Origin of the sequence: Acidovorax sp. Root275, from assembly GCF_001428965.1 — a bacterium.
In the GTDB taxonomy this organism is placed as follows: Bacteria; Pseudomonadota; Gammaproteobacteria; order Burkholderiales; family Burkholderiaceae_C; genus Acidovorax; species Acidovorax radicis.
On the sequence record NZ_LMJH01000009.1, the window covers coordinates 613,193 to 840,552 of the forward strand.

At 65.2% G+C, this 227,360-nt stretch carries 197 protein-coding genes, 1 CRISPR repeat array and 1 riboswitch (1 of these 199 cut by a window edge); of the genes, 110 read left to right on the forward strand and 87 right to left on the reverse strand.

Annotated elements, in window-relative coordinates:
• Positions 1-434 precede the first annotated feature (434 nt).
• Together ASE52_RS17855 and ASE52_RS17860 are read right to left on the reverse strand one after the other, a co-directional pair.
• Positions 435-1,358 carry a DMT family transporter gene (locus ASE52_RS17855; protein WP_057227998.1) on the reverse strand — a complete coding sequence of 308 codons (924 nt, stop codon included), beginning with the start codon at positions 1,356-1,358 and terminating at the stop codon, positions 435-437.
• Positions 1,359-1,384: 26 nt separating this feature from the next.
• Positions 1,385-2,815, reverse strand: a complete 1,431-nt coding sequence (locus tag ASE52_RS17860; protein ID WP_057228000.1) for a hypothetical protein — start codon at positions 2,813-2,815, stop codon at positions 1,385-1,387.
• Positions 2,816-3,293: 478 nt separating this feature from the next.
• Here ASE52_RS17860 and minC point away from each other — a divergent pair, with 478 nt between their 5' ends.
• Genes minC through minE form a run of 3 tightly spaced genes read left to right on the forward strand, consistent with a single transcriptional unit; the run spans position 3,294 to position 5,194 of the window.
• Positions 3,294-4,061 (forward strand): septum site-determining protein MinC, encoded by a 768-nt coding sequence (minC, locus tag ASE52_RS17865; RefSeq protein ID WP_057228002.1) that lies wholly within the window; start codon positions 3,294-3,296, stop codon positions 4,059-4,061.
• Between the two features lie 44 nt (positions 4,062-4,105).
• On the forward strand, positions 4,106-4,924 hold the full coding sequence (gene minD, locus ASE52_RS17870) for a septum site-determining protein MinD (RefSeq protein ID WP_010465261.1): 819 nt from the start codon (positions 4,106-4,108) through the stop codon (positions 4,922-4,924).
• Between the two features lie 3 nt (positions 4,925-4,927).
• A complete protein-coding gene (gene minE, locus ASE52_RS17875; RefSeq protein WP_010465263.1) occupies positions 4,928-5,194 on the forward strand; it encodes a cell division topological specificity factor MinE in 267 nt (88 codons plus the stop codon).
• An 87-nt stretch (positions 5,195-5,281) separates the two neighbouring features.
• Here the strand turns inward: minE and ASE52_RS17880 are convergent, their stop codons facing one another.
• Together ASE52_RS17880 and ASE52_RS17885 are read right to left on the reverse strand one after the other, a co-directional pair.
• A complete protein-coding gene (locus ASE52_RS17880; protein WP_057228004.1) occupies positions 5,282-5,872 on the reverse strand; it encodes an MOSC domain-containing protein in 591 nt (196 codons plus the stop codon).
• Positions 5,869-6,390, reverse strand: a complete 522-nt coding sequence (locus ASE52_RS17885; protein WP_029414219.1) for a flavin reductase family protein — start codon at positions 6,388-6,390, stop codon at positions 5,869-5,871. The genes ASE52_RS17880 and ASE52_RS17885 overlap by 4 nt, the downstream gene beginning before the upstream one ends.
• A gap of 188 nt (positions 6,391-6,578) precedes the next feature.
• Between ASE52_RS17885 and ASE52_RS17890 the strand changes: the two genes are divergently transcribed.
• Both ASE52_RS17890 and ASE52_RS17895 read left to right on the forward strand, forming a co-directional pair.
• The gene (locus ASE52_RS17890) at positions 6,579-7,367 is read left to right on the forward strand and encodes an alpha/beta hydrolase (protein WP_057228006.1); all 789 of its coding nucleotides are present in this window, start codon (positions 6,579-6,581) and stop codon (positions 7,365-7,367) included.
• A 123-nt stretch (positions 7,368-7,490) separates the two neighbouring features.
• Complete coding sequence (locus ASE52_RS17895) at positions 7,491-8,249, forward strand: YdcF family protein (RefSeq protein WP_057228008.1); 759 nt, start codon at positions 7,491-7,493, stop codon at positions 8,247-8,249.
• A 4-nt stretch (positions 8,250-8,253) separates the two neighbouring features.
• Here ASE52_RS17895 and ASE52_RS17900 read toward each other — a convergent pair whose 3' ends face one another.
• Positions 8,254-8,829, reverse strand: coding sequence for an NAD(P)H-dependent oxidoreductase (locus ASE52_RS17900; protein WP_057228010.1), 576 nt, complete (start codon positions 8,827-8,829; stop codon positions 8,254-8,256).
• On the reverse strand, positions 8,826-9,485 hold the full coding sequence (locus ASE52_RS17905) for a TetR/AcrR family transcriptional regulator (RefSeq protein WP_057228012.1): 660 nt from the start codon (positions 9,483-9,485) through the stop codon (positions 8,826-8,828). Before ASE52_RS17905 ends, ASE52_RS17900 begins: the two co-directional genes overlap by 4 nt.
• An 87-nt stretch (positions 9,486-9,572) precedes the next feature.
• On the opposite strand from ASE52_RS17905, the gene ASE52_RS17910 reads away from it, so the two are divergent.
• Entirely contained in the window at positions 9,573-10,265 is a 693-nt protein-coding gene (locus ASE52_RS17910; RefSeq protein ID WP_057228014.1) for a hypothetical protein, read from the forward strand.
• 74 nt (positions 10,266-10,339) lie between these two features.
• Here the strand turns inward: ASE52_RS17910 and gcvA are convergent, their stop codons facing one another.
• On the reverse strand, positions 10,340-11,239 hold the full coding sequence (gcvA, locus tag ASE52_RS17915; RefSeq protein ID WP_082606923.1) for a transcriptional regulator GcvA: 900 nt from the start codon (positions 11,237-11,239) through the stop codon (positions 10,340-10,342).
• Between the two features lie 113 nt (positions 11,240-11,352).
• Between gcvA and ASE52_RS17920 the strand changes: the two genes are divergently transcribed.
• Positions 11,353-12,057 carry an SDR family oxidoreductase gene (locus ASE52_RS17920; RefSeq protein WP_057228016.1) on the forward strand — a complete coding sequence of 235 codons (705 nt, stop codon included), beginning with the start codon at positions 11,353-11,355 and terminating at the stop codon, positions 12,055-12,057.
• 69 nt (positions 12,058-12,126) lie between these two features.
• Here ASE52_RS17920 and ASE52_RS17925 read toward each other — a convergent pair whose 3' ends face one another.
• Positions 12,127-13,470: a D-amino acid dehydrogenase gene (locus ASE52_RS17925; protein WP_057228017.1), complete on the reverse strand. Its 1,344-nt coding sequence runs from the start codon at positions 13,468-13,470 to the stop codon at positions 12,127-12,129.
• A gap of 176 nt (positions 13,471-13,646) precedes the next feature.
• Here ASE52_RS17925 and ASE52_RS17930 point away from each other — a divergent pair, with 176 nt between their 5' ends.
• A complete protein-coding gene (locus ASE52_RS17930) occupies positions 13,647-14,567 on the forward strand; it encodes a LysR family transcriptional regulator ArgP (RefSeq protein ID WP_029414220.1) in 921 nt (306 codons plus the stop codon).
• A gap of 36 nt (positions 14,568-14,603) precedes the next feature.
• On the opposite strand, the gene ASE52_RS17935 is transcribed toward ASE52_RS17930, so the two are convergent.
• From ASE52_RS17935 to ASE52_RS17945, 3 genes are all read right to left on the reverse strand, one after another.
• Positions 14,604-15,176 carry a midcut-by-XrtH protein gene (locus ASE52_RS17935; RefSeq protein ID WP_057228019.1) on the reverse strand — a complete coding sequence of 191 codons (573 nt, stop codon included), beginning with the start codon at positions 15,174-15,176 and terminating at the stop codon, positions 14,604-14,606.
• Between the two features lie 39 nt (positions 15,177-15,215).
• Positions 15,216-17,357 (reverse strand): IPTL-CTERM sorting domain-containing protein, encoded by a 2,142-nt coding sequence (locus ASE52_RS17940; RefSeq protein WP_057228021.1) that lies wholly within the window; start codon positions 17,355-17,357, stop codon positions 15,216-15,218.
• A 142-nt stretch (positions 17,358-17,499) separates the two neighbouring features.
• Positions 17,500-18,558: a helix-turn-helix domain-containing protein gene (locus ASE52_RS17945; protein WP_057228556.1), complete on the reverse strand. Its 1,059-nt coding sequence runs from the start codon at positions 18,556-18,558 to the stop codon at positions 17,500-17,502.
• 181 nt (positions 18,559-18,739) lie between these two features.
• Between ASE52_RS17945 and ASE52_RS17950 the strand changes: the two genes are divergently transcribed.
• The gene (locus tag ASE52_RS17950; protein ID WP_082606924.1) at positions 18,740-19,363 is read left to right on the forward strand and encodes a TetR/AcrR family transcriptional regulator; all 624 of its coding nucleotides are present in this window, start codon (positions 18,740-18,742) and stop codon (positions 19,361-19,363) included.
• 89 nt (positions 19,364-19,452) lie between these two features.
• On the opposite strand, the gene ASE52_RS17955 is transcribed toward ASE52_RS17950, so the two are convergent.
• The 5 genes from ASE52_RS17955 to ASE52_RS17975 form a co-directional block, all read right to left on the reverse strand.
• Positions 19,453-20,391: a fasciclin domain-containing protein gene (locus tag ASE52_RS17955; RefSeq protein ID WP_010465293.1), complete on the reverse strand. Its 939-nt coding sequence runs from the start codon at positions 20,389-20,391 to the stop codon at positions 19,453-19,455.
• 58 nt (positions 20,392-20,449) lie between these two features.
• A complete protein-coding gene (locus ASE52_RS17960; protein WP_029414222.1) occupies positions 20,450-20,905 on the reverse strand; it encodes a fasciclin domain-containing protein in 456 nt (151 codons plus the stop codon).
• Between the two features lie 175 nt (positions 20,906-21,080).
• Positions 21,081-21,503 (reverse strand): universal stress protein, encoded by a 423-nt coding sequence (locus tag ASE52_RS17965; RefSeq protein ID WP_010465296.1) that lies wholly within the window; start codon positions 21,501-21,503, stop codon positions 21,081-21,083.
• A gap of 112 nt (positions 21,504-21,615) precedes the next feature.
• Entirely contained in the window at positions 21,616-22,461 is an 846-nt protein-coding gene (locus ASE52_RS17970; protein ID WP_057228022.1) for a metallophosphoesterase, read from the reverse strand.
• Positions 22,462-22,495: 34 nt separating this feature from the next.
• Positions 22,496-23,455, reverse strand: coding sequence for a LysR family transcriptional regulator (locus ASE52_RS17975; protein ID WP_057228024.1), 960 nt, complete (start codon positions 23,453-23,455; stop codon positions 22,496-22,498).
• A 126-nt stretch (positions 23,456-23,581) separates the two neighbouring features.
• Here ASE52_RS17975 and ASE52_RS17980 point away from each other — a divergent pair, with 126 nt between their 5' ends.
• Positions 23,582-24,022, forward strand: coding sequence for a hypothetical protein (locus tag ASE52_RS17980; protein ID WP_057228026.1), 441 nt, complete (start codon positions 23,582-23,584; stop codon positions 24,020-24,022).
• Between the two features lie 264 nt (positions 24,023-24,286).
• On the opposite strand, the gene ASE52_RS17985 is transcribed toward ASE52_RS17980, so the two are convergent.
• The 5 genes from ASE52_RS17985 to norR all read right to left on the reverse strand — a co-directional run bounded on the left by ASE52_RS17985 (position 24,287) and on the right by norR (position 30,355).
• Positions 24,287-26,158 carry a phosphoenolpyruvate carboxykinase (GTP) gene (locus ASE52_RS17985; protein ID WP_057228028.1) on the reverse strand — a complete coding sequence of 624 codons (1,872 nt, stop codon included), beginning with the start codon at positions 26,156-26,158 and terminating at the stop codon, positions 24,287-24,289.
• A 301-nt stretch (positions 26,159-26,459) separates the two neighbouring features.
• Positions 26,460-27,170, reverse strand: a complete 711-nt coding sequence (queC, locus tag ASE52_RS17990; protein ID WP_057228030.1) for a 7-cyano-7-deazaguanine synthase QueC — start codon at positions 27,168-27,170, stop codon at positions 26,460-26,462.
• 82 nt (positions 27,171-27,252) lie between these two features.
• Positions 27,253-27,399: a hypothetical protein gene (locus ASE52_RS26060; protein ID WP_010465307.1), complete on the reverse strand. Its 147-nt coding sequence runs from the start codon at positions 27,397-27,399 to the stop codon at positions 27,253-27,255.
• Positions 27,400-27,475: 76 nt separating this feature from the next.
• Positions 27,476-28,675: a threonine ammonia-lyase gene (locus tag ASE52_RS17995; RefSeq protein WP_057228033.1), complete on the reverse strand. Its 1,200-nt coding sequence runs from the start codon at positions 28,673-28,675 to the stop codon at positions 27,476-27,478.
• 114 nt (positions 28,676-28,789) lie between these two features.
• A complete protein-coding gene (gene norR, locus ASE52_RS18000) occupies positions 28,790-30,355 on the reverse strand; it encodes a nitric oxide reductase transcriptional regulator NorR (protein WP_057228034.1) in 1,566 nt (521 codons plus the stop codon).
• A gap of 238 nt (positions 30,356-30,593) precedes the next feature.
• On the opposite strand from norR, the gene ASE52_RS18005 reads away from it, so the two are divergent.
• From ASE52_RS18005 to yjjJ, 7 genes are all read left to right on the forward strand, one after another.
• A complete protein-coding gene (locus ASE52_RS18005) occupies positions 30,594-32,879 on the forward strand; it encodes a nitric-oxide reductase large subunit (protein WP_057228036.1) in 2,286 nt (761 codons plus the stop codon).
• A 72-nt stretch (positions 32,880-32,951) separates the two neighbouring features.
• Positions 32,952-33,380: a hemerythrin domain-containing protein gene (locus ASE52_RS18010; RefSeq protein ID WP_057228037.1), complete on the forward strand. Its 429-nt coding sequence runs from the start codon at positions 32,952-32,954 to the stop codon at positions 33,378-33,380.
• 298 nt (positions 33,381-33,678) lie between these two features.
• Positions 33,679-35,697 (forward strand): ribonucleoside triphosphate reductase, encoded by a 2,019-nt coding sequence (locus tag ASE52_RS18015; protein ID WP_057228039.1) that lies wholly within the window; start codon positions 33,679-33,681, stop codon positions 35,695-35,697.
• Between the two features lie 260 nt (positions 35,698-35,957).
• Complete coding sequence (gene nrdD / locus ASE52_RS18020) at positions 35,958-36,170, forward strand: anaerobic ribonucleoside-triphosphate reductase (protein ID WP_057228041.1); 213 nt, start codon at positions 35,958-35,960, stop codon at positions 36,168-36,170.
• Positions 36,145-36,849, forward strand: coding sequence for an anaerobic ribonucleoside-triphosphate reductase activating protein (locus ASE52_RS18025; protein WP_140426264.1), 705 nt, complete (start codon positions 36,145-36,147; stop codon positions 36,847-36,849). Before nrdD ends, ASE52_RS18025 begins: the two co-directional genes overlap by 26 nt.
• Positions 36,850-37,015: 166 nt before the next feature.
• Positions 37,016-38,665, forward strand: coding sequence for an indolepyruvate/phenylpyruvate decarboxylase (ipdC, locus tag ASE52_RS18030; RefSeq protein WP_057228046.1), 1,650 nt, complete (start codon positions 37,016-37,018; stop codon positions 38,663-38,665).
• An 85-nt stretch (positions 38,666-38,750) separates the two neighbouring features.
• On the forward strand, positions 38,751-40,103 hold the full coding sequence (gene yjjJ / locus ASE52_RS18035; protein ID WP_057228048.1) for a type II toxin-antitoxin system HipA family toxin YjjJ: 1,353 nt from the start codon (positions 38,751-38,753) through the stop codon (positions 40,101-40,103).
• Positions 40,104-40,115: 12 nt separating this feature from the next.
• On the opposite strand, the gene recQ is transcribed toward yjjJ, so the two are convergent.
• The gene (gene recQ / locus ASE52_RS18040) at positions 40,116-41,975 is read right to left on the reverse strand and encodes a DNA helicase RecQ (protein WP_057228050.1); all 1,860 of its coding nucleotides are present in this window, start codon (positions 41,973-41,975) and stop codon (positions 40,116-40,118) included.
• Between the two features lie 198 nt (positions 41,976-42,173).
• Here recQ and ASE52_RS18045 point away from each other — a divergent pair, with 198 nt between their 5' ends.
• The 4 genes from ASE52_RS18045 (at position 42,174) to ASE52_RS18060 (ending at position 47,499) form a co-directional block, all read left to right on the forward strand.
• A complete protein-coding gene (locus ASE52_RS18045) occupies positions 42,174-43,238 on the forward strand; it encodes a homocysteine S-methyltransferase family protein (RefSeq protein WP_057228052.1) in 1,065 nt (354 codons plus the stop codon).
• Between the two features lie 284 nt (positions 43,239-43,522).
• A complete protein-coding gene (ttcA, locus tag ASE52_RS18050; protein WP_057228054.1) occupies positions 43,523-44,467 on the forward strand; it encodes a tRNA 2-thiocytidine(32) synthetase TtcA in 945 nt (314 codons plus the stop codon).
• Positions 44,468-44,502: 35 nt separating this feature from the next.
• The gene (yegQ, locus tag ASE52_RS18055) at positions 44,503-45,942 is read left to right on the forward strand and encodes a tRNA 5-hydroxyuridine modification protein YegQ (RefSeq protein WP_057228056.1); all 1,440 of its coding nucleotides are present in this window, start codon (positions 44,503-44,505) and stop codon (positions 45,940-45,942) included.
• Positions 45,943-46,104: 162 nt separating this feature from the next.
• On the forward strand, positions 46,105-47,499 hold the full coding sequence (locus ASE52_RS18060) for a hypothetical protein (RefSeq protein ID WP_057228558.1): 1,395 nt from the start codon (positions 46,105-46,107) through the stop codon (positions 47,497-47,499).
• Positions 47,500-48,675: 1,176 nt separating this feature from the next.
• Here the strand turns inward: ASE52_RS18060 and ASE52_RS18065 are convergent.
• The 3 genes from ASE52_RS18065 to ASE52_RS18075 all read right to left on the reverse strand — a co-directional run bounded on the left by ASE52_RS18065 (position 48,676) and on the right by ASE52_RS18075 (position 50,245).
• A complete protein-coding gene (locus ASE52_RS18065; RefSeq protein ID WP_057228058.1) occupies positions 48,676-49,047 on the reverse strand; it encodes a hypothetical protein in 372 nt (123 codons plus the stop codon).
• On the reverse strand, positions 49,037-49,390 hold the full coding sequence (locus tag ASE52_RS18070) for a DUF6864 domain-containing function (protein ID WP_055401062.1): 354 nt from the start codon (positions 49,388-49,390) through the stop codon (positions 49,037-49,039). The genes ASE52_RS18065 and ASE52_RS18070 overlap by 11 nt, the downstream gene beginning before the upstream one ends.
• A gap of 324 nt (positions 49,391-49,714) precedes the next feature.
• A complete protein-coding gene (locus ASE52_RS18075) occupies positions 49,715-50,245 on the reverse strand; it encodes a hypothetical protein (protein ID WP_241777044.1) in 531 nt (176 codons plus the stop codon).
• A gap of 331 nt (positions 50,246-50,576) precedes the next feature.
• Here ASE52_RS18075 and ASE52_RS18080 point away from each other — a divergent pair, with 331 nt between their 5' ends.
• Positions 50,577-52,229: a hypothetical protein gene (locus ASE52_RS18080; RefSeq protein WP_057228560.1), complete on the forward strand. Its 1,653-nt coding sequence runs from the start codon at positions 50,577-50,579 to the stop codon at positions 52,227-52,229.
• A gap of 198 nt (positions 52,230-52,427) precedes the next feature.
• On the opposite strand, the gene ASE52_RS18085 is transcribed toward ASE52_RS18080, so the two are convergent.
• On the reverse strand, positions 52,428-53,078 hold the full coding sequence (locus ASE52_RS18085) for a hypothetical protein (RefSeq protein WP_057228064.1): 651 nt from the start codon (positions 53,076-53,078) through the stop codon (positions 52,428-52,430).
• Positions 53,079-53,286: 208 nt separating this feature from the next.
• Between ASE52_RS18085 and ASE52_RS18090 the strand changes: the two genes are divergently transcribed.
• A complete protein-coding gene (locus ASE52_RS18090) occupies positions 53,287-54,432 on the forward strand; it encodes a hypothetical protein (protein WP_057228065.1) in 1,146 nt (381 codons plus the stop codon).
• 200 nt (positions 54,433-54,632) lie between these two features.
• Entirely contained in the window at positions 54,633-55,457 is an 825-nt protein-coding gene (locus ASE52_RS18095) for an EAL domain-containing protein (RefSeq protein ID WP_057228066.1), read from the forward strand.
• 78 nt (positions 55,458-55,535) lie between these two features.
• Here the strand turns inward: ASE52_RS18095 and ASE52_RS18100 are convergent, their stop codons facing one another.
• Positions 55,536-56,624: a sensor domain-containing diguanylate cyclase gene (locus ASE52_RS18100; RefSeq protein ID WP_057228562.1), complete on the reverse strand. Its 1,089-nt coding sequence runs from the start codon at positions 56,622-56,624 to the stop codon at positions 55,536-55,538.
• A gap of 205 nt (positions 56,625-56,829) precedes the next feature.
• On the opposite strand from ASE52_RS18100, the gene ASE52_RS18105 reads away from it, so the two are divergent.
• The gene (locus tag ASE52_RS18105) at positions 56,830-57,249 is read left to right on the forward strand and encodes a BLUF domain-containing protein (protein ID WP_010465348.1); all 420 of its coding nucleotides are present in this window, start codon (positions 56,830-56,832) and stop codon (positions 57,247-57,249) included.
• Positions 57,250-57,303: 54 nt separating this feature from the next.
• Here ASE52_RS18105 and ASE52_RS18110 read toward each other — a convergent pair whose 3' ends face one another.
• The 5 genes from ASE52_RS18110 to ASE52_RS18130 all read right to left on the reverse strand — a co-directional run bounded on the left by ASE52_RS18110 (position 57,304) and on the right by ASE52_RS18130 (position 64,242).
• The gene (locus tag ASE52_RS18110) at positions 57,304-58,668 is read right to left on the reverse strand and encodes a glycoside-pentoside-hexuronide (GPH):cation symporter (RefSeq protein ID WP_010465350.1); all 1,365 of its coding nucleotides are present in this window, start codon (positions 58,666-58,668) and stop codon (positions 57,304-57,306) included.
• Positions 58,665-60,320, reverse strand: coding sequence for a class I adenylate-forming enzyme family protein (locus tag ASE52_RS18115; RefSeq protein ID WP_057228068.1), 1,656 nt, complete (start codon positions 60,318-60,320; stop codon positions 58,665-58,667). The genes ASE52_RS18110 and ASE52_RS18115 overlap by 4 nt, the downstream gene beginning before the upstream one ends.
• 392 nt (positions 60,321-60,712) lie before the next feature.
• Positions 60,713-62,017, reverse strand: coding sequence for a Glu/Leu/Phe/Val dehydrogenase (locus tag ASE52_RS18120; RefSeq protein WP_010465354.1), 1,305 nt, complete (start codon positions 62,015-62,017; stop codon positions 60,713-60,715).
• A 195-nt stretch (positions 62,018-62,212) separates the two neighbouring features.
• Entirely contained in the window at positions 62,213-63,100 is an 888-nt protein-coding gene (locus ASE52_RS18125) for a PPK2 family polyphosphate kinase (RefSeq protein ID WP_057228070.1), read from the reverse strand.
• Positions 63,101-63,252: 152 nt separating this feature from the next.
• The gene (locus tag ASE52_RS18130) at positions 63,253-64,242 is read right to left on the reverse strand and encodes a helix-turn-helix domain-containing protein (RefSeq protein WP_057228072.1); all 990 of its coding nucleotides are present in this window, start codon (positions 64,240-64,242) and stop codon (positions 63,253-63,255) included.
• 113 nt (positions 64,243-64,355) lie between these two features.
• On the opposite strand from ASE52_RS18130, the gene ASE52_RS18135 reads away from it, so the two are divergent.
• The gene (locus ASE52_RS18135) at positions 64,356-65,171 is read left to right on the forward strand and encodes an MBL fold metallo-hydrolase (RefSeq protein WP_057228074.1); all 816 of its coding nucleotides are present in this window, start codon (positions 64,356-64,358) and stop codon (positions 65,169-65,171) included.
• Positions 65,172-65,220: 49 nt separating this feature from the next.
• On the opposite strand, the gene ASE52_RS18140 is transcribed toward ASE52_RS18135, so the two are convergent.
• Both ASE52_RS18140 and ASE52_RS18145 read right to left on the reverse strand, forming a co-directional pair.
• Complete coding sequence (locus ASE52_RS18140) at positions 65,221-67,383, reverse strand: TonB-dependent siderophore receptor (protein WP_057228076.1); 2,163 nt, start codon at positions 67,381-67,383, stop codon at positions 65,221-65,223.
• Between the two features lie 223 nt (positions 67,384-67,606).
• Positions 67,607-68,542 carry a LysR family transcriptional regulator gene (locus tag ASE52_RS18145; RefSeq protein ID WP_057228078.1) on the reverse strand — a complete coding sequence of 312 codons (936 nt, stop codon included), beginning with the start codon at positions 68,540-68,542 and terminating at the stop codon, positions 67,607-67,609.
• A 72-nt stretch (positions 68,543-68,614) separates the two neighbouring features.
• Between ASE52_RS18145 and ASE52_RS18150 the strand changes: the two genes are divergently transcribed.
• Complete coding sequence (locus tag ASE52_RS18150) at positions 68,615-69,076, forward strand: PACE efflux transporter (RefSeq protein ID WP_057228080.1); 462 nt, start codon at positions 68,615-68,617, stop codon at positions 69,074-69,076.
• Positions 69,077-69,302: 226 nt separating this feature from the next.
• Here ASE52_RS18150 and ASE52_RS18155 read toward each other — a convergent pair whose 3' ends face one another.
• On the reverse strand, positions 69,303-70,214 hold the full coding sequence (locus ASE52_RS18155; protein ID WP_057228082.1) for a response regulator: 912 nt from the start codon (positions 70,212-70,214) through the stop codon (positions 69,303-69,305).
• Positions 70,211-73,651: an ATP-binding protein gene (locus ASE52_RS18160; protein WP_057228563.1), complete on the reverse strand. Its 3,441-nt coding sequence runs from the start codon at positions 73,649-73,651 to the stop codon at positions 70,211-70,213. Before ASE52_RS18160 ends, ASE52_RS18155 begins: the two co-directional genes overlap by 4 nt.
• Positions 73,652-73,896: 245 nt before the next feature.
• On the opposite strand from ASE52_RS18160, the gene urtA reads away from it, so the two are divergent.
• The 16 genes from urtA to ASE52_RS18235 all read left to right on the forward strand — a co-directional run bounded on the left by urtA (position 73,897) and on the right by ASE52_RS18235 (position 93,749).
• On the forward strand, positions 73,897-75,162 hold the full coding sequence (gene urtA, locus ASE52_RS18165; protein WP_057228084.1) for an urea ABC transporter substrate-binding protein: 1,266 nt from the start codon (positions 73,897-73,899) through the stop codon (positions 75,160-75,162).
• 165 nt (positions 75,163-75,327) lie between these two features.
• Positions 75,328-76,242, forward strand: coding sequence for an urea ABC transporter permease subunit UrtB (urtB, locus tag ASE52_RS18170; RefSeq protein WP_057228085.1), 915 nt, complete (start codon positions 75,328-75,330; stop codon positions 76,240-76,242).
• Between the two features lie 46 nt (positions 76,243-76,288).
• Positions 76,289-77,509 carry an urea ABC transporter permease subunit UrtC gene (urtC, locus tag ASE52_RS18175; RefSeq protein ID WP_057228087.1) on the forward strand — a complete coding sequence of 407 codons (1,221 nt, stop codon included), beginning with the start codon at positions 76,289-76,291 and terminating at the stop codon, positions 77,507-77,509.
• A gap of 19 nt (positions 77,510-77,528) precedes the next feature.
• Positions 77,529-78,272, forward strand: a complete 744-nt coding sequence (urtD, locus tag ASE52_RS18180) for an urea ABC transporter ATP-binding protein UrtD (RefSeq protein ID WP_057228089.1) — start codon at positions 77,529-77,531, stop codon at positions 78,270-78,272.
• 28 nt (positions 78,273-78,300) lie between these two features.
• Positions 78,301-78,990 carry an urea ABC transporter ATP-binding subunit UrtE gene (gene urtE, locus ASE52_RS18185; protein ID WP_057228091.1) on the forward strand — a complete coding sequence of 230 codons (690 nt, stop codon included), beginning with the start codon at positions 78,301-78,303 and terminating at the stop codon, positions 78,988-78,990.
• A gap of 187 nt (positions 78,991-79,177) precedes the next feature.
• Positions 79,178-80,404 carry a formamidase gene (gene fmdA / locus ASE52_RS18190; RefSeq protein WP_057228093.1) on the forward strand — a complete coding sequence of 409 codons (1,227 nt, stop codon included), beginning with the start codon at positions 79,178-79,180 and terminating at the stop codon, positions 80,402-80,404.
• A 33-nt stretch (positions 80,405-80,437) separates the two neighbouring features.
• Entirely contained in the window at positions 80,438-80,782 is a 345-nt protein-coding gene (locus ASE52_RS18195) for a zinc ribbon domain-containing protein (RefSeq protein ID WP_057228095.1), read from the forward strand.
• Positions 80,783-80,797: 15 nt separating this feature from the next.
• On the forward strand, positions 80,798-81,838 hold the full coding sequence (locus ASE52_RS18200; protein WP_057228097.1) for an aliphatic amidase: 1,041 nt from the start codon (positions 80,798-80,800) through the stop codon (positions 81,836-81,838).
• An 89-nt stretch (positions 81,839-81,927) separates the two neighbouring features.
• On the forward strand, positions 81,928-82,671 hold the full coding sequence (locus ASE52_RS18205; RefSeq protein WP_057228098.1) for a hypothetical protein: 744 nt from the start codon (positions 81,928-81,930) through the stop codon (positions 82,669-82,671).
• A gap of 122 nt (positions 82,672-82,793) precedes the next feature.
• Complete coding sequence (locus ASE52_RS18210) at positions 82,794-84,500, forward strand: IPTL-CTERM sorting domain-containing protein (RefSeq protein ID WP_057228099.1); 1,707 nt, start codon at positions 82,794-82,796, stop codon at positions 84,498-84,500.
• Between the two features lie 28 nt (positions 84,501-84,528).
• Positions 84,529-84,637, forward strand: a riboswitch (S-adenosyl-L-homocysteine riboswitch).
• Between the two features lie 64 nt (positions 84,638-84,701).
• Positions 84,702-87,416 (forward strand): methionine synthase, encoded by a 2,715-nt coding sequence (gene metH, locus ASE52_RS18215; RefSeq protein WP_241777045.1) that lies wholly within the window; start codon positions 84,702-84,704, stop codon positions 87,414-87,416.
• A 166-nt stretch (positions 87,417-87,582) separates the two neighbouring features.
• The gene (gene cas9, locus ASE52_RS18220) at positions 87,583-90,714 is read left to right on the forward strand and encodes a type II CRISPR RNA-guided endonuclease Cas9 (RefSeq protein WP_057228101.1); all 3,132 of its coding nucleotides are present in this window, start codon (positions 87,583-87,585) and stop codon (positions 90,712-90,714) included.
• A 6-nt stretch (positions 90,715-90,720) separates the two neighbouring features.
• A complete protein-coding gene (gene cas1, locus ASE52_RS18225) occupies positions 90,721-91,650 on the forward strand; it encodes a type II CRISPR-associated endonuclease Cas1 (protein WP_057228102.1) in 930 nt (309 codons plus the stop codon).
• A 39-nt stretch (positions 91,651-91,689) separates the two neighbouring features.
• A complete protein-coding gene (gene cas2, locus ASE52_RS18230; RefSeq protein WP_198928123.1) occupies positions 91,690-92,016 on the forward strand; it encodes a CRISPR-associated endonuclease Cas2 in 327 nt (108 codons plus the stop codon).
• 71 nt (positions 92,017-92,087) lie between these two features.
• Positions 92,088-92,783: a CRISPR direct-repeat array (repeat unit 36 nt; unit sequence AGTCTAGATCACTGGGATATGCGCACTGGCCGGAAC).
• Positions 92,784-92,821: 38 nt separating this feature from the next.
• Positions 92,822-93,205: a hypothetical protein gene (locus ASE52_RS25760; RefSeq protein ID WP_140426265.1), complete on the forward strand. Its 384-nt coding sequence runs from the start codon at positions 92,822-92,824 to the stop codon at positions 93,203-93,205.
• Positions 93,206-93,242: 37 nt separating this feature from the next.
• Positions 93,243-93,749 carry a hypothetical protein gene (locus ASE52_RS18235; protein WP_140426266.1) on the forward strand — a complete coding sequence of 169 codons (507 nt, stop codon included), beginning with the start codon at positions 93,243-93,245 and terminating at the stop codon, positions 93,747-93,749.
• A gap of 61 nt (positions 93,750-93,810) precedes the next feature.
• Here the strand turns inward: ASE52_RS18235 and ASE52_RS18240 are convergent, their stop codons facing one another.
• Positions 93,811-94,212 (reverse strand): RidA family protein, encoded by a 402-nt coding sequence (locus ASE52_RS18240; RefSeq protein WP_057228107.1) that lies wholly within the window; start codon positions 94,210-94,212, stop codon positions 93,811-93,813.
• Positions 94,213-94,356: 144 nt separating this feature from the next.
• Between ASE52_RS18240 and ASE52_RS18245 the strand changes: the two genes are divergently transcribed.
• A complete protein-coding gene (locus tag ASE52_RS18245) occupies positions 94,357-95,307 on the forward strand; it encodes a LysR family transcriptional regulator (protein ID WP_057228109.1) in 951 nt (316 codons plus the stop codon).
• Positions 95,308-95,394: 87 nt separating this feature from the next.
• Here the strand turns inward: ASE52_RS18245 and ASE52_RS18250 are convergent, their stop codons facing one another.
• The gene (locus ASE52_RS18250; RefSeq protein ID WP_057228565.1) at positions 95,395-95,874 is read right to left on the reverse strand and encodes a VOC family protein; all 480 of its coding nucleotides are present in this window, start codon (positions 95,872-95,874) and stop codon (positions 95,395-95,397) included.
• A gap of 156 nt (positions 95,875-96,030) precedes the next feature.
• Here ASE52_RS18250 and ASE52_RS18255 point away from each other — a divergent pair, with 156 nt between their 5' ends.
• Together ASE52_RS18255 and fusA are read left to right on the forward strand one after the other, a co-directional pair.
• On the forward strand, positions 96,031-96,849 hold the full coding sequence (locus tag ASE52_RS18255) for an alpha/beta hydrolase-fold protein (protein WP_057228111.1): 819 nt from the start codon (positions 96,031-96,033) through the stop codon (positions 96,847-96,849).
• Positions 96,850-97,360: 511 nt separating this feature from the next.
• Positions 97,361-99,406 (forward strand): elongation factor G, encoded by a 2,046-nt coding sequence (gene fusA / locus ASE52_RS18260; protein WP_057228113.1) that lies wholly within the window; start codon positions 97,361-97,363, stop codon positions 99,404-99,406.
• A 121-nt stretch (positions 99,407-99,527) separates the two neighbouring features.
• Here fusA and ASE52_RS25765 read toward each other — a convergent pair whose 3' ends face one another.
• The 3 genes from ASE52_RS25765 to ASE52_RS18270 form a co-directional block, all read right to left on the reverse strand.
• Positions 99,528-99,740, reverse strand: a complete 213-nt coding sequence (locus tag ASE52_RS25765; RefSeq protein ID WP_140426267.1) for a hypothetical protein — start codon at positions 99,738-99,740, stop codon at positions 99,528-99,530.
• Between the two features lie 26 nt (positions 99,741-99,766).
• Positions 99,767-100,312 (reverse strand): shikimate kinase, encoded by a 546-nt coding sequence (locus ASE52_RS18265; protein ID WP_057228115.1) that lies wholly within the window; start codon positions 100,310-100,312, stop codon positions 99,767-99,769.
• A gap of 132 nt (positions 100,313-100,444) precedes the next feature.
• Complete coding sequence (locus ASE52_RS18270) at positions 100,445-101,590, reverse strand: serine hydrolase domain-containing protein (RefSeq protein WP_057228117.1); 1,146 nt, start codon at positions 101,588-101,590, stop codon at positions 100,445-100,447.
• 186 nt (positions 101,591-101,776) lie between these two features.
• Here ASE52_RS18270 and ASE52_RS18275 point away from each other — a divergent pair, with 186 nt between their 5' ends.
• Complete coding sequence (locus ASE52_RS18275) at positions 101,777-102,703, forward strand: YihY/virulence factor BrkB family protein (protein ID WP_010466836.1); 927 nt, start codon at positions 101,777-101,779, stop codon at positions 102,701-102,703.
• 136 nt (positions 102,704-102,839) lie between these two features.
• Positions 102,840-103,646: a glycine zipper 2TM domain-containing protein gene (locus tag ASE52_RS18280; RefSeq protein ID WP_241777046.1), complete on the forward strand. Its 807-nt coding sequence runs from the start codon at positions 102,840-102,842 to the stop codon at positions 103,644-103,646.
• Positions 103,647-103,711: 65 nt separating this feature from the next.
• On the opposite strand, the gene ASE52_RS18285 is transcribed toward ASE52_RS18280, so the two are convergent.
• From ASE52_RS18285 to fdxA, 4 genes are all read right to left on the reverse strand, one after another.
• Positions 103,712-104,899: an amidohydrolase family protein gene (locus ASE52_RS18285; RefSeq protein WP_057228121.1), complete on the reverse strand. Its 1,188-nt coding sequence runs from the start codon at positions 104,897-104,899 to the stop codon at positions 103,712-103,714.
• A gap of 104 nt (positions 104,900-105,003) precedes the next feature.
• Positions 105,004-105,720, reverse strand: a complete 717-nt coding sequence (locus ASE52_RS18290) for a TetR/AcrR family transcriptional regulator (protein ID WP_057228123.1) — start codon at positions 105,718-105,720, stop codon at positions 105,004-105,006.
• Between the two features lie 51 nt (positions 105,721-105,771).
• Positions 105,772-106,548, reverse strand: coding sequence for a ferredoxin--NADP reductase (locus tag ASE52_RS18295; RefSeq protein ID WP_010466844.1), 777 nt, complete (start codon positions 106,546-106,548; stop codon positions 105,772-105,774).
• Positions 106,549-106,614: 66 nt separating this feature from the next.
• Positions 106,615-106,944: a ferredoxin FdxA gene (gene fdxA, locus ASE52_RS18300; RefSeq protein ID WP_057228124.1), complete on the reverse strand. Its 330-nt coding sequence runs from the start codon at positions 106,942-106,944 to the stop codon at positions 106,615-106,617.
• 175 nt (positions 106,945-107,119) lie between these two features.
• Between fdxA and ASE52_RS18305 the strand changes: the two genes are divergently transcribed.
• The 13 genes from ASE52_RS18305 (at position 107,120) to ASE52_RS18365 (ending at position 122,990) form a co-directional block, all read left to right on the forward strand.
• Positions 107,120-108,751, forward strand: coding sequence for a hypothetical protein (locus ASE52_RS18305; RefSeq protein ID WP_057228126.1), 1,632 nt, complete (start codon positions 107,120-107,122; stop codon positions 108,749-108,751).
• Positions 108,752-108,764: 13 nt separating this feature from the next.
• Positions 108,765-109,685, forward strand: coding sequence for a UPF0280 family protein (locus ASE52_RS18310; RefSeq protein WP_057228128.1), 921 nt, complete (start codon positions 108,765-108,767; stop codon positions 109,683-109,685).
• Between the two features lie 22 nt (positions 109,686-109,707).
• Complete coding sequence (locus tag ASE52_RS18315; protein ID WP_029414376.1) at positions 109,708-110,349, forward strand: amino acid synthesis family protein; 642 nt, start codon at positions 109,708-109,710, stop codon at positions 110,347-110,349.
• Between the two features lie 39 nt (positions 110,350-110,388).
• Positions 110,389-110,973 carry an amino acid synthesis family protein gene (locus ASE52_RS18320; RefSeq protein WP_010466852.1) on the forward strand — a complete coding sequence of 195 codons (585 nt, stop codon included), beginning with the start codon at positions 110,389-110,391 and terminating at the stop codon, positions 110,971-110,973.
• Between the two features lie 67 nt (positions 110,974-111,040).
• Positions 111,041-112,249 (forward strand): ABC transporter substrate-binding protein, encoded by a 1,209-nt coding sequence (locus ASE52_RS18325; protein ID WP_057228130.1) that lies wholly within the window; start codon positions 111,041-111,043, stop codon positions 112,247-112,249.
• A gap of 115 nt (positions 112,250-112,364) precedes the next feature.
• Complete coding sequence (locus tag ASE52_RS18330) at positions 112,365-114,272, forward strand: ABC transporter permease (protein ID WP_057228132.1); 1,908 nt, start codon at positions 112,365-112,367, stop codon at positions 114,270-114,272.
• Entirely contained in the window at positions 114,269-115,054 is a 786-nt protein-coding gene (locus tag ASE52_RS18335; RefSeq protein ID WP_057228134.1) for an ABC transporter ATP-binding protein, read from the forward strand. Before ASE52_RS18330 ends, ASE52_RS18335 begins: the two co-directional genes overlap by 4 nt.
• 2 nt (positions 115,055-115,056) lie before the next feature.
• Positions 115,057-115,800, forward strand: coding sequence for an ABC transporter ATP-binding protein (locus ASE52_RS18340; RefSeq protein WP_057228137.1), 744 nt, complete (start codon positions 115,057-115,059; stop codon positions 115,798-115,800).
• 71 nt (positions 115,801-115,871) lie between these two features.
• On the forward strand, positions 115,872-116,597 hold the full coding sequence (gene pncA / locus ASE52_RS18345) for a bifunctional nicotinamidase/pyrazinamidase (protein ID WP_057228567.1): 726 nt from the start codon (positions 115,872-115,874) through the stop codon (positions 116,595-116,597).
• 120 nt (positions 116,598-116,717) lie between these two features.
• A complete protein-coding gene (locus tag ASE52_RS18350; protein WP_198928124.1) occupies positions 116,718-117,890 on the forward strand; it encodes an ABC transporter substrate-binding protein in 1,173 nt (390 codons plus the stop codon).
• A gap of 17 nt (positions 117,891-117,907) precedes the next feature.
• Positions 117,908-118,414, forward strand: coding sequence for a (2Fe-2S)-binding protein (locus tag ASE52_RS18355; protein WP_057228139.1), 507 nt, complete (start codon positions 117,908-117,910; stop codon positions 118,412-118,414).
• On the forward strand, positions 118,411-122,133 hold the full coding sequence (locus tag ASE52_RS18360; RefSeq protein ID WP_057228141.1) for a molybdopterin cofactor-binding domain-containing protein: 3,723 nt from the start codon (positions 118,411-118,413) through the stop codon (positions 122,131-122,133). The genes ASE52_RS18355 and ASE52_RS18360 overlap by 4 nt, the downstream gene beginning before the upstream one ends.
• Before the next feature lie 113 nt (positions 122,134-122,246).
• Positions 122,247-122,990 (forward strand): hypothetical protein, encoded by a 744-nt coding sequence (locus ASE52_RS18365; protein ID WP_241777047.1) that lies wholly within the window; start codon positions 122,247-122,249, stop codon positions 122,988-122,990.
• Between the two features lie 494 nt (positions 122,991-123,484).
• On the opposite strand, the gene ASE52_RS18370 is transcribed toward ASE52_RS18365, so the two are convergent.
• Together ASE52_RS18370 and ASE52_RS18375 are read right to left on the reverse strand one after the other, a co-directional pair.
• The gene (locus tag ASE52_RS18370; protein ID WP_082606926.1) at positions 123,485-124,030 is read right to left on the reverse strand and encodes an EVE domain-containing protein; all 546 of its coding nucleotides are present in this window, start codon (positions 124,028-124,030) and stop codon (positions 123,485-123,487) included.
• A gap of 112 nt (positions 124,031-124,142) precedes the next feature.
• Positions 124,143-124,763 carry a LysE family transporter gene (locus tag ASE52_RS18375; RefSeq protein WP_057228145.1) on the reverse strand — a complete coding sequence of 207 codons (621 nt, stop codon included), beginning with the start codon at positions 124,761-124,763 and terminating at the stop codon, positions 124,143-124,145.
• 101 nt (positions 124,764-124,864) lie between these two features.
• Between ASE52_RS18375 and ASE52_RS18380 the strand changes: the two genes are divergently transcribed.
• Positions 124,865-125,314 (forward strand): Lrp/AsnC family transcriptional regulator, encoded by a 450-nt coding sequence (locus ASE52_RS18380; RefSeq protein ID WP_057228147.1) that lies wholly within the window; start codon positions 124,865-124,867, stop codon positions 125,312-125,314.
• A gap of 61 nt (positions 125,315-125,375) precedes the next feature.
• Here the strand turns inward: ASE52_RS18380 and ASE52_RS18385 are convergent, their stop codons facing one another.
• The 3 genes from ASE52_RS18385 to ASE52_RS18395 all read right to left on the reverse strand — a co-directional run bounded on the left by ASE52_RS18385 (position 125,376) and on the right by ASE52_RS18395 (position 127,164).
• The gene (locus tag ASE52_RS18385; RefSeq protein ID WP_057228150.1) at positions 125,376-125,804 is read right to left on the reverse strand and encodes a VOC family protein; all 429 of its coding nucleotides are present in this window, start codon (positions 125,802-125,804) and stop codon (positions 125,376-125,378) included.
• A gap of 15 nt (positions 125,805-125,819) precedes the next feature.
• Positions 125,820-126,197 (reverse strand): VOC family protein, encoded by a 378-nt coding sequence (locus tag ASE52_RS18390; protein WP_010466874.1) that lies wholly within the window; start codon positions 126,195-126,197, stop codon positions 125,820-125,822.
• Positions 126,198-126,282: 85 nt separating this feature from the next.
• Positions 126,283-127,164 (reverse strand): helix-turn-helix domain-containing protein, encoded by an 882-nt coding sequence (locus ASE52_RS18395; protein ID WP_082606953.1) that lies wholly within the window; start codon positions 127,162-127,164, stop codon positions 126,283-126,285.
• Positions 127,165-127,267: 103 nt separating this feature from the next.
• Here ASE52_RS18395 and pobA point away from each other — a divergent pair, with 103 nt between their 5' ends.
• The 5 genes from pobA to ASE52_RS18415 all read left to right on the forward strand — a co-directional run bounded on the left by pobA (position 127,268) and on the right by ASE52_RS18415 (position 132,956).
• The gene (pobA, locus tag ASE52_RS18400) at positions 127,268-128,440 is read left to right on the forward strand and encodes a 4-hydroxybenzoate 3-monooxygenase (protein WP_057228154.1); all 1,173 of its coding nucleotides are present in this window, start codon (positions 127,268-127,270) and stop codon (positions 128,438-128,440) included.
• A 326-nt stretch (positions 128,441-128,766) separates the two neighbouring features.
• Positions 128,767-128,928 carry a hypothetical protein gene (locus tag ASE52_RS26065; protein ID WP_198928125.1) on the forward strand — a complete coding sequence of 54 codons (162 nt, stop codon included), beginning with the start codon at positions 128,767-128,769 and terminating at the stop codon, positions 128,926-128,928.
• A 565-nt stretch (positions 128,929-129,493) separates the two neighbouring features.
• A complete protein-coding gene (locus ASE52_RS18405; protein WP_057228156.1) occupies positions 129,494-130,660 on the forward strand; it encodes a dsDNA nuclease domain-containing protein in 1,167 nt (388 codons plus the stop codon).
• On the forward strand, positions 130,657-131,136 hold the full coding sequence (locus ASE52_RS18410) for a hypothetical protein (RefSeq protein WP_057228158.1): 480 nt from the start codon (positions 130,657-130,659) through the stop codon (positions 131,134-131,136). The genes ASE52_RS18405 and ASE52_RS18410 overlap by 4 nt, the downstream gene beginning before the upstream one ends.
• 80 nt (positions 131,137-131,216) lie before the next feature.
• Positions 131,217-132,956 (forward strand): hypothetical protein, encoded by a 1,740-nt coding sequence (locus ASE52_RS18415; RefSeq protein WP_140426268.1) that lies wholly within the window; start codon positions 131,217-131,219, stop codon positions 132,954-132,956.
• Positions 132,957-133,200: 244 nt separating this feature from the next.
• Here ASE52_RS18415 and ASE52_RS18420 read toward each other — a convergent pair whose 3' ends face one another.
• The 7 genes from ASE52_RS18420 to ASE52_RS18450 all read right to left on the reverse strand — a co-directional run bounded on the left by ASE52_RS18420 (position 133,201) and on the right by ASE52_RS18450 (position 143,569).
• Entirely contained in the window at positions 133,201-134,973 is a 1,773-nt protein-coding gene (locus ASE52_RS18420) for a tannase/feruloyl esterase family alpha/beta hydrolase (protein ID WP_082606927.1), read from the reverse strand.
• Between the two features lie 109 nt (positions 134,974-135,082).
• Positions 135,083-136,819: a tannase/feruloyl esterase family alpha/beta hydrolase gene (locus ASE52_RS18425; RefSeq protein WP_241777048.1), complete on the reverse strand. Its 1,737-nt coding sequence runs from the start codon at positions 136,817-136,819 to the stop codon at positions 135,083-135,085.
• A 120-nt stretch (positions 136,820-136,939) separates the two neighbouring features.
• Positions 136,940-138,700, reverse strand: coding sequence for an acyl-CoA dehydrogenase family protein (locus ASE52_RS18430; RefSeq protein WP_057228164.1), 1,761 nt, complete (start codon positions 138,698-138,700; stop codon positions 136,940-136,942).
• A 175-nt stretch (positions 138,701-138,875) separates the two neighbouring features.
• Positions 138,876-139,865 (reverse strand): Bug family tripartite tricarboxylate transporter substrate binding protein, encoded by a 990-nt coding sequence (locus ASE52_RS18435; protein WP_010466902.1) that lies wholly within the window; start codon positions 139,863-139,865, stop codon positions 138,876-138,878.
• Positions 139,866-140,068: 203 nt separating this feature from the next.
• Entirely contained in the window at positions 140,069-140,833 is a 765-nt protein-coding gene (locus tag ASE52_RS18440) for an SDR family NAD(P)-dependent oxidoreductase (protein WP_010466903.1), read from the reverse strand.
• Between the two features lie 41 nt (positions 140,834-140,874).
• A complete protein-coding gene (locus ASE52_RS18445) occupies positions 140,875-142,743 on the reverse strand; it encodes a feruloyl-CoA synthase (RefSeq protein WP_057228166.1) in 1,869 nt (622 codons plus the stop codon).
• A 40-nt stretch (positions 142,744-142,783) separates the two neighbouring features.
• Complete coding sequence (locus tag ASE52_RS18450) at positions 142,784-143,569, reverse strand: crotonase/enoyl-CoA hydratase family protein (protein WP_010466905.1); 786 nt, start codon at positions 143,567-143,569, stop codon at positions 142,784-142,786.
• 157 nt (positions 143,570-143,726) lie between these two features.
• On the opposite strand from ASE52_RS18450, the gene ASE52_RS18455 reads away from it, so the two are divergent.
• The 3 genes from ASE52_RS18455 (at position 143,727) to ASE52_RS18465 (ending at position 147,857) form a co-directional block, all read left to right on the forward strand.
• Positions 143,727-144,947 (forward strand): thiolase family protein, encoded by a 1,221-nt coding sequence (locus tag ASE52_RS18455; RefSeq protein ID WP_057228168.1) that lies wholly within the window; start codon positions 143,727-143,729, stop codon positions 144,945-144,947.
• Positions 144,948-144,949: 2 nt separating this feature from the next.
• The gene (locus tag ASE52_RS18460) at positions 144,950-146,203 is read left to right on the forward strand and encodes a thiolase family protein (RefSeq protein ID WP_057228170.1); all 1,254 of its coding nucleotides are present in this window, start codon (positions 144,950-144,952) and stop codon (positions 146,201-146,203) included.
• A gap of 82 nt (positions 146,204-146,285) precedes the next feature.
• Positions 146,286-147,857, forward strand: a complete 1,572-nt coding sequence (locus ASE52_RS18465; protein ID WP_057228573.1) for an acyl CoA:acetate/3-ketoacid CoA transferase — start codon at positions 146,286-146,288, stop codon at positions 147,855-147,857.
• Between the two features lie 132 nt (positions 147,858-147,989).
• Here ASE52_RS18465 and ASE52_RS18470 read toward each other — a convergent pair whose 3' ends face one another.
• Together ASE52_RS18470 and ASE52_RS18475 are read right to left on the reverse strand one after the other, a co-directional pair.
• Positions 147,990-148,457: a MarR family transcriptional regulator gene (locus ASE52_RS18470; protein ID WP_241777061.1), complete on the reverse strand. Its 468-nt coding sequence runs from the start codon at positions 148,455-148,457 to the stop codon at positions 147,990-147,992.
• Between the two features lie 204 nt (positions 148,458-148,661).
• The gene (locus tag ASE52_RS18475) at positions 148,662-150,206 is read right to left on the reverse strand and encodes a YifB family Mg chelatase-like AAA ATPase (RefSeq protein ID WP_057228174.1); all 1,545 of its coding nucleotides are present in this window, start codon (positions 150,204-150,206) and stop codon (positions 148,662-148,664) included.
• Positions 150,207-150,421: 215 nt separating this feature from the next.
• Here ASE52_RS18475 and ASE52_RS18480 point away from each other — a divergent pair, with 215 nt between their 5' ends.
• From ASE52_RS18480 to ASE52_RS18530, 11 genes are all read left to right on the forward strand, one after another.
• Complete coding sequence (locus tag ASE52_RS18480; protein WP_010466916.1) at positions 150,422-151,153, forward strand: TorF family putative porin; 732 nt, start codon at positions 150,422-150,424, stop codon at positions 151,151-151,153.
• A 47-nt stretch (positions 151,154-151,200) separates the two neighbouring features.
• The gene (glnK, locus tag ASE52_RS18485; RefSeq protein WP_010466918.1) at positions 151,201-151,539 is read left to right on the forward strand and encodes a P-II family nitrogen regulator; all 339 of its coding nucleotides are present in this window, start codon (positions 151,201-151,203) and stop codon (positions 151,537-151,539) included.
• 36 nt (positions 151,540-151,575) lie between these two features.
• Positions 151,576-153,123, forward strand: coding sequence for an ammonium transporter (gene amt / locus ASE52_RS18490; RefSeq protein WP_010466933.1), 1,548 nt, complete (start codon positions 151,576-151,578; stop codon positions 153,121-153,123).
• A gap of 263 nt (positions 153,124-153,386) precedes the next feature.
• The gene (gene glcE, locus ASE52_RS18495) at positions 153,387-154,523 is read left to right on the forward strand and encodes a glycolate oxidase subunit GlcE (RefSeq protein ID WP_057228176.1); all 1,137 of its coding nucleotides are present in this window, start codon (positions 153,387-153,389) and stop codon (positions 154,521-154,523) included.
• A gap of 25 nt (positions 154,524-154,548) precedes the next feature.
• Positions 154,549-155,370 carry a YoaK family protein gene (locus ASE52_RS18500; RefSeq protein WP_035198711.1) on the forward strand — a complete coding sequence of 274 codons (822 nt, stop codon included), beginning with the start codon at positions 154,549-154,551 and terminating at the stop codon, positions 155,368-155,370.
• Positions 155,371-155,412: 42 nt separating this feature from the next.
• Entirely contained in the window at positions 155,413-156,672 is a 1,260-nt protein-coding gene (gene glcF / locus ASE52_RS18505) for a glycolate oxidase subunit GlcF (protein ID WP_057228178.1), read from the forward strand.
• A gap of 129 nt (positions 156,673-156,801) precedes the next feature.
• Positions 156,802-157,713: a ProQ/FINO family protein gene (locus tag ASE52_RS18510; protein ID WP_057228575.1), complete on the forward strand. Its 912-nt coding sequence runs from the start codon at positions 156,802-156,804 to the stop codon at positions 157,711-157,713.
• A gap of 90 nt (positions 157,714-157,803) precedes the next feature.
• On the forward strand, positions 157,804-158,445 hold the full coding sequence (locus ASE52_RS18515) for an alpha/beta fold hydrolase (protein WP_057228180.1): 642 nt from the start codon (positions 157,804-157,806) through the stop codon (positions 158,443-158,445).
• A 189-nt stretch (positions 158,446-158,634) separates the two neighbouring features.
• Positions 158,635-158,931, forward strand: coding sequence for a DUF2798 domain-containing protein (locus ASE52_RS18520; RefSeq protein ID WP_192426480.1), 297 nt, complete (start codon positions 158,635-158,637; stop codon positions 158,929-158,931).
• Positions 158,932-159,122: 191 nt separating this feature from the next.
• Complete coding sequence (locus ASE52_RS18525) at positions 159,123-159,611, forward strand: GyrI-like domain-containing protein (RefSeq protein WP_057228182.1); 489 nt, start codon at positions 159,123-159,125, stop codon at positions 159,609-159,611.
• A 61-nt stretch (positions 159,612-159,672) separates the two neighbouring features.
• Entirely contained in the window at positions 159,673-160,407 is a 735-nt protein-coding gene (locus tag ASE52_RS18530) for a YafY family protein (RefSeq protein WP_010466953.1), read from the forward strand.
• 43 nt (positions 160,408-160,450) lie between these two features.
• Here ASE52_RS18530 and ASE52_RS18535 read toward each other — a convergent pair whose 3' ends face one another.
• A complete protein-coding gene (locus ASE52_RS18535) occupies positions 160,451-161,413 on the reverse strand; it encodes a LytTR family DNA-binding domain-containing protein (protein ID WP_057228184.1) in 963 nt (320 codons plus the stop codon).
• Between the two features lie 182 nt (positions 161,414-161,595).
• On the opposite strand from ASE52_RS18535, the gene ASE52_RS18540 reads away from it, so the two are divergent.
• Together ASE52_RS18540 and ASE52_RS18545 are read left to right on the forward strand one after the other, a co-directional pair.
• Positions 161,596-162,852 (forward strand): acyltransferase, encoded by a 1,257-nt coding sequence (locus tag ASE52_RS18540; RefSeq protein WP_057228186.1) that lies wholly within the window; start codon positions 161,596-161,598, stop codon positions 162,850-162,852.
• A gap of 41 nt (positions 162,853-162,893) precedes the next feature.
• Positions 162,894-163,388, forward strand: coding sequence for a GNAT family N-acetyltransferase (locus ASE52_RS18545; protein ID WP_241777049.1), 495 nt, complete (start codon positions 162,894-162,896; stop codon positions 163,386-163,388).
• 14 nt (positions 163,389-163,402) lie between these two features.
• Here ASE52_RS18545 and ASE52_RS18550 read toward each other — a convergent pair whose 3' ends face one another.
• From ASE52_RS18550 to lplT, 3 genes are all read right to left on the reverse strand, one after another.
• Entirely contained in the window at positions 163,403-163,891 is a 489-nt protein-coding gene (locus ASE52_RS18550) for a glutathione peroxidase (RefSeq protein WP_057228190.1), read from the reverse strand.
• A 65-nt stretch (positions 163,892-163,956) separates the two neighbouring features.
• Entirely contained in the window at positions 163,957-164,853 is an 897-nt protein-coding gene (locus ASE52_RS18555) for a DMT family transporter (protein WP_010466959.1), read from the reverse strand.
• A gap of 286 nt (positions 164,854-165,139) precedes the next feature.
• Positions 165,140-166,444, reverse strand: a complete 1,305-nt coding sequence (lplT, locus tag ASE52_RS18560) for a lysophospholipid transporter LplT (protein ID WP_057228192.1) — start codon at positions 166,442-166,444, stop codon at positions 165,140-165,142.
• Positions 166,445-166,579: 135 nt separating this feature from the next.
• Between lplT and alr the strand changes: the two genes are divergently transcribed.
• Together alr and ASE52_RS18570 are read left to right on the forward strand one after the other, a co-directional pair.
• Positions 166,580-167,695, forward strand: a complete 1,116-nt coding sequence (gene alr / locus ASE52_RS18565; protein WP_057228195.1) for an alanine racemase — start codon at positions 166,580-166,582, stop codon at positions 167,693-167,695.
• Positions 167,696-167,828: 133 nt separating this feature from the next.
• On the forward strand, positions 167,829-168,704 hold the full coding sequence (locus tag ASE52_RS18570; protein ID WP_057228197.1) for a hypothetical protein: 876 nt from the start codon (positions 167,829-167,831) through the stop codon (positions 168,702-168,704).
• 123 nt (positions 168,705-168,827) lie between these two features.
• Here the strand turns inward: ASE52_RS18570 and ASE52_RS18575 are convergent, their stop codons facing one another.
• Positions 168,828-169,301 (reverse strand): MarR family transcriptional regulator, encoded by a 474-nt coding sequence (locus tag ASE52_RS18575; RefSeq protein ID WP_010466963.1) that lies wholly within the window; start codon positions 169,299-169,301, stop codon positions 168,828-168,830.
• 68 nt (positions 169,302-169,369) lie between these two features.
• Here ASE52_RS18575 and ASE52_RS18580 point away from each other — a divergent pair, with 68 nt between their 5' ends.
• Positions 169,370-170,191, forward strand: a complete 822-nt coding sequence (locus tag ASE52_RS18580) for a siderophore-interacting protein (protein ID WP_057228198.1) — start codon at positions 169,370-169,372, stop codon at positions 170,189-170,191.
• Here ASE52_RS18580 and ASE52_RS18585 read toward each other — a convergent pair.
• Positions 170,175-171,062 (reverse strand): LysR family transcriptional regulator ArgP, encoded by an 888-nt coding sequence (locus ASE52_RS18585; RefSeq protein ID WP_057228200.1) that lies wholly within the window; start codon positions 171,060-171,062, stop codon positions 170,175-170,177. The genes ASE52_RS18580 and ASE52_RS18585 overlap by 17 nt on opposite strands.
• 77 nt (positions 171,063-171,139) lie before the next feature.
• Between ASE52_RS18585 and ASE52_RS18590 the strand changes: the two genes are divergently transcribed.
• Positions 171,140-171,748 carry a LysE/ArgO family amino acid transporter gene (locus tag ASE52_RS18590; RefSeq protein WP_057228577.1) on the forward strand — a complete coding sequence of 203 codons (609 nt, stop codon included), beginning with the start codon at positions 171,140-171,142 and terminating at the stop codon, positions 171,746-171,748.
• A gap of 74 nt (positions 171,749-171,822) precedes the next feature.
• Positions 171,823-173,403 (forward strand): ABC transporter substrate-binding protein, encoded by a 1,581-nt coding sequence (locus ASE52_RS18595; RefSeq protein ID WP_057228202.1) that lies wholly within the window; start codon positions 171,823-171,825, stop codon positions 173,401-173,403.
• A 73-nt stretch (positions 173,404-173,476) separates the two neighbouring features.
• Here ASE52_RS18595 and ASE52_RS18600 read toward each other — a convergent pair whose 3' ends face one another.
• The 3 genes from ASE52_RS18600 to hpaI all read right to left on the reverse strand — a co-directional run bounded on the left by ASE52_RS18600 (position 173,477) and on the right by hpaI (position 176,050).
• A complete protein-coding gene (locus ASE52_RS18600) occupies positions 173,477-174,100 on the reverse strand; it encodes a glutathione S-transferase family protein (RefSeq protein ID WP_057228204.1) in 624 nt (207 codons plus the stop codon).
• 75 nt (positions 174,101-174,175) lie between these two features.
• Positions 174,176-175,153 (reverse strand): 2-dehydropantoate 2-reductase, encoded by a 978-nt coding sequence (locus ASE52_RS18605; RefSeq protein ID WP_057228206.1) that lies wholly within the window; start codon positions 175,151-175,153, stop codon positions 174,176-174,178.
• Between the two features lie 66 nt (positions 175,154-175,219).
• Complete coding sequence (gene hpaI / locus ASE52_RS18610) at positions 175,220-176,050, reverse strand: 4-hydroxy-2-oxoheptanedioate aldolase (RefSeq protein WP_057228579.1); 831 nt, start codon at positions 176,048-176,050, stop codon at positions 175,220-175,222.
• Positions 176,051-176,166: 116 nt separating this feature from the next.
• Between hpaI and radA the strand changes: the two genes are divergently transcribed.
• From radA to ASE52_RS18645, 7 genes are all read left to right on the forward strand, one after another.
• Positions 176,167-177,543, forward strand: a complete 1,377-nt coding sequence (radA, locus tag ASE52_RS18615) for a DNA repair protein RadA (protein WP_010466975.1) — start codon at positions 176,167-176,169, stop codon at positions 177,541-177,543.
• A 47-nt stretch (positions 177,544-177,590) separates the two neighbouring features.
• On the forward strand, positions 177,591-178,007 hold the full coding sequence (locus tag ASE52_RS18620; RefSeq protein ID WP_057228210.1) for a hypothetical protein: 417 nt from the start codon (positions 177,591-177,593) through the stop codon (positions 178,005-178,007).
• 174 nt (positions 178,008-178,181) lie between these two features.
• Positions 178,182-179,132 (forward strand): branched-chain amino acid transaminase, encoded by a 951-nt coding sequence (locus ASE52_RS18625; RefSeq protein ID WP_010466988.1) that lies wholly within the window; start codon positions 178,182-178,184, stop codon positions 179,130-179,132.
• A gap of 163 nt (positions 179,133-179,295) precedes the next feature.
• Complete coding sequence (locus tag ASE52_RS18630) at positions 179,296-179,502, forward strand: zinc-finger domain-containing protein (protein ID WP_010466991.1); 207 nt, start codon at positions 179,296-179,298, stop codon at positions 179,500-179,502.
• 3 nt (positions 179,503-179,505) lie between these two features.
• Complete coding sequence (locus tag ASE52_RS18635) at positions 179,506-180,321, forward strand: glycosyltransferase family 2 protein (protein WP_057228581.1); 816 nt, start codon at positions 179,506-179,508, stop codon at positions 180,319-180,321.
• Complete coding sequence (locus tag ASE52_RS18640) at positions 180,321-181,586, forward strand: O-antigen ligase (RefSeq protein ID WP_057228212.1); 1,266 nt, start codon at positions 180,321-180,323, stop codon at positions 181,584-181,586. Before ASE52_RS18635 ends, ASE52_RS18640 begins: the two co-directional genes overlap by 1 nt.
• Before the next feature lie 177 nt (positions 181,587-181,763).
• The gene (locus ASE52_RS18645; protein ID WP_057228214.1) at positions 181,764-182,738 is read left to right on the forward strand and encodes a glycosyltransferase; all 975 of its coding nucleotides are present in this window, start codon (positions 181,764-181,766) and stop codon (positions 182,736-182,738) included.
• Positions 182,739-183,096: 358 nt separating this feature from the next.
• On the opposite strand, the gene ASE52_RS18650 is transcribed toward ASE52_RS18645, so the two are convergent.
• A complete protein-coding gene (locus tag ASE52_RS18650; RefSeq protein ID WP_057228216.1) occupies positions 183,097-184,257 on the reverse strand; it encodes a nitronate monooxygenase in 1,161 nt (386 codons plus the stop codon).
• A gap of 68 nt (positions 184,258-184,325) precedes the next feature.
• Entirely contained in the window at positions 184,326-185,195 is an 870-nt protein-coding gene (locus ASE52_RS18655) for a LysR family transcriptional regulator (RefSeq protein ID WP_198928126.1), read from the reverse strand.
• A 90-nt stretch (positions 185,196-185,285) separates the two neighbouring features.
• Between ASE52_RS18655 and ASE52_RS18660 the strand changes: the two genes are divergently transcribed.
• Positions 185,286-186,542, forward strand: a complete 1,257-nt coding sequence (locus tag ASE52_RS18660; RefSeq protein WP_241777050.1) for a YbfB/YjiJ family MFS transporter — start codon at positions 185,286-185,288, stop codon at positions 186,540-186,542.
• Here the strand turns inward: ASE52_RS18660 and ASE52_RS18665 are convergent.
• Together ASE52_RS18665 and ASE52_RS18670 are read right to left on the reverse strand one after the other, a co-directional pair.
• The gene (locus ASE52_RS18665; protein WP_010467011.1) at positions 186,511-187,773 is read right to left on the reverse strand and encodes an ATP-binding protein; all 1,263 of its coding nucleotides are present in this window, start codon (positions 187,771-187,773) and stop codon (positions 186,511-186,513) included. The genes ASE52_RS18660 and ASE52_RS18665 overlap by 32 nt on opposite strands.
• A gap of 46 nt (positions 187,774-187,819) precedes the next feature.
• Entirely contained in the window at positions 187,820-188,542 is a 723-nt protein-coding gene (locus tag ASE52_RS18670; RefSeq protein ID WP_010467012.1) for a response regulator transcription factor, read from the reverse strand.
• A 691-nt stretch (positions 188,543-189,233) separates the two neighbouring features.
• Here ASE52_RS18670 and ASE52_RS18675 point away from each other — a divergent pair.
• Together ASE52_RS18675 and ASE52_RS25265 are read left to right on the forward strand one after the other, a co-directional pair.
• On the forward strand, positions 189,234-189,887 hold the full coding sequence (locus tag ASE52_RS18675) for a response regulator transcription factor (protein ID WP_241777051.1): 654 nt from the start codon (positions 189,234-189,236) through the stop codon (positions 189,885-189,887).
• A gap of 157 nt (positions 189,888-190,044) precedes the next feature.
• Positions 190,045-191,787 (forward strand): sensor histidine kinase, encoded by a 1,743-nt coding sequence (locus ASE52_RS25265; protein WP_206743053.1) that lies wholly within the window; start codon positions 190,045-190,047, stop codon positions 191,785-191,787.
• On the opposite strand, the gene ASE52_RS18680 is transcribed toward ASE52_RS25265, so the two are convergent.
• A complete protein-coding gene (locus tag ASE52_RS18680; protein WP_057228221.1) occupies positions 191,669-193,357 on the reverse strand; it encodes an MFS transporter in 1,689 nt (562 codons plus the stop codon). The genes ASE52_RS25265 and ASE52_RS18680 overlap by 119 nt on opposite strands.
• A 130-nt stretch (positions 193,358-193,487) precedes the next feature.
• On the opposite strand from ASE52_RS18680, the gene ASE52_RS18685 reads away from it, so the two are divergent.
• Positions 193,488-194,336, forward strand: coding sequence for a M48 family metallopeptidase (locus tag ASE52_RS18685; protein WP_050812579.1), 849 nt, complete (start codon positions 193,488-193,490; stop codon positions 194,334-194,336).
• 87 nt (positions 194,337-194,423) lie between these two features.
• Here the strand turns inward: ASE52_RS18685 and ASE52_RS18690 are convergent, their stop codons facing one another.
• The 5 genes from ASE52_RS18690 to ASE52_RS18710 form a co-directional block, all read right to left on the reverse strand.
• Complete coding sequence (locus tag ASE52_RS18690) at positions 194,424-194,744, reverse strand: DUF2218 domain-containing protein (protein WP_057228223.1); 321 nt, start codon at positions 194,742-194,744, stop codon at positions 194,424-194,426.
• Positions 194,741-195,562, reverse strand: a complete 822-nt coding sequence (locus ASE52_RS18695; RefSeq protein ID WP_057228225.1) for an ABC transporter ATP-binding protein — start codon at positions 195,560-195,562, stop codon at positions 194,741-194,743. Before ASE52_RS18695 ends, ASE52_RS18690 begins: the two co-directional genes overlap by 4 nt.
• Before the next feature lie 165 nt (positions 195,563-195,727).
• Positions 195,728-196,774 (reverse strand): iron ABC transporter permease, encoded by a 1,047-nt coding sequence (locus ASE52_RS18700; protein ID WP_057228227.1) that lies wholly within the window; start codon positions 196,772-196,774, stop codon positions 195,728-195,730.
• 97 nt (positions 196,775-196,871) lie between these two features.
• Complete coding sequence (locus tag ASE52_RS18705; RefSeq protein ID WP_057228229.1) at positions 196,872-197,825, reverse strand: alpha/beta hydrolase-fold protein; 954 nt, start codon at positions 197,823-197,825, stop codon at positions 196,872-196,874.
• The gene (locus ASE52_RS18710; RefSeq protein ID WP_057228231.1) at positions 197,825-198,979 is read right to left on the reverse strand and encodes an ABC transporter substrate-binding protein; all 1,155 of its coding nucleotides are present in this window, start codon (positions 198,977-198,979) and stop codon (positions 197,825-197,827) included. The genes ASE52_RS18705 and ASE52_RS18710 overlap by 1 nt, the downstream gene beginning before the upstream one ends.
• Positions 198,980-199,238: 259 nt before the next feature.
• Here ASE52_RS18710 and ASE52_RS18715 point away from each other — a divergent pair, with 259 nt between their 5' ends.
• Entirely contained in the window at positions 199,239-200,231 is a 993-nt protein-coding gene (locus ASE52_RS18715) for a helix-turn-helix transcriptional regulator (protein ID WP_029414392.1), read from the forward strand.
• Between the two features lie 331 nt (positions 200,232-200,562).
• Positions 200,563-202,734 carry a TonB-dependent siderophore receptor gene (locus tag ASE52_RS18720; protein WP_057228233.1) on the forward strand — a complete coding sequence of 724 codons (2,172 nt, stop codon included), beginning with the start codon at positions 200,563-200,565 and terminating at the stop codon, positions 202,732-202,734.
• Between the two features lie 142 nt (positions 202,735-202,876).
• Here the strand turns inward: ASE52_RS18720 and ASE52_RS18725 are convergent, their stop codons facing one another.
• Entirely contained in the window at positions 202,877-203,515 is a 639-nt protein-coding gene (locus ASE52_RS18725; RefSeq protein ID WP_057228235.1) for an MBL fold metallo-hydrolase, read from the reverse strand.
• Positions 203,516-204,266: 751 nt separating this feature from the next.
• Here ASE52_RS18725 and ASE52_RS25270 point away from each other — a divergent pair.
• Entirely contained in the window at positions 204,267-204,923 is a 657-nt protein-coding gene (locus ASE52_RS25270) for an HAD family hydrolase (RefSeq protein ID WP_206743054.1), read from the forward strand.
• 344 nt (positions 204,924-205,267) lie between these two features.
• On the opposite strand, the gene ASE52_RS18730 is transcribed toward ASE52_RS25270, so the two are convergent.
• The 5 genes from ASE52_RS18730 to ASE52_RS18755 all read right to left on the reverse strand — a co-directional run bounded on the left by ASE52_RS18730 (position 205,268) and on the right by ASE52_RS18755 (position 215,307).
• Positions 205,268-206,878 carry a response regulator gene (locus tag ASE52_RS18730; protein ID WP_057228237.1) on the reverse strand — a complete coding sequence of 537 codons (1,611 nt, stop codon included), beginning with the start codon at positions 206,876-206,878 and terminating at the stop codon, positions 205,268-205,270.
• The gene (locus ASE52_RS18735; RefSeq protein ID WP_082522307.1) at positions 206,875-208,410 is read right to left on the reverse strand and encodes a transporter substrate-binding domain-containing protein; all 1,536 of its coding nucleotides are present in this window, start codon (positions 208,408-208,410) and stop codon (positions 206,875-206,877) included. Before ASE52_RS18735 ends, ASE52_RS18730 begins: the two co-directional genes overlap by 4 nt.
• 9 nt (positions 208,411-208,419) lie before the next feature.
• Positions 208,420-213,234, reverse strand: a complete 4,815-nt coding sequence (locus ASE52_RS18740; RefSeq protein WP_082522306.1) for a PAS domain S-box protein — start codon at positions 213,232-213,234, stop codon at positions 208,420-208,422.
• An 88-nt stretch (positions 213,235-213,322) separates the two neighbouring features.
• Positions 213,323-214,492, reverse strand: a complete 1,170-nt coding sequence (locus ASE52_RS18750; protein WP_056057405.1) for a two-component system response regulator — start codon at positions 214,490-214,492, stop codon at positions 213,323-213,325.
• Positions 214,493-214,671: 179 nt separating this feature from the next.
• The gene (locus ASE52_RS18755) at positions 214,672-215,307 is read right to left on the reverse strand and encodes a tyrosine-type recombinase/integrase (protein WP_057228241.1); all 636 of its coding nucleotides are present in this window, start codon (positions 215,305-215,307) and stop codon (positions 214,672-214,674) included.
• 713 nt (positions 215,308-216,020) lie between these two features.
• Between ASE52_RS18755 and ASE52_RS18760 the strand changes: the two genes are divergently transcribed.
• The 3 genes from ASE52_RS18760 to ASE52_RS18775 all read left to right on the forward strand — a co-directional run bounded on the left by ASE52_RS18760 (position 216,021) and on the right by ASE52_RS18775 (position 218,961).
• Positions 216,021-216,335: a hypothetical protein gene (locus ASE52_RS18760; RefSeq protein ID WP_140426269.1), complete on the forward strand. Its 315-nt coding sequence runs from the start codon at positions 216,021-216,023 to the stop codon at positions 216,333-216,335.
• A 1,257-nt stretch (positions 216,336-217,592) separates the two neighbouring features.
• Entirely contained in the window at positions 217,593-218,348 is a 756-nt protein-coding gene (locus ASE52_RS18770) for a hypothetical protein (RefSeq protein ID WP_057228247.1), read from the forward strand.
• Between the two features lie 136 nt (positions 218,349-218,484).
• Positions 218,485-218,961, forward strand: a complete 477-nt coding sequence (locus ASE52_RS18775; protein ID WP_057228249.1) for a CBS domain-containing protein — start codon at positions 218,485-218,487, stop codon at positions 218,959-218,961.
• A 108-nt stretch (positions 218,962-219,069) separates the two neighbouring features.
• On the opposite strand, the gene ASE52_RS18780 is transcribed toward ASE52_RS18775, so the two are convergent.
• The 3 genes from ASE52_RS18780 to ASE52_RS18790 form a co-directional block, all read right to left on the reverse strand.
• On the reverse strand, positions 219,070-219,834 hold the full coding sequence (locus ASE52_RS18780; RefSeq protein ID WP_057228252.1) for an alpha/beta fold hydrolase: 765 nt from the start codon (positions 219,832-219,834) through the stop codon (positions 219,070-219,072).
• Positions 219,831-220,982: a DUF3182 family protein gene (locus ASE52_RS18785; protein WP_057228254.1), complete on the reverse strand. Its 1,152-nt coding sequence runs from the start codon at positions 220,980-220,982 to the stop codon at positions 219,831-219,833. Before ASE52_RS18785 ends, ASE52_RS18780 begins: the two co-directional genes overlap by 4 nt.
• 177 nt (positions 220,983-221,159) lie before the next feature.
• On the reverse strand, positions 221,160-221,717 hold the full coding sequence (locus tag ASE52_RS18790) for a DUF1003 domain-containing protein (protein ID WP_057228256.1): 558 nt from the start codon (positions 221,715-221,717) through the stop codon (positions 221,160-221,162).
• 842 nt (positions 221,718-222,559) lie between these two features.
• Between ASE52_RS18790 and ASE52_RS25955 the strand changes: the two genes are divergently transcribed.
• The 5 genes from ASE52_RS25955 to ASE52_RS18810 form a co-directional block, all read left to right on the forward strand.
• A complete protein-coding gene (locus tag ASE52_RS25955; protein WP_158004173.1) occupies positions 222,560-222,706 on the forward strand; it encodes a hypothetical protein in 147 nt (48 codons plus the stop codon).
• An 8-nt stretch (positions 222,707-222,714) separates the two neighbouring features.
• Positions 222,715-223,725, forward strand: coding sequence for a Ku protein (locus ASE52_RS18795; RefSeq protein WP_057228257.1), 1,011 nt, complete (start codon positions 222,715-222,717; stop codon positions 223,723-223,725).
• Between the two features lie 6 nt (positions 223,726-223,731).
• A complete protein-coding gene (ligD, locus tag ASE52_RS18800) occupies positions 223,732-226,272 on the forward strand; it encodes a DNA ligase D (protein WP_057228259.1) in 2,541 nt (846 codons plus the stop codon).
• 202 nt (positions 226,273-226,474) lie between these two features.
• Positions 226,475-227,056 (forward strand): isochorismatase family cysteine hydrolase, encoded by a 582-nt coding sequence (locus ASE52_RS18805; RefSeq protein ID WP_057228261.1) that lies wholly within the window; start codon positions 226,475-226,477, stop codon positions 227,054-227,056.
• 279 nt (positions 227,057-227,335) lie between these two features.
• Positions 227,336-227,360, forward strand: the start of a protein-coding gene (locus ASE52_RS18810; RefSeq protein ID WP_228896126.1) for a hypothetical protein. 200 nt of this gene lie beyond the right edge of the window; the window shows 25 of its 225 coding nt (coding positions 1-25); it begins with the start codon at positions 227,336-227,338; its stop codon lies beyond the right edge, outside the window.

The following is a 227,360-nucleotide window of genomic DNA, read 5'->3' on the forward strand; positions in this document are numbered from 1 at the left end:
CGCTTGTGGATAGCCAAGCTATCAACTGCGCACCGCGCCTTGCATCCCATCCCGGCAAGGTACTTGTGCGACTCCAAAAAGACTTTGAACAGGCTCTGAGGCCCAAAACCCCCGCACTGCACCGCAAGATGCACCTGCACGTGTTCGGCCGAAGCCCCCGGGCCACCCACCCGGACTGGCTGTGGGGCGAACCGCCCCGGTTTCCGAATTTTGCGCAGTCTGAGGCTTGGACCCAGCAGTTCACACGACTGGAGGACGATGAGGGCGCCGCGCTGGGTGCGCGCATTCAAGTGTTGCTGGATACGCGGTACGCACTGAGTCGGGTTGGCTGACAACACCCGCCTGCAAAAGAATTGCTATCAAAATAGTAGCTTTGAGCGCTTGTCGGTAAAGCGCTAGGCCGTGTTTTTATGAAAACTCTTTTGTCCCGGGTACTACGCGACAGCAGGCCGCCGGTTCACCAGCACGATGCCTGCCGCCACCAGCACCAGCGCCGCCACCAGCCCGGGGGTGATGGGCTCGCCCAGCCACCAGGCGCCAAACAGCAGCGCAAACACGGGCGTGAGGAACACAAACACCGAGATCTTCGTGGCCGGGTAGTGCGCCAGCATCCACATCCAGGCCAGGTAGCTCACAAACGCGCCCACCAGCGCCTGCACCAGCAGCGAGCCCCAGGCAAAGCCGCTGAACTGCCAGACCCACGCCTCGCCCAGGCCCAGCGACAGTACGGGCAGTACCGCCGTGCTCACGCCCACCTGGTAGAACAGTTGCTTGGCCGGGGCCACGCGCGCCAGCGGCGTGGTGCGGATGACCACCGTGGTCAGCGCCCACATCAGCCCGGCCGCCAGCCCGAGCAGATCGCCCAGCCATGCTTGGGGCAGGGCGGCATTGGCGGGGCCCAGCAGCCCGTCGCCCAGCGCCAGCCCCACGCCCACAAACGCGGCAGCCAGGCCCAGCCACTGCCAGCCCTGTAGCCGCTCGCCGGGGATGAAGCGCGGCAGCAGCAGCGCCACCCAGAACGGCGAGGCGTACAGAAACACCGTGAGCCGCGAGGCGGTGGTGTACTGCAGGCCCAGGTAAATACACGCAAACTCGCCCGCAAACAGCGCCCCGGCCAGCAGCCCAGCGCGGGCTGCCCCGGCGGGCTCGGCCGCCGCCGACAGCCGCACGCCACGCCACAGGCACCAGGCCGCCACCGCCACCGTGGCCAGCGCAAAGCGCACAAATGCCTGGAACACCGGCGCCACCTCGGCCACCGTGGCTTTGACCAGCACCTGCTGGAAGCCCCAGAACATGCAGCAAGTCAGCAACAGAGAGATGGCGAGGGCGTCGAGGTGGGGCTTGCGGGTGTGGGGCATGGCGCGGTGGTTCTCAGATCAGGCGATCAAGGGCAAGCCCAGGTGCCACTGCTGCGTGTGAACAGCGAACCTCCGTAGAACAGGGCATTGCCGTCGTTTGCCAAGGCCCATTGGACGCCGGAGCGCGCCATGACGGCCTGCCTGCGCCAGTTTGCGCTGCCATCGCGTGCAAATACAGCGATGTGCCACGCGGCGTTGCTGTAGGACCCTGCTGGCACGGGCGCTGTGTTCCAGGGTTCCGTGCTGCCGCAGGTGAGATCCCCGGTGCCGATGTTGAACTCTGCGGGCTGGTTGCCCGGCAAGTGATTGGCTTCGACAGCCAGGGTGTTGCCATCGCTGGACAGCTTCACCGTGCTGAACCGTGATGCGGCAATGTCCAGAAAATTCATGATCCCGGCGGGCAGGCGCGCTTGTTCGCTCCATGCGCCTTCAGGGCTTTGCACATAGACGTACAGGTACGGGGGTGTGGTGAACTGGGTTCTGGTGAATGCGCCACCATTCACGGCCAGTGTGCGGCCGTCGCCCGACAGGGCCATCGCCGACCCTACGGAGGTGGCAGCTGGCGCCAGATAGCTTTGGGGGGCCCACGCAGTGCCGGTGCGCAGGTACGTGAAAACGGTGTTGGTGTCGGAGCCTGCGGAACCCGAACGGCCCGTGACGGCGAGCACGTTGCCGTCGGCCGACAGCGCCGTGTTGTCCGCAATCACTTTGCAGGGCTGCGTGCATGCCGGGGGCGTCTGCGTCGCGTCCACCGTGGTTTGGAGGCTCCAGGCGGCGTTGCTGCGCTGGTATACCTGCACGGGCGGCGCGTCGGCATTGAAAAAACCGCTCACGGCCAGGGTGTTGCCGTCTGCGGACAGCACCAGCCGGGTCGCGCGAGACGAAAACATGGCCTGCTGCTGCCACGGATGGGCAGTCGAGCTGCGCGCGAAAATGTACAAATTGTCCAAGGCGACGGCCAACGTCAGTCCGTCCCGGGACAGGGATTCGAGGGAGGTATTGCCCACGGACGTCTTGAGGGGCGAGCGTCCTGTGGGGAATTCGTAGCTGATGCTCTTGGCAATATCGAACACCTGGGCCGCCGTGAACGCGCCACATCCCGTGGTGTTGCATGCACGCAAGCGGTAGGTCGCGTTGATGAAATCGGCATAGCGGTAACGGCCAGTGGTGAGACTGCCATTGAATTGCTGATTGAAGGAAGAGTAGGTGAAACCCTCCGCGTCGCCCATCCGGGCTTCAGGCTGGGGGCCTGGGCCATCAGGGTCGGTGAAGAGCTCGTAGCGGGTTGCCTCTGGCGTTGCCTTCCAGGAAAAAAAGGCAAACGAACCGACTGTGAAGTTCTCTGGAGCGGCCAATTGGGTGGGCGTCTCGACAGGGCTGGAATCAGATCCACCCCCACAGCCTGCCAAGGCCAGCGCGGCACAGCTGAGTGCCAGCGCGGTGCGCAGGGCGCTCATGGCCTGAGGGGTTTCTCGGTGGGCTCTTTTCTGAGCAAGGGTCAAGTTGGCGTCATGCATACATGCTCTTTCTCTGAAGGGTGGAGTCGTATCCGCATACCTGTGGCGGGCCGTGGCGGGGGATTCCACCCTTCCCAAGGTGTTTCCCAGCAGGCTTGATCCAAATATATCTGCATTCCAGACTATCAAAATGATAGCTGTCGGCGTCGAATTAATAAGCGCAACAGCACAGTTTGATACAAATAACGCCCCGCCCTCCGGCGGACCAGTACGATCCCGCTGCCTTCAGCGACTGCACCGGCAGCGAGCCCCGGGCAAAGCCGCTGAACTGCCAGGCTCGAGCCTCGCCCAGGTCCAGCGACAGCGCTGACAGGCTCCTAGACTGCTGCCAGAGCACGCTAAACAGGCGCTTACACAGGCCCACGGTACACTTTGCGCCTTCTGAAACGGTTCCCGCGCTCCTTTCCACACCCCATTCATGGCCCTTACGACGGCGGCGCAGTCCCGCACCAGCTTTGACCTCAAGAGCGCCTCGCTGCCCGTGGTGGCCGTGGTGCTCAAGACCACCGACGCCGCGCAGTTTGCCGCCGACCTGGCCGAGCGCGTGGCCGACGCCCCGGGCTTTTTTGACAACGACCCCGTGCTGATCGACCTGGCCGCCGTGCGCGAGGCCGAGGCACCCATCGACTTTGCCGCCATCGTGGCCGAACTGCGCAGCCGCAGCACCCTGCCCGTGGCCGTGCGCGGCGGCAGCCCCGCCCAGATGGACGCCGCGCGCGCCGCAGGGCTGGCCGCAGCGCCTGACGCACCGTCCGCCCGCGCGGAGGCCCCTGCAGTCCCCGTGCAGGAAGTGGTGCGCGAGGTGATCCGCGAGGTCGAGGTCGAAGTGGTGCGTGAGGTGCCCATGCCCGGCCCCGGCACCGTGGTGGTGGACAAACCCCTGCGCTCGGGCCAGCAGGTGTATGCACGCGGTGCCGACCTGGTGGTGATGGCCGTGGTGAGCTTTGGCGCCGAGGTGATTGCCGACGGCAATATCCACGTCTATGCCCCGCTGCGCGGCCGTGCGATTGCCGGGGCACGTGGCAACACCGAAGCGCGCATTTTCTCGACCTGCCTGGAGCCCCAGCTGGTCTCCATCGCGGGCATCTACCGCACCACCGAGACCGAGTTGCCCGCCGATGTGCGCGGCAAGCCGGCCCAGGTGCGGCTCGACGGCGAGAAGCTCATCATCGAGCCGCTTGCCTGAGTTCTTATTTCATTCGTACCAACCCCACAGAGAATCAGCAACACATGGCCAAAATCGTCGTCGTGACCTCCGGCAAGGGTGGCGTGGGCAAGACCACCACCAGTGCCAGCTTTGCCACCGGCCTCGCCCTGCGCGGCCACAAGACTGCCGTGATCGACTTTGACGTCGGCCTGCGCAACCTGGACCTCATCATGGGCTGCGAACGCCGCGTGGTGTACGACCTGATCAACGTGATTCAGGGCGAGGCCAACCTGAACCAGGCCCTCATCAAGGACAAGCAGTGCGACAACCTGTTCGTGCTGGCCGCCAGCCAGACGCGCGACAAGGACGCCCTGACCCAGGACGGCGTGGAGAAGATCCTGAAGGACCTGGCCGAGATGGGCTTTGAGTACATCGTCTGCGATTCGCCCGCTGGCATCGAAAGCGGGGCGCTGATGGCCATGCACTTTGCCGACGAGGCGCTGCTGGTGACGAACCCCGAGGTGTCGTCCGTGCGTGACTCCGACCGCATCCTGGGCATGCTGGGCAGCAAGACCAAGCGCGCTATTGAAGGCGGCGAGCCCATCAAGGAGCACCTGCTCATCACACGCTACAACCCCAGCCGCGTGCAGGACGGCCAGATGCTGAGCCTGGAAGACATCCAGGACATCCTGCGCATCAAGCTGATCGGCGTGATCCCCGAGTCGGAGGTGGTGCTGCAGTCGTCCAACCAGGGCACACCCGCGATCCATGCCAAGGACTCGGATGTGTCCGAGGCCTACAAGGATGTGATCGAACGCTTCCTGGGCGCCACCGACAAGCCGCTGCGTTTCATCGACGCGGAAAAGCCAGGCTTCTTCAAACGCCTGTTCGGGAGCAAATAAGCCATGGCTTCTTTCCTGTCCTTCCTGCTCGGCGAGAAGAAGAAAACCGCCAGCGTCGCCAAGGAGCGGCTGCAGATCATCCTGGCGCACGAGCGCAACGGCCGCAACGCCGCCGAGCCCGACTACCTGCCCGCGCTGCAGCGCGAGCTGGTGGCCGTGATCTCCAAGTACGTCAAGATCAACCCCGAAGACCTCAAGGTGCACCTGGAGCGCCAGGACAACCTGGAAGTGCTGGAAGTCAAGATCGAGCTGCCCGACACGGTGCGTTGAAGGCTCGGTTTCGAGCCAAATTGGGCTCTGGCGCTTATCTGGTAAGCGCCAGTAGCTATCAAAATTGATGAATCCGATGGAGCCTGGCTAGCGCGAGTGCTTTGCCCACTTGCCCGCCAGCGCCTGCGCAATGCTCAGCCCGCGCTGCCCGGGCACCAGCGTGGCGGTCTCTCCGGCAGCGATGGTGCCGGGCTGGTCCACCGCCAGGTAGTAGCCGCAGCATCCGGCCAGGGCCATGGTGCGGCCCGCCTGCGCAAAACCCATGACGGCGTTGAACTTGAAGCATGGCTCGCGCGGTGCACTCACCCGCAGCACGCAGTGGGGGAAATGCCATTCATCGCCCACAAACACATCCGCTTCCAGCGGCCCGTCGATGGTGAGGTTCTCCCCCATGAAACCCGGCGGCAAGGTTTCATCGAACAGGCTCACGCCGCGTTCGCGGCGCTGTGCCTGCCAGAACGCGTAATGGGCGGCGGGGTAGGCGTATATGGCCTTGCCCAGGCCACCGTGCACGCTGGGGTCTGCCTGCTCGTCCCCCGCCAGGCCCAGCGGGCCCACGGCCACCGGGCCGGTGATGGGCGCCTTGCCGATGGCGGTGAGCACCGAGCGTTCGCCCACCTTCAGGCGCCGGGCCAGGCCGATGTTCACGTGGCGCACGGCCACGGTGGGGGTCGTCACAGCGGGTGCTCGGTGTAGAACTTGCCCCCGTGGTACAGCAGGGGCGAGATGCCTTCGCGGTGCTCGCAGCGCTCGACCTCGCCCACAAAGATGGTGTGGTCGCCCTCCTTGTACTGGCTGCGGTTGAAGCATTCGAACGTGGCAGCAGCCCCGGCCAGCAACGGGGCACCGCTGATGCCGGGCCGGTGTTCCAGGCCTGCCCAGCGGTCGATGCCGCGCGTGGCAAAACGCTCGGCCAGCGCCTTCTGGTCTGCGGCCAGCACGTGGATGGCGTAGTGCGAGCCATCGGCAAAGGTGGGCAGGGTGCTGGCGCCGTGCGACAGGCTCCACAGCACCAGCGGGGGTGCCAGCGACACCGAATTGAACGAACTGGCCGTGAGGCCCACCAGGTCGCCCGCAGCCGTGCGGGCCGTGACGATCGTCACGCCCGTGGCAAACATGCCCAGTGCATCGCGAAACTCGCGTGTGGAGAAGCTCGGTGGCAGGGCGAGGGCGGGGCGGGGGGGCGAAGGGTTCACAAAAGCGGTGCCAGCGGTGGCAGCAGGGGGGAGCAACTATTATCAGGCGCCACCCACCACCGCGCTGTTGCGGGGTTTACTTCCGTAAGACTTACGCAAATCGGGATGCAGCAACCACCTGGCGTGGGGGCGAGCTGCGTGCCTGAAACCCGTTGTGCGTAAGTCATTCCTGTTCCGCTTTCCACCGCATGGCCGTTCTTCCTACCTTCACCGCCCTGGGCTCCGGCCCCACCGTGCTCATGCTGCACGACGCCGATGGCGACCACCTCACCTTTGCCCCCCAGGTGGAAACACTGGCCACGGTCGGCTACCGTGCCGTGGCCTGGAACATGCCGGGCTATGGCCGCAGTGCGCCCGTGGAGCCCTACACCTTCAAGGCGCTGGCGCAGAGCTGCCTGGCCTTGATCGACGCCCTGCAGGGTGGCCCGGTCACGCTGGTGGGGCACGGCATGGGCGCCATGGTGGCGCTGGAGGCCGCCGTGCGCGGCCCATCGCAGGTGCAGCGCCTGGTGCTGTGTGCGGGCGGGCCGGCGCTGGACGCGCAGGCGGTGGAAGACTGGGTGGCGCCCCGGCTGCGCGCCCTGACCGCACTGGATGGCGGTGGCAGCATGGAGGCGCTGGCGCAGACGCTGGTGCCCCAGTTCATCGGCACCGGCGCCCTGCCAGAAGGGGTGCGGCTGGCCAGTCATGCGCTGGCCCAGGTGTACCCGGGGGCCTACCGGCGCGCGCTGGAGGCCTTGCCCACGTTTGCTCGCGGGGCTGCCGCGCTGGCCCACCTGGCCATGCCCACGCTGCTGGTGGGGGGCGAGCTGGACCGCTGCACACCCCCCGTGGCCCTGGAGGCGCTGGCCCAGGTGCTGCCCGATGCACAGACCCTGGTGCTGCCCCATGTCGGGCACTGGCCCCAGCTGGAGGACCCCGAGGGTTTCGATGCCGCGCTGCTGGACTTTCTGGCCCAGCGGCGGATGTTGCACTGAGCTTGCCCCGCCCAGCGCGGCCGTTTTTTGCGGCCTTCCAAACGGTCCGTTTTTTTCCTGCCATGCCAAGGCGCCACCGCGCGGGTGCGTGCAGGTCTGATTGCTCCTTCTCCTTCTGTTGCCATGTGGTTTGCCCTGAAGAAAATACTGTCTGCGCTGCTGTTGCCCCCGGTGTCCAGCATCCTGCTGGCGCTGTTGGGGCTGTGGATCGCGCGGTACCACCGCCGCACGGGCATCACGGTGGTGGTGCTGTCGCTGCTGTCGGTGCTGGTGCTGTCCTGGCCGCCGGTGTCGGATGTGCTGGTGCGCAGCCTCGAGCGCTATCCGGCGGTCGTCCCCCAGCAGTTGCTTCAGTCGAAGGTCCAGGCCATCGTGGTGCTGGGCGGTGGTGCCGACACCGTGGCCCCCGAGTACGGCGTGGATGTGCTCAGCCGGGGCGCCCGCGAGCGGGTGCGCTACGCCGTGTACCTGCAGCAGCAGGCGGGCCTGCCCATCCTGGCGACGGGCGGCTCCACCGGCGGCACGCGGGCCGAGGCGCTGGTCATGAAGGACGTGGTGGAGCGCGAGTTCAAAGGGCGGGTGCGCTGGACGGAGGTGGAGTCGCTCGACACCCGCAGCAATGCCGAGAAATCCGCCGCGCTGCTCAAGGCAGCGGGCATCGAGCGCATAGCCCTGGTCACCCATGGCTGGCACATGGTGCGCGCGGCCGAGGCCTTCGAGCGCGCCGGGCTGCAGGTGCTGCCTGCGCCCATGGGCTTCAAGGGCGGGCAGGCCCGCAAGCTGTACCGGGTGTTGCCGCGCGCCTCCGCGCTGGCCGACAGCAGCCTGGCGCTGCACGAATGGCTGGGCATCCTGGCCCAGCACGGGTCGCTGGATCGCTAAGCCGTCAACCTGCGGCCGGTGTCAGCAGAAAACGGCTGGCTGCCTCCATCGCCTGCGCATCGGCCTGCACCGCGCCCGGTGGCCCGCCCTTGCCCCACAGGGCGCCGCCCCAGGTCATCGACAGGAACTGCGCGCACAGCGCCACCGAATCGATCATGGGCTGGGCCTTGGTGCGGTCGCCGCTGGTGGTGATAAGCGCCAGCGTCTTGGCGGCCATCGGCTCCTTGAAGGCCAGGCCGGGCACGCGCATCCAGGCGCTCCAGTGGTCGAGGTAGGTCTTGAGCGGCGAGGGAATGCTGTACCAGTAGACCGGCGCCACAAAGACGATGTGCGTGGCTGCCAGCGTGGCGTCGAGCAGGGTCTTCATGTCGCCTTCGGGCGGTGCATAGGTGCCCGTGGTGTGGCGCTGGTCCACGAAGGGCGGCAGGTGCAAGTGCGCCAGGTGGTGCCAGGTTTGTGGGGTGCCGGCAGGCAGTGCGGCGGCGGCCTGGCGGGCCAGCCATTCGGTATTGCCGGTGTGGCCCGGTTCGCGGGTGGAGGTGGTGAGAAAGAGGTAGTGCGGTGCGGTGGGCGTGGTCATGGCGCCATCGTAGCGCCGCCCCGCAGACCCGTGCCCGGTGCCAGGGTTGCGATGCACAGCGCCACCAGCGCCTGCTCGAATTCGGGGCTGTCCAGCAAGGGCGACTGTTCCAGCGACGCCGCGCGCACCGCGCCCATGAAGGCGCGGGTGAGCACAAACAGCTGGGCCGCCGAGGGTGCGGGCATCTGCTGCTCTTGCGCCACGCGCTGCAGGTGCAGGGCCAGCCGCTCGCTGGCGCCGCGCACCGAGATCAGCACGGACGCGCGGTAGTCGAGCTTCCACGACAGGCGGGCGAGTGCGCGCCCTTCCCGGGGGCCGCCGCCAAAGGCCTGCAGGTAGTGGCGCACGTACCCGCGCACCTGCTGCTCGGGCGTCCAGCCTTCGGTGCGGGCCTGGGCGAGCAGGGCGTCCAGCTCCAGCATCACCTGGTCGCAGTGCTGGTCCAGCATGGCCAGGAGGATGGCTTCCTTGCTTGGAAAGTACTGGTAGAGCGAGCCCACGGACACACCAGCAAGCTCGGCGATGCGGTTGGTGGTGAGCGCGTCTTCGCCCTGTGTGGCCACGATGCGTGCGACGGCTTCGAAGATGGCATCGACCGTGAACTGCGAGCGTTCCTGGCGGGGCGAACGGCGGGGGGCGGAGGAGGCAGGGGACATGGGAAACCTGAGCGCAATGCGAGTAGGCGGACACGGCGCCGCTGCTTATTCTGCCGCCAGTCCCACGCAACCTCCGGAGAAAACTTCATGCACGCAACCAGCCAACTCGCCCTGGGAGCCGCCGCCGTCGGCCTGGCAGGCACCTGGGCATGGCGCCAGCGCCTTGCGCTGCGGGCCGTGCACCGCGCCAGTGCCATGGTGCTGGCATCGTTCCTGGCGGCCCATCTGCTGGGCCACCTGGCGGGGCTGGCGGGAGCGGCAGCGCACCAGTCGGTGCTGGAAGCCCTGCGCCTGGTCTACCGCCAGCCGTGGGTCGAAGGCGTGCTGCTCGGGTGTCTGCTGTTCCAGATGGGCAGCGGCCTCACCTTGCTGTGGCGCGGGCGGGGCCGGCGCCATGGGGGCGTGGCGCGGATGCAGGCCCTCTCGGGGGGCTACCTGGCGCTGTTCCTGCTGATCCATGTGACGGCCGTCTTGGCGGGCCGGTTTCAGGGCGTGGACACGAACCTGCAGTTTGCAGCGGCGGGCATGCACACACCGCCCTGGCAGTGGTTCTTTGGCCCGTACTACTTTTTCGCCGTGTTCGCACTGGGCACGCATGTGGGCTGCGCCTTGTACTGGAACCTGTCGGAGCCCCTGCGGGCGCGGGCGCTGGTGGGGGCCATGCTGGCGGGCGGGCTGCTGGCCGTTTGTCTGGTGGTGCTGCTGGCGGGCGGATTCCATGCGCTGGAGATTCCTGCCCACTACCTCGCCCCCCTGGCTGCATTCGCGGGCCGGGGCTGAAAAAAGGGAAGCCAAGGGGCCCCGCCGGGTGCCAGTTGCGGATGGTCTGCAGTGCGGCACACGGTCTTCGCGGTTTATGCGCCGGCCTGGCCCAGCAGCCACGCCCGCACGCCCGCGACAACCTCGGGTGCGCGTTGCTTGCGCGGAGCCACGAGGTAATAGCCAGCACCCGTGCGCGCTTCTTCGTCAAACACCTTGGCCAGCCGACCGGCGGACAGGTCCTGCGCCACAAAATCTTTCTGTACCAGCGCGAGCCCCTGGCCGGTCAGGGCCGCGTCGATCGCGAGCGTCGTCTGGTTGAACCAGATGGCCTGTGGTGTGGGATCTGAAGCCGCAGGAGCGGGCGGCGTGTGCTGCGCAAGGTAGTCGGCCCATGGAGACTGGGAGTCGTGCAGCAGCACGTAGCGGCTGATGTCCCCCGCCGTGTCGGGTGGCCCGGAGCGGTGCAGCAACAGCGGGCTGCACACCGCCACCAGGCACTCTTCGAACAGGAGATCGGCCGTGAGCCCCGGGCCGAATGGAGGGCGGCCGTACCGCACCGCCAGGTCCACCGCCTCGGTCTGAAAGTGCGACAGGCGCTCGGTCGCCAGGATCCGCAGATCCACCCCGGGGTGCAGGCGCGTGTAGTCCGCCAGCCTTGGAATGAGCCACTTGGTGGCGAAGGTCGGCGTGACGCTGACCGTCACATGCAGGGGCTCGGGCCGCAGGCCCTGCGTGGCATCGGCGAGCATCTCGAACGCGCGCCGCACGCTGGTGGCATAGCGCTGGCCGTTGTGGGTCAACACCAGGGTGCGAGGGTGCCGCTCGAACAGCTTGAGGCCCAGCTCTGCTTCGAGCGCACGAATCTGCTGCGCCACGGCGCCCTGGGTGACGCCCAGCTCCAGCCCGGCCAGGCGAAAGTTGAGATGGCGGCTGGCGGCCTCGAACGCTCGCAGCGCATTGAGAGAGGGCGTGCGGCCCAACGGGGAGGTCATGGGTGTAGATTTTCTACTGGATCGAAGCACGGCGACTGCTTCGTCCGGTCGTCCAAAACGTAAAGGGTACGGAACAATTGCCAGATGCCGGTGTGCGGCATCCAAGGACGATCATGGCAGTAGAAAAAGTAGCGCTTATCACCGCGGGCGGCACCGGCATTGCCGCTGCCACCGCCCGCCGGTTGGCGGAGGATGGTTTTCAGGTCGGCATTCTTTCGTCGTCGGGCAAAGGCGAGGCCTTGGCCCAGGAACTCGGAGGCGTTGGCGTCACGGGGTCCAGCCGGTGCCTGGCGGATCTGGGCCGCCTGGTGGATCTGGCGCAAGCCCGCTGGGGCCGGGTCGATGTGCTCATCAACAGCACTGGCCACGAACCGCGCGCGCCGTTGTTGTCCTTGGCGGATGAGCGGTGGCTGGAGGGGACGGACACCTATCTGCAGAGCGTGATCCGGCCCACGCGGCTGGTGACCCCGTTGATGCAAGCGCAGCGTGGTGGCGTGATCGTCAATCTGTCGGCGGCCTGGGCGGTGGACCCGAGCGCGCTGTTTCCGACATCGGCGCTGGTTCGCGCCGGGCTGGCTTCATTCACGCGGATCTTTATCGACAGCCATTCGCGGCACGACATCCGCATGAACAACGTGTTGCCGGGCTGGATTGACACCTTGCCCGTGTGGGAAGAGCGCCGCACCACCGTGCCCCTGCAGCGGTATGGGCAGGCCGCCGAAGTGGCCGCGACCATCGCGTTCCTGGCTTCGGAAGGCGCGGGCTACATCAACGGGCAGAACCTGCGGGTGGACGGTGGCCTCGCGCTGGCCACCTGAGTGCCCGCGCGCAGGGCGCGGTTTGGTGCGATAGGTCCGCCCCAACCCGGGCAGGCTGTGTGGGTGTTCTCAGGCGGCCAGCGCCGTGGTCGACGTGTGCCGTGCAGAGCCGCTGTGGCCCAGGAAGCCGAAGTTCATCGCAGGCTGTTCGCCGCTGATCAGCTCGGCCAGCGCCTTGCCCGAGCCCGCACCGTGCGTCCAGCCCAGCGTGCCGTGGCCCGCATTCACCCAGAGCTTGCCCACGCGGGTCTGCCCGATGAACGGGATGTTGGTGGGGGTGGCCGGGCGCAGGCCGGTCCAGTACTGCGGGTCGCCGCCCTGTTCGGGGGTGCGGGTGTCGCACACGCCGGGCAGGATGGCCTCGATGCGGCGCGACAGCATGTGGCAGCGTGCGCGCGCCAGTGTGCTGTCGAGCGTCATGTCCCAGCCGTTGAGTTCGATGGTGCCCGCCACGCGCAGGTGGTTGCCCAGGCGGCTCATGGCGATCTTCTTGCCGTCGTCGATGGTGGAGACCATGGGCGCGCCCTCGGGCTTGAGCAGCGGGAACGTGGCGCTGTAGCCCTTGCCAGGGTAGATCGGCAGGTCCACGCCCACGCTGCGCAGCAGCGGTGCGCTGTACGAGCCGCAGGCGACGACGACGGCGTCGGCCTTCAATATGAAGTCTTTTTTGCCGCCAGCGCTTGCCTGTTTTGGCATGACAGCTACTGAATCAATAGCATTGCCGATTTTATTCAGGCGCAGCACATCGTGGCCGTAGAGGAACTGCGCGCCGCGCGCCATGCAGCGGCGGGCCAGCTCCTGCGTGAACACGCGGGCGTCGCCGCTTTCGTCGGTGCTGGTGTAGGTCCCGCCGGTGATCTTGTCGCCGTAGGCTTTGAAGGCCGGTTCAATCTGCAGCAGCTCGTCGCGGCTCACCAGGCGGCGCTGCACGCCGTGCTTGCGCATGAGCTCCACCGCGTGGCCGGCGGCGTCAAAGGATTTCTGGTCGGTGTAGAAGTGGGCAATGCCGCGTTCCAGCCGGTTGTATTCGATGCCCGTGGTGCTGACCAGGTCCTTGAGCGCGGCATGGCTGTAGGCGCCCAGCGCCACGATCTGCTGCACATTGCGCTCGAACGCGGCGTCGTTGCACTGCGCGAGGAACTGCAGGCCCCAGCGCCACTGCTGCCAGTCCATCTGCGGGCGAAACAGCAGCGGGGCTTCCTTGTCGAACATCCACTTGAGCGCCTTGAGCGGCGCCTCGCGGTTGGCCCAGGGCTCGCAGTAGCTCACCGAGATCTGTGCTGCATTGGCAAAACTGGTTTCGAGCGCAGCATCGGGCTGGCGGTCGATCACGATGACTTCGTGACCGCGTTCCAGCAGATGCCAGGCCGTGCTGATGCCGATGATGCCGGCGCCGAGAACAATGGTTTTCATAGGCGGAATGCGTTGTGAACCTGTACGTGCCACCCGCCCCAGTGCGGGACACGATGGGGCGCAGTGTGCGCGACATTGCATTCAACTAAAAGCAAAATTAAACTTACTCCAAAAACATCAGTGCACCTAATAAACGGTGCGGTAGAGACAACCCTGTTTTGTTCGAGCCCGAGACCATGAGCACCTACGATCCCGCCGCCCTGGAATGCCTTGCCGCCATCGTTGAAGAGGGCGGCTTCGAGCGCGCTGCGCAGCGCCTGAACGTCACTCAGTCGGCCGTCTCACAGCGCCTGCGCGCCCTGGAGGCGCAGGTGGGCTCGGTGCTCATCGTGCGCAGCCGCCCGCTGCGGCCCACGTCGGCCGGGCAGCTGCTGCTCAAGCACACCAAGCAGATGCGCCTGCTGCGCGCCGACCTGGAGCGCGACCTGCAGGAGCTGGCGCCCAGCGCGCCGGGCGGATCGCGCGAGGACGAGCGCATCTCGATTGCCATCAACGCCGACAGCATCGCCACCTGGGCCATGGGCGCCCTGCACGAGCTGGTGCGCCAGCGCCTGCCGCTGGAAATCATCGTGGACGACCAGGATTTCACGCAGGAATGGCTGCGCTCCGGCCAGGTGCTAGGCTGTGTGACCACGCTCAAGCAGGCCCTGCGCGGCTGCAAGATGGTGCCGCTGGGCGCCATGCACTACGTGGCCGTGGCTTCGGCCAGCTATGCGGAGCAGTACCTGCCCCAGGGGCTCACGCCGCACAACTTCCGCGAGGTGTCGTTCCTGTCGTTCAACCGCAAGGACGACATGGCTGCCGAGTTTGTGGCGCGTGCATTCGGGCTCAAGCGCGTGGCGCTCAGCCACCTGTTCGTGCCGGGCTCCGAGGCGCAGATGCGTGCCGTGGCCGCAGGCTGGGCCGTGGGGGTGATGCCCGAGCTGATGGCGCGCGAGGCGCTGGCGAACGGCAGCATGGTGAATCTGGCGCCGGGCCGCTCTTTGCCCATCCAGCTGTACTGGCACTGCTGGAACCTGGAGTCGGCGGTGCTGGATGCGCTCACGGCCGCCCTCACCGCTACCGCGGCGCGGACGCTGGAGGCCCCTGCGGCATAGGCGGCGTGGTGTGTGCTCCCCTTGGAAGGGGGCCTCTCAGTGCAGGCGCCCCACCCTGAGGTAGCACGCGGCCATCGGCGCCAGCATCTGCCCGACGGTGCACCGGTCATCGGTGTCGAAGAGGCGATGCACGGGGGTCACGCTGACTGCCGTGATCTGCTGGGGCCGGTCCGTGGTGTTGCGCACTTCGTACACGTGCAGGTAGTCCCTGAACGCAATTTCCAGGTCCGGGTGGTCGGGGATGTCGGCGACGCCCCCGGCCGGGTTGTCCAGCACAACCTCGCTCGACGGCAGCGCGATGGCCTGCCCGCTCCAGGGCATGCACAGCAGCGCCGCACAGGCCAGCAGCCCGGGCACCAGGGCGCGCACCACGCCGTTCGCCCCATGGCGCAGCAGGTGGCGGGCCAGCGCGGCCAGAACCAGCACCAGAGCCGCCAGGGCCCACTGCGACAGCGTGGGCACGGCCTGCACGCTGGCCAGTGGTGCATAGGCCACCGTGCCCACGGGTGCGCCTTGGGCCCAGGCGGTGGGGGCGATGGCAGCGGCGGCCCACAGCAGGGCGCTGCGCGGGGCGGTTCCGAGGCGGAGGGAGGGATTGCTTTTTTGCATTGAATTGCCTTCTGGCGCTTGTTTTAAAAGGGTGGATAGCTATTGTTTTGAGAGTGACTGGCGAGTCCCGCGAAGATGGCCCAGTGCCGGAAAGCACAAGGCCAGCAGTGCGATCGCCCAGGGGTTGAGCGCAGGGACGGGCACGGCGGAAGCCGGGCCACCGCCATTGCCGCCACCTGCCGGCGCCGCCAGCAGTACGGGCAGGCCGGGGTCGGTGATCTGGCCGGACACGTCGTCGCTATCGCCCAGGCCGCCATCGGTCAGCGTCAAGGTCACGCTGCGCCGGTCGGCCGCGAACAGGGCCGCGCTGGGGGCGAGCGTGTACCAGTGGGGCTGGGCGCAGGTGGTGCCCGAGCACTGCAAACCTTCTGGGCTGGGGCCGTGCTTGAGATAGACCGCGCCCTGCGGCACGGGGGTGCTGTAGTGCACCGTCAGGCGGGCGCTGGAGCCTGCCGCGCCGCCGGTCAGCCGGAGGTGCAGGGGCCAATGGCTTGTGCTGGCACCCGGGGGCAGCGGCGCGGGAAGGGTGTGCTGGAAACTGGCGGTCTCGAGTGTCCAGCCGTTGTTGACGGCAGCTTCCGGCAGGTCGAGTGTTGCGCGGCCCCCCGTGCCCCCGGCCGCGGCCCAGGGGGCCGTGCAGCGCGGCGCGTCGGCTCCACCGTTCTGTCCTGCGCAGGTCCAGGAAAACTCACCCTGGACAGAGGCCACGCTGCTGGCCAGGCCTGCGCTGCACAGGCTGGCACCGGCGGGTGGGGTCGGGCGCGCTTGCCCCGTCGCCGTGCCGCAGGCGCCGCGCACGGCCAGATCCACAAACACCACGCCCGAGGCCAGTGTGGCCGTACCGCCCGGCGCACTCACCTCCACCGCGGCCGGCCCGGCCGCGTGTGGTGGGGTGATGGCCGTGATGCGGGAGTCGCTCTCCACGGTGAATGCCCGGGCGGCCACACCGCCCAGCACCACCGCCGTGGCATCGGCGAATCCCGATCCGGAGAGGACGAGGGTGGTGCCACCCGCTGCATTCGCCGTGGCCGGTGCCACGCCGGTGAGCGTGGGCGCAGCGACGAATTCGAAGCCGAAAGGGCTGTCGGCCCTGCCATAGGGAGTGGTGACGTCGATGGTCACGAAGCCCGGGGACGCCGCGGCGGGGGTGGTAGCGGTGATCCGGGTGGGGCTGTCCACCGTGAAGCTGGCCGCCGGAAAGCCACCAAAGCGCAGGGACGACGCACCGGCCAGGTTGCTACCCGTGAGGACCACCTGCGTGCCCCCCGCAGCGGACACCCGCGCGGGTGAAGCGCCGGTGAGGGTAGGGCGCAGCTCGGGCGGCACCACATACGTGAAGTACCCGATAGGGTGCACCATGCCGCCGCCGTCGGGTGTGAAGACTTCGAACATCACCGACGTTCCCAGAGGCTGCGGGGGCGCAATGGCCGTGATCTGCGTGTCGCTGTCCACGGTGAAGCTGGCAGCCGCAACGTTCCCGAAACGCACGCCGGTAGCCCCGGTGAACCCGCCGCCAGCCAGGGTGACCACCGTGCCGCCGAACATGCTCCCTTCGATGGGGCTCACGCCGGTGATCGTGGGCTGAGGGATGAACTCGAAGAAGGTGCCGAAGCTGCCGTCCGCAATGCCATAGGCGGTGGTGAGCTCCGTCGAAACCATCCCCGCCGGAGAGGCCGGCGTGGTGGCGGTGACCTGCGTATCGCTGACCACGGTGAACCCTGCCGCCACATTGCCAAAGCGCACCTGGTGGGTGTTGGCCAGATTGGTGCCCGTGAACGTGACCGTGGTGCCACCGCTGGCTGGGCCCCGCGCTGGCGAGATGTGGGTTACGGTGGGGCGCAGTTCGGGCGGCACCACGTAGGTGAAGTAGCCGATCGGGTGCACCATGCCGCCCGTGGGTGTGACGATATCGAACATCACCGAGGTCCCGGGTGGCTGGGCGGGTGCGATGGCCGTGATCTGCGTGTCGCTGTCCACGGTGAAGCGGGTGGCTCGGATGTTTCCGAAATACACGCCCATAGCCCCTGTGAAGCCGCTGCCGGCCAGCGTGACGGCCGTCCCGCCGTACATGGTGCCCTCGGTAGGGCTCAGGCCGGTGATGGTGGGCGGGCTACCGGCGGATGCAAGGCAGCACAGCATGGCCGCCAGCAGGGCGGCGGCGAGGCGGCGGACAAAGGACATGGTGTGGCGCGCAAGGGGGCAGAGAACAGACTGCGGCGCATCCTAGGCGGGGCCAGCGCGCTGGCTTGACTGTGTGTTTCGACGTTTTTGACTGGCCGTCCTGCAGAGAGACCCGGGGGCTCAAGCGTTGCGAGTGGGGTGGCTACACCTGCAGCGCGCGCACCCAGTCGGCATATTCGGCGGTCGGGCGCATGGCATCGCCCGCCGCGAATGCCCCCGCGCGGTTGGCTGTGCCCCGGGCGGTGGCGCGCACATCGCTGGGCGTGAGGCCAAAGGCCGCGCGAAAGGCGCGGCTGAAATGCGCCTCGCTGGTGAAGCCGGAGCGCGTGGCGATCTCGCCCACCCGCAGCCGGCGGTTGGCCGGGTTGGCCAGGGCGTGGAACGCCCGGACCAGGCGCTGCTGCTGCACGTAGTGCGCCACGCCGCCCAGCGGCTCGAACAGGCGGTACAGCATGCTGCGTGAAATACCAAACGTGCGGCACAGCAGCTCGGGGCTGAGCGGTGCGCCCAGGCTCTGCGCGATGTATTGCTGGATGCGTTCGAGCGTGACACCCTGGATTTGCGGCTGCGCCTGGGCCAGCGTGTCCCGGCTTGGCCGCAGGCAGGCGGCCAGCATCTGCGTGGTGGCCTGCACCACGGCCGGTGCTTCCGGGAGCGTGACAGCAGGCAAGCGCCGGTGCAGCGACTGCAGGTAGTCGCTGAGCAGCCCGCCCAGCGCCGTGTGGCCGCGCAAGACGGTACCGTGCAGATCGGCCGATGGGCTGCAGAAGGCCTCGTCGGCGATCTCGCGGGGCACGACGATGGACAGCACGTGCGAGGGGTTGGCATAGGTGCGCTGCGTGCGGCCGAGATCAAAGACGGTGATGTCCCCCGCCCGCACCTGCATGTCCACGCCGTTGTCGTGCTGGCCCACGAAACCCCCGCTGCGGTACCACTGCACCAGGTAGTGGTTGACGCCGTCGCGCGCCACGCGTGGCGCACCGCGTGAGAATTGCTGCCGACCGAAGTGCAGATCGCCCACCAGCAGCGCGCCCAGATGGCACGCGGTCACGGATGCGCTGAAGCTTTCCAGCGGATCGCGGTCCAAAGGGGCGACGTCGAAGACCACCGAAATGCTGCTGCGCCAGGCCTCGAAGCGCTCTTCCCCGGAGCCTTGGTCAGTGGTGAAAACGGTCGACGGCAGAGCGAGGAGCACGGGCATGGCGGCGCGATTATGGCGGCCGATGGGGGTGGGCACCAGGACAAGAGTGCCATCGTGCCCCCGAAAAGACCATGAACAGGTTCTTCGCTTGCAAAGCGGCGGCACGATTCATGCTGGGAAAACGTGAACGACGTAGTTGCATTGCAACTTAGTCATTTATTTTTTTACTGCAATGTATAAAATGCAAGCCATGCAAACGCCGCAACCCAAAGTTTCGTTCAAAGAGCAGATGCACCAGGCGCGCGAGGATGCCATCCTCCAGTCCACCTGCCAGCTCCTGGGCGAAAAGGCTTTCGATGCCATGACCATGGACGACGTGGCCAACGCCGTGGGCATTGCCAAGGCCAGCCTGTACAAGCACTTTTGCAGCAAGGAAGAGCTGTGCAGCGCCGCCATGGTGCAGATTCTGGGTCGCGTGCAGGCCTACCTCGCGGATCTGCCCGCTGAAATGCCCCCGCTCGAAAAGCTCCATGCACTGGTGCGCTGGTCGCTGGAGCGCCTGCTGAGCAATGAGATGCCGCTGCTGCCCAGCCGCAACTCGACTTTGCGCGCGGTGCTGATGGCCAACAAGGACTATCTCAACGGCCTGGTGACGGTGAGCGACCAGATCGGTGAGTGGATCACCCAGGCCCAGGCCCAGGGCGTGATCAGCCCGACTCTGCCGCCGCTGGTGGTGCTCTATACGCTGTATGCGCGCGCCTGTGACCCGGTGGTGAGCTTTCTCAAGGAAGGTGGCCAGTATTCTGACGCGGAGATCGTGGATCTGGTGGTGCGCACCTGTTTTGACGGGTTGGCGGCGCGGTAGTCGCACCTCCCTCCTTGCGTTTCGCACGCATCTAAAAAAAGAAAGCCCGGCATGCCGGGCTTTCTTGCGTGCGGTTCACCCCACCGGGCTTATTTGGGCAGGATCACCTTGTCCACGGCGTGAACCACACCGTTGCTGGTGAACACATCGGCCATGGTGATGTTGCTGGTGCGCATGTTCTGGTCGGTGATCACGAGGCTCGCGTTCACCGTGAAGGTCTGCCCCTGAACCGTGGCGATGGCGGTGTTGACGGGCACCTCGGCCTTGAGCACGCGCGCGGGCACCACGTGGTAGGTGAGCACCTTGGTCAGCAGGGCGGTATCGGCCAGCAGCGCTGCCTTGGTCACCCCCAACTCGGCCAGCAGCGCTGCAAACGCGGCGTTGGTGGGCGCAAACACCGTGAACGGGCCAGCGCCCTGCAAGGTGCCTGCCAAGCCTGCAGCCACCACCGCTTCCACCAGGATGCTGAAGTCCGGCAGCGCTGATGCAGTGGCGACGATGTCCTTGTTGGCTGGCAGCAGCACCCGGTCCACCAGATGCACCACGCCGTTGCTGGCCTGGATGTCGGTGGCCGTGATGGTGGTGACGCGGTTGCGGCCATCGGTGATCTTGAGCCCATTGGCCGATTCGATCTTGAAGAAACCACCTGCGACGGGCGTGATCGCCTTGCCCAGGGGGACGTCCGCACGCGCGACCTTGCTGCCGAGCACGTGGTAGGTCAGCACCGCCGTCAGCAGGGGCTTGTCGGCCAGCAGGGCCTCCTTGGTCACGCCCAGCTCGCTGAGCAACGCTGCAAAGGCTGCATTGGTCGGGGCGAAAACCGTAAGCATGCCTGTGCTCAAGGTGGGCGCCAGACCTGCAGCCACCACAGCTTCCACGAGGATGCTGAGGTCGGGGTTGTTCTGGGCGACTTCGACGATATTGCGCTGGGGCTCGTCGTCGCCGCCGCCACAGGCCTGCAGCAGGGTGGTGCCGGCGCCCAGGGCTGCGGCCAACAAAACGGTACGGCGGTTGAATGCGGTGTGCATGGTGGCTTCTCCTCGCTATGGGATGGTGGGTGGGTGAAAAGAGCGTTGTTCCGCTGGATTACTTGGGCATCAGTACGGTGTCGATGGCGTGGATCACGCCATTGCTCGCAGCCACGTCGGTCGCGATGACCTTGGACTGGTCCACCATCACACCCATGCCGGTGGTGACGGTGATCTCCTGGCCCTGCACGGTCTTGACTTTTCCGGCCTTGACGTCCTTGGCCATCACCTTGCCGGGCACCACGTGGTAGGTCAGGACCTTGGTCAGTGCGGCCTTGTCGGCCAGCAGGCCGTCCAGGGTGGCCTTGGGAATCTTGGCGAAAGCCTCGTCAGTGGGCGCGAACACGGTGAACGGGCCGGGGCCCTTGAGGGTGTCCACCAGGCCTGCCGCCTGCACGGCCGCCACCAGGGTCTTGAAGTTGCCCGCCTTCACGGCGGTATCCACGATGTCCTGGGCCATCACGTTGAAAGCGGCTCCTGCAGTCAGGGCCAATGCAATCAGGGTTTTTTTCATGGGTCGGTTCCTCGGTTTCGATGGAAATGACACGCCAGGATGGGCGCAGCGGGAATGTATAACCAATTGGTTCCAAAGTAAACCAATTGGTTATTATGAAAACCAATTGGTATTGTCCGGGCAAAAAAAAGCCCTGCCTGAGCAGGGCTGGGGCCTTCGGGCCGGGGTGTCCGGGTTAGCGAACGATCAGCAGGGGGACCTTGCAGTGGGCAAGCACCTGGGTGGTTACAGAGCCCATGACCAGGGTTGCCAGGGCGCCATGGCCATGGGAGCCCATCACCAGCAGGTCGAACTTGCCACTGTCTGCCACCTTGGCGATGTTTTCGCCCACGCTGCCGATCTTGACGCTGCGCTTGGCTTCCACGCCATGGCGCGCGAGGAATTTGCACACGGGGGCGAGGATTTTCTCCGCCTCTTCAGCGTGGTAGCTGTCCACCACTTCCTTGCCCAGAGCGGCGCGTGCGCGTGTTGGCAGGGGAGCCTGCACGGTGAGCGCGGTGTACTGGTGATTGCCACCGAGCAACTCTTCGTGGGTGGCCAGATAGGCCAGCATTTTTTTGGTGTAAGCGCTGCCATCGACAGCAAGCAGGATGTTCATGAGGTTCTCCGAGAAGGTATGGGCCAGACTACCGTGCGCGGACTTCTGTTGTCTTGACCTGGGTCATGCTTTTTTCTTCTGCGCTGCGGGGCGGCAGAGCCCCGTGTCCTGATCATACGGTGATGCAGCATTGCGGCTGGAAAGCCGCCTGCTCTCCCTTGCGCGCATACCCCAGGGGATTGGCCACCACACGGCACTGCCAGGGGCTGCCATCGGCACGCAGGCCCTGCGCCCTGTAGTCGCTCGGCGCGTGAAGGTGGCCGTGCAGCCACAGCTGCGCGTGGGGCAGTAAACCATCCAGGGCATTGCAGAACCCCGCCGTACCGGGCACCAGCCCGTAGCGTGGATCGGCGCTGCGCAGGCTGGGCGCAAAGTGGGTGACAGCCACCGTGGGCCCTTCAAAGGGTGCCGCAAGTGCTTCAGCCAGCCATTGCTGGCAGACCAGTGCGTGGTCGCGCATGGCTTCGGCCAGAAAAGGCGCTGCATGGCGGGTGCCACCCGTCTTGCGCAGGTAGAAATTGGCCGCGCGAAAGGCTTTGTCGCGCAGTTTCAGCCGCCTGCCAAGGTCGGTGCTTCCCTCGTGGTCCGCGAGGGCGTCGAAATCGCTCCAGAGCGTGGTTCCGATGAAACGGACCCCCTGAAGCTCGACGGTTTCGCGCTCCAGCCAGATGATTCCCAGGCGATCGCAGGTGCTGCGAAGTCGATGGTGGGCCGCATCGAAATCCTGCGCATCGTATTCGTGGTTGCCAGGGACAAAAAGCACGGGGGTGGGCCAGCCAGCTCCCTGGGGCAACGGCGAAAACCGGGCCAGGCCAAAGTCCTCGTCGCCCAGTTGCGAGCCTTCCTGGTAGGAGCCCACATCGCCGGCAAGCACCAGCACATCGGCGCCGGGCGCCGGTTCGGGGATGAAGTGGGGGTGCGCCTCAAGGTGCAGGTCGGACAAAAGCTGGATGTTCATGCTGGGCGCAGTCTACGGGTTCCGCCTCTCCGCCTCACTGTTCGGGGAAAGTCCGGCGCGCCGAGCGCGCCAGGGCTTGCAGCAGCCAGGTCATCGCGGCCTGCTGCGGGCCACGGCGGCGCCAGAGTGCGTCCACGTGGACCGCCGGCACGTCCAGCGGCAGGGCCCGCTGCACCAGGGCATCGGCGATCCCGGTGACGGGCACAAAGTGGCGGGGCAGCACCGTCAACAGGTCCGAGCCCGACACCACGCGCCCGGCGGTGAAGAACTGGTTGACCGTGATCACCACCTTGCGCTCGCGACCCAGGGACGCCAGGGCCTCGTCGATGAAACCAAAGGGGCGCCCCGAGAAGCTCACGAGCATGTGGCGCGCAGCGCAATAGGTGTCCAGGGTCAGGGGCGCGTCGGCCAGAGGGTGGCCTTGCCGCATCACGCACACGTACTCGCCGTCGTACAGGCGGCGGCTCTCAAAAGCCACGGCCCCCCCCGATTGCGCGCGGGCGGTCAGGTCGGCCAGCACGGCGGGGAAGTAGCCCACCGCCATGTCCGCCGCCTCCTCGTCCAGCAGGCGGCGGGGGTCGCGCGTGGTCAGGGGTAGTACGCGGATAGACACGCCGGGCGCCTCGCGCTCGATGATTTCGACCAGGGCCGGAACCAGGGTGGCTGCCGTGGCATCGGCCATGGCCAGCACAAAGGTGGATTCGGCCGTAGCAGGTTCAAAGTGTCCGGGCGCCAGGGATTCCTGCAGGTGGGCCAGCGCCTCGCGCACAGGGGGCCACAGGGCCAGCGCGCGCGGAGTGGGCTCCACGCCCTGGCCGCTGCGCACCACCAGCTCATCTCCCAGCACATCGCGCAGGCGCCGCATCGCGTTGCTCACGGCGGGCTGGGTGATGGACAGCTTGTGCGCTGCGCGTGTGAGGCTGCGCTCGGCCATGACCTCGTCGAAAACACGCAGCAGGTTCAAGTCCAAAGAGCGGAAGTTCAAGGGAGTCATGGTCAATTCATCACCGATATGAATATCAATGATTCAAAATATAAACTTGAACATGCAAAGGGTAAACCCTAATATCACCCCATCGCCCGGCAATCTCGCCACAAGCGTTAGAAAAGGGAAACCGAAATGACCAGCTTTGCACACGTTGAGTACCCCACCGAACACCCCGGCGTTGTCCGCGCCGAAAACGCCGCCGCCGCCCTCAAGCGCGTAGCCGCCAATTTTGACGGTGCCCGTGGCGCCGCCACCCTTCTGCTGGCGGCCGTCGTTTCGGCATTGCTGGTGGTGGCCAACCAGGTCATCGACACTTGGAGCGAAGGCCATCTGCTGGCGGCCTGGATGGCGCTGTGGCTGGTAGCCTTTGCGGCCCTGGCTCTGCTGACCGCCCCCGCCCGCCGCGCCGGTGCCGCACTGCGTGTGGGTGCCCACACCTGGGCTGAAAGCCGCCGCCGCGCTGCGGAAGACGAACGCACCTGGCAAGTGGCCGTGAAGGACCCCCGCATCATGGCCGAACTGAACCATGCCATGGGCATTGCCACCGTGCAAGACATCCGCAAGTACTACTGAGATGGCGACGCACGGTCTGCCGTGCAGTGACCCTGATTCTTGAAGCCGTGGCGAGTGTTCGCCACGGCTTTTTTCATTGCCAGGCCGTCATGGGGCGGAAAATGAGGCCCCCGGGGGCATGTGCCACGCGGCGCAGGGGCGTAAGGGCTGTTCTTCATGGCCACGCGGGGCGGACCACCCTGATCCAGTATTCGTCTCCATCAGCGCAAAAAAACCGCCCCTCTTTCAGAAGGGGCGGTTGTCAGGACTGAGAAGAACCGGGGGTCAGCTTGCCAGGCGCTTTTCCAGCGCAGCCTTGGTGTCGAGCAAAGCCGGCGGCAGGTGGTAGGCCAGCTGTTCGAAGTGGGCATCGTGCAGCTTGAACTCCTCCGTCCAGGCCGCCTTGTCGATGCTGGTGACGGCGTCGAACTTCTGGGCGTTGAAATCCAGGCCTGCCCAGTTGATCTCGGCGTACTGGGGTGCCACGCCGAACATCGTCTCCGTGCCCTGGGCCTGGCCTTCGATGCGGTCGATCATCCACTTGAGCACGCGCATGTTGTCGCCGTAGCCAGGCCAGACGAACTTGCCGGCTTCGTCCTTGCGGAACCAGTTCACGCAGAACACCTTGGGCAGCGGCTTGCCGGTGGCGGCGATCTTGCCTTCCATGTTGAGCCAGTGCTGGAAGTAGTCGCTCATGTTGTAGCCGCAGAAGGGCAGCATGGCGAACGGGTCGCGGCGCACCACGCCCTGGGCACCGAAGGCGGCGGCGGTGGTCTCCGAGCCCATGGTCGCGGCCATGTACACGCCTTCCGTCCAGGTGCGGGCTTCCGTCACCAGCGGCACGGTGGTCGAGCGGCGGCCGCCGAAGATGAACGCATCGATGGCCACGCCATTGGCGTCGTCCCACTGGGCATCGAGTGCCGGGTTGTTGGCGGCGGCCACCGTGAAGCGCGAGTTGGGGTGGGCTGCCTTGGCGCCGGTTTCCTTGGCGATCTGGGGCGTCCAGTCCTTGCCCTGCCAGTCGATCAGGTGGTCCGGCAGCTTGCCGGTGTCCTTTTCCATGCCTTCCCACCACACGTCACCGTCGTCGGTCAGGGCCACGTTGGTGAAGATCACGTCCTTGTCCAGGCTGCGCATGCAGTTGGGGTTGGTGTGCATGTTGGTGCCGGGGGCCACGCCAAAGTAGCCCGCCTCTGGGTTGATGGCGACCATCTTGCCATCGGCGTTGGGCTTGATCCAGGCGATATCGTCACCGATGGTGGTGACCTTCCAGCCCGCAAAACCAGCCTCGGGCGGCACCAGCATCGAGAAGTTGGTCTTGCCGCAGGCGCTGGGGAAGGCCGCTGCCACGTGGTACTTCTTGCCTTGGGGGTTGGTCACGCCCAGGATGAGCATGTGCTCGGCCAGCCAGCCCTGGTCGCGGCCCATGGTCGATGCGATGCGCAGGGCCAGGCACTTCTTGCCCAGCAGCGCGTTGCCGCCGTAGCCGGAGCCGTAGGACCAGATTTCGCGCGTTTCGGGGTAGTGCACGATGTACTTGACCTTGGGGTTGCAAGGCCAGCTGGTGGTGTCCTTCTCGCCGTCTGCCAGGGGGGCGCCCACGGTGTGCATGCAGGGCACGAACTCGCCTTCCACGCCCAGCACGTCGTACACGGCCTTGCCCATGCGGGTCATCAGGCGCTGGTTCACGGCCACGTACGCGCTGTCGGTCAGCTCCACGCCGATGTGGGCGATGTGGCTGCCCAGCGGGCCCATGCTGAAGGGCACCACATACATCGTGCGGCCCTTCATGCAGCCGTCGAACAGGGGCTGCAGCGTGGCCCGCATCTGTGCGGGCGCCATCCAGTTGTTGGTGGGGCCGGCGTCTTCCTTGGTGGCCGAGCAGATGTAGGTGCGGTCTTCCACACGGGCCACGTCCGATGGGTCGGACCAGGCCAGGAAGCTGCCGGGGCGCTTGGCGGGGTTCAGTTTCTTGAAAGTGCCAGCGTCCACCAGCTGCTGGCACAGGCGGTCGTACTCTTCCTTCGTGCCATCGCACCAATAGATGGTGTCAGGTTTGCACAGGGCGGCCATGTCGGCCACCCAGGCAAGCAGCCGGGCATTTTTGACGTACGACGGGGCGTTGAGATTCAGGCCCTGCATGGTGGGTGCGTTCATCGGGGAGCTTCCTAAGTTGAAAAAACGTCTTTTCAAAGGAAGCGGACCCCATGGATCGCGGCAAGGCCTGGCGCAAGTGCGGATGCTGAGCGCTGCCTTTGAAAAAACGGCTTTCGTGCTCAGTCGGCGGGCGGGAGCGTGAATCAACCCCACGGGTGGAGGCTAGTTCCACGGATTCCGCGGGTCGGCTGGGATGTCAATTTTATGAATCTGCCGCCCGCTTGTCTGTCAGACACAAGCTAAAATTATGCAAAAAAAACATGGGGTTATGCACGATGGTGCTTTGCCCCGTGCAACGGCGTCAAGTGGCGGCCGAAGCGCCCTTCCAGCGTTCGTAGCCTGCCTTGCGCAGCTCGCAGGCCGGGCAGGTGCCGCAGCCATAACCCCAGGCGTGTGGGGTGTCGCGCACGCCGTGGTAACAGGTGTGGGAGTCGTTCACGATCAGATCGACCAGCGCTGGCCCACCGAGTGACCGGGCCAGTTCCCAGGTTTCGGCCTTGTCCAGCCACATGAGCGGTGTGTCGAACGTGAAACGCTGCCCCATGCCCAGCGACACGGCCACCTGCAAGGCCTTGAGCGTGTCGTCGCGGCAGTCGGGATAGCCCGAAAAATCGGTTTCGCACATGCCGCCCACCAGCGTGTGCAGGCCACGCCGGTAGCCCACGGCAGCCGCCAACTGGAAGAACAGCAGGTTGCGCCCGGGCACAAAGGTGTTGGGCAGGCCGGCGGCGGTCATCTGGATTTCGGTATCGCTGGTCAACGCCGTGTCGCTGATGTGGCCCAGCACGGCCAGATCGATCATGTGGTCCTCGCCCAGCTTTGCTGCCCAGTGCGGGAACTGCGTGCGCAGCGCCGACAGCACCGTCTGGCGCGCCTCCAGCTCCACATGGTGGCGCTGGCCGTAGTCAAAACCGATGGTTTCCACGTGGGCAAAGTTTTCCAGCGCCCAGGCCAGGCAGGTCGTGGAATCCTGGCCGCCGGAAAAAAGAACGAGTGCGTGTCCGGGTCTCATGGGAATTCTCCAGGTCAAACGGTGGTGCGGGACGAAAAAAAGCCCCGCGCTGCGGGGCTGGTGGTGGCGCGGGCCGGTGTGATCAGGCCATCGTCACGGCAATGAAGGCCAGCAGGAACATCATGATGCCACCCACCACGGGCAGCACCACGGGTACCAGATGAACGACATTTTCCACGGCGTCGTTCGATGGCGTTGCAGGGGTGTGCGAGGTGTTGTGGTCGGACATGGTGGGCTCCAGATGCTTAAAACTTGCGCAATTCTAGCCGCGCCAGCCTGAGTCGGGCACAAAACCTGGTGATAGGTCAGATCAGAACGGCCTCCATGCCCGCCGAGCGCAGCTGGCCCAGCACTTCATCCACATGCGCCTTGCCCCGGGTTTGCAGCACCAGTTCGATCTCCACGTTCTGCGCGGCCAGCATCGTGAAAGCGCGCTGGTGGTGCACCTCCTCGATGTTGGCGCCCGCATCGGCCACGGTGGCGGTGATGCGCGCCAGCACGCCCGGCACGTCGCGCGCGCTCACGGTGATGCGTGCCAGCCGGCCTGAGCGCACCATGCCGCGCTCGATGATCGCCGCCAGCAGCAGCGGGTCGATGTTGCCGCCGCACAGCACCAGCCCCACGCGCTTGCCCTTGAAGCGTTCGGGGTAGCGCACCAGCGCCGCCAGGCCTGCGGCGCCCGCGCCTTCGACCAGGGTTTTTTCAATCTCCAGCAGCATCAGCACCGCTTGCTCAATGTCGCCTTCATCCACCAGCACCAGGTCGTCCACCAGGCGCTTGACGATCTCCTGCGTGATCTTGCCCGGCGTGCCCACGGCAATGCCCTCCGCGATGGTGGATGTGCCCTGCGGGTGGCTCGTTCCTTTGACGGCGTTCACCATGGCGGGGAACCGCGTGGTCTGCACGCCCATGATCTCGATACCGGGCTTGAGGGCCTTGGCCGCCGTGGCCACGCCCGAGATCAGCCCGCCGCCGCCCACGGCGATCACCAGGGTGTCCAGGTCGGGCACGGCCTGCAGCATCTCCAGGCCCAGCGTGCCCTGGCCGGCGGCCACGCCCTCGTCGTCGTAGGGGTGCACAAAGGTCAGCCCCTGCGCATCGGCCAGCGCGTAGGCATGGGCGCGGGCTTCTTCCAGCGTGTCGCCATGCAGCACGACCTCGGCGCCAAAGCCGCGCGTGCGTTCCACCTTCACGCCGGGCGTGAACCGCGGCATCACGATCACGGCACGCAGGCCCAGCCGCTGCGCGTGGTACGCCACGCCCTGCGCGTGGTTGCCCGCGCTCATGGCCACCACGCCGCGTGCGCGCTCTGCGTCGGTCAGCAGCGTGAGCCGGTTGCAGGCACCACGTTCCTTGAACGACGCGGTGAACTGCAGGTTCTCGAACTTGAGAAACACCTGCGCGCCCACGATTTGCGAAAGCGTTTTGGATTCAACGCACGGAGTGTCCAGCACATGGCCTTGTAGGCGGGTGGCGGCGTCGCGGATGTCTTGGAGGGTCAGCATGGGCCGATTGTGGCGCAGCGGCGTTCGCAGTGGCCCGTTGATGTGTGATTTGGCATCAAATCAGCCTCTGGCGCTTATCTGGAAAGCGCTAGCAGCTATTGTTTTTGAAGCTGCTTACTTGATCCCCAGCCTGCGCGCCAGCTTGTGCAGGTTGCTCGCGTCCACCTCCAGCGCACGCGCGGCCTGGGCCCAGTTGCCCTGGTGGCGGGCCAGGGCCTGCGTGACGGCGAGCCGCTGGCAGGCATCCACGGCGTCGCGCAGCGGGCCCTCGGCGGTGGTGGGGGTGGGCGGCGTGGTGGCCACGGCGGGGGCGCCGGCGTCCAGGGGGGCGTGGGCCACGCTGGCAGCGTCGGCGTCCAGGTCGAGCAGTGCAGGCTCCAGCGTCACGATGTCGGCGCGGTTCACGCCCCGGCTCAGGGCCTTGAGGGCGGCGCGGCTGACCACATGCTCCAGCTCGCGAATGTTGCCCGGCCAGGGGTAGCGGCGCAGTGCGTCCTGTGCGCTGGCCGACAAGCGCAGGCTGCGCAGGCCCAGGCGGGCACGGTTCAGTTCCAGAAAGCGGCCTGCCAGCAGCAGCACATCGTTGCCCCGTTCGCGCAGCGGCGGGATGGGCACGGGGTACACCGACAGCCGGTGGTACAGGTCGGCGCGGAACGCGCCATCGCGCACCTGCTCGCGCAGGTTGCGGTTGGTGGCGGCGATCACGCGCACGTCCACGCGGCGCGGGCGGTCGGCGCCCAGGCGCTGGATCTCGCCGTTCTGCAGCGTGCGCAGCAGCTTGGCCTGCACGGCCAGCGGCAGCTCGCCCACCTCGTCGAGGAACAGCGTGCCGCCCTCGGCCGCCTCGAAGCGCCCCGGCCGGTCGGCCACCGCGCCGGAGAACGCGCCGCGCACGTGGCCGAAGAGCTCGCTCTCGGCCAGTGACTCGGGCAGCGCCGCGCAGTTCACGTGCACCAGGGGCTTGGTGCGGCGCGTGGACTGGCGGTGCAGCAGGCGCGCGAACAGCTCCTTGCCCACGCCGGTCTCACCCAGCAGCAACACGGGCAGGTCCGAGCCCGCCACCACCTCCAGCTCGTGCAGCAGGCGCAGCAGGGGCTCGCTCTGGCCGACGATCTCCATGTCGCCATCGCCCGCGCGGGTGGTGCGCTCGTCGTCGGCGCTGCGGGTGTGGGGGGCGCTGCGCAGCGCCTGCACCTCGCGCTCCAGCCGCGAGATGCGCACGGCCGCCTCCACCAGCACCTTGCAGTCGGCCAGCGCAGCACGTGCGGCCTCGCCAAAGGTGCCGGTCTGCAGTGCGTCGAGCGTCAGCACACCCCAGGGCTGGCCGTCCACCCACAGGCTCACGCCCATGCAGTCGTGCACGGGCAGGGGCTCGCCCACCAGGGTGTCGAGCAGGCCGTCGTAGGGGTCGGGCAGGGTGCTGTCGTGGTCAAAGCAGGTCACCTCACGCCGCGCCAGGATGGCCGCGAGCCGGGGGTGCTGGCTGACCACAAAGCGCCGGCCCAGCGCCTCCCGCACCAGGCCTTCCACGGCCACGGGGCGCAGGTGGTCTTCCTCCAGCTGCAGCAGCGCCACGGCGCCGGAATGAAAGCGCGTGCGCAGGTGGTCCACCAGCCGCTGCAGGCGCACGGCCTGGGGCAGATCGGTGGCCAGGTCGGCCAGCAGGGGGCGGTGGTCCATGGTGATATTTACCTTTAATGGGTGAATTAGACCCTATATGTGGATGGTAAAAAAGACCACGACTGGTGTAAGTGGTTGATTTGATGGGCCAGAAGCTCTGGCCCAGCGCTTGCAATGTGGGCAGTGACACCGATTCACTCGTTCCGAAAAGCCATGACCACAAGACCCCGACCCCATGCCGCCAGCGCACGCTGGCGCCGCCCCTTCGTTGTTGTTCTGTTGAAGCAGGAGGCCCGCCATGGGTAACTACCGCAAGCTCTGGTTCACGCTGATCGGCGTGCTCATCGTCACCTTCAGCCTGCTGGGCTACTACGGTGCCGAGGTCTACCGCACCGCGCCGCCCATCCCCGCGAAGATCGCCACGGCAGGGGGTGAAGTGCTTTTCACCCACGACAGCATCCTCGACGGCCAGACCGCCTGGCAGTCGGTGGGGGGCATGCAGCTGGGCTCCATCTGGGGCCACGGCGCCTACCAGGCACCCGACTGGACGGCCGACTGGCTGCACCGCGAGCTGCTCAACTGGCTTGACGTCGCCGCCGAGCGTGCGCACGGCAAGCCCTTTGCCGAGCTCGACGCCGCCGCCCAGGCCGTGCTGCGCGACCGCATGAAGACCGAGTACCGCACCAACACCTACAGCCCCGAGACGGGTGTGGCCACGGTGTCCTCGGTGCGGGCCGACGCGATCGCGATGACCGCGCTGTACTACGACCAGCTTTTCAGCGACGTGCCCGCGCTGCACAAGACCCGCGAGCACTTCGCCATGAAGGAGAACACCCTGCCCAGCGCCGAGCGGCGCGCGCAGATGACGGGTTTCTTCTTCTGGACGGCCTGGGCCGCCGCCACCGAGCGCCCCGGCACCACGGCCACCTACACCAACAACTGGCCGCACGAGCCACTCATAGGCAACAAGCCCACGGCCGAGAACATGGTCTGGTCGGTGATGAGCGTGGTCGTGATGATGGCGGGCGTGGGCTTCCTCGTGTGGGGCTGGTCCTTCCTGCGCAAGCACGACGAGGTGGAACCCACGCCACCCCAGCACGACCCACTCTCGCGCGTGCCGCTCACGCCGTCGCAGCGCGGGCTGGGCAAGTATTTGTTCCTCATCGTGGCGCTGTTCAGCTTCCAGGTGCTGCTGGGCGGCTTCACGGCCCACTACACGGTGGAAGGCCAGCAGTTCTACGGCATCAACGTGTCGCAGTGGTTCCCGTATTCGCTGGTGCGCACCTGGCACATCCAGAGCGCGCTGTTCTGGATCGCTACGGGCTTCCTGGCTGCCGGCCTGTTCCTCGCGCCGCTCATCAACGGCGGCAAGGATCCGGCTTACCAGAAGCTGGGCGTGGACATCCTGTTCTGGGCGCTGGTCGTGGTGGTCGTGGGCTCGTTCACGGGCAACTACCTGGCCATCGCGCAGATCATGCCGCCCGAGTGGAACTTCTGGCTGGGCCACCAGGGCTATGAATACGTGGACCTGGGCCGCCTGTGGCAGATCGGCAAGTTCACCGGCATCGCCTTCTGGCTGGTGCTCATGCTGCGCGGCATCGTGCCGGCGCTGCGCACCCCCGGCGGCGACAAGAACCTGCTGGCGCTGCTGACGGCGTCGGTGGTGGCCATCGGCCTCTTCTACGGCGCGGGCTTCTTCTACGGCGAACGCACCCACCTGTCGGTGATGGAGTACTGGCGCTGGTGGGTGGTGCACCTGTGGGTGGAGGGCTTCTTCGAAGTCTTCGCCACCACGGCGCTGGCCTTCATCTTCTCGACGCTGGGGCTCGTGTCGGTGCGCATGGCCACTACGGCCAGCCTGGCCTCGGCCTCGCTGTTCATGCTGGGTGGTGTGCCCGGCACCTTCCACCACCTGTACTTTGCAGGCACCACCACCCCGGTGATGGCGGTGGGCGCAGCCTTCAGCGCGCTCGAAGTGGTGCCGCTGGTCGTGCTGGGCCACGAGGCCTGGGAACACTGGCGCCTGCAGCACCGCACGCCCTGGATGGCCCGCCTGCGCTGGCCGCTGATGTGCTTCGTGGCCGTGGCCTTCTGGAACATGCTGGGCGCGGGTGTCTTCGGCTTCATGATCAACCCGCCCATCTCGCTGTACTACGTGCAGGGCCTGAACACCACGCCAGTGCATGCCCACGCCGCGCTGTTTGGGGTGTATGGCTTCCTGGCGCTGGGCTTCACGCTGCTGGTGCTGCGCTACATCCGGCCGCAGCTGGTGTTCAGCGAGCGGCTCATGAAGACGGGCTTCTGGTGGCTCAACGCCGGCCTGGTGCTGATGATCGCCACCAGCCTGTTCCCCATTGCCCTGTTCCAGTTCCATGCCAGCGTGAGCGAAGGCCTGTGGTACGCCCGGGGCGAAGAGTTCATGCAACAGCCCTTCATCCAGACGCTGCGCTGGGTGCGCACCTTCGGCGACGTGGTCTTCATCGTTGGCGCGCTGGCCATGGCCTGGCAGGTGGTGAGCGGTGTGTTCGGTTCGCGCGCCCCGGCAGCCACCGCAGGGGTTTACCTGGCGGAGTCCCGCCGCTGATCCGCGCCGCGCGCTGCCGCCACCACCCTCGGTGGCAGCGCAGGCCCTTCATTCATCCCACAAGGAGTGAGCATGAACCTCGACAAATTCAAGCACCAGCACACCGACATCCTGCGCAGCATCGCCACCTTGCGCGCCCTGGCCCACGCAGGCGTGGAGGCCAACGCCACGGCCATCGCCCAGGGCATTGTGGCGATGAGCGGCACCATCAAGCTGCACCTGGCCGTGGAAGACCAGGTGCTCTACCCCGCGCTGCAGCGCGGCGGCAATGTGGAACTGGCGCGCTTGGGCCGCCAGTACCAGAGCGAGATGGCCTCGATTGCCAGCGCCTACGACGCCTTCGCGCGCCGCTGGAACACGGCCGAGAACGTGCGCCGCGATGCGCAGGGCTTTCGGGACGAGGCCAATGTGGTGCTGCGCCGGGTGTTCGAGCGCATGCAGCGCGAAGACCATGACTTCTATCCCCGCATCGAGGAGGAAGAAACCGCCGCCTGCCATTGAGCGCCAACGAGAGCGCAGCCCGGCCGCAGCGGTGTGGCCCCCACGGCCCACAACCCCCCAAAGAAAAACAACCCACCCTTTTCTTACGCACCCCTGGTGCGCCAGCGTGCCATCACACGCACCCCCATCCATCGGTAGGGCCTGACGGCACCTCCCTTTCGCCGGCCTTTGTGCCGGCATTTTTTTTACCCCTGCTTACCGCCTCGATTGTGTTGGATCAAACTACCTATAGTGTTCGATGGGTATCGTGGACACCATAGGTAGTGTTTTTAATCCGTTCCATAGATTGGTCGAACCCATGGCGCCCACCCTTGTCACCTTGCCCCGCGATGTTGTGTTGCGCAGTGGCCAGCGTGTTCCTTTTGACGCCGAACGCATCCGCGCAGCGCTGGCCAGTGCGGGCCAGGCCTCGGGCGAATATGGCGCCGAAGAAGCGGCGCTGCTCACCGCGCAGGTCACCAAGGTGCTGATCCACCGCTTCCAGGGCGAAGCCCCCACGGTGGAGCAAATCCAGGACGTGGCCGAGCAGACGCTGATCGCCGCCAACCACCTGGCCACGGCGCGCGCCTACATCGTCTACCGCGAGCAGCACGCCACGCTGCGCGCGGACAGGCAGACGCTGGTCGATGTGGAAAGCTCCATCAACGAATACCTCACGCGTGCCGACTGGCGCGTGAACGCCAACGCCAACCAGGGCTATTCGTTGGGCGGGCTGATCCTGAACGTGGCGGGCAAGGTCACGGCCAACTACTGGCTGTCGCACGTCTACACGCCGGAGATCGGCGAGGCGCACAGGAGCGGCGACCTGCACATCCACGACCTCGACATGCTCAGCGGCTATTGCGCGGGCTGGTCGCTGCGCACGCTGCTGCACGAGGGGCTCAACGGCGTGCCGGGCAAGGTGGAGGCGGGGCCGCCCAAACACATGAGTTCCGCCGTGGGGCAGATCGTGAACTTCCTGGGCACGCTGCAGAACGAGTGGGCGGGCGCGCAGGCGTTCTCGTCGTTCGACACCTACATGGCACCCTTCGTGCGCATCGATGCCATGGATTACGCCGCTGTGCGCCAGTGCATCCAGGAGCTGGTCTACAACCTCAACGTGCCCTCGCGCTGGGGCACGCAAACACCGTTCACCAACCTCACCTTCGACTGGACATGCCCTGACGATCTGCGCGAGCAAGTGCCGGTGATCGGCGGCGTGGAGATGACGTTTAGCTATGGCGAGCTGCAGGCCGAGATGGACCTGATCAACCGCGCCTACATCGACGTGATGACCACGGGCGACGCCAAGGGCCGGGTCTTCACCTTCCCCATCCCCACGTACAACATCACCAAAGATTTTCCGTGGCAGAGCGAGAACGCGCAGCTGCTGTTCGACATGACAGCCAAGTACGGTCTGCCGTACTTCCAGAACTTCATCAACTCCGAGCTGGAGCCCAACATGGTGCGCTCCATGTGCTGCCGCCTGCAGCTCGATTTGCGTGAGCTCTTGAAGCGCGGCAACGGCCTGTTCGGCAGCGCCGAGCAGACGGGCAGCCTGGGCGTGGTCACCATCAACTGCGCGCGGCTGGGCTACCTGCATGCGGGCGATGAAGCGGGGCTGCTCGTCGCGCTCGACCGCCTGATGGAGCTGGGCAAACAAAGCCTGGAGACCAAGCGCAAGCTCATCCAGCGCCTCATGGACCAGGGCTTGTTCCCCTACACCAAGCGCTACCTGGGCACCTTGCGCAACCACTTCAGCACGCTGGGTGTGAATGGCATCAACGAGATGGTGCGCAACTTCACGGCGGACCAGCACGACATCACCAGCGAGTGGGGCCACGCGTTTGCCGTGCGCCTGCTCGACCACGTGCGCGAGCGCATGACCGCCTTCCAGGAAGAAACCGGCCACCTCTACAACCTGGAGGCCACACCCGCCGAGGGCACCACCTACCGCTTCGCGAAGGAAGACAAAAAGCGCTGGCCCGCCATCCTGCAGGCCGGCACGGAGCAGCAGCCCTACTACACCAACTCCTCGCAGCTGCCCGTGGGCTTCACCGACGACCCGTTCGAGGCCCTGATGCGGCAGGAGGCGCTGCAATCCAAATACACCGGCGGCACCGTGCTGCATCTGTACATGGGCGAGCGTTTGTCCAGCGGTGCGGCCTGCCGCGATCTGGTGCGGCGCGCGCTGACGCGCTTTCGCCTGCCCTACATCACCGTCACGCCCACGTTCTCGATCTGCCCCACCCACGGCTACCTGGCGGGCGAGCACCCGTTCTGCCCGCGCTGCGACGAAGAGCGGCTGGACGCCAAGCGGCGGCGTCTGGCCGCCTAGTGTGGTGTTGCACGCTATCCGGCACTTAAAACAGCGTCTTTTCGGCCAGGGCTGCGTTGCAAATCCTCGCGATACCTACGGGTATCGCTGTGGTTTGCGCCTTGCCCTGACCAAAAATCCATCGGTTTTAAATGTGCCGTCAAGCATGCAACACCACACTGGATTTTGAACAAAAAGTGGCCCTGGCGCTTGATAGTCAAGCGCAAGTAGCTATCAAAACAGAAGCAAACCATTTCAACCACCCTCGAAAGGACCCCGGCATGAGCCATTTCTCCGCCACCGAACACACCGCCATCTCCAGCGCCGCCGCCGTGCAGCTCACCGACGACGAGCGCCAGCCCTGCGAGGTCTGGACCCGCGTCATGGGCTACCACCGCCCCGTGGCCAGCTTCAACACCGGCAAACAGGGCGAGCATGCCGAACGCCGCTTCTTCGCCGAAACGCACCGTGGCTCCAGCTGCAACGGCTGCTGAGCCCGGTGCCGCCGCCCTGCGCCTGGGCGGCCTCACGCCGCTGACCACCATCGATTTCCCCGGCCGCCTCGCGGCCGTTTTCTATTGCCAGGGTTGCCCCTGGCGCTGCGGGTATTGCCACAACCCCGGGCTGCTCGACGCCGCCGCGCCCCCGGCGTTGCCGTGGGACCAGGCGCTGCAGTTTTTGCACAGCCGCCGGGGCCTGCTCGACGGCGTGGTGTTTTCGGGCGGCGAGCCGACGCTGCAGGCCGCGCTGCCCGCTGCGGTGGTTGCCGTGCGCGCACTGGGCTTGCAGACCGCGCTGCACACCGGCGGCATGTACCCCGGGCGGCTGGCGGCACTGCTGCCGCGCCTTGACTGGGTGGGGCTGGACATCAAGGCCCTGCCGCAGCGCTACGACGCCATCACCGCCACCCCCGGCAGCGGCGCGCGCGCCTGGGCCGCGCTGGACGCCATGCTGGCCCATGGCATCGACCACGAATGCCGCACCACCTGGCACGCGGGCCTGTTTGGTGTGGACGAATTGCTGGAACTGGCCCAGGCCCTGGCCGCGCGCGGGGTGCGGCATTGGGCGCTGCAGGAATGCCGCGTGCTCGGCGCCCCGGCCTGGGCGCTGGCGCCCACACACCAGCAGCAACTGGCCGCGCTGTTTTCCGGATTCACCTTGCGCCGGGTGTGAGCGCCGGTCGCAGATTTTCTGCGTTGCAAAGCCCTGCACGGAATGAACCTGCAAATACGGCCGCTGTTGCACACGCTTTGATGCGCGTCAGAGGTGGTTTGCGCGGCCCGCGCGGATCATTCGCGCCACCGCCGCACACCGGCACCACCTTGTCAGGAAATCCTCCATGAACCCCCTCGGCCTCCAGCTGCTGCAGGCGCTCAAAACCCACGGCGCGCGCGAGATCTTCGGCATCCCCGGTGATTTCATCCTGCCCTTCTTCGCGCAGATCGAGGAAAGCGGCATCCTGCCGCTGGTCACACTCAGCCACGAACCCTCGCTGGGTTTTGCCGCCGATGCCGCCGCGCGCATGCACTGCGGGCTGGGCGTGGTGGCTGTCACCTACGGCGCGGGCGCGCTCAACGTGGTCAACGCGGTGGCGGGGGCCTATGCCGAGCGCTCGCCGCTGGTGGTGCTGGCCGGCTGCCCCGGCGAGGTCGAGGCTCATTCCGGCCTGGTGCTGCACCACCAGGTGCGCCATGTCGATTCGCAGTGGCGCATCTTCCGCGAGATCACCTGCGACCAGGTGCGCCTGTCCGACCCCGCCACCGCGCCAGCCGACCTTGCCCGCGTGCTGCGCAGCTGCCGCGAATACTCGCAGCCCGTGCTCATCGAGGTGCCGCGCGACATGACGCTGCACCCCATGGCCGAGGTGCCGGTGCTGCCCCCCAGCCCGTTCAACGCAGCCGCCGTGGCCGAATGCGCCGACGAATGGATGGCCCGCCTCCAGGCGGCCCGGCGCCCCGTGCTGGTGGTGGACGTGGAGGTGCGCCGCTTTGGCCTGGAAGCCCGCGTGGCCGAACTCGCGCGCCGCCTTCAGCTGCCCGTGCTCACCACCTTCATGGGCCGGGGCCTGCTGGCCGAGGACGCGGGGCATGCCGGCGTGCCCTTCCACGGCACCTACCTGGGCGTGGCGGGCGCACCGGAGACCAGCGCGCTGCTGGACGACTCCGACCTGCCCGTGATGCTGGGCGCCATCCTGTCGGACAGCAACTTCGGCGTGAGCGCCCAGCGCATGGACTTCCGCCGCGCGCTGATCGCCGCGCACCGCGAGGCGCGCGTGGGCCACCACCTGTACCCGGACATCCCCCTGGCCGCGCTGGTGGAGGCGTTGCTGGCCCGTGCCCCGGCAGCGGGCGTAGCGACGGCACGCGCGCTGCCACCCCCGCCCCTCTGCCCCGAAGGCCTGGTGGCCGACGATGCGCCCGTGTGTGCGGCCGACCTCTCCCGCGCGCTCAACGACCGCATCCGCACGCACGGCCCCATGAACATCGTCTCGGACATCGGCGACTGCCTGTTCGCCGCCATGGAGCTGCTGCCCACGCCGCTGGTGGCGCCGGGCTACTACGCGTCCATGGGGTTTGGGGTGCCGGCCGGCATTGGCGCCCAGGTGGCCACGGGCCAGCGCAGCCTGATCCTGGTGGGCGACGGCGCCTTCCAGATGACGGGTTGGGAGCTGGGCAATTGCCCGCGCCTGGGGCTGGACCCCATCGCCATCGTGCTCAACAACCAGACCTGGGAGATGATCCGCGCGTTCCAGACCACGTCGCGCTGCGCCGCGCTCGGCGACTGGCACCTGGCCGATGCCGCCGACGCGCTGGGCGGGCGCGGCCACCGGGTGCACACGCGCGCCCAGTTCAAGGCGGCGCTCGATGCCGCGTTTGCCGAACGCGGGCGCTTCCAGCTCATTGAATTGATGGTGCCCCCGGGTGACAGCACGCCCACGCTGCGGCGTTTTTCTGACGGCATCCGGGCCCTGCGGGCACGGGTTTCCTAGTCATTGCGAGGAGCAAAAATATCTATTCATAAATGTGCTTTTTAATAGGGGTTTTTGTCATTTTTATCTATTCATATAATCATGCATGAATCGCCCGACGCCCCACGCTGAAAACCTTTTGGCCGTCTTGCGCCGCCATGGCGGCGTGGCAACGAGTGCTGCCCTGGTGGCCGACCTGGGCGTCAGCCAGCCCACGGTGTCGCGCGCCCTCATGCCGCTGGTACGCACGGGCCAGGTCCGCAAGGTGGGCGCGGCGCGATCCCAGCGCTATCTGCTGCCGCGCTCGGTGGCGGGCGTGGGCGACGACATCCCCATCATGCGGGTGAATACCGCCGGGGTCCCCGCCCCCTTTGGCCGCATGGTGCCCCTGCCGGGTGGTGCGTTCTGGGTGGACGAAGAAGACGGTGTGAGCGAGCGCCACGACAGCCTGCCCTGGTTTCTGGCCGACATGCGGCCCCAGGGCTTCATGGGCCGCAACTTTGCGCAGCTGCACCCGGATCTGCAGTTGCCTGTGGATCCGCGCCACTGGTCCGACGACGATGTGCTGCGCGCCCTGGCGCTGCGCGGCGAGGACCTGCCAGGCAACCTGCTCGTGGGCAATGCGTCGCTGGAGCGATTTCACACCCTGGGCCAACGCCTGGTGCGCGCCACCTCGGCGGACGACTATCCCCAGCTCGCCCGCAGCGCGCTGCAAGGGCAGCTACCGGGCTCTTCGGCCGGCGGTGAGCAGCCCAAGTTCTGCTGCGTCACGCAGGGGCGCAGCGTGATCGTGAAATTCTCCAGCAGCGGGGACAGCCCGGCCGACCAGCGCACGCGCGACCTGCTGCTGTGCGAACACCTGGCCCTCAAGGTGCTGGGCCAGGCCGGCCTGCCCGCCGCAAACACGGCGGTCTTTGTGCGCGAGGGCCGGGTCTTTCTTGAATCCGAACGTTTTGACCGGTGCTCCCCGTGGGTGGGCAGGCTGCATGGTCCGCCGCCCGGACGCATCGGCATGGTGTCGCTGATGGTCTACGACGCACAGTACGTGGGCGAGATGGACCACTGGGCCGCCACTGCACTGCGCATGCAGGCACGCGGCCTGCTGACCCCTGAGGATGCGCGTGCCTTGCGCCTGCTCGAGGCCTACGGCGTGCTGATTGGCAATACCGACCGGCACTACGGCAACATCTCCCTGGTGCTGGTCGAGGACGACTGGCGCCTGTCACCCGCCTACGACGTGCTGCCCATGTTGTACATGCCCATCGCGGGCGAGCTGGTGCCACAGGATCTGGCCCTGGAGAAAAAAGTGCCCACGGCTGCCACGCTCGATGTGTGGCCCGAGGCCCAGGCGCTGGCACTGGCGTTCTGGCGTGAAGTGTCCCTGGACGGGCGGATTTCGGAAGGCTTCAGGAACATCGCGCGCGCGCATGCCCACACCCTGCAGGCTCCGCGCGGGTAAGGCTGGCCGTGCTCAGCCTGCGCCCACCACCCGCAGCACCTCCGCGCCATAGGCTTCGAGCTTTTTCGCCCCCATCCCGCTGATGCCCTGCAGGTCGTCCAGCGTGGTCGGGTTGCGCTCGGCAATCGCTGCCAGCGTGGCGTCGTGAAAGATCACGTAGGCGGGCAGGTTGTGCTCGCGCGCCACTTCGGCGCGCCAGGACTTGAGGTTGATGAAGCGCACCTGCGCATCCGGGCCCAGGTTGGCGGCGGCGGCGGGTGGGGCGCTGCCCTTGCGGGTGCGCTTGGCGGGTGCGGACGACACCGATTCGCGCAGTTGCACCGGCACCTCGCCCTTGAGCACGCCGCGCGAGCCCTCGGTAAGGCACAGGGTGTCAAAGCTGTGGCCGCTGTCCAGCATCACTTTCTGCAGGCCCAGCGCGCCCGTGGCGATCAGCTGGCGCAGTACGCCGCGCAGCTGGGGCTCGGTCAGGTCCGCACCGATGCCGAAGGTGGAGATTTTTTCGTGCCCGAACTGCGCGACCTTCTCGGTCTTCTTGCCGCGCAGGATGTCCATGATGTGCCCGGTGCCAAAGCTGATGCCGCTGGCCTGGTTCACGCGGTAGATGGTGGACAGCAGCTTGCGCGCCGCGTCGGTGGCGTCCCAGATCGCAGGCGGTGTCAGGCAGTTGTCGCAGTTGCCGCAGGGCGTGGACTGCTCGCCAAAGTACGCCAGCAGCCGCACGCGGCGGCAGTCGGTGGCCTCGGCCAGCGCCAGCAGCGCGTCGAGCTTGCCGCGCAGCGCCTGCTTGAACTCCTCGCCTGCCGGGCTCTCGTCGATCATGCGGCGCTGGTTGACCACGTCGTTCAGGCCGTAGGCCATCCATGCATCGGCGTTCAGCCCGTCGCGGCCTGCGCGCCCGGTCTCCTGGTAGTAGCCCTCGATATTCTTGGGCATGTCCACGTGCGCCACAAAACGCACGTCGGGCTTGTCGATGCCCATGCCGAACGCGATGGTGGCGACCATCACGATGCCCTCTTCGCGCAGGAAGCGGTCCTGGTTCTTCTGGCGCACTTTGGTGTCCAGCCCCGCGTGGTAGGGCAGGGCGGTCAGGCCCGCGTCGCACAGCGTGGCGGCCAGCTCTTCCACGCGCTTGCGCGACTGGCAATACACCACGCCCGCCTCGCCCACGTGCTCGCGCTCGATGAAGCGCAGCAGCTGTGTGGTGACGTCCTTCTTTTCCTCGATGCGGTAGCGGATGTTGGGCCGGTCGAAGCTGCTGATGAACAGCCGCGCGTCTTCGAGTTGCAACCGCTCGATGATGTCGGCGCGTGTAAGGTCGTCGGCCGTGGCCGTGAGCGCGATGCGCGGCACGCCCGAATAGCGCTCGTGCAGCACCGTGAGCGCGCGGTACTCGGGGCGAAAGTCGTGGCCCCACTGGCTCACGCAGTGCGCTTCGTCGATGGCAAACAGCGAGAGGTGTCCGCCCTGGTACAGGCTGTCGAGCAGGCCCAGGAAACGTGGCGTGTTCAGCCGCTCGGGCGCCGCATACAGCAACGTGATGTCGCCGGTCTGCAGGCGCAGCTCCACATCCTGCGCCTCGTCAAAACTCAGCGTGGAGTTCAAAAAGGCGGCATCCACCCCTGCCTCGTGCAGCGCGCCCACCTGGTCGTGCATCAGCGCGATCAGCGGCGAGATCACGATGGTCACCCCGCGCCCCTGCTGTTGGCGCACGATGGCCGGCACCTGGTAGCACAGCGACTTGCCGCCACCCGTGGGCATCAACACCAGCGCGTCGCTGCCGCCGATCACATGCTCGACGATGTCCTGCTGGGGGCCGCGAAACTGCTCGTAGCCAAAAACGTCGTGCAGGACGGTGTGGGCAGGGGACACAGCGGAGGACAGGCGAGAAGACAAACGAATGCTCTGAATTTGATAGCTTTTAGTGCTTTTGGGATAAGCGCTACAAGCTGATTTGACGGCTATTTTGGTGTCTGGCGAAGGGTGCTTGTGGGGCGACCGGCGCACACACCGAAGGCCCATATTGTGCGCTGCACCGTGGCAGGGCCGCGCTTTCTACAATAGGGGGCTATGCAAGCCCTTCACTACACCCGCGCCGCGCAGCTGCCCGACATCCTCGCCCAACGCATCGTCATCCTCGACGGCGCCATGGGCACCATGATCCAGCGCTTCAAGCTGGGCGAGGCGCAGTACCGGGGCGAGGGCTACAGCGGCCCGGGCAGCGTGGGCGACCGCTTCAAGGACTTCCCGCGCGACGTGAAGGGCAACAACGAGTTGCTCAGCCTCACCCGGCCCGACGTGATCACCGACATCCACGAGCGCTACCTGGCCGCCGGCGCCGACCTCATCGAGACCAACACCTTCGGCGCGACGACCATCGCGCAGGAGGACTACAAGATGGCCGACCTGGCGCGCGAGATGAACCTCAAGTCGGCGCAACTGGCCCGCGCCGCCTGCGACAAATACAGCACGCCCGACAAGCCGCGCTTTGTGGCTGGCGCCCTCGGCCCCACGCCCAAGACGGCCAGCATCAGCCCTGACGTGAACGACCCCGGCGCGCGCAACGTGGATTTCGAGCAGTTGCGCGCCGCCTACTACGAGCAGACCGAAGCGCTGGTCGAGGGCGGCAGCGACCTGCTGCTGGTCGAGACGATTTTTGACACGCTCAACGCCAAGGCCGCGCTGTTCGCCATCGACGAATTTTTTGAGAACAGCGGCCAGCGCCTGCCGCTGATCATCAGCGGCACGGTCACCGACGCTTCGGGCCGCATCCTCAGCGGACAGACCGTGACCGCCTTCTGGAACAGCGTGCGCCATTCCCGCCCGCTGGCCATCGGCCTGAACTGCGCCCTGGGCGCTACGCTGATGCGCCCCTACATCCAGGAGCTGAACCGCGTGGCCGAGGACACCTTCATCAGCTGCTACCCCAACGCTGGCCTGCCCAACCCCATGAGCGACACCGGCTTCGACGAAACGCCCGAGATCACCAGCCGCCTGGTGCACGAGTTCGCGGCCGAGGGGCTGGTCAACATCCTGGGCGGCTGCTGCGGCACCACGCCCGACCACATTGGCGCCATCGCCAAGGCGGTTGCAAACGTGCCCACGCGCAAGATGTTCTACCCTGCTGAAGCCTAGAGTAGCTGCCCCCCTGAGTCGCCTGCGGCGCCTTCCCCCAAGGGGGACGCCGCCAGCGCGGCGGGGCGGCCCTTGCGCGGCGGCCATTGATCTGGGCCGCGCCGGTTTCGCGCGCTGCGGGTTTTGCAACGCCCACCCGAGGGTGAGAGACTCGCGCTGAATGAACGGTTTGTAGGAAAATTGGCACCTGGCGCTTGATGGTCAAGCGCTAGGCGCTATCTAATTAATAGCAATTGTTGCCGCTCTGACTTGCGGCAACGCAGTGCCGTTCCAGGCAGCCCACCATGATCGACAACGCTATCTTGCCCGCCGACACGGCACCTGCCGACGATGCTGCTCAAAAGGCGGCCGCCCACGCCGCGCTCAAGCTCGAAAAGCGCCTGGTGCGCCAGGTCGCCCAGGCCATTGGCGACTTCGGCCTCATCGAAGACGGCGACAAGGTCATGGTGTGCGTCTCCGGCGGCAAGGACAGCTACGCCATGCTCGACGTGCTGCGTTTGCTGCAGCAGCGCAACGGGAACCGGTTCGAGCTGATCGCCGTCAACCTCGATCAGAAGCAGCCGGGTTTTCCAGCCCATGTGTTGCCCGAGTATTTGACGAAGGTGGGTGTGCCCTTCCACATCGAAACGCAGGACACCTACAGCGTCGTCAAGGAGCACATCCCCGAAGGCAAGACCATGTGCAGCCTGTGCAGCCGCCTGCGCCGGGGCATTTTGTACCGCGTGGCCGACGAGCTGGGCGCCACCAAGATCGCGCTGGGCCACCATCGCGACGACATGCTGCAGACCTTCTTTCTCAACATGTTCTTCGGTGGCAAGCTCAAGGGCATGCCGCCCAAGGTGCAGAGCGACCGCGGCGACCACCTCATCATCCGCCCGCTGGCCTACGTGGCCGAAGACGACCTCAGCCGCTGGGCGGACATCCGCGCCTTTCCCATCATCCCGTGCACGCTGTGCGGCAGCCAGGAGAACCTGCAGCGCAAGCAGATCGGCCAGATGCTGCGCGACTGGCAGCAGCTGTACCCCGGCCGCATCGAAAACATGGCCGTGGCGCTGCGCAACCTGGTGCCTTCGCACTTCATGGACCCGCGCCAGTTCGACTTCAAGGGTTTGGCGCCGAACGGTTTGCCTGATGCCGACGGCGACAAGGCGTTTGATGCCGAAGCGTTTCCGGCACAGGCCGTGGGCACGCTGGCGGGCTTGCCGCTGATGCCCGCCATGCCCCGCTGAACCTGATCCCGACGATTTCTAGATTGGGCCACCCCATGACCACCCTCAAAGCCCCCGAACTCCTGCTGCCCGCTGGCTCGCTCGACAAGATGCGCGCCGCCTACGACTTTGGCGCCGACGCCGTGTACGCCGGCCAGCCCCGCTACAGCCTGCGCGCGCGCAACAACGAGTTCAAGCTCGAGCAGATCCGCCAAGGCATCAGCGAGGCCCACGCGCGCGGCAAGAAGTTCTTTGTGACGAGCAACCTGATTGCGCACAACGACAAGATCCGCACCTACCTGCGCGACATTGAGCCCGTGATCGACTGCAAGCCCGACGCCCTCATCATGGCCGACGCGGGCTTGATCATGATGGTCAAGGAGAAGTGGCCCGAGCAGGTGGTGCACCTCTCGGTGCAGGCCAACACCACCAACTGGGCGGCCGTGAAGTTCTGGCAGAAGATGGACGTATCGCGCGTCATCCTCTCGCGCGAACTGAGCCTGGACGAGATCGAAAAGATCCGCCAGGAATGCCCCGACATGGAGCTCGAAGTTTTCGTGCACGGCGCGCTGTGCATTGCGTACTCGGGCCGCTGCCTGCTCAGCGGCTACTTCAACCACCGTGACCCCAACCAGGGCACCTGCACCAACGCCTGCCGCTGGAACTACGCCACCCACGACGCCGACATCGACGCCACCACGGGCGAAGCCATTGCGCAAAAAATCGAAGGCGACTTCAACTTCGAAGCCGCGCAGCAGAAGGCCGAACAGTCCTTTGCATCGACCACCGGCAACGGCGAGCGCCACCCCAAGGCCGACAAGGTCTACCTCATCGAAGAGGCCGGCCGCCCCGGGCAGATGATGCCCATCATGGAAGACGAGCACGGCACGTACATCATGAACAGCAAGGACCTGCGCGCGGTGGAGCACGTGGCGCGCCTGGCGCAGATCGGCGTCGATTCGCTCAAGATCGAAGGCCGCACCAAGAGCCTGTACTACGTGGCCCGCACCGCCCAGGTCTACCGCCGCGCCATCGACGACGCCGTGGCCGGACGGCCCTTCAACCCCGAGCTGCTGATTGAGCTGGAAGGCCTGTCCAACCGTGGCTACACGGGCGGCCTGCTGGAGCGCCGCCCGAGCAACGACTACCAGAACTACATCAACGGCCACTCGGCCACGCAGCGCAGCCAGTTTGCGGGCGAGGTGCTGGGCGCCGAGGGGCAGGCCGAAGTGGGGCTGCAAGGCGACTGGGTGTTGGTCGAAACCAAGAACCACTTTGCGGTGGGCGACCTGATCGAAGTGGTGCACCCCAGCGGCAACATCACCGTGCGGCTGGACCAGATGCGCAATGCGGAAGGCCAACCGGTGGCTGTGGCGCAAGGCAACCCGGTGCGCGTGTGGATTCCGCTGCCTGCGCGCTATGCCGGCGCGCTGCTGGCCCGCGTGATCGAGTCGCAGCCGCCTGCAGCGGCGACCGAGCCTGCATTGGCGGTGTGATGGGGTGATGGGGGGGTCGACATGCACCCCCATGAACCGGACATGCACCCCATGAACCGTTCACGCTGTCGAAGCGCAGCGCAGGGCTTCGACAGACTCAGCCCGAACGGGCGTCTCGGGCGCAACCATGCCGACACCAATAGCGGAGGTAGCTGACACATGATGGCGATTTCGAACTCCCTGCAGCCCCTTCGGGCTTCCGCAGCGGTAGCGGCTACGGCAGTGGCCACGCTGGCTTGCGTGAGCGCATGGGCCCAGACCCCCGCCGTAGCGCCCGCCAAGCCACGCTACGCGCAAGGCTCCTGGGTCAACCTGCGCGATGCCGCCCAGTCTCAGTCCCAGTCCCCATCCCGTGTAGTGGCGCAGGTGCCGGCCAACACGGCCCTGGACCAGCTTGCCGAGCGCGACGGCTGGTGCGCTGTGCTCTACCGGGGCGATGCGCGCTTGGGCTCCGCGTTGGCGGCGCCGGTGCAGGCCCATGTGTCCTGCAACCTGCTGTCTGACCAGCCCCTGACCCTGGCCCAGGCGGCCAAAGACCCCGCCCGTGCCTTCTGGGTGGCACCATCGCCCAATCGGCTGCGTGCCTATGGCAACGCATTGCCCCGGCCCGCCGCGCTGCAGCTCAATGCCCTGGTCAAGACCCACGCGCCGGAGGCCCCCGTGCAGTACCCGGTGCGCCCCGAGTTTGAAGCGGCCAAGAAGCTGTTGCGCGCAGGCGTGCCGCTTCGGCCCGAGCAGGAGATCAACCGGGGCGAGCCCGTGGACCCGCTCGCCGACCTGAAGCTGGCCACCCGCGCGGTAGACCACATCCCCGCCGTGGCCCCCCTCGCCACGCGGCCCGTTCTGCCCACCATCGCCCCGTCGTACTTCCGCACCCACGCCAGCGTGGCCCTGCTGCACGAAACGGATGCCGATGGCCTGGCGGCGGTGGCGGGAACCCGCATCAGTGTGATCCCCACCGGCACGCCGCATGGCAGTTTCAACCGCCACAACGGGCCAGAGATCGAATTCGTGACCGGCTTCTGGGACGTGGGGTCTGCCGACCTGGCCTTTGCCCCCGCGCTCACCCTGTATGCCATCACCCACCAGGGGCTGGTCGGCGCACGGGCCCTGCGCCAACGCTATTGGGACATCAGCAACGCCGACCACTACTGCGGCGGCCACTACCCCGGCAAGGGCTTCGACGACCCGCGCGAGGACGAAACGGTCCCAGTGCGTGGCTACGCCAAACTGTCCGACACCGCCGAGGTGCTGGTCCGCCTGGTCGTGCCCGGCAAGCTGCCGCCCGATGCCGTGAAGGTAAAGACCCGGCGCTATGCCACCAGCTGGATGCAACCCGCCGACCCGCCCATCCGCGGCAAGCCCCAGCGCAAGAAAACGGCGGTGATGGTGCACGAGATCGACGTGGACCGCGACGGTGTGGCGGACATCCTGCGCATCGATACCCCTGCGCCGGGTGGCATGAGCTTTGAGCCGGTTTTTGACTGGCGGTGGTACTTGAACATCAACGGCCAGTGGTTCCGGGCGGGGTATTGGGTGGATCAGGAGTGCACGTGAGTGGACTCCTTGCGAGGCAGTTTGGGGTGGGGATGGGCTGCGTTTTCAGATGCTTGGGGTGGGGAGCTCAGAAGTGTTCAGGGGGAGCTTCCGGCCAAGAGCAGTCGGTAACGTCAAACGAAAGTGGACGCTCAACGTTGATGCAGATGCGAGTGGGCTCGAGCAGGGGGTAGGCTGTGCTGGCGGAGGCATCTATGAACTCCGGTAGAGGTTTTCACCACAGTGATTACAAATAAAAAGTCGCTGGGTATCCTCACTGCCGAAAAGTCCCCAGTTTTTGATACTTCCTGAGCCGCACCTTGAGCACATGAGTCCATTTCTCGTTTTGCACTCGGGGTTTTTGGTTAAGTACTCGTCCATCGTCGGATGGGATTTCCACCGGCTAACTTCTCTCCTTTTAAATTTGTAAATCATGGCGACAACCCCGCCAAAAATAATAAAAAAAATAATCAATATTGGATCCATAATTCTTGAGCAGGAATGAAGTTAAATTTTCTAGAGGCCAGAGGGATAGTTTGAAATTTGGTTGAACTTGAGCAGAAAATTTTGGGTGGTGCGTAACCCGGCTATCATGCGGCACCTTCAGACGTGCGAAGACCTTAGGGCTATCGACTGGCTATTTTCAACGAACCGTTCGTGCAAGAACTTTGTACGGCCTAACATAATGTATCTCACAGATGTCGGAGGGATACAACGGATGACGCGTAATATTCTTGTCACTGCAGCCTCCTGAACCCGACTTGTAGTCTGGGTTTGGCGCCGATGTATTGTTTGCAAAAATAGGTATAAGCACACAATAAAACCCAGCACGCCTTTTTTGCGCACCGCGTGGCTTTTAGAAAGGCAGAGGGACCAGATTCGATATCTACACTAACCTCAGCACTGAGATGGCTTACCGCCACTGGCTGCGCATTTTAGTTCTGTGGCATGGTCGCATGGCCAAATGCGGCACCCACGTGCTGAAAGAGGCTGCAGGCAGCGCGGCCAGTGCGTTAAATTCATTGGCCGAGAGGCGGCTTTGGGGGCGGAGGTCTGTTGACTCTTCAGGGCCCGCTAGCGTCCTTCGCCGTGGGGCAGAATTCGGCCAGGAGCAGTCCGTGGAAGCGAACGGAAGCAGACGCTCAACGTAAAAGTGAGGGGCAGCCCGCTTCTGGGCTGTCCCTCTCGACTGGCAGGTTAGGTTTTACCGTCTGTAGACCGTGTTTTGATCTTGGAAACAATGTCATCGATGCTAGGCGAAGTAGCTGACCTGTAGATGGTTTTTATTAGCCAGATTAACGACAGGATGCCTGTGATCAAGAAGACAGCTTGCCAAGTTTCCGCCTTGAAATATGCATCACGAAAATCTGCTGTTACAAACGCCGCCACTATGGCAATGAGAACGCCAAGTGGCGCGTGCCACGCCTTTTTTTCCTCAACAAGTTCCAGGTGGTCTTTCAATACCAAGCGCAGCCTATCTTCGGTGATTTGGATGATCTCTTGATCTAGATTGCTGTGGACGCTTTTGGTAGGCGCTTGGATTTGAGCGAACTTTCCATTACTGGCCATTTTCGGTCTCCCATAAGAACGAAATGTCCAAACGCTTGAAGCCTGCAACGGAATAGCCTGAAAAGACGAATGCGATTTTTCGATTGTCAGTCTCGCCAAACGGGAACGGTTTCGGAATTGCACTGGGCAAGCCGTTATTCCAATTGTTGAAGGTTAAGACTGCATGATCGTCCTTACCTTCGAGAAAGAATCTTTGTGTCGAGTCCTCTTTGTCGTCGACGAACTTTACGTTGAGCCGAACGTTCCAGGTTCCAGCCTGAAACTCAATCCAAGCGTCCTCTCCATCGGGGACTTGTAGAACCGCCGTAGTAATGAGTTCGCGGCCACCTACGGTAATCTTCATAAGCTAATTCCTGTGTAACCTAATGTGATGTATCCCGCAAAACCTGCGTGATAAACTGGACCGTGCGGGATATTCTGGACACTGATTTCTCCGGAAAGTGGCTTGCAGCATAGGTTTGCAAGGGGCGACCTGTTCAACCGTCCAGGTATAAAAATTCCGTGAAACCCGACATGCTTCAAATCGGCAAACTATAGCTTGGTGGGCAGACAACGAAATTTGCAACAGCCCCGTGCAACAAGTCAATGGCAGCTTCCGGGCCGCGCTTCGGAACGGCTGCTCAGGGCCCAAACTGACCGCTCAATCAGCCCGCAGTGATACCCACACTCACCGCAATCCCGGCTGCCGCAACAACGCACCCAGCACCAGCGCCTCAGCCACCACCTCCAAAGCCTCTTCCAGCGTAGCCAGCAACTCTGGCAGCTCGGGCAACCAGGGCCAATGCGGCTGCACCTCGGGCCACTGGTCCACCGCGATCGCCGCCAGCCCCACGGCAAAACCGGCCCACAGCAGGCCGCGGGTGCTGCGGTGCGACAGAGCCCGGTGCAACCAGGCCAGCGTGACCACGCCCACCCCGGCCACCGCGAGCATCGGTGCCTCGCGCACGGCGCTCCAGCGGCAGGCATCGGTCCATTCGTGGCAGCGGAACTTCCACAACTCATGCAGCATGAACTGCTCGTCCAGCGCCAGCGCGCCGAAGGCCAGCACCAGCCACACGCCCAGCCGCCAGGGCAGGCAGCGCTCGGCCGTCAGGCGCAGCGCGGTGATGCACAGCGTGAGCAGCAGCGCACTCGACAGCCACGATGCGGGCGAGTTGTCGGAGCGCCAGCGCGCTCCCAGCCCGGGGCGTGGAACCACGTACTCAGTGGCAGTGGCAGGAAGCCCAGCATCGCACACAGCAGGGCCGGCGCGATCCCTGTGTGGGGCGGCGACAGGGCGTATGCAGGGGTGGTGGGTGCAGGGCGTTGCTGGGGCATGGCGGCCAGTGGTTCCGGGCCGGGCATTGGGTGGACCAGGAATGCACCTGAGCGGCCCCTGCGGGGTGGGCCGCTGTGGCCTGCAACCTGCCAACGGCCTGTGCAGGCCTCCCCGTCCCCGGCGGTTTTGGGTAGCATCGTTTCCGATATTGCCCATGGGCTCTGCTGCCAGCGCCTGGCACGCAACCCCGATCCCCACGAAAGGCCCGCCCATGTCCGCTGAGTCCCATCCCGCCTGCGTGCGAGAGTTTCGCCAGGTTTTGTTGTGGCCCCTGCGCCTGATGCCGGTGCGGGGTTCCGAGGGGCGGCACGCCAAGCCCTGGCAGGTGCTGGCGGATATGGGCGAGGCCTCGCCGTGGCGCGAAGTGGTGGATGAATTCACGGGCGACAGCGGCCGATTTCACGAACGCCACTACAACGAATTCGTGACCTTTTTGCCCTATGTGCAGCGTTTCCTGTACGGGGAGGGCCGCAGCCAAAAAGGCAGCAGCGCCACGGGCTCGCCGATGCGGGTGTTCCGGCGCAGCGATGTCAGCGCCGTGCGTGCGGTGCTGCGCCCCGGCGCGCCGCCGATCACGCTCGACATCGTTCATGTAGACCTTTACTTTTTTCTCGATCTGGACCTGGTGCTGCTCAATGTCGAGGTCAGCGCCCGCGACTTGGCGCTGGCCCAGGCGCAGGAGCTGTTGTACCGCTTCGGCCGCGGCTACCCTGCCAGCTGGGATGCGGAGGGGCATGCGCAACACTGCCTGTACAGCGCCGAGTGGCTGGACGCCGCCGGGCAGGTGCTGGCCCAGTCCGATGCCAACCAGCGCGACCTCTTCATGGCCCATGTCAGCAGCTATCGCGCCCCGCGCATCGCGGCCCACTGGGCCTGGCTGCTGGAGCCTCTGGTGAGTGACCATTCCGAGCGCAGCGGCCCCTTGCGCTACCGCCAGATCGAGTACTACCGCATGCCGCAGCTGGCCTTTCTGGCGCTGGACAACCCGCGCGCGCTCAGCCGCAGCGACTTCATCCGCTTCGGCCTGGTGACGGGGGCGGCCCCGTCCGGCGACGACGCCGGTCTGCCTTATGGCGAAGAACACCTGGCCGACTTCGAAAAGCGGTTTTGCTACGACCGCTTCTGGAGCCACAGCGGTGCCGCCCCCAACACGCGCTATCTGTGCAGCGGCCATTCGCTGCTGGTGCTGGGCGATGCGAACAGCCCGTTTTATGTCTGCCGCGACCGGGGGGTGCTGGCGCAGTTCCGGCACCAGCATTTTTTGCTGTTCCTGATTGCGCATTTCCAGAAGGCGGCGCTGCTGATGTTTTCGGACCGGCTGGCCGAGGCCCTGAAAGACCTGGACATTGCCGACGCCGCCAGCGTGCGCCGTTTCAAGCGCACCATTCGCGACAGCTTTGCCGGTTTTCTGCGCTTCACGCACCGGTACTGGTTTCACGAGGTGTCCGAACAGGCCCAGGTGCGCGCGCTGTTTCGCATGTGCGCCAACCACCTCGGGCTCGACCCGCTGTACACAGAGGTCAAGGAGCGCATTGGCGAAATGAACCAGTACCTGGACGCCGACAGCCTGCGCCGCCAGGCCAATACCGTGGTGCGACTGACGGTGGTGACCATCTTTGGTCTGATCGGCACCGTGACCACGGGCTTCCTGGGCATGAACCTGCTGGCAGAGGCCGATGCCCCGGTGAGCCGCAAGCTGGGGATCTTCGCCCTTGTGTTCGTATTGACCACCTCGCTGACCATCTACACCATGGTCAAGTCCAAACGCTTGTCAGACTTTTTGGATGTGCTCTCGGATGAGCGCGCGAGTGCCTGGCAGAAGTTGAAGGCGTTGGGGCTGGTATGGCGGCGCACGGGGGATTGAGGAATGCGAAGAATGCCCAGACGCTGGCTGATCGTTTTCCGGTCATCGGCCTGGCGGTTCGGGGTCTGATACCGATCCGTATTCAAAAATATAAATCCGTTCACGCTGAGCCCTTCGACAGGCCCGAACGGTTCTGATGGATCGAACGCAAATCCGTATAAAAGGGCCGGCCAATCCGCCTGCAGCTATACCCACCCCCTACCTTTGAACCGGCTGCCTTAACAACGCCCCCAGCACCAGTGCCTCCGCCGTCACTTCCAACGCTTCCTCCAAAGTGGCGAGCAACTCCGGCAACTCTGGCAGCCATGACAGATGCGACTGCACCTCAGGCCACTGGTCCACCGCAATCGCCGCCAGCCCCACGGCACACCCTGCCCACAGCAGGCAGCGGGTGCTGCGGTGCGACAGAGCCCGGTGCAGCCAGGCCAGCGTGGCCAAGCCCACCACGGCTACCGTCAGCATCGGCGCCTCGCGCACCAGGCCCCAGCGGCAGGCGTCGGTCCATTCGTGGCAGCGGAACTTCCACAGCTCGTGCAGCATGAACTGTTCGTCCAGCGCCAGCGTGCCGAAGGCCAGCACCAGCCACACGCCCAGTCGCCAGGGCAGGCAGCGCTCGGCCGTCAGGCGCAGCGCGGTGATGCACAGTGTGAGCAGCAGTGCGCTCGACAGCCACGATGCGGGCGAGTTGTCAGAGCGGAACGCGCGCTCCCAGCCCGGTGCAAAGATCCACGCGCTGAGCAGCAGAAACCCCGCCACCGCGCCCAGCAGGGCGGGTGCGACCCCGGGGTGAGGCTCTGGTCTGGGGCCTGGCATGTTGTCGGATAGCTGGAGGGTGGGGTGCTGGGGCATGGCGGGGTTTGAAACCACGGGGTGCTGGCGTGGGGCAGGCCAGCGGGTTGATCAAATTTTGGATCAAATAGGCCGCTAGCGCTTTACTGTATTGTACTTTTTGCTATATATTTAATAGCGTATTGGTGAACTGCCGCGCTGTGGACCGCGCGCCCTGTTCACGCTGGCCGAATCGCTACAGAATCGGGCATCCCTTTGCACGTACGGTATGGCCCTTCCCATCGACCCCTCCCGCAGCGCGCTGCCGCCCGTGGCCCAGTTTCTGGCCGAGGCGGCGCTGCAGCGGCAGAGCGCACTGCTGGGGCTGGACAAACCCACGCCTGCGCCCGCACCGCTGCCCACGGCCGACCCGAGCGCGCCACCGCCCACCCCCACCTCGCCCAGCCCCCCCGCTGGGCCTTTGCCTGCCCCGGCCGACAAGGCCAGCATCTCGGCCCAGGCGCGCGAGCAGCTCGGTGCAGGTTTTGACCCACGGCGCGAAGGGGCAGACCGTGCCGCCGCAGCTGCCGCCTCGGGGGCCCGGCCTGGCGGTGTACTGCGGGGCCCTTTGTCACCACCGCCGCTGCCCGTGGGGGCGCCAGCGTCGGTTCCCGGTTCGCCTGTCGGTTCCGCTGTATCCGTGTCGGGTGCTGACTGGCCTGCCACGGGGCTGGGCACGCCGCTGATGCGCATGGTGGGCGCGCTGGTGGCGCAGCTCACGGCCGGCAGCGGGGCACCCCAGCGGGTCACGGCTGCCCAGCCCTGGCCCATCGGGCTGGCGCAGGCGCTGGAAAGCGGTGCGGCGGACGTTGATGCCCCCCCGCTGCAGACCTGGCTGGTGCGCCAGGGCAGCGTGCAGACGCCCGAAGGTTCGCGCGGCTTTGCGCTGACCCTGCGCGTGCCGGTGCCCTGGCTGGGGTCGCAGGCGCCTTCCGGTGCGGCGGCGTCGGCATCTGCTGCGTCCACGGCCGCCGCTGCCGTTCCCACTGCGGCGCCGCTGCTGCAGGTGCCGTTCACGGGGAACGCGCAGTCGCTGCAATCCGGGGTGTTTGCGCTGGTGTTGCAGGGTCTGGAGGCGTCGGCCCCGCGCACCAGTGCTCTGCTGGTGATGGATTTCCAGCCGCAATTGCCCGCCACCGTGTATGGCCGCGACATGCTGACGCAACTGCGCATGGACCCCTGGACGCAGATGGCCGTGCTGCAGGCCAGCGGGCAGGTGCCGCGCGAGGAAGACCGGGCGCGCAACGGGGCGTCAGACCTGTGCGAGACGGTGGGCTGCCCCTACGCCGCGCGGGCCGAATGCGCGCAGCCGTTTTGCCTGGCGATGCGTGGCGTGCTGCCGCCCGAGCCGGTGGGGCCAACGCCCCGTGCCTGAGAACGTGTTGACGATCCCCTGCAAGACCGTGAAGACGTTCTCAGGGCTTCAAATCGCTGCTTGTGTTGAAACAGTGGTCGTCGAATCGGGGTGCGGCCCCAAGGTCTGAAATCGCACGCGGACATTTGCAGGCAGAGGCCTGCATGAGGTCAAATTTCACCCCACGCCATCATTTTTGAATCGAATGGAAAATCCGAGCCATGCGCGCGCTTCGTTCCTCCCAGGCCAATTCTTCGTTTCCTGCTGATTTCATCCCGCTCGGCGGCACTTCGCAAGACTGCGAGGACTGCGGAAAGGCCGTGGGGCTGGGGTTTCAGTTTGACTATGCCTATCAGCCCATCGTGGACGTGGAGCGCCGCGCAGTCTTTGCACACGAAGCGTTGGTGAGAGGGCCTGGTGGCGAGGGCGCGATGACTGTGCTGTCGCAGGTCAACGACCACAACCGCTATCGCTTTGACCAGGCCTGCCGGGTGAAGGCCATCAAGGGCGCGGCCGAGCTGGGACTGGCGCAGCCGGTGTCGATCAATTTCCTGCCCAACGCGATCTACAAGCCCGAGGTGTGCATCCGCACGACCCTGGAGGCGGCCAGAGCGCATGGCTTTCCGCTGGAGCAGATCATCTTCGAGGTGACCGAGGGCGAGCGCATCGAGGACGGCCCCTGGTTTGCACAGATCCTGCGCGAGTACAAGCGCTGTGGTTTCCAGACTGCCATTGACGATTTCGGAGCGGGCTACGCAGGCATGAAGCTATTGTCGGATTTTCAGCCCGACATCATCAAGATCGACATGGACCTCATCCGCAACGTGGACACCAACCGCGCCCGCCAGGCCATCGTGCGCAGCCTGGTGCGCCTGTGCGAGGAGATGAACATCAAGGTCGTCGCCGAAGGTATCGAAACACCCGCAGAACGCGACTTCCTGTGGGATGTGGGGATCAGCCTGATGCAAGGCTATCTGTTTGCCAGGCCCGCATTTCGTTCGGTGGCCACGGTGGACGCCTCGGCCTTCGATGTCCCGCCCCGCTGAGCGCACATTCTCGGCATAGCACCGCTTTCAAGGATTGAAGCAAGAAGGAAGGCCCCTGTGAAAACCTGGTGTGCCAGCCTATGCTGCCACTACGCGATTTCTTCCGGATCTTTTCGCTGCGTACAGCGCTGCATCAGCCCGCGCGAAGAGGCTGCGGGCACTCTCTGCGTCTCGCAGGCTGGCCGCACCGATGCTGATGGTGGTGGGCTGGCACAGCCAGCTCGCCTGGGCCACCGCAACGCGCATTCTCTGGGCGACTTCGTGTGCGCCGGTCGCGTCGGTGTGGGGAAGGATCACCGCGAATTCTTCTCCCCCCACACGGGCCACGATGTCGATGATCCTGACGCAACCGCTCAACACTTGCGCGATCGACCGTAGCACCTTGTCTCCCGCGGTGTGGCCGAAGTTGTCATTGATCTGCTTGAAATGGTCCACGTCCAGCATGAGCAGGCTCAGGGGCGAGCGCGTGCGCTCCACCACGGCCAGCTCCAGTTCCAGGCTGTCATCGAACGCGCGCCGATTGCGCAGGCCCGTCAGCGGGTCGGTCCGGGCCAGCTCGTTGAGGGCCAGGTTCAGTTCGTCCACCTTTTGGAGTTGCTGGAGCAGCTGCTGGTTGAGCGTCTCGGCGCTCTGCAGCGCCCTGCGCAGCCGGATCTCGCGCATCGTGGAGTGGGCCAGTTCGACCAAGACCTCGATGTCCTGCTGCGTCCATTGCTTGGGCTTGAAATCCACGGCGCAGAAACTGCCAAGTACCTCGCCAGCTTCGTTTTTCAGGGGAATGCCGGCATAGGCGCGCACCCCCAGTGACGCCACGGTGGGGACGTCTCGAAATACCGGCAGCACAGTGGCATCTTCCAGCACCAGGGGGCCTTCGGAAACCATGGCGTAGTGGCAGAAGGTCCGCCCGGTGAGCTGCCGCTGGGTGTCCAACGGCGCGCCCATGCCAAACGTGCTTTTGTAGAAATCGCGGCGGGAGTCCACCAGCGATATGAAGGTGACAGGAGCCCCGGTGATCTTGGAGGCCAGTCGGGTCAATCGGTCAAAACTCTCTTCGGCGATGCTGTCCAGCAAGCCGGTTTCGCGCACCGCAGCCAGGCGCTGGGGGTTGCAAAGCGCCGCCTGTATCTGGGTTCCGTCGGCAGGCTTGGGGGGCGGCAGTTCCGTCATGGGTGTCATACCGAGTTGGGCTGCTGGAAGTTACACGATCGCCTCGGGCAGCGGTGCCGCTGTGCGCAAAGACCCTCCACGCAGGCCCCGTCTGTGGTGGGCCAAGAGGCTTCGGTGGGGTTTGTCGACGGGTTTTGAGGGGTTATTCCACCGCAGGCAACCCAGCGGGGCCAGCGCTGACACACTCGGCGTTTTGGAGACATACATGTTGATACAACTGATCTACGCGAGCCGGTCTTCGCGTGTGCTGGGACCTGCAGACGTCAAGGACATCCTGGGGGCATCACAGCGCAACAACACCCGCGCCGGGATCACGGGAGCCCTGTGCCTGAACAACGGCATCTTTCTGCAGCTGCTCGAAGGTGACCGTGCTGCCGTCAACGCGCTGTACCACCGTCTGCTGAAGGACGGCCGCCACCGCGACACGGCGGTCCTCGATTTGAGCGAGATCCCTCATCGGCGCTTCACCGGCTGGTCGATGGGACTGATCGCCTCGCTCGAGGCCAACCGTCAGATGTTCCTGAAATACTCCGGGACCGCCGACTTTGACCCCTACAGCATGCCTGCCGCCACTTTGCGCAGCTTCTTCGACGAGATTCTGCAGAACGTCCGCTGGCTGGAATGATCTGGCAACACCCGGCTTGCGGCCAGCCGTGCACGCCCGGTCGTCTGCAGGTCCTCAGGGCGTGCCACTGTGGCGCAAGATCTCTGCGTGGCGCGACCGGGTGATCGGATAGGCCACCAGCAGCGGAATCGCCAGCACCAGGCACACCGCTGGCAGGATGCCCGTCATCAGCGTGATGCCCTGCAGCGCCGTGGCGGACTGTGCCACGTTGGGCACATAGCCCGTCAGGTCCAGCATGCCTGCCACCAGCACGGTGGCCAGCGTGCGCGCCAGTTTGTCCATCAGGCCGTACAGGCCGTAGTACATGCCGGTCTTGCGCTCGCCGGTTTGCATGTGGCCGTGGTCGATGGTGTCGGGCACCATGGCAAAAGGCACGATCCAGTGCGAACCCATGCCGATACCGACCACCACCAAGATGGCCGTGACCAGGCGCTGGTCACCCGGGCCCACCCAGTACAGCGCCACCAGCCCGGCCGCGCAAAAAACCAGGCCCAGGATGTAGGCCAGGTTCTTTTCCCAGCGGTCCACCACGCGCTTCCAAACGAACAGCGACAGGCCCACCACGCCCAGCAGGGTGCCCATGAAGCGGGGCAGGTCGCCCTTGTCACCCTGCAGCTGGTAGATCACGAAATACGCGAGCGAGGCCTGCACCAGCGTCAGGCCCAGGCGCACCAGCGTTGCGGCGGACATGAGCATCAGGAAGGGGCGGTTGTGCAGCGTGGTCCGCAAGGTTTCGCGCACGGACTCCCACATCGCGGGGCTATCGGCGTCGGCGGGCCGCACCGGATCGCCCGCCGGTTCGCGCACGCGCCAGGCCACCACGGCCATCGCCACGCCTGCGACCAGCCCGAAGCACGAGCCCGCCAGCGCATAGCCCGTGCGGGCGTCGGGGGCGGCGCGCACCAGCATGGGCATGAACACGCTGCCCGCAAAAAAACCCAGCAGGGCGCCCATCGACGCGTAGGCTGTGAGGCTGGTGCGCTCGTCGTAGTCGCGGGTCATGTTGGCGGCCATAGCCTGGTAGGGCAGCTGCACCAGGGTCATGAGCGTGTCGAACACCGTGTAGGTCAGGGCGATCCACAGGAAGGCGGCCCAGGGGCTCAGGCCTGGCGGCACCATCCACACGGCTGCCGCCGCCACGCCGAGCGGGAGCGCGCCGTAGATCAGGTAGACCCGGTGGCGGCCATGGCGCGAGCGTGTGCGGTCGGTCACCCAGCCAAAAAGCGGATCGTTGACGGTGTCCCACACCTTGCCCACCAGCAGGGCCGCACCCGCCACGGCGGGCGCCACCAGGGCCACGTCGGTGTAGAAGATCATGAGCATGAAGTTCATGGCGGCAATCAGCATCTGCAGGCCGACATTGCCGGTGGCGTAGCTCAGCTTGGTGCCCAGCGTGAGCCGGGTGGCTGGGCCCGTCATGGATGCGCGGCCGAAAGAGGCGCCGTTGGGCTCGCGGTGGCGGGGGCATGGGCCACGCGGGGCGGGGCGGCCTCCAGCATCAGGCGCACCTCGCGGCGCAGCATCTTGTTGAGGAAGCTGCGGGGGATCTCTTCGACGATGTGCACATCGTCGGGCTGTTGGGCGGTGGGCAGCTTGTGCGCCAGGTACTGGGCAATGTCGTGCTCCAGCGCCAGCCGGTCGTGCCCGGTGCGCCAGCTCTGGCGCAGGCTCAGCACCAGCACGGCCGTGGCGCCATGCTGCACCAGGCACGCCTCCTTGACGGCGGGGTGCGTGTGCGCCACCTCTTCCACCTCGCGAGGGTTGAGCCACTGCCCATGGCGCAGGACACGGTCGGCGCTGCGGCCCAGAACATGGAGGTAGCCGGCTGCGTCGAAGTAACCCACATCGCCCATCACCACCCAGCCATCGCGCAGCGTCTCCTGGGTTTTTTCGGGGTCGAGCCAGTAGCCGTCAAAACGCACCGGCGTCAACACGGTGATGAGGCCCATCTGGCCCAGCGGCAAAGGCGCGAACTGTTCGTCGCGGATGACCACCTGCACCCCGGGCATCACCCGGCCCACGGTGGAGAGGATGTCATTGCCCAGTGGCTGGCCCTGCGTGTCCACATGCTGGTGGGGCAGCAGCCAGGTGATGGGCGGCAGCGCCTCCAGGCAACCGTAGCCTTGCTGGAAGATCGGCCCGAAGCGGCGGATGGCCTCAGCGATCTTGGGCGCCGGCATCATCTCGGAACCGTAGGGCACGTGCGTGAGGGACGAGAGGTCGTACTGGCCCAGCGTGGGCTCGTCGAGCAGGTCGATGATGGCCGAGGGCGACAGAAATGCGCGGGAGACGTGGTGCTTCTGGATCAACGCGGCCAGGGTGGCGGCGCTGAAGTCTTCCGGCATCACCAGCGTGGCGCCCGCCAGCAAGGTGGGCAGCACCAGGCCGGAACCCGGCCCCGTGAGTGGCAAGCCCAGCATGTTCACATCCTGGCGGCTGGCGGGGGGCCGGAAGTCGATGGACCGGGAGATCAGCCGCACGCTGTCGAGGTACTTGCGGTTGCTGTAGCCGATGGATTTGGGCAGCCCCGTGGTGCCCGAGGTCATGTGCAGCGCGAAGATATCGTCTTCGTGCAGCGTGGCCGTGCCGGGTGCGGGGGCGTGCTGCGCCAGCGCCTGCTCGTAGTCTTCGCCCAGCGCCAGCAGGTGTATCCCTGGCAGTTGTTCGCGCACGGCCTGGAGGATGGGCGCGCTCAGCAGCGGGTCGTGGATGAGCACCACGGGCTTGACGCGCACCATGGTGGCCAGCGCCGCATCGGCCGGCAGGTGTTTGTGAAAGCTCGCGAAGATGGTGCCGTTCTCGAACGTGGCGAGCCGGGTTTCATACTGTTCGCCAGTCTCGGGCAGCAGGGTGAACACGACATCGCCCTTCTTCACGCCCTGCGCCTGCATCCAGGCCTGCAGTCGCTCTACACGTTCTTGCAGCTGTGCGTAGGTGAGGGTGCCACGCCGGTCGATGAGCGCAGGCTTGTGGGCATTGCGGCGGTACGCCAGGCGCGCCACCGACCGTGCCGTGCGCAGGCGGCTGAGCAGAAAGCGCACCACCAGGCTGCGCAGGGATGGAAGGGCCACGGAAGTCTCCGAGAGAAGGCATGGCCGGCCAGTTTTTCATGGGGGCAGGTTGCAAGCCGCCACAATTTGTATGTGTGCGTATCTTGTTGTTGCTGGCGCGGCTGTGCGGTCGGTTTGGACCAGCCAACGGCACGTGACATCCCAGCACCGTCGCTGCCGCGCCACAGCGCATGTGTGCCAGCACGGATGAAAGCAAAAAAACCGCCAGGGCCGGATCGCGGCACTGGCGGTTTTGTGAGGGACTTACCGCCGGGGTGGGGCGGGAGACACGGATGACGGCAGGGCCTGTGGAGAGTGCTCAATCCAGACCAGTGCCACCGTGGAACTGGCTTTGCCAGGCCACGGGTGGCGTCCCCCTCAGGGGGAAGGCGCCGAAGGCGACACAGTGGGAATCACGGATACAGTCCGCGCATTTCGCGCGCATGCAGGATGCGCTGGCAGGCCACGATGAAGGTGGCGGTGCGCAGGCTCACCTTGTGCTCCTGGGCCACTTGCCAGATGCCGGAAAAAGCCTCTTGCATGATGCGCACCAGGCGCGCGTTGATTTCGTCCTCGCTCCAGAAGAAGCTGGAGAAGTCCTGCACCCATTCGAAATAGCTCACCGTCACGCCGCCGGCGTTGGCGATCACGTCGGGCAGCACCAGCACGCCCTTGTCGTGCAGGATGTCGTCGGCTTCGGTGGTCGTGGGGCCGTTGGCGCCTTCGATCACGAGCTTGGCCTTGATCTGGCCTGCGTTGTCTTTGGTGATCTGGCCTTCCAGCGCGGCAGGAATCAGGATCTCGCAGTCCACGCCCCAGAACTCCTCGGGCTTCATCACGTCGGCGCCGGCAAAGCCGCCCACGCCGCCACGGGTCTTCACATGCGCCAGCAGCGCGGGCACATCCACGCCCTTGCTGTTGAAGATGGTGCCGGTGTGGTCCTGCACGGCCACCACCTTGGCGCCTGCTTCGGCAAACAGCTTGGCGGCAATGCCGCCCACGTTGCCAAAGCCCTGCACCGCCACGCGGGCACCGTCGAGCGCCAGTCCGGTCAGCTTGGCGGCTTCCACACCCACGGTGTACACGCCGCGGCCGGTGGCCTCGACACGGCCCAGCGAGCCGCCCAGGTCCACGGGCTTGCCGGTGACCACGCCGGTGGCGGTGGCGCCGGTGTTCATCGAATACGTGTCCATCATCCAGGCCATGATCTGGCCGTTGGTGTTCACGTCGGGTGCGGGGATGTCCTTGGAGGGGCCGATCAGCAGGCCGATCTCGCTGGTGTAGCGGCGCGTCAGGCGCTCCAGTTCACCCATCGAGAGCTTCTTGGGGTCCACGCGGATGCCGCCCTTGGCACCGCCGTAGGGCACGTTCACTGCGGCATTCTTGACCGACATCCAGGCCGACAGGGCCATCACTTCCGACAGCGTCACGTCCTGGTGGAAACGCACGCCGCCCTTGCCGGGGCCGCGGCTCAGGTTGTGCTGCACGCGGTAGCCCTCGTAGTGGGCGATGGTGCCGTTGTCCAGCTCGATCGGTACGTCCACGATCAGGATGCGCTTGGGGCGCTTGAGCGTTTCCACCCAACGCGCCAGGCTGCCCAGGTAGGGGGTGACGCGGTCTACCTGCTGCAGGTAGTTGCCCCAGGGGCCGAGGTGGTCGGCCTGCAGATACGAGGGCAGGGTGTGGGTGGTGCCAGCAGCACCAGTGGGTGAAGACATGGTGAATTCCTTGTGGGATCAGTTCAGGCTGCGAAGCTTATGCCTGCCGCCGCACGCTGTCTAAGGCCGTAGTGTTTGGGTGCTATGCAAATAATGCATAACCGCGGGAAAACGCCGTCCAATGCGGCGCTGCAGCAAAAGTGTGGCTAATGAATGCGCTGAAAAGGCAGCGTGGTGCACTGCCGCACAAAGGTGTTATTCGACCGTGAAACGGGCCAGCGCGGGGTCGCCGGCGGGGTAGCGCAGGTCCAGGTTGTGCAGCAGCTCGCGCAGCACCGTGGCGATCATCAGGTTGCGGTGGGTCTTGGAGTTGGAAGGCACGATGGTCCAAGGAGCCCAGGGCGTGTGGGTGGCGGCCAGCAGGGTGCCATAGGCATCTTGGTACTGCGCCCACTGCTTGCGCACCTCGATATCGCCCATGCTGAACTTCCAGTGCTTGGTGGGGTCGTCCAGGCGCTCCTGCAGCCGCTCGCGCTGCTCGTCAAACCCGATGTGCAGCAGGAACTTGAGCACGATGGTGCCCGTCTCGCTGAGCATGCGCTCGAAGTCGTTGATGTGCGCCAGCCGCTGCTGGTGCTGCGCGGGCGTGATCCAGCCGTTGACCACGGGCACCAGCACGTCCTCGTAGTGGCTGCGGTTGAACACGGTGATGTCGCCCGCCTGCGGCACCTGCTGGTGGATGCGCCAGAGGTAATCGTGGGCTCGCTCGGCTTCGGTGGGGGCTTTCCAGCCGACGGCGTGCACGCCCAGGGCGCTCATGTGGCCAAACACGCCACGGATCGTGCCGTCCTTGCCCGAGGTGTCGGTGCCTTGCAGCACCACCAGCAGCTTGTGGCGCTTGTCTGCGTAGAACAGGTTCTGCAGCGTGTCGAGCTCGGCAGCCAGTGCATCGACCGCCGCCTTGTCCTCGGACTTGCTGCCCAGCGAAAACGGTTTGGCGCCAGGGTCGAAATCTTCCAGCGATACGGCAGTCGGTGGGGCCTTGCTGCGCCGCCCTTGGGTTGCTGGCTCGGCGGGGCCGGGTTGCCAGGGCAGGCAGCGCTGCCACAGGGAGGATTGGCTCGAATCAAGGGGAAACGGCATGGGGGCTCCGGGCAATGCGGCAGATGGCCCCATTGGAACACTGCGCCCCGGCGGTGGCGTGCCAACGGTTCGCAAAACGTGCGGCGCGTGACTTCGCTCCGTCCCCACGGCGCTGAATTGCCCGAGGGTGTGGCGGACTCGCTCGTAGCTTCTCAGCCGTGCGCCATGCGGTAGGCCAGCGGCGTCTGCCCCGTGGCCTGCTGAAAAGCGCGGTGCAGGCCCGCCTCGCTGGCAAAGCCCAGGTCTTCGGCAATGCGCTTGAGCGGCAGGGGGGTGTCGCACAGGGCCTCGCTCACCTGCCGCAGCTTGATGCGCCGCATCCAGTGCGCGGCAGAAAGACCCGTGTGCGCCTGCACCCGCCGCGCCAGCGTGCGGGGCGACAGGCCCAGCGCATCGGCCAGCGCGGGCAGGCGCAGGGCGCTGGCGGGGCAACGCTGCACCCAGAGCATCCCGCGCCGCAGTTCGGCGTCGGCTGTCGCCATGAGGTCGTGCCCGGCAAACGCCGGGTGGGTCGTGCGTGGGCGGGGCAGCATCAGCAGCGACTGCAGATCTGCCAGGGCTGCGGCATCCAGGCGCGTTGCCAGCGCGTGCAGCATCAGGGGTAGATAGCCGTTGGCGCCTGCAGCGGTGGTGATGGGGCCGTCTTCCACCAAAGGCTCGTCAAAGCGCCAGTGCACCGCGCCAAACTGCTGCTGCAGCGGGGCCCGCAGCCACCAGGTGGCCGTGGCGCCGCGCCCGCGCATCCGGCCGCTGGCCGCTGCCAGCGCCACGCCCGCGCAATAGCTCCACACCTGGGTGCGGCGGGGCAGGGCTCGCAGTGCCGTGATGGCGGGCGCGATCTGCTGTTGCAGCTGCGGCATCTGCAGTCCATCGGGCGAAGCCAGCCACAGGCCGGGCACCAGCACCGCGTCCACCTCGGCCTGCGCCAGGGCCACGCTGGGCGTGAGGGCAGGGCCTTGCCAAGTGGGCACGGGCTGCTGGTCTGCACCGGCCCAGCAGGTGGTGATGACCGGGCGCTGCGCGCGCAGGTTCGCGGCGCGGGCCAGGTCGGCGGTGGCAAAGAGGCCTGCGGGCATGCAGCCGGGGTACAGCAGCAGTGCCAGGCGCAGGGGTGGTGGGGGTGGGGCGGCGGCACGGGGCATTCGGCGAGACGGTATGGCTTGAAATGGAAAGAAATTGTCAAAACAGGCCATTCTCGCCGGGCGCTCGAATCCCAACAATCCACTGCACACCCACTGGCTTCGGAGCCCACCCCATGCAGATCACCCAATTGCGCAACGCCACCTTGCTTCTTGAATTCACCTCCGCAGAAGGCCGCCCCGTGGGGCTGCTGGTGGACCCGATGCTCGCGCCCCGTGGCACCTTGCCCGCGCTGCGCTACCTGGGCGCAGGCCGCCAGCGCAACCCGATCGTTGATCTGCCTGCGGGCACGGACGAAGCGCTGGAGCGCGTGACCCACGCCCTCATCACCCACTGCCAGCGCGGCCACTTTGACCACCTGGACCGCGCGGGCAAGCGTTTTCTGCGCGAGCGGCAAATCCCCGTGGTCTGCATGCCGCGCGATACGGCCTACCTGGCGCAGCGGGGCCTCAGCGTGTTGCCGCTGTCAGGTGCGGTGCGCCAGCCGTTTGCGCTGGGCGGCCACATCACGCCCATTGCCTGTGTGCACGGCCACGGCTGGGTGGGCCGCTTCATGGAGCATGGGCATGGCTACCTGCTGGAGCTGCCCGGCGAGCCCAGCGTGTACCTGGCAGGCGACACCATGCTCACCCCTGGCGTGGCCGAGTGTCTCGCGCAGCTGCGGCCCGATGTCGCCGTGCTGCCGGCCGGGGGCGCCCGCTTTGACGTGGGCGCAGAGATCCTGATGGACGCCGCCGACATGGCCGAGGCCGCGGCGTTGACCCCCGGCCTGCTGGTGGTCAACCACCTGCAGGCGCTGGACCACTGCCCCACCACCCGCACGGCGGTGCGAGCGCTGGCCGAGCAGGGCGGCTGGGCGCACCGGCTGTGGGTGCCCGAGGACGGCGAGCGCCGCAGCTTCGTGCAGGCGGCGGAACCTGTTTGCTATTAAATATGTAGCTAATAGCGCTTATGGATCAAGCGCTAGGCCTAAATTTGACCTAAAAAGCTACTTGCACTCCGGCCATCACCTGCCGTGCCGGTCCCGGAATGACAGTGAGCGCGCCCCACGAGGCGGTGGTGTAGGTCTTGTTGAAGAGGTTGTGCACGTCCAGCGTCAGCCGCGTGCGCTTGTCGATCTGCCAGTAGCCGGTGATGCGCGCCGTGGTGTAGGCCGGCAGGCGGTAGGTGTCGGTGGCAGTGCCCGTGCGTTCGCCCACATGCACCAGGCCGCCGCCCACGCCGTAGCGGCCGCCCCAGGGCGCCTGGTCTTCGCGGATGGCAAACAGCCCGGCGCTCACGCGCGGCACGTTAAGCAGGCGCTTGCCCAGCAGCGCGGCGTTGTTGTCGCGGGTCACCTCGGTGTCGGTGTAGGCAAAGTTGGCCGTCATGCGCCAATGCGCGTCGATCTGCCCGGCCACATCTAGCTCCAGGCCGCGGCTTTGCACTTCGCCCGCGGCGATGCTGAAGTTGGCGTTGGTGGGGCTGCGCGTGAGCACGTTGGTCTTGCGGATGTCGAACAGCGCCACGCTCGCGTTCAGGCGCTGGTCGGCCGACTGCCACTTGGCGCCCAGCTCCAGCGCCTGACCCTTTTGTGGGTCAAACGCTTTGCCGCTTTCATCGGTGCCCGCATTGGGGCGGAAGGATCGCCCGGCCGAGGCATAAATCGACGTGTTCGGGTTGACGAGGTAGGTCAGCCCTATGCGCGGCGTGGCGGCCGAGTGCTCCTGCACCTGTCGGCTGGCAGTCAGGCGGTTTTCGCTGTCCTGGTGGAAGCGGTCAAAACGCACGCCGGCCAGCAGCTTCCATTTTTCGGACAGGTCGATCTGGTCTTGCACAAACAGGCCCGTGGCGCGGGTCTTGTCCACCAGATCAAAGCCCGGCGTGAGGTTGCCCACGGGCTGGTTGTAGACCGGGTTGTAGATGTCGATGGCAAACGGCTGGCTGGCCAGGCTGGAGTAGCGGATGTCCTGCGCCGCAGTCAGGCGCCAGGTCTCCACGCCGGCCAGCACGGTGTGGGTAAAGCCGCCCGCTTGCAGCTTGCCTTCGACCTCGCCCTGCAGCGATGTATCGCGCGCTGGCAGGCTGCGCCAGCTGTCGCGGCGCGTTAGGGTGCGGCCGTCGGCAGCCAGCGCGCCCGTGAGGTCGATGGCCGGGCCATACAGGTCCGTCTCGCGGTACGACGCGCCCAAGCGCGTGCGCCAGCCCCGGCCCAGGTCGTGGTCCAGCGTCAGCTGGTGCGTGTCGCCATTGACATGCAGGTTCTCCCGGCTGGGGTCGCCCAGATACCGGTCGGACGGCAGCGCGCCCACGTTGCCCCGCACCTGCACGATGCCCCGGTCCAGCGGGGTGCGGATGCGGATGAACTCCGCCTCGTAGTTCAACACGGTGTCGGCGCCCAGGTTCCAGGTGAGGGACGGGGCCACCACCATCTTGCGGTTGTCCACCAGCGCGGTACGGCTCGCGCCGTCCTCGGCCGCCACGTTCAGGCGGTAGGCAACGTCCGTGCCCAGCGGGCCGGTGGTGTCGAGCGTGGCACGGCGGTAGCCATGCCCGCCCACCTGCACACCCGCCTTGTGCGCGGGAGTGAACTGCGGCTTTTTGGTGACGATGTTGAGCGTGCCGCCCGGCTCGCTGCTGCCATACAACGCGGCCGCCGGGCCTTTGAGAAATTCAAGGCGCTCGACCGAGCTCACGTCGCGCTGTGGACCATAGCCCCGGTTGGAGGCAAAGCCGTTGAGCAGCTGGCCGCCGTCGGTGTTGCTGAAGCCACGGATCGCATAGTTGTCCCAGGTGCCGCCAAAGTCGTTCAGGCGGGTGATGCCGCTCACATAGTCCACGGTGTCGGCTAGGCGCGTGGCGCCCAGGTCTTCCATCAGCTGCTGGGGCACCACGCGCACGGACTGCGGGGTTTCGATCAGCGGCGTGTCGGTGCGTGTGGCTGCGGTGTTGCGCTGCGCGCCCTGGTAGCCGGTGGTGGCGCTGCTGTCACGCACCTGCACTTCCGACAGGGCGGGGCTGGTGGGGACGGCGTCGGTCGGTAGAGCCGATGAAACAGGGGGTGCCGTCTGGGCCATGGCGGCGCTGGCGGTAAAGGCGCACAGCGCCAGGGTGGCGCGGGCCGTAGCAGCCTGCCGGGCGGGCCGGGGAATCGAGGGATGCATGGTGCAGATCGGTAGAGAGAGAAAACGGCGGGGCTTGCTCCCGCGCGCCGTGCAAACCGCCGCACGGGAGAGAGGTCGTGTTGAACGGGGCGCGGGCGGGGTGCGAATGAAAGGCCGTCATTATCTATGCAAATACAAACAATTCGCATTTGCTTTTTCGGTAACGCTCCCTTGCCTTCTGGGTCCGCATGCGGGCGGGCAGCGTCTGCCTTGCAAGAGACGCTCAGCGGGCCGCTGCCTTGGCCGCCGTGGCCATCAGCGCCACAAAACGCGCTGCGCCCAGGCCCAGCGGCCGCTCCTTCGACCACACCACATCCACCCACAGTGCGGTGCCGTTGCTCAGGTTCTCAAACGGCATCTCCACCAGCCGCCCCGCCTCGATGCGCGGCTGCACCAGCGCGCGGGGCTGCCAGCCCCAGCCGAGGCCCGCTTCGATCATCCCCAGCGCGGCCAGGTGGTTGTCGGTGCGCCAGTGGTGGCGGGCAAACACAAAACGCGGATCGGTCTGTGCCAAGTCCCGGCTGGCCACCACGATCTGGCGCGTGGTGGTCAGGTGTTCTTCGCGCAGCATGGCGCGCTCGGGCGGCTCGCCCCGGGCCAGGGCCGAGGCGCGCGCGCCCTGCAATACCGCATGGTCCGGCGCCATCACGGCAACCAGGGTTTCGGTGCCCACTTCCTGAAAGCCCTCGCGCCCGTCGATGCTGGGCCGCTCGAACACCAGCGCCAGCTGCGCGCGGCCGCTGTGCAGCAGCGCCAGCGCATCGACCTGCGGGGCGGTCAGCACCTCCACCTGCAGCAGCGGGTATTCCGATGCCAGCGTGGCCAGGGGGCCCGTCCAGCGAGCGGCCAGCAGCTCGGGCGCGATGGCCAGCGTCAGCCGCTCTTCCAGCCCCTGCGTCAGCGCCAGCGCCTGGGCGTTGAGCTGCTGCAGCTGCCCGGCGAGCAACCGGGCCTGCGGTTCCAGCGCGCGGGCGGCGGCGGTGGGCCGGGGCTCGCGACCGCTGCGGTCAAACAGCTGCACATCCAGCTCGGCTTCCAGGTGGGCAATGGTCATGCTTACGGCCGACGGCACCCGCGACAGCGCCCGCGCCGCCGCCGAAAAAGAGCCGTGGTCCAGCGCCGCCAGAAACACCTGCACGCTGTCTGAAGAGAAGGCCATGGGTGTGATCTGTCAAATAAACTGAAACAAGCTGACTTTATATATCAGCTGCAGGCACATAAAGTCACCCCCATGGACAAGCAACCCACCCTTTTCGGCCTGCAGGGCCTCAAGCGCCGACTGATCTATGTGAGCCTGTACGAGCTGATCGCCATCGCGGCTGCCACGGCCGGGCTGGCCCTGCTCTCGGGCCAGGGCGCGGGCCATTCGAGCGTGGTGGCCGTGGCAGCCTCGGTGATTGCCATCGTCTGGAACATCGTCTTCAACTGGGCGTTTGAGCGCTGGGAAGCTCGCCAGCCCGTGCGCGGTCGCAGCGTTGCGCGGCGCGTGGCGCATGCCATCGGTTTTGAAGGCGGGCTGGTCTTCACCCTCGTGCCGCTGTTTGCCTGGTGGTTTGACATCTCCCTGTGGCACGCGTTTGTGATGGACCTGGGGCTGATCGTGTTCTTCCTTTGTTACACCTTTGTTTTCAACTGGGTGTTCGACCACCTGTTCGGCCTGCCGGCGTCGGCCATGGCGCCAGTGTCTGTTTGAGGTTGCAAGATATTTCGCTATTGATTTAATAGCTATAAAATCTCGACAGACAAGCGCCAGATGCCAATTTGAACCATAAACCACCTGATGTGGCGCTGGCTCAGGAATATCGGACGAATCGTTCGCCCTGAGCCCGTCGAAGGGCTGTTCGCAAACAGCGCCCTGGCATTGGCAGGCTCAGCTCGCAGGAATAGGGGCAGGTGTGGCCCATCCGGAAAATCCGAACTCAGACCTGCAACAACTGCCCCGCAATGGCCGCAGCGGCGGTGCGTGTCTCCACCCCCAGCTTTTCAAAAATGTGCTCCAGGTGCTTGTTCACCGTGCGCGGGCTCATGCCCAGGATGTCGGCGATGTCGCGGTTGGTCTTGCCCTTGCTCAGCCAGGACAGCACCTCGGTCTCGCGTGGGGTCAGCGCGACCTGCTGCAGGTGGCGCGGGGCGGCGGCCTCGGGCGTGGTGCGGCTGAGCAGCAGCATCGACTCGGCCAGACCGCTCGCGCCCAGATGGCGGGCCAGCAACTGGCGGCCGTCGGCCAGCGCCAGGGTCTGGTCGCCGGTGGCTTGCGCGCGCACCAGCCAGGCAGCGGCGGCATCTGCGGGGGCGGGGTCGGCGGCAAATGCAGCCTCCAGCCAGCGCAATGCTTGGGGTGAACGCCAGGCCACGCGGCCCTGGCCGTCCAGCACCACCACGCCCAGCCCGGCCACGTCGACCGCCTCGCGCGCCAGCCGCGTGGCCTGGGCGTTGCGCACATGGGTGGCCAGGCGGGCCAGCACCTCCGGGATGCGCAGGGGCTTGACCACATAGTCCACCCCGCCACTGGCAAAGCCCCGCAGGATCTGCTCGGTGTCCGACAAGCCCGTCATGAACACCACCGGCACGTGCGACCAGGGCGGTGTGGCTTTCAGCTGGCGGCACAGCGCAAAGCCGTCCATGCCGGGCATCACCGCGTCCAGCAGCACGCCGTCGGGCACGGTCAGGTCAAAGCGCTGCAGGGCTTCTTCGGCGTCGCGCGCGGCCAGCACGGCGTAGCCCTCGGCGGCCAGGGCGTCGCACAGCATGCGCAGGGTGTCGAGTGCGTCGTCCACCACCAGGATCACGCGCTGGCTGACCTGCTGGCCTGGATGGGATTCGTCGTTCATAGGGTTCCCTCTTCGGGCTCGCGCAGGTGGTGGGCCAGGGTCTCAAAGTCGAAGCGGTCGGCACTGGCCTGTAGCAACGCCAGCGTGGCGGCATGGCCGGGCAGATCGCCGCGTGCGCGCCGCAGCCGCTCGCGCAGCGCGGCGGCCTGGCCAGACCGCGCCAGGCGGGTCAGGTCTTCGCGCAGTTCGTCGGGCAGCGTGGCCGGGGTGTCGTTGGGGTTGGCGGGGCCCGCGGCGGGCTCGGGGCTGGGCGCAAGCGGCGTGTTGTCGCGCACCCATTCCAGCTGCAGCGCGTGCTCCAGCGCCTGGAGCAGTTCGGATTCGATCACCGGCTTGCCGACAAAAGCCTGGCACTGCTGCGCCGCCAATCGTGAGGCCTCGTGCTCGAACAGATTGGCCGAAACGAACACGATGGGCAGCTCGGACGCAGGCCGCAACTCGCGCAGCAGGGCGGCGGTCTGCCAGCCGTCCAGGTCATCCATGGTGATATCGAGCAGCACCAGGTCGGGCGGTGTCTGGCGCACGATCTCGATGCATTCGCGCCCGCTGGCGGCCTCGCGCACCTCAAAACCCAGGGGCACCAGCAGGCCGGCCAGCAGCTGGCGCTGCAGGGGCTGGTCGTCCACCACCAGCAGCGTGCGCCGGGGCGCCAGGTAGCCGATCACGGGGCGCAGCGTGGCGCGGCTGGGCGTGGTCCAGGCCGGGTCTACCGCAATGCTGGGCAGGTACAGCCGCACGGTAAAGGTGCTGCCCTGGCCCGGGGTGCTGGTCAGCGTGAGCTGGCCACCCATCAGTTCGGCAAGCAGGTGCGTGATGGTCAGGCCCAGGCCCGTGCCCGCCTCGCTGGCGCGGCGCCCGGCGCTGCCGCGCTCAAACGGCACAAAGATGCGCTCCAGGTCTTGTGGCTCGATGCCGATGCCGGTGTCGATCACTTCAATGCGCGAGACATGCTGGCGAAAGTCCATGCGCAGCCGCACCTCGCCGCGCTCGGTAAACCGCACGGCGTTGGACAGCAGGTTGATCAGAATCTGCCGCAGCCGCTTGGCGTCGGCCCGTATCCAGCCCGGCATGGTGCCCAGCGTCTCCACCACAAAGTGCAGGCCCTTGGCCTCGGCCTGCGGGCGCAGCATGGCTTCGATGTTCTCGATCAGCTCGGGCAGCGGCAGCGGGGCCATGTCCAGCCGCAAGCGCCCCGCCTCGATGCGCGCCAGCTCCAGCGATCCATCGATGAGCGCATGCATGTGCTGGCCGCTGTGCTGCATGGTCGACAACGTCTCGCGCATCCAGCCCTCGGTGTGCGGGTTCTTGAGCAGGATCTGCGTGTAGCCCAGGATGCTGTTGAGCGGTGAACGCAGCTCGTGCGTCATGCCTGCCACGTAGCGCGTCTTGGCCTGGTTGGCGGACTCGGCCTGGTCCTTGGCCGCCTGCAGTTCGGCGTCGGTGCGCTTGTGGGCTTCGATTTCCTGCAGCAGCAGCTGCGTCTGCCGTTCCGACTCGTCCTGCGCCATGCGCCGGCTGTCGGTGCTCAGCACCACCCACCACGCGCACACGGCGGCCAGCAGCGCCAGCAGCGCAAACACCTTGAGAAACGGCATTTGTAGCATTTGCCCGGGCACCGGCGCTTGCAGGCTTTCCTGCACATACACCACGCCCACCAGAAACGCCATCACCGCGCACAGCGACACCATCACCATCAGGTACTGCCCCAGGCGAAAGTTCACCTTGATGGCCCAGCGCTGCGGCAGCAAGGCTTCCACCACGTTGCGGAGCTGGTCGGCCGCGCGCGAGCCGGTCTTGCAGCGGTCGTGGCAGCGCGATTCGAGCGAGCAGCACAGCGAGCAGATGGGCGCGGCATAGGCCGGACAGCGCGCCATGTCTTCGGATTCGAACTGGTTCTCGCACACGGCGCAGCGCACGATCTCGCCGCGTCGCCACTCGTTGCCCGGAGCGCGCGCTAGGTAGTAGCGGCCCTGCGTCAGCCAGGCCAGCAGCGGCGCCAGCGCCATCGACAGCACCAGCGCAATGAAGGGCGAAAACGCGGCCGCTTCTTCGCCCAGCAGCCCTGCATAGGCGCAGCAGGCCACCGTGGCCGCCAGCACCATGGCGCCCAGGCCCACGGGGTTGAAGTCATACAGGTGCGCGCGCCGAAACTCGATGCCTTTGGGCGACAGACCCAGAGGCTTGTTGATGACGAGGTCGGCCACCAGCGCTCCCACCCAGGCAATGGCCACGTTGCTGTACACAGCCAGCACTTTCTCCAGCGCGCCAAACACCCCGAGCGTCATCAGCAAGGTGGCAATCAACACGTTGAACACCAGCCACACCACGCGCCCGGGGTGGCTGCGGGTCACGCGCGCAAAAAAGTTGGACCACGCCAGCGAGCCCGCGTAGGCGTTGGTGAGATTGATCTTGATCTGAGAGACCACCACAAACACCACCGTCACGGCCACCGCCAGGCCCGGCAGGCCCAGCGCCTGCATGACCTGGTGAAAGCCTGCGAGGAACATCTGCGTGGGCTCGGCCGCGCGCTGGGCGCCCACCTCGAACTGCAGCGCGGCAAACGCCAGAAAGGCCCCACCCGCCATCTTGAGCATGCCCATCACCACCCAGCCCGGCCCCGCCACCAGCACCGCGCCCCACCAGCGCAGGCGGTTGGCGGCAGTGCGCTCGGGCAGAAAGCGCAAAAAGTCCACTTGCTCGCCAATCTGCACCACCAGTGAAAAGATCACCGCCGCGGCTGCACCAAACATGAGCGGGTCGAACTGGCTGCTGCCGCTCTTGAGGCCCGACAGTCCCGCAAAGTCGCGGTACAGCTGGGGCTGGGCCAGCGCAATCCACACAAAGGGCAGCAGCAGCAAGAACAGCCACAGCGGCTGCGTCCAGGCCTGCAGGCGCGATATGAGCGTGATTCCGCGCATGGCCAGCGGCAGGACCACCAGCGACGACGCGATGTAGCACCACTCCAGCGGCCACTCCACCACCATCTGCAGCGCCAGCGCCATGATGGCCGCCTCCAGCGCAAAGAAGATGAAGGTGAACACCGCGTAGATCAGCGACGTGATGGTGGAGCCCAGGTAGCCAAAACCTGCGCCCCGCGTGAGCAGGTCCATGTCCAGCCCATAGCGCGCTGCGTAGTAGGCAATGGGCAGGCCCGTCAGAAAGATCAGCAGACCCACGGTGAGGATGGCCCACATGGCATTGCTGAAGCCGTAGTTCAGCGCAATCGCCCCACCAATGGCCTCCAGCGCAAGGAACGACAGCGAACCAAACGCCGTGTTCGCCACGCGGAATTCGCTCCAGCGCCGAAAGCTCTTGGGCGTGTAGCGCAGCGCGTAGTCCTCCATGGTCTCGTCGGCCACCCAGGCGTTGTACTCGCGCCGGAAACGAAAAATCGTTTGTGGTGCGCTCTGGGCATCGGGTGTATGTGGTGAGGCCATGCCCAGCACAAAGCAAGAAGCGTTCTAGGCGCGCACCGCGTTGGGGCGTTGCATGGGCACGCATTGCCCTGCACAGGACCATGTGCAGGTCCCTGTGCAGGGCTCGCATCGGAATGCGTACGCAGCACTACGTTAATTGACGTATGGGCGCATTCAAGGGTTGTCCCTAACCTTCATTCCACAGCGCAAACAACCCGCTTCCGTCCCGTCCCTTCATTCACACCGATCCTGCAAGGAGCGTCTTCATGAGCCACCCGTACGACCCCCGCTTTAGTGAATCCGCCCAGGCTGAACCCGGCCGCCGTCGCATCCTGCAGGCGCTGGGCGCCGCATCCGTGGCGGGCCTGCCTGCCTGGTCTTTTGGCCAGCCCACTGCGCAGGTCAACACCACCAAGCTGGCCATCACCGACACTGAAGTCACCGTGGGCCAGCTGCACTCCGCCACCGGCACCATGGCGATTTCCGAAACGGGCTCCATCCAGGCCGAGCAACTGGCCATTGACCAGATCAACGCCATGGGCGGTGTGCTGGGCCGCAAGATCAAGGTCATCAAGGAAGACGGCGCCTCCGACTGGCCCACGTTTGCCGAGAAGTCCAAAAAGCTGCTCATCAACGACCGCTGTGCCGCCGTGTTTGGCTGCTGGACCAGCGCCTCGCGCAAGGCAGTGCTGCCGGTGTTCGAGAAAGAAAACGGCCTGCTCTACTACCCCACGTTCTATGAAGGCCTGGAGCAATCCAAGAACGTGATCTACACCGGCCAGGAAGCCACCCAGCAGATTCTGTACAGCCTGGAATGGGCCAAGACCGAGAAGAAGGCCAAGACCTTCTTCCTCATCGGCTCCGACTACATCTGGCCCCGCACCTCGATGAAGATTGCGCGCAAGCACATCGAGAACTTCCAGAAGGGCAAGGTCGTCGGCGAGGAGTACTACCCGCTGGGCAGCACCAACTTCGGCTCGCTGATGAACAAGATCAAGGTGCAAAAGCCCGATTGCCTGTTTGTGGCGGTGGTGGGCGGCTCCAACGTGGCGTTCTACAAGGCGCTCAAGGCCGCGGGCATCACGGGCGACAAGCAGCTGCTGGTCACGCTGTCGGTCACCGAAGACGAAATGACCGGCGTGGGCGGCGAGAACTTCAACGGGTTCTACTCGTCGATGAAGTACTTCCAGTCACTCGACAACGAGAACAACAAGAAGTTTGTGGCTGCCTTCAAGGCCAAGTACGGCAAGGACGCCGTGATTGGCGACGTGACGCAGGCGGGCTACCTGGGCCCCTGGCTGTGGAAGGCCGCGGTTGAAAAAGCCAAGAGCTTTGACGTGGACAAGGTGGTGGCCGCATCGCCCGGCATCGAGCTGACCACCGCGCCCGAGGGCTATGTGAAGGTGGACGCTAACCACCACCTCTGGAGCAAGTCGCGCATCGCCATGGGCATGCCGGACGCCTCGTTCAAGGTGGTGTCCGAGTCGCCTGCGCTGATCAAGCCCGACCCATTCCCCAAGGGATATCAGTAAGAAGGCACCCCCTGAGCGGCTTGCGCCGCCTCACCCCTCTCTCGCTGCGCGGGAGGGAGACGACATCCTCGGGGCGGGGCGGCCTTTCCTCGGTGTCCCTCGCAAGGGGATGCCCCATGCCACCCGCCGTCCATCTTCCACAGCCGCGCCAGGCAGGAGCTGCACATGACCTTTTCCGAAATGATGAACATCGGCCTGATGCAGGGCTTTGCGGGGCTGAGCCTGTTTGCCGTGCTGCTGCTCATGGGGCTGGGGCTGGCCATCATCTTTGGGCAGATGGGCGTGATCAACATGGCCCATGGCGAGTTCATGACCATCGGCGCCTACACGATCTACCTGGGCTCCACCCTCGCGGCCAACCATGCGCCGCAAATGATTCCGTACTACTTTCCGCTGGCCATCGTGGCGGCCTTCGGCTTTGCGTTTGTGGCGGGCTGGCTGGTGGAGTGGGGACTGATCCGCCACCTGTACAAACGCCCGCTCGACACCCTGCTGGCCACCTGGGGCATCAGCCTGGCCCTGCAGCAATCGTTTCGCACCTTCATCGGCCCCAAGGAGGTCAGCCCGACCTTGCCCGACTGGCTGCTGGGTTCGTGGGCGCCCGCCGAGGGGCTGGACATCCCGATCAATGGCCTGTTTGTGCTGGCGCTGACGGCGGTGGTCACAGGGGGCGTGCTGCTGGCCCTGCACAAGAGCCGCTGGGGCCTGCGGGTGCGCGCCACGGTGAGCAACCGCGTCATGGCCAACGCCATCGGCATCGACACCCAGAAGACCGACCGCCTGACCTTTGCCATCGGCTGCGGCATTGCCGGCGTGGCGGGCGCGGCGTTTACCACCATCGGTTCCACCGGCCCCACGTCGGGCTCGCTCTACATCGTGGACGCCTTCCTGGTGGTGACGTTTGGCGGCGCGGCCAGCCTGCTGGGCACTGTGGTGTCGGCCTTCGGGATTGCGCAAACGCAGTCGATCACCGAGTTCTTCATGGCGGGCTCCATGGCCAAGATGATCACGCTGTCGCTGATCGTGCTGATCCTGATGGTGCGGCCACAGGGCTTGTTCGCCTCCAAAGTTCGCCGATGAAATTCGCTCAACTGTCCATTTCCTTCGAGCCCACCGGAGTCTCCGCATGAACGCCCTCAAAGCCTGGATCCTGCGCTACCAGCTCGCCAGCCTGGTACTGCTCACCGTGCTGCTCGCCGTGGTGCTGCCGCTGGCACTCGACATCTTTCGGCTGAACCTGGTGGGCAAGTACCTCACCTATGCGTTCGTCGCTATCGGCCTCGTGATGGTGTGGGGCTACGGTGGCGTGCTCAGCCTGGGGCAGGGCGTGTTCTTTGGCCTGGGGGGCTATGCCATGGCCATGTTCCTCAAGCTCGAAGCCTCCGACCCCATCAGCACCAAGATCCAGTCCACGCCCGGCATCCCAGACTTCATGGACTGGAACCAGATCACCGAACTGCCCAGCTTCTGGATTCCGTTCAAGAGCCTGCCGTTTGCGCTGGCGGCGGTCATCGTCGTGCCCACGCTGCTGGCCTGGATCATCAGCTTTGCGATGTTCAAGCGCCGCGTGGGCGGTGTGTATTTCGCCATCATCACGCAGGCCGTGGCGCTGATTCTGACGGTGCTCATCATCGGCCAGCAGGGCTACACCGGTGGCGTGAACGGCATGACGGATCTGAAGACCCTGTGGGGCTGGGACACGCGCACCGACAGCGCCAAATACATCCTGTACTACGTGTGTGTGGCGCTGCTCATCGGCTCCATCATCCTGTGCCGCTGGATACAGACCGGCAAGGTGGGCACGCTGCTGCTGGCCATGCGCGACAAGGAAGACCGCGTGCGCTTTTCGGGCTACGACGTGGCCAATTTCAAGGTCTTTACCTTCTGCCTGGCCGCCGCGCTGTCGGGCATCGGGGGCGCCATGTTCTCGCTGCAGGTGGGCTTCATGTCGCCCAGTTTTGTAGGCATCGTGCCGTCCATCGAGATGGTGATCTACGCCGCCGTGGGCGGGCGCATGAGCCTGGTGGGCGCGGTGTATGGCACCTTGCTGGTGAACGCGGGCAAGACGTATTTTTCGGAGAGCTTTCCCGAGCTGTGGCTGTTCCTCATGGCCGGGCTTTTCATCGGCGTGACCATGGCTTTCCCCATGGGCCTGGCGGGCCTGTGGGAGAGCCATGTGGTGCCGTGGTGGAAGGGCCGCCGCGAAGCACTGCGCCAGGCATCGGTGCAAGGCCGACCACCCGCAGCGCGCCCGCCTGCGGATGCTGGGCCAACGTCTGCACCGGCGGCATCGTCGCTCGCACCGTCTGCTGTGCTGCCTGACGGCGTGAGCCGCCAGGGCGTCTGAACCCACCGGAGCACCCCTCATGAGCAACACCGACTTTGCCCTGGCCGTGGAAGACCTGACCGTGTCGTTCGACGGCTTCAAGGCCATCGACGACCTCACGCTGTACATCGACAAGAACGAGCTGCGCGTGATCATCGGCCCCAACGGCGCGGGCAAGACCACGCTGCTGGATCTGATCTGCGGCAAGACCCGCGCCACGGGCGGCAGCATCAAGTTCAAGAACGAAGAACTCACCCGCATGGCCGAGCACAAGCGTGTGCGCCTGGGCATCGGGCGCAAGTTCCAGACGCCCTCGATCTACGAGAACCTGTCGGTCTTCCAGAACCTGGAGGTGTCTTACCCCGCAGGCCGCTCGGTGCTGGGAGCGCTGGCGTTCAAGTGCACCGATGAGGTCAAGGCGCGTGTGCAGGTGGTGGCCGAAGACATTGGCCTCGGCGACAAGCTCGATACCGAGGCCGGCTTGCTGAGCCACGGGCAAAAACAGTGGCTGGAGATCGGCATGCTGTTGATGCAGGAGCCCGAGCTGCTGATGCTGGACGAGCCGATTGCCGGCATGAGCGCGCGCGAGCGCGAGCTGACGGCCGAGCTGCTGCAGCGCATCTGCAAGAACCGCGCGGTGATCGTCATTGAGCACGACATGGAGTTCGTCAAGCGCATTGCCCACAAGGTCACTGTGATGCACCAGGGAAAGATCCTGGCCGAAGGCCCCATGGAGAAGGTGCAAGCGGACCCCAAGGTCATCGACGTGTACCTGGGCCACTGAGCAACCCATTCCTTCACAGGAGCATCGCATGCTGGAAGTCAAAGATCTGTTTGTGGCCTACGGCCAGAGCGAGGCGCTGCACGGCATCTCGTTTGACGGCCGTGCCAACGAGACCGTGGCCATCATGGGCCGCAATGGCATGGGCAAAACCACGCTGTTCAAAAGCCTCATGGGTGTGATGCCCGTCAAGAGCGGCCAGATCACCGTGGCAGGCCAGGACGTGACGAAGGACGAGAGCTTTCGCCGCGTGGCCAAGGGCATCGCCTATGTGCCGCAAGGCCGCATGATCTTCCCGACCCTCACGGTCGAAGAGAACATCGAGACCGGGCTGGAAAACTCCAAGACGCGACAGATTCCCGAAGACATCTACGCACTGTTTCCCGTGCTGTGGGACATGCGTCGGCGCAAGGGAGGCAACCTATCGGGGGGGCAGCAGCAGCAACTGGCCATTGCGCGAGCGCTCGTCACCGACCCCAAGGTGCTGCTGCTCGACGAGCCCACCGAGGGCATCCAGCCTTCCATCATCAAGGACATCGCCAAGGCGCTCAACGAGATCCGCAAGCTGCGCCAGATCACCATCGTGGTGAGCGAGCAGGTGCTGTCGTTTGCAATGGACGTGGCCGACCGGCTGTTCGTTATCGAGGGCGGCCGCCTGGTGCATGAGACAGCGCGTGCCGACACCGACCAGCAACGCATCAAAGCTTATTTGTCTGTATGAGGCACCCCTGTGTCGCTTCGCGCCTTTCCCCTCTCTCGCATCGCTGCGCGCTGCGGGAGGGGGGCGCTCCCAGCGCGGGGGCACTGGCCTTCGCCGTGACAGTTTCGCAGGCCGCTTGCCGTGCAAGCCCTGGACTCTCTTCCCCCACTTTTTCCTCTGTCCACCCACCCCTTCCAAGGAGCACGCCATGGCTGAAACCCTGATCAAGGTCGATCTGAGCAAGTCGCCCACCGAGAACGAAAATATCCACAACCGCTGGCACCCAGACATTCCCATGGCCTGCTGGGTCAACCCGGGCGATGAGTTTGTGCTGGAGACGTTTGACTGGACCGGCGGTTTCATCCAAAACAACGACAGCGCGGACGACGTGCGCGACATTGACCTGACGACGGTGCACTACCTCAGCGGCCCCGTGGGCGTGAAGGGGGCCGAGCCGGGTGACCTGCTGGTGGTGGACCTGCTGGACATTGGCGCCAAGCAGGACAGCCTGTGGGGGTTCAACGGCTTTTTCAGCAAGAACAACGGCGGCGGCTTCTTGACCGAGCACTTCCCGCAGGCGCAAAAGTCCATCTGGGACTTTCATGGCATGTTCACCAGTTCGCGCCATGTGCCTGGCGTGAAATACGCCGGGCTCATCCACCCCGGCCTGATTGGCTGCTTGCCCGACCGCAAGATGCTGGAGCAGTGGAATGCGCGCGAGCAGGCGCTCATCGACTCAGACCCCACGGCTGGGCTGGCCAACCCACCCTCGGTGGGCACCGCGCACATGGGCCGCCTCACGGGCGATGCCAAGGCCAAAGCGGCTGCCGAAGGCGCCCGCACGGTGCCCCCGCGCGAGCATGGTGGCAACTGCGACATCAAGGATTTGTCGCGCGGCGCCAAGGTGTTCTTCCCGGTGTATGTAGACGGCGCCGGGCTGTCGGTGGGCGACCTGCATTTCAGCCAGGGCGACGGCGAGATCACCTTCTGCGGCGCCATCGAGATGGCAGGCTGGGTGCACATGAAGGTCACGCTCATCAAGGGCGGCATGGCCAAGTACGGCATCAAGAACCCCATCTTCAAGCCCAGCCCCATCACGCCCACCTACAACGACTACCTGATCTTCGAGGGCATCAGCGTGGACGAGAGTGGCAAGCAGTACTACCTGGACGTGAACGTGGCCTACCGCCAGGCCTGCCTGAACGCCATTGAGTACCTCAAGAAGTTCGGCTACTCGGGCGCGCAGGCGTATTCCATCCTGGGCACAGCCCCGGTGCAGGGCCACATCAGCGGCGTGGTGGATGTGCCCAACGCCTGCGCCACGCTGTGGCTGCCCACGCAGATCTTTGACTTTGACATCAACCCGAGTGCGGCGGGGCCGATCAAGCACCTGGATGGCTCGGTGGCCATGCCGCTGTCGCCCGATCTGGTCTGACAGTCAAACATCATTGCTGCAGAAGGACCCGCCATGCCCACCTACGACTACGCCTGTGCCCAGTGTGGCGGGTTTGATGCCTTCCGCCTGCTGGCCGACCGCAACGAACCCGCCGCCTGCCCAGACTGCGGCGCAGCATCGCCGCGCGTGTTTGCCACCGCACCGCGCCTGGCGCTCATGAGCGCGTCCGCGCGCAGCGCCATCGCCACCAACGAGCGAGCGCGGCACGAGCCGCAGCGCTCGGGCGACTACGCCCGGCTCAAACACCCTGCAGGCTGTGGCTGCTGTTCGTCATCGCAAAGCCGCAAGGCCACGGTGACGGCGCCCAGCGGTGCCAAGGCATTTCCGAGCAAACGGCCCTGGATGATTTCTCATTGATAGGGATGCTTCACCATGATTCACGGCGATATTTCAAGCAGCAAGGACACCGTCGGCGTGGCGGTGGTCAACTACAAGATGCCGCGCCTGCATACCAAGGCCGAGGTGCTGGACAACGCGCGCAAGATCGCAGACATGCTGGTGGGCATGAAGACCGGCTTGCCCGGCATGGACCTGGTGATCTTTCCGGAGTACAGCACCCACGGCATCATGTACGACGCCCAGGAGATGATGGACACGGCGGCCACCGTACCGGGTGAAGAGACCGAAATCTTCGCCGCCGCCTGCCGCAAGGCCAAGGTTTGGGGCGTCTTCTCGCTCACCGGCGAGCGCCATGAGGAGCACCCGCACAAGGTGCCCTACAACACCCTGATCCTCATGAACGACCAGGGCGAGATCGTGCAGAAGTACCGCAAGATCATGCCCTGGACCCCCATCGAAGGCTGGTACCCCGGGGACACCACCTACGTCAGCGAAGGCCCCAAGGGCCTGAAGATCAGCCTCATCATCTGCGATGACGGCAACTACCCCGAGATCTGGCGCGACTGCGCCATGAAGGGCGCCGAACTCATCGTGCGCTGCCAGGGCTACATGTACCCCGCCAAGGAGCAGCAGATTCTGATGAGCAAGGCCATGGCCTTTGCCAACAACACCTACGTGGCCGTGGCCAATGCTGCCGGGTTTGACGGCGTGTACAGCTACTTCGGCCACAGCGCCCTGATCGGTTTTGATGGCCGCACGCTGGGCGAATGCGGCGAGGAGGAATACGGTGTGCAGTACGCCGCGTTGTCAAAAAGCCTGATCCGCGACTTCCGCAAGAATGGGCAGTCCGAGAACCACCTCTTCAAACTGCTGCACCGGGGATACACAGGGCTGATCAACTCCGGCGGTGGGGACCAGGGTGTAGCCGCCTGCCCGTATGACTTTTACAACCGCTGGGTGCATGACCCCGAAGGCACGCGCGAGGCTGTGGAAGCTATCACCCGGTCCATGGTGGGCACCGAGGAGTGCCCGATTGAGGGCATCCCCAACCCCGACAGCGCGGGCCGCTGCTGAGGCAACGGGATTCAGGGCAGTGGCCCGAGATCTTCAAACAGTGTTAACCGGCTGTGAGGCGCCCACACTGCGCCCGATAATCGGCCCCCATGCGTGGGCCGCTCTTTTCTCTCCTGTGGATGTCATCGTGTGCACTGCTGTGCACCGTGCTCGCAGGCTGCGCGGCGAATGCGCCCATGCCACGCGGTGAGGTCAAGGGCGCGTCTGCCTCGCCCGCCGAGCTGGCCCAGTCCGACATGAACCGCGTGGCCACGCTGGCCATGCACGAGAATCTGGAGGGCTTATTCCGCCTCATGGACAAGCTCTATCGCCGCAACCCCGCCGAATGGCGAAAAACCAGCACCACCAGCCGCGAGCACGCCGCCGAGCAGGTGCGCGTGGCCATCCTGCAGCGCCAGCCCTGGGCGCCGCTGCAAGGGCGCCGCGACATCGCCGCGATGGGCTTTGCGCTGGCGCCGGAGTTCACCGGGGACCGCGTGGCCGCCTTCATCCATGCCACGGCCGACATGATCATCACAGCCCATGGCGGCAAGACGGAGTTCTTTTTGCTTGACGGTGTGGATGCACAGCACCTCTACAACGCCGCCCGCAATGTGGAAAGCGCCGTGTGGCTGCTGGCCCAGCGCCGCAATGCCCAGGGCCAGCCGCTGCTGCTGGCCGACGAAATCGGGCCCCAGGGCCGCAACCTGAGCTTCGAGCGTGAGTTTGGCAAGGTCATCGCGCGCCTTGACCTGCTCGCCGCCCTGACCACCGAAAAGTACCGCCGCGCGGCCTTCAGCTATGTACAGGGCATTGTGGGCGGCACTTTCCTGCAGTTCCTGCCGGTGCGTTAAGAGCGGGTCAACCGCTGCGATCCGCGGGATTGGGGTCGCTGTTTGCCACCGTGCATGAAAGTTCCGGGTAGAAACGTGGCGTTACACTTTGCCACCCTTCCACTCCGAATCGGGACTTCCCCATGCTCCAACGTGTTTTGCTGTGGCTCACTGCGTTCTTGTTGGCCACGGTGGCTGCGACCGCAGTGCATGCCCAAGACGCGGACCTGTCCATCACCAAAACCGATGGCGTGACCACGGCCGTTCCAGGCGGATCGGTGACCTACACCATCACCGCCAGCAACGCAGGGCCGGACCCCGTCGCCGGTGCCACGGTGGCGGACACCTTTCCCGCCGTGCTCACCGGCACCTGGACCTGCGTGGGCGCGGGCGGCGGCACCTGCACGGCGGCGGGCAGCGGCAACATCAACGACAGCGTCAACCTGCCAGCAGGGGGCTCGGTCACCTACACGGTGAGCGCCACGATCAACGGTTCGGCGACCGGGACACTGACCAATACCGCGACAGTGACGTCCGCCGTGAACGACCCTGTCCCTGCCAACAACAGCGCCACCGACTCCGACACACTCACTCCCCAGGCCGATCTGGCCATCACCAAGACCGACGGGGTGACCACGGCCACGCCGGGTGGCTCGGTCACCTACACCATCACCGCGAGCAATGCCGGGCCGTCCAATGCACCGGGGGCCACGGTGGCCGACACCTTTCCGGCGGCGCTGACGGGCACCTGGACCTGCGTGGGTGCGGGCGGCGGCACCTGCACGGCAGCCGGCAGCGGCAACATCAACGACACGGTCAACCTGCCCGCAGGCGGTTCGGTGACCTACACGGTTAGCGCCACCGTCAACGGTTCGGCGACGGGGACATTGACCAACACCGCGACGGTGACAGCGCCGGGCGGGGTGACCGATCCCGTCCCGGGCAACAACAGCGCCACGGACTCCGACACCATCACGCCGCAGGCCGATCTGTCCATCACCAAAACGGACGGCGTGACCACGGCCATCCCGGGTGGCTCGGTCACCTACACCATCACCGCCAGCAACGCGGGCCCGTCCAATGCCCCTGGCGCGGCGGTAGCGGATACGTTCCCCGCTGCGCTCACCGGCGCCTGGACCTGCGTGGGTGCGGGCGGCGGTACCTGCACGGCAGCGGGCAGCGGCAACATCAACGACACCGTCAACCTGCCTGCAGGGGGGGCGGTGACCTATACGGTGACCGCCACCGTGAGCGCAGCGGCCAGCGGAACGCTGGTCAATACCGCGACGGTGACCGCGCCGGGCGGAGTGACCGACCCCAACCCGGGCAACAACAGTGCCACGGATTCCGACACCATCGCATCGCAGGCCGATCTGGCCATTACCAAGACCGATGGTGTGACCACGGCCAATCCCGGCGGGTCGGTGATCTACACTATCATCGCCAGCAACGCCGGCCCGTCCAATGCCCCGGGCACGACGGTGGCAGACACCCTGCCTGCCGTGCTCACTGGCACCTGGACCTGCGTGGGCTCCGGCGGCGGCACTTGCACGGCAGCGGGCAGCGGCAGCATCAACGATGTCGTCAACCTGCCTGCGGGTGGATCGGTGACCTACACCGTCACTGCCACGGTGAGCGCGTCGGCGACGGGGACGCTAGTCAACACCGCGACGGTCACGGCCTCAGGGGGGGTGACCGACCCCAACCCGGGCAACAACAGCGCCACCGATACCGACACCATCGCCGCAGTGGCCGCGAGCGCGATTCCGTCGCTGTCCGAGTGGGCTCTGTGGCTGATGGCGGGCTTGATGCTGCTGGCCGCATTCCGGGGCCGCCGCCCAGTGCGCTGATTCTGGACGGGCAACTACAATCGCTCCTCGGCCCAAGGAGCGTTGCAGCGACTTGCCATGCCCGGTTGGGTGCATGGCGATTCGTCAGGCTTGGGTCCCGCGCACCCCACCGTACACCGCAACGACGCTCACCTGTTTTTCCGCTGTTCCTGCTGCACAGGTGAGTGAGTAAGTCCTATGTCCGCTGTATCCCTGCCCCCCATGAAACTGTCTGGCCTGGAGCCCGTCTCCATTGGCGAGGGCACCTTGTTCGTCAACATCGGCGAGCGCACCAACGTCACCGGTTCCAAGGCGTTTGCGCGCATGATTTTGAACGGCCAGTACGAAGAAGCCCTGGCCGTGGCCCGCCAGCAGGTGGAGAACGGCGCGCAGGTCATCGACATCAACATGGACGAGGCCATGCTGGACAGCAAGGCCGCCATGGTGCGCTTTCTGCAGCTCATCGCGTCCGAGCCCGACATCGCGCGTGTGCCCATCATGGTGGACAGCTCCAAGTGGGAGGTGATCGAGGCCGGCCTGCGCTGCGTGCAGGGCAAGGGCATCGTGAACTCCATCTCGATGAAGGAGGGCGTGGACAAGTTCAAGCACGAGGCACGCCTGGTGCGCCGCTATGGCGCCGCTGCGGTGGTCATGGCGTTTGACGAAAAAGGCCAGGCCGACACCTACGAACGCAAGATCGAAATCTGCGAGCGCGCCTACCGCATCCTGGTCGATGAAGTGGGTTTCCCGCCCGAAGACATCATCTTCGACCCCAACATCTTTGCCGTGGCCACCGGCATTGAAGAGCACAACAACTACGCGGTGGACTTCATTGAGGCCGTGCGCTGGATCAAGCAGAACCTGCCGGGCGCCAAGGTGTCGGGCGGTGTGTCGAATGTGTCGTTCAGCTTTCGCGGCAACGACCCCGTGCGCGAGGCCATCCATACCGTGTTCCTGTACCACGCCATCAAGGCCGGGATGGACATGGGCATCGTCAACGCCGGCATGGTGGGCGTGTACGACGACCTGGAGCCCGTGCTGCGCGAGCGCGTGGAAGACGTGGTGCTCAACCGCCGCCCCGACGCCGGTGAGCGCCTGGTCGAGATCGCCGAAACCGCCAAGAGCGGCGCCAAGGACGAGAGCAAGCGGCTCGAATGGCGTGGCACACCCGAGCACCCGAAGACGGTGGGCGAACGCTTGAGCCACGCCCTGGTGCACGGCATCACCGACTTCATCACCGAAGACACCGAAGAGGCCTACCGCGCCATCCTGGCCAAGGGCGGCCGCCCGCTGCATGTGATCGAAGGCCCGCTCATGGACGGCATGAACGTGGTGGGCGACCTGTTTGGCGCGGGCAAGATGTTCTTGCCTCAGGTGGTGAAAAGCGCGCGCGTGATGAAGAGCGCCGTGGCCCACCTGATCCCCTACATCGAAGAAGAAAAGCGCCAGGACGAACTGGCGGGGCGCGATGTGCGCAGCAAGGGCAAGATCGTCATTGCCACCGTCAAGGGCGACGTGCACGACATCGGCAAGAATATCGTTACCGTGGTCCTACAGTGCAACAACTTCGAGGTGGTGAACATGGGCGTGATGGTGCCCTGCCACGAAATTTTGGCGCGTGCCAAGGTCGAGGGGGCCGACATCGTGGGCCTGTCGGGCCTCATCACGCCCAGCCTCGAAGAAATGCAGTACGTCGCGGGCGAGATGCAGAAGGACGAGCACTTCCGCATCAAGAAGATTCCGCTGCTCATCGGCGGCGCCACCACCAGCCGCGTGCACACCGCCGTCAAGATCGCGCCGCACTACGAAGGCCCCGTGGTCTACGTGCCCGATGCCTCCCGCAGCGTGAGCGTGGCGCAGAGCCTGCTGGGCGACGGCGTGCAGAACTACGTGGATGAGTTGAACGCGGACTACGACAAGGTGCGCACCCAGCACGCCAACAAGAAGGCCACGCCTCTGTGGCCCCTGGCCAAGATCCGCGCCAACAAGACGCCCGTGGACTGGGCCGCCTACCAGCCCGCTGTGCCGCGTGCGTTGGGCCGCCGGGTGTTCAAGAACTTCGACCTGGCCGAGCTGGCCAAGTACATCGACTGGGGTCCGTTCTTCCAGACCTGGGACCTGGCCGGCCCGTACCCCGCCATCCTGACCGACGAGGTGGTGGGCGTGGAGGCCACACGCGTGTTCGCCGACGCCCAGGCCATGCTCAAGAAGATCATCGAGGGCCGGTGGCTGACCGCCAGCGGCGTGATGGGCCTGTACCCCGCCAACAGCGTGAACGACGACGACATCGAGTTCTACACCGACGACACCCGCACCGAGGTCGCCATGACCTGGTACGGCCTGCGCCAGCAGGCCGAGAAACACACCATCGACGGCGTGACGCGCCCGAGCCGTTGCCTGGCCGACTTCGTCGCGCCTAAAAGCAGTGGCATTGCCGACTACGCAGGCATGTTCGCGGTCACGGCGGGCCTGGGCATCGAGAAGAAGGAAAAGGCCTTCATCGACGCGCTGGACGACTACTCCGCCATCATGTTCAAGAGCCTGGCCGACCGCCTGGCCGAAGCCTTTGCCGAAGCCTTGCACCACCGCGTGCGCACCGACCTGTGGGGCTATGCCGCTGGCGAAGCGCTGAGCAACGACGACATGATTGCCGAGAAGTACCACGGCATCCGCCCCGCGCCCGGCTACCCCGCCTGCCCTGACCACAGCGCCAAGACCGAACTGTTCCGCGTGCTGCAGTGCGAAGAGGTGGGCATGAGCCTGACGGAAAGCCTGGCCATGATGCCCGCCGCCAGCGTGAGCGGCTTCTACATCGGCCACCCTGATGCCGTGTACTTCAACGTCGGCAAGATCGGCGAAGACCAGCTGCACGACATGGCCCAGCGCCGGGGCATGGACGAGAAGGTGTTGGAGCGGTTGCTGGCGCCGAATCTGTAGGTCAAGAGCCCCAGAGCCGAAAAAGACGAAGGCCCCGCATGCGGGGCCTTCCATTTGGTGCATCTTTCAGCTTGTTAGCGTCCAGAGCGCATATCCCAGTGATCTAAGTGTTTGAGAATCTACCTGAATCCGATACAAACGGCAAACAGAAGAGAGAGGGTCGTTCATGCAAAGAGACAACCCCCTGGTCTATCGCTTGGCGCTGGACTTGGGCTCCACATCGCTGGGCTGGGCCGTTTTCCGATTGGATGCAGAGGGCAGCCCATTGGCCATCATCAAGGCCGGCGCACGCATCTTCAGCGATGGCCGCAATCCCAAGGATGGATCGTCCCTCGCCGTCACCCGCCGTGCTGCGCGCGCCATGCGGCGGCGACGAGATCGCCTTCTCAAGCGCAAGGCCCGCATGCTGGGCGCGCTGGAGCGGCATGGCTTCTTTCCGCAGGACGAGTCCGCCCGCAAGGTGCTGGAGACGCTGAACCCTTTTCTACTGCGGGCGCAAGGCCTGGAAGTGGCCTTGAAACCGGAAGAGTTCGGCCGGGCCCTGTTTCACCTGAACCAGCGCCGGGGTTTCCAGAGCAATCGCAAGACTGACCGCAAAGACAGCGACAGCGGCGCGCTCAAGCAGGCCATCGGTACGTTGCGCGCGCAGATGCACGAATCCGGCTGCCGCACGGTGGGCGAGTGGTTCTGGAAGGTGCGCATGGAGCATAAGCCCGAAGGTGTGAAAGGCCAGGGGGTTCGTGCCCGCTACCGCGAAACCCCCTTCACCACAGACGAGGGCAAGAAGCGCATCGACAAACGCTACGACCTGTATGTCGATCGTGCCATGGTGGCGCAGGAGTTCGATGCGCTGTGGGCCGCGCAGGCAGCTTTCAATCCGGCTCTGTTCAACGAGGCAGCACGCGCCGAGCTGCGCGACATCCTGCTGCACCAGCGCAAGCTGCGGCCCGTGCAGCCCGGCCGCTGCACGCTGGTGCCCGAGGAGCCGCGCGCCCTGTTGGCGCTGTCGAGCACGCAGCGATTTCGCATCTATCAGGAAGTGAATCACCTGCGCGTGCTGCATGACGAATTGCGCGAAGAGACACTGACTCTGGCGCAGCGCGACCAGATTGTGGCGCTGCTGGAGAAGCAGGCCAAGGTGACCTTCACCGCCATGCGCAAGGCGCTGGGCTTTTCGGCCCTCTTCAACCTGGAAGACGCCAAGCGCGATGGCCTCAAGGGCAATGCCACCGCAGCGGCGTTGAGCAAGAAGGACTTGTTCGGCCCCCTGTGGGCCGGGTTCGGCACCGCGCTGCAAGACGAGATCGTCACGCAGCTGATGACCGAGGAAAGCGAGCCGCGCCTGATCGCCTGGCTGCAGGAACACACGGGCGTGGACGAGGCGCGGGCGCAGGCCATTGCCAACACGGGCCTGCCAGAAGGCTACGGCAGCCTGGGCCGCACAGCACTGGCCCGCATCGTGCCGGAGCTGCAGCGCGACGTCATCACTTATGACAAGGCCGTGCAGGCTGCCGGCTTCGCGCACCATAGCGATTTGGGCTTCAGCTTCGAGCACGGCGCAGACGAAGTGGAACGCATCGGCGAGCGCACCATCGCCTCCACCGGGGAGATCAAGCCCGTCTTCGCCTTCAAGCAACTGCCCTACTACGGCCGCGCCTTGCAACGCCATGTAGCGTTTGCCAAGGACAACCCACGCAACGACGAAGAGCGCTACGGCAAGATCGCCAACCCCACCGTGCATATCGGCCTGAACCAGGTGCGCGTGGTGGTCAATGCGCTGATGCGCCGCTATGGCCGCCCGGCCGAAGTGGTGATTGAGCTGGCGCGCGACCTCAAGCAGAGCCGCGAACAGAAGCTGGAAGCGCAGCAGCGGCAGGCGGACAACCAGAAGCGCAACGCACGCATCCGCCGCTCCATCGCCGAGGTGCTGGGCATCAGCGAGGAACGGGTGCGCACGCTGGACATCCAGAAATGGATCCTGTGGGAAGAGCTGAGCCACGATGCGGCCGACCGCCGCTGCCCCTACAGCGGCGTGCAGATCAGCGCGAGCATGCTTCTGGGCGAACGCGTGGAGATCGAGCACATCCTGCCGTTCTCGATGACCCTGGACGACAGCCTAAACAACCGCACGGTGGCGCTGCGCGAAGCCAACCGCATCAAGCGCAACCGCGCGCCGTGGGAAGCCCGTGCCGACTTCGAGGCCCAGGGCTGGAGCTATGACGGCATCCTGCAACGCGCCGAGCGCATGCCGCTGCGCAAGCGCTACCGCTTCGCGCCCGACGGCTACGAACGCTGGCTGGGTGAGGACAAGGACTTTCTGGCCCGTGCGCTCAACGACACGCGCTATCTCTCACGTGTAGCAGCGGAGTATCTGCGACTGGTGTGCCCCGGCAGCGCCACCCGCGTGATCCCGGGCCAGATGACGGCGCTGCTGCGTGGCAAGTTCGGCCTGAACGACGTGCTGGGCCTGGACGGTGAAAAGAACCGCAACGACCACCGCCACCATGCGGTGGATGCCTGCGTGATCGGCGTGACCGACCAGCGCATGATGCAGCGCTTTGCCCAGGCCAACGCACAGGCGCGCGAAGACGGTTTGACGCGGCTCGTCGAAGACATGCCGCTGCCCTGGCCCACCTACCGCGACCATGTGGAGCGCGCCGTGCACCACATCTGGGTCAGCCACAAGCCCGACCACGGCTTCGAAGGCGCCATGATGGAAGAGACCAGCTACGGCATCCTGCGCGACGGCAGCATCAAGCAGCGCCGCAAGGCAGACGGCAGTGCGGGGCGAGAGATCAGCAACCTGATCCGCATCGCCGAGCCCGGACAGCCCCAGCGCCATGGCGTCGATGCCGAAGGCCGGCCGCTACCCTACAAGGGCTATGTGGGCGGCAGCAACTACTGCATCGAGATCACCGTCAACGACAAAGGCAAATGGGAAGGGCAGGTGATTTCGACCTTCGATGCGTATCGCATCGTGCGGGAGGGGGGGCTGCGGCAGTTGCGGCATCCGACCCAAGGCCAGAATGGGCGGGCATTGGCCATGCGGCTGGTGATTGGCGATAGCGTGCGGTTGGAAGCAGGCGAAGGGAGCTTGCAAACTTTGCGCGTGGCGAAGATGTCTGCAGCGGGACAGGTCTTCATGTCAGAAGTCAATCAAGCCAACGTGGACGCCCGCAACAGAAACGGCGATTTGCCCTATGTCTCCAAGATGGCTGGGTCTTTCCAAAAAGCCAGGGCCCGCCAAGTCACCATCTCCCCCATCGGCGAACTCCGTGATCCGGGGTTCAAGGGCTGACGCACCATGGTCGGCCGCATCGTCGAAATCGCGGACGACAGGCGGCATCTCTTCGTGCATCGCGGCTTTCTCGTCGTGCGCGACACCGAGGGAGAGCGCAAGGAACTGGGCCAGATCCCCCTGGACGACATCGCCGCCGTCATCGCCAATGCCCACGGCCTGAGCTACACCAACAACCTGCTGGTGGCCCTGGCCGAACGCGGGGCGCCCTTCGTGCTCTGCGGTGCCAACCACAATGCCGTCGGCATGCTGCTGCCCATCGATGGCCACCATGTGCAGGCCAAGCGCATCGAAGCGCAATTGGCTGCCGGGCTGCCGCTGCTCAAGCGCCAATGGGCGACAGTGGTCAAGGCCAAGCTGGAACAGCAGGCCGCCGCGCTGGAAGCCGCAGGCGCCGCCACGGCCCCGCTGCTGGCCCTGGTGGGCAAGGTGCGCAGCGGTGATCCGGAGAACATCGAAGGGCAGGGAGCCAGGCGCTACTGGAGCCTGCTGTTCGGTGCGGATTTCCGGCGAGACCAGGATGGCGATGGCCTGAATGCGCTGCTCAACTACGGCTACACCGTGCTACGGTCAGCCACCGCCCGGGCCGTAGTCGCAGCTGGACTGCATCCCAGCCTGGGCCTGCACCACAGCAATGACGCGAACCCCATGCGCTTGGTGGACGACCTGATGGAGCCCTTCCGGCCGGTGGTGGATCTCAAGGTCTGGCAATTGCACCGGGCTGGCGAGGCCCACGTCACGCCCGAGACCAAGCGCGCCCTGGTGCGCGTGCTGTACGACGACATGCAGACGCTGCAGGGCGTGACGCCCGTCATGGTGTGCATTCAGCGCGTGGCGACATCGTTGGCCCAGGTCTATCTGGGTGAGCGGATCCGGCTCGATCTGCCCCTGCCCGGATTGCCGCTCTCACTGGCAGGCAGCTTCGATTCCGATTGAAGTGACGCCGAACGGACGCATGCCAACAGGATTGCAACCATGCTGACGGGGTACCGACTGATGTGGATGGTGGTGATGTTCGACCTGCCAGTGATCACCAAGGCCGAGCGCAAGGCGGCCACTGGCTTTCGCAATGCCTTGCTGGACGTGGGCTTCCAGATGAGCCAGTTCAGCATCTATCTGCGCTTTTGCACCAGCCAGGCCCAGGTGGACACACTCTGCCGTCAGGTGGAGCAAGCCTTGCCGGCCGGAGGCAAAGTGCATATCTTCCAGTTCACCGACAAGCAGTACGAGCGCGCCATCTCCTTCCATGGCCGAAGCCGTCAGCCCGCGCAAAAAGCGCCCGACCAGTTCGATCTTTTCTAGCCCTACGCCATGTTTTCCTGGACTGCAGAAGCGAAAACCCCCTTGACGAATCAAGGGGTTATCGCGATCAGAGTCTAGATCACTGGGATATGCGCACTGGCCGGAACGCAAACGCTCCCATCGGCACGCAGCCCATTAGTCTAGATCACTGGGATATGCGCACTGGCCGGAACATCATTCTTTTCATGTCGTTCTCCGTTGTGAGTCTAGATCACTGGGATATGCGCACTGGCCGGAACTGGGCAAGCACCAGCCGGGGCGGCGCTGGAAGTCTAGATCACTGGGATATGCGCACTGGCCGGAACCAGGTAGAGCGCGAAGCCTTGATTGCGTTGAGTCTAGATCACTGGGATATGCGCACTGGCCGGAACTCAAAACGTTTTTTCGGCTCTACAGCAAGCAGTCTAGATCACTGGGATATGCGCACTGGCCGGAACTTCAGCGGCGTCAGTAAGTCGGGGGCCGCCAGTCTAGATCACTGGGATATGCGCACTGGCCGGAACAAGGGTGACACGTGGCCCTCGCGCATGCAGAGTCTAGATCACTGGGATATGCGCACTGGCCGGAACTCCCGCATCTGAGGCAAAGGAGCTGTGATGAGTCTAGATCACTGGGATATGCGCACTGGCCGGAACCAAGCAAGGAGGTGCGTGATGCGGATGCCAAGTCTAGATCACTGGGATATGCGCACTGGCCGGAACACAGGCGCCAGCCTGAGCAGGGCCTGGGCCAGTGTAGATCACTGGGATATGCGCACTGGCCGGAACGCAGCTACGTCAATGAACAGGCCAAGTCCCTGGAGCAGGTGAACGATGCCAACCAGGTGGTGGACCGGGCTGCGCTGCTGGACTTGCGCTTTGACGCCACCACCTCCATCGTGGCTGCGGCTGAGCTGGACAAGGGTTACTTCACCCAGCTGAGCGCCCGCACCAACGACGATGGCACCCCTCTGGTGCCTGCCGATCTGCCCGCAGACAAGAAAGCGCAGTACATCTATCTGGTCCACCACGAGGGGGCGAATGGTGCCGCGCAAATCCTCAAAGGCACGCTGACCGATGCGCGCGCTGAAGGCCTGCTGAAAAACCACGTGGCTGATGCCGACAAGCGCCAGGCGATGATCGACGCCCACGACGGCAGTGCAGCCAAGGCTTACACGGCTTACTGTGGCAGTACATTGAGCAGCGCATAGTGCCCGCCAACTTCCGTTGAAACGCCCGACTTCTGCCATGACTTGTTCCTTGCCCGCTCGACTTCGTCCCCTTGTACGTTTTGGTGCCGTGGCGCGCAGCGTGGCGTATTCCGGAGCACGAAAGGCGCTGTGGGCCGCGCTGGCACTGGCCCAGCCCGTCTGCTGGGCCCAGGCCCAGGCCCAGGCGCCTGCTCTTGCCGCCAGTTCGACCTTGCCAGCCAGCCGCCTGGCGGCGCAGTGGGAAGGCCCGGCCCTGGTGGGGCAGTTGCAGTTGCGACTCATCGTGTTGGATGCTGAACGCGGCGCGGTGGCGGCAGCGCTCACGGTTGGATCGCCGCAGTGCAGCGGTGGTCTGGACAGCCTGGGGCAGTGGCAACGAGGCACTTTGGTGCTCAAGCCCTACCGGCCCGAACTCGACGCTGCCGCTTGCGAGGTCCGAGTGCGGGTGGATGTCGACGGGCGCCGGGCCTGGGTGTCCGAGACGGGTTGCGGTGCCTATCGGGGCGCTGCCTGTGTGTTTGAGGGGCGGTTGCAGGCGCGGTAGTGGGGGCTGCTCGCTGCTGCAGGGACCATGAATTTCATCCAGATTTCTCCAGGCAATCCAATCAGCCCCGGCTGTCCGGCAGCTTCGCGATCACCTTGATCTCAAACTGAAACCCATACAGCCAGGTCACCCCGATGCCCGTCAGCGTGGGGTAGGGCGCCTCGCCCCAGAACTCGGGCACGACGCCCCAGACGGTCTCGAAGTTCGCTTCGGGGTTGACCACAAACATCGTCACGTCCACCACATCGTCAAACGTGCAGCCCGCCGCCTGCAGCACTGCGTTCAGGTTGGTGAACGCCAGCCGCACCTGCGCCTTCAGGTCGGGCTCGGGCGAGCCATCTTCGCGGCTGCCTACCTGGCCCGACACGAACAGAAAACCGTGGGACCGCACCGCTGGCGAATAGCGGTTGCGTTCGTACAGCGCTTGGCGACCAGCGGGGAAGACAACATCGCGTGGTGGCATGAGAGAACTCCTTCAGTGGGGCCAGCAAATTGGCCCGTGGTTAACGATGAAGGCACTGTAGGAAAACGCGCCCGGCCGATAAACAGGCAACTCTGCCCACCACTGTTCTTAGAATCCAAACAATCTTTGAACGATGGGCCCGCCATGGACCGTTTTGACGCAATGCAGGCCTTTGCCCGCGTGGTGGAGTCCGGCAGCTTCACCAAAGCCGCCCACACCCTGCACATGAGCCGCACCACCGCCACGCAGCTGGTGCAGCAGCTCGAGGCCCGCCTGCGCGTGAAGCTGCTCCACCGCACCACACGCCGCGTGCAGGTCACGGCCGACGGCGCTGCCTACTACGAGCGCGTGGTGCGCCTGCTGGCCGATCTGGACGACGCAGAGACCAGCCTCTCCACCGCATCCGCCGCGCCCCGGGGCCGCCTGCGGGTGGACGTGCCCAGCCCGCTGGCCCGCCTCATCCTCGTCCCCGCGCTGCCTGCGTTCCACGCGCAATACCCCGACATCCAGCTTGACATGGGTGTGAGCGACCGTCGCGTGGACATGGTGGCCGACAACGTGGACTGCGTGGTGCGCGGCGGCACCATCACCGACCCGTCCCTTGTCGCGCGCCACGTGGGCGACCTCCCCCTGCGCGTGTTCGCCGCCCCCAGCTACCTGCATCGGGCAGGCACCCCCACGCACCCGCAGGTGCTGGATGACGCCGACACGCACCACCGCACCGTTGGATTCCTGTGGGCCCGCACCGGCCGCCCTGTGCCCTACGCCATGCGCCGGGGCGCGGAAAGTGTGCAGGTGCAAGGCCGCTACGTGTGCGCGCTGGATGATGGCAACGCCTACCTGGCCGCAGGCCTGGCGGGCATGGGGTTGCTCTGGCTGCCCAGCTACATGGCCCAGCCCCACCTGGCCCGCGGCGAGCTGGTGCCCCTGTTTGAAGACTGGGCGATGGACCCCATGCCGCTGTACGTGGCCTACCCGCCCAACCGCCACGTGAGCGCCAAGGTGCGGGTGTTTATCGACTGGGTGGTGGGGCTGATGGCGCAGCACGCGCCGGTGGTGGGGCAGGGTGGAGATGTGGTGCTATTGAATGAATAGCTTATGGCGTTTGATGGACAAGCGCTAGAGGCTATTTTTGGACTCAACATCACCTCAAAAAAGCGGCCGAAACCAGCCAGATGGCAATCACCCGCGCCAAGCCGCCTCAATGGCTGCAATGTCGATCTTGCGCATCTCCATCATCGCGTCGAACGCACGCTTGGCAGCCGCTCTGTCGGGGTCGGTGACGGCCTGTGTCAACACCCGTGGCGTGATCTGCCACGACAGCCCCCACTGGTCCTTGCACCAGCCGCAAGCGCTTTCCTGGCCACCGTTGTCAACGATGGCGTTCCACAGCCGGTCCGTCTCGGCCTGGTCATCCGTCGCCACCTGAAACGAAAACGCCTCGCTGTGCACAAACGCCGGGCCCCCGTTGAGCCCCAGGCACGGAATGCCCAGCACGGTGAACTCCACCGTCAATACGTCGCCCTGCTGGCCCGCAGGGTAGTCCCCCGGCGCGTGCATCACACGGCCTACGGCGCTGTCAGGGAAGGTGGCAGCGTAGAACGTGGCGGCATCCAGGGCGTTGCCGTTGAACCAGAGGCAGATGGTGTTTTTGCTGGGCATGGTGAGGGTCTCCAAAACTGAGATGGACACCTGCATCCGCGCGGTGCAGGACGAAGGGTGATTTTGACGGCTTGGGCGGTACAAGGGGGCGCGTGCTCTGGCCAGCAGCGCCAACGCAATGTCGCGCTGCCACAATGGCGCGACAGGAGGACACCCATGAACACAGGATTCCAGCAAACGCGCCGCGCTGCGCTCACTGCGGCGGTAGCTGCCGCTTTGGCAGCATGCGGGGGCGGAGGCTCTGGCGATGGAGAAGCACCCGCGCCGGTGGGCCAGGTGATCAACTCCACCATCAAGTCGGCCTCCAATGGCAGCACCTACCCTGTTCAGGTTTTCTTGCCCGAGTCATACGCCACGGGAACAGCGACCCTGCCCGTCATCTATGCAACCGAGGGTGATGCCCAGTACGGCGGCCCCAATCGCTCCCGCTTCGACACCTTCAAGGAGGTGCTGCAGCGGCGGGGGACCCAGGCCATTCTGGTCGGCATTGGCGGCACTGCCTGGCGGGGCACCGACTTCCTTATGCCGGGCGCAGCCAAGTACCTCGACTTCCTTGTGAAAGAACTGGCGCCAGCCATCGAGCGGCAGTACAGTGCCGACCCCAAACGCCGGGTGTTGTCGGGCTTGTCCCATGGCGGCTACTTTGTGGTGGCGGCGCTGATACTGGAGGCCCGTGCGGGTGTGCCGCCCAGCTTTTCACACTACCTCTCGACCGAGTGCAGCGTGGGGGAGCACACCAGCCCTGCGGGGGTGTTGGCGTTTGAAAAACAGATCGACGGCAAGCCCTTGCCCACGACCTTGTTGCTCGCGGGGGCAAGCGGTGGCAACCACCCGCTGATAAGCATCCCTCTTTTCAACCAGATGGCCTCGCAGAACCTGCCGGGCCTGGTGATGCTCAAGGCCGAGTACAGCACCTCGCACGTGGGTGCGGATGTGCCCGCATTTGAAGATGCGCTGAAGCGGTTCTTTCCTTGAACCGGCATGCGTGCAGCGGCGACCACTGTCTGCTCCGGCAGCGGCAGGCGGTAGTTGCTCGCGGGTGGCGCGGCTGCTGCAAGCCTGAGAGTGGCAAGCACAGGTGGGTCGCTTGCAAGCTTGCTGCGCGAGGAGGATAATTCGCCTTTATGAAAATCCTCACCAACGTGATCAAGGCATCGTTCGCCACCTAGTTGCGCCCCCTGATCGCGTGTCGGAGGGCCTTGCGCCTTCCGGACCCAAAAGACCCCGGCAGGCTTTGTCCCCCCCGGGGTTTTTTGTTTTCCGACTTACTCACTTCACACCAACCCATGCGTACCTACGACAAGTTGATCGCCACGATTCCCGACCGCCGGAGCATGAGCCCCGTGCGCCCGGGCTCCGGCGACAGCACACATCCCAGACGCTAGCGACCAGGCGAATCCTTCAGGCCTGGGCTGGCGCAAAGCCAACCAGGCGGCAGCTGCTCGCAGAGCCGAGTGCAGCCGCAAGAAAGATTGAAAGATTCGCCATGACCAAGAATTCACGCCATACCAGCAACGCCCATCTGCGCAACCTCGGTGTCATCGCCCACGTCGACGCGGGCAAGACCACGACCACCGAACGCATCCTGTTCTACACGGGCGAAAGCCACCGCATCGGCGAAGTGCACGACGGCACGGCGCACATGGACTTCGACCCGCAGGAGCAAAAGCGCGGCATCACCATCAACAGCGCGGCCGTCACCGTGCACTGGAAGGGCACGCAGCTCAACCTGATCGACACACCCGGCCACATCGACTTCAACATCGAGGTGAACCGCTCGCTGCGCGTGCTCGATGGCGCGGTCGTGGTTTTCGACGGCGTGGCCGGCGTGGAGCCGCAGACCGAGACCAACTGGCGCCTGGCCGACAAATACCGCGTGCCGCGCATCGCCTTCATCAACAAGCTCGACCGCGTGGGTGCCGACTTCCACCGCGTGGTGGCCATGATGGAAGAGCGCCTGGGCGTGCGCGTGGTGCCGCTGCAGATCCCCATCGGCACGGAAGGCGACTTCCGCGGCGTGGTGGACCTGTTGGGCCTGCGCGCCCGCATCTGGGACAAGGACGACGCGAGTGCCCCCTACCGCGAAGCCGACGTGCCCGCCGAGCTGCTTGAGCAAGCGTTGCGCAGCCGCGCCCGGCTGGTCGAGGCCTCCGTGGAGCAGGACGAAGCCGCGCTGCAGGCCTACGTGAACGGTGAGGAGATCGCTGTGGACGTGTTGCGTGCCGCCATCCGCAAGGGTGTGCTGGCAGGCGCCTTCGTGCCCGCGCTCGCCGGCTCGGCCTTCAAGAACCGTGGCGTGGAGCCTCTGCTCGACGCTGTGGTGGACTACCTGCCCTCGCCGGACGACATCGTGCGCGAAGGCAGTGAGAAGCCAGCTTCTGCCACCGACCCGTTCGCGGCCCTGGCGTTCAAGGTCGTCACCGACGACCATGGCGCCAAGGTGTTCGTGCGCGTGTACAGCGGCCGTCTGGGCAAGGGCGACGTGGTGCTCAACACCAGCACGGGCAAGACCGAGCGCGTGTCGCGCCTGTACGAAGTGCATGCCGACAAGCACATCGAGCGCGACGAGCTGGTGGCGGGCGACATCGCCGCCGTCGTGGGCCTCAAGGACACCCTCACGGGGCACACGCTGAGCGACCCGGCCCACCCCGTGGTGCTGGAGCAGATCAGCGTGCCCGAGCCGGTGATCCATGTGGCCATCGAGCCCAAGGCGAGCGCGGACCAGCAAGGCCTGTCCAAGGCCCTGCAGTCCCTGCTGCGCGAGGACCCGAGCCTCAGGCTGCAGCACGACGCCGAATCCGGCCAGACCATTCTGTCCGGCATGGGCGAGCTGCAGCTGGAGGTATCGATCGAGAAGCTGCGCGCACGCCACGGCGTCAACGTGTCGGTCGGCCGCCCCCAGGTGGCCTACCGCGAAACCATTTCGCAAAGTGTGGAGGTACACCATGTGCACAAGAAGCAATCGGGCGGCCCCGGCCAGTTCGCCGAGGTGAGGCTGCTGCTCGAACCCCTGCCCAGGGGCGAAGGCATCCGCTTTGACAACCGCATCGTCGGCGGCGCCGTGCCGCGCGAGTTCATCCCCGCGGTGGAGGCCGGCATCCGCCGCGCCGCCCTGGCAGGCGTGGTGGCCGGCTTCCCCGCCGTGGACTTTGCCGCCACGCTGGTGGATGGCAGTTATCACGAGCGCGACTCGTCCACGCTGGCCTTCGAGCTGGCGGCCATGGCCGCCTTCCGCGAAGGCTTTGCGAAGGCAGTGCCCCAGGTGCTGGAGCCCGTGATGGCCGTCGAGGTCATCACCCCGGCCGAGTACCTGGGCGACAGCATCGGCGATTTGAACCGTCGCCGTGGCGTGGTGCGCGGCCAGGGCCAGCGCGGCAATGCCGCCACGGTCGAGGCCGAGGTACCGCTGAAAGAGATGTTCGGCTACATCGGTAGCCTGCGCGCATTGTCTTCGGGCCGTGCGCAGTATTCGATGCAGCTGGACCACTACGGAGTGGTGCCAGCGGGGGAGATGGCTGCTTTGGTGCCGTGATGATGTGAAGTGGCGCGCTGGGCCGGGCTTGACGGCCTGCTAGCGCAAAGACGGGGGGCGTGGACGGATGTCTGCGCCCCTTTTTTCTGTCTGCGATGGAAGCGTAGATGGTTGTGTCGGCTCAGGAGTGCGCTTGTGGCGCCCAGAAGATCACATGCCCCGGCGGTCGTACACCACCAATTGCTGGCCGCTGGCTGCCACGGGCCTTCATCTGGTGCTGCCACATGCGCTTGTCGCACACTGCAGTGTGGAGAAAAACCACGGATGTTCCCTCGCCCGCCATCAGGGCTGCCAGCGACGCGCCGTCCGACTGAATTCTGCAAATCGCGGTCATGGGAGTTGCTTCAGTGGCGCTGGGGATTAGCGGTCTGCAGGCGCCCCCTCTGCCCCCGCCGCCATCTCCAGCTGCATCATGATCATGTTGACCAGCGTGTGCACCGTGGGCCGCCCGGTTTCGATGACGTAGTGGGCAGCTTCGCGGTACAGGGCGTCGCGCTGGGTGTACAGGTCGCGCAGCTTGTCCATGGGGTTGCCGCCCTGCAGCAGGGGGCGGGTCTTGTCGTGTTTGACGCGCCGGTAGATCTCTTCGGGCGATGCGCGCAGGTACAGCACATTGCCAAACTGGCGCAGGGTTTCGCGGTTTTCGGGGCGCAGCACGGCGCCGCCGCCCGTGGACAGGACCATGCCGCCGGGCTGCCCAGCCACGTCGACCAGGGCCTGCGCCTCCAGGTCACGAAAGCGGGCTTCGCCTTCGGCCTCGAAGAAGCTGCGGATGGTGGTGCCAATGGTCTGTTCCAGCCGGTGGTCCAGGTCGATGAAAGGCACACCTGCCCGGTGGGCCAGCTGCCGGCCGATGGTGGATTTTCCCGAGCCGGGCATTCCGACCAGAGCGCAGCGAATCTGCATAGATGTTGTCCTGTGTACGTGCGGGCCCGCCTGTTTGTCCGTTTGTCTGCAGCTGCCGCTGGACGCCGAGTGTAAGGGGGTGGTGCGCGCTGGCCCTTGGCGGCCTGGCAGCAGCGGGGAGCGTTCAGGCCTTCACAGTGCGGCGTAGACCAGCGCCGGATACAGCTCGCAGAGGGTGCGCAGTTGGCCGGGCGCCTGGGTGAGCAGGATGGCGAAGAGGTCTTCGGCGGGGTCTACCAAAAAGAAGGTGCCGCCCATTCCGCTCCAGCTGTAGGTGCCTGCCGAACCGGGGCTGGTGGCCAGGCCGGTGGCCTTGCGCACGGCCACGCCCAGGCCAAAGCCGTAGCCTGCGGGCAGGATGTCGCCCGCGGTGGGGATGCTGCCCAGGTGGTCGGCGGTCATGAAATCCACGGTGGCGCGGCTGGCCAGGCGGATGGCGCGACCGTCCGGGCCTTGCAGGGTGCCCCGGCCCAGCATCAGCTGCAAGAAGCGCGCGTAGTCGCTGGCGGTGGACACCAGCCCGCCGCCAGCAGATTCAAACGCGGGCGGTGCAGAGACGTCGATCAGCGCCACCTCGGCCCCGGTCTGCGGGTCGCGGGCAAACGGCTCGGCCAGGTCGGCCAGGCGGTGGGGCGGCACCACAAAGCCGGTGTCGTGCATGCCCAGGGGCTCCAGCACGCGGCGTTTCAGGAGGGTGCCCAGGCTGGCGCCCTCGACCACCTCCAGCACCCCGCCCAGTACATCGGTGGCGCGGCTGTATTCCCAGCGGCTGCCGGGCTGGTGCACCAGTGGCAGGGGGCCCAGCGCGGCCACCAGCTCGGCATTGTTGTGGCGCCGCGAGCCGACGCGTGCCGCCCGGTATTGGTCGGGCACCGTGCCCGCCTCCCACGCGTAGCTCAGCCCGGCGGTGTGGCGCAGCAGGTCGTGCACCGTGGCCTCGCGCGCTGCAGGCGTGGTGGTGCCGGTGGCTGCGTCGTACACCCGCTGGCCCGCAAACGCGGGCAGGTAGTGCGAGACGGGGTGCGACAGCAGCAGTCGGCCTTCTTCCATGAGCATCAGCGCCGCCAGCGAGGCAATCGGTTTGGTCATGGAGTAGATGCGGAACACGGTGTCGGGCGCCATGGCGGGTGCGCCCGCCCCGGGCCGCTGAGCCCCAATGGCTTCGTGCAGCACCGTGCGCCCCTGGTGGTGCACCAGAGCCACTGCGCCGGGCAGCAGGCCCTCGTCGACGTGGGTCTGGAGTGCGGCGCGCAGGCTGGCAAGGGCGTGGGGGTGCATGGGGCGGTGTCTCTGGGCAGGTGGGATTTGTCTCCAGAATACCCGCGCCTGTGCCGGGCAGAGGGTCGCCTGGGCAACAGGCATGGGCACTTTGGCAGGGCCGGGGCGGATGTGGGATGGGGCCTACTGCAGTTGCAGCGAAACGCGGATGGACGCGCGCAGGCTGTCGCCCTAGGCTTGCCGCATATGGCCGCACCCTCCCTGAAGCGCCGCGCACTGCGCCTTGTCAAATCCGTGTGGACCCTGTTCCAGCCTTTCTGGCGTGCCACCACGCTCTGGCTGGATGCCGATGGGCTGCGCATGAGCGCCGCCATGTCGTTCTACGGCATGCTCAGCCTGGCGCCCCTGTTGCTGTTGCTGGTGGGGGTTCTGGGCTGGTGGATGGACCGCAGCTATCTGGAAAGCAACCTCGTCGCGCAGGTGCAGGCTGTGATGGGCCAGCAGGTGGCCGACGTGGTGCGGCAGGCGATGGCCAGTGCCCAAGCCCCGGCCGAGGGGCGGCTGGCGTCGCTGGTGGGGTTTGTGGTGCTGGTCTCCGGCGCCACGGGAGTGTTTGTCGAATTGCAGTCGGCACTGGAGCACCTGTGGCGTGGCGAGGGCCCGTTGCCGCAGCGGGCCGCCTGGTGGCGCATGGCATCGCTGCGCTTGCGCGGGCTGGCCTATGTGCTGGCGCTGGGGTTTCTGTTGCTGGTGTCGCTGGCGCTGTCCACGCTGATCCACCTGCTGGCGGGCTGGGCGGGCTCGCGCCTGGCGTTGGCGCCGTTGGCACCTGCCATGCAGCTGGTCAATGAAGTGGTGGCCTTTGGATTTGCAGTGGCGCTGTTTGTGGGCCTGATGCGCATTGGCGCCGGGGCCAAGCCGCCGCCGCGCTGCATCATGGCCGGGGCCGTGGTGGGCGCCACGCTGTTCACGGTGGGCAAGCAGCTGCTGGCCTGGTACCTGGCCACGGCGGCCGTGGTGTCGGCCTATGGCGCAGCGGGGTCCCTGGTGGTGCTGCTGATGTGGATCTACTTCTCGTCGGCGGTGCTGCTGTTTTCTGCCAGCTGCGCCCGGGCCTTTCAGGAACTGGGTGCATTGCCCGCAGTGCGGGGGCGTCTGCATGTGCCGCAATAGGTTGAGTCTTCAACCGGTTCGGAGGTCGTAAACACGTTCTTACGTCCTTTACAGCCGCTACGCCCGAATTTCCGGGCTTGCTGGTTACGCTGGCGACCATTCATCCAGAGCTTTCTGGACCTTCCGGAGAAAAATCATGAGCCTTATCGTTTCGCCCCCCACTAATACTTCCGCCGTTCCTGTGGCGCAGGCTGGCGCCTTTGGCGGCGCGGCCGGTCCCTCCCTCAAATGGCTGTGGGCCGCCATCGGCGTGCTGGGCGTGAGCGTGGTGGCGCTGGGCACGACCCTGGTGGTGCAGAACGCGGGCAAGTCCACCGCCGACGCGCAACCCCTGGCCGTGGCGGCGCAGCCTGCGTCCGGAATGACCGGAGTCGAGAATTTTCAACAAAAACCGGCTCCAGCGCTTTCCGGTAATAGAAATATTGCTATGAATAGTGCAGCAAATCAGCCGCCTGCAGCTTCGCAAGGCTATGCCGGGCAAGCCCCGCAGCAGTACCAGCAACAGCAGCCACCCCTGCGCACCGCTGCACAGGCTCCCGTGTGTGCCACCTGTGGCCGCGTGGAGTCGGTGCAGGCGGTGCAACAGGCGGCCCCAGCCACGGGCGTGGGGGCGGTAGCGGGCGGTGTGCTGGGGGCCGTGGTGGGCAACCAGGTGGGCAAGGGCTCGGGCCGCACGGCGGCCACCGTACTGGGCGCCGTGGGCGGCGGCTATGTGGGCCACAAGGTGGAAGAACGCACGCGCACGCAGACGGTCTACCAGATCGCCGTGCGCATGGAAGATGGTTCGGTGCGGCGCTTTACCCGCGCCCAGCCCCCGGCCGTGGGCACACCCGTGGTGCTGCAGGGCAAGGGTTTCCGCGTGGACGATGGTGCGGCCCTGCGCGCCGAGGAGTCTTACCCGCGTGCACAGCCCGGCGCGGTGCGTGTGGCGGACACGTATTGATCCCCCTTGCTTCTCCCTGCAAAAAAGCCCGCTGTTAGCGGGCTTTTTTATGGGCGGAGGGCAGGTTACAGCACCGCTGGGATCTCGGTGGCCGGCGGCGTGTTGCGGCTGCGGCCACAGCGCACCAGACCGTCGATCATCACCATGCCGATGCCCGGGATGTCGCCCAGCTGCACGCTCTCCAGCAGCGTGGCGCCGGCCGTGTGCTGGGCGCGGTCCATGAAAACGAAGTCCGCCGCACGGCCCGGCTCGATCAAGCCGCAGTTCAGATTGCGGATGCGCGCCGTGTTGCCCGTGGCAAAGCAGAACACCAGCTCGGCGGGAATGTCGGCAAAGCTGGATATCAAGGCAATCATGCGCAGCATGCCCAGCGGCTGCACGCCCGAGCCGGCCGGACCGTCGGTGCCCAGGATCACGCGGTGCGGGCACTTGAGCTCGATGGCCGCCCGCGCGGCCTGGATGGCGATCTTCTCGTTGCCGTTGTGCACCAGCTCGATGGCGCGGGACGACTTCTCGCACAGCTCGCACACGTGCTTCCAGGGCAGCGAGGTGTGGCCGCCGTTGATGTGGCCGATCACATCGGCATCGGCCTCCAGCACCACGTCCTTGTCGATCAGGCCCGAGCCCGGAATGGACGGCCCGCCCGTGTGGATGGTGCTCTGGATGCCGTGCTTGCGCGCCCAGGCCACCATCTGCTGGGCCTCGTAGCCCGCCTTGACGGAGCCCAGGCCCACTTCGCCCAGCAGCGTTACCCCCGCGTCGGCCAGGTCCTTGAAGTCCTGCTCGGTCATGCCTTTCTCGATGACCGGGGCGCCTGCAATCACCTTCACGCCACCGGGGCGGAAGTTGTCGAACGAGCGCTGCGCGGTGATGGCCAGCGCCTTCAGGCCCACGATGTCCTTGGGGCGGCCGGGCAGGTGCACTTCACCGGCCGAGACCATCGTGGTCACGCCGCCGTTCATGGTGGAGTCGATCCAGCCGATCTGGTTTTGCCGCGGCGTCCAGTCGCCAAAGACCGGGTGCACGTGGCTGTCGATCAGGCCGGGCGCCACGCAGGTCTGGCGCGCATCGATCACGGTCTGCGCGTGTTCGGTGTCGCAATCCTTTTCGCGGCCCACGGCCACGATGAGTCCGTCGTTGACGACGATGGTGTCGGCATCGAGGATGGGGCGGTCGAGGTCGCCCGACAACAAAAGACCGATGTTCTTGATGACCACTTTGCCCGACTTGCCGCCGGCTGCTGCTTCTGCCATGGATTCTCCTCGTGGGTGGGGGCTCGGGCCCGTTGCGGCCCTCGCTCAGAAAATCGTTGTGTCTTGTGGGCTCTGCGGCGCCTATCGGCCGGCGCAGACAACCTTCAGGCCGCTGCCTTGCCCTTGGGCAGGCTCGGGCCCGGCGCCACCGTGCGCAGCACGCTGTCGATGACGAAGGACTCCCAGTGCGCCAGTGCATCGGGCGTCTCCAGGTCTTCGCCCAGAAAGGCCGACAGCGTGTGGCGGTTGGACATGTAGAAGTAGCCCGTGGCGGCGATCAGCAGATACACGTCGCGCGCCGACACGTCCTTGCGGAACAGGCCCTGCGCCTGGCCGCTTTCGAGCACGCGGCGGATCACCTCGATGGCGGGCGACGAGTATTCACGGGCCCGCATGGACTTGGAGATGTGCTTGCCCTTGTGCAGGTTCTCGGTGTTGAGCAGCGTGATGAACTCGGGGTTCTTGCGGTAGTAGCCCACCACGAAGCGGATCACGGCCTGCAGCGCCTCGACCGGCTTGGCGGTGTCCAGCGTGAGCTTGGACTCCGCGTCGTTCATGCGCCGGTAGGTTTCCTCCAGCACCTCGATGAACAGGCCTTCCTTGCTGCCGAAGTAGTAATAGATCATCCGGTCGAAGGACTTGGCTGCCTTGGAGATCTTCTCCACGCTGCCGCCTTCGTAGCCGTAGCGTGCGAACACCTTGGTTGCCGCCTTCAGGATGTTGTCGCGCGTGGTCTGTGCGGCCTGCTCGCGCACGCCCGTTTTGCGGGCAGAGGTGGAGCGGGTGGGCGCTGTCCGGGTCTTGGTGGGAGTGGCAGACATGGCGGGTCCTGGTGGATAAAGCTGGCCCCAGAAGGGAGGGCCAGCCGGGGATCACTGCTCTGCGAACGCGCGTTCGATCACGAAGTCGCCGGGCTTCGTGGTGTTGCCTTCCTTGAAGCCACGTTCTTCCATCATGTGTTTGAGGTCGCGCAGCATCTCGGGGCTGCCGCAGATCATCACGCGGTCTTCCTCCGGGTTGAGTGCGGGCAGGCCGAGGTCGCGCGCCATCTGGCCGTTTTCGATCACCGTGGTCACACGGCCCTGGTGCTTGAACGCTTCGCGCGTCACCGTGGGGTAGTACTTGAGCTGCTTGGAGACGATCTCGCCCAGGAACTCGTGCTGCGGCAGTTCCTGCGTGATGTAGTCGTGGTAAGCCAGTTCCTTCACTTCACGCACGCCGTGCACCAGGATGACTTCCTCGAACTTCTCGTAGGTCTCCGGGTCGCGGATCAGGCTCAGGAAAGGAGCCACCCCAGTGCCGGTGGACAGCATGTACAGGCGCTTGGCGGGCAGCAGGTAGTCGATCAGCAGGGTGCCGGTGGGCTTCTTGCCCACCACGATGGTGTCGCCCACCTTGATGTGCTGCAGGCGCGAGGTCAGCGGGCCGTCGGGCACCTTGATGGAGAGGAACTCCAGGTGCTCTTCGTAGTTGGGGCTCACGATGCTGTAGGCGCGCAGCAAGGGTTTGCCGTTCTCGCCGCGCAGGCCGATCATCGTGAAATGCCCGTTGGAAAAGCGCAGGGCGGTGTCGCGGGTGGTGGTGAAGGAGAAAAGGCGGTCCGTCCAGTGGTGGACCGTCAGGACGCGTTCTTCAAGAAAGGCGCTCATGGTGATTTAGATGGATAAGTTGGAAGCAAATAAGAAAACTGGCTGAAGCACAGGCCCTGGAGCACACTAAAGCGCGATGTCCAGGCCGGAAAGCTTGTGGCTCACAACCCTCCATTGTTCCGCATCTGGGAGGGGAGGCTTTCTTTTGGTGATTGTGGGCAGGCCAGGCGCAAGCTTTTTGTTGAATTCAAGGAAAGATTCAAACTCGGCGGGAAGGTCCGTATCGGCGTAAATGGCGTTGGCCGGGCATTCAGGAATACACACGGCGCAGTCGATGCATTCATCGGGGTCGATGACCAGAAACTCCCGTCCCTCCTTGAAGCAGTCCACCGGGCAGACATCGACGCAGTCGGTGTGCTTGCACCGAATACAGGCGTCAGTGACAACGTGCGTCATTTTGGGGCTCCTTGTGCACCATTTTTGGGGGCGCAAAAACACCATTGCGGACCATGAACGATTGCGCTACATTCGCGATAAATGTAGTGAACGCAACATTTAAGTTAAGTGAATGCTACACAAAATGCAATGAGCGTACAAGCACTTGCAACAATGCAATGAATGGGCCGCCACGATGACTGAACACACCAAGACCGATGGTCTACCGGGCATGGATGCGCCAGAACTGCCGCAGGTGCTTGAGCGCGCCCGGCCTCGCAATGAGCGCATGAATGCCGCCAAGGTCGAGTGCAATGCGTGTCCGGTGCTGTGCCAGATTTCCGACGGCCGTGCAGGTGCATGTGATCGTTATGCCAACCATGCCGGCGTGCTGGTGCGGCTGGACCCTGTGGTGCTGCTGCGCAAGACCCTGGAGGCAGGCGAGGCCACACTGGTGCCGTTTGCGGGCCGTGTGGGGGCGAGCGACGCGCAGGAGGGTGCCGAGGCGGAACCGACGGTCGCGCCGCAGCCTTGGTCTGGCGATCTGCTGCTGTCGGAAGAGGTGTTCGTCACAGGCGTGGGTTCGTCCACCACCTATCCTGACTACAAACCGGCGCCGTTCATTGTCGGCTCCCAAACCGACGGCGTGGACATGGTGACCGTAGTCACCGAAGGCATCTTCAGCTACTGCAGCTTCAAGGTGAAGATCGACACCGACCGCTTCCTTGGCTCCGAGCAGGCCAATGTGCGCTGCAAAGGCGAGGTGGTGGGCCACGTGACCACGGCGGAGTATGGCTCGCAGATGCTGTCGCTGGGCGGCGTGCACCACCTCACGGGCGGCACCAAGAAGGAAGGCCGCATCGCAGCCGAGATGATGCAATTGCTCGGCAACAAGCGGGCTGTGGAGTTCACCATCGACGGTGGCTCCCAACTGGTGATCCAGGCGGGGCGCGCACCCATCGTCAATGGTGTGGCAGAGCGGCGCATGCGCGTGGGCTGTGGCTCCGCCGCCATCGGCATCTTTGCGCGCCAGTTCTATGGCCACGCCGACGAGGTGGTGGTGGTGGACGACCACATCACGGGTGTGTTGACCGAACACCAGGCCGGTCGTTGCCTGGACATGAAGTCCTCGGGTATCCAGATGCGCGGGCGCAAGTCCACGCCGGGCCGTTACTTTCAGGTGGCCAACCCCGGCACAGGCTGGGGCGGCACCGACATCGCCGACCCGCTGTCGATCATCGAGGGCTGGGACGAATCTATCGCCTGGCCCGGGTTGCGCCTTTTGATGACGTCCACCACGGGTGAGCATGCAAGCTGGTATGTGCTGGACGACGCCCTGGTGCCGGTGGAGGCGGAGATGCCCGCCGAAATTCGCCGCATCGTGGACCGCATCGGCGAGAACTGCGAGCCCTCGCTGGCCTCCGTGTTGTTCCTCGGCGGTGCAGGCGGCAGCCTCCGCGCGGGAGTCACCGAAAACCCGGTGCTGCTCACGCGCGCCATCAAGAATGCGCTGGTCAACGTGACCTGCGGCGGCGCACCCGCCTATGTGTGGCCAGGGGGCGGCATCACGGTGATGGCCGATGTGCTGCGCATGCCCGACAACAGCTTTGGCACCGTGCCCACCCCCGCCATCGTCGCGCCCATCGAGTTCAGCATGCACCGCGCGGACTACGAAGCGCTGGGCGGGCATACCGATCAGATCCGAAGCTTGCGCGAGGTGTTGGAGCGTGGTGCCTGGCACAACGACGGGGCACCGCAGGCGCGCGTGTGGCAGACCTTGCCCGCCGCCAATCCGTGGCCGTTGGGTCGTCCGCCCTTGCTAGGCTGAGTGGGTACACGCCGTGAACGCTTGTCGCAAGCTCCTGCCCGATGGCCGCTGGCATTTCCAGCATGGGCCGATGGACCTCATCCTCCAGGTTGAAGGGGAACGCGACGCCGTGGCGCAGGCGCACGAGCGCGCTTGGCACCGCTTTGAAGGGCTGCTGCAGGAGCTGGTGGATGAACTCCCCGGCCTGAGGGCGCCCGTGGGTGATCGCTGTGTGTTGCAGGGCGCGGTGGCGCGTCGCATGTGGGAGGCGTGCGCTCCTTACCGCGCAGGCTTCATCACGTCGATGGCGGCGGTGGCGGGTGCCGTGGCGCAGGAGATTCTGGCGGGCTATGACCAGCCAGGCATTGACCGTGCCTGGGTCAACAACGGGGGTGATATTGCCCTGCACCTGGCACCTGGACAGTCCGTCACGGTGGGGGTGTACGCTGACATTGCAGCACTGAGCGCCGCACAGTTGCACAGCGGCCTGGTGCTCGACGGGAAGATCCGCGTCACCAGCGCCATGCCGGTGCGGGGTGTGGCGACCAGTGGCTGGCGCGGGCGCAGCCAGTCTCTGGGCATTGCCGACAGCGTTACGGTGCTGGCGCGCACGGCCGCGCAGGCCGATGCGGCGGCGACCATCGTGGCCAACGCTGTCAATGTGCAGGATGCGCGCATTGGCCGCATGCCGGCGTGTTTGGTGCGGGACGACAGCGATCTCGGTGCCATTCCTGTCACTGTGGACGTACCTGCTTTGCCAGAAGGGCAGGTGCGTCGGGCCTTGCAGCAGGGGCTGCAAAAGGCGCAAGAATTGCAGTCCGGCGGCTTGCTGTGGTTTGCACTCCTGGCGTGCCAGGGACAGTTTGTGGCAACGGCGGCACCAGAAGCCATTGCGGGTGCAAAGTGGCCGGCGGAATGGGTGACGGAATCGGAAGTTGGTTCAGTATTTGCTTAACGAATTGCACAGGTCTTCAAAAATGATCCAGATACGACGCGTTTTCACCCATCTTGAGGAAATCAGGCACGAATTCGGGCCGGTGGCCGATATGCCGCTTCTGCGTGGTGCCATCGGCGCGGTGCTGACCAACCCTTTTGCGGGCCGGTACGAGCCCGACATCCTCCCCATGATGGACGCCTTGCAGGACGTGGGGCTGGACATGGCCCAGCGCCTTCTCAGGGCCATGGCAGTGCCTGCCGAACGCATCGAAACCTATGGCAAGGGCGCCATCGTGGGGGCGGCTGGGGAACTGGAGCATGGCGCGCTGTGGCATGTGCCCGGTGGGTACGCCATGCGCGAGCTGCTGGGTTGGAAGGGCGACCGCAACGCTTACGCCAAGGGCCAGGCCGAAGAGAAGACGGGGCAGCCCGCCAACGCGCTGTCCATCGTGCCTTCCACCAAAAAGGTTGGAGGCCCGGGCGCGGCGCTGGATGTGCCACTGACCCACATCAACGCGAGCTATGTGCGCAGCCATTTCGATGCCATCGAAGTGCGTGTGCCCGGCGCGCCCGTGTCGGATGAAATCGTCTTCATCCTGGCCATGTCCACCGGCGCTCGCATCCATGCGCGCGTCGGAGGCCTGAAGGCCGCGGACATCAGCCAGTGGAACGGCCTGCGCTGATCTACTGCGTAAACACACAAGACCCAAGGAGACCACAACATGCCCGCCAAGATTCGGAAGATCATTGTTCAAACTGACGAAGTCCGCGTGGAAATGGGGCGAGAAGTGCAGCCACCTGTGCGCAAAGCGCTGGCCATGGCCGTGATCGAGAACCCCTGCGCTGGCCGCTATGTCGAGAACCTCGATGAACTCGTGGCCATCGGCGAAGAGCTGGGCGCGCTGCTGGGTGCTCGCTGCGTTGCGGCCCTGGGCATCGCTCCCGGCCAGTCGCACAGCTATGGCAAGGCTGCCATCGTGGGCGAGGCGGGCGAGCTGGAGCATGCTGCCGCCATCCTCCACCCGAAGCTGGGCGCGCCACTGCGTGTGGCGGTCGAGAAAGGCGCAGCCCTTGTGCCGTCGAGCAAAAAGATCGGCGGCCTGGGTGCTGCGATTGACGTTCCCCTTGGCCACAAGGATGCCGCCTATGTGCGCAGCCATTTCGATGCGATGGAAGCCCGTGTGGCCGATGCGCCGCGCGCCAACGAAATTGTGGTGGCCGTTGTTGTCACCGACAGCGGTCGTCCGCTGGCGCGTATCGGCGGTCTTCAGGTTTCCGAAATCAAAGGCGAGGATGGCCTGCGTTGAGCGCGCACTACCATCCCGAGCACACTCACCGATCCCTTTCCCAACCCCACCTTTCAGGAGCTTCCCCATGACGATGCGACGAAACCTCATGCGTGCCACGGCCGCAGCCGCGCTGGCCCTCACGCTGGCCCCTGTGGTGCACGCCCAGGATGTCATCAAGATTGGCGAGATCAACAGCTACAAGGCGCAACCTGCTTTCCTGGAGCCCTACAAGAAAGGCATGGAACTGGCGGTCGATGAGATCAACGCTGCGGGCGGTGTTCTGGGCAAGAAGGTCCAGCTCGTCATCCGCGACGACAACGCCAACCCAGGCGACGCCGTGCGCGCAGCCGAAGAACTGGTGTCGCGCGAAAAGGTCGATGTGCTCACTGGCTCGTTCCTCTCGCACATCGGGCTGGCGTTGACCGACTTTGCCAAGCAAAAGAAATTCTTCTTCCTCGCGGGCGAGCCACTGACCGACAAGATCGTCTGGCAGAACGGCAACCGCTACACCTACCGCCTGCGTCCCTCCACCTATATGCAGGTGTCGATGATGGTGCCCGAGGCGGCAGCCCTCAAGAAGAAGCGCTGGGCGCTGGTGTACCCCAACTACGAGTATGGCCAGTCTGCGGTGGCCACGTTCAAGCAGCTGCTCAAGGCTGCACAGCCCGATGTCGAGTTCGTGGCCGAGCAGGCGCCGCCGTTGGGCAAGGTCGATTCGGGCAGCGTGGTGCAGGCCCTGGCCGACGCCAAGCCCGATGCGATCTTCAACGTGCTGTTCGGTGCCGACCTGTCCAAGTTTGTGCGCGAAGGCAATACGCGTGGCCTGTTTCAGGGTCGTGAGGTGGTCAGTCTGCTGACGGGCGAGCCCGAATACATGGACCCGCTCAAGGACGAAGCGCCCAACGGCTGGATCGTCACCGGCTACCCCTGGTACGGCATCCAGACGCCTGAGCACAAGGCCTTTCAGACTGCCTACCAGGCCAAGTTCAATGACTACCCGCGCCTGGGCTCCATCGTGGGCTACAGCGCCATCAAGTCGCTGGCCGAAGGCATGAAGAAGGCCGGCTCCACCGACACTGAAAAACTCGTGGCAGCGTTCAAGGGCTTGCAGGTGCCCACGCCGTTTGGCCGCATCACCTACCGCCCCGAGGACAACCAGTCCACGATGGGCGGCTATGTGGGCCGCACCAAGAACGAAGGCGGCAAGGGTGTGATGGTGGACTACCGCTATGTGGATGGCAGCAAAGTCCAGCCCTCGAACGACGAAGTCAAGAAAATGCGCCCCGCCGACTGATGGCCGCGCAAGGCCGGGGAGGGCTCCCTCCCTGCCAACTGCCCCTGATCTCTGAACCATAGCGCAGGCGCCGACCTGCAGGGATGGACCTTGCCGTGACCCCGAAGGATGTGGAATGAGTTTTTCGAGTTTTATCGTTCAGCTGCTCAACGGCCTGGCGGGGGCCTCCTCGCTGTTCCTGGTGGGCGCCGGGCTGTCGCTGATCTTCGGTGTCACGCGCATCGTCAACTTTGCGCATGGCTCGTTCTTCATGGTCGGCATCTATGTGGCCTATTCGCTGGTGGCCAAGCTGGGCACCGGCCTGGGCTTCTGGCCCGCGCTGCTGCTGGCGGCCGTCGTGGTGGGGGCGTTGGGCGCTTTGGTGGAGGTGGTGCTGCTGCGCCGCATCTACAAGGCACCCGAGCTGTTCCAGCTGCTGGCCACGTTTGCGCTGGTGCTGGTCATCAAGGACGCCGCGCTGTGGTTCTGGGGGCCTGAAGAGCTGCTGGGTCCGCGCGCGCCGGGGTTGTCGGGCTCCGTCAATATCTTGGGGCGGCAGTTTCCGTCCTACGACCTGTTTCTGATCGTTGTCGGGCCGGTGGTTCTGGGCCTGCTGTGGCTGCTGCTCACCCGCACGCGTTGGGGCACGCTGGTGCGCGCCGCCACGCAAGACCGCGAGATGGTCAGCGCGCTGGGCGTGAACCAGGCCTGGCTGTTCACGGCCGTGTTTGCGCTGGGCGCCCTGCTGGCGGGCCTGGGTGGTGCGCTGCAGCTGCCGCGCGAGCCCGCCACGCTGGAGATGGATCTCAACACCATCGGCGCCGCCTTTGTGGTGGTCGTGGTGGGGGGCATGGGCTCCATTCCAGGCGCGTATGTGGCCGCGCTGCTGATCGCCGAGATCAAGGCCATCTGCATCTGGCTGGGCGTCGTCGAGATTTTTGGCATCAGCGTGTCGTTCTCCAAGCTCACGCTGGTGGTTGAATTTTTGGTGATGGCCGTGGTGCTGGTCTGGCGCCCCTGGGGCCTCATGGGCAAGCCACAGGGCGTGAGCCGCAACACCGGCCTGCCCGAAGTGCCCCTGCGTGAGCCCGAGCGTTGGTTCAAGATCGGCGGGGCGGTGCTGGTGGCGGCGCTGGTACTGCTGCCGTTGCTGACCACGGGCTCGCCGTACCTCACGGTGCTGATGATCGACCTGCTGATCGCCGCGCTGTTTGCGGCCAGCCTGCACTTCATCATGGGTCCGGCTGGGATGCATTCGTTCGGCCATGCGGCGTATTTTGGCCTGGGCGCCTATGCCGCCGCACTGCTGGTGCGTTCGGCGGGTATTCCCATGGAATTGGCGCTGGTGCTGGCGCCGCTGGCGGCGGCTGCGGGTGCGCTGCTTTACGGCTGGTTCTGTGTGCGCCTGTCGGGCGTCTACCTGGCCATGCTGACGCTGGCGTTTGCCCAGATCACCTGGGCCATCTGCTACCAGTGGGATGGATTCACGGGCGGCAGCAATGGCCTCACGGGCGTGTGGCCTGCAGAGTGGCTGTCGGACAAACGCAATTACTACTACCTCACGCTGGCCCTGGTAGTGGGCGGCGTGCTGCTGCTGCGCCGCGTGCTGTTCTCGCCCTTTGGTTATGCGCTGCGCGCAGGGCGTGACTCGGTGCTGCGTGCAGACGCCATTGGCATCGATGTGAAACGCATGCAATGGACGGCCTTCGTGATCGCCGGCCTGTTCGCCGGCCTGGGCGGCGCGCTGTTCGCGTTCTCCAAAGGCAGCATCTCGCCCGAGACGCTGCACGTGGGCCGCTCGGTCGATGGCCTGGTGATGGTGCTGCTGGGTGGCATTCAGACGCTGGCTGGCCCCGTGGTGGGCGCCGTCACCTTCACCTGGCTGCACGATACCGTGGCGCGCAATACCGACTACTGGCGTGCCATGCTGGGCGCCATCATCCTGATCTTGGTGCTGCTCTTCCCGCAGGGCATTGCGGGCGCCATCAAGCAGCTCTTTGACAACCAGCGCGAAGCCAAGAACACGAAGGAGGGCAAGGCATGAGCTTGCTCAAAGTCACAGGCCTGGGTAAATCCTTTGGTGGCGTCAAAGCGGTGGATGGCATCCACTTCGAGCTGGCCGCTGGTGAGCTGCTGGCGCTCATCGGCCCGAACGGCGCGGGCAAGTCCACCACCTTCAACATGGTCAACGGCCAGCTGCCGGCCGACGTGGGCTCGATCCAGCTTAACGGCCAGGAGCTGGTGGGCCGCAAGCCTCGCGACATCTGGCGCATGGGCGTGGGTCGCACCTTCCAGATCGCCGAAACCTTTGCTTCGCTCACGGTGGTGGAGAACGTGCAGATGGCACTGATCTCCAGCGACAGCCGTTTGTTCTCGATGTGGCGCAAGGCCGCGGACCACAAGCGCGATGAAGCCCTGGCGCTGCTGGACCAGGTGGGCATGAAGTCCCAAGCCGACCGCCCCTGCAGCGTGCTCGCCTATGGCGATGTGAAACGGGTGGAACTGGCCATCGCCATGGCCAACAGCCCGAAGCTGCTGCTCATGGATGAACCCACCGCCGGCATGGCGCCCAAGGAGCGCAATGAACTCATGGCGCTCACCAAGCAACTGGTGATCGACCGCAACATGGCCGTGCTGTTCACCGAACACAGCATGGACGTGGTGTTCGCCTATGCCGACCGCATGATCGTGTTGGCGCGCGGGCGGCTCATTGCCGAGGGCAAGCCGCTGGAGCTGCGCGACCACCCCAAGGTGCAGGAGGTTTACTTCGGCACCGGCAAGACCTTCGAGAAGAAAACGGCAGCCGCTGCTGCAGAGGCCGCATGAGCATGACGACCAACGAACCCAAAGAACTGCTGCTGCAGGCCAAGGGGCTGCAAGCCTGGTACGGCGCGGCGCAAATCCTGTATGACGTGGATTTGGATGTGCGCCGTGGCGAAGTCGTGGCCCTGATGGGCCGCAACGGCGCCGGCAAATCCACCACGCTCAAGACGCTGATGGGCATGCTCGCCAAGCGCAAGGGCAGCATCCAGTTCATGGGCAAGGACATCTCCAAAAGCGACCCGCACGACGCCGCGCGCCTGGGCCTGGGCTTTGTGCCTGAGGACCGCCGTGTGTTCACCGACCTCACGGTGATGGAAAACCTGGAAGTGGGCCGCCAGCCCGCGCGCCACTGGCCAGATGGCACGGCAGCGCCTGTGTGGACGCCCGAGCGCTTGTTCAAGCTCTTCCCCAATCTGGGCGAAATGCCCCAGCGCCCTGGCGGGCGCATGAGCGGCGGTGAGCAGCAGATGCTGACCGTGGCGCGCACGCTCATGGGCAACCCGTACCTGGTGCTGCTGGACGAGCCTTCCGAAGGCGTGGCGCCCGTCATCGTGGAGCAGATGGCACACATGATCCTGGAGCTGAAAGAGCAGGGCGTGAGCATTCTGCTGTCCGAGCAGAACATGCACTTTGCGGAGCTGGTGTCCGACCGCGCCTATGTGCTGGAGAAGGGGCAGATCCGCTACCAGGCCACGATGGCCGAGTTGGCCGCCAACGAGGAAGTTCGGCGGGCCTACCTCAGTGTTTGAAGACGTTCCCGGGCCTGGCCCTACCGGGCCGTGGCCAATGTGTCAGTGCGTTCCCAACCGGAGTGTTCACCATGCAAACAGCCCTGCGTCGTCGCTTTCTTCTTCAATCGGCCGCATTCACCGCGGCCGGAGCCAGTTTCCCCGCCACCTGGGCGGCGGGCAAGATCAAGCCCGGTGAGCGAGCGGCGCTCATCGTGGTCGATGTGCAGAACTGCTTCGTCCCCGGCGGAACCCTGCCGGTGGCCAAGGGCGACGAAGTGGTGCCGGTCATCAACCGAATTGCCACGGCGTTTGAAAACGTGGTGGTCACACAGGACTGGCACACCCAGGGCCACGCCTCGTTTGCCAGTACCCATGCGGGCAAGAAGCCGTTCGAGACCGCCAAGCTCAGCTACGGCCAGCAGGTGCTGTGGCCCGACCATTGTGTACAGGGCACCGACGATGCCGCCCTGCACAAAGACCTCAAGGTGCCCCAGGCGCAGGTGATTCTGCGCAAGGGCTTTCACCAGCATGTGGACAGCTATTCGGCGTTTGAAGAGGCCGACCGCAAAACCTCCACAGGCCTGGCGGGTTACCTGAAGCAGCGTGGCATCAAGACGGTGTTTGTCACCGGCCTGGCCACCGACTTCTGCGTGGCCTGGACGGCGCTCGACGCAAAACGTCTGGGCTTCGAGACTTATGTGGTCGAAGATGCCTGCCGTGCCATTGACCTCAATGGCTCGCTGGACGTTGCCTGGAAAAACATGAAGGCCAAAGGCGTCAAGCGCATTCAGTCCAGCGACATCGATATCGCCTGATGGCGCACTGCTCTGGTGCGGCGGTACCAGGGTTTGACAGATTCACAACACCCCGCAGAAATGGTTGCACACCCGCTCCGCTTGCAGGGAAACTTGCGCCTTTGATGTAAGGAGCGTTTCATGAAATGTCGTGGGATGGATGACAGGGGCATCGACCGCCGGGTGGTGCTGACAACCCTGGCCGCCGCTGCTCTGGCAGTGGCTGGCCCGGCCGCCGCCGAGACCGGGGTGACGGACACCCGCATCAAGGTGGGGCAGTCGGCCGTTTTCACGGGGCCAGCCAAGGATTTCGGGGTGGACTACAAGGCGGGCATTGCGCTCTACTTTGACAAGGTCAACAAGACCGGTGGCGTGCAGGGGCGTTCGCTGGAACTCGTCTCCCACGACGATGCCTACGACCCCAAGAAAACCGCAGAGAACACCACGCGCCTCATTGATGAAGACAAGGTTTTTGCCCTGATCGGCTATGTGGCCACCGGGAATCTGATCGCCGCCATGCCCATTGCCGAGAAGGCGGGCGTGCCCATGTTTGCGCCACTGGTGGGCACCACCTCGTTTCGCACCAACCACAACCGCTACCTGTTCCATGTGCGCGCCAGCTACGAAACGGAACTGCGCAAAATCGTGGGGCACCTGGCCACCCTTGGCATCAATAACATTGCCGTCATCTATCAGAACAGCGCGTTCGGCAAATCCAACCTCGACACCTGCCTGCAAATTGCGCAAGGGCTGAAGGTCAAGGTGGTGGAGACCGTGCCCATGGAGATTGCTGCCACCGACGCCAAAGCCCAGTCGGCGGCCCTCACCAAGGCGCAGCCCGGTGCCGTGGTGATGATCATGGCCGGCAAGATGGTGGAGGTGTTCCTGCGCGACTATCGCACCAGTGGCAGCGCTGCACCGCTGTACACCATTTCGGTTGGCATCACCGACGCCCCGGGCTCGGCCCAGCGCCTGAACGGTGGCCTGGAGGGGCTGGTCACGGCCAGTATCGTCCCCTCGCCGCAGGCCAGTCGCCTGCCCATCGTGGTGGACTACCGCAAGGACCGCACCGACGCGGGCGAGAAGATCGACAGCTACACCATGCTGGAGGGCTACATCGCTGCGCGCGTTTTTGTGGAGGGCCTCAAACGTGTGGGCCGCAACCTCACGCGCGAGGGTTTCATCAAGGCCATGGAAGACATGGGCACGACCAAGATCGGTGACTTTCCGCTGCAATATGGGCCCAACAACCACAATGGCTCCAACTTCGTGGACCTGGAGATGTACACGCGCACCGGGTCGCTCCGACGCTGAGGACACCCCAAAGAGACATGCACGCGCCCGCTTCGCCTCACACCGTGGTCGTCAATGGCCAGCCTTGTGTTCTTCCGCCGAAAACCTCGGCCAGCGCCACGCTGCTGCACGTGCTGCGCAACGACCTGTCGCTCAACGGCCCCAAATACGGCTGCGGCCTGGGGCAGTGTGGCGCGTGCACGGTGTTGGTGGATGGAGTCGCTGCTCGGGCCTGCGTGATCCCGGCGCAGGGCGCTGCGGGCCGCGAGGTGACGACGCTGGAGGGCCTGCCTGCACGCTGCGGCAACGGCCACGGCCTGCACCCGGTGCAGCAGGCTTTTGTGGATGCGCAGGCGGCTCAGTGTGGCTATTGCCTGAATGGCATGGTGATGATGGCCGTGGCCTTGCTGGAGCGAAACCCCGACCCCGATGAAGCCGCCGTGCGTCGAGAGCTGTCGGGCAACCTGTGCCGCTGTGGCACTCATGTCGAAATCGTCCGTGCCGTGCTGCGCGCGGCCGTGCTGATGCGCGAGGCCCAGGCATGAGTACGGCAACCGAAAACGTCCTGCCCCTGCGCGCCCACACCCCGCTCACCCGCGCCGATTTCCATGCCGCCCAGAGCGTGCTGCTGGTCGTGCGCAACCCACCGCCCGCGCCGCCGCCCGTCAAGGGCCAGCCAGCCCTGGTGGCGGGCAACCCGGCCGAGGGCGTGGAGATATTGATCGCCGTGTGGGACGACGGCAGCGTGACCGCGCTCAACGGCCACGTGGACCTGGGCACTGGCATCCGCACCGCGCTGGCGCAGATCGTGGCCGAAGAGCTGGACGTGGCCCTCGACAAGGTCAACATGGTGCTGGGCGACACCACGCGTGCGCCCAACCAGGGCGCCACGATTGCGAGTGCGTCCATCCAGATCCACGCCAAGCCTTTGCGAGCCGCTGCTGCGCAGGCGCGTCACTGGCTGGTGGCGCAGGCCGCAGAGCGGCTGGGTGTGAAGGTTGATGAACTTCAGGTGCGTGCGGGTGTGGTTCAGGTTGCGGCCGATCCATCGCGCCAGGTTGCCTATGGCCCGCTGCTCGCGGGCACACACACCACGCTGGAGCTGGCCGATGCCACGCCCACCAAGCCAGCGGCGGACTATCGCCTCGTCGGCCAGTCCGTGCCGCGCGTGGACATCCCCGCCAAGGTCAGCGGCGAGCTGGTTTTTGTGCACGACATGCGTGTGCCCGGCATGCTGCATGGCCGTGTGGTGCGCCCGCCGTATGCGGGGGCCGACCATGGCGATTTCATCGGCAACACGCTGGCATCGGTGGACCAGGCGTCCATCGCGCACATCCCTGGCATACGCGCGGTGGTGGTGATCCGCGACTTCGTGGGCATCGTCGCCGAGCGCGAGGAACAGGCCGAGCAGGCCTTGCGCGAGCTGAAAGTGCAATGGAAGGACTGGCCCGGCTTCCCGCGCCAGGACAGCACCGAGGCGCTGGAGCAGGCCATTCGCGCCAACCCTGCCACCCAGCGCCGCCTGGTGGACGAGGGCGATGTCGATGCCGCCCTGGCCGCTGCCGATCAGCCGATGCCGCGCACCTACGTGTGGCCATACCAGATGCATGCCTCCATCGGCCCGTCCTGCGCGGTGGCCGAGTGGCGCAGCGGCGACAACGCAGGCCGCCCGCGCATGACCGTGTGGGCCGGTACGCAGAACCCGCACGTGCTGCGCGCCGACCTGGCGCGTCTGATGGGGCTGGTCGATGTGGACATTGACCTGATCCGCATGGAGGCCGCCGGTTGTTATGGACGCAACGGCGCGGATGACGTGGCCGCAGACGCCGCGCTGCTGTCGCGCGCGGTGGGCGCCCCGGTGCGGGTACAGCTCACGCGCGAGCAGGAGCATTTGTGGGAGCCCAAGGGCACGGCGCAGCTCATGCAGGTGCGCGGCGGGCTCAACGCCGATGGCTCGGTGGCGGCGTATGACTTCGAGACCTCGTACCCGTCGAACGGCGCCCCTACGCTGGCCCTGCTGCTTACGCGCACCATCGAGCCTGTGGCCCAGGCCTATGAGATGGGCGACCGCACCGCCCGCCCGCCGTACAGCTACGACAACCTGCGCGTTGCCGTGAACGATATGGCACCCATCGTGCGTGCCTCGTGGTTGCGTGGGGTGTCGGCGTTGCCCAATTCGTTTGCGCACGAATCCTATGTGGACGAATTGGCCACGGCCGCCGGGGTGGACCCAGTCGTTTTCCGCCTGCAACTGCTCAACGACCCGCGCGCCGCAGAACTGGTGCAGGCCACGGCAGAAAAAGCCGGCTGGGTGCGCCGCACCGGCCCGCTGCAGCGGGAATTGGACGGCGACTGGGTGCAGGGCCAGGGCTTTGCCTACGCGCGCTACATCCACAGCAAGTGGCCCGGCTTTGGCGCAGCCTGGGCGGCTTGGGTGGCCGATGTGGAGGTCAACAAGAAGACCGGCGAGGTGCATGTGCGCCGCGTGGTCGTGGGGCACGACGCGGGCCTGATGGTGAACCCCGCGGGCGTGGAGCAGCAGGTACATGGCAATGTGTTGCAGACCACCAGCCGGGCTCTCAAGGAGCAGGTGACGTTCGAGCCGATCAAGCAGGCCGTGGACAACCGCGAATGGGGCAGCTACCCGATCCTGAGCTTCCGCGAAGTGCCTGTCATCGAGGTCATGCACATGCCACGGCAGGACGAGGCGCCGTTGGGCTCGGGCGAGTCGTCGTCCGTGCCGGGCACGGCGGCGATTGCCAACGCGATCTTTGATGCGACGGGTGTGCGCTTTCGCGTGCCGCCGTTCACGCCGGAAGTGGTGCGCGCGGGGCTCAATCCACTGCCCGGTGGCGCGGTTGATGCCGCTGCGGGCAGTAGCCCACCCGCAGAGCCCGCCGAGGTATTGCCCACGCTGGAACTGCCCGCACCCACTGTGCCCGCCAGCGCCACTTGGCCCCGCACACGCAGCCCCTGGGCACGTGCACTTGCCTTGGCCGCCGGTGGCCTGGCCATGGGCGCGGCACTGCTGGGCTGGCGCCCGTCCATCGCACCCGTGGTGCAGACGGCGGGTGCCTCGGTCTACAACGCTGCCACCATCGAGCGCGGCCGCCTGCTGGCCGCTGCGGGCGACTGCGTGGTGTGCCACACCGCACCGGGCGGCACGCCCAACACGGGCGGCCGCGCCATGGACACGCCGTTCGGCAAGGTCACCACCACCAACCTCACGCCCGACGCCGAGACCGGCATCGGCCAGTGGTCCTTCAGCGCCTTCCAGCGCGCCATGCGCGAAGGCATCTCGCGCGATGGCAAACACCTGTACCCCGCGTTCCCGTACACGTCGTTCGCCAAGATGAGCGACGACGACCTGACCGCGCTGTATGCCTACCTCATGGCGCAGCCTGCAGTGCGGGCCGAGGTGCCCAAGACGGAACTGGCCTTCCCCTTCAGCGTGCGCCCTTTGATGGCCGGCTGGAACGCGCTGTTCCACGACGCCACGCCCTTCAAGCCTGATCCAACACGCCCACCCGAATGGAACCGGGGCGCCTACCTGGTGCAGGGCATGGGCCACTGCGGCGCCTGCCACACGCCACGCAATGCGCTGGGTGCCGAGCTGGGCGGGGCGGCTTTCCTGTCCGGCGCCATGGTCGATGGCTGGGAAGCGCCTGCACTTACCGGCTTGGCAAAAGCGCCCGTGCCCTGGACGGCCGATGCGCTGTATGGCTACCTGCGCCACGGCCACAGCCCGCTGCACGGCAGTGCCTCCGGCCCCATGGCACCTGTGGTGCGCGAACTGGCGCATTTGCCCGACGACGATATCCGCGCCATGGCGGGCTACCTCGCCTCGTTCACCGCCACTGAGCCAGCGGCCGACCCCCAGATGCAGGCACAAACCGCCGTGGCCCAGGCTGCCGCGCTGGCCCCGCAACCCGGCCAGGCCCAGCGCCTGTTCGATGGCGCCTGCGCCGCCTGCCACCACGACGGCGACGGCCCGCGCCTGCTGGGCGTGAACGTGCCCCTGGCGCTTAACAGCAACCTGCACAGCGACCGGCCCGACAACCTGCTGCAGGTCATCGTGCACGGCATCCGTGAGCCCGCCACGCGCGACATCGGTTTCATGCCCGCGTTCGGCCACACGCTCAGCGATGCGCAAATCGCCGAGTTGGCAGGCTACATGCGCCAGCGCTATGCGCCGGGCCGCCCGGCGTGGCGAGATGTGTCCGAGGCGCTGGTGCGTGTGCGGGCGGGGCCTGCGCATCCCTGATGGAATTTCGGGCCCTGGCGCAGGTTGGATAAGCGCGAGAGGCTATCAAAAACAGAGTGCGAAAAAGGCAGCGTTCGGCACGACAATCGGGCCACCACGGCAGACCTGCGACCATGACCCCAGCCTTCCCTCCGCCATCGCACGGTGGCCCCCGCACCGGGCTCCCGCGTGTATGCCACGCGCGCCTAGTGGCTGTGCTGGCACTGTGTTGTGTGGCGCTATCGGCCTGCGGGCCTGAATTGCAAGGGTCACCCAAGCCGCCCAAGGCGTTTGGCCCCGTGCAGAGCAGCTGGTTCGGCTGCCCGCCCCTGCAAGGGGTGTACGCCTGGCCTCCAGTCGATGCCAGCGGCGTGCATGGCAACAGGCCGTCCAACCGCCGGTGGGAGCAGGGCGGGCTGCCCTTTTATGTCAATGGGCCCGAGATGCAGATATGGGTGCAGCAGGCGGGTGGGGAGACGACCCTGCGCACGCGCACCATCAACCGCGCACGCAACATACGCTCTTCCCTTACTCGCCGATGGAGCCTGGTCACCTACGGCGGCGCGCAGACGCGTTGCACCTCCGGCATGCTCGACGTGGTTCCCCAGGACATCCCCGAGGGCAAGGATGCTGGGGACACGGGCGTTCTCCAGGGTTTTCGCCTTGCGCTGCTGAAGGATGGTGCGCTGGCTGTGGGCACCCGCACCGTCTCCACGGGGAACAAGGGCTCTTACTTCTCCTGGGGTGGCCAGTCCTACGGTACCTACGACGCGCCCGATGTTGAAACCTGGTCATGGTCCAAACTGACCCGCACTGCCCCTGGAGACCGGGAGCCCTCGATCGTGGATGCCTACGTGCCGGGTGCCACTGCGCCGTAGAGCGTGTTTGCGCCCCCCGGGTGGCGATGTAGGGTGCGCACCAGCCACGGGGCGGCGTCTGAAAAAAGCCGCGAACTTCCCCTTTTATCGCGCTACCGCCAGTGCTGCTACCTCGGCACAGTGGCGTGAGGGCTTGGTCCATGGCGGGGCAGGCCCGGGTGCTTGTAGGTCTGCGGGCCTGCAACATGCACAGTGATCCGTCGGCCTGCCTGCGCGGTGGCCGAAGACTTTCCTCCAAGGAGCAGACCATGCCTACTGGTGAACTGGAAATCCACGCGATCGTGCTGCGCATGATGCGCGAAGGCTATGCCGCCCTGAGCGCGGCCCAACGAAGAATTGTGGATGCGTTGATGGCCGTGTGTTAGCGCGGCTCACAAAACTCCCCTGGCGGCGTTGTCCCGTCTTGTCGTACTGCCTGTGTTGCCACGGCAGGTGCCAGCCCCCATGTGGCGCCCCTGTAGGCCGGTCAGTGTTTGCCGCCCGGTAGCGCGCGGCTATGTCCAATGGAGCAATGTGGCGTCTGCCCCCATTGCCTGCGCGATAAGGCGCATGTCGTGGTCGCTGACGGCAAACAGCCCAAAGCGGAACTTGCCGCCCCAATGCGTGCGGTCGTCCACAAACTCAAAGTCGTCCAGCAGCGGCGCAATCGCAGCCTCCCGCGCAGGCACATAGGCCACGTCCTTGCGAAACGGCACAAACCCGCCGCCCATGTCAAACGCATACGGATCGCCTGCGAGAACAATGCCGATGGAGACAAATGCCTGCAGCCGGTCCTTGCCACCCATGGTGACCGTGGGCGAGTAGTAGGCCACGCGGTCTCCCGGCTGGATGCGCTTGAGCGGCGCGGCCTTGCCATGGCACACCTGCATGTAGCCTGCGCCTGGCGCAGCACATCCGCGGCGAGCATGCTGGGCACTGGCCACCGCAATCCAGTTGCGGCGTGGTGGGGCCGCGGGGGTTTCTGTCACGAAGGGGGCCAGTGCCGTGGACGTGGGCTCGGCGTCCCGCCACAGGGCTTGCTGAAGCAAGGCGTCGGTCATGGAAAGCTCCTTGAGGGGAAAGAAGCCGTGATGGTGCGGGTGCGCTGCTGACAGCGCAGTGTCAGTACCTTTGGAGCATTACCTCGTTGGCTGCGAGATCGCAGGCACGTTCTTAGACGAGCTGTACCCATTGCCACAGCGCGAACCCACCCAGCAGCAGTGCCGAGGCCTGGTTGATGCGCTGGCGCCAGGTTGGCGTGAAGCGCCGCCGCTGGTACGCAATCGCGCCGGTCAGCAGCAGCCACCACGCTGCCGAGCCCGCCAGAACGCCCGCCACCATCCACAGCGGGGACGGCATGGCTTGCTGGCCACCGCCCAGCGACCCAAACACCGCGATGAAAGAAACGATGGTGGCCGGGTTGGCCAGCGTCAACGCGAAGGTGCCCGCAGCCAGGCCCAGCAGGCCACGCGCATCGCGCGCCGGTGCCGCGGTGTGGGCCACCGGCGCATGCCAGGTGCGCCAGGCCAGCACCAGCAGCAACGCGCCGCCGCCGAGCGCGAGCGGTGTCTTGGCGCTGGCGAGCAGGTCGATCAGCCAGCGCACGCTGAAGGCGCCGATGGCGCCGTACACCGCGTCTGCGGCAGCGGCGCCCAGGCCCGTGGCCAGCCCGGCCGCCAGGCCCCGCTCCAGGGTGCGCTGCATCGTCAGCAGGCCGATGGGGCCAACGGGCGCCGCGATGAGGACGCCAATGATGGCGGCTTGGAGAAACAGGGTGAGTGAGGCGAAGTCCATGCACCAATGCTAGGGCGGTGGTTTGCGATGGAGAATGCAGAAAATTAGGTATTGTTGAATATTGATTTCGATTTCTTCCGCTTCTACCGATAAAGGCTTTTATGGAAGTCGATGACAAGGCTTGGCGGCTCATCACCGCGTTGCAGGCCGATGGGCGTATCTCACTCAAAGACCTGGCGCACACGGTAGGGCTGTCGGTGCCCGCCACCTTGGAGCGCCTGCGGCGTCTGCAGGAGGCTGGGGTTGTGCGTGGCGTGCACGCCGACATCGACCCCGCCAAGGTCGGCTACGGCGTGCGCGCCGTGGTGGGCATCAACGTGCCGCAGCCCGGCAAGAAGGCGCTGATTGACAAGCTGCGCCAGTCAGCGCGGGTGCTGGAGTGCCACCATGTCAGTGGCAACGATTCGTATGTGCTGCAGGTGGTCGCGCGCGATTTGCCGGACCTGGAACGTTTTCTGGCGGACATCAATGGCTATGGCGAAACACGCACATCCATCGTGTTCTCCACGCCGATACCGCTGCGTGGCCTGGCCCGTCCCGAGGGCGAATAGTGCCGTGACGGGCTTGGGCCGGCGGGGGGCGACAAGCCCCAGCCTTCAGAACCTCAGAACCTCAGAACGTCACCTTGACCGACGGCGCGCTGCGCTGGGCCTCGCCGTGGAACACGGCCTCGATGTTGTTCCCGTCCGGGTCCAGCACAAACGCGGCGTAGTAGCCAGGGTGGTAGGGGCGTTCGCCGGGCGCGCCGTTGTCGGTGCCGCCATGGGCCAGCGCGGCTTGGTAGAAGGCATCCACCATCGCCCGGTCCTGCGCCTGGAAGGCCAGGTGCGTGCGGCCGGTCAGGTGGCCTTGCGCAGCGAGGCTGTCTGCTGACGACACAAACAGCTCATCCGCCCAGAAATATCCCTCGTCCGCGCCACCCATCGGCACCTTCAGGGCCCCGAGCGCAGCTGTGTAAAACGCCTGGCTGGCCGCCAGGTCGCGCACGACCAGCTGGATGTGGTCAATCAAGCGGCCTCGGTGCAGTTCCTGTGTTTCCATGCGGTTGTCCCTTCTTCAAGAAAGTGCGTGAAGACCCACGCGGTTGCCATCCAAGTCGTGGATGTGTGCAAAAAACCCCATGCCCGGCGGCAGGGCCTGGCGGGGCAGTGCTACCTGGCCGCCCTGGGCTACGGCGCGCTCCAGCGCGGCGTCGAGCGAGGGCGAGGCATCCAGGTACACCAGTGTGCCGCTGCCCGATACCTGCGGCGCCGTAGGGCCCATCATCAGCGCGCCGCCCACGCCGTCTGCAGCGCCGTCGTAGGCAAACACGGCGCCTTCGCTCGGGCCCATGTTCTCGCGGCGCATGGGCTGGCCCAGCACGGTTTCATAAAAGGCCTGGGCGCGGTCGAGTTGGGTGGTGGGGATTTCAAACCAGGCGATGGCGTTTTTCATGGAGGCTCCTTGTGTGTGAAAGAAAGAAGCCTCGATGGTGTGCGGGGGCTACTGACAGCGGAGTGTCAGCAGCGTGTCACCGGGCTCACGTGCTGCGGCCCGGGCTCGATGCTGCAACCTGCGCGCGAAAGCTGCGGGGCGACAAGCCTGCATCGCGCGTGAATGCGCGTGTGAAGTACGCCGGGTCTGCATAGCCCAGCGTGTAGGCAATGGTGGCCACGCCCAGGTGGGTGTAGGCCAGGTTGCGCCGCGCTTCGCGCATCAGGCGCGCCTCCACCAGTCGCTGGGCAGACACGCCCGTGGCAGCGCGCGCCACACGGCTCAGGTGCGTGGGCGAAACGGCCAGCGCCCGCGCGTAGTCGGCCACCTGCCAGTGCTCCAGAAAATGCGCCTCGATCAGCGCCTCCAGCCGCTGCACCAGGCTGGACTCTGGTGCAGCGGTGTCGTCGGGACTGTGGTCCTCAATGGCCCGCGCCACCCAGCCCAGCAGCGTGGCGCTCAGGCCCCGCAGCACCAGCGCACGCGCCTTGGCCCGGCCCGAGAACTCCTGCCAGACCTGGCCCATGGCCTGGTGCAGTTCAGGCGGCGCAGGCGCCACAGCGGGCCGCGCCAGGTCGCGCCGCACATCGCCCACGCGCACAAAAATCTCGTCCATCAATTCATCCGCCAGCGTGGCCACCCAGCCCTGCGTGTGCTGCGTAAAGCGGAATGCGTGCACATGCCCCTGCGGCACGTTAATGAGCGCCCCCGCAAACAGCTGGATCCGCTCGCCGTCCAGGTGCGCCACGCCCCCTCCCGAGGTGATCAGCAGCACCTGGTGCAGCCGCGTGTGCCGGTGCGGCGCCAGCTCCCAGTCGTGCAGCACCGAACGCTCGGCAATCGTCTCGCAGTGCAGCACATCGGGCAGGTGCTGCGACTCGCCGAACAGGCTGTACGAGTGGATGGTTCCGATGTTCGAAAAGTGCATGTTCTGGCTCCATCCGTCCATTCAACGCGGCGACTGTGCCACGTATCTTTGGGTGGTCCGTTTGATCAATGTCATGAACGCACCAACCACACCAGGAGACACCATGAAAACCCAGGTTTGCATCATCGGCGGAGGCCCCTCGGGCCTCATGCTCTCGCAGCTCTTGCACCTCAAGGGCATCGACACCATCGTGCTGGAGCGCCAAAGCCGCGAATACGTGCTCGGCCGCATCCGTGCCGGCGTGCTGGAGCACGGCTTTGCCGCACTGATGCGCGAGGCCCAGTGCGGCGAGCGCATGGACAAGGAAGGCGAGATCCACGACGGCTTCATCATCGCCCACGACAGCAAGATGGACCGGGTCGATTTGCACAAGTACAGCGGCGGCAGCTCGGTGGTGGTCTACGGCCAGACCGAGCTGACGCGCGACCTGTACGAAGCGCGCGACCGCATGAAGGGCGTCGTCATCCACAACGCCGAAGACGTGCAGCCGCACGACCTCAAAAGCGCCAACCCGTATGTCACCTACCGCAACGGCGACGAGGTGGTGCGCATCGACTGCGACTTCGTCATCGGCGCCGACGGCTTCCACGGCGTGAGCCGCAAGTCCATCCCGCGCGACGTGCTCAAGGAATACGAAAAGGTCTACCCCTTCGGCTGGCTGGGCGTGCTCTCGCGCACCAAGCCCGTCTCGCCCGAGCTGATCTACGCCAAACACGAGCGCGGCTTTGCGCTGTGCTCGCTGCGCTCGCAGGTGCTGAGCCGCTACTACATCCAGGTGCCGCTGACGGACACCGTGGAAGACTGGTCCGACGAAGCCTTCTGGGCCGAGCTCAAACGCCGCCTGCCTGCCGAAGTGGCCGACAAGCTGATTACGGGTGCCTCCATCGAAAAGTCCATCGCCCCCCTGCGCTCCTTCGTGGCCGAGCCGATGCGCTACGGCAACCTGTTCCTGGCCGGCGACGCGGCCCACATCGTGCCGCCCACCGGCGCACGGGGCCTGAACAGCGCGGCATCCGACATCTACTACCTGTACCACGCCATGGTCGCGCACTACCAAAATGGCGACAGCACCGGCCTCGACAAATACTCCGAGAAGGCCCTGGCCCGCGTGTGGAAGGCCCAGCGCTTCTCATGGTGGATGACGACCATGCTGCACACCTTCCCCGAGTCGCTGGCCTACGACCAGAAGCTGCAGGACACGGACTTGGCGTACCTGTTCTCGTCGGAAAAGGCGCTGGGCTCGCTGGCAGAGAACTACGTGGGGTTGCCGTTCTGAGCGCGCTGCAGTAGCGCTGCTACCCAATCAAAGGCTTGCATGGGGTGTCTCCCTGCAAGCCTTTTTTTGCGCCCAGATCGGCGCTCAGTGCAGGCAGTCGAGTTGGGCAGCGGTCTCCATCTGCTACGCAAAATTTAGGCGGAACTGATGCTTACACCCGCACAGCAGGCCCGATAGCATCGCACCAAGTTTTCAGATCATTTGCCCGGCGCTGTCGATGTGAAATTCGACGACGGCTTGAACACGATGAAGCTGCTGACGCAGCGTTTTGAGGCAGTGCACTGCGCGGTAGTGAGTGCCCATCAACAGCCAGGAAAATCTCAAAGATGGATTGGGTCCCGATAGTCTTCATTGTGTTCAAGGTGGCCGTGTTCGGCACCGGCATGTTCTTCGCCATCAAGTGGCATTACGACCAAGGGAAGAAGGCGAAAGAAGAAGCCAGCGAGCGGAAAATCTTGACTGAACGGGCGCTAGATGCGTCGGAGTAGTCGCTGATTTCTGGCGACGGTCTGGGTTGCATCAACCCAACTACGTGCGAATCACCCCAACCCAAGAGTCCAGACCTGCCAAGGCCGTTGTTTGGCGGGGCTTCAGTTCTATGCCTGCTGGCAATCGATGGCGTGAATTGAGCCACTGCGGCAGTAAGGCAGGACACGCGTTAGAGCCGTTTCTTGCTTGGGGGAGGCTGCTTCAGGTTGACAGCTGAATCTCACCAATGTCGAGTTCGCTGCACCTCGGCTGTTCCAGCTGCCTGGCGACACAGTTCAGATTCCGGATGTTTACATGTAATTAAGGAAACTGGTTTGACTTGATTGAAGAAGCGGCGTCGTGGCTCTCTTGCAGCCGAAAAGGTATATTACTGTATATTTATACAGTATGCATGCCGCCACCCCTCTCTGCCACCGTAAGGCCTGGGTCGCATTGATTTCAGGCAGATCTAGTGCGGCCCAATACCGCATCACTCATCGGGTAGGCGATGCAGGTAGTGGGCGTTCGCACGTAAATCTGATACAAAACGTGTACAAGCAATTTGGGGGGAGCAAAACAAAAACCATGGACCTTATCCATGAGAAGGCGCCGCGCGAAGCTGTTGGTCGGGACACCATGGTGCGATTCCGAATGCAGTTTCAAGCAGCAGCGTTCGCGGCGCTCGAAATACTGAGCGGAAAAGAAGTCGACCGCGTCTACTGCGACTACCACGACGATTTCGTCGTGCGCAGGACCGTTGCTGGCGTAGTCGAGTACCACTTCTTTCAGGTCAAGACCAAAGGCAGGGCCAACCAGCAATGGGACATCGATGGGGTCTTTGCTCTTAAGAAGACGGGTGAACTCGACACTGCTGAAAAGTTGGAGGCGATTCGAAGCAGCATCGCAGGCAAGCTCTTCGTTCACACTGTGGAGTTCGGCGACCAATGTCGGGAAGTCACGGTTCTCAGCAATGTGCACTTCAAGGACGAAGTTCACAACCTCGTCGCAGACCTCGCTGCTGGCACGTCCAGCAAGAAGTACACGCGTCAACTCATCGAAAAGTTCGCAGCCATTGTTTCCCCCAACCAACCGCTATCGCCTGAACAGGTTGAAGCCGCTCGACAGAAGCTTACGTTGCTACCTGGCGTGCAGTACATCGGTGACACCCTCGAAGCCTTCGGTATTGCTGCACATAACGCCATCTGGAAGCATTCCGAGATTGAGTTGCATCAACACGAGGTTGAGCGGATAGCTAGGAGCTTGGTGACTCTTGTCGAGGAGAAGTCCTGCGCGCCGATCAACGGGCTGTCCAAGACTGACATCGATTTGGCGACTGGAGTCGGTCTTGAGGACCTGCTTCAGGTTCTGAGCATCTCCACTCAGGTGTACCAGACACTGCAACAAGGGGGAGACCCGGCTGCGATCAAGGCCGCGTCAGTCCTTCAGCGAAAGCTGAAGGAGGCTGGTGCCACTGAGCCAATGATCGAGGCGGCCTCGCGAGCGAAGGTTTCCTGGGATGTGTGGTTTAGAAGCGCGCGGCACACATTTCCGGACTTCACCTTCAACCTCTTGCTCGACGAAATCGACAAGAAGTGCAAGGCGTGGCTCCTTGGCGGCGGTGCCTTGGCCGACCTCGAGAACTTCGTCCAAGAGATTTTGGATTCGTCCATAGGCAAGAAGTTTTCGGCGTTGGACACAGACCTAGTCTTCGGCGGCTTCTGCGCCACCATCGTTAGGAGGGCGACGCGATGAGCTCCACCGAGTTCTTCAGCGAAGCAAGGCGCCTTGGTCTCAAGTTGAACCTTTCTGGCGAAGGTCCTTCGCCGATGCATACGCTCGATAACGAAGCTCTGTTCCAGTTGCCCTTGCTTGCAATGACCATCTTGGCAATCTCGAAGGGCCGGTCAAAGCCGGAGCTGCCCGAAATTGGTCAGTTGGTTGGAGAGTGCTTGGAGAGGACTGTGGCCGGCTTCAAGGGGTCATCTCAGGACATTGGTTGGTCTGGCAACCTGCGCATCAGGACTATCAAGGCCTTGACGTTCTTGGAATCAACCGGTCAGGTCACCATCGACAAGGTGACGCGCGAAATCTCTGCTACCGACTTGGGCAAGAAGGTCTATAGCGGAGCCGTGGTAGGGGAGAGTCTTCTGGCTCACTCTATGAAAACAATCGAGCTCAGCTACCAGTACATCAGGGACGAAGCTCGAGTCAGGGGAGAAGTGAATTGAGGCTGAAGTCACTGCAGGTCGAGCCCTTGGGCGAAGGAGGTTGGGGAAGCCCGCTCCTGGAGTTTGGGCACCGGACCACGATGCTCTTCGCGGCGAACGGCAGTGGAAAATCACCTGTCGTGCGTATGCTTGCTTCCGCTCTGGGGTTTCCCAACAACTTCCGGGCGGAAATTCTTGCGAAGTGCAACGCCGTCGTCTTGCAGGCCGAAGTGGAGGAGAAGCAGCTCGCGATCCGGCGTTCCCTTGGGGCCGAGAACGGGATCTTCTATGCCACGATTGACTTTGATGGTGAGCAAACTGCGCACCATTCCGAGGCATCATTCTCGGCTGCGCTTTTCCACTTGCTCGGGCTGAAGCCACCGCGACTGGTGTCGACCAAAGGTGAGGAAACGAAGCCCTACATCGCGACTCTGCTGCCGCTCTTCTATTTGATCCAGGGCCACGGGTACTCAGCTGCCTACCGCGCGCCCAGCTCCTTCATCACGGATCAGTTTGTGGAGATGGTGCGGTTCGCGTTCGGTCTGAATCCAAAGCACTCGTTCGAAGTCAAGAAGTCGATCATAGAAGAGCGAAGTGCTTTGGAGGCGCAGACCCGCAAGATCGTCGCTGCGCAACGCGTGCTTGAGTATCAGAGCCGCGGCGTGGACAACAGCGATGCAAATCAGTCGGCGCTGCAACTGAGCTCAGAGAATCTGACGCAGCAGATCGACGGGCTACGCGTATCGGTGGACGCCAAGGGCAGCGCGAGCTCGACACTGACGGAACTGCTGCGCCAGAAGGACGTGCAAATCCGGGCACGCCAGTTGGAGCTCTTCGAACTGCAGAATCGGGTCGCGGGCATCGAGACCATTCGTGCGGAGATCGATGGCGAAGTCAAAACTCTTGGCCTAAACGAAGAGGCTCTTGGCGTCTTCAAGTCTTTCCAGGAAATCTGCCGTGCTCCGAACTGCGGGCTGTTCCTTGGAAGCGCCGAGTCGTACGGAAAGAACCTGCTGTATCTGAAGGATCAAATCAAAGACCTTGAGCGCAACAGTCAGCGTGCCGAAATTCGTGTTGAGCAGTTGGAGGAGCGCCTTGAGGAGCTAGGTGCGGAGCGCCAGACTCTCGTCGACAACCTTGAATCGCCGAGCGCTTCTGGCTTCGACCAACTAGTGACGGCTGTACAAACCTTGACCAAGCAACTTGTGGGTGTTCAGGGCGAACTGGCCCGAATCGCGGCCGTGAAGAACGAGCGTTTGAAGCTTTTCACACTGGAGCAAGAACGAGACCGCATTCAGGACCGCATTGAAGGGCTCACGAACACGGGAAGAGCTGACCACGCGTTCAACGACCTTCGACGGAGACTGCGTGAGCTGACCGTGAAATGGATGGACATGCTGGATACCACCAGCGTGTCAAGGAACGTAGACATCGACTTGAACTTGCGGTTCACCTTTGGAGGAGAAACGCTGGAGACCATTGGCAGCGGCGGCACCAGTAGTACCACGAGCCGACTAGTCCTCGCCATTCACGCAGCGCTGTTGGAAGCCTATCTCGCCGACAAAACACGCCCGTTCCGCTTCCTGATTCTGGACACGCCGAAGCAGGACGAACTTCACACAGCAGACTTAGCAAGGTACCTCACAGAGCTAGAGAAGATGTGTGAGGCGAATGACGCGCAGCTTCTCTTCTCCTCCACAGAATACGATCACCCGACCGCGAAGCAGGACAGGCGCTGGCTTCCAAAGTACCGAGGGCCGGAGAAGCCGATGTACCTTGGGAAGCGGACTGACCTGTTGCCCGGGGATGTGGCCGGGCGCTTTCCTGCAGATGGAGCTTGATGTCTGAAATTCGGGAGAAAGTTGAGGTTTTAATGTCGGCTTTGCAGATCACGCATCTGGTCAATGCGACATCAGCTCTCGCTGCAAAGCTGCCAATCAATCTGTGCAAATCGCTTCTCACTGGTGTGTAGCTCGGGTCGCAAAGTCTTGAGCTTCCAGGGCCGCACGAGGCAGCACTTCTAGCCACCCTTCCGCACAAGGAAAAAGCCCGGCACAAGCCGGGCTTTGCACTCTCAAGCAGTCATCACTTGCAGCTAAAACTGCTCGCACTCTCCACATCCCCCGTGCCGTTGTAGCGCGCCACCTTGGGGTACACACATAGAGGCCGCGTGCGGTTGGCCGACCAGCTCGCAGGCAGCTCGGCGTTGACCACATTGGCCCCCGTGCCACGTGCCTTCGCTGTCACGCTCTCCGGCGCCTTGCCTTGTTCCACCCACGCCACCAGCGGGGCCAGCATGTCGAACTGGTCGGTGGCGGGGCCGCCGGAGCAGTGGTTCATGCCGGGCACCAAGTACAGGCGGGCAAAGTCGTCGGCCTTGCCGCCGTGGTTTGCCTGCACGCGGTCCATCCAGTTCGCGGTGTCGATGGGCGAGAACACGCCGTCGGCCACGCCGTGGTAGACCATCATCTTGGCGCCCCGGTTGCGCAGTGTGCCCAGGTCGGCGGGGCTGGGTGGCGTCATGTACGACCACGATGACTCGGTGTAGACCGGCGTGGTGGTGAACATCTTGGGGTAGTCCGTGTCCATGCTGAAGTTCAGCGCGTACTGCAGGCCGGTGGTGGCCTTGAAGGCGTCCAGGGTGGAGGGCGGTGTGGTGAACAGGAAGGCCACGGCACCCGCGTCGCGCGTGGTGGGGGCGTTGAAGTGCCAGAACGCAAAGTTGCTGCCTGCCACGCCGGGGTCGAACCAGGTGCCGGTGTACAGGGCTTCGCCCTTGCTGTTTTTGGGCCCGGCAAAGATGCTGGCCAGCACGTTCTTTTGCTCGGCAGAGATGCAAGATCCATCCCGCGCTGTGTTGGCAGCGGTGCAGGTGGGCACGTCGCGTTGCAGGTTGAACGCGGCCTGGCAGGCCTGCACGTCGTTCACCTGGCCGTCGGTGGCGCCGTCCAGCGCGTCGCAGCGCTCCACGATCTTGCGGCCGATGAGCTGGAACTCTGCGGGGCTCACGGCCTTGGTCAGGTCGGGTTGGCCGTTGGCGTCCTTGGTGGCCACCTTGGCGTACTGCTGGGCCTTCCACAGCTGGGCCGTGGCGGCCTTGGGCAGGCTGAAGCCGGGGTTGCCCGCCAGCACGCCGTCGTACTGGTCGGCATAGCGCGATGCGGCCACCATGGCGTGGCGCCCGCCGTTGGAGCAGCCGGCGATGTACGAGCGGTCGGGCCCCTTGCCGTAGGCGCCCTTGATCAGGTCTTTGGCCATGGGCGTGAGGGTGCCCACGGCCTGGTAGCCATAGTCGCGCCGGGCCTGGGGGTCCAGCCCAAAGAAGGGCGTGGGTGCGCCGTGGCCTGCGTCAGAGCTGAGCACGGCAAAGCCTTGCACCAGGCCGGGGGCCACGGGCGCAGCGCCGCTTACCGCGCCGAGTGCGGTCACCACGCTGCCGTCCAGCCCGCCGTTGGCCTGGTGCAGAAAGCGGCCGTTCCACGCCACGGGCAGGCGCATCTCGAAACCGATGGCGTAGGCCGCGCCATCCACGAGGCCGGTGCGCTCTTTCATCTTGCCCTTGACGAGGCAGTGCGCGGGGGCCTGGGTGGTCACGCCCTGCAGGGTCAGGGGGCCTTCCGGCACCTGCTCGGCGGAGGTGATGCGTGTGTCGGCCAGCGCCAGGCTGGTGGCCAGCGTGGTGCAGGACTGCAAGGTGGCGGGTGTTGCGGCGGCCAGTTGCGGTACGTTGGCGCGGGGCGCGGTGCTGCAGCCCGCCAGCAGCGCGGCGGCGGCCGCCAGGGCTGCCGTGGCTGCAGAGGCGGAAGATGTGAAAGAGGGGGCCAGAGCGCGGGGGCGCATGGGAAGGCGGGTGTTCATGCGGTGGTCTCCTGGGGGTTGTGGGGGCTGCCGCGCCATGGTGGCACGGGGGCGACTGGGAGGGAAGGGCCCTGGCCGAACGGTGGCCATGGCCCTTCCCGCACTTGCCCTATTTGCAGCTGAAGCTGCTGGCGCTTTCGATGTCACCCGTGCCGTTGTAGCGCGCGACCTTGGGGTAGGCGCACAGCGGGCGGGTGCGGGTGGCAGACCAGCTTGCGGGCAGCTCGGCGTTGACCACGTTGGCACCCGCACCGCGTGCACGGGCGGTCACGCTGTCGGGGGCCTTGCCTTGCTCTACCCAGGCCACCAGCGGGGCCAGCATGTCGAACTGGTCGGTGGTGGGGCCACCGGAGCAGTGGTTCATGCCGGGCACCAGGAACAGGCGGGAAAACGCGTCGGCCTTGCCGCCATGGTTGGCCTGCAGGCGGTCCATCCAACCGGCGGTATCTACGGGGGAGAACACGCCGTCAGCCACGCCGTGGTAGACCATCATCTTGGCGCCACGGTTCTTGAGCGTGCTCAGGTCGGAGGCGTTGGGTGGCGTCATGTAAGACCAGGGCGCCTCTGCGTACACAGCACTTGTGGCAAACATCTTGGGGTAGTCCGTTTCCATGCTGAAGTCCAGCGCGTAGCGCATGCCAGGGATGGCTGTGAACGCTGCCACGGAAGATGGTGGCGAGGTGAAGATGAACGCCACGGCGCCAGCATCCCGCGTGGCGGGAGACCCAAAGTGCCATGACGCAAAGTTGGCGCCCGCGATGCCGGGGTCAAACCAGGTACCGGTGTACAGCGCTTCGCCCTTGCTGTTCTTGGGCCCCGCAAAAACGCTGGAGAGAACAGTTTTCTGTTCGGGCGTCAGGCAGGTTCCGTCGCGTGCACCCGTACAACTGGGCACGTCGTTTTGCAGGTTAAAGGCTGTCTGGCAGGCTGCGACGTCATTCACCAGGCCATCCGAAGCTCCATCCAGGGCGTCGCATTTGGCCAGGATCTTGTTGCTGACGAGCTGGAACTCTGCGGGGGTGACAGCGGTGGTGAGATTGGGCAGGCCTGCGGCGTCGTTGGCAGTGGTCACCTTTGCGTATTGCTGGGCTTTCCATAGCTGGGTTGTTGCGGCTTTGGGCAGGCTAAAACCGGGGTTGCCCGCCAGAACACCGTCGTATTGGTCTGCATAGCGCGATGCGGCCACCATGGCGTGGCGGCCTCCGTTGGAGCAACCTGCAATGTATGAGCGGTCCGGGGCCTTGCCGTAGGCGCTCTTGATCAGATTCTTGGCCATGGGAGTGAGCGTGCCCACAGCCTGGTAGCCATAGTCCAGCCGCGCTTGCGGGTCCACGCCGAAGAAGGGGGTGGGGGCCGGATGCCCTGCGTCAGAGCTGAGCACGGCGAAACCTTGTACCAGCGCTGGGGAGACCGGCGCGGCCCCACTCACCGCTCCCAGCGCCGTGACCACGCTGCCGTCCAACCCGCCGTTGGCTTGGTGCAGGAATCGGCCATTCCACGCCTGCGGCATGCGAATCTCAAAACCAATGGCGTAGCTGGCGCCATCCACGGGGCTTGTGCGTTCCTTCATCTTCCCCTTGACCAGGCAATGTGCGGGCGCTTGAGCCGTTGCGCCCTGTACCGTCAGGGGGCCTTGCGGGACTAGCTCTGACGAGATGATCCGGGTCTCCGGCAACACCAGGGTGGAGGCCAGATTCGCGCAGGCTTGCAAGGTCCCCGGGCTGGCCGCTGCCAGTTGCGGCAGGCCCCCGTCCGATGAACCCCCTCCGCATCCGATCAGCAGGGCTGCCGGCAGGGCCGACAGGGCGAGGGGGTGGATGCGCATTCTTCTTTTCTTGATATTCATGCTGTTGTCTCCGTGATCTGAGGCCCAAGGAAACCCGCAGCGCGGCCTCAACGCGCAGCAGGGATTGGTGTGGCAAGAGAAGCGATTGCTACAAATTGAGTAGCTGTTAACGCTCTTCCATCAAGCGATGGCGGCCAATTTGGTCTTGATTTCGAGGGACTGCGCGATGCGCTGGCGCAGGATGGCGGCGCGCATGTCGAATTCGGGCAGCACCCACTGGGTGAGGGCCTGGGCGGGTGCGCTCCAGCGTTCGGGGTTGTGCGCTGGCTCGTTCCCGCGCTCGGAGGAACCGGTGGGCTCGCTCCCACGCTCGCCTTGGCTGGCCGCGCGGATCTGGCCCCAGGCCCAGTCCAGCAGCACCAGCGCCACGGCGCGCAGGTAATCGTCGGCCACCCAATAGGGCAGCTCGGGCTCGGACTGCGCGGCAATCGCCAGCGTCTGCGTGATCTCGATCAGCGCGTGGCGGCGCGCACCAGCGGCGGGGGAGGGCGTGGGGCCGGGTAGCGATGCCAACAGCGCCGTCAGGCCTTGGCCGCCGTCGGCCAGCACCTTGCGCACCAGCAGGTCGATGGCCTGGATCTCGTTCGTGCCCTCGTAGATCATGGCCACGCGCGCGTCGCGCACGATCTGCTCGATGCCCCATTCGCGCACGTAGCCGTGGCCGCCAAACACCTGCAGGCAGGCACTGGCGCCGTGAAACCCCTGGTCGGTGAGTGCCGCCTTGAGCACGGGCGTGACCAGCGCGCACCAGCGCTGGGCCGCGGCGCGCTCGCCCGCATCGGGGTGGTGTTTGGCCACGTCAAGCTGCAATGCCGTGTGGTAGGCCAGCACGCGCCCACCATCGATCCAGGCGCGCTGCGTGTGCAGGATGCGGCGGATGGCCGGGTGGTCCTGGATGAGGCTGGTGTCGGCGGCGCCGGGCGCGCGCATCTGGCGGCGCTCGGCGGCGTAGGCGCTGGCCTTTTGCCAGGCGGCTTCGAGCAGGCCGATGCCCTGCAGGCCCACGTGCAGGCGCGCCGCATTCATCATCACGAACATGGCGTTGAGGCCCTTGTTCGGCTCGCCCACCAGCCAGCCGGTGGCGTCGTCAAAGCGCATCACGCAGGTGGGGCTGCCGTGCAGGCCCATCTTTTCTTCGATGCGCTCGCACACCACGGCGTTGCGCTTTCCGTCCGGCAAGACCTTGGGCACCAGGAACAGCGACAGCCCCTTGGGGCCCGCTGGTGCATCGGGCAACCGCGCCAGCACCAGGTGCACGATGTTGTCGGTCAGGTCGTGTTCGCCGCCGGAGATAAAAATCTTGCTGCCGTTCACGCGCGCACTGCCGTCGGGCTGCAGCACGCCGCGTGTGCGCACCAGGCCCAGGTCGCTGCCCGCGTGGGCTTCGGTGAGGCACATGGTGGCCAGCCATTCGCCGGTGGCGATCTTTTCCAGATACTGCGCCTTGAGTGTGTCGCTGGCGTGGTGCTTGATGCATTCATAGGCGCCATGCAGCAGGCCCGGCGCCATGGTCCAGCCGTGGTTGGCACCGGCCAGCCACTCAAACAGCACACATTCGAGCACCGCCGGCAGGCCCTGGCCGCCATCCTCAGGCGCACACGAGAGCGAGGGCCAGCCCGCCTGCCAGAAGGCCTGGTACGCATCGCGGAACCCTGCGGGCGTGTGCACCTGGCCTGCGTCGAAGCGGCAACCCTCCTCGTCGCCCATGCGCTGCAGCGGGGCCACGGCGTTGTCGACAAACTTGGCTGCTTCGTCGAGCACCTGCGCGGCCAGTTCGCCGTCGGTGTCGGCAAACGGTGGCAGCGCCTGCCAGCGGCTGGGCGCCTGCAGCACATGGGTCAGCAGATGCTGGATGTCGGCAAGGGCCTGGCGTGCTGGCATGGTTTGCTCACTATTTGATAGCTGATTGCGCTTTGTGGATAAGCGCTGGCGGCTCTTTTTGCTGGAAACCTTGAAAACGGGCGCGGCCCAGGCGAGCGCCACCGTGGAACTGGCTTTGCCAGGCCACGGGTGGCGTCCCCCTCAGGGGGAAGCGGCGAAGCCGCTCAGGGGGAACTCAAGAATCCGCTGTGAAGCCGATCTTCTTGATCAGCGGACCCCAGGTGTCGTACTCGGCCTTTTGCCAGCGGGCTTGCTCTTCGGGGGTGGAGCCGTGGGGCATCAGGCCCACGATGGCCAGGCTGTCGATGACCGACTTTTCCTTCAGCGCCGCGTTGATGGCGGCGTTGGCGGCGGCGATCACGGGCTTGGGTGTCGCAGCAGGCGCGTAGAAGCCAAACCATTCTTCGGTGGTGAGCTCAGGGAAGCCCTGTTCGGCAAACGTGGGCACATCGGGCACGTAGATGGAGCGCTTCGGGCCCGAAGTGGCCAGGATGCGGATCTTGCCGGCCTTGTAGTTGGCAATGAAGTCGCCATGCGGCGTGACCATGGCGGCGACCTGCCCGCCCACCACGTCCGTCACACCGGGGATGGAGCCACGGTAGGGCACATGGCGCAGGTCCACGCCGCTGTTGATGCCCAAGAGCGCACCCAAAAAGTGGGGTGTGGAGCCTGCACCGGGCGAGCCGTAGCTCGCGTCCTTGGGGTTGGCCTTGGCCCAGGCCAGGAAGTCCTTCACCGTCTTTACGCTGGCCGGCACCATGGGGCCCACGGCCAGGCCGTGGTGCATCACCGCGGCGATCGACACGGGCGCGAAGTCCTTGTCGGTGTAGTTCATCTTGCTGTAGATGTGCGGGTAGTTGGCCAGGGCCGACACCTGCGCCACGGCCAGCACCGAGCCGTCGGCAGGCGCTGCCTTCAGTGTCTCGAGCGCAATGCGGCCGCCTGCGCCGGGCTTGTTCTCCACCACGCCGGCGTTCTTGCTGAACGCGGTGCCGCCCCACTTCTCGGCCACGCGGCGCGCGACGGTGTCGCCCGAGCTGCCGGCCGGAAAGCCGAAGTAGACCTTGACCTGCTCGACCTGCGCATGGGCGGCGAAGGGATGCAGGGCGCCCAGCGCGGCGCTGGCGCCAAGGGCCTGAACGAATTGACGGCGTGTGGTGGTCATGGTTTGTCTCCTGGTGTGTATCTGACGGAAATTTCAAAAAGCAACTGGGGTGTTTGCACACCCTCTTGTTATCGGCTGTGCTGCGCCTCCCGTGGCGCACAAAACTGGCGCTGCGTACGCCAGCGCCACGGTGGAACTGGCTTTTCCAGACCACCGGTGGCGTCCCCCTGGGGGGACGACGCGAAGCGGCGCAGGGGGGCTTCTCATCGTGGTGCCATGCGCAGGGCGCCGTCGAGGCGAATGACTTCGCCGTTGAGGTGCCCGTTGGTCACGATGTGGCAGGCCAGCTCGGCAAACTCTTCGGGCTTGCCCAGGCGCGGCGGGAAGGGGATGCTCGCAGCCAGCGACTGCTGCACGGCCTCGGGCAGCTCTTTCATCAGCGGCGTGGCGAACAGGCCCGGCGCCACGGTGCACACGCGGATGCCGTGCTGCGCCAGGTCGCGCGCCATGGGCAGCGTCATGCCCACCAGGCCGCCCTTGGAGGCGCTGTAGGCCTGCTGGCCCACCTGGCCGTCGAACGCGGCGGCCGAGGCGGTGAACATCATCACGCCGCGCTCGCCGCTCTGCAGGGCGTCGAGCTTCGCGCAGGCGGCGGCGAACAGGCGGCTCACGTTGTAGCTGCCGATCAGGTTGATGGTCACCACGCGCGTGAAGTCCTCCAGCGGCGCGGCGCTGCCGTCGCGCTGCACGATGCGCTTGGCGCTGCCGATGCCGGCCACGTTCATCAGGATGCGCGCGGGGCCGTGGGCCGCAGCGGCCTTCTCCAGTGCAGCGGTGACGCTGGCGGCGTCGGTGATGTCGCAGGCGCACGCCACGCCGCCAATGTCGGCCGCGACCTTCTCGGCCAGCTCGGCATTGCGGTCGAGCACGGCGACCTTGGCGCCCAGGCGGGCGAGTTCGCGGGCCGTGGCTTCACCGAGGCCCGATGCGCCGCCGGTCACGATGGCGGCTTGTCCTTGGATGTCCATGCTGTGTGTCCTTGAGAAAAATGTTGGGTGTGTCTTGGCGTTCAGTGGCGCGGCACCAGCGTGCCGGGCAGCGTGCCGCCGTGCAGGGCGTCCACCACATCCGCGCGGTGTTGCAGCACGGCGCGCTGGTTGATGGAGCCCTTGTCGGTGACCTCGCCCTTGTCGAGCGAGGGCGGCTCGGCCATCAGGTGCGCGCGGGCCACGCGGGTGGCGCTGCCGGTGGACTCGGCCGCGAGCTTGTCCAGCACCTGCTGGAAGTGCTGCTGCACCGGCGCGCTGGCCAGCACCTCGTGCAGGCTGGCGCTCTCGGGCAGGTCGCTGAGCGTGCGGATGGTGGCCGTGGGCACCAGCAGCGCGCCGATCTCTTTCAGGTTGATGCCGGTGATGACCGCGTCCTGCACGTAGGGCGCGCAGGCGGCGATGATCTTGGCGCGCATGGGGCCCACGCTCACGAAGGTGCCGGTACTGAGCTTGAAATCTTCAGCGATCCGGCCGTCGAACTTCAGGCCCTTGTTCAGGTCGTTCTCGTCGATCCACTTCACGGCGTCGCCCGAGCAGTAGAAGCCCTCTTCATCGAAGGCGTCGCGCGTGGCTTCGGCATTGCGCCAGTAGCCGGGCGTGATGTTGGGGCCGCGGTAGCGCACCTCGACCTTGCCGTCCACGGGCACGAGTTTCAACTCAAGCCCCGGCGTGGGCACGCCGATGTCGCCCGCCTGCACGTCGGGGCTGTTCACCGCCACGCAGAAGGGGCAGCCTTCGGTCATGCCGAGGCCCGTGTTCATCACGATGCGCTCGCCCACCTCGCGCTCGGCGCTCTCGAACAGCGAGTCCCAGATGGGCTGCGAGAGCGCGGCGGCGGCAAAGAAGAACATCTTCACGCGGCTGAGCAGGTTCTTGCGCAGCTGCGCGTCGGTCTTCATGGTCTGCGCGATCACCTCGAAACCCGTGGGCACGTTGAAGTACACCGTGGGCGCGATCTCGCGCAGGTTGCGGATGGTCTCGGCCATGCCCTTGGGCGTGGGCTTGCCTTCGTCGAGGTAGAGCGTGCCGCCGTTGTAGATGACGATGCCGAAGTTGTGGTTGCCGCCGAAGGTGTGGTTCCACGGCAGCCAGTCCACCAGCACCAGGGGCTCTTCGGCCAGCACCGGCATGGACTGGTTCATCTGCTGCAGGTTGGCGGCCCACATGCCGTGCGTCACGATCACGGCCTTGGGCAGCTTGGTGGAGCCCGAGGTGAACATGAACTTGGCGATGCTGTCGGCCGTGATGGCGCCGTGCGCCGCATCCACGGCCGGCGTAGCGGGGGTGGCCAGCAGGTCGCTGAAGGCCACGGTGCTGCGGCCCGGGATGCTGCCGGTGCCCAGCACTACCTTCACGTCGTCGGCCACGGTGGCCTCGATGGCGCGCGCAAAGCGCGCGGCGTCGCTGGCGAACACCAGGCCGGGGGTCAGCGTGTCCAGCACATGGCGCAGCTTGTCGAAGTCCTGGCTGATGGTGGAGTACGCGGTGGAGACGGTGCACTGCGGCACGCCGGCCACCAGGCACCCCAGCGACAGCAGCGCGTGGTCCAGGTCGTTCTCGCTCAGGATGGCCACGGGGCGCTCGGCGCTCAGGTGCATGTCGAGCAGGGCCTGGGCAATGCTGCGTGCGGCCTGCCAGGCCTGGCCGTAGGTGATGTGGCGCCACTCGCCCAGGCTGCCGTCGGCGTTCTTCACACGCTGCGCCATCCAGGTGCGATCGGGCACGGTCTGGGCCCAGTGCGCGAGCCGGTCGGTCAGGCGCAGCGGGTAGGCCTCCAGGTCTTGCGTGGCCCGCACGTAGACCACGCCGTCGTCGGCCTGCCGGGTGCTGACTTCGGTCACGCCAAAGCGCAGCGGCCGGTAGCGGGGGGAGGGGTTGGTTGCCGTCATAGGTGCTTTCGAGGCTTTTCGCGGGCGCGATACCGCTTTCTCAGTCCTTCTTGACCTTGGCGGCCTTGCCGTCGAGGAAAGCCCGCACACGCGCCTTGGCTTCGGGGGCGCTCTGGGCGATGGCGGCCATCATGGCTTCGGTCATCAGGCCCTGGTCCGACGGCTGCTCGGCAATGCGCGGCAGCGCGTGCATCAGCGCGTAGTTGGTCAGCGGCGCGTTCTGCGCAATGCGCTGGGCCAGCTCGAAGGCCTTGTCGAACGCCGTGCCGGTGGGCACGAGGTACTGCGCGAAGCCCACGCGCTCGCCGTCCACTGCGTTGTAGACGCGGCCGGTCATCATCATGTCGGTCATGCGCGCCGTGCCGATCAGGCGCGGGATGCGCACCGCGCCGCCGCCGCCCACGAAGATGCCGCGCGAGCCTTCGGGCAGCGCGTAGAAGGTCGACTCGTCGGCCACGCGGATGTGGCAGGCGCTGGCCAGCTCCAGGCCGCCGCCCACCACCGCGCCGTGCAACGCGGCCACCACGGGCACGGGGCCGAACTGCACGCGGTCCAGCGCCGCATGCCACATGCGCGAGTGGTGCAGGCCCTGGCCGGCATCGCGCTCCTTGAGCTCGGACAGGTCCAGGCCGGAGCAGAAGTGGTCGCCTTCGCCATCGATCACCGCCGCGCCCACGGAGGCGGGCAGCGTCTCCATCAGGTCCCGCAGCGCCAGAATCAGGCCGTCGTTCAAGGCATTGCGCTTGGCGGGGCGGGTGAGGCGGATGACCGCGATTTCCTCGTGTTCGCCACGGATTTCAAGGGAGATGTCGGAATGCTTGGTCATGGTGGTGTGTATGAGTTAGGGAAATTATGGTTATCAAAAATAACTAAAACAAGGCCGCAATGGTGCTCTTTGCTAGGTGGTTTCCCTAGCTTTCCGGGGTCGCCATATGGTTATGATAAATAACTAAAATGACACCGACTCATCGCAAGGACCCGCCATGAAAGCCTTCATCCCCTACGGTATCTACTGGTCGTCCCCGTTTGCCAAGTGGCAGGGCTCGCTGGCCAACCTCAATGCCCTGCCGCTGGCGGCCACCGTGGGCAAGCAGGCGCTGGCCGCGCGCGGGTACGACCTGGCGGCGGTGGACCTGGCGATTCTTGGCATCACCAACCCGCAAAAGGGCAGCTTCTATGGCCTGCCCTGGGTCGCCGGCATGATGGGCATCGACCGCGTGGCCGGCCCCACGGTGCAGCAGGCCTGCGCCACCAGTGTGCGCGCGCTGCAGATGGCCGCGCAAGAGGTGGCGTGTGGCACGGCCACCAGTGCGCTGCTGGTGATGGCCGACCGCCAATCCAACGGCCCGGTGGTGTACTACCCCGACTCCAGCGGCACTGGCGGCTACGGCATCACCGAGCACTGGGTGCCCGACAACATGGGCCACGACCCCTACGCCAAGAACCCCATGCTGCAGACCGGCGAGAACGTGGCGGCGCGTTATGGCATCACCACCGAAGAGCAGCACGCGCTCAAGCTGCACCGCTACACGCAGTACCAGGCGGCGCTGGCCAACGACCGCGCCTTTCAAAAGCGCTACATGGCCGACGTGCCCGTCACCGATTCGAAATTCCGCAAGCAGACCGGCACGCTCGCCGCGGACGAAGGCATCTTCCCCACCACCGCCGAAGGCCTGGCCAAACTGAAGCCGGTGAAGGAAGGCGGCACCGTGACCTTCGGCGGCCAGACGCACCCGGCCGACGGCAATGCGGGCGCCATCGTCACCACGCGTGACCGGGCGCGTGCCGTGGCCACCGACCCCGGCATCGAGGTCGAGATCCTGGGCTTCGGCATGTCGCGGGTCGAAGCCGGCTTCATGCCCATGGCGCCGTCGCCGGCGGCCTTCAACGCCCTCAAGCACGCAGGCCTGTCCATCGCCGACGTGCACGCCATCAAGACGCACAACCCGTTTGCTGTGAACGACATCGCCCTGGCGCGCGACACCGGCTTTGCGTGGGAGCGCATGAACAACTACGGCAGCTCCATCATCTGGGGCCACCCGCAGGCGCCGACCGGCATGCGCGCCATCATCGAACTGATTGAAGAGCTGGTGCTGCGCGGCGGCGGCGTGGGCCTGTTCACCGGCTGCGCGGCGGGCGACACGGGCTACGCCACCGTGCTGCGCGTGACCGACAGCAGAACCAGTACAACCACCAAGGTCTGACCATGACAACAAGCACCGAACACTCCTTTTCTGCCCCGCTGAACGCCTGGCTGGTCGACGGCGTGCGCACGCCCATGGTCGACTACTGCGGGCCGCTCGGGCATGTGTCGCCCACCGACATGGGCATCAAGGTGGCGCGCGCCGTGCTGGAGCGCAGCGGTGTTCCCGCTGCCGATGTGAACTCGGTCATCACCGGGTCGATGGCGCAGGCCGACTTCGACGCCTTCGTGCTGCCGCGCCAGATCGGCCTGTATGCCGGCGTGCCGCAGAGCGTGCCGGCCATTCTGGTATCGCGAATCTGCGGCACAGGCTTTGAGCTGTTCCGCCAGGCGGCGGACCAGATTGCCTTGGGCTATGCCGATGTGGCGCTGGTGGTGGGCACCGAGTCCATGACGCGCAACCCCATTGCCGCCTACACGCACCGCACCGGCTTCAAGCTGGGCGCGCCGGTGGAGTTCAAGGACTTCCTGGTCGAGGCGCTGATCGACACCGCCGGCCCGGTCACGATGATCGAGACCGCCGAGAACCTGGCCAAGCAATACGGCATCACGCGCGAGGAGGTGGACGCCTTCGCCTCGCAGTCGTTCGACCGCGCGCTCAAGGCCCAGGCAGACGGTTTTCTGGCGGGCGAAATCGTGCCGGTCACGAGCGAGAAGTTCGAGCTGGCAGGCTATGCCACGCGCGGCATCACCCTGCCGCGCAAGGTGGCGCAGCTCGACCGCGACACGCACCCGCGCCCCTCGCCCGTCGAGACGCTGGCGGGACTGCGCACCGTGTACCCGGGCGGCGTGCAGACGGCGGGCAACAGCTCGGCCCTTGTCGATGGCGCCGCGGGCGCTATCGTGGCGAGCGACGCCTATGTGCAGCGGCGCGGCCTCAAGCCCCTGGCGCGCCTGCGGGGTGCCGCGGCCGTGGGCGTGGCACCTGAAACCATGGGCATCGGCCCGGCGCCGGCCATTCGTGCGCTGCTGGCGCGCACGGGGCTCACGCTCGCGGACATCGGCCTTTTTGAAATCAACGAAGCGCAAGGCGCGCAGACCCTGGCCGTGGGCCGCGAACTGGGCCTGGATCTGAACAAGCTCAACGTGAACGGGGGCGCCATCGCCCTGGGCCACCCGCTGGCCGCCACCGGCGTGCGCCTGACGGTGACGCTGGCGCGCGAGCTGCGCCGCCGCGGGCTGCGCTACGGTATCTCCGGCGCGTGCGTGGGCGGCGGGCAAGGCATTGCCTTGCTCATCGAGAACCCGGATGCTTGAAATTTGAGAGAAACAGGGCTCAAGCGCTTATGGGATAAGCGCGAGCAGCTATCGAAGTAATAGTTTTCAATTGAAGGTCACCATGAAAATCATCACTGCCGCCCAGGCCGGGGCCCTGATCCCCGACAACGCCACCATCTTCCTGGGCGGCCTGGCCGTCTCCAGCCTGCCCGAAGAAGTGCTCAAGGGCGTGGAAAAGAACTTCCTCGATACCGGCCACCCGAAGAACGTGACCACCTGGGCCTGCGGCGCCATCGGCAACAGCAAGGACGCGGGCATGGTGCACTTTGCCCACCCCGGCATGATCAAGCGCACCGTGGCCGGCCACTTCGGCCAGACGGGCGCCGAGATGATGAAGATGGTCTTCGACGGCGAGGTCGAGGCCTACAACTTCCCGCAGGGCAGCCTGTCGCACCTCACACGCCACATTGCCAGCCGCAGCCCCGGGCTACTGACCAAGGTCGGGCTGGGCACGTTTGTGGACCCGCGCATCGAAGGCGGCAAGCTCAACAGCAAGTCCACCGAAGACTTGGTCAAGCTCGTCGAGTTCAACGGCGAGGAGTGGTTGTTCTACCCCGCGCCCAAGGTCGATGTCGCCATCATCCGCGGCACGCTGGCCGACGAGAACGGCAACATCACGCTGGACAAGGAAGGCGTGCTGCTCGAGCAGATCAACATCGCCCACGCGGCCAAGGCCAGCGGCGGCATCGTGATCGTGCAGGTGGAGCGCATCGTGAAGGCCGGCAGCCTGCACCCCAAGTCGGTCAAGGTGCCGGGCGTGTCGGTGGACTATGTGGTGGTCAGCCAGCCCGAGAACCACATGCAGACCATCACCACGCAGTTCAACCCCGCGCTGTGCGGCGATGTGCGTGTGCCGCTCAATTCGCTGGCGCCCATGCCGCTGGACGAGCGCAAGGTCATCGCGCGCCGCACAGCGCTGGAGCTCACGCCCGGCGCCATCACCAACCTGGGTATCGGCATCCCGGCCGGCGTGCCGTCGGTGGCGGCGGAAGAGGGCGTGTCCGACCAGTTCACGCTGAGCGTGGAAAGCGGCATCACCGGCGGCATCCCCGCGCAGCTGGGCGACTTCGGCACGGCCTACAACGCCGACGCGATCATCGAGCAGTCGCTGCAGTTCGACTTCTATGACGGCGGCGGTCTGGATGCGAGCTTCCTGGGCCTGGCGCAGGCCGACAACCACGGCAACGTGAACGTGAGCAAGTTCAACGGCCGGCCCGTGGGCTGCGGCGGCTTCGTGAACATCACGCGGTCCACCAAGCACCTGGTGTTCTGCGGCACCTTCACTGCGGGCGGATTGGAAGTGCAAGTGGCTGATGGGAAGCTCACCATCGTCAAGGAAGGCCGCTCGCGCAAGTTCATCGAGAAGGTCGAGCAGATCACCTTCAACGGGCTGGACGCCGCGCAGCGCGAGCAGAACGTGCTGTTCGTCACCGAGCGCGCCGTGTTCCACCTGACCACCGAGGGCCTGGAGCTGACCGAGATCGCGCCCGGCATCGACCTGGAGCGCGACGTGCTGGCGCACATGGGCTTCAAGCCCATCATGCGCAACGTGAAGACCATGGACGCCGGGCTGTTCCGCGCGCAGTGGGGCGGCCTGGCTCAGGCCATGGCGGCGAAGGCCGCGCAGGCTTGAAGGGCTGCTGGTAGCCGCTGGCCCCGGCCGGCGGCGTAAGGCCAGCAAGCGCCAGCTCGAAAAAAGCCAGCGAGCCCGAGGGGTGCGTTGGCTTTTTGCCGCTGGTGGCTGCAGGGAGCCCCAGCCCGTGCGCTACGACGCGCTCTGCGTGTAGACCTTCTGCAGCAGGCGGATCAGCGTCTTGCGCTCGGCGCCCGTAAGGCTGGCCGTGGCGTCCACCTCCAGCTGCGCAGCCGTCTGCTCGGCCTGTGCGGTCAACTCCACACCGGCAGGCGTCAGGTGCAGGCCCATGGCGCGGCCGTCGCTGGGGTGCGGGCGGCGCTCGATCAGCCCGCGCCGCTCCAGCGCTGCAATCAGGCCCACCAGATTGGGTGGCAATACGTTGAGCGTGGCGCACAGCTGGCGCGACGTGATGCCGGGGTTGTGCGCGACCAGCGACAGCACCGAAAAATCCACCACTTTCAGGCGGTACACCGCCATGCGTTCCATGAACACTTCGATCACGGCGAGCGACGCGCGCCGCGCGTTGTAGCCCACCAGCGTGCGCAGAAAGCCGGTGTCCACGGACTCGGAGGCAGGGGCTGGGGTGGTTGGGGCCATGGAGGCCGTGGTCTTTTTGGTGGGGCGAACGCTGGACATGGGGCGATTGTGGCGGGGGTGGGCGCGGGTTGGCGGCAGTTCGCGAAAAATTTGATTCAAATCAGCCGTTAGCGCTTATTTGATGGCTGTTTGTTGCTATGAAAATAATAGTATTCAGTGTGCGGCCCTTGCCACACACGGCCCACCTGCGGAGCCCATTGCGCTTCAGGCGGGGCTGCGCAGCACGCGGCGGTATTGCACCGCCTCGGCCACATGGCCCACCTCGGTGGTGGGTGCGCCAGCCAGGTCGGCAATGGTGCGCGCCACCTTCAGCGCACGGTGTGTGCTGCGTGCCGACCAGCCCAGGCGCGCGGCGGCGGTGTTGAGGAACTTGGCGGCGGCATCTTGCAGATGCAGATGGGTGTCGATCTCCTGGCCCTGCAGTGCCTGGTTGGTCTTGCCCTGGCGGGCCAGCGCGCGGGCGCGCGCCTGTTCCACCCGCTGGCGGATCGCGGCCGTGGATTCGCCGGCGGGCGCCTGCACCAGTTGTTCGGCGGGCAGTGCGGGCACCTCGACATGCAGGTCGATGCGGTCCAGCAGCGGACCACTGAGCTTGGCCTGGTAGCGGTTCACCTGGTCCGGCGTGCAGCGGCACGCGCGCTGCGTGGAGCCCAGGAATCCGCAGGGGCAGGGGTTCATGGCCGCGATCATCTGAAAACGCGCTGGAAACTCCGCACGCTGCGCTGCACGCGAGATCGTGATGTGGCCTGTCTCCAGCGGCTCGCGCAACGCCTCTAGCGCGGCGCGGGGGAATTCAGGCAGCTCGTCGAGGAATAGCACCCCGTGGTGCGCGAGCGAGATTTCGCCAGGGCGTGGGGGCGAGCCCCCGCCCACCAGCGCCACGGCGCTGGCTGTGTGGTGGGGCGACCCCGTGGGCCTGTGGCCCCAGAGTTCGGGCCGAAAGCGCCCGGCCAGGCTCGCAATCGCGGCGCTCTCCAGGGCTTCCTGCACCGTCATGGCGGGCAGCAGTCCGGCAAAACGCAGTGCCAGCATCGATTTGCCCGAACCGGGCGGGCCTGCCATCAGGGCACTGTGGCCCCCGGCGGCCGCGATCTCCAGCGCGCGCTTGGCCGTGGCCTGGCCTTTGACATCGGCCATGTCGGCGCCGGTGGTGGTGGCGGTCAGGGGCGTGGGCTGCAGCCGCGTCCAACCGTCGTTGTCCACGGCCGCATCGCCCGCGGCCGTGCTGCCGGGCGGCAGGAAGGCCCGCACCACATCCAACAGGTGGCGTGCGCGCACCACCTGTGCATCGGGCACCAGGGCGGCCTCTTCGGCGCTGCCAGGGGGCAGCACCAGCTGCGCGTCGATCTGCTGCGTCTGCAGCGCCAGGCTGGTGGCCAGCGCGCCGCGCACCGGGCGCAGCTCCCCCGACAGCGACAGCTCACCCGCAAACTCATAGCCCGCCAGGCGGCTGCCGTCCACCTGCCCGCTGGCGGCGAGGATGCCCAGCGCGATAGGCAGGTCGAAACGGCCTGAATCCTTGGGCAAATCGGCGGGTGCCAGGTTCACCGTGATGCGCTTGTTGTGGGGGAACTCCAGTCCCGCGTTCTGCAACGCCGAGCGCACCCGTTCGCGGGCTTCCTTGACCTCCACCTCGGCCAGTCCCACCAGGGTGAAACTGGGCAAACCGTTGGCCAGATGCACTTCGACGGTGACAGAAGGTGCCTGCAGCCCCAGAAGGGCGCGGCTTTGCACCAAAGCAAGACTCATGAAGCGGTTTCTCCCCAGATGGGTGCGTTTTATGGTTTTTTAGCGCGGCCGGGTTGCATCGCGCACCAACAAGGTGCAGCATCGTCTGCGCGCACACCGCCACTGTACTTGGGGATCGGTGTAACGCAACGCAACGGCGATGGGGTGGATGCACCGGCGTGTGGCACGGTCCGTGCTTAAAGCGCTCGTCCCTACTTTGTCCAACCGGAGGAAACATGACCCGCGCCATCATCAAGACCCTGGGCGTTGCCCTAGTTGCAACCCTTCCCCTGCTGGCCAATGCCCAGCTCACTGGCAACGTCAGCCTGACCACCAACTACAAGTTCCGTGGCCAGGACCAGGACGTTTCCAAGTCCAAAGCCGTCAAGCCCGCCATCCAGGGTGGTTTTGACTACGCCTTCGGTGACTCCGGCTGGTACGTGGGCAACTGGAACTCCAGCGTGGACTGGCTGGCCAACAACTCCATCGAATCCGACCTGTACGGTGGCTACAAGTTCAAGGCCGGTGGCGCAGACCTCGACCTGGGCGCGCTGACCTACATCTACCCTGGCAACGCCAATGGCAACACCACCGAGCTGTACGGTGCGGCCACCATGGGCCCCTTCACTGCCAAGTATTCGCACACCATCTCTAACGACTACTTCGGCTGGGCTGGCGCCAAGTCCGGCTCGGGCCTCAAGGGCCGCAACACCGGCTACCTGAACTTCGCCTTCGCTCAAGAAGTGGCTCCCAGCGTCACTGTGAAGGCCTCGGTAGGCTTCACACGTTTTGCCAGTGACATCAAGGACCTGGGCGTGCCGAACTACATGGACTACAGCGTGGGCGGTGCCTATGACTTCGGCAGCGGCCTGTCGCTGGGCGCTGCCGTGGTGGGCGCCAACAAGAAGGCCTTCTTCGGCCATGTCAACAAGTCGCGCGTGATCGTCACGCTCACCAAAACCCTGTAAGCAAGTCTCAATGGGCGCACGGTGCGTCCATTGTCGGAGGAACCAAAATGAAAATGGTGACAGCCATCATCAAGCCCTTCAAGCTGGACGAGGTGCGTGAAGCACTGTCGGACATCGGCGTGCAAGGCATCACGGTCACTGAGGTCAAGGGCTTCGGTCGCCAAAAAGGCCACACCGAGCTGTATCGCGGCGCGGAATACGTGGTCGACTTCCTACCCAAGGTCAAGATCGAGGCCGCCGTGGCGGATGACCTCGTGGACCGCGTGATCGAGTCCATCGAAAGCGCCGCCCGCACCGGCAAGATCGGCGACGGCAAGATCTTCGTGACCCACCTGGAGCAGGTGGTGCGCATCCGCACTGGCGAAACCGGCAAGGAAGCGCTGTAAGGGCGCGGCCGTACTACATCCAAGAAGAGAAACGCCATGAAAAAACTGCTTGCTTCTTTCATTCTGGGGTTGGGTCTGCTGACCATGGGCAACCTGTCCCTGGCACAGGCGCCCGCCGCCTCCGAGCCGGCTGCCGCCGCGCCCGCTGCTGCAGCCGCTCCGGCCGCTGAAGCTCCTGCTGCGGCAGCTGCCCCGGCGCCCGCTGCTGCAGCGGCGGCCGCTCCGGCCGCTGCCGAGGCGCCTGCGCCCGTGCCCAACAAGGGTGATACCGCCTGGATGATGACCTCCACCATCCTCGTGATCCTGATGGTCCTGCCTGGCCTGGCGCTGTTCTACGGCGGCCTGGTGCGCAGTAAGAACATGTTGTCCGTGCTGATGCAGGTCATGGTCACGTTCTCGCTGATCGTGGTGCTGTGGTTCATCTACGGCTACAGCCTGGCCTTCACCGAAGGCGGCGCCTTCATCGGTGGCTTTGACAGGCTGTTCATGAAAGGCATCTGGGACAACGCTGCCGGCACCTTCGCCAATGCAGCCACGTTCAGCAAGGGTGTCGTGATTCCTGAAGTGGTGTTCGCCGCCTTCCAGGCAACCTTCGCCGGCATCACCTGTGCCCTGATCGTCGGTGCGTTCGCAGAGCGCATCAAGTTCAGCGCCGTCATGATGTTCATGGTGCTGTGGTTCACTTTCAGCTACCTGCCGATCGCCCACATGGTGTGGTTCTGGATGGGTCCTGACGCCTACGCCTCCAAGGAAGTGGCCGACGCCATGACCGGCAAGGCCGGCCAGATCTGGCAGTGGGGTGCTCTGGACTTCGCTGGCGGTACCGTGGTGCACATCAACGCCGCTGTGGCGGGGCTGGTGGGCGCGTTCATGGTGGGCAAGCGCATCGGCTACGGCAAGGAAGCCATGGCGCCTCACAGCCTGACGCTGACCATGGTCGGTGCCTCGCTGCTGTGGGTGGGCTGGTTCGGTTTCAACGCCGGCTCTGCGCTGGAAGCCAACGGCTTCGCCGCCCTGGCCTTCATCAACACGCTGGTGGCTACGGCTGCGGCCGTGCTGGCATGGTCTATCGGTGAAGCGCTGATGCGCGGCAAGGCTTCGATGCTGGGTGCAGCGTCGGGTGCCGTGGCCGGCCTCGTGGCCATCACGCCTGCTGCCGGCAACGTTGGCATCGGCGGTGCGCTGGTGATCGGCCTCGTGGGCGGCTTTGCCTGCCTGTGGGGTGTGAACGGCCTCAAGAAGCTGCTGGGTGCGGATGACTCGCTCGACGTGTTCGGCGTGCATGGCATTGGCGGTATCGTGGGTGCCCTGCTGACCGGCGTGTTCAACGCCCCTGGCCTGGGTGGCCCTGGCTACGTGGCCGACTGGGTGACCGCCACCATGGTGACTTCTGCCGACTATTCCATCGCCGCGCAAGTCTGGACGCAGACCAAGGCCGTGTTGCTGACCATCGTGTGGTCGGGTGTGGTCTCCTTCGTGGCGTACAAGATCGTTGACCTGACGATCGGCCTGCGTGTCACGGAAGAAGACGAGCGCGAAGGCCTGGACATCACTTCGCACGGCGAAACAGCGTACAACCGCTGATCCGCCTGCGCCCCACGCGCTGCGGTGTCTGGTGGCACCGCAGCGTCGCAACAAGAACAAGCGAGTCACTCCTTTGGTTGTTAAGCCCGCCGGCAACGGCGGGTTTTTTTCGTACCAATGGAGGGCTCGCTGCCTGTTTTGGCATGCATGCCAGAACACCTATCCCCAGACCCGTCTCCCGGCAGCCCCCCAGTCATTTGCACAGGCGCTGTTCAAAAAATTCACGCGCTCCTTGTGTGGCGCCGGACATGGCTGCCGCTACGATGCAAGGCATGGACTTCGCCCTTGCCCAGATCGCCGAACGTGTGCGCACCGCCGCCGCCGACCAGACCCCTTTGCGCATCCGCGGCGGGGGCACCAAGGACTTCCATGGCCTGGCGCTGCACGGCGAAGTGCTCGACACCCGTGTGCTGCGCGGCATCGTGAGCTACGAGCCCAGCGAGCTGGTCGTCACCGTGCGGGCGGGCACCCCGCTGGCCGAGCTGGAGGCCGCACTGGCCGAACAAGGCCAGTGCCTGCCCTTTGAGCCCCCGCACTTCGCAAAAACCCCATCAGACGCTGCCACCGTGGGCGGCATGGTGGCTGCTGGCCTGTCGGGCCCGGCACGTGCCAGTGTCGGGGCGGTGCGCGACTACCTGCTGGGCGTGACCTTGCTCAATGGCAAAGCCGAGCTGCTGACCTTTGGGGGCCAGGTCATGAAGAACGTGGCGGGGTATGACGTCTCGCGCCTCATGGCGGGCGCCTGGGGCACGCTGGGCCTGCTGACCGAGGTCAGCCTCAAGGTGCTGCCCGTGGCGCCCGGCGAGGCCACGCTGCGGTTTGACGACATCAACCAGGCCGACGCATTGCGCAAGCTGCACGCCTGGGGCGGCCAGCCGCTGCCCCTGAACGCCAGCTGCTGGGTGCAAGACGGTGGCGTGGGCACGGTCTATGTGCGCCTGCGCGGCGCCGTGGCGGCGGTCGAGGCCGCCTGCAAAACGATGGGTGGCACGCGCATGGACAACGCCACGGTGGCCGCCGACTGGACGGCCTGCCGCGAGCAGACCCTGCCCTGGTTCACCGCACGTGCTGCACAGCCCGGCCACGCCCTGTGGCGCCTGTCCGTGCCCGCCACGGCCCCGGTGCTGAGCTTGCCGGGCGGCGCGCAGCCGCTGGTCGAGTGGCATGGCGCGCTGCGCTGGGTGCAAGCGCCCGAATCCGCAGGCGACGCCCTGCGCGAAGCCGCTCGGGCTGTGGGTGGGAACGCTTCTGTTTTTGTAGCTGCTAGCGCAGGTGGATCAAGCGCCAGGGGCACATTTGACCTTCAATCCAAGGCGCTGGAGCACATTCACGCCCGGCTCAAGCACAGCTTTGACCCGGCCGGCATCTTCAACCCCGGCCGCATGGCGCGGGCCTGGTAGGCGCGCCATCACTGCGTCCTCCGCCATGCGACGCCTTCGCCACCTCACAGGACACCACCGCACGGTGGCCAGCAACCGGGTGCTGGGCCTGTTGCTCGCCTTCAATGCCGGGGCGGTCAACGCCGGAGGTTTTCTGGTGGTGCACCTGTACACCTCGCACATGACCGGCTTTTTGTCGTCGCTGGCGGACAACCTGGTGCTGGGCCAGATGAAAATCGTGCTGGGTGCCATCGGCGCGCTGTGGGCCTTCATGTCGGGCGCGGGCACCACCGCCATCATGATCAACTGGGCGCGCCAGCGCAGGCTGCGCAGCACCTTCGCGCTGCCGCTGGTGCTGGAGTCCGTGCTCATGCTGCTGTTCGGTCTGGTGGGCGCCATCACGCTCAGCTGGCCCACGCCGTTTGCCGTGCCGATGACGGTGCTGCTGCTGTCCTTCATCATGGGCCTGCAGAACGCCACGGTGACCAAGATGTCCTCGTCGCAGATCCGCACCACCCACATGACGGGGGTGGTGACCGACCTGGGCATCGAGATGGGCAAGATGCTGTACTGGAACCGCACCGGCACGGCGCCCGAATCCCAGGTGCGCGCCAACCAGGCCCGGCTGCGGCTGTTTGCTGGGCTGGTGGGCATGTTCCTGGTGGGCGGCATTGCGGGCGCGGCGGGCTTCAAGCATGTGGGTTTTGTGTTTGTGGTGCCCCTGGCGCTGGTGCTGCTGGCGCTGTCGCTGCCCCCGCTGTGGGCCGACCGTGCCCGGCTGCGCCACCCGTTGCGAAAGTCGCTCGCGCTCAATGTTCCGCTCGACCCACCCCTGGGCCCACCTGCTGACCCACCGGCCACGCGCTGAATCCGTCCTGAAATTTTCTGTTTCTTCGCCCAGGCATGCACCATGCAAACCCAGCTTTCCCCTGAATACCGCGCCCGGGCCGATGGCCTGGAGGCCGAATCCATCCTGCGCAAATGTGTGCACTGTGGCTTTTGCACCGCCACCTGCCCCACCTACCAGCTGCTGGGCGACGAACTGGACGGCCCGCGCGGCCGCATCTACCTCATCAAGCAGGTGCTCGAAGGCGAGACCCCCACGCGCAAGACCCAGATGCACCTGGACCGGTGCCTGACCTGCCGCAACTGCGAAAGCACCTGCCCCAGCGGCGTGCAATACGGCCACCTGGTCGACATCGGCCGCAAGATCGTCGATGAAAAAGTGCCCCGCCCCGTGGGCGAAAAAGCCCTGCGCTGGGCGCTGAAGGAGGGCCTGCCATCGCCCCTGTTTGCCCCCGCCATGAAGGCCGGTCAACTGGTGCGCGGCCTGCTGCCCGCATCCCTCAAGGCCAAGGTGCCTGCGCCCCAAAATGCCGGGGCCTGGCCCACGCGCGAGCATGCGCGCAAGGTGCTTTTGCTGGCCGGCTGCGTGCAACCGGCCATGATGCCCAACATCAACACCGCCACCGCGCGTGTGCTCGACGCCGTGGGCATCCAGACCGTGATCGCGCCCAAGGCCGGGTGTTGTGGTGCCGTCAAGTTCCACCTCAACGACCAGGAGGGCGGCAAGGCCGAGATGCGCGCCAATATCGACGCCTGGTGGCCGCTGGTGGAGCAGGGGCAGGGCGTGGTGGAGGCCATCGTCATGAACGCTTCAGGCTGCGGTGTCACCGTCAAGGAATACGGCCACATCCTGAAGGACGACCCGTTGTACGCGGCCAAGGCCGAGCGCATCAGCGCCCTCACGCGCGACCTCTCGGAGCTGCTGCCCGCCCTGCTGCCCGAGCTGGCCGACAAGCTCGCGGGGCGTGTGCAGCGGCCCGACACGCTGTTTGCCTACCACCCTCCCTGCACGCTGCAGCACGGCCAGAAGCTGCGTGGCGGGGTAGAGACGCACCTCAACCAGCTCGGCTTCAAGCTGCGCACCGCGCGCAACGACGCCCACCTGTGCTGCGGCTCGGCAGGCACGTATTCGGTGCTCAACCCCGACCTGTCTTACCAGCTGCGCGACCGCAAGCTCGGCGTGCTCGGCGAGGCTTTTGGCGATCAGCCGCCCGACATGATCCTGTCGGCCAACATCGGCTGCATCACCCACCTGCAAAGTGGCACAGGCACGCCGGTGCGGCACTGGGTGGAGGTGCTGGACGAGGCGATGCGCGCGGGCTGAGCTTTCATGCGGTGATGGGCTGCTGGCTGGCAAATGGGGCCGCAACAAAGGCAGTTTGGTGCCTGTAGCCGCAACGCTGGCATGATCGAGGGTTTTGTCGCCCCCATTTTTGCCCCGAACTGCAACGCCATGACCGACTCCGTGTCCGCACAAGAACAACCCCACACAGCCCCTGCCGCACCGCTGGCAGCGCCTGTTGCGGCCGAGGCCACCGCTGCCGTGGCAGCCACTGCGCCCATCGCGTCAACCGAAGCCGGGGCGAACCAGCCACGCACAGGCGGCTCGCGCCGTGGTGGCCGCAACCGCCGCAAGCCCGAGGGCCGCGAGGTGTCCCCGGGTGCGGCGGACGCCGCAGTGCCCGTGGGGGCTGCACCAGGCGCAGGCCCACGCGCGCCCCAGCGTGTTCACCCTGCGCTGGAGCAACTGGCCGCGCTGTACCCCCCACTGTTCGGTGCGGTGTTTCGCCCGCTCAAGCGGGGCATCTTCCAGGACCTGCTGGCCGCGCACCCCGAGCTGTTCGAGCGTGAGGCGCTCAAGGTGGCCTTGGGCATCCACACCCGCTCCACGCGCTATCTGCAAAGCGTGGCGGCAGGCGACAAGCGCCACGACCTGCAAGGCCAACCCGTGGAAGACATGGCCCCCGAGCATGTGCACCATGCGCTGCTGGAGGTCTATCGCCGCAAGAAGGCGCGCGCCACTGAAGACCTGCTGCCCAAGCTGCGCAACCGCATGATGGCCGCGTTCGAGGCCTCGGGCCTCACGCGCGAGGCGTATACCGAGCTGGTGCTGAGCCGCGATGACGCCGCCAACGCCATCCTCGAAGAAGCCTTTGCCGAATGGTCGGCGCGCAACGCCAAGGATGAGGCCCTGCTGCGCGCCTTTGAAGCCAGCGGCCAGACGCTGGACGCCTTTGCCGACATGTATGGCATGGTGCCCCGCACGGTGGGGCAGCAGCTGGAGCGCGCGCGCCGGCTGGCATCCGCGGCCGCCGCAGCCGCCAGTGCTGCCGCTGCAGCAACACCTGCGCCCGAAGGCGCATAACTGACCCGGCTGCGGCTGGCCTGCAGGGTGTGACCACCCCACGTGCGTGTTGACAGTCGTGCCGCCTGCAAGGGCGTTGGAAAGATCTTGATGCGTGCGCCTGAAAAACTCATCTTCCTCCCGGGCGTGGGGGGCAACCCCGCCTTCTGGCGGCCTGTGGCGGACGCACTGCCACAGCCTGCAGCGCATGTGTTGCTCGGCTGGCCGTGGTTTGGTGCCGCGTCCCCGGCCGACCTGCCCGCCACGGGGGCCCGGGATATGCAGGACCTCGTGGCGGCCACCACGGTGCACATGGACCGGCCCTGCGCGCTCATTGCGCAATCGATGGGAGGCGTGGTGGCTCTGCTGGCCGCACTGGAGCGGCCCGAGTGGCTGACGCACCTGGTGCTGGTGGCGACTTCGGGCGGTGTCCCCATCGACGATCTGCACCCCGAGGATTGGCGCCCAGGCTTCCTGCAATCCAATCCTGCGTTTCCGCAGTGGATGGCCGATGTGCGCCTGGACCTGTCCGCCCGCCTACCCTCGGTGCAGGCACCCAGCTTGCTTTTGTGGGGGGATGCAGACGCCATCAGCCCCACTGCCGTGGGGCAGCGTTTGTCCGGGCTGCTGCCCCACAGCCAGATGCATGTGCTGGCGGGCGGTGGCCACGACCTGGCCGTGACGCACGCGGGCGCAGTGGCTGCGCACATTGCAGGCCATCTGCAGGGCGCACCACAGCGCCCCAAGGCGTAGCGCACGGGCGGCTTAGAATGCCAGTTGTGACCCGGTTCATGGGTTGCCGTAAGCGTTTACGTCAATCAACGCGCCAACCAACACCGGCCCTGCCGGGGTGGTGGTCCCCGGTTCGCAAGTGGCACGGCAGGTCGTGCGCGCGGGCTGGGGGCGGCGCCTTGCTTGACCGGTTTGCTTTCTGGAACTTCAATGAACCAACCTTCGTCTCCTCGCACCTCTGGGTCCTCGTCCTCCAGGACCTTTTTCGGCCTGCGCAAGCTCCCTGCGCGTTCTGCGGCCTGGGTCACGCCGCTGCTGTTGTCGCTGCTCATGACCTTCATCGTGTCCCTGATCAGCACCCTGCGTGTGGTGGGCTTGTCGATGGACGTGCCCCGTCTCTGGATGAGCTCCTGGGCGTTGTCCTGGCTGGTGGCGTTCCCCACGCTGCTGCTGGTGCTTCCGCTGGTGCGCCGGGCCACGGCCGCCATCGTGGAGCCACAGGGCTGACAGCCTGTCCTCCCGGACCGCGCGGAAGCTGCTGACGCCCCGTGTCAGCAGCCTTCCGCCTGCGGCTTGAAGAGCCTGCACGCTACTGACATCAAGGTGTCAGTAGCAGACCCGCACCATTCGTCCCTCGCAGCTGCACACCCTGATCGATCTGCCGATTGATCCCATTCACTGACCAGAGAGGACCCGCCATGACAAACACCCCCGCAACCATCCAGATTCCCGCATTCAGCGTGGCCGGCATTGCCGTGCGCACGCGCAACAGCGAAGAGATGAACCCCGCGATCGCACGCCTCGGAGGCCTGTGGGACCGATTTTTCAGCCAGAGCTGGGAGCGCAAATTGCCCAGCCGGGGCGACGACGGGCGTATCTTCGGTGTGTACAGCGGCTACGAGTCCAACGAACATGGCGCTTTCGATGTGACCGCCGGTGTGGCCGTGGCTGACCCGGATCTGGCTCAGGCCGTGCCCGGCGCTGCCCGCATCGATATTCAGGAAGGCGACTACCTGGTTTTCACCGGCCAGGGCGACATGCCGCAGATGGTGATCGACACCTGGGTTCGCATCTGGAATTACTTTGCCGAGAATACGCAGGTGCAACGCCGCTTTGGCACCGACTTCGAAGCTTATGAAGGCCCGGACCGGGTGGCCATCCATATTGGCGTCATGCTTCCAAATTAGTAGCGATCAGCGCTTGTTTTTCAGGCGCTATTGCCCGAAATCACTGAAAAATCGAGATCCCATGCGCCGCGCTGACCGCCTGTTCCAGATCGTCCAGCTCATCCGGGGGCGGCGCCTGTCCACCGCCGCCTTCCTGGCCGAGCGGCTCGAAGTCTCGGCCCGCACCATCTACCGCGATGTGGCGGACCTCCAGCACCAGGGCGTGCCCATTGAGGGCGAAGCCGGTGTGGGCTACCGCCTGGGCGCGGGCTTCGAGCTGCCGCCACTCATGTTCAGCCAGGGCGAAGCCAATGCGCTGGTGGCCGCTGCGCGGCTGGCCCAGGCCTGGCTCGATGCCGGGCTGGCGCGCGAGGTGGAAGGCGCCTTGGGCAAGATCCTTTCGGTGCTGCCCCCGGCCGCGCGCGTGGCGGCCGAGGCGCAGGCGCTGTATGCGCCGTCCGTGGGGCTGGACCCGCGCGTCCAGGCCACCCTGCAGGCCCTGCGCGAGGCGGTGCACAGCCGGCATGTGGTGCAGATCGACTACGCCGACGTCCAAGGCCGTCCCAGCCTGCGCCGCCTGCGCCCGCTGGGCTGCTTTTATTGGGGCAAGGTCTGGACGCTTTCAGCCTGGTGCGAGCTGCGGGGCGATTTCCGGGGCTTTCGCATCGACCGCATCGTGGACCTGGTGGTGCTCGACGAACAGTTTCGCCAGGAGCCCGGCAAGACACTGGCCGACATGCTGCGCAAGGTGGAGGCGGAGATGGGCTCGTGTCCGCCAGAGTGGCCGGCTGCGCAGACACCCGGGTTGAATGCCTGAGGGGTCCGCGCAGGCGCGCGCACCGGCTCGCATGCGTCACGCGCTATCGTGCCGTCGTCACCAGCCCGTCCCGGTACCGCCGGCTACAAGGCACGCTGCTCCCATCCTTCATCACCAGACGCGCATCGCCGCTGTCCAGCGGCTCAATCTCGGCGATGGCGTCCAGATTGACGGCGTAGCTGCGGTGCACGCGCACGAAGCGTGTGGGGTCGAGCTGCGTTAGAAAGTCGGTGAGCGTGGAGCGCAGCAGGTAGTCGTGGCCGTTCACATGCAGGCCCACGTAGTTGGCCTCGGCCTGCAGCCAGGCGATGTCGCCCGCAGCGATCAGGAATTCGCGGCGCAGCTTGCGCACCAGGAAACGTTCGGGGCGTTGGGGGGGAGGGGCGGCCGGGGCCTGGGGCGTTGATGCCGGGGCTTGCGTGGCCGTGGCTGCCCCGGGCGCACCCGGCGTGTGGAGCGGCGGTTCTGGCTCTGCGGGCGGCTCGGGGGCATCCAGCACGCGGGCCTCGCCCTGCAGGCGCAGCAGCAAGAAGCGGTAGCTGACCAGCGCACCCAAGGTAAGCGTGTAGCTGCGCACATCCTTCAAATATTCATAACCCCACTGCGTCCACCAGCCGGGCGGCTGGTAGTGCTCGCCCAGGGCCGCGTAGCCCGCATGGCGCAAGGCCCACATGCCCGCCAGATGCACGGTGCAGTACACCACGCTGGCCAGTACATGCCAGGGCAGATGGCGCCGGAGCGTGCCCCTGCGCAGCACAAAGCGCCGCTCGAAGGCCACCACGGCCGGGATCAGTGTTGCGACCACTGCCACGCTCGACAGCTCCCACAGCAGTGGCTCCCACGCCGCCACGGATCTGCCGGAGCCGCGCAGGTCGATCCAGGTCACCACCGTGTTGAAGGCTGCCTGCACCAGCAGCACCGCGGCCCAGAAGCCGACCTCGGCACGCCGCCGCAGGGCGCGGTCGTGGGGGTAGCGGTCGATCCAGGCGGGCGCGGGGGCGGTCATGGATGGCAAGTGTAGGCAGGGCCGTGCGCCGACGGGCGGGAGTTTCCCCCGGAGCGATTCCTTTTCGTCCCTGCCACCCGCCGCTCGTCCCTGCGGCGCCCCGGCCCGTCCCCTGGGAACACCGCACGATGGGGTGGGGGCCCAGCATCCCGCCCTGTGATCCACCCTGCCTGACTTGTGCCATGTCTACCCCTTCCTGCGCCTCCGCCCCCGTCCGCCGCCATGACATTGATGCGCTGCGGGCGCTGGCCTTTGGCTTGGTCATCCTTTACCACGTGGCGATGTATTACGTGGCCGATTGGCATTGGCACCTCAAGAGCCCGCACGCGGCCGAATGGCTGCAGACCCCCATGCGGGCGCTCAACCTCTGGCGCATGGACCTGGTGTTCCTGGTCTCTGGCCTGGCCTTCGGGCTGGTGCGCCGGGGGCAGACGGTGCCTGGGCTGGTGCGGCTGCGCAGCCTGCGCCTGCTGATCCCGCTGGCCTTCGGCATGGCGGTCGTCGTGCCCTACCAGCCCTACGCGCAGGGGGTGGCCAACGGCCTCATTGCGCCGGGCTTTGGCGCCTTTTTGCTGCGCTACTACGCTGGCAGCACCTGGCCGGCGGGGGCGTTCGATGGCTGGGAGGCGGGCGTCACCTGGAACCACCTCTGGTACCTGGCCTACCTGTGGGTCTACACCGTGGTGCTGGCCGCGCTGCTGCCCCTGGCCGAGTCTGCCGTCGGCCAGCGTGTGCGCCGTGCCTTCCTCCACCTGCGGGGCTGGGCGCTGGTGCTGATGCCCGTGCTGCCGCTGGCGCTGTACTCGGTACTGCTGTGGCGGCATTTCCCACCCACCCACGACCTGATCCATGACGGATGGCTGCATGCCGTGTACTTCACGGTGTTTGTCTACGGCTACTGGATCGGGCTGGATACCGGCTTGTGGACGGAACTCGTGCGCCTGCGCTGGCACACCCTCGCCCTGGCGCTGGGGGTGCTGGCGCTGTACCTGGGGCTGCTCGGCTTGGCACAGCAGTACGGGGTTCGGGCCGCGCGCTTGCCCCTGCGCGTGCTGGCGGACGTGTACCTGTGGGCCGCGCTGATCGCCATCCTGGGCTGGGCCCACCACCGCCTCAACCGGCCCTGGCCCTGGCTGCGCTGGGCCAGCGAGTCGGTCTACCCGTGGTACATGCTGCACCAGACGGCCATCATCGTGCTGGTGGTCTGGCTGGCGCCTGTGCAACTGGGGCCCGTGGTGGAGCCGCTGGCCCTGGTGGCCGGGACGGTGGTTCTGTGCTGGGGGCTGACCGCTGTGGTGCGGCGTGTGGGATGGCTGCGGCCGCTGTTCGGGTTGCCGGGCCGAGGCAGGGTGCCGATGGCCCAAGGGGCGGTAGCGGGTTTGCGCGCAGACCCGCTGCCGCGGTGCGTTGAGGGCCGCAACTTGCCCAGCCGGGACTGAGGAAGAAGGGTTTTCGGGGGGTGCCCGGAGACAATGCATCCATGTCGTCCAACTCCCATGATCCCACCGTCCTGCCCTTGGTGCGGCCCGCGACCGACGCCGACCTTGCCAGCCTGGCCCGCGTATGGCGCAGGGCCTGGTGTTCCGCCAACCCATCCGTGGCGTCGGTGGCTCCACCAGACCACTGGGAGGCGCGGGTCCGTGCGGAGTTTGGCCTGCCGTGTGTGACGCTGGTACGTGCGATCGGGCAAGAGGTCACGGCGTTTCTGGTGCTGGACATGGCCCACGCCCATCTGCACCAGCTGTTTGTGGACCCCGACTGCCAAGGCCAGGGCGTGGGGGCTGCGCTGCTGCAACAGGTGCATCACCTGTGCCCAGGCGGCTGGACCCTGCATGTGGCCACCGCCAACCACAGTGCGCGGCGCTTTTATGCGCGGCATGGCCTGGTGGAGGGGGCTGTCGATACCCATCCGGCCACGGGCCGGGAGCGCGTGCTGTGCCGGTGGCTCCCCCCTGCGGCAGCGGCCGCAGGCTGAACACGTTCTGAGCGTCAGGCGGCGAGCGCTGCCTCGATGTCGCCTGCCAGCTTTTTCGGCGCATCCTGCGGCGCGTAGCGGCGGATGACGCGGCCGTCCTTGCCGACCAGGAACTTGGTGAAGTTCCATTTGATCGCCTTGCTGCCCAGCAGCCCGGGGGCTTCGGCGGCAAGCCACTGGTACAGGGGCGACGTATTGGCCCCGTTCACGTCGATCTTGGCCATCATCGGAAAGCTCACGCCGTAGTTGAGCTGGCAGAAGCTGGCGATCTCGTCGTTGCTGCCGGGGTCCTGGCTGCCGAACTGGTTGCAGGGGAACCCCAGAACCACAAGGCCCTTGTCGGCATAGTCCTTGTGCAGTTCTTCCAGTCCGCCGAACTGGGGCGTGAAGCCACAGGCGCTGGCCGTGTTGACGATGAGCAGCACCTTGCCCTGGTACTGCGCAAGCGGCACGGTCTTCCCGTTCATCTGCTGGGCTTCAAAGTCGTAGATGCTGGTGGGCATGCGGAACCTCCGGGGTTGGGATGACGCCCCATGGTAGCCGTTGGCTCTCGGCGCGCGCGCCCCGCTCAGTGGGCCGTGGCGCCGGGGCGGCGAAACTGCAGCGCCGCGAGCAAGGACGCCAGCAGGATCAGCGCCCCACCCAGCACGGTGCGCGTGCTCAGGGTGGCGGCGCCCAGCAGGGCCGACGACACGCTGGCAAACATCACCTCCGACAGCATCACCAGCGCCGTGGTGCCCGCCGCCAGGCGTGCGGCGCCGAATTGCAGCGCCCAGTTGCCCAGCATCAGCACCCCCGCCAGCAGGAGGCCGGTGACGACCCAGGTGCTGTTGGGGGCGGGGAAGGGCTCGACCACGCCCACCTGCAGCCCGATGCCAGCTACGGCCAGCGCCATGAGCATGCAGCCGCCGAACATGGTGACCATGCGCGCAGGCCCCGGCACGGCGTGCAGGCGGCGCAGCGTGACATTGGTGAGCGCGAACATGAAGCCGCCCAACAGGGCCAGGCCGTCGGCCAGGCTCAGGTTCTGCAGCAGGCGCGCCGCGGGAGCGCCCTCGGGCAACAGCACCAGCACCACGCCCGCGAAGGCCAGGGCCAGGCGCAGCAGTGCCGAGGGTGTGGGCCGCTCGCCCAGGATGCGCCAGGCCAGCAGCACGGCCCAGGCGGGCATCAGGTAGAACAGCAGGATCACGCGCACCACGTCGCCAATGGTCACGGCCCAGTTGAAGGCCACGTTGTTCAGGCCCGAGGCCAGCGCCAGCAGCCACAGCTGCGGGTGGTCGCGCACCTGCCGCAAGATGCCCGGCCGCCAGGCCAGCAGCGCCACCAGCACCACGGCGTACATCGACGCCGTGGCCCACAGCGGATGCAGCCCCGCCTGGTGCATGCGCTGGAACGGCCACCACGCCAGGCCCCAGACGAAAGCGTTGAACAGCAGGGCGGCAAAGGGCAGGGGTGAATGCATTGAGAATAAAAACAGGCTCTGGCGCTTGATGAATAAGCGTTAATAGCTATCAATTATGTAGCAAATAGTTCCATGCAGCACAGCCGTTAAAACTGGCACGCTCCCCTACCAGTGCACCCGTGGAACTGGCTCTGCCAGGCCACGGGGTGCGTCCACCTCCCGCGCAGCGAGAGAGGGGGAAGGCGCGCAGCGCCTCAGGGGGAGCCTTCCGTGATTCCAGGCCACCGGGTGCGTCCCCCTCCGGGGGAAGCGGCGCAGCCGCACAGGGGGGCTTCGCAATCAGGAGTCAGTGGTGCGTATCGTGCCGCGCAATGTGCAGCAGGTGGTTCACTTCGTCGCGGTAGTTGATGCAGTTGCGCTGGTGCCAGCGGCGGATGATCCACATGATCCCAGCCACCACGAGGCCGAAGGTGATGATCGCGCCAAACACCGACAGGCCGAGCTTGAGCGACAGGCTGTAGAACGCGCCCAGGCCCAGGATGCAGGCCTGCTCGTTGAAGTTCTGCACGGCAATCGAGCGGCCCGCGCCCATGAGGTTGTGGCCCCGGTGCTGCAGCAGCGCGTTCATGGGCACCACCAGGTAGCCACCCAGGCCACCCAGCAGGATGAGGAAGGGAATCGCCAGCCAGATGTTGCTGATGAACACCATCAGGATCAGCAGCAGCCCCATGGCGATGCCCAGGGGGATGACCTTGGTCGCCATGTCCAGGCGCATGCGCATCGAGGCCACCACCGCCCCCACGGCGGTGCCGATGGCCACGACGCCGGTGAGCGCCGAGGCCTGCGTGGTGTTGTAGCCCAGCGCCACGGCGGCCCACGCCAGCACGATGAACTTGAGGTTGCCGCCCGCGCCCCAGAACAGGGTGGTGGTGGCCAGCGAGATCTGGCCGAGCTTGTCGCGCCACAGGCGGCCGTTGCAGGCCCAGAAGTCGGGCAGCAGGCCCAGCGCGTTCGAGAAAATGCCGCGCGACGTGTCGCTGCGCATGGGGCGCATCTCCACCCCGGTGTGTGGAATGCGGGTGTTGAACCACGCGGCCAATGCGTACACCGCGATCAGCGCGGCAATGGCCGATTCGGCGGGCGTGTCCACACCCGTGTCGATCATCGGGATGTCGATGCCCAGCAGCAGGCGCGACAGGTGCTGGCCCACCAGCTGGCCGCCAAACAGTACGCCGAGGATGATGGACGCGATGGTGAGCCCCTCGATCCAGCCATTGGCCTTGACCAGTTGAGAGGCTGGCAACAGCTCGGTGAGGATGCCGTATTTGGCGGGCGAGTAGGCCGCAGCGCCCAACCCCACCACCGCGTAGGCAATGAGCGGGTGCGAGCCGAACAGCATCATCAGGCAGCCCACCACCTTGATGGCGTTGCTGACGAACATGACCTTGCCCTTGGGCAGGGCGTCGGCAAAGGCGCCGACGAAGGGCGCCAGCACCACATAGAACAGCGCAAACATGGGCACCAGGGCCGCGCGTTGCCACTCGGGGGCACCTTCTGTGCGCAGAAGCTCCACGGCGGCCACGAAAAGTGCGTTGTCGGCCAGCGAGCTGAAAAACTGCGCCGACATGATGGTGTAAAAACCGCGCTTCATCGAATGGCTGTTGGCTGCATCAGTTCGGCTGATGCCCTGTTAAATGTGGGGACCCTGGCAAGTGACGGACGGTTATATCACGCGGATAAACGGCCACGGTGCCAGAATCCGGTGCTTCCCACCCGGTCAAACCCCATGCCCCGTCCCATTGCCGCCACCATCCACACCGCCGCCCTGCACCACAACCTGGAGCGTGTCCGACAGGCGGCCCCCGATGCCAAGGTCTGGGCCGTGGTCAAGGCCAATGCCTATGGGCACGGCATCGAACGCGCGTACGAAGGCCTGCGCGGCGCCGACGGCTTTGCGCTGCTGGACCTGGCCGAGGCCGAGCGCGTGCGGCAGCTGGGCTGGCGTGGGCCCATCCTGCTGCTCGAAGGCGTGTTCGAGCCACGCGACCTGGAACTGTGCTCGCGCCTGGGCCTGTGGCACGCGGTGCATTGCGACGAGCAGATCGACATGCTGGCCGCCCACAAGACGCAGGTGCCGCACCGCGTGTTCCTCAAGATGAACTCGGGCATGAACCGGCTGGGCTTTGCGCCACAGCGCTTTCGCGCAGCCTGGGCGCGGCTCAACGCGCTGCCGCAGGTGGACGAGATATCGTTCATGACCCACTTCAGCGACGCCGATGGCCCCCGGGGCGTGGCCCACCAGCTGACTCTGTTCAACACCGCAGCGCAAGACCTGCCCGGCGAGCGCACGCTGAGCAACAGCGCCGCCACCCTGCGCCACGCGGCGGACGCGCGCGTGCGCGCCGACTGGGTGCGCGCCGGCATCGCGCTGTATGGCAGCGCCCCCGACTACCCGGAGCATGACGCCAGCCACTGGGGCATGCGCCCCACGATGACACTCGCCACCCGCCTCATCGCCACGCAGCAACTGCAGGCGGGCGACACCGTGGGCTATGGCTCGCGCTTCACGGCCGAGGGGCCGCTCTTGATCGGCGTGGCGGCCTGTGGCTATGCCGACGGCTACCCGCGCCACTGCGATACCGGCACGCCGGTGCTGGTCAACGGCGTGCGCACGCGGCTGGTGGGGCGGGTGAGCATGGACATGGTGACGGTGGACCTCACGCCGCTGCAACAGGCGGGCGTAGCCGCGGGGTTTGGCGCGGAAGTCACGCTGTGGGGCCAGGCCAGCAATGGCACGGTGCTGGGCGTGGACGAGGTGGCCAGCGCTGCGGGCACCGTCAGCTGGGAGCTGCTGACGGCGTTGGCCCAGCGTGTGCCTGTGTCGGTGGATGGCATCGGCTGAGCCGATCCGTCGACAAGTTCACGCAAGGCGGGGCGCGGGGCTGCACTGCCGGGCCAAAGTGGTGTGAAATGGCGCGGCGCCGACACGCAACACCGCTGGCCGCTCCCCTCTTTCCACCGCAGGTGTTTCCTCCATGGCCACTTCCCGCAGCGACCGCAACAGCAATAGCAAGAAGAAAACTTCCACCTGGCGCTCTGTGCGCATGCCCCACCACGGCACGGTGGCGCGCACCCTGCAGCAGCGCTACAGCCTGCGCTGGCATGGGCTGCTGATCGGCAGCTTCACGTTGCTGCTCATGTGGTGCACCTCGCATGTGCAGATGCTGCTGGGCGTGGAGTCGCTGGCGCTGCGGTATTTCGTCACCCTCTCGGTGGGCTACCTGGGGTATCTGCTGGTGCTGCGGGCCTGGGCGGCGCGGCTGGTGCGGCAGGACCGCGACACGGGTGGCGATGGCAGTGGTCCGGAGGTGCCCGACGTGTCCTGGCCTGGCAACGGGTCGTCCGGCGGCGGCGGTGGCCAGGTGCCGCTGCCGCGCACGGGTGGCGGTGATTTTGGCGGTGGCGGGGCGTCCGGCGACTTTGGCGGCGGGTGGACGCAAGGCCTGTCCAGCGGGGGCTCAAGCAGCGATTCCAGCGCGCTGGGCGACCTGGCCAGTGGCGCCGCCGACGCCCTGGGCAGCGCCGACGAAGGCGCCGTGGTGGTCGTGCCCGTGGTGGCGATCTTCCTCATCGGCGCGGCGATCATTTTCGGCGCGGGCTCGCTGGCGATGCTGTTTTTCGGTTGGGACGTGCTGCTGACCGTGGCGGTGGAGATCGCCTTCTCGGTGGCCACTGCGAGGGCCGCCGTGGGCGTGGAGCGCGAGGGCTGGCTCACGGCCGCCGTGCGCCTGACCTGGAAGCCCTTGCTGGGCGCGCTGGTCTGCGCCGTGGTGCTGGGTGCCACCATCGACCATTTCATGCCCGGCGTGCAGTCGTTGCCCCAGGCCGTGCGCGTGATCCAGGGGCAGTGATGGAAAAGATAAATTGCTACTAAATTGGTAGCTATAAATATAGAACTATCCAGCGCTAGATCCCAATTTCACCATTTTTCCTCTTTGAGCGGGGGGCTGGCCTCCTGCGCCTCCTTCCCGTCGCTAGCGGCGGCAGTCCCGGCCGCCCTGGCAGCCGGTATCGATGGCGTCCAGGTTGCTGCGTACCTGCGCCAGCAGGGCGAGCAGCTGGGCCTGCGTGGCGTTGTCGCACCCTTTGAGCAGCGACGCCGCCAGCCCCCGGCGGGCGTCGCGCAGCGCCTGGTGCAGGGCCGCACCCTGGGCGCTCAGGCGCAGGCAGCGGCTGCGTTTGTCCTCGGCATTCGGTGCGCTCTCCAGCCAGCCCTTGTCCTGCAGCATGCCCACCATGCGGGCCACCTGCGCCTTGTCCGCGCCGCTGTGCGCCACCAGTTCACGCTGCGTGGTGCCAGGGTGGCGGCCCACGAACATCAGCGCCCGCACTTCGTTGTGCGTCAGGTCGGGGTGGATGGCGGCCATGGTGCGCACCATGTGCGCCCGGTAGACATGCAGCAGGTCGTGCATGGCTTCAAAGACATCGGCGGGCGCGTGGGTGGTCATGGGGGTTTGTGGTTGACAAAATCAACCAATGCGCAGATCATTGGTTGATTAAATCAACATTTTAAATCATGAACGCACCCCTGCCTACCGCCACACCCCGCGCCGACGCTGCGCACCTTGCCGTCGAACGCGTTCGCCACCCCTTGCAAGCCCGCCACCTCCAGGTGGTGCGGCGCACCGCCGTCAGCCCCGGTTTCGTGCGGCTCACCCTGGCCGGGCCCGAGCTGGCCGGTTTTGTGAGCGCGGGGTTTGACGACCACCTCAAGCTCATCCTGCCCCAGCCAGGCCAGGAGCGCCCGTCGCTGCCGTCGATGCAGGACGGCCGCCCCGTCTTCCCCGACCCACGCCCCGTGCTGCGCGACTACACCCCTGCGCGCCATGACGCCGCTGCGGGCGAGCTGGACATCGAAGTGGCCCTGCACGACGCAGGCCCTGCCACCGACTGGGCCGCGAGCGCCGCCGTGGGCCAGTGGGTGGGCATTGCCGGGCCGCGCGGCAGCATGGTCGTACCCACCGGTTTTGACTGGCATTGGCTGCTGGGCGACGAAACCGCCTTGCCCGCCATCGCCCGCCGCCTGGCCGAGCTGCCCGCGCACACCCAGGCTACCGTGCGCATCCAGGTGAGCAATCCTGCCGACCAGCGGGTCCTGGCCAGTGCGGCGCGGCTCGATCTGCAATGGGTAGACGCGCTGCCTGCGGCGGTGGAAGATCTCTCGCTGCCAACCGGTGCGGGGTTTGTGTGGGCCGCAGGCGAGCACAGCGACATGGCTGCCGTGCGCCGTGCCGTGCTGGCCAAGCCGGGCGTGGACGCCAAGCGCATGCGCATCTCCGCCTACTGGAAGCGCGGCGCTGCAGACCACCACGAAGACCTGGTCAGCGCAGCAGCGTAAACGCCGCAGCCTGCCGCACCGCTTCGGTCATGTGGTGCAGCGCCTGCACGTTCAGGCGCCAGTATTGCCAGTACAACGGCACATCCACCGGCTTGCCCGGAATCAGTTCGACCAGCGTTCCGGCCTTCAGGTCGTGCTGCACCATCGGGTCCGGGGTCATGCCCCAGCCCAGGCCAGCCCGGGAGGCCATGACAAACGCGTTCGCCTCGGGCAGCCAGTGCACGGGCGGCGCGAGTTTGCGGCGCGTGATGCGCCCCACAAAGCGCGCCTGCAGGGCGTCCTTGCGGTTGAACACCAGCATGGGTGCCTGCGCCAGGGTGGCGGCGTTCACCCCCTGGGCAAAGTGGCGCTCCATGAAGACGGGGCTCGCCAGCGCGCGGTAACGCAGCGTGCCCAATGGCAGCACCTTGCAGCCCTGCACAGGTTGTGGGTCGGCCGTCACGGCGGCCATCACGCGGCCTTCGCGCAGCAGGTTGGCCGAGTGGTCCTGGTCTTCGACATGGATGTCGAAGGTGATGCTTTGGCCCTCTGCGGCCTGGGCCATGGCGTGGGGAAACCAGGTGGCCAGCGAGTCGGCATTCACACCAATCGCCAGGCGCGTGGACGTGTGCTGCCCGCCGCCGAGGGTGGTCAGCGCGTCGGCCTCGCTCAGGGCCACTTCGCGGGCGTGCCGGTACAGGGCCTGCCCGGCCTCGGTGGGCGTGCAGGGCGTGGCACGGCGCACCAGTACCTGGCCCACGCGTTCTTCGAGCAGCTTGACGCGCTGCGACACCGCAGAACGCGTGACGTGCAGCACAGCGGCGGCGCGCTCGAAACTGCCCTCGTCGATCACGGTGGCAAAGGCGTTGAGCTGGGCAGAGTCGAGGCGCATGGATGGTTAGCCATTCTGACGGATCGTTAAAAAGTATAGCTGGCGTGACCGGGGTGCAGTGCCCAGAATCCACGCCCATGAGCACCCCAGCCTTTCTTCACGGATTCACTTCGACGGCCATTCTGATCATGGCCATTGGCGCGCAAAACGCCTTTGTGCTGCGCCAGGGCCTGCGGCGCGAGCATGTGCTGCCGGTGGTGCTGGTGTGCGCGCTGTCCGATGCGGCGCTGCTGCAGGCGGGGGTGTGGGGCATGGGCGGCGTGCTCCTGGCCCGGCCGGAGTGGGCGCAGTTCATGCGCTGGGCGGGGGCGCTGTTTCTGGCCGCCTATGCCGTGCAGGCCGCAAGCCGGGCCTTCCAGCCCGCCCATCTGCTGGTGTCCGCCAACGGGCCGGGCGCCAGCATGCGCAACACCGTGCTCACGGTGCTGGCGCTGACTTGGCTGAACCCCCATGTCTATGTGGACACCGTGCTGCTGCTGGGCACCATGGCCACCCCGTACCCCACCTGGGGACGGGCCACCTTTGCCGCCGGGGGGGCGCTGGCCAGCGCCTTGTGGTTCCTGACCCTCGGGTTTGGCTCGCGATGGCTGGCGCCCATGTTTGCATCGCCCGGCGCATGGCGGGTGCTGGACGGGGTGACCGCAGCCACCATGATGATTTTGGCGGGTGTGATGGTTCTAAGCTAAGAAGGACAAGTTCGTTCCGCAAAACGGTGACTTGGGCGATAGTGGGGGACTGACTGATCTGGAGTGATTCCCCCATGCGTTTCAAGACCCTTTTGCTGGCGGCCGCCCTGGCCACCGCCCTGCCGATGGCGGCACAGGCCAAGACCTTCCGCTGGTCCCGCTCGGTGGACATTTCCACCTGGGACATCCACACCCAGAACGTGGGTGTGAACAACACCATGCACGGCGCGGTGTACGACACACTGGTCGAATACAACAGCAAAACCTTCAAGCCCGAGCCCTCGCTGGCCACCGAGTGGAAGCTCATCAAGCCCACCCAGCTGCGCCTGACCTTGCGCAAGGGCGTGAAGTTCAGCGACGGCAGCGAGTTCACGGCCGACGATGCCAAGTTCTCGCTGGAACGGGCCAAGGCCAAAAGCTCCAACTTTGCCGTGTACACGCAGGGCATTGACCGGGTCGAGAAGATCGACGCCTACACCATCGACATCCACTCCGACCTGCCCAACCCGGTGCTCGTGAACCAGCTCACCGAGCTGCGCATTCTGAGCAAGGCCTGGGCCGAAAAGAACAAGTCGGTCGAGCCCAAGGACATCAAGACCAAGGACGAAACCTATGCCCACCGCAACGCGCTGGGCACCGGCCCCTACCAGCTCAAGCAGTGGACGCCCGACCAGCGCGTGGTGCTGGAGCCCAACCCGAACTGGTGGGGCAAGGGCAAGTACCCCACCAACCTGACCGAGATCGTCTACACCCCCATCAAGGCCGATGCCACGCGCACGGCGGCGTTGCTGTCGGGCGAGATTGATTTCGTGATCGACCCCAGCCTGCAGGACCTGGCGCGCATCAAGCAGACGCCCACCCTGCAGGTGCTGGAAGGGCCGGAGTACCGCACCATCTTTCTGGGGCTGGACCAGTTCCGCGACGAGCTCCCTGGCTCGGACGTGAAGGGCAAGAACCCGCTCAAGGACCTGCGCGTGCGCAAGGCGCTGTACCAGGCCATCGATATCCAGTCCATCCAGCGCGTGGTGCTGCGCGGCCTGGCCCAGCCCACCGGCACACTGATCGCCAACCAGGTCAATGGCTGGAGCAAGAAAGCCGATGTGCGCTACCCCTACGACCCCAAGGCCGCACAAAAGCTGCTGGCCGACGCGGGCTACCCCAACGGCTTTGAAGTGGACTTTGCCTGCAGCGCGGGCCGCTACATCAACGACGAGCAGCTGTGCCAGGCCATCACGTCGCACTGGGCCAAGGTGGGGGTGAAAGCCAAGCTGCGCTCGCTGCCGTTTGCCACCTACTTCCCGATGATCCAGCGCAACGAGGCGAGCATCTACCTGCTGGGCTGGGGCGTGCCCACGTTCGATGCGTTCTACAGCCTGCAGTCGCTGGTGCGCACAACGGGCGCGGGGGGCGATGGCAACTTCAACCTGGGCCGCTTCTCTGATCCGCAGATTGACGCCCTGGTCGAGCGTGTGAAGAAGGAAACCGACACCACAACACGCAACCAGCTGATCGAGCAGGCGCTGATCAAGGAGCATGAGCTGGTGTCGCACATCCCGTTGTACAACCAGGTGATTCCGTGGGCGGCGACGAAGAAGGTGGACATCATCCACCGTGCCGACAACCGCATCGACTGGCGCTATCTCAAGGTGAATTGATCACCTGCGCCCCGCAAAAAAGCCCCGGTGCTGCCAGAGCCCGGGGCTTTTTTTCTGCCCCTCGCAGCAGGCTTCAGGCCAGGGCGCGCAGCACGGCGGGGCGTTGCAGCATGCGCTGGGTGTGGGCGTGCACCTTGGGAAAGAGCGCAATGTCCACACCATCGCTTGCCAGCCAGCTGGCGATGGTGAACAGGTACCCGTCGGCCACGGTGTACTGCGCGCCCATGACCCAGGGGTCGTGTTCTGCAGGGGGCAGGTAGTGGGTTTCAATCAGGTTGAAGCAGTCGGTCATGTTCTGCGGCACCTTGCGCTGCATGGCGGCAATCGCTTCGGGATCGTCGGCCCAGCGGCTGGCGCGGGGGCGGTGCGCATGGGCGATGTGCACCGTGGAGGCCAGGTAGCTGTGGAACTCCTGCAGGCGCGCAAAGCCGTGGGCATCGGCGGGCGCCAGGCGCGCCTCGGGGAAACTCTGCGCCACGTAGGCCAGCAGGGCGGGTGTTTCGGTCAGGGTACCGTGTGGCGTGGCCAGCGCGGGCACGCGGCCCTTGGGGTTGACGGCGAGGTACTCCGGCGTGCGCTGCTGGCCCGCTGCAAAGTCCACGCGCACCAGTTGGTACGGGGCGCCGGCCTCTTCCAAAGCGATGCGAACGGCCTGCGCGCAGGTGCCGGGGGTGTAGTAGAGCGTGAGAGTGGTCATGGTTGATGTGCTATGAAATAAATAGCTATTGGCGCTTGATAGGTAAGCGCTAGCGGCCAATTTTCTTGAAATATTTCAGTACAGGCCTCGTGTGCGTGCCATCAGGCGGGTCAGGCCCAGCAGTGCATCGGTGTGGGGCGTGGCCGTGTGGGTGATCTGCCCCAGTTCGCGCACCGCGCCCACCAGCGCGTCGATCTCCATGGGTTTGCCGGCCTCCACGTCCTGCAGCATCGAGGTCTTGAATGCACCCAGCTTGCGCGTGACGGCGTGGCGGTCCTCGGGCTGCTGGTCAATCGGCAGGCCCAGCTTTTCGCCAATGGCCTTGGCCTCCAGCATCACCGCGCTGACAAAGCCGCGCACCAGGTCGTCGTCCAGGATGCGGTCGGTGGTGGCGCCCGTCAGGGCGCTGATCGGGTTCATGGTGAGGTTGCCCCAGAGCTTGAACCAGATGTCCTTCTGAATGCAGTCGGTCACCTCCACGTCGATGCCACCGCGCTGCAGCGTGTCGGCCAGGGTCTGCAGCCGCTCGCTGCGGCTGCCATCGGGCTCGCCCACGATGAGGCGGTTGCCAAAATGCTGGCGCACGAAACCAGGCGATTCCAGCGAGCAGCTGGTGTGCACCACGCTGCCCACGACGTTGCGCGCCGGGATGGCTTTGGCAATCACGCCGCCTGCATCCACCGACTGCAGGGCATGGCCCTGCGCCGCGCCGCCAAAACCGTCAAGGAACCACCACGGCACGCCATTCATGGCCGTGAGCACGATGGTGCCCGGCCCGATGAGCGGTGCCATGGCGCGCGCCACATCGGGCAGGCCCGGCGCCTTGACTGCGACCACCACCAGGTCCTGCACGCCCAGCGCCGCCGGGTCGTCGTGTGCGGTGACCGCCGCCTGTGCCAGCGTGCCATCGGCGCGCCGCATGCGCAGCCCGTCGGCCTGCAGGGCGCGCAGCGTGTCGCCCCGCGCCACCATGCTGACCGGGTTGCCCGCCTGGGCCAAAGCCATGGCAATCCAGCCACCGATGGCGCCCGCGCCGTAAATACATGCTTTCATGGTTGTAGAGCCTTTGTCTTCCAGGGAGTGTGGTTCTGAATGGTTGCGTTTGGCTTCGTGCGGACTTCAGTAGCCTGCCGGGCGTGCTGATGTGTCCACGGCACCGGCGCGAAAACGCCCGAGCAAATCCTGGGCGGCGCTGGCCAGCAGCATGGTATCCACCCCCACAGCCACAAACAGGGCACCCGCCGCCAGCCATTGGCGCGCCTGCGATTCGGTGGTGGCCAGAATGCCCGGCGCCTTGCCCGCGCGCAGGATGCGGGCGATGCCATCGTGGATGGCGGCCTGCACGTCGGGGTGCCCGGCATTGCCGGGGTGCCCCATGGAGGCTGACAGGTCGGCCGGGCCGATGAACACGCCGTCCACGCCCGGGGTGGCGGCAATCGCATCCAGATTCCCCATCGCTTCCACCGTTTCGGCCTGCACGAGCAGGCAGACCTGCTGGTTGGCCTCGTGCACATACCGGGGGTAGGCCTGCCAGCGCGACGAGCGGGCCAGCGCACTGCCCATGCCCCGCACGCCCTCGGGTGCGTAGCGTGTGGCGCGCACCAGCTGCTGCGCCTGCTCAGCGGTGTCCACCATGGGAACGAGCAGGGTTTGTGCGCCGATGTCCAGGTACTGTTTGATGAGTGCGGTATCGCCCACGGGCACGCGGGCAATGGGGTGGGGCGCCTGCGCACCCGGGGGCAGGGCGCTGCTGGCGCTGGCAATGGCTTGCAGTTGGTGCAGGATGGAGCGCACATCGTTGGGCGCATGTTCGCCATCGACCAGCAGCCAGTCGTAGCCGGTGCCCGCGAGGATTTCTGCGCTGTAGGCGTCGGCCAGCCCAAGCCAGAGGCCGATTTGCGCCTGGCCCTGGGCCATGGCCTGTTTGAAAGGGTTGTTGGGTGTCTGCAATGTGAGCTCCATGCGGCGGTGCCAAGCCCGCCATCGTACGGGCTGTGGCCCGCGCGTGTTGGCACGGCCGCTATAGTCGGCTGCCCCCACCTCGGGGCTCCTTACCGATACCTGCCATGGCCAAAGAAAAAACGACGTTCACCTGCACCGAGTGCGGCGGCACCAGCCCGCGCTGGCTGGGCAAATGCCCGGCCTGCGGCGCCTGGAACACGCTGATCGAATCGGTGGCCGAGGCCGGGCCGGGTAAGAACCGCTACAGCGGATCGCAGTTTGCGGGCTTGGCCCAGGCGCAGGCGGTGATGCCCCTGTCGGCCATCGAGGCCAGCGATGTGGAGCGCACACCGAGTGGCATTGACGAGCTGGACCGGGTGCTGGGCGGCGGCATTGTGGAAGGAGGCGTGGTGCTCATCGGCGGCGACCCGGGCATCGGCAAATCCACGCTGCTGCTGCAGGCGCTTGATGCCCTGCAGCGCGCCGGGCTGCCCACGCTGTATGTGACGGGCGAGGAAAGCGGCGCCCAGGTGGCGTTGCGCTCGCGCCGCCTGGGGCTGGACCACAGCCAGGTCAACGTGCTGGCCGAGATCCAGCTCGAGAAAATCCTGGCCACCATCGAGTCCATGCAGCCTGCGGTGGCCGTGATCGACTCCATCCAGACGGTGTATTCCGACCAGCTCACGTCCGCACCCGGCTCGGTGGCCCAGGTGCGCGAATGTGCGGCGCACCTCACACGTTGCGCCAAGTCCTCGGGCGTGGCCATCGTGCTGGTGGGGCATGTGACGAAGGAAGGCGCCCTGGCCGGGCCGCGCGTGCTGGAGCACATGGTGGACACGGTGCTGTACTTCGAGGGCGACACGCACAGCCAGTTCCGGCTGGTGCGGGCCATCAAGAACCGCTTTGGCGCCGTCAATGAAATTGGCGTGTTTGCGATGACGGAAAAAGGCCTCAAGGGCGTGAGCAACCCCAGCGCCATCTTCCTGAGCCAGCACAGCGAGCCCGTGCCGGGCAGCTGCGTGATGGTCACCCTGGAAGGCACTCGCCCGCTGCTGGTGGAGATCCAGGCCCTGGTGGACAGTGGTGGCCCCAGCCCCCGGCGCCTGTCCGTGGGCCTGGACAAGGACCGCCTGGCCATGCTGCTGGCCGTCCTGCACCGCCACGCGGGGGTGGCGTGCATGGACCAGGATGTGTTTGTGAATGCGGTGGGGGGCGTGCGCATCAGCGAGCCAGCGGCCGACCTGGCGGTGATGTTGTCCATCACCTCCAGCCTGCGGGGCAAGGCGCTGCCGCGGGGTTTCCTGGCCTTTGGCGAAGTGGGCCTGGCTGGCGAGGTGCGGCCCGCGCCGCGCGGGCAGGAGCGCCTGAAAGAAGCCGCCAAGCTGGGCTTTAGCGTGGCGGTGGTGCCCAAGGCCAATGCGCCCAAAAAACCCATTGAGGGGCTGACGATCCACGCGGTGGAGCGGGTGGAAGAGGCCATGAACGTGGTGCGGGGGCTGTAAGCAATCCCCACAGCGTGGTGTGTGCTACGCCGTAAGACAATCGACCCATGAATTTGCGAAATATCTTGGTGCCCCTGGGCGCCGTGGGCCTGATCGGGTTTGGTTTCTACGCCTATGGCTGGGCCGGTGTGGCCGCCGTGGGCGGAGGGCTGGTCATGTGGGCCCTGCTGCATTTCACGCGGCTGGTGAATGTGATGAAGAAGGCCGCCAAGCGCCCCATCGGCTATGTGGGCAGCGCGGTCATGCTCAATGCGCGACTGGCCGAGGGCGTGAACCTGATGCATGTGGTGGCAATGACGCAGGCGCTGGGCGAGCTGCTGTCGCCAGAGGGCGCCGACCCCGAGATGTACCGCTGGACGGACGGCACCCAGTCGCACGTGACCTGTGAGTTCCGTCACGGCAAATTGGTGAAATGGACGCTGGTGCGGCCCGATACCAGTGCACCCGCCACACCGCAGGACTAGCCGCCGAAGGAGGCACTAACGCCGCCGGGCCTGGAATGTCTGTGTGCCGTGGGGCGCCGCAATCGCCGTCGGCGGGGTGCGATTTGCTGCACTGCACCCTTTTGCACGGATTCCGTGCATGCGGCGGCCCCGTAAAATCCCTGTTTTGCGACCCACAGCAACCAAAGGATTCCCATGAGCCCCGTAGTTCCCTCGATGGCCGACCGTGACGGCAAGATCTGGATGGACGGCCAGATGGTCGACTGGCGCGACGCCAAGATCCATGTGCTGACCCACACCCTGCACTACGGCTGCGGCGCCTTCGAAGGCGTGCGCGCCTACAACACGGCGGACGGCACGGCGATCTTCCGCCTTGAAGAACACACCGAACGCCTGTTCAACAGCGCCAAGATCCTGCGCATGAAGATCCCGTTCACCAAGGAAGAGGTGAACGAGGCCCAAAAGGCCGTGGTGCGCGAGAACAAGCTCGAATCTTGCTATCTGCGCCCATTGACCTGGATCGGCTCGCAAAAGCTGGGCGTTTCCCCCAAGGGCAACCAGATCCACCTGATGGTGGCCGCCTGGGCCTGGGGAGCCTATCTGGGTGAAGAGGGCATGAAGCGTGGCATCCGCGTCAAGACCAGCAGCTACACCCGCCACCACGTCAACATCACCATGACGCAGGCCAAGGCGGTGAGCAACTACACCAACTCCATCCTGGCCAACATGGAAGCGCTGGACGACGGCTACGACGAAGCCCTGCTGCTCGACAGCTCGGGTTTTGTGTCCGAAGGCGCCGGCGAAAACATCTTTGTCATCAAGAATGGCGTGATCTACACGCCCGACCTCTCGGCCGGCGCCCTGAACGGCATCACCCGCAACACCGTGTTCCACATTGCCAAGGACCTGGGCCTGGAAATTGTGCAAAAGCGCATCACGCGCGACGAGGTGTACATCGCCGATGAGGCCTTCTTCACCGGCACGGCGGCCGAAGTGACGCCGATTCGCGAACTCGACCGCATCGAACTGGGTAAAGAGGGCTATGTGGGCTCGCGCGGCCCGATCACCGAAAAAATCCAGAGCGCCTTCTTCGACATCGTGGGTGGCCGCAATCCGAAATACGCCCACTGGCTCGCGAAAGTCTGACCAACCCCCTGAGCGGCCGCGCCGCATCCCCTTTCTTTCGGCTTCGCCGGGCAGGGGGACGGCGCAACCGCTACAGGGCGGCCCTTGCGCTGCGTCTGCGGGCGTGTGCCGCACCGATTTCAGCATCGCCCCCCGCGCGATGCACTATGGAGAACTGATACCTATGTCGCAAGCTGCCGTTGAATTGCTGGCCAAAGACCTGAACGCCCAGGGTGGTGTTTTCTGCCCGAGCCCCAAGGCCGAGATGAAGCTGTGGAACAGCCACCCCAAGGTCTACCTGGATGTGGCCCGCACGGGCGAAGCCAAGTGCCCGTATTGCGGGACGGTGTACCGCCTGAAGGCGGGCGAACACGTACACGCTGGCCACTGATTGATGCCAGTTGCAACCGGCGGCGCACCAGTGTCGCCCACGTTGACCGTTGCGGTGCTGACCCACAACGAGGCACACCGCGTTGAAGCCTGCCTGAAGAGCGCCGCGTTTGCCGACCAGTTGCTGGTGGTGGACAGCGGCAGCACGGACGACACGGTGGCCATCGCCACGCGCCTGGGCGCCGAAGTCCATAGCCACCCCGACTGGCAGGGTTTTGCTGTGCAGCGCAACCGGTTGCTGGGGCATGCACGTGGCGACTATGTGTTCTTCCTGGATGCCGACGAAGTGATGACGCCTGCGTTTGCCCAGGAGCTGCAAGCCATCGTCCGCTCGGGCGAGCAGGCGGTGTGGACCATTCGCTGGCGCATGGTGGCTTATGGGCACGAGCTCACGTATTTCCGCTCCCAATCTCAGATCGAACGCCTGTTTGTGCGCGCGCTCGTCCGGGAATTTACCGGCGTGGTGCACGAGCAGGCCCAGCTGCATGTCTTGCCCGGCGGTGCAGAAGTGCCGCGTCGCCTCATCAAGGCGCGGCTGCTGCACTACTCCCGCACCACGGTGCGCGGCAGCCTGGAAAAGCTCACCCAGTACGTGATGCTGGGTGCCGCCAAGCGTGCCGAGAAGGGCCAGCGCGGCGGGGTGCTGCGCGGCCTGGCTTCGGGGTTGTCGATGTTCCTGCGGCTGTATGTGTTTCGCCTGGGCTTTCTGTGTGGTGGTGCGGGATTCCTGTACTGCCTGTTTGTTGCGCTGGAGGGCTTCTTTCGTTATGCCGCCCTGCACTACGACCGCGACAGCCTGACGGGGCGGGTGATTCGGTGATGACGTCTCAGCAGGACACCCAGCGCTGGTTTTCTCGCAGCGCCAGTGTGGGTGCGTTCATGGTTCCGGGGCTGGCGCTGTGGCTGCCCTCGGGCTATTCCTACGGTGCCGTCCTGCTGCTGCTGGCCACCCTGGCCAGTGCGCCGCTGTGGTTGCGCCGCCCGGCACCGCGTGCCGCCTGGTGGCTGACGGCGGCTTTTTCATGCATGGCCGCGCTGTGGATGCTGGATGTGGGCGCCACCTGGGGCTGGGGCAGCATGGACCGCCCGATCAAATACCTGCTGGCCTTGCCCTGCATCTTCTTTTTGATGACGTTCGAGCCCCGCGCCTCCTGGCTGTGGATGGGAGTGGCGGTGGGCGCGGTGGGCAGTGGGTTGGTCGCGCTGTACCAGACCTACGTGATGGCATTGCCCCGCGCGAGTGGTTTTACCAATGCGATCCAGTATGGCAACCTGAGCATGCTGCTGGCCGTCATGAGTGGCCTGCTGCTGGTGGTGCAGTGGAAGCGCTGGCTGCTGTGGCAGCGCCTGCTGCTGGCCAGTGCCATCCTGCTGGGCGCCACAGGGTCGGTGCTGTCCCAGTCGCGTGGGGGCTGGCTGGCCCTGGTGTTGCTGCTGCCGGTCAGCGCGTGGCTGCTGGTGCGTACCACGGGACAACGCCGCGTGTACTGGGGCCTGTGTGCGCTGGCGCTGGCCGCGGCTGCGCTGTCGCAGGTGCCCGCAGTGGAGCAGCGGGTGGACGAGGCGCGCCAGGAAGTGCAGACCTACCAGAACCACGGCGATGGCCGCAGCTCGGTGGGCCAGCGGCTGGCGCACTGGCGCCTGGCATGGCAGATGGGCTGGGACCGGCCCTTCACTGGCTGGGGCCGGGCAGGGTATACCGAGGAAAAGGCACGGCGCGTGGCGGCCGGGCTGGCGCACCCGGTGGTGCTTGAATTTGGCCATGCGCACAACGAAATCCTGGACCTGTTTGCCAAGCGGGGGCTGCCCGGTGTGCTGCTGCTGATGGCTTTTTACGGCATACCACTGGCGATGTTCTGGCCCACGGCCTGGCGCATCCGCGATGGGTCAGGAAAGATGGACAAGGAGTCGCTTTCATTGTGCCTGGTGGGTGTAATGGTTCCCCTGTCGTACATCGGCTTCGGTCTCACGCAGGTCTTCCTGGCCCACAACAGCGGCAACATGTTCTACCTCTTCATGTGCCCCCTGGTGCTGGCAGCCCTGCATGAGCGGCGAACGCGCATGGGCTGTCCCCGCCCGCTGTGAAATGAAGCACCCCCTGAGTCGCTTCGCGCCTTCCCCCTCTCTCGCCGCGCGGGAGGGGGACGCCACCGGTGGCCTGGCAAAGCCAGTTCCACGGTGGCACTGGCTTGGGCCGCGCCAGTTTCAACCGTTGCGGCCGGTGCCCAGCGCCATGGACTCCTGAGACGAGAGGCACTCTTCATGCATATCCTGCTGGTCAACAACTCTCCCATCCCGGTCTACGGCTATGGCGGTACCGAACGCGTGATCTGGGACCTGGGCAAGACCCTGGTCCAGCAAGGCCACCGGGTGAGCTACCTGGTGCCCGAGGGCTCGACCTGCGACTTCGGCGACGTGCTGCCCATCCGCCCCGACGAGCCGTGGGAGGGCCAGATTCCGAAGGGCGTGGACATCACGCACTTCCAGTTCAACCCGCGCACCGAGCTGGCCAAGCCCTACCTGGTGACCGAGCACGGCAACGCGCGCAAGCCCAAGCCGCTGCCGCTGAACACCGTGTTCCTGTCGCGCGACCACGCGGCGCGGTATGGCTCTACCGAGTTCGTCTACAACGGCCTGGACTGGAGCGGCTACGGCCCGGTGGACTTTGGTCTGCCCCGGCCGCGCTACCACTTCCTGGGCAAGGCGGCCTGGGGCGTGAAGAACGTGCGCGGCGCGATCAAGGTGGCACTGCGCGCGGGTGTGGAGCTCGATGTGCTGGGCGGCACGCGCATCAACTTCAAGCGGGGTTTTCGCTGGACGCTGTCGCGCAAGATCCATTTCCACGGCATGGTGGGCGGCACGCAGAAGACCGGGCTGCTCAATGCATCGCGCGGGCTCATCTTTCCGGTGCGCTGGCACGAGCCCTTCGGGCTGGCGGTGATCGAGAGCCTGTACTTCGGGTGCCCGGTGTTCTCCACGCCGTACGGCGCGCTGCCCGAGCTGGTGCCGCTGCACTGCGGCGTGCTCTCGGCCGAGGCCGACGTGCTGGCCGAAGCCGTGCGCAACAACCGCTTCGATGCCCGGGCCTGCCACCAGCATGTGGTCGACCACTTTGGCGCCGAGCGCATGGCGCGCAACTACCTGCGGATGTACGAGCGCGTGCTGGCCGGTGAAAAGATCAACGCCCAGCCCCCTGTCATCCTGGGGCCTGCACGCGAACTGCCCTGGAGGCAGTGAAGCCCCCTGAGGCGCTGCGCGCCTTCCCCCGGAGGGGGACGCACCCAGTGGCCCGGCAAAGCCGGTTCCACGGGAAGGACAGGTGGCCCCCTGAGCGGCTGCGCCGCTTCCCCCACAGGGGGACGCACCCCCTGGCCCGGCAAAGCCGGTTCCACGGGTGCACTGGCGGGGCCGCGCGTTTTGCAGAGACCGGGATTGACCGTCCGCACTGCCTCAATCACTCCCACCCGTTCGGGCTGAACCTATCGAAGCCAGGGCGTACACGGTGTTGCAACGCCCGATCACTCTCCAGAGAGTCCCGGTTGAATTGCCGCTATCGCTTGTCCAGGAAGCGCTAGCAGCTATCAAATCAATAGCGTTACTGCGCTTGCAGCAGCGCCGCTTGCGCAGCCAGCGCGGCCCGCCATTCCGATTCCAGCGTGGCCACCAGCTGTGCGGCCGGCATGGGCCGCACCCCGGCCACACCCTGGCCGGCCCACAGGGACAGGTGGTCTGCGCGGCCGGCTTCGGCGCTGGCCCGGCGCAGAGCGCCGGTGAGGGCGTTCTGCACGGGGTAGGCCGGCACATCCGTCTCGTGGGCGTGCAGCTTCTGCTGCATGGGGTTGACGATGCCGCGCGCCGGGCGGCCCGAGAACACGCGGGTGGTGCGCGTGTCGGTGGCGATGGCGTTCACCATGGCGTCGCGGTAGGCGCGGCCGATGCCGGACTCGTCGCAGGCGAGGAAGGCGGTGCCCATCTGTACCGCCTCGGCCCCCAGGGCCTGTGCGGCGGCGATGCCCCGTCCGTCCATGATGCCGCCCGCGGCGATCACGGGCACGCCGCGCGGGCGCAGGACATCGACGCACTGGGGCACCAGGGCCATCACGCCCACCATCGATGCGGCGAAGTCGGCCTGCGAGGGCGCTCCTGCACGCACGGCGGAGTCCGCGGGCGCCAGCCCTTCGGCCTGCGCGCGGCCCGTGGGCAAAAAGGTGCCGCGGTGGCCGCCGGCCTCCATGCCCGATGCGCAGACTGCATCGGCCCCCACGTCGGCCCAGGCCAGCGCTTCGGCCACCGTCGTGGCGGTGCCGATCACGTAGCAGCCCGCGCCGTGCAGGCGCTCGACCTGCGCGGCGGTGAGGATGCCGAAGGTGAAGCTCGCCACGGCGGGCCGTGCCTCGACCATCGCATCGAACTGCGCATGGAAGTCCTCGCACCAGCGCGCAGGCACGGCGGCCTGCAGGCCGAACTCGGCGTACAGCGGCGCCAGGCGCTCCAGGGCGGTTTGCACGGTGGCGTCATCGGGCGCCGGGGTGTCCTGCACGAACAGGTTGAGCCCGAAGGGCCGGTCGGTGCGGCGGCGCACTTCGGCGGCGGCCTCGGCCATGACCGCCGGCGAGCGCATGCCGCAACCCAGCGTGCCCAGCCCGCCCGCTGCGGACACGGCCGCTGCCAGGGCCGGCGTGTCGGCGCCGGTCATGGGCCCCTGCACGATGGGCAGGCGAAGGGAGAGGGCGGTGCGCAGGCTGCGGTCGGGCATGGTGACGTTCCGTGAAAGAAAGAAGGAAATGAAGTGGGAAATAAAGGGGGGAAACGAGCTGAAGGCGGTCAGTCGACCAGCACCTGCTGCAGCGCATCGAGCGCGGCCGAGCGGTAGCCCTGGCGCCAGGCCAGCAAGGTGGTGATGGTGGTGACCGGTTGCTGGCTCAACAAGGCCGCGTGGGGCGAAATGCTGAGCACCGAGCGCGGCACGATGCCCGCACAGCCGCCGCCCGCCACACTGGCCAGAATGGCGTGGTACGAGCCCAGCTCCAGCAACTGCATCGGCTGCCGCCGGGGCGCAAACCACTCTTGCGCGATGCGGCGGTAGGTGCAGCCGGGCTCGAAAACCGCCAGCGTGCCGGGCTGCACCTGGTCGGGTCCGGCGGCATGCGGGTGGCCGGCGGGCAGAACCAGCAGCAGCTCTTCCGTGAACACCGGCCGGGTTTCCAGGGCCGGGTCTGCGGGCTGGCCCGGTGGCCAGGCCACCAGCACCGCATCGAGCGCGTGCGCGCGCAGGCGTTCCACCAGCACGCGGGTCGCGGCGGTCGTCAGCTCCAGCGCCACGCCGGGCCACTGGCTGTGCAGCCGCGCCAGCGGCGCGGGCAGGCGGCTGGCCGCGGTGCTTTCCATCGACCCCAGGCGCAGGCGCCCGGCGGGCGGGCCCGGGTGCAGCGCCTGCCGCGCCTCCTCGGCCAGCGCGAGCAGCCGGTCGGCATAGCCCAGCAGCACTTGGCCCTCGGGCGTGAGTGCCATGCGCTTGCCCTCGCGCAGGAAGAGCGGCGTGCCCAGGTCGGCCTCCAGCTGGCGCACCCGCGTCGTCACGTTGGACTGCACACGCGACAGCCGCTCGGCCGCGCGCGTGACGCTGCCCTCTGCCGCCACGGTGCGGAAGATGTCGAGGGCGGCGAGGTCCAGCAGGGGCGGGGCTTTGTTCATCTTTAAAAAGTATGAATCACAAAAATTAAATCTCTTGTTAAGATGATAAACACCCTCCACCCACGTGGCAACCCTCCGCCACCCTGTACCGTGAACCAGGCGTCTCTTTCTCCCTCCGCCGATCGGCACACCGACGGCGCCCCAGCGCTGCGCGTGGCCCTGGCCGGCATGGCTGCACTGGCCGCGGCCATGGGCATTGGCCGCTTCGCCTTCACCCCGCTCTTGCCCATGATGCTGCACGACGGCGTGGTGGACATCGCCACCGGCAGCTGGCTGGCCACGGCCAACTACGCCGGCTACCTGGCGGGGGCGCTCTTGTACATGGCGTTGCCCTGGCTGGGCCGGCGCGTGGGCGCGGTGCCCGGCAATGCGGCCCTAGTGCGTGGCGGGCTGGTTGCTACGGTGCTGCTCACAGGGCTGCTGGCCCTGCCGTGGCCGGTGTCTTGGCCGCTGCTGCGCCTGCTGGCGGGCGTGGCCAGCGCGCTGGTTTTTCTGGGCACGGCCAACTGGTGCATGGGGCGGTTGGCGCACCTGGGGCGCCCGGCCTGGGGTGGGTTGATCTTCTGCGGGCCGGGGCTGGGTATTGTCATCACCGGTTTGCTGACCAGCGCCATGGTGGCGGCGGGCTGGAGCGCTGCCACGGGCTGGGCGGCCTTTGCGGTGCTGGCGGCGGTGCTGTGCACGGGTGCATGGCGCGTCTTTCACGATGGCGATGCGTCAGCCACCGGTACATCCGGCGCCGCCGCCACCGGGTTGTCCATGCCCCCACCGCGCCCTGCAGCCGAGCGGTCGCTGCTGGCCGCCGCGTATGGCCTTGCCGGCCTGGGCTACATCGTCACCGCCACGTTCCTGCCGGTCATCGCGCGCGCCGCCTTGCCAGCGGGGTCGGTGTGGCCTGATCTGTTCTGGCCGATCTTTGGTGCGGGCGTGGCGCTGGGCGCGCTGCTCTCCACGCGCATCAGCCCCGGGCGGGACCGGCGCCTGCTGCTGGCCGTGGCCTATGTGCTGCAGGCCGGCGGTGTGGCACTGGGCGTGTTGTGGCCCGGGCCTGCGGGCTTTGCGCTCGGCAGTCTGCTCCTGGGCCTGCCCTTCACAGCCATCACGTTCTTTGCGCTGCAGGAGGCCCGCCACCAGTGGCCGCAAGCGGGCGCAGGTTTCACGGGCTTGATGACCGCGCTGTATGGCATCGGCCAGATCGTGGGGCCGCCCATGGCGGCTGCGCTGCTGGCGCGCGCGGGCTCTCAGGCGCAGGGGTTCGATTGGGCGCTCGCCGTGGCGGGCTCGATGCTGGTGATGGGGGCGGTGATTTATGGCTTCATGGCGTGGCGCTGGCGCCAGCCGTGCTGACCGGCAACCGCAGCACGAAGCAGGCGCCGCCGCCCTCGCGGTCTTCGCAGTGCACGGTGCCGTTGTGGCGCCCCGCAATGGACCGCACCAGTGCCAGCCCCAGGCCCACGCCCCCGGCGCGTTCGCTGGCGCCGGGCAGCCGATAGAAGGGCTCGAAGATGCGTTCGCGGTGGGTCACAGGCACGCCCGGCCCCCGGTCGCTCACGCGCACTTCGGCATGGCCCTGGCGGCGGAGCACCGCCACGGTGATGTCACCCGTGCTGTAGCGGCGTGCATTCTCCAGCAGGTTGCGGATGGCGCGGCGCAGCAGCTTGGAGACGCCGCGCACATCCACTGAATCCGAACTCACATCCAGGTCGGCATCCACGCGCGCGCATTCCTCGGCGGCCAGGCCAATCAGGTCGACCAGCTCCACGGTGCCCACATCGGCCTCGCGCGCATCCAGGCGGCTGGCCAGCAGGATTTCGTCCACCAGCTGGTCCAGCTCGGCGATGTTGCGCAGGATCTCCTCACGGAAGGCGGGCGAGGGCTGCTGCCCGCCCATCAGCTCCATGCCCATGCGGATGCGGGTGAGCGGCGAGCGCAGTTCGTGCGAGGCGTTGGCCAGCAGGGATTTGTGCGACTTGACCAGCGTTTCCACGCGCGCCGCGGCGGCGTTGAACTGGCGCGCGAGGTCGGCCACCTCGTCCTGCCCCTGCTCGGGCACACGCACCGACAAGTCGCCCTCGCCAAACTTCTGCACGCTGCGCTGCAGCGCTTCCAGCCGCAGCGTGAGGCGCCGGATGATGGGGTACACGCCCACGGCCACGGCCAGGCCCACGATGCCTAGGAGCCACAGGAAGCCAAACGGCGGGCGGGTCCAGAACGCGGCGTCGCCCTGGTTGGGGCCCCCGCCTCCCGGCCGGCCGCCGCCTCGGTCACCCCGGGGCTGGCGGGGCGCCATCTGGAGCGTGAAGGACTGGCCCGTGTCGGACTCAATATGGAACTCGGCCCCTTCGCCGGGTTCCGTGGGCTGGCGTGTGGCCAGGCCCTTCAGCACCAGGTTGCCCGTGGGGTCGCGCAGCACCATCTCGCGCGAGGGCGGCACAAACGGCTGCGTGGTCTGTGCCTTCTGCTCCTCGGCCATGCGCCAGGCCCAGCCTACGGTCAGCGTGAGCACCGCGATGCCGCCGACCACGGCGAGCCAGATGCGCAGGTACAGGCGGCGGGAAAAGGGGGTGGAGAGGGACATTCAGCAAAGCGGGGGTGCGCGCCGTGGCAAGGCCGCGCTCCACCGGTCAGTCTTGTTGTTTCGCGAATACATAGCCCACGCCGCGCACGGTGAGGATGCGGCGCGGGTTCTTGGCGTCGGCCTCGATGGCGGCACGGATGCGGCCCATGTGCACGTCGATGGAGCGGTCGAACGCCTCCAGCTCGCGGCCGCGCACGGCCTCCATGATCTGGTCGCGCGTGAGCACGCGGCCCGCACGCTCGGCCAGCGCCACGAGCAAATCGAACTGGTAGGAAGTGAGGTCGGCCAGCTCGCCGGCCACGGTCACGGTGCGAGCGTCGCGGTCGATCTCCAGCGTGCCAAAACGCAGCACCTGCGTGGCCGCCGCCGCGTTGCCGCCATCGGTGCGGCGGCGCAGGATGGCGCGGATGCGGGCCAGCAGCTCGCGGGGTTCAAAAGGCTTAGGCAGATAGTCGTCGGCGCCCAGCTCCAGGCCAATGATGCGGTCCATGGGGTCGCCCTTGGCGGTGAGCATGAGCACCGGCACCTGGGCCGCGTTGCCTTGCAGCGAGCGGATGCGACGGCACACTTCCAGGCCGTCCATGTCGGGCAGCATGAGATCGAGGATCACCAGGTCGGGCAGTGGCCCGGCATCGGGCCCCTGCAGCTGCGCCAGGCCACTTTTGCCGTCCGCACGGTGCGTGACCTGCAGGCCCGACTGGCCCAGGTACTCGCCCACCATCTGTGCGAGGCGGGCGTCGTCTTCGATCATCAGCAGTTGGGAGCTCATGGGGGCAGTGTAGTGGGGGGTGCCTCTCATGGTGGCGACGGGCCGTCACGCGGTTTTATCGGCCAGGTAAAGCTTCCGTAAAGCACATCCCGGCGTGCCGTGCTTGGACGGGAGCCAACGGTCAATGGAGCGCAATAAAAAAAGCTCCCCTGGGGGAGCGTGAAAACGTGCCCTTGGCAGCACGGGTTGGATGCAGTCCGGTGGTAAGCCCCGCTGGATGCACATGACCTCCAGGCTTTGGCGCCCAAGTGCCTCGCAGAAGGTGTTGTGCATGTGGTTTCGCCGATGACCATCGTGCCGCTCCACGCCACCTTTGCATCTGGAGCAGGTGTGCCGGGACGGCCTTTGATGGATGAAGCACCACTGCGGGTCACGGCCGTTGGCGACAAGGCTCCGCCAGGCGTGCCCTTGGTCACCCGTTGATCTGACTTTCTCCAAACCACGAAATGTGCGCATGCCATGAACATGGGAGCTGCGGCTTCTTGTGCGTCCCCTGCTTTGCCTCTACGCTTAAGCGCATGAAAATCGTCTTCACCTCCTACATGGACGCGGCGAACCCCCTGGATTCAATGCGTAGGCCGCAGGTCAGGGATGTGCGGCAAGAGGGCGCTGAAATGGCGGTGAATGGGGCTTTGCAGCCAGAGACCAAGGCTCGGGCCCCTGCATGAAATCCTCCGAGCACCGCTCCGCCGTGCAAGACCTGGGCATTTCCGTCGCTATCGTGGAAGACGACCCGCGCACCCGTGAGCGCTTTGCACGGGCGCTGGCGCGTGCAAAGCGCCTGTGTCTGGCCTATGCCGCGGCCACAGTGAGCGAGATGGTCGCTTGGCTGCGCGAGAACAGTGTGGATGTGCTCCTGGTGGATCTCGGTCTGCCGGATGGATCGGGTCTGGAAGTGATCCGCCAGTGCCAGAAATTGTCTCCAGGTACCGAGATCATGGTCATCACCATGTTTGGCGACGAGGCGAACATGATGCGCGCTTTCGAGGCGGGCGCACGCGGCTACCTGCTCAAGGATGGCACCGAAGACGATCTGGCGGAACATGTGGTGAGCCTTAACGCAGGGGGCTCCCCGATGACGCCCATCATTGCGCGTCAGCTGCTGGCCCGGCTGTCTCCTGTGCCCTTGCCACAGGGGCCATCGCCAGTCGCCGAAACCTTGACGGTGCGCGAGAGGGAAATTCTGGCCAAACTCGCACGCGGATTTACCTATGCCGAAGCCGCAGAGATCCTTGGCATCGCGCCGTCCACCGTCCAATCCCATGTCAAGAATATCTACAACAAATTGGCCGTTCACTCAAAGACGGAAGCGATTTTTGAGGCACGACAGCTGGGGCTGTTGTAGCAAGCTCCAGTGCTTGGTGCGTGCGTGGGCATGGCGTGTGGTGGTGGCTTTGTCGATGCTTCTGTGCAGCGCGGTGCAGGCGCAGGGGGGTACGGACACGATTGACATTGCGCAGGCGTACCTGGAGCCGGAGGGGGCTCCGGCCTGGTCAGGACAGGTGAAACTTCCTCATCTTTGGGACAAGGCCTATCCAGGGCTGGCAGGGCGCGCCCGCTACCAGCTCGTCCTGCCCCCGGTCGCCCCGGACGGCGTGCTGCGGGGTCTTTATTTCCCTCGTGTGGGAAACCAGGTGGAAATATATGTGGGGGGTGATTTGATAGCGCATCGCGGCGTCCTCGGAGACAGCCGCAACGATGCAACCAAGGCGCCGCTGTGGGTGCCTGTACCTACAAGCCTCCTTTCCAGCACCGCTTCCACGGCGCTGGAGGTGCGTGTGGCGGTGCAACCCGTACGTTGGGGAGGGTTGGCCGCGCCCCGTTTCGGGCCAGAGGCCACGTTGCTGCCGCAATACCGCGAGCGCTATATCTGGCGGCAGTGGGGCGCGGTGGCCGTGGTGTTTGCGCTGGCGCTCACGGGCGTGGTTGCCGGGGGGCTGTGGCACCTGAATCGTGAGCCTGTGTATGGCTATTTTGCGCTTTGCGCGCCGTTCGGGATGCTGCGGTATGGCGATCGGCTGTGGGAGACATCACCCCTGGGGTGGCCGCTATGGGGCGGCATCGTGGCTTTCTCGTTGACGGTTCACATGCTGTTGTTGGTGCGCTTCGCCTTGGCGCTGGTGGGCCGGGACGGCGTGGGGGCCAGGCGGGGCTTCTGGGTGCTGCTGGCCGCCGAGGCGTCACTGGTCGTGGGGGGCTTTGGGTTTGGGCAGCCGTGGTGCTGGACTGCCGCCCTGGCACTGCTGTTTGTGCCTGCATTCTGGGCGTATGCCGTTGCGGCACGAGAGGCGCTGGTGGCCCGGCAGCCCGAAGCCATCGCGTTGTGTCTTGCCAGCTTTATTCCCATCGGCGCAGGACTTTACGATTTCCTGGAAATTCGGGTGGCCACAGAAAGTGTGGGCCGTTCTTCTTATCTGCCACTGGCCACCATGCTGTTCGTGCTGCTCATGGGATGGCTCATCCTGAACCGCTACGCCCGGCAGGTGCGTGCCTACCAGGGCTTGAGCAATTCGCTGGACGAGAAGGTTCGCCAGCGCGAGCAGGAGCTGCAGGTCAGCTACGCCCTGTTGCAGCAGGAGCACGCCCAGCATGCCGCGCTCCTGGAGCGCCAGCGCATCATGCGCGACATTCACGACGGCGTGGGTTCGCAACTGGTGGGGTTGCTCAGCCTCATTGGCAAAGGCCGCACCAATGCCCAGCTGCGCGAGCACGCGAATGCTGCGCTGGATGAACTGCGCATGGCCGTGGATGCCATCCAGCCGGTGGGTGGTGATCTGGCTACGGTACTGGCCACGCTGCGCTACCGGATGCAACCGCGCCTGGCGGCCACAGGCATCCAGGTGGATTGGCAAGTGGAGGAGCTCCCCGCCCTAGAAAGTCTCACGCCGCACATGGTGCTGCAGATCCAACGCCTCCTGCTGGAGGCATTCACCAACGTGCTGCGGCACGCGCAGGCCAGCACCGTGCGGGTGAGTGCCCGCCATCAGGATGGGCCGTGCCAGCCGCCGCATCTGGTGCTGGAGATTGCCGACAACGGAGTCGGCATGGAGAGTTCGGCCCAGCTTGGAGGGCAGGGGCTGGCCAACATGCGGGCCAGGGCGCAGGCCATTGGCGCGCAGCTGGAGATCACGGCTGCGCCGGGTCAGGGGACCTGTGTGCGGGTGGCGTTGCCGATGGCGCCCGAACCCGTGCAGCCAGCCATACCAGCACCAGCACCGGCAGCCCCAGCATCGCGGTGGCCGTGAAGAAGTGCGCGTAGCCGAAGGCATTCACATAGTCGCCCGAGAAGCCCGCTACAAATTTGGGCAGCAGCAGCATCATCGAGCTGAACAGTGCGTACTGCGTGGCCGAGTAGCTCACGTTGGTGAGGCTCGACAGGTAGGCGATGAACGCGGCCGAGGCAATCCCGCTGGCCAGGTTGTCGGCCGAGACCACGGCGATCAGCGCGGTCACGTCGTGCCCGTGGCCCGCCAGCCAGGCGAACAGCAGGTTGCTGGCGGCGCTCAGGATGGCGCCCAGCATCAGGATGCGCATCACGCCAAAACGCATCGACAGCACGCCGCCCACAAAGGCACCGGCCAGCGTCATGATCACGCCGTACACCTTGGTGACGGCCGCCACCTCGTCCTTGGTGAAGCCCATGTCCACATAGAACGGGTTGGCCATGATGCCCATCACCACATCGCTGATGCGGTACACGGCAATGAGCGCCAGGATCAGCAAGGCATGTTTGCCATAGCGCTGGATAAAGTCCTTGAAGGGGTTGAATACCGCAATTTCCAGCCAAGCCAAGGACGGGCGCAGCGCCGCCGGCGCGGGTACCCGAACGTCCTTGCGAGCAAGAGAGCGCAGCCAATACCCGAGCACAAGCAGGGCCAAGCCGGTGCTGGCAATGCCCGCGAAGGCCGCGAGCCACCCGGGCGGTGAAAACGAATGCACCAGCAACATGGGCAGATTTCCAAGCCTGATCGCCACAGCCACCATAGGCACCACCAACAGTGCCCAGAGCGGCACGCCCTTCAGCGCCAGCCGGGTGATGGCCTGGCTCAACTCCAGCCGCTCATCAGCGGGGGCCCGCGGCGCAGGCTCGCGCGAGAACAGCACGGTGATCACGCCCACCGCCATTGACGCCGCCATGGCCAGGTAGGCCGCCTGCCAGGCGCCGTTCTGGTACGCGGCCGCGCCTTGCGCTACCAGCTGCCCCACCGCAGGGGCCACTTCGGAGCGCGCCGCAATCCACAACACGCCCGCACCGGCCCAGATCATGGCCAGGCGGTAGCCTGTCTGGTACGAGGCTGCCAGCGCGGCCTGGTGATTGGCGTCGGCAGATTCGATGCGAAACGCATCCAACGCAATGTCCTGCGTGGCTGAGCCAAACGCCACCGCGAGCGCGCACCACACGATGGGTCCGAGCGTCTGGCGCGGGTCGGCCAGCGCCATGCCGATGAGCCCGCCTACGATGAGCGCCTGCGACAGCAGCAGCCAGCTGCGGCGGCGCCCCAGCGCCTGGGTGAGCAGCGGGATCGGCATGCGGTCCACCAGCGGCGCCCACACCCACTTGAAGCCGTAGGCCAGGCCCACCCAGCTCAGATACCCAATGGTGCTGCGGTCAATGCCCGCCTCGCGCAGGCGAAAGCTCAGCGTGCCCAGCACCAGCAGCAGTGGCAGCCCGGCGGAGAACCCGAGCGTGAGCATGCGCAGGCTGGCGGGTTCCAGGTACACGCGCAGCGTTTGCAGCCAGGGCGTGCGCGGGGGCTTGTCCGGGGCGGTGGTGGGTGCGAGGCTGGGGCGGGAAGATGTGGAGGTGTCTGACATGGGCGAGCGTGGGTTTTGTCTATCATCGCCGACGCACCCTTGTAGCCAGCCTGTCGGCCTCCATCTGCGCGGCAGACTCTGGTGTGTTGTGTGCCAGCGCTGCTCATTATTCCTTTTGGGATTGCCTTGTATGTGTCTTTTCTGCCCTGCTCCCTCTGTTGCGCCGTCGTCCCCATGGTCGGCGCGCCGCGCCTTCCTGCTGGCAGCAGGTGTCAGCGCTGCGGCGCCGGTGCTGGCGCAGGTGGATGTGGGTACCGCGTCCAGCCTGCGCAAGCTGGTGCCCGCCGAGACGCTGGAAAACTCTGCGGCCCAGCAGTACCAGCAGATGCTGCAGCAGGCCAAGGCCAAACGTGCGCTGGCGCCCGACAACCACCCGCAGCTGCAGCGCCTGCACGCCATTGCAAAGCGGCTGATCCCGCACGCCACGCCCTGGAACGAGCGCGCTAGGCAGTGGCGCTGGGAGGTCAACCTCATTGGCAGCCAGCAGATCAATGCGTTCTGCATGCCCGGCGGCAAGATTGCGTTCTATACCGGCATCCTCGACCAGCTCAAGCTCACCGACGACGAAGCCGCGATGATCATGGGCCACGAAATGGCCCACGCGCTGCGCGAGCATGCGCGTGAGCGCATCGCCAAGACGCAGGGCACCAACCTGGCGCTGCGCCTGGGCTCGCAGCTGCTCGGCCTGGGAGACCTGGGCAATGCGGCTGCCAGCCTGGGCGGGCAACTGCTCACGTTGCAGTTCAGCCGGTCGGACGAGACCGATGCCGACCTTGTGGGGCTGGAGCTGGCCGCCCGCGCGGGCTACCAGCCTTCGGCTGCCGTGAGCCTGTGGCAAAAGATGGGCAACGCCAGCGGCAACAAGCAGGGCGGGCTGGCTTTCCTCTCCACCCACCCCTCGGGTCCGGCGCGCATCAAGGAATTGGAAATGAACGTGCCGAAGGTGCAGGGCCTCTACCAAGCCGCCCAACGCGGCTGACCTGTCGGGCGGCCCTGTGCGCCTGGATCTATCAAATTTGATAGCTACCAGCGCTTGCTGAATAAGCGCTAAGGCCTGATTTTCTGTTCAAGTTTCTGGCGCGACGCCAGCGCCTGGGCCGGTCTGCGCCGGCTGCCAGCACACGGCCATGGGGCTCTTGCGCGAGAACAGCTCCACATGCGAGTCGATGGCGAACTGCACGCGCGCCAGGCTGGCATCGTCCTCGGCGCTGCAGTCGAAACGCAAGGCCTCGGTATCCGCGCGCAACACGCACAGGCCCCAGGGAAAGTGGGCCTCGCCATGGTGTGCGTCGTAGGTCACGCGGATCTTGCGGGTGAAGTGGTAGCACAGGCGCTGCAGGTAGCGGCTGGCCTCGGTGGTGGGCAGGTGGCCCTGGCGTTGCATCATGGGTGCGGGGATGTTGTTGTGGGGGAAAAGGGTTCGGACAGTGGCAGCGCTGCATCGGCCAACACCAGCAAATTGCCTTTCGAGCAGCGCTCCACGCGGGCCTCGACGCCATAGGCACGCTGCAGCAGGGCAGGGGTGAGCACCTGCGCGGGCTCGCCGGCAGCCAGCACCGTGCCGCCGCCCAGCACCAGCACGTGCTGGCAAAAGCGCAGGGCCAGGTTCAGGTCGTGCACGGCCACCAGGCCGATCGCGCCCTGCTGCTGCACCATGGCGCGCACGGCCTGCAGCACCTGCAGCTGCCAGCGCAGGTCGAGGGCGCTGGTGGGTTCGTCCAGCAGCAGCAGGCGCGGCGCGCGCACGATGACCTGGGCCAGGCCCACCATCTGGCGCTGGCCGCCCGACAGTTCGTCGAGCCGGCGCAGCGCCAGCGCCTGCAGCCCCAGCGCCGCCACCACCGACTCGATGGCCGCCTCGCGCTGCGCGGTGCTCCATTCGCTGCGGCCGGCGCGCAGGGCGCTCTGCCAGGTCTCGTAGGCCACGAGCGAGGTGCTCTGCGGCAGCGCCTGGGGCAGGTAGCCCACGCGGCGCAGGCGTTCGCGCGGGGCCAGCGTGGCCAGGTCGGTCCCTTCCAGCAGCACGCGCCCCTGTGCGGGCCGCAGCCCGGCCACGGCCTTGAGCAGCGTGGACTTGCCCACGGCATTGGGGCCCACCACGGCCACCAGGGTGCCGGCGGGCACGGCAGGCAGGTCCACGCCCTGCAGCACGGCCCGGCCGGGGTAGCCGGCGGTGAGTTGTTCGAGGGTCAGGCCCGTGGTCATATCAAGCCTCCATGGCGCTACGCACCCTCAGCAGCCAATGAAACTGGCGCGGCCCAGGCCAGCGCCCCCGCGCAACGGCCGCCCCGCCGCGCTGGGGGCGTCCCCCTCCCGCATTGCGCAGCAATGTGAGAGAGGGGGAAGACGCGCAGCGGCTCAGGCGGTGCTTCATGCAGCCCTTCTTTGGCGCAGCACCAGCACCATGAACAGCGGCACGCCCACCAGCGCGGTGATGATGCCGATGGGCAGCACCACGCCGGGCACCAGCGCCTTGCTCAGGATGGACGCGAGCGACAGCATCAGCGCCCCGGCCAGCGCGCTGCCCGGCAGGTAGTAGCGGTGGTCTTCGCCCAGCAGCATGCGCGCGATGTGTGGTCCCACCAGGCCCACGAAGCCGATGGTGCCCACGAACGACAGGGCGGTGGCCGCCAGCAGGCTTACGCGCAGCAGTGTCACCAGGCGCAGCCGCTCCACCGCGATGCCGAAGCTGCGCGCCTGGTCCTCGCCCGCGCGCAGCGCCGTGAGGGCCCAGGCCTGGTGCGCCGACCAAAGCATGCACAGCGCCAGCACGGTGCCCACGATGCCGATCTTGGTCCAGGTGGCGCGGCCCAGGCTGCCCATGGTCCAGAAAACGATCTGCTGCAGCGCGTTGCTGTCGGCAATGAACTGCAGCAGCCACAGCAGCGCCTCGAAGCTGAACAGCAGCGCGATGCCGAACAACACCACCGTGTCCACGCTGGCGCCCTGGCGCCAGGCCAGCAGCTGGATCAACGCCGTGGCACACGCCGCTCCAGCAAAGGCGCACAGCGGCACCGCCAGGTTCTCGCCCCAGGCCAGCAGCGTGAAACCGCTGACCACGGCGGCTGACGCGCCCACCGCAGCGGCGGCCGACACGCCCAGCGTGAACGGGCTGGCCAGCGGGTTGTTGAGCGCGGTCTGCATCTCGGCCCCGGCCAGGCCCAGGCTGGCGCCCACCAGCACGGCCATCACTGCATAGGGCAGGCGCACTTCCCACAGGATGACCTGCTGCGCTTGCGGCAGGGCGTCGGGTGCGAAGAGGCCACGCAGCACATCGGCAAACGCGAAGGTGGAGGGCCCGAGTGCAATGTCGGCCACGGCGCTGGCGCACAGCACGGCCAGCAAGATGGCCAGCAGCAGCAGACGCCGGCGCACGAAATGCCCGTAGCGCTGCGCGAGCGAATCGGTGGAGGCCATGGCTACGGGCAAGGGAGAGGCAGTGGCTGGGTTCAACGGAGGCAATTCCGGTATAGGGCGCGTGGTGCGCGAAAGGGTTTCAGAGCGTCCGTATTTTTCAGCGGGGCTGTTGGGCCAATGCCAAGGCGTCGATGAGCCCCGGGGCCATGGCGCTGCCATGGTCCAGGCCGGGCAGCACGGCCATGTCCACGCGCAGCTCGGGCCACTGCAGCGCGCCCAGCTGGTCGGCCAGCGCCAAGGTGCGCTCGACCATGCGGCGCTCGACCTGTATGGCAGCGCGGGCTGCGGTGGGTGCCGTCTGCGCCTGTTCCAGGCTGCCCACGCGCAGCAGCAACTGCGCCCGGAAGGGTCGCGGCGCCATCGCGTGGACCTGTGCGAACTGCCCGGCCGTGCGCAGAAGCTGTGCGCCGTTCCACCACACCGAGGGGCTGGTGGCCGCGTACCGCGTGAACTGCGCGGGGCGCGTGAACAGTGCGTGCAGCACCAGCAAGCCGCCGAACGAATGCCCGCTCAGGGTCTGGCGCTGCGGGTCAATGGCAAAGGCATGCGCCACGCGCGGCTGCAACTCGCGCGCAATGAAGTCGAGCAGGATGTCGGCGCCGCCTGCTTCGGGCGTGGCCGCGCTGCCGGGCGCGGGAGGTGTGTAGTCGCGCTGGCGTTCTGCGGGGTGGATCACGGCGTCACCAGGGTGGCCGATGCCGACCACGATGGTGCTGTCGGTGCCCATGTCTCCGGGCCTCCCCGCGCTGTTGCGGGCCAGCTGGGCCGCCAGTGCAAAGGCGGCGTTGCCGTCGAGCAGGTACAGCACCGGGTACCCCGTGGCGGGCGCGGGGCCCGCAGGCTGCTGCACCCAGATGCGCCAGGTGCGGCCGCTGGCCGGGTCGCGCAGATCCTGCTGGTGCGTGCCCGGCAGCTGGGCGGGTGCTGCCTGCAGCAGCGGTGGCGCCGTAGCCTTGCCGTGGGCGCACCCACCCAGCAAGCCCAGGCTCGCACCGGCGCCTGCGGCAAGCAGTGCGCGGCGCGTACCCTGTGGTGACAGGGGCACGGGCATCAGAGGCTGGTCCAGTACACGCCGGTCAGCGGTATGGGCTGGAACTGGGTGAACAGGGTCTGCAGCGTGGCACGCGGGTCCAGGTCGGCAAACAGCGCGGGGTGCAGCCATTTGGCAAACACCTGCACCGCCACCACGTTGAAGGGGGAGTTGTAGTAGTGGTGCCAGATGGCGTGGGCGCGCCCGTTCTGCTGCACGGCCTCCAGTTGGGCGATGCCTCTGCGCTGGGTGGCACGCGCCAGCGACGCGCGGGCCGCCTCGGGCGTGGCGTCGGCGCCCAGCACGATTCGCAGCGGCGACTTCCCGGTAGTGGCCATGCTGCCGATGCCGGTGCCGATGTACAGCCGGGGCTGCGTGGCGATCAGGAACTCGGGGTTGAGCGTGCCGTGCTCGCCCGGAATGCGGCCACGCGCCACGTTCTCGGCGCCAGCGGCATCGAGCAGCACGCCCACCAGGCCCACCATGGTGGCGCAGCAGTCGTCGGCCAGCCCTACCCGGTTTTCGAGGAACACACTGGGGTGGCGGGTGCCGGCCGGCAGGGTGCGCAGGCGAGACTCGACCCGTTCGAGCTGGGCCCGCCACAGGGTGTTGAAGGCGTCGGCCTCCTTGCGCTTGCCCAGCACGGCGCCCAGCAGTTCCATGCTGCGCGGCGTGTTCCTGAGCGGGTCATGGCGGAAGTCGATGAACACTACGGCGATGCCGGCCGCCTCCAGCCGGGCCAGGGTCTCGCGGTCGTTCTTGCTCGGCCCATGGCCACCCGCCAGGCCCAGGATGGCGACCTGCGGGCGCAGCGCGATGGCCTGCTCGTCGCTGAAGCTGCCGGCGTTGTTGCGGCCCACGCGGGGCACCTTGTCGAGTTGCGGGAAGCGGCTGCGCCACTGCGCATAGCCGGCGGGGTCCAGCGTTTCGTAGTCGCCCATCATGCCCACCAGGCGGCGTGCCACGTCGTCGCGCTCGAACACGCCCAGTGCAGGCAACAGCCGGCCTTCACCCAGCAGGATGCGGTCCACCTTGGCGGGCAGGGTGACGGTGCGGCCTGCCAGGTCGGTGACGGTCTGGGGTGTGCCCTGGGCCTGTACCGGGGCTGTGGTGATGAGCACGGCGCAGAGCGCAACGCCCAGGGAGCCGAAAAAACGGGGGAGTGTGAAGGTCATGGGCGGCTGCGAGGGCCTGGGGGCCCGCTGAAGAAGCTCCCAGGCAACAAGCAATATTGAGAATCATTTGCATTTATTATTGCAAGTTGCTAGCATCCCATGGCTCGGTGCCTGCCGTGTTTGCCCCGTGGAGAAAAACCTTTGCGCAAACGTCAGGCGTGGCCGGTGTGGTTCGGGTACATCCCTTGCCCACCCCGGGCCCGCACCTTTTCACCGCGCTTTCATCCACACTTTTTTGCATCTCCTCGCACCTGCGCCCATGTCCGTTGTCAGCCCCTTGAATGTCCAGCCAGCGGCGCCGCCGTCGGAGGGCATGCAGGCGTCGCTGCAGCGCCATCTGCAGCGGGTGCGGGTCTTGCGCCCCGGGCTGCACCTGCACGCCGACGATGCGGCCGACGCGCAGGACTTCACCGCCAGTGGTGACATGGATGCGGGGCTGCGCATCGTGGTGCTGCTGGAGGGCTCGGTGGACGTGAGCTATGGCCCGCGACGCGTGGCGCTGTCGAGCGCTACTGCCCAACGCCCTCGGGAGCCAGGGCTGCCGCGCGCGCTGCTGGTGTCAGTGGCCCAGCCCGAGCGCTTTGAGCGCCGCGCCCGCCGGGGGGCCTACGCGCGCCGGGTGAGCGTGGGCCTGGGGGGCGAGTGGCTGGAGCAGGTGGCTGGGCCCGCAGCGTCCGATGCCATCGAGGCCTTTCGCCGCCAGCACCTGGCCATGCACCACTGGCAGCCGTCGCCCCGCATTGCCGCGCTGGCAGAGCAGATCACCCATGCGCCGGACCTGAGCCCCCTGCTGCTGCACCTGTACCTGGAAAGCCGCGCGCTGGAACTGGTGGGCGAAGCCCTGGGCAGCCTGGCGCAGCACGCCCCGGGGCCAGCCCCAGCGCCCGCGCCCGCCCCGGCACCGGCCGCGGCGGCACTGCGCCTGCTGCCCCATGAGCACAAGCGCATGCGCGCGCTGCACGCCTTCTTGCAGACCGACGGTGCGATGGACATGTCGCTCGATGCGCTGGCGCGCCAGGCAGGCACCAATGCCAACACGCTGCAGCGGCACTTCCGCGCGGTGTATGGCACCACGGTGTTCGACTTTGTGCGCGAACACCGTCTGCAGCGGGCGCGCCACGCGCTGGAATGCGACGGCCTGACGGTAGGGCAGGCGGCCTTGGTCGCGGGCTACAACAGCGCCGCCAACTTCGCCACGGCGTACCGCAAGCGCTTTGGCATGCCACCCAAGCTGGCCCGGGCACGAATCTGAAACCCCCCTGAGTCGCCTGCGGCGCTTTCCCCCAGAGGGGGACGCCGCCAGCGCGGCGGGGCGGCCCTTGCGCGGCCGCGCCCGCGGAAAGCGGCGCGGGCGGGTGCTGCAAACATCTTTGTTGGCCCTGCAAACACAGCTTGGCGGGCTGCGTGAAATCATCGCTGCATACCGGATGCGACAAGCCGGCACGCCTTGCAGCACATCCTGGGCACAGCGTCTTCACAGCTCCAACACGGAGCAGGCTCGTGCTCAGAATGAAATCGCACTCATTCTTGTTTGCAATTCGGTTGCAAGGCATCCCTTTTTTGTTTTTTGACTCAGGACCGCTATGCACAGTTGCCGCCCATTCCGGGGTGCCACCCCGGCACACCCTTTTGCCTTGCGCCAGGTCGCCCGGGCCTGTGCGTGGACCTTGTTCGCCAGTGCCGGCGCAGCCTGGGCGCAAAGCCCGGCAGCCCCGGTGGTGCTCAGGGAAGTGACCGTGAACGCGGCGGCCGAGACGCCCGAAAGCCTGCCCGCTGCCGCGCCCGGTGGCCAGGTGGCCCGGGGCACGCGCCTGGGGGTGCTGGGCAATGTGGGCGTGATGGACACGCCCTTCAACATGACGGGCTACACCGCCGAAGGCATTGCCGACCAGCAGGCGCAGACCGTGGGCGCCGTGCTCAAGAACGACCCTTCGGTGCGCACCACCACCAATGAAGGCCACATCGTCGAGAACTTCATCATCCGGGGCTTCGGCGTGGGCGCCAGTTCCATGGCCATCAATGGTGCCTACGGCCTCGCGCCCGAGCAGAACACGCCCACCGAGATCTTCGAGCGCGTGGAAGTGCTCAAGGGCCCCGGCGCCATGATGATGGGGCTGCCGCCGTCAGGTGATGTGGGTGGCGCCATCAACCTCGTGCCCAAGCGCGCGGGCAAGGAGCCGCTCACACGCGTGACCACCACCTATTCGTCCCAATCCAACGTGGGTGTGCATGCCGATGTGTCGCGCCGTTTCGGCGAAGGCCAGCGCCTGGGCGTGCGTGTCAACGGCGTGCTGTCGGGCGGCGAGACCTGGCTGGACCACCAGACCAAGGCGCGCGAGATTGGCCACCTGGCGCTGGACTACCAGGGCGACGGCTGGAACGTGGAGGCCGATGCCTATTCGCTGAAGAACAAGGTGCGCAAGGGCTCGCCCATGCAGCCCATCATCACGGGTTGGACCACGGTGCCCAAGGCACCCGATGGTTCCACCAACTTCTTCTACGGCGAAGGCGTCTACAGCAATACGCTGACGCAGGGTCTCATCGTGCGCGGCCAGGCGCGGATCAATGCCGGCTGGACGGCGTTTGCATCGGCGGGCAAGGCCGAGCATGCATACGACGGCTTCATTTTCGGCTCGCGCCCGGTGTGGACGGCGGCGAACGCGGCTTCGGGCAACGCCACGGGCACGGCCTACAACTCCTGGGGCGAGTACGACACCACCACGGCCGAGCTGGGCGTGCGCGGCCAGTTCAGCACCGGCGCCGTGGCCCACAAGCTGACCCTGGCCGCCAACGTGATGAGCTACCAGGGTGGCAGCCGGGCCAATGGCACGGCCGCCATCAACAGCAACATCTACAACCCCCGGCCCATTGCGATGCCGCCGGGCGGGGCGGCTTCCACCTACAACCCCCTCAACGACGACGTGATGACTGCAATGAGCGTGGTGGACACACTGGCGTTCGCCGACGACAGGGTGCAGCTCACCCTGGGTGTGCGCGCGCAGCAGGTCAACCAGAAGCTCAACAAGTACAAGGAGAGCGCCGTGACCCCGCTGGTGGGCGTGGTCGCCAAGCCCTGGGGCGAGAACGTTTCGCTGTACGGCAACTACGTGGAAGGCCTGAGCGCCGGCACCACCGTGAAGGCGCCCTATGCCAACGAGGGCGAGACCTTCAAGCCCTACAAGAGCAAGCAGGCCGAGGTGGGCGTGAAGTGGGTTGCGGGCAGCCTGACGCAGACGGTGAGCCTGTTCCAGATCAGCAAGCCTGCCCTGATCGAAGCCAACAACCGCCAGGTGCTGGACGGCGAGCAGCGCAACCGGGGCGTGGAGTGGAACGTGTTCGGCCAGCTGACCCCGGCCCTCACGCTGCTGGGTGGCGCGGCCTACACCGAGGCCGAGCAGACCCAGACCGCGAAGGGCGTGAACCAGGGCCGTGCGCAGTTTGGCGTGCCCAAGCTCACGCTGAACCTGGGCGCGGACTGGGCCATCCCTGGTGTGCAGGGCCTGTCGGTGAACGGCCGGGTGAACCACACGGGTGCACAGTGGCTCACGGGCGACAACAGCGTGAAGCTGCCGTCCTGGACCACGCTGGATGTGGGCGCCCGCTATGCGACGCGTTTTGGCGCACAACCCGTGGTGCTGCGCGCCACGGTGACCAACCTCACCAACCGCGCTTACTTTGAAAGTATCTGGGGCGCGGGCCGGGTGAACGTGGGTGCGCCACGCGCCGTGCGCCTGTCGGCCTCGTTCGATTTCTGACGCCGCATTGCAGGGGCCGGCGTGCATCCTGGTGGGCACGCTGGCCCCTGCGGCACGCGCAGAGGCACAGGGTCACTTCAAAAATAATAGCTGTCTGCGCTTTCTGGATAAGCGCTAGAACCCAAAAATGCCAAAAAACGGCTTACGTCCCACCCACATAGGGGTTGCTTTGGCGCTCACGCCCGAACGTGCTCTCAGGACCGTGCCCGGGGATGAACACCGTCTGGTTGCCCATGGGCCACAGGCGCTGGGTGATGCTGTCGATGAGCTGCTGGTGGTTTCCCTGCGGGAAGTCGGTGCGCCCCATGCTGCCGGCAAACAGCACATCGCCCACAAAAGCACGGTCAATCTGCGGCGCATGGAACACCACATGGCCGGGGGTGTGGCCGGGGCAGTGGCGCACATTCAGCGTCTCGTCGCCAATCTGCACCGTGTCGCCGTCGTGCAGCCAGCGCGTGGGCGTGAAGTGCTGGGCGGGCGGAAAACCAAACATCGCGCTTTGCTGCGGCAGGCCGTCAATCCAGAACTGGTCGCCCGGGTGGGGGCCCACGATGGGCAGCGAAAGCCGCTCTGCCAGCTCGCCCGTGCCGCCCGCGTGGTCGATGTGGGCGTGGGTGAGCCAGATCTGGTCGAGCGTGAGGGATAGGCGCTGGATTTCTGCCAGCAGCACCTCCAGGTCGCCGCCGGGGTCGATCACGGCGGCTTTGTGGGTGGCGTCGCACCAGACGAGGGAGCAGTTTTGCTGGAAGGCGGTGACAGGGATGGTGAGGTAGCGGAGCATGGTGGGTGAGGAGGGAGTGCTGAACAGAGTTTCAAAAAACTGAACATAGTTTCAAAGCTCGATTGATCGCTGATCTTGCGGCCCGAACAAAGTCTTGAAACATGTTGATTTGATTGGACTTTATCAATCGTTCGCGATCCTTGCCTGCCCGATCGCGAGGAACGGAATAGATAGGGCCGCTCTGACTGCATATAACTGCTTTGAGCCGTCTTTCTTGACCAAGCAGTACTGAAGGGTGGACAAGATGCGTAATTTCGCTAAGAGAGTCGCGGAGAGGCGTGACCGTGGTGCTGAGCGCAGGTTTTGACTCCAACAAATAAAGTGCGTCGGACGTGAATAAAGTCCGTCGGGGAAATTTCGCATTGAGAAATGAATGACGCCTCATTTGAGGCGGTTCATGTATCGAGGGGTGTGGAGGGTGCGATGGGCTGCTTCAGGCTGGTTGCTGCCGCTCAACCCGCATTCGTTGAACGACTGCCGCGATCAAGATCAGACGATGGACGAACATCGCCGGGCGCTTTGCTGAACCTCAAGAACTGACACAGCCAGCGTGGTCACCCGTGGACAGCGGCATCTAGAAGGCGCAAAAAATTCTCGAGCCACGCCCGAACCAAATTTTGGGACCCGGTGTACAAACGAAGGGTTGTTGAAGTTTTGCGCCTCTGAAGCGACCTCACGGCAGCACTATCTACAGTTCGATGTAAGCGTCTAGGCTCCTAGTAGAACCGGCAAACGTGAGCAAGGAAGAATGATGCGTCCCATATTGCTTGATCTCGATGACACTCTGATTGATGACAACTCATCAACCAAGATCGCATTCGCAGCATTCGTCGCAGCGCATCGAGATCGCCTCGGCGAGGAGCCTACGCGCACTTTGGCGGATAGATGGCGTACAACGTTCCGACAATTCTGGAGCCTGTATGAACAAGGCAGGCTTTCTTTTTCTGAACAGAGACGACAGCGAGTTCGAGCCTTTTTCGCTGATGATTTAACAGATGCGGAAGCAGACGACGCCTTTATTCCTTACTTGCGTGCCTACGAATCTTCATGGAAGTTGCTCCCAGGTGTGTCAGAGTTTCTTGCGCGCACAGAGCACATCCCGAAGGTCGTACTCACGAACGGTGATCGCGCGCAGCAACTCAATAAAGCTAGAAGCACTGGCTTGCTAAGCCATGTGGTGTCGGTGGTGACGCCTGAAGATTGTGGGAGCTGGAAGCCGAAGCCTGATATGTTCATCGCGGGAGCAAGAATTCTGGGCGTCCCTCCTTCAACTTGCGTCATGATCGGTGACGATATGGTCCGTGACATTGAGCCAGCAAGAGCCCTTGGGATGCGCAGCTTTCATGTTGAACCGGGCGTCAGCCGTCGGGTTTTCAATGAAATTTTGAGTGAAATTTCCCCGGCATAACAGTTGCTGCACGTAGGGTTGAGGTCTGCATACTTGGGTCACCGCCTGCGGCCTAAGTAGACATGATCTGCTCCCGCTATGCGGCAGTAAGTCATCGATCTGATGGTTAGGGCGCGTTTGCATCTGCTGCAGCACATCTTTGAAGACTCTCAAAGGATCGTGCACATGAAGCTTGGGATGGTGCCGATGCGGCCGGCACACGCCACCATCTGCGAAGCCGTCACAAAGGCTTCCACTACGATGCACAGAGGCTGATACCGGCCAGAAGTGGACCTCAGTGAAGGGCTGCTTTCGGCTGGGCTATCCTGATCAGGCGGTTTGCTGATTGCCGTGAACTGACTTCATCACCGTCGCGGAAGCTCCACGACGACCCGGGTCGTATTGGTGTCATCGAATACCTCTAGCCCTACGCTGCCATGCTGGGCCTCGGTGAGCAATTTGGCGGAATATGTGCCCAGGCCTGTCCCCCCCTGTTTGCCCGCAGTCACGAACTTGTCGAAAAACCGGTCGCGGATCGCGATTGGCACAGCTCCAGTGTTGCTGATGATGATGCGCAAGGGGTTCTGATCCTGGAGCTGCACCGACACCCGCGACCCGTGCGGCGCTGCTTCGCACGCGTTCCTTAGTAGGTTCTGGAAGATCGAGTAGCACAGGGTTGAATCCGCAAGCGCTACAGGTGGCTCCGCTCCGACCGCCACGTCCGTGTCCACCGCGATAGACAGGTCCTTCTCCGCGAAGGTCACCCGATTCATCTCGGCTATGCGGCGCAGCAGTTCGCCGATAAGCACGGGCTGCGCTCGTAGCACGAAGCGACCCGATTCAATTTTGTACAGTTCGGATGACAGGTTGATCATGTTGAGCACCTGCATCACGCTCTCTTCCATCAAGCGCAACTGCTCCACTTGTCGGCGACCGACCGAGTCATCCTCAATCAGCGCCTGCACAAGACCCAGTGCCCCGGCCAGCGGCGCCTTGATGTCGTGCCGCGTGATGCGCTCAACGTCTTCGCGCAACTGGGCTGCCTCGACCATGCTGTCGAACTCGGCCTGCAGGTCCTTGCGCAGCTGCACGTAGCGCATGAAATTGCGCACGCGCGGCTTGAGCGTTTCGGGGTCGATGGGCTTGGTAATGAAATCGACCGCGCCGAGATCGAGCCCCCTGATGCGTGCGTCCGCCGACGCCATGGCAGTGACGAAGATGATGGGAATGCTCTGGGATGTGGGATGCTCGCGCATCATCCGCGCTACTTCGAAACCATCCATGCCGGGCATCATGATGTCCAGCAGTACCAAGTCCGGAGGGTCGTCGGAGGTCACCACCTCCATCGCCTTGGCGCCTGTCTGAGCCAGCCTGATCCGATACTCGCCTTTGAACAGCTGGGACAGTAGCAGCAGGTTGTCGGGCGTATCGTCGACGATCAGTATCGTCGGTCGAGGAGCTTCCTGCTCTTCGGCTGATGGCGTGCTCGCGGTGTCCTGCGTCGCCGGAGCATGCGCATTTTGCGCTGGCAACCCCTCCCCAGCAAAATCGCCAGGAGCGCGCGGCTTCCATTGCAAGGCCTTCTCCAGCCTTTGAGCCAATTGCTTGGGGGAGTAGGGCTTGAGCAGCAGGGAGGTCACCCCCATCGAAATGGCCTCCTGAACACGGCTGCGCTCCGCCTCGGCGGTGATAAGAACAAACGGTATTGCGAATAATCGTTCGTCTGCACGCATGGCCTGAAGCAACTCCACGCCTGTCATCACGGGCATGTTCCAGTCCGAGAGCACCACATCGAAACGCTGATTCTTCAGAAGGCGCAGGGCTTCGGCACCGTTGCGCGCGGATTCAATGCGTTCCACTCCCATCTGCCGGAGCTGGTTGATGGTGACCTTGCGCATCGCCTCAAAGTCATCAACGACCAGACAGCGTGCGCCTCGCCCAATGGCAGATGGGCTCGAAGCAGCAAAAACATTCATGCAGATACCTTCTTGTCTTGCTGGGTGAGGTCAAGAGCCACATCGGCCTCTTCACGAACGAAGCGCAGGATACCCACAGCGATGATGGGTTCCATGTCCACTAGCAACTGGCGGCGCTCTGGCCTGATCGACTCAGTCGCGGCTAACTCAATGACGGCCACGACACATCCAGCGTGCTTGATCGGCATCAAATAGATGGCGCAGGGAGCGCAATGCCCAAGACCTGACTGGACACGCAGGTAGTCAGTCCCAGGCGCTTCGATGAGCACGGACTCGCCCGTTGCGATGCATCGCTCGATCATGCTGGCTGTTGTGGGCAGCTCAGAGAGCGTTTGTTCCGCACTAGCACCCGAACCCGCATAGTGCGCAACTGCCTGCATCGCGCGCGCTTCGTTTACTCGCACCAGCAGGGCTTGCCCCATCGGCAAGTGCCTCGCCAGTTCGTGCAGGACTGTGCGGGCAAAAGCTGCAAGAGTGTTGGCGTGTTGCAACTCGAGCAATAGGTCGGACACTGCCTTGCGCCGGTAGGCCTCGCCGGTCAACTGGTCGTGGCTTTGCTGCAGCGCTTTTAGGGTCAGTTTGTGCCGGGCCGCTTCGCGCCTGAGCTGCGTTGCCCAAAATAGCATGGCCAGCAGCACTCCCGCAATGGCGGCCCCGCCAGGGATTCCCCAGGCCATCCAAACCCGGTGCCATTTCCCGCTATTGTCGAAAGAGGCGGAGAAGAGCTGGTACTCCATCAGCGACACGCCATATTTGCGTCGCCAGGACAGATCGAGATCTGACCCCATCCGACGACTGTCGGTGAAATAGCGCTGTATGGCGTGCTCGAGGTCCGATGCTTCAAAGGAAATACCCCAGCCTACCGAGATCGCCTCGCCCACCGGAAACAGCATGTCCAGGTTCTCCAGGTCGTTACGCACCCAGTGGAAGGCAGATTCGGCCGCGATCACGGTGAAATCTGCGCGACGCTGCGCGACGGCCTGCATGGATTTGGCGGTAGGTACGTTCTCAATGACGATCGGTGAGTGCTCTCCCGCTCCAGCGTTGAATCCCTGGATCCATCCTTCGTAAGCGGTTCCCGCCTGGACCGATGCAGTGCGCCCTGCAAGATCTACCTCGGCGCGCAAAACGGATCGCATCTCCGGTCGCGAGACGACGACATTGCGCGTGGTGAAGTACGGCACCAGTATCATCTTTTGCTTGCGCCATTCGGTGATGTGCAGGTCATTCGGGTACAGATCGCATTTTCCAGTGGCCAGAGGAGCGGCTTCGTAGCGATCTCCCTGAACTGTCACGCCCTGCGCGTTGTGAAACTGCTGATCCCACTGCGAAAGCGTCACGGTTTTCGCTTGAACACCAAGGTATCGGGCGAAATCCTCCCCATTGGTCCGATAGTAGTCGGCGCTGGAGCCAGCGACGCAGATGCGCAACTCTTGGCTGTCCTTGATTTGCACCAGCGAGCGCCCCAAGGCGCTGCCCGCGGCCATCGCAAGGCCCACAAAGCAGGCAAAAAATCGCATTTGGCGCTTCATGGACCAGATTCAGCCGGGCTGAGCAGGAGCCTGAACTTCGAGCGCTGAGAGCGCAGCATCGAAATCGATGCGATCAATGGCTCGGCTCACGGCAGACAGGGACTCAGCAAGCGGGTCGCCATCCGCCGCCAACCGAGCGACCAAGTTCTCCAGCGCGTCGCCCGCATCCGCGTCGCTGTCTCTGAGCAACTTGCGCAATCGGCTCAGCAGAGCCTCGGTTTCGGCGGAGCGCGCCTTGGAAACAACAGGTTCCGATCGGGCTTGCACAGTGCCAGCCCCGCTGCTCGCCGTGGACTCCTGCAGAGCCTTGATAAGCGGGCGTAACAAAACTCCAATCTGGGACAACATTTCCAGCGCTGCCGGCACGCGGGACTCGTGGGCGCCCTCTGCCTCCAGCGCCCCTGCTGCCGATGCGACGTTGGTGGCGCCGATCGTGCCCGCAGCGCCTTTGAGGGTATGAGCCAGCCGCGTGGCCAGAGGCCAGTCGCCCTGATGCAGCGCCTCAGCGACGGCTGTTTCAAAGCCCGTGTACTCCTGCAGAAACATGCCCAGTAGTCGGCGGTAGAGCCGCCGGTCGTTTTGAACTATGCGAAGTCCAATCGCCTGATCCACGCCGGGCAATTGCGGCAGATCTGGATCGGCCACGCTGCCTCCTTGATTGAAAGCCTGTTCAGGCGTCGTCTGGGCGGTTGTGGCAGCAGGGTTGATCCATCGAGCCATGCACGCAAACATTTCCTCTACCCGCAGCGGTTTGGGGATGTGGTCCACCATGCCGGCATCCATTACCTTCTCCCTGTCACCGGCCATGGCGTTGGCTGTCATGGCGATGATGGGCAGGTTGGCAAACTGCGGCAGCGAGCGCAGGTGGCGTGTGGCCGTATAGCCGTCCATCACGGGCATCTGGCAATCCATGAGGACGCCATCGAATCGAGGGTCCGCGGCCAGCAGGTCCAGCGCCTCCTGGCCGTTGTTGGCCAGCACCACCTCCATGCCGGCCTGGCGCAGCAGCTCCATAGCCAGTTCCTGGTTCAGTGCATTGTCTTCAACCAGCAGCACCCGCGCGCCCTTGAGCTGCTGCAAATGCTCGGTTCGCCCGTCGGCCTTGGCTACCACGCGATCAGATACCAGGCGACCTTTGCCCAGCGCCTCAGCCACCGCTTCTAGCAATGTCGATGCCGTGACCGGCTTGGTGAGCACCGCATTCACCCGGGCGCCATGGCTCTGCACCGCAGTCATGGCTTCTTCCCGGCCGAAAGCAGTCACCATGATCACCGCCGGTGCAGCCCCACCCTTGAGCGCCTGCATGCGGCGCACGGTCTCGGCGCCGTCCATGCGTGGCATCTTCCAGTCCATCAGCACTAGGTCGTAGGCGAGCGAGCGGCTGTCGGCGCCCTCCACCATGCGCAGCCCTTCCTCGCCATCGCGGGCCATGTCCACCTCCAGGCCGAAACGGCGCGCCATGGTCGACAGGATCTCTCGGGCCGCAGCATTGTCATCCACCACGAGAACTCTCAGGCCCAGCAGTTCGTTGGCATCAAACATGCGCCGGGGCATGGGCTGCGCCTGCAGGCCAAAGTGCACATGGAAGTGGAAGGTCGAGCCCTGCCCCTCGGTGCTCTCCACCCAGATGCGGCCTTTCATCAACTCCACCAGGGTCTTGGAGATCGCCAGGCCCAGGCCCGTGCCGCCATAACGCCGCGTGGTGGAGCTGTCGGCCTGACTGAACGACTGAAACAGCCGTTGGCATTGCTCTGGCGTCATGCCGATGCCCGAGTCCTTGACCCAGAAGTGCAGCTCGACGTCACCACCTGGCTTGCCTTGCTGGCCGGCCAGCTCGATCCCCAGCACGATCTCCCCCTGCTCCGCGAACTTCACGGCATTGCTGCCCAGGTTGGCCAAGATTTGGCCCAGTCGCAGCGGGTCTCCTACCAGCGCCGTCGGAACGTCGTCCGCTGTGCTGAACAGCAACTCCAGACCCTTGTCCTCGGCCTTCATACCGATCAGATTGGCTACGTGGTCGAGAACATCCTCCAGCCGGAAGTCGACTTGCTCCATGGACATCTTGCCGGCTTCGATTTTGGAGAAGTCGAGGATGTCGTTGATGATGCCCAGAAGGCTCTCGGCAGCGCGGTTGACTTTCTCGATGTAGTTGCGCTGCTTGTTGTCCAGCGCGGTCTGCAGAGCCAGGTGCGACATGCCGATGATGGCGTTCATCGGCGTGCGGATCTCGTGGCTCATGTTGGCCAAGAACTCGCTTTTGGCCCGCGTCGCTTCCTCGGCCATTTCCTTGGCCCGCCGTATATCTTCTTCTGACGTCTTTCGGATCGTCACGTCAAGCAGCATCCACACCGTCCCCTTGCTCAGGTCGTCCGGATCAATGGCTGCACCGCTGAGTTGACACCAGAAACGCGTGCCATCGGCGCGCACCAGCTCTTCCTCGCGTTGGTGTTTTTCACCGCTTGATAGCTGTCCGTATATCTCATTGAGGGCATGGGCAAACGCGTCATCAGATGCGTACCAGGCACGGGGGGACTGGCCAAGTTGCCCGGTGCCGAACAGCGTGTCAAGCTGTGTGTTGCCGCGCACAACCACGCGGTCCTTGATGAACGCGATGCCCAGCGTGGTGGCCTCGAACATGGCGGTCTGCTCGGCATGGGCCAGCTGCATGGCCTCCTGCGACTTCTTGTGCTCGGTGATGTCGGTGGCGATGCCGCAGATGCCGTAGATTTCACCTGCTTCGTTGATCAGCGGTGTTTTCGTGGTCATGAACGAGCGCTGCTCTGATCCATCGGCAGTGGGGATGATCTCCTCGTAGGTGATGGCTTCGCCCCTTTCGAGCACGCGGTTCTCCACCTCCCAGATCTTGTCTGCCATCTCTTTGGGCCACAGGTCGTGTGCGTTTTTACCGAGAACCTCATGCTCGCTGGTGCCTGCGTACTTCGCATAGGTGGCATTCAATAGCTGGTAGCGGCCTTCCCTGTCCTTGAGCGTAATGATGGAGCCGATGCCATCCACCAGGGTGCGGATCTGACGTTGGCTGTTGCGCACTTCCTGCTCTACCCGGTTGCGCTCGGTCACGTCGCGCACCGAGGCGCATACACAGACGCCATGGCCGCCAATGGCAGGCAGGCGTGACAGGCCGACCTCCACCGGAAACTCGCTGCCATCCTTGCGCACGCCTTTGAGGTTGGCATTCGTACCCCCCATGTTTCGCGGCAGTCCGACTGCCAGGAAGCCCTGGCGCAAGCCCGGGTGCCGGTCGCGGATGGCGGATGGCACCAGTATTTCCATAGGCTGGCCCACCAGTTCATGTTCCGCATAGCCAAACAGATCGAGCATGCGCGGGTTGACCATGATCACCGTGCCGTGCTCGTCCGTGACCATCAAGCCGTCGGGTGCAGATTCGATGATGCCGTGATACCAAGCCTCGGTGGCGGCGATGGAATCTTTTTGCGTGGCGAGCTCGTGCGCCTGCTGTTCCAGCGTCTTCGCCTGGGCCTGCGTTTCCTCAAGCAGCCGATGGGTGGCCACGTTGCGCTCCAGAATCTCCAGATTGGCAGCCAGCGCAGGCATCAGCGCGTCCAACAGGGCCTGCTGTGCAGGCGAGAAGATCTGAAAGCTGGCAATCTCCAGCACACCCAGCAACTCGTCACCACGTTGGATCGGCAGCACGCAGATACACCGGGGTGCGGCATCGCCCAACGCCGATCCGATGCGTACGTAGTCTGGGGGAGGCTGAGTGAGCGTGATGGCGCTGCGCTCCAGTGCGCACTGTCCCACCAAGCCCTGGCCCAGCTGAATGTATTGATCCATCGTCTTGCGTTCGCGATGGGCAAAACCGGTTAGCAGACGCAGGTGGCGCTGGCTTTTTTCGTAGATGTAAAGGACGCCGTGCCCTATGTCCAGCAAAGGCGCCGAGAGCGTGAAGAAGCGTTGCGCCAGCTCGACGAAGGACTGGGTCGACTGCAGTTCGGCAGAGACGCTGGCCGTATGTGTCTTGACCCAGCGCTGCACCTCCAGTTCGCGGGCTCCCCGCTGTAGCACCGCCACTGCACGCGCCAGCGCGCCCAGGTCGTTGAGGTACGAGGTATGAGGCACCTCCTGCAGCAGATCTCCTTCTGCAATCCGCTCCACAGCCGTGCGCAGTTCGAACGCTGGTACACGAATGGACCGCGCGATAAGCCACGCAAAAAGCACACTGAACAAGCCGCCCATGACCAGCAGGGTGCTGCCGCGGATCCTGGTCTGCTGCGCAAGGTCCTGCACGGAGCGCAGCGTAGCCCGGGCGCTGTCCTCTTTCGTGGCTGCCACAGCTTCCATAGACTGGGCCACGGTATCCCCAACGACAGCGAACTCCCGACTTGAGACCTGTCTGCGCGCTTCTTGAAGTTGCCCCTGCCTGGCGAGCTCAAGCAGACCTTCAACTCTCTTGCGGTACTCCGCATAGTTCTGGTCGAACGTCAGAAGGTTGCGTCTGTTGTCGTCGCGAACAATGCGCCCGCGAAGCTCACCGACCTCGCGCAAGATATCTTGGTGCGACTGATCAAGCCTCTCCAGCGCCTGGGCCCTGTCGTCTGTCTCTACGGTGAGCAGCGCATTGCGCAAATGGCGCCCCATGCTGGCATAGTGGAACTGGATCGCCCGGGCGTTGGAAACGCCCTGCAGGTCCCTTTCATACATGTCCTGAATCTCGTCGTTCACGCGGCTGACCGCCTGCATGCCCAGCACGCTGAGCACGATTGCCATGAGGAGGATGACGAAAAAGGCGAACGCGAGCTTCGCCGTCAGGGAGGAGCGGTGGTAGTGCTGAACAATAGCGTTCATGAAACGCGTTCCTCTCTATTCCGGGGCGAAGTGATGCAGGCCAGACGGTCCCGGCAATGGAGGCTGGCTGCCTGGGAACCTATTGAGCTCAGGAAGAAGGCTGAATGACCGCAGTCGCCAATTCCAGGTGCTTGGCCTTGTCGGCCATTTCCGCGTCGCTGTCGGCAAATTTTTGAGCAATGCGCTGAAACTCTTCGAGCATGCCGAGAAAGGCATCCAGGATGTCGGGGTCGAAATGCGAGCCTCGGCCTTCGCGCATGATGTCCACCGCTTTCTCGTGTGGCATCCCGTCCTTGTAGACACGACGACTGATCAGTGCATCGTAGACATCGGCCACGGCCATGATGCGCGCAGACAGGGGAATTGCCTCGCCCGCCAGGCCCTGTGGGTAGCCGCTGCCGTCCCATTTCTCTTGGTGGCCATAGGCGATCTCCTTGGCGTATTGCAAGAACTCAACCGGCATGCCCAACTGGTCCTCGGCATGCTGTATCGCGTCTCGGCCCAGGGTCGTATGCGTCTTCATGATCTCGAACTCATGCGGCTCAAACCGCCCGGGTTTGAGAAGAATCCGGTCCGGGATGCCAACCTTGCCGATGTCGTGCAACGGCGCCGACTTGTACAGCATGTCGATCACGTGATCGCTCAGTGCAGTGCTGAAGCGCGGATGCGTCTTTAGCGCTGTGGCTAGCGCCTTCACATAGTGCTGCGTGCGGCGGATGTGGTTGCCGGTCTCGTTGTCGCGGGTCTCTGCCAGGGACGCCATGGCCAGGATGGTGACATCCTGGATAGCGGCGAGTTCGCGCGTGCGCTTGTGGACTTCCGTCTGCAAAAACTGATTTTGGTCGCGCAGGAAATCGGCACCCGCCTTGGCCTGAAGCTGGGTCGCCACACGGGCAAGCACGATTGGAGGGTTGATTGGTTTAGTGATGAAATCGGCAGCGCCTAATGCCAGCCCGACCTTCTCATCCTCCGTCCCCGTCATGGCCGTCAGGAAGATGATGGGAATATCCCGCGTGGCCGGAGCCGCCTTGAGCTGGCGGCATACCTCATAGCCGGAGAGGTCCGGCATCATCACATCCAGCAGAATCAAGTCTGGTGCTGGGATGCTGCGCGCGATCTGCAGCGCTTTTTCGCCAGACCCTGCCAATTTCACCCGGTACTGATCTTTGAGGAGGCCGGAAAGTACCCAAAGATTGTCTGAAGAGTCATCGACAGCAAGTACCAGTGGACGCGGAGAATCCTCGGACTGTTTGAGCATCTTTAATCATCCCTCCAAGGCGTAGGCCCCTCATCAGCCTAACTATTCCTTACACGGGACAGTTTGACAAGTGCTCAATTGACCTAAGTTGGATCGAAGGGCAGCACTCCGAGTTCAGGGGTGATTTAAGGCCTGCCCCCAAGGGCTGTCTCGCTATGGAAATACGGTGCTCTCTCAACTCAGATTTCGGTCTGTTCGGATAGCTCAAGAGCATCGTCAACCTCAATGCCAAGGTAGCGGACAGTTGATTCGATTTTTGAGTGGCCCAGTAGTAGCTGGACCGCACGTAGGTTTTTGGTTCTCCGGTAGATGAGCGTAGCCTTGGTGCGCCGTATGGAGTGCGTTCCATACTCTGCTGGATCGAGCCCAAGCTGCACCACCCAGTGCTCGAGAATCCGGGCGTACTGGCGCGTCCCGAGGTGCGGAGACTTGTGAAGTCGGCTCGGAAAAAGAAAGTCTTCTGATTTCAGTCCGGCTGCCTTGATCCATTGCTGAAGTGCTTCACGGGTGGTCGCCGTTATCTCGAATTGGACGGGGCGCTGGGTTTTGTGCTGCAAGACCATTGCTCGCGAGGCGACTTGGTCGCCATGGCAAACATCGCGAACCTTGAGGGCGACCAGGTCGCATCCGCGCAGCTTGCTGTCTATTCCCAGATTGAAGAGTGCAAGATCGCGCACCCGGCTCTCCATCTGGAGGCGCACGCGTAGCGCCCAGATGTCTTTAGGCTTGAAGGGAGCCTTCTGACCAACGATTTTCCCTTTGTTCCAAGGCTCGCATGAACGACGACTGGAGCGGATTCCATGATGGTCTCCCATCGAGTAGAGGGGACAAATACGATGCGCCTTTTAGATGCCGTTGTCCACGAGTGACCACGGTAGCTATGTCAGTTCTTGCGGTTCAGAAAACGCCCAGTGATGTTCTTCACTGTCTGCTCTCGATCGCAGCAGTCGTTCAACGACTTCGGGTCGAGCGACAGCAACCAGCCTGATTCAGACGTTGACATGACTCGGGTAGAACCGATGCATGGCAGCCCTCTCCATGCCTGCAGCGCAATGGCCCACTGCAGAGTGCTGATACGTGCCAGTCGAGTGCGCCCAATCTCATAGTCAATTGAACGGATTGGTGGCAAGTCTGCCGGACTCAATGATCAGCCAAGCCCCTACCACCTGCCGATGGCAGTCCGAACAGCATGCGACCTAGCGCGTTTCGGTTCTGCAAGGTAGCTTTGTGGGGATCTGATGTTTGTCAGAGGAGGAGGAGCTCCTACGCCGAGCAACTCCGATTGGCACGGGGCCCTGGTCCGGTCGGTCAAGCAGATGTGGCGCGTGTGGTCACGTTGCAGTGGACTCCGTGGTCAAGTGCACCTGGTTTTTGCAGTTGGCTGTGCCGGTGCCGTTCCGGGGGTAGGCGGGCTAGTCCCAAGCTGAGCTTTCTTCATCCTCGATCAAAGCGCAGCGTGTCCTTGGAACCCCTCTTCACCACAATGCGACGAGTTCAGAAGTCAATGCACGACGTATTGGAGTTAGTGATGATCAATTTTTACAGCGAGTGTCCCGTCCACTCTCTCGCAGACTGCAACTTCAAGCTGGTGTTGACCTGTTGCCTGAAACACATCCCAAACGGCATCTGCGATGGAGTTGTGGTGCCCGACTACGAGCTCAAGAAGATGCGTGAAAGTCGGACAGGGGCTATTTTCACTTGGACGAATTTCTATACAAAGCTCTTCACCGCCCGTTCTGCACACCATTTGGACATGGTCGCTCAGCTGCATTTGCTGCTGTTGCATATACCCCCGGACGGATTCCAGACCAGCACCCGGATCCTCCTCGCCGACGACCGATGAGTTTGCATCAACAACTGACTGCATTTTGTATACCCAGCAAATGTCCCCAGAGATCGCTGTTATGGACTTTTGATGTTGTGTGCCAATTGCATCTGTGCTCTGTTCGCAACAAGTGGACGGGAAATGGTTTCTCCGGCAGGCATCGCCAGTTACGCGCCGTAGTCCAGAATAATTCCTTCTGCCGGGAAATCAGAAAAGGGCTCGAAGCTGCAGATATTTTGCTCGCGACGTCGCCCTTGTACATTCGTTTGAATTCTCAGTTTCGGTCAGCACGGGGAGGACGACTTGCCGATGCTCCTGCATTCGACTGTGCAGGCGCAGCAGGGTTGGCAGAGTTGGACGTTGAGCCGGAACTGCCCATATCAGATGAAGATGCAGGAGTCCCGGTGTTGGAGTTTCCTTGAGTACCAGTACTTCCCATGGGTGTGCTCTGAGAGCTTTGCTGGCCTGCCCCAGTGGCTGGGTTTGGATTTGCAGTAGTCGGCGGATTGCTCTGTGCGGTTGCAAGGCTGATGAGGGAAAAGGATGTAAGCACAGCAGCCGCAGCTTTTAGGGATTTCAAGGTAGACATTTGATAGCTCCTATGAAGTAGATCGCTAGCACGATTGCTAGGTACCCTCAGGCTAAAAGACTCCGAGGGTTAAAGCGTCATCCGAGCTCTGCTCGCCTTGTCGGACAGTTGCGTATGCCTGAGAGGCCGGCTATCGATTTGCCGTGTCGAGCTACTAGCGCTGCTGGAGAAATGAGAGCCGAACACCTCATCAGCCTGCGGCGTCTCAGTCAGTACGTACACGACCGCACCACTCACCCTCGCGTCGGATTGGCATGGCGGGGGAGTTGGGTTTAGGTGCGGATCTCCGTATTGAACGAATGGCGCATCAGCTACTTTCGGGGGGGGCGCCCCGGCGATGGGAGAAGCACAGAACGGCGCGCAACGCCCATGTTCTGCGAGGTCGCCAAGCTCGACTTACGCAAGACTTTTCTTCAGCCGTCGTCGGCGGCCCCTCCACACATCCAACCGGTATCGGCTGGAATGTTTCCGCCCTAACCTTTAAAGGCGGTCTTATCGCTCACTTGCAGATTGTCTTTGCGTCTTGCTACACCGAGTGCTCCTTCTTACACCACATCGCCCTGGGCTCACAAGCCTATAGGAACTGACCTACAAAACGCTCTGTTGCGCCCACCGAACATGAACTTCACACGACCCACCCATGGTGTTCGTGTGCAAATTTTCAACCACTTCACAAGGAGTCAACAATGGGCTACAGAGACAGCGACGATAGCAACTTTTCCCATCACGGCATGGGCAGAGATGCCGATGACACGCGGCTCGGCGAGCGCAGCAACCACCAGGGCTACAGCAGCGATGATCAACGAAGCGGTACCGGCGGTTATCGCCGGGAGTTCGAGACACGCGGCGCCCGCTATGACCAAGAACGCTCGGGTCAAGAGCGCTACGGGCAGCAGGGTTATGGCCAATATGGCATGAGTCGTGATAGCGGGAACTTCCGCAGCGAGTCGCAGGGATATCCATCTCCAAGAAGCCGAGACTGGGGCGGCTCGTATGGCTCGCAAAGCCGCTCCGCCTACAACCAAGACGCCGACCAACAACCGCATGCGTGGAGTGCGCCGTTTGACAATCAGGGCTTTCGCGATCAAGGTCGCTTCACTTCGTCCTATCGTGATGGGGACCGAGAACAGGGCGGCAACGCATACGGTTTCATCCGCGGTTCAATGCCCGCGCAGCAGAGCCAAGGCTACCGTGATCCCGATTATCAGCAGTGGCGAGATGAGCAGCTACGCATGCTGGACGATGACTACGACACTTGGCGCAAGGAGCGTTACCAGAAGTTCTCAGACGACTTCAGCCAGTGGCGGACTACCCGCAACACCGGATCGTCGGGTCAGCAGCAAGGGCAGCAGAACCAGAAGAACTCTGGTTCTAACACTGCACCCGGCAGCGGCGCCAGCGGCTCCCAGGGGAATACCCAAAAGTCCAAAGATGCGACTTGATCGTTGCGGTTGACTCAGCCCGTGCTGATGCTGACTGTTGGGCCAGGCGGAAGAATTCGCTACTGCCTGGCCCATTCACAGACCCGACTGGAGCTCTTCTCGCCGTTCTACCTCACACCTGATTTAAGGACGCAACATGCAAACCGTATCTGATGTTATGACCCGAGGCATACGCACCATGGCTCCCAGTGAAACTGTGACGGCGGCCGCGCAAGCAATGCGTGAGTTGGACGTTGGTGCCCTGCCTGTCTGCAATGGAGCCCGCCTAGTGGGTATGGTCACCGACCGCGACATTGTCGTGCGGGGGGTGGCACAAGAGCTCGTGCATGCACCGCTTAGCGAGGTCATGTCCGAGGGCTTGTTGTATTGCAAGGAGGATGACACCGTCGCGGCGGCGCTGGAGACTATGCGCAGCCAGCAGGTGCGTCGGCTTCCGGTGGTAGACAAGGCTCAGCAACTGGTGGGCGTGGTATCGCTGGGTGACTTGGCCACCAAGGGTGAGGAGGACACAGACACCATGGACGCGCTGCGAACCATCTCCGAGCCGTCAGAACCGTATCGCGGTGGTCTGTCTGCGGCCAGCGGCGCTGCAGGAGGCGGGCAGACGGATTGACTTTGTCTGCCCTCCCTGCATCGTGAGTCCCTATCGAGATTCCCTTGTTGGGGCAGAAATGCGTGATCCTCTGAGTTTCTTACTGTCAGCCTCCAACTCGAGATAGCACTACCGCAGTGTTGGTCCAGAAGCCAAGCCTTCCCTCGCGTGACCGAGCATTTCCGACATCCACTTCACCAGCATTTCTGTGTAAGCGTTGCTCCATTCTTTCTTAGAAAGGCTATGGTCGGCTTCAGGAATCATCCGGTGTGTCATGGATCGGGTCTTGAGGAAAGCTGCTAGATAATTCTCGATCACTGTGTGGGGGACGATGTGATCGAGCTCCGACTCCACCAGCAGAACATCCCCTTTGAAAGCGGCGCTTGCCGCAAGGGCTCTGTTGCTATTGGCTGGAAGTTCCAATGCCCGATAACGGGCAATTTCCTGCCGATCAAGATGCTGTTTCGACGTCAGCCACTCATCGTCCTTATATAAGGCGGGGGCGCGCAGGGCCATCCAGCGCACGGGCCGAATAGCGCTGAGGATCGAGGCCAGGTAGCCACCGTAGCTGCTTCCTACCAACACAACAGACTCTTCGTCGACGGCGGGATGGCCTACGAGAGTGTCGTACGCCGCCAACATGTCGTTGAGATTGTCCTCGCGGGTCACGATGTCACGTTGTACCCGATCGTTCGCATGGCCACGCAAGTCAATGGTGAGACAAATGCATCCCAGAGCGGCAATGGCGTGAGCCCGTGCCAAGTACTGCTCCTGGCTTCCGTCCCATCCATGCACCAGCAAAACGCCGGGGACGATTGTGTCGGGCGCGACCAACGTTCCAGCAATGGTTCGATCTCCTGTGGGAATCTTTATGGTCCTGTGTCGTGTAGTCATCGGTTTTCCACCAGCGCATACTTTGTCAAAAATCCCGCTTCAGGATCCTCTCCCTGGAAATACTTCACGGCACCGTCTGGAAGTGGCACAAGAGGGCCAAATATTTCGACACACTTTGTGTGAACCAGCATGAGACTTGGGTCCTCATGAAAAGCCTCCAGCGCAGCGATCTCGGCGCCCGTCGCGCCTCCCATGCGCCAAGACTGTTCAAGGACACCAGAGCACCACTGGCCCATGGCGTTCGGGCCTTGCGCGACGTCGTAGTTGATACGCGAAGAAAAAAATCCTGGAAAACAACCCCTCACCGCCTCGTCGTAGGTGAGCGCCTGTTCCACAGCGATGCGCTCCGCGCCCGGTGCTAGGGTTTTCAATAGATCACCGAAATCCCCACGCACGACCGTTAAGTCAGACCCTCCATATGTCACTACACCTGCATTGTTCTCGGTGAGGTGCTGCTTACCGTAGTAGCTAGCCAATATGCCAGCAACTCGAACTTGCCCGACACTCAGTGTCTCGACCGCTGACAGGTTGTGTTCAAGCACTAGGCCAGGCCCTCGCAATGCTTGAACCGGCGTTTGTGACAGGCATGCATTCAACTCTTTGAGGCCTTTCACTACTACCTGTCCATGACCCCCTGTCTCTGCGACGGGCTTCAGTCGAACCGGGCCCAGTGCCAACAACTCCCTCACGGCCTCTGTAGCGTCAGAACGAGAAAACGCTGTGTAACCCGGTAGCACTGCGTCACGTACCAACTCGTGAAATTGAGGATTCCACCCTTCAGGGCGTTTTGAGTTGGGTGAGACCAATGGATGCGTAATCGCCTTTGAGGCGATAAATGCGTGAGGTACGACACCTCCGAACAAATCGTCCTCACCATGAAGTCCAATGCTCTTAGCCAGCTCCAGACCCACCACTGTTTCGCTTGGGATGAGATAGGTACGGGCGGGCCACAGCGCCTGGGGAAGTTCATCACTCACTCCGCAGCCTTTCATGTGCGCTATCCGGCGAGCTACTTCGGCCCGAGTCGCAATTTCGTGATGACTCGTATGTCCTGCCAACCCTCGTGTAAAGGGCATCACGACTTCCCGCGTTCCCCGGATGTCTTGTCGAGCGACCGGGAGGTGGCTTCGAGCAGCTTTCTCAAACATGAGAAATCTCCGCGATTAAAGGTCAGAAGCGAAAGGGGCATTTTGGGCTTCAAAGTTCACGATGCCATCGTATTTTTGGAGGGAAGCGCCTCGTGTAGGACGAGCGAGCAAAGAATGCGTGGCCAGTCGCTCCAGTGACGCGGGATATGCCCAGGGGCCGAACTTCAGCGGAGCCCATCAGCCACTTTTGGCCCTGGGCTGGGCGGTCTCCCCTGCGACGACCAGGCGATGTCGGTGTTCAGCGCGGACGATCTGATGGAGCACACCCGCAGGATCCGTTTCGTGGGCGAAAGCACGCACTTCCTCCGTCTTTTCATCCGGGATACCGTTCTTCTCTGCCATATGCACTACAAGCCGCATGAGCGCCGTAATTTCTCGTTCTGAGAGTAGATTCATCTGGAGGTCCAAATGGTGTCTACGTTCACTCTCCGCTGCTGCCATGTTCTGACTGATGAGAATCAAAACTGACAGAAAAATCGCTTCGAGCGACACTCCAAATAGCAGCAGGGTGTATGGAAAAGGATCGAACTTAACGATGAGCTCGTTGAACACTATCCAACCAATAAAAATGAAGGCGTTTAGAGCCAGAAAGCCCACCGTGCCGCATGCCTGAGTTACCTTCGCTACAGCCCGGTAAAGAAGCTGAGTGTTGTTCCTTCGAACGTCCTCGGCGCATAGGATGTTCTCGATATTTCGATAAGTGACTTGCGCAATGTGATCATTGACGTGGTCCACAGAATCTCCTTGAAAATTGGCCAACCCGAAGCCACCAGTTTTTTGAAGTCAAACGCCAGGGGATCCGAATGTCCCTTATAGATCGTTGGGAACTGCATCGTCGATAGACAGGAATGAGGTCGATGTAGGCGAAAGTCGTAGGCAAACGTGGGTGGCCAACAAGGCTCAATGTCCGTACTCCCGACAGTCCGGAGCAATGTGATCACTCCAGCTTTGAATCGGTGATGACCTACACGCTCGATTGAAAGATTCCTGCTCCCGGACGCTGGGTGCATGTCCTACGCTGATGTGACGTTCTGGCAATGGTGGAGGTCACTCCAATGAGAAAGCAAAGTGCAGCGCAAATACCCTCTTGTGAGAATTGCGAGCGCCGGGTTCTTGCGTTCACATACGAAAATTTTCTTGCCTTCACGCACGCGTGTGAGGCTCATACGCAAAGTACCCCAGAGGGCCGCATTGAACGCACCGCAAATCAGGTGACAACGCAACGGCGGCCAGCATTGTTATTTCGGTCCACGCGTTGAGGAGGCCTATATGTCGAAGACCCATCGCTCCGGTTCTGTACTTCTCAAACCCCGTCAACTGAAGCGAATGCGGCAGTGGGAAGCGTTGCAGCGTCCCCGGCGCGAAATGTTTCCGTACCCAGAGCCCGAGCCGCCACGGTGGAAACCGCTGGGATGATTTTTTAGCGCTACGGTGGAGGGGCAAGCCACACGGTCTAGTTGTATCGCTAAGCACTGATTGCCATGCACGCTCGGTGATCCCATTTATGCGCTTGAATGTCTCTTCCTCCACCAGTCCCTAGACGCATTTCGACTAAGTGCCTTTCAAGGAGTTGATATATGAGTTACGACAAAACTATTCACGACGGCGCGTTCATCAGATTGGGGGAGCCTTACGAGCTGCGCGGCTGGCCCCACTGTTGGATGGCAGTGGTGGCAGTCGTGCCCTCGGGCGGCGCAGTCAACAATTACCTTGTTTCCCAGTGAGCGGCGTCATGGCAGAAGACCGGGGCCAGGCACCCACATCTACCCGCACCATGTGGAAAGGGGCTATCAGCTTTGGCCTCGTACATATCCCGGTCGGGTTGTATTCGGCCACCGCGAGTTCGGGCGTTGATTTTGACTGGCTCGATAAACGCTCTATGCAGCCAGTAGGGTACAAGCGAATCAACAAGATCACTGGCAAGGACATCGCCAGCACCGACATCGTGAAGGGCGTGGAGTACGAGGAAGGACGCTACGTCGTTCTTTCACCCGAAGAGATCGCAGCTGCTTTTCCGAAAGTCACCCAGACCATCGAAATCGAAGCGTTTCTTGACGCTGATGAGATTCCGTTTGTGTATCTTGAGCGGCCTTACTACACCGCTCCACTCAAGCGGGGCGAGAAGGTCTACGCCTTGCTCCGCGAAGCGCTCCGCAAAAGTAACAAGGTAGGTGTGGCCAAGGTCGTCATCCAGTCCAAGCAGCACCTCGCCGTGCTCATACCTTGTGGTCGGGCGCTCATATTAAATCTCCTTCGCTGGGGCGGCGAAATTCGATCATTCGAGCAATTGAATCTGCCACCTTTGGACCCCAAGACCGCAGGTATCAAAGATGCTGAAATGGCTATGGCCGTGCAGCTTATCGATGACATGACACAGGCATGGGATGCGGACAGCTTCCGCAACTCCTTTGCTGACCAAATCAATGCGCTGGTGGAGAAGAAGGCCTCAGCCGGAGACATCGCCGATGTTGCGAAGGTGGAGAGCAGCCCGCCGGCATCTGCAGGCGCCGAGGTGTTGGATCTCACTTCGCTCCTGAAACGTAGCCTGGCGGGAAAGTCTTCCCAGTCGCCGGAGAAATCGCGCAGTCTGTCGACAGGCAAAGCCAAGGCATCCGTGACTCGGCTTCCGTCCACGCCCGCCAAGAAAGCTGCTGCCAAGAAGCCCCTTGCCAAAAATAAAAGCGCCCCGTCCGCCAAGCCCACAAAACCCGCCTCCAAAAAAACTGGCCGACGCGCCGCATAACGAACCATGGCTATGAAGGACGCTCTCGATGCGTATAAGAAGAAACGCAACTTCAGCATCACGCCAGAACCTGTAGAAGGTGGGGCCCCTGGTATTGAAGCGCTGCAGTTCGTCATTCAGAAGCACTGGGCGAGTCGCCTGCACTATGACCTGCGGCTGGAAATCGAGGGAACGATGAAGAGTTGGGCGGTTCCGAAAGGACCGAGCTTTGACCCGGCAGAAAAACGTATGGCGGTGCAGGTGGAAGACCATCCCATTTCGTACAACAGCTTTGAAGGCGAGATACCGCCCAAGCAGTACGGTGCAGGCCGAGTCATCATCTGGGACCGAGGCTATTGGGAGCCTCAGGGTGATCCCGCGGAGGGCTATCGCAACGGCAAGCTCAAGTTCAAGCTTCATGGACACAAGCTGCAGGGACACTGGACTTTGGTGCGCATGCACGGCCGTAGCGGCGAGCGCCAGCCCCCTTGGCTGCTCATTAAGGAGCGCGACGGACTGGAGCGTTCTGCACAGATTTTCAGCGTAGTAGACGAAATGCCGGACAGCGTGGCAGCCATCCCGCCGCCCTTGCCGCCTAAGAAGGGCGACACAGTGCCGCAGCAAGATAAACGATCAACAGGAAAACCCGTCCGAACTCGGCCCAGCGCCCCACCAAAGACCTCGAAAAAAGCCCCCGTAGTGCCCCTCCCCACCAAACTCTCTCCCGAGCTCGCCACACTGGTGGAGGGCCTTCCCGCAGATGCGGAAGAATGGATCTGGGAGCTGAAGTTTGACGGCTACCGTTTGATGGCGCGCGTTGAGGATGGCAAGGCGCGCCTGTACACCCGCAATGGCAACGACTGGACTGCTAAGTTGCCGCACCTTGCGCAGGCGGTTGCCAGCCTGCCGCTGAAATCAGGATGGATCGATGGCGAGGTATTGATGCCCGATGCACAGGGCATCCCGGATTTTCAGGCGCTGCAAAACGCTTTTGATGGCGAGTCTACGGACAAGCTGGTTTTCTACGTATTCGATTTGCCCTATGCGGACGGCGACGATCTGCGCAGTCTTTCGCTCATGGAACGCCGAGAGCAACTTGGCAAGGTTATTGGTGCGTCTTCCTCGGACCACATCCGCTTCAGCGAGGCTTTTGATGTCCAGCCCTCGGACTTAGTCTCTTCGGCTTGCCAACTGGGTTTTGAAGGCGTCATCGGCAAGCGAAAAGACAGTGCATACGTGTCGCGTCGCACCAAGGACTGGATCAAGCTCAAATGCAGCCATCGTCAGGAGTTTGTGATTGGCGGATACACCGATCCCCAGGGTTCCCGCTTCGGGTTTGGTTCATTGTTGCTGGGTGTGCATGACGATGATGGCACCTTGCGCTATGTGGGCAACGTGGGCACGGGCTTCAGTCAGCAACTGCTGACGGATTTGCATGCAAAACTGCAGAGGATCAAGGTATCGAAAAACCCGTTTGAGAACGCCAGGGCGGTCGACAAGAAGGCGCACTGGGTCACTCCCCGGCTTCTTGCAGAGGTGTCCTTTGCGGAGTGGACCCATGAGGGTCGCATTCGCCACGCGGTGTTCAGGGGCTTGCGTAGCGACAAAACCCCCAAGTTCATCCCGCAAGAAAAGCCCCAGCCACTCAGCAAGACCACCCCAGCAGCCGACTCGGCTGTGGGCAGCGTGCGCGTGTCCAATGCGGACCGCATCATCGATCCGTCCACCGGCATCACCAAGATGGACCTAGTGCGCTATTACGCCACCGTGGCACCGCTGTTAATGCCCCACCTCAAAGCACGGCCAACTTCACTGGTCCGCGCACCCGATGGGATAGACGGGGACCTGTTCTTCCAGAAACATTGGGATGTTGGGCGCGCAAAGGGGGTGAGCGGCGTGCGAGAGCTTGCGCAAGCGCTATACCCGTCTCACCCGCCCTTGCTAGAGGTGAGCAGCCTGGAGGGCTTGCTCTCAGCTGCGCAAATGAATACGGTGGAATTCCACACCTGGAATGCCCGCAAAGACAAGATAGACCGCCCCGACCGCATTACCTTTGACCTGGATCCCGGAGAAGGAGTGCTGTGGGAACATGTGCAGGAGGCCGCCACCTTGGTACGCGTGATGCTCACCGAATTAGGCTTGCCAGCGTTTCTCAAGACCAGTGGCGGCAAAGGTCTGCATATCATTGTGCCCATCAAGCGCTTGCACGACTGGGACACCGTCAAAGGCTTCAGCCATGAGGTCGTTCAACACCTGGCACGCACCATCCCGCAGCGGTTCGTAGCCAAGAGTGGCCCGAAAAATCGCGTGGGCAAGATTTTTGCGGACTATCTGCGCAATGGACTTGGCGCTACCACCGCCAGCGCCTGGACAGCCCGAGCCCGTCCTGGGATGGGGGTGTCGGTGCCAGTATCGTGGGAAGAGCTAGGCAGGGTCACCGGTGGTGCGCACTGGAACGTTCAATCTGTCGGGCGCAGACTGCGCACCGGTAACGGACCGTGGCGAGACTATGGCGGAGCTGCCGTCTCTTTGTCTGCGGCGATCAAGGCACTCGGTCGCCTCCCCTAAAGCAGATAGGGGTCGCCGAAAGGACGGAGCTTTCTCCATTCTCCGCCGGGTGAAGGAGACATCTCTGACTGAATACGTCCTACAACCAGGCGACAGCAATGAGAACAGACTGACCGATTACTTTCAGGAGAGCTCCATGGCCAGGCGCATTCCTGATAAGGCTGGCAACTGAAACCTCGGATGGCCCACAGGTGTTCATGCTATGACTTCCAGGACCACCATTCTTGACAGGGCTCACCAGCACTCTCTGAAGGCAAGCCCGACGGTTCTAGTATTGGTGGATTTCATCAACCCCATGCACTTTCCGGGCGCGGAGAGCTTGCTCAAGCGTGCGTTACCTGCTGCCAGGGCCACAGCACAGCTTAAAAAACGTTTGGCGTCCAAAGGTGTTGCCGCCATCTATGCCAATGACAACTACGGGATTTGGCATTCAGATTTCAAACAGCTGGTGACGGCCTGCCAAGCTCTGGCCGGGGCTCGTGGCGAGATTGCTACCTTGCTTGCCCCCCAACCGCGCGACCTAACAATTCTGAAGCCTCGCCATTCTGCATTTCACTCAACCCCGCTGGACCATCTTTTACACCAGCTGAAGGCACGCGAATTGATCGTAGTGGGCTTGGCTGCGGACATGTGTGTCCATCTGACGGCGATGGACGCCTACATGCATGGGTACAAAGTCTGGGTGCCGAGCGACTGCACCGCTGCGGAGAAAGACACCTCGAAAGCCGCAGCCCTGCGCCAGATGTCGCGTGTGTTGAAGTGTTCTATAAGAAGAGCCAGATAGTCGAGCTTCGTGCTCCATGGCTCCCCCCAGGCACGGTCCGCAAACTATCAGCGATAGCGATACCCTCGCTATTTACTGTCCAACGCTTTTTGTCGAGATTGCAACCATCGCAGGGACGATGCCATGGGGCATCTTCGGAGCCCGTGAGTCTCCGAATCCGCAGTCGTCATTCGACCCAAGAGTTCGCTTGTCCATGAGTGGAGTGGGGTAAACGATTTATTACATAGCGTTGCGGACAACTACATAAAAATTTCTCGCTTCCAGACGTTTTTCGAGGAGATGCCTGTGCCTTTCGAGTACCTGC

What these genes read in the sequence shown, in the direction of transcription:
- ASE52_RS17855 (WP_057227998.1), bottom strand. Translation starts at nt 1,358, where the DNA reads ATGCCCCACACCCGCAAGCCCCACCTCGACGCCCTCGCCATCTCTCTG.
- ASE52_RS17860 (WP_057228000.1), bottom strand. Translation starts at nt 2,815, where the DNA reads ATGAGCGCCCTGCGCACCGCGCTGGCACTCAGCTGTGCCGCGCTGGCC.
- minC (WP_057228002.1), top strand. Translation starts at nt 3,294, where the DNA reads ATGGCCCTTACGACGGCGGCGCAGTCCCGCACCAGCTTTGACCTCAAG.
- minD (WP_010465261.1), top strand. Translation starts at nt 4,106, where the DNA reads ATGGCCAAAATCGTCGTCGTGACCTCCGGCAAGGGTGGCGTGGGCAAG.
- minE (WP_010465263.1), top strand. Translation starts at nt 4,928, where the DNA reads ATGGCTTCTTTCCTGTCCTTCCTGCTCGGCGAGAAGAAGAAAACCGCC.
- ASE52_RS17890 (WP_057228006.1), top strand. Translation starts at nt 6,579, where the DNA reads ATGGCCGTTCTTCCTACCTTCACCGCCCTGGGCTCCGGCCCCACCGTG.
- ASE52_RS17895 (WP_057228008.1), top strand. Translation starts at nt 7,491, where the DNA reads ATGTGGTTTGCCCTGAAGAAAATACTGTCTGCGCTGCTGTTGCCCCCG.
- ASE52_RS17900 (WP_057228010.1), bottom strand. Translation starts at nt 8,829, where the DNA reads ATGACCACGCCCACCGCACCGCACTACCTCTTTCTCACCACCTCCACC.
- ASE52_RS17905 (WP_057228012.1), bottom strand. Translation starts at nt 9,485, where the DNA reads ATGTCCCCTGCCTCCTCCGCCCCCCGCCGTTCGCCCCGCCAGGAACGC.
- ASE52_RS17910 (WP_057228014.1), top strand. Translation starts at nt 9,573, where the DNA reads ATGCACGCAACCAGCCAACTCGCCCTGGGAGCCGCCGCCGTCGGCCTG.
- gcvA (WP_082606923.1), bottom strand. Translation starts at nt 11,239, where the DNA reads ATGACCTCCCCGTTGGGCCGCACGCCCTCTCTCAATGCGCTGCGAGCG.
- ASE52_RS17920 (WP_057228016.1), top strand. Translation starts at nt 11,353, where the DNA reads ATGGCAGTAGAAAAAGTAGCGCTTATCACCGCGGGCGGCACCGGCATT.
- ASE52_RS17925 (WP_057228017.1), bottom strand. Translation starts at nt 13,470, where the DNA reads ATGAAAACCATTGTTCTCGGCGCCGGCATCATCGGCATCAGCACGGCC.
- ASE52_RS17930 (WP_029414220.1), top strand. Translation starts at nt 13,647, where the DNA reads ATGAGCACCTACGATCCCGCCGCCCTGGAATGCCTTGCCGCCATCGTT.
- ASE52_RS17935 (WP_057228019.1), bottom strand. Translation starts at nt 15,176, where the DNA reads ATGCAAAAAAGCAATCCCTCCCTCCGCCTCGGAACCGCCCCGCGCAGC.
- ASE52_RS17940 (WP_057228021.1), bottom strand. Translation starts at nt 17,357, where the DNA reads ATGTCCTTTGTCCGCCGCCTCGCCGCCGCCCTGCTGGCGGCCATGCTG.
- ASE52_RS17945 (WP_057228556.1), bottom strand. Translation starts at nt 18,558, where the DNA reads ATGCCCGTGCTCCTCGCTCTGCCGTCGACCGTTTTCACCACTGACCAA.
- ASE52_RS17950 (WP_082606924.1), top strand. Translation starts at nt 18,740, where the DNA reads ATGCAAGCCATGCAAACGCCGCAACCCAAAGTTTCGTTCAAAGAGCAG.
- ASE52_RS17955 (WP_010465293.1), bottom strand. Translation starts at nt 20,391, where the DNA reads ATGCACACCGCATTCAACCGCCGTACCGTTTTGTTGGCCGCAGCCCTG.
- ASE52_RS17960 (WP_029414222.1), bottom strand. Translation starts at nt 20,905, where the DNA reads ATGAAAAAAACCCTGATTGCATTGGCCCTGACTGCAGGAGCCGCTTTC.
- ASE52_RS17965 (WP_010465296.1), bottom strand. Translation starts at nt 21,503, where the DNA reads ATGAACATCCTGCTTGCTGTCGATGGCAGCGCTTACACCAAAAAAATG.
- ASE52_RS17970 (WP_057228022.1), bottom strand. Translation starts at nt 22,461, where the DNA reads ATGAACATCCAGCTTTTGTCCGACCTGCACCTTGAGGCGCACCCCCAC.
- ASE52_RS17975 (WP_057228024.1), bottom strand. Translation starts at nt 23,455, where the DNA reads ATGACTCCCTTGAACTTCCGCTCTTTGGACTTGAACCTGCTGCGTGTT.
- ASE52_RS17980 (WP_057228026.1), top strand. Translation starts at nt 23,582, where the DNA reads ATGACCAGCTTTGCACACGTTGAGTACCCCACCGAACACCCCGGCGTT.
- ASE52_RS17985 (WP_057228028.1), bottom strand. Translation starts at nt 26,158, where the DNA reads ATGAACGCACCCACCATGCAGGGCCTGAATCTCAACGCCCCGTCGTAC.
- queC (WP_057228030.1), bottom strand. Translation starts at nt 27,170, where the DNA reads ATGAGACCCGGACACGCACTCGTTCTTTTTTCCGGCGGCCAGGATTCC.
- ASE52_RS26060 (WP_010465307.1), bottom strand. Translation starts at nt 27,399, where the DNA reads ATGTCCGACCACAACACCTCGCACACCCCTGCAACGCCATCGAACGAC.
- ASE52_RS17995 (WP_057228033.1), bottom strand. Translation starts at nt 28,675, where the DNA reads ATGCTGACCCTCCAAGACATCCGCGACGCCGCCACCCGCCTACAAGGC.
- norR (WP_057228034.1), bottom strand. Translation starts at nt 30,355, where the DNA reads ATGGACCACCGCCCCCTGCTGGCCGACCTGGCCACCGATCTGCCCCAG.
- ASE52_RS18005 (WP_057228036.1), top strand. Translation starts at nt 30,594, where the DNA reads ATGGGTAACTACCGCAAGCTCTGGTTCACGCTGATCGGCGTGCTCATC.
- ASE52_RS18010 (WP_057228037.1), top strand. Translation starts at nt 32,952, where the DNA reads ATGAACCTCGACAAATTCAAGCACCAGCACACCGACATCCTGCGCAGC.
- ASE52_RS18015 (WP_057228039.1), top strand. Translation starts at nt 33,679, where the DNA reads ATGGCGCCCACCCTTGTCACCTTGCCCCGCGATGTTGTGTTGCGCAGT.
- nrdD (WP_057228041.1), top strand. Translation starts at nt 35,958, where the DNA reads ATGAGCCATTTCTCCGCCACCGAACACACCGCCATCTCCAGCGCCGCC.
- ipdC (WP_057228046.1), top strand. Translation starts at nt 37,016, where the DNA reads ATGAACCCCCTCGGCCTCCAGCTGCTGCAGGCGCTCAAAACCCACGGC.
- yjjJ (WP_057228048.1), top strand. Translation starts at nt 38,751, where the DNA reads ATGAATCGCCCGACGCCCCACGCTGAAAACCTTTTGGCCGTCTTGCGC.
- ASE52_RS18045 (WP_057228052.1), top strand. Translation starts at nt 42,174, where the DNA reads ATGCAAGCCCTTCACTACACCCGCGCCGCGCAGCTGCCCGACATCCTC.
- ttcA (WP_057228054.1), top strand. Translation starts at nt 43,523, where the DNA reads ATGATCGACAACGCTATCTTGCCCGCCGACACGGCACCTGCCGACGAT.
- yegQ (WP_057228056.1), top strand. Translation starts at nt 44,503, where the DNA reads ATGACCACCCTCAAAGCCCCCGAACTCCTGCTGCCCGCTGGCTCGCTC.
- ASE52_RS18060 (WP_057228558.1), top strand. Translation starts at nt 46,105, where the DNA reads ATGGCGATTTCGAACTCCCTGCAGCCCCTTCGGGCTTCCGCAGCGGTA.
- ASE52_RS18065 (WP_057228058.1), bottom strand. Translation starts at nt 49,047, where the DNA reads ATGGCCAGTAATGGAAAGTTCGCTCAAATCCAAGCGCCTACCAAAAGC.
- ASE52_RS18070 (WP_055401062.1), bottom strand. Translation starts at nt 49,390, where the DNA reads ATGAAGATTACCGTAGGTGGCCGCGAACTCATTACTACGGCGGTTCTA.
- ASE52_RS18080 (WP_057228560.1), top strand. Translation starts at nt 50,577, where the DNA reads ATGTCCGCTGAGTCCCATCCCGCCTGCGTGCGAGAGTTTCGCCAGGTT.
- ASE52_RS18085 (WP_057228064.1), bottom strand. Translation starts at nt 53,078, where the DNA reads ATGCCCCAGCACCCCACCCTCCAGCTATCCGACAACATGCCAGGCCCC.
- ASE52_RS18090 (WP_057228065.1), top strand. Translation starts at nt 53,287, where the DNA reads ATGGCCCTTCCCATCGACCCCTCCCGCAGCGCGCTGCCGCCCGTGGCC.
- ASE52_RS18095 (WP_057228066.1), top strand. Translation starts at nt 54,633, where the DNA reads ATGCGCGCGCTTCGTTCCTCCCAGGCCAATTCTTCGTTTCCTGCTGAT.
- ASE52_RS18100 (WP_057228562.1), bottom strand. Translation starts at nt 56,624, where the DNA reads ATGACGGAACTGCCGCCCCCCAAGCCTGCCGACGGAACCCAGATACAG.
- ASE52_RS18105 (WP_010465348.1), top strand. Translation starts at nt 56,830, where the DNA reads ATGTTGATACAACTGATCTACGCGAGCCGGTCTTCGCGTGTGCTGGGA.
- ASE52_RS18110 (WP_010465350.1), bottom strand. Translation starts at nt 58,668, where the DNA reads ATGACGGGCCCAGCCACCCGGCTCACGCTGGGCACCAAGCTGAGCTAC.
- ASE52_RS18120 (WP_010465354.1), bottom strand. Translation starts at nt 62,017, where the DNA reads ATGTCTTCACCCACTGGTGCTGCTGGCACCACCCACACCCTGCCCTCG.
- ASE52_RS18125 (WP_057228070.1), bottom strand. Translation starts at nt 63,100, where the DNA reads ATGCCGTTTCCCCTTGATTCGAGCCAATCCTCCCTGTGGCAGCGCTGC.
- ASE52_RS18130 (WP_057228072.1), bottom strand. Translation starts at nt 64,242, where the DNA reads ATGCCCCGTGCCGCCGCCCCACCCCCACCACCCCTGCGCCTGGCACTG.
- ASE52_RS18135 (WP_057228074.1), top strand. Translation starts at nt 64,356, where the DNA reads ATGCAGATCACCCAATTGCGCAACGCCACCTTGCTTCTTGAATTCACC.
- ASE52_RS18140 (WP_057228076.1), bottom strand. Translation starts at nt 67,383, where the DNA reads ATGCATCCCTCGATTCCCCGGCCCGCCCGGCAGGCTGCTACGGCCCGC.
- ASE52_RS18145 (WP_057228078.1), bottom strand. Translation starts at nt 68,542, where the DNA reads ATGGCCTTCTCTTCAGACAGCGTGCAGGTGTTTCTGGCGGCGCTGGAC.
- ASE52_RS18150 (WP_057228080.1), top strand. Translation starts at nt 68,615, where the DNA reads ATGGACAAGCAACCCACCCTTTTCGGCCTGCAGGGCCTCAAGCGCCGA.
- ASE52_RS18155 (WP_057228082.1), bottom strand. Translation starts at nt 70,214, where the DNA reads ATGAACGACGAATCCCATCCAGGCCAGCAGGTCAGCCAGCGCGTGATC.
- ASE52_RS18160 (WP_057228563.1), bottom strand. Translation starts at nt 73,651, where the DNA reads ATGGCCTCACCACATACACCCGATGCCCAGAGCGCACCACAAACGATT.
- urtA (WP_057228084.1), top strand. Translation starts at nt 73,897, where the DNA reads ATGAGCCACCCGTACGACCCCCGCTTTAGTGAATCCGCCCAGGCTGAA.
- urtB (WP_057228085.1), top strand. Translation starts at nt 75,328, where the DNA reads ATGACCTTTTCCGAAATGATGAACATCGGCCTGATGCAGGGCTTTGCG.
- urtC (WP_057228087.1), top strand. Translation starts at nt 76,289, where the DNA reads ATGAACGCCCTCAAAGCCTGGATCCTGCGCTACCAGCTCGCCAGCCTG.
- urtD (WP_057228089.1), top strand. Translation starts at nt 77,529, where the DNA reads ATGAGCAACACCGACTTTGCCCTGGCCGTGGAAGACCTGACCGTGTCG.
- urtE (WP_057228091.1), top strand. Translation starts at nt 78,301, where the DNA reads ATGCTGGAAGTCAAAGATCTGTTTGTGGCCTACGGCCAGAGCGAGGCG.
- fmdA (WP_057228093.1), top strand. Translation starts at nt 79,178, where the DNA reads ATGGCTGAAACCCTGATCAAGGTCGATCTGAGCAAGTCGCCCACCGAG.
- ASE52_RS18195 (WP_057228095.1), top strand. Translation starts at nt 80,438, where the DNA reads ATGCCCACCTACGACTACGCCTGTGCCCAGTGTGGCGGGTTTGATGCC.
- ASE52_RS18200 (WP_057228097.1), top strand. Translation starts at nt 80,798, where the DNA reads ATGATTCACGGCGATATTTCAAGCAGCAAGGACACCGTCGGCGTGGCG.
- ASE52_RS18205 (WP_057228098.1), top strand. Translation starts at nt 81,928, where the DNA reads ATGCGTGGGCCGCTCTTTTCTCTCCTGTGGATGTCATCGTGTGCACTG.
- ASE52_RS18210 (WP_057228099.1), top strand. Translation starts at nt 82,794, where the DNA reads ATGCTCCAACGTGTTTTGCTGTGGCTCACTGCGTTCTTGTTGGCCACG.
- metH (WP_241777045.1), top strand. Translation starts at nt 84,702, where the DNA reads ATGAAACTGTCTGGCCTGGAGCCCGTCTCCATTGGCGAGGGCACCTTG.
- cas9 (WP_057228101.1), top strand. Translation starts at nt 87,583, where the DNA reads ATGCAAAGAGACAACCCCCTGGTCTATCGCTTGGCGCTGGACTTGGGC.
- cas1 (WP_057228102.1), top strand. Translation starts at nt 90,721, where the DNA reads ATGGTCGGCCGCATCGTCGAAATCGCGGACGACAGGCGGCATCTCTTC.
- cas2 (WP_198928123.1), top strand. Translation starts at nt 91,690, where the DNA reads ATGCTGACGGGGTACCGACTGATGTGGATGGTGGTGATGTTCGACCTG.
- ASE52_RS18235 (WP_140426266.1), top strand. Translation starts at nt 93,243, where the DNA reads ATGACTTGTTCCTTGCCCGCTCGACTTCGTCCCCTTGTACGTTTTGGT.
- ASE52_RS18240 (WP_057228107.1), bottom strand. Translation starts at nt 94,212, where the DNA reads ATGCCACCACGCGATGTTGTCTTCCCCGCTGGTCGCCAAGCGCTGTAC.
- ASE52_RS18245 (WP_057228109.1), top strand. Translation starts at nt 94,357, where the DNA reads ATGGACCGTTTTGACGCAATGCAGGCCTTTGCCCGCGTGGTGGAGTCC.
- ASE52_RS18250 (WP_057228565.1), bottom strand. Translation starts at nt 95,874, where the DNA reads ATGCCCAGCAAAAACACCATCTGCCTCTGGTTCAACGGCAACGCCCTG.
- ASE52_RS18255 (WP_057228111.1), top strand. Translation starts at nt 96,031, where the DNA reads ATGAACACAGGATTCCAGCAAACGCGCCGCGCTGCGCTCACTGCGGCG.
- fusA (WP_057228113.1), top strand. Translation starts at nt 97,361, where the DNA reads ATGACCAAGAATTCACGCCATACCAGCAACGCCCATCTGCGCAACCTC.
- ASE52_RS25765 (WP_140426267.1), bottom strand. Translation starts at nt 99,740, where the DNA reads ATGACCGCGATTTGCAGAATTCAGTCGGACGGCGCGTCGCTGGCAGCC.
- ASE52_RS18265 (WP_057228115.1), bottom strand. Translation starts at nt 100,312, where the DNA reads ATGCAGATTCGCTGCGCTCTGGTCGGAATGCCCGGCTCGGGAAAATCC.
- ASE52_RS18270 (WP_057228117.1), bottom strand. Translation starts at nt 101,590, where the DNA reads ATGCACCCCCACGCCCTTGCCAGCCTGCGCGCCGCACTCCAGACCCAC.
- ASE52_RS18275 (WP_010466836.1), top strand. Translation starts at nt 101,777, where the DNA reads ATGGCCGCACCCTCCCTGAAGCGCCGCGCACTGCGCCTTGTCAAATCC.
- ASE52_RS18280 (WP_241777046.1), top strand. Translation starts at nt 102,840, where the DNA reads ATGAGCCTTATCGTTTCGCCCCCCACTAATACTTCCGCCGTTCCTGTG.
- ASE52_RS18285 (WP_057228121.1), bottom strand. Translation starts at nt 104,899, where the DNA reads ATGGCAGAAGCAGCAGCCGGCGGCAAGTCGGGCAAAGTGGTCATCAAG.
- ASE52_RS18290 (WP_057228123.1), bottom strand. Translation starts at nt 105,720, where the DNA reads ATGTCTGCCACTCCCACCAAGACCCGGACAGCGCCCACCCGCTCCACC.
- ASE52_RS18295 (WP_010466844.1), bottom strand. Translation starts at nt 106,548, where the DNA reads ATGAGCGCCTTTCTTGAAGAACGCGTCCTGACGGTCCACCACTGGACG.
- fdxA (WP_057228124.1), bottom strand. Translation starts at nt 106,944, where the DNA reads ATGACGCACGTTGTCACTGACGCCTGTATTCGGTGCAAGCACACCGAC.
- ASE52_RS18305 (WP_057228126.1), top strand. Translation starts at nt 107,120, where the DNA reads ATGACTGAACACACCAAGACCGATGGTCTACCGGGCATGGATGCGCCA.
- ASE52_RS18315 (WP_029414376.1), top strand. Translation starts at nt 109,708, where the DNA reads ATGATCCAGATACGACGCGTTTTCACCCATCTTGAGGAAATCAGGCAC.
- ASE52_RS18320 (WP_010466852.1), top strand. Translation starts at nt 110,389, where the DNA reads ATGCCCGCCAAGATTCGGAAGATCATTGTTCAAACTGACGAAGTCCGC.
- ASE52_RS18325 (WP_057228130.1), top strand. Translation starts at nt 111,041, where the DNA reads ATGACGATGCGACGAAACCTCATGCGTGCCACGGCCGCAGCCGCGCTG.
- ASE52_RS18330 (WP_057228132.1), top strand. Translation starts at nt 112,365, where the DNA reads ATGAGTTTTTCGAGTTTTATCGTTCAGCTGCTCAACGGCCTGGCGGGG.
- ASE52_RS18335 (WP_057228134.1), top strand. Translation starts at nt 114,269, where the DNA reads ATGAGCTTGCTCAAAGTCACAGGCCTGGGTAAATCCTTTGGTGGCGTC.
- ASE52_RS18340 (WP_057228137.1), top strand. Translation starts at nt 115,057, where the DNA reads ATGACGACCAACGAACCCAAAGAACTGCTGCTGCAGGCCAAGGGGCTG.
- pncA (WP_057228567.1), top strand. Translation starts at nt 115,872, where the DNA reads ATGCAAACAGCCCTGCGTCGTCGCTTTCTTCTTCAATCGGCCGCATTC.
- ASE52_RS18350 (WP_198928124.1), top strand. Translation starts at nt 116,718, where the DNA reads ATGAAATGTCGTGGGATGGATGACAGGGGCATCGACCGCCGGGTGGTG.
- ASE52_RS18355 (WP_057228139.1), top strand. Translation starts at nt 117,908, where the DNA reads ATGCACGCGCCCGCTTCGCCTCACACCGTGGTCGTCAATGGCCAGCCT.
- ASE52_RS18360 (WP_057228141.1), top strand. Translation starts at nt 118,411, where the DNA reads ATGAGTACGGCAACCGAAAACGTCCTGCCCCTGCGCGCCCACACCCCG.
- ASE52_RS18365 (WP_241777047.1), top strand. Translation starts at nt 122,247, where the DNA reads ATGACCCCAGCCTTCCCTCCGCCATCGCACGGTGGCCCCCGCACCGGG.
- ASE52_RS18370 (WP_082606926.1), bottom strand. Translation starts at nt 124,030, where the DNA reads ATGACCGACGCCTTGCTTCAGCAAGCCCTGTGGCGGGACGCCGAGCCC.
- ASE52_RS18375 (WP_057228145.1), bottom strand. Translation starts at nt 124,763, where the DNA reads ATGGACTTCGCCTCACTCACCCTGTTTCTCCAAGCCGCCATCATTGGC.
- ASE52_RS18380 (WP_057228147.1), top strand. Translation starts at nt 124,865, where the DNA reads ATGGAAGTCGATGACAAGGCTTGGCGGCTCATCACCGCGTTGCAGGCC.
- ASE52_RS18385 (WP_057228150.1), bottom strand. Translation starts at nt 125,804, where the DNA reads ATGGAAACACAGGAACTGCACCGAGGCCGCTTGATTGACCACATCCAG.
- ASE52_RS18390 (WP_010466874.1), bottom strand. Translation starts at nt 126,197, where the DNA reads ATGAAAAACGCCATCGCCTGGTTTGAAATCCCCACCACCCAACTCGAC.
- ASE52_RS18395 (WP_082606953.1), bottom strand. Translation starts at nt 127,164, where the DNA reads ATGCACTTTTCGAACATCGGAACCATCCACTCGTACAGCCTGTTCGGC.
- pobA (WP_057228154.1), top strand. Translation starts at nt 127,268, where the DNA reads ATGAAAACCCAGGTTTGCATCATCGGCGGAGGCCCCTCGGGCCTCATG.
- ASE52_RS26065 (WP_198928125.1), top strand. Translation starts at nt 128,767, where the DNA reads ATGGATTGGGTCCCGATAGTCTTCATTGTGTTCAAGGTGGCCGTGTTC.
- ASE52_RS18405 (WP_057228156.1), top strand. Translation starts at nt 129,494, where the DNA reads ATGGACCTTATCCATGAGAAGGCGCCGCGCGAAGCTGTTGGTCGGGAC.
- ASE52_RS18410 (WP_057228158.1), top strand. Translation starts at nt 130,657, where the DNA reads ATGAGCTCCACCGAGTTCTTCAGCGAAGCAAGGCGCCTTGGTCTCAAG.
- ASE52_RS18415 (WP_140426268.1), top strand. Translation starts at nt 131,217, where the DNA reads ATGCTCTTCGCGGCGAACGGCAGTGGAAAATCACCTGTCGTGCGTATG.
- ASE52_RS18420 (WP_082606927.1), bottom strand. Translation starts at nt 134,973, where the DNA reads ATGAACACCCGCCTTCCCATGCGCCCCCGCGCTCTGGCCCCCTCTTTC.
- ASE52_RS18425 (WP_241777048.1), bottom strand. Translation starts at nt 136,819, where the DNA reads ATGAATATCAAGAAAAGAAGAATGCGCATCCACCCCCTCGCCCTGTCG.
- ASE52_RS18430 (WP_057228164.1), bottom strand. Translation starts at nt 138,700, where the DNA reads ATGCCAGCACGCCAGGCCCTTGCCGACATCCAGCATCTGCTGACCCAT.
- ASE52_RS18435 (WP_010466902.1), bottom strand. Translation starts at nt 139,865, where the DNA reads ATGACCACCACACGCCGTCAATTCGTTCAGGCCCTTGGCGCCAGCGCC.
- ASE52_RS18440 (WP_010466903.1), bottom strand. Translation starts at nt 140,833, where the DNA reads ATGGACATCCAAGGACAAGCCGCCATCGTGACCGGCGGCGCATCGGGC.
- ASE52_RS18445 (WP_057228166.1), bottom strand. Translation starts at nt 142,743, where the DNA reads ATGACGGCAACCAACCCCTCCCCCCGCTACCGGCCGCTGCGCTTTGGC.
- ASE52_RS18450 (WP_010466905.1), bottom strand. Translation starts at nt 143,569, where the DNA reads ATGACCAAGCATTCCGACATCTCCCTTGAAATCCGTGGCGAACACGAG.
- ASE52_RS18455 (WP_057228168.1), top strand. Translation starts at nt 143,727, where the DNA reads ATGAAAGCCTTCATCCCCTACGGTATCTACTGGTCGTCCCCGTTTGCC.
- ASE52_RS18460 (WP_057228170.1), top strand. Translation starts at nt 144,950, where the DNA reads ATGACAACAAGCACCGAACACTCCTTTTCTGCCCCGCTGAACGCCTGG.
- ASE52_RS18465 (WP_057228573.1), top strand. Translation starts at nt 146,286, where the DNA reads ATGAAAATCATCACTGCCGCCCAGGCCGGGGCCCTGATCCCCGACAAC.
- ASE52_RS18470 (WP_241777061.1), bottom strand. Translation starts at nt 148,457, where the DNA reads ATGGCCCCAACCACCCCAGCCCCTGCCTCCGAGTCCGTGGACACCGGC.
- ASE52_RS18475 (WP_057228174.1), bottom strand. Translation starts at nt 150,206, where the DNA reads ATGAGTCTTGCTTTGGTGCAAAGCCGCGCCCTTCTGGGGCTGCAGGCA.
- ASE52_RS18480 (WP_010466916.1), top strand. Translation starts at nt 150,422, where the DNA reads ATGACCCGCGCCATCATCAAGACCCTGGGCGTTGCCCTAGTTGCAACC.
- glnK (WP_010466918.1), top strand. Translation starts at nt 151,201, where the DNA reads ATGAAAATGGTGACAGCCATCATCAAGCCCTTCAAGCTGGACGAGGTG.
- amt (WP_010466933.1), top strand. Translation starts at nt 151,576, where the DNA reads ATGAAAAAACTGCTTGCTTCTTTCATTCTGGGGTTGGGTCTGCTGACC.
- glcE (WP_057228176.1), top strand. Translation starts at nt 153,387, where the DNA reads ATGCAAGGCATGGACTTCGCCCTTGCCCAGATCGCCGAACGTGTGCGC.
- ASE52_RS18500 (WP_035198711.1), top strand. Translation starts at nt 154,549, where the DNA reads ATGCGACGCCTTCGCCACCTCACAGGACACCACCGCACGGTGGCCAGC.
- glcF (WP_057228178.1), top strand. Translation starts at nt 155,413, where the DNA reads ATGCAAACCCAGCTTTCCCCTGAATACCGCGCCCGGGCCGATGGCCTG.
- ASE52_RS18510 (WP_057228575.1), top strand. Translation starts at nt 156,802, where the DNA reads ATGACCGACTCCGTGTCCGCACAAGAACAACCCCACACAGCCCCTGCC.
- ASE52_RS18515 (WP_057228180.1), top strand. Translation starts at nt 157,804, where the DNA reads ATGCGTGCGCCTGAAAAACTCATCTTCCTCCCGGGCGTGGGGGGCAAC.
- ASE52_RS18520 (WP_192426480.1), top strand. Translation starts at nt 158,635, where the DNA reads ATGAACCAACCTTCGTCTCCTCGCACCTCTGGGTCCTCGTCCTCCAGG.
- ASE52_RS18525 (WP_057228182.1), top strand. Translation starts at nt 159,123, where the DNA reads ATGACAAACACCCCCGCAACCATCCAGATTCCCGCATTCAGCGTGGCC.
- ASE52_RS18530 (WP_010466953.1), top strand. Translation starts at nt 159,673, where the DNA reads ATGCGCCGCGCTGACCGCCTGTTCCAGATCGTCCAGCTCATCCGGGGG.
- ASE52_RS18535 (WP_057228184.1), bottom strand. Translation starts at nt 161,413, where the DNA reads ATGACCGCCCCCGCGCCCGCCTGGATCGACCGCTACCCCCACGACCGC.
- ASE52_RS18540 (WP_057228186.1), top strand. Translation starts at nt 161,596, where the DNA reads ATGTCTACCCCTTCCTGCGCCTCCGCCCCCGTCCGCCGCCATGACATT.
- ASE52_RS18545 (WP_241777049.1), top strand. Translation starts at nt 162,894, where the DNA reads ATGTCGTCCAACTCCCATGATCCCACCGTCCTGCCCTTGGTGCGGCCC.
- ASE52_RS18550 (WP_057228190.1), bottom strand. Translation starts at nt 163,891, where the DNA reads ATGCCCACCAGCATCTACGACTTTGAAGCCCAGCAGATGAACGGGAAG.
- ASE52_RS18555 (WP_010466959.1), bottom strand. Translation starts at nt 164,853, where the DNA reads ATGCATTCACCCCTGCCCTTTGCCGCCCTGCTGTTCAACGCTTTCGTC.
- lplT (WP_057228192.1), bottom strand. Translation starts at nt 166,444, where the DNA reads ATGAAGCGCGGTTTTTACACCATCATGTCGGCGCAGTTTTTCAGCTCG.
- alr (WP_057228195.1), top strand. Translation starts at nt 166,580, where the DNA reads ATGCCCCGTCCCATTGCCGCCACCATCCACACCGCCGCCCTGCACCAC.
- ASE52_RS18570 (WP_057228197.1), top strand. Translation starts at nt 167,829, where the DNA reads ATGGCCACTTCCCGCAGCGACCGCAACAGCAATAGCAAGAAGAAAACT.
- ASE52_RS18575 (WP_010466963.1), bottom strand. Translation starts at nt 169,301, where the DNA reads ATGACCACCCACGCGCCCGCCGATGTCTTTGAAGCCATGCACGACCTG.
- ASE52_RS18580 (WP_057228198.1), top strand. Translation starts at nt 169,370, where the DNA reads ATGAACGCACCCCTGCCTACCGCCACACCCCGCGCCGACGCTGCGCAC.
- ASE52_RS18585 (WP_057228200.1), bottom strand. Translation starts at nt 171,062, where the DNA reads ATGCGCCTCGACTCTGCCCAGCTCAACGCCTTTGCCACCGTGATCGAC.
- ASE52_RS18590 (WP_057228577.1), top strand. Translation starts at nt 171,140, where the DNA reads ATGAGCACCCCAGCCTTTCTTCACGGATTCACTTCGACGGCCATTCTG.
- ASE52_RS18595 (WP_057228202.1), top strand. Translation starts at nt 171,823, where the DNA reads ATGCGTTTCAAGACCCTTTTGCTGGCGGCCGCCCTGGCCACCGCCCTG.
- ASE52_RS18600 (WP_057228204.1), bottom strand. Translation starts at nt 174,100, where the DNA reads ATGACCACTCTCACGCTCTACTACACCCCCGGCACCTGCGCGCAGGCC.
- ASE52_RS18605 (WP_057228206.1), bottom strand. Translation starts at nt 175,153, where the DNA reads ATGAAAGCATGTATTTACGGCGCGGGCGCCATCGGTGGCTGGATTGCC.
- radA (WP_010466975.1), top strand. Translation starts at nt 176,167, where the DNA reads ATGGCCAAAGAAAAAACGACGTTCACCTGCACCGAGTGCGGCGGCACC.
- ASE52_RS18620 (WP_057228210.1), top strand. Translation starts at nt 177,591, where the DNA reads ATGAATTTGCGAAATATCTTGGTGCCCCTGGGCGCCGTGGGCCTGATC.
- ASE52_RS18625 (WP_010466988.1), top strand. Translation starts at nt 178,182, where the DNA reads ATGAGCCCCGTAGTTCCCTCGATGGCCGACCGTGACGGCAAGATCTGG.
- ASE52_RS18630 (WP_010466991.1), top strand. Translation starts at nt 179,296, where the DNA reads ATGTCGCAAGCTGCCGTTGAATTGCTGGCCAAAGACCTGAACGCCCAG.
- ASE52_RS18635 (WP_057228581.1), top strand. Translation starts at nt 179,506, where the DNA reads ATGCCAGTTGCAACCGGCGGCGCACCAGTGTCGCCCACGTTGACCGTT.
- ASE52_RS18640 (WP_057228212.1), top strand. Translation starts at nt 180,321, where the DNA reads ATGACGTCTCAGCAGGACACCCAGCGCTGGTTTTCTCGCAGCGCCAGT.
- ASE52_RS18645 (WP_057228214.1), top strand. Translation starts at nt 181,764, where the DNA reads ATGCATATCCTGCTGGTCAACAACTCTCCCATCCCGGTCTACGGCTAT.
- ASE52_RS18650 (WP_057228216.1), bottom strand. Translation starts at nt 184,257, where the DNA reads ATGCCCGACCGCAGCCTGCGCACCGCCCTCTCCCTTCGCCTGCCCATC.
- ASE52_RS18655 (WP_198928126.1), bottom strand. Translation starts at nt 185,195, where the DNA reads ATGAACAAAGCCCCGCCCCTGCTGGACCTCGCCGCCCTCGACATCTTC.
- ASE52_RS18665 (WP_010467011.1), bottom strand. Translation starts at nt 187,773, where the DNA reads ATGTCCCTCTCCACCCCCTTTTCCCGCCGCCTGTACCTGCGCATCTGG.
- ASE52_RS18670 (WP_010467012.1), bottom strand. Translation starts at nt 188,542, where the DNA reads ATGAGCTCCCAACTGCTGATGATCGAAGACGACGCCCGCCTCGCACAG.
- ASE52_RS18680 (WP_057228221.1), bottom strand. Translation starts at nt 193,357, where the DNA reads ATGTCAGACACCTCCACATCTTCCCGCCCCAGCCTCGCACCCACCACC.
- ASE52_RS18685 (WP_050812579.1), top strand. Translation starts at nt 193,488, where the DNA reads ATGTGTCTTTTCTGCCCTGCTCCCTCTGTTGCGCCGTCGTCCCCATGG.
- ASE52_RS18690 (WP_057228223.1), bottom strand. Translation starts at nt 194,744, where the DNA reads ATGATGCAACGCCAGGGCCACCTGCCCACCACCGAGGCCAGCCGCTAC.
- ASE52_RS18695 (WP_057228225.1), bottom strand. Translation starts at nt 195,562, where the DNA reads ATGACCACGGGCCTGACCCTCGAACAACTCACCGCCGGCTACCCCGGC.
- ASE52_RS18700 (WP_057228227.1), bottom strand. Translation starts at nt 196,774, where the DNA reads ATGGCCTCCACCGATTCGCTCGCGCAGCGCTACGGGCATTTCGTGCGC.
- ASE52_RS18705 (WP_057228229.1), bottom strand. Translation starts at nt 197,825, where the DNA reads ATGCCCGTGCCCCTGTCACCACAGGGTACGCGCCGCGCACTGCTTGCC.
- ASE52_RS18710 (WP_057228231.1), bottom strand. Translation starts at nt 198,979, where the DNA reads ATGACCTTCACACTCCCCCGTTTTTTCGGCTCCCTGGGCGTTGCGCTC.
- ASE52_RS18715 (WP_029414392.1), top strand. Translation starts at nt 199,239, where the DNA reads ATGTCCGTTGTCAGCCCCTTGAATGTCCAGCCAGCGGCGCCGCCGTCG.
- ASE52_RS18720 (WP_057228233.1), top strand. Translation starts at nt 200,563, where the DNA reads ATGCACAGTTGCCGCCCATTCCGGGGTGCCACCCCGGCACACCCTTTT.
- ASE52_RS18725 (WP_057228235.1), bottom strand. Translation starts at nt 203,515, where the DNA reads ATGCTCCGCTACCTCACCATCCCTGTCACCGCCTTCCAGCAAAACTGC.
- ASE52_RS25270 (WP_206743054.1), top strand. Translation starts at nt 204,267, where the DNA reads ATGCGTCCCATATTGCTTGATCTCGATGACACTCTGATTGATGACAAC.
- ASE52_RS18730 (WP_057228237.1), bottom strand. Translation starts at nt 206,878, where the DNA reads ATGAATGTTTTTGCTGCTTCGAGCCCATCTGCCATTGGGCGAGGCGCA.
- ASE52_RS18735 (WP_082522307.1), bottom strand. Translation starts at nt 208,410, where the DNA reads ATGAAGCGCCAAATGCGATTTTTTGCCTGCTTTGTGGGCCTTGCGATG.
- ASE52_RS18740 (WP_082522306.1), bottom strand. Translation starts at nt 213,234, where the DNA reads ATGAACGCTATTGTTCAGCACTACCACCGCTCCTCCCTGACGGCGAAG.
- ASE52_RS18750 (WP_056057405.1), bottom strand. Translation starts at nt 214,492, where the DNA reads ATGCTCAAACAGTCCGAGGATTCTCCGCGTCCACTGGTACTTGCTGTC.
- ASE52_RS18755 (WP_057228241.1), bottom strand. Translation starts at nt 215,307, where the DNA reads ATGGGAGACCATCATGGAATCCGCTCCAGTCGTCGTTCATGCGAGCCT.
- ASE52_RS18760 (WP_140426269.1), top strand. Translation starts at nt 216,021, where the DNA reads ATGATCAATTTTTACAGCGAGTGTCCCGTCCACTCTCTCGCAGACTGC.
- ASE52_RS18770 (WP_057228247.1), top strand. Translation starts at nt 217,593, where the DNA reads ATGGGCTACAGAGACAGCGACGATAGCAACTTTTCCCATCACGGCATG.
- ASE52_RS18775 (WP_057228249.1), top strand. Translation starts at nt 218,485, where the DNA reads ATGCAAACCGTATCTGATGTTATGACCCGAGGCATACGCACCATGGCT.
- ASE52_RS18780 (WP_057228252.1), bottom strand. Translation starts at nt 219,834, where the DNA reads ATGACTACACGACACAGGACCATAAAGATTCCCACAGGAGATCGAACC.
- ASE52_RS18785 (WP_057228254.1), bottom strand. Translation starts at nt 220,982, where the DNA reads ATGTTTGAGAAAGCTGCTCGAAGCCACCTCCCGGTCGCTCGACAAGAC.
- ASE52_RS25955 (WP_158004173.1), top strand. Translation starts at nt 222,560, where the DNA reads ATGAGTTACGACAAAACTATTCACGACGGCGCGTTCATCAGATTGGGG.
- ASE52_RS18795 (WP_057228257.1), top strand. Translation starts at nt 222,715, where the DNA reads ATGGCAGAAGACCGGGGCCAGGCACCCACATCTACCCGCACCATGTGG.
- ligD (WP_057228259.1), top strand. Translation starts at nt 223,732, where the DNA reads ATGGCTATGAAGGACGCTCTCGATGCGTATAAGAAGAAACGCAACTTC.
- ASE52_RS18805 (WP_057228261.1), top strand. Translation starts at nt 226,475, where the DNA reads ATGACTTCCAGGACCACCATTCTTGACAGGGCTCACCAGCACTCTCTG.